The organism is Streptomyces camelliae, assembly GCF_027625935.1.
GTDB classification, from domain to species: Bacteria; Actinomycetota; Actinomycetes; order Streptomycetales; family Streptomycetaceae; genus Streptomyces; species Streptomyces camelliae.
Genome location: NZ_CP115300.1, coordinates 2635417 through 2865055, shown reverse-complemented (window position 1 = coordinate 2865055; position 229639 = coordinate 2635417). Strand labels below are relative to the sequence as shown.

Genomic DNA, 229639 nt, shown 5'->3' with positions numbered 1-229639 from the left:
TGCCTACATCGTCATGGACTCCCAGTCGATCGGCGCCGACCTGACCTACGCCTGGCCCACCAACGAGATCGCGGTGATGGGCGCCGAGGGCGCCGCCAACGTCATCTTCCGCCGGCAGATCGCCGAGGCCGAGGACCCCGAGGCGATGCGGTCGCGGATGGTCAAGGAGTACAAGTCCGAGCTGATGCACCCGTACTACGCGGCGGAGCGCGGCCTGGTCGACGACGTGATCGACCCCGCCGAGACCCGCGAGGTCCTGGTCAAGTCGCTGGCGATGCTCCAGTCCAAGCACGCCGACCTGCCCTCCCGCAAGCACGGCAACCCGCCGCAGTAACCGAGCGGACCCGCCGCGGCAACCCCGCGGACCCCTTTCCCACGGAGACTGAACCCATGAGCACTCCCGACATCCGCGTCGAGAAGGGCCACGCCGAGCCCGAGGAAGTCGCCGCCATCACGGCCGTCCTCCTGGCCCGCGCGGCCGCCCGCACCTCCATCACCCCGACCCGCCGCGCCCGCCCCAAGGCCGGCTGGCGCCGCCTTGAGCGCGAGGGCGGCTTCCGGGCGCCGCACAGCTGGCACTGAGCGCCTGGGACCCTGTGCACAACGGCGAGAGCCGCCGACTCCGGTCCACGGAGTCGGCGGCTCTCGCCGTGTACTAGTCCGGCACGGTCCAGAATCCGGAACCCGCGGCCGGCGGGGGCTTGGGGGCCCAGGTGCTGCGATCCGCCCCCGGGCTCCAGTCCGGCACATTCCCGCCGTAATGGATGACGAACGCCCAGTAGTGCTCTTCCTCGTGGAGGATGAGGCTGTCCTCGTCCGACAGGTCCTGCCCGTGCCACTGCTCATTGATACGAGCCACGGCCTCCGCACGCGAGATCCCGAATTCCGAGACCATCTCGTCCGCGATCGCGTCCAGGAGTTCCAGCGTCTCGGACGAGGTGGGCATGGTGAAGCTGCTGAGGGGCGGCAACCTCTCAGGTTGCCGCCCCTCGGACTTGCTCATCGACGGATCACCGAAGCCGCGCCATCAGCGCATGCTCCACCAGCGTGATCAGCGTCGACTTGGCGTCGGCCCGGTGGCGGGCGTCCGTGGTGATGATCGGGGTGTCGGGGCCGATCTGGAGGGCCTCGCGGACCTCTTCGGGGTTGTACGGCTGGTTGCCGTCGAAGCCGTTGAGGGCGATGACGAAGGGCAGGCCGCTGTTCTCGAAGTAGTCGACGGCCGGGAAGCAGTCGGCGAGGCGCCGGGTGTCCACGAGCACCACCGCGCCGATCGCGCCGCGTACCAGGTCGTCCCACATGAACCAGAAGCGGTCCTGGCCGGGGGTACCGAAGAGGTACAGGATCAGGTCCTGGTCCAGGGTGATGCGGCCGAAGTCCATGGCCACCGTTGTGGTGGTCTTGTCTCCGGTGTGGGTGAGGTCGTCGATGCCGGCCGACGCGGACGTCATGACGGCCTCGGTGCGCAGCGGGTTGATCTCCGAGACGGCGCCGACGAACGTGGTCTTGCCCACGCCGAAGCCGCCCGCCACCACGATCTTCGCGGAGGTGGTGGAGCGGGAAGGACCGCCGCTAGAGCTTGCGAAGTCCACTGAGCACCCTTTCGAGCAGTGTCACGTCTGGCTGGCCACCGGCGTTCTCGTCGCCGCCGGGCTGATGGATGGCGACCAGGCCCGCCTCCGCCAAGTCGGCGACGAGGATCCTGGCCACGCCGAGGGGGATTGTCAGGAGCGCGGAGATTTCGGCTACCGACTTGATCTCACGGCAGAGGTTGCAGATCCGCTGATGCTCGGGCAGTTGACCCTGCATCTGGTGCGGAGCGGCGGTGGTGTGCACCAGTGCCTCGATGGCGAGCTGGTAGCGCGGGCGGGTCCGTCCGCCGGTCATGGCGTACGGACGCACCAGGGGGTTGTTCGATGCCGACGCGGGCGCCGGCTCGGGGCGGCGCTGCGGCTGCACCGGCTGGATGCGGGGGGCCGGGGGCTGGTCGTACGGCGACGGGCCGGGGCCCTGCGGCGCGTACGGCTGCCGGTGGCTGGGGGCGGAGGGGAAGTTGTACCGGTTCGCCGAACCGTCGCCCTGGCCCTGGGCAGGACCGTACGACCAGTTACCCGAATGCGAACCGCCTGGGGGTGTTGCCACTTTCTCCTCCTCCGACTGTGCCGGGCACCCATCGCTGTGGAGCCGCGTCCCGAAACCTTACGGCCCCGGGACGCGGATACGCACCGTCCGCTTTCTAGTTGAGAAGGCTCCCCTGGAGCTCCGCACGGAGATCCGGGGTCAGGACCGTGCCCGCGCGGTCCACCAGAAGGGCCATCTCGTACCCGATGAGACCGATGTCCGCTTCCGGGTGGGCCAGGACCGCGAGCGACGAACCGTCGGAGATGGACATGATGAAGAGGAATCCCCGCTCCATCTCCACAACCGTCTGGTTCACACTGCCCCCCTCGAAGATGCGGGAGGCGCCTGCCGTCAGAGACGTCAGACCGGAGGCGACGGCCGCGAGCTGGTCGGCGCGGTCGCGGGGGAAGCCTTCGGACATCGCCAGAAGGAGTCCGTCGGCGGAGACCACCACCGTGTGGGACACCCCCGGGGTGTTGTCCACGAAGTTGGTGATCAACCAGTTCAGGTTCTGTGCCGCCTGGCTCATCGGGCTCACACTAACGCTCCTGGTTGTAGGTGCTGTCAGGACCGAAGCCCTGGCCGTTCGTTTCACTGCCTGCGCTGCGTCCGCGTTGGACGCCTCGACGCAGGTTGCTCAGCCTGCCCCGGACGTCCTCCGGGGCGCGGGAGACCTGTGGGCCCCCCTGGGGGGTGGTTTCGGCGGAACCCTCGACCAGGTTGGCCTTGGGCACCCGCCGCGGCAGACCCGAGGCGGTGACCCCGCCTGCCTTCGGCTTCCGGAGCTGCGAGGCCTGCTGCCACCGCTCGTCGTTCGCCGAACGCCAGGCGCTGTCGCCGTTCGCCCCCGGAGCGTCGCCCGGTACGGGAGCCGGTGCTTCCCGCTGCACGCGCGCCGTGCCGTTCGGGGCACTCGTCGAGCCGGCGGAGCCACTCGCGGCGGACCCGCGGCGGGGCAGCCCGGCGTCGGTCAGCTCGTGGGCGGCGGGAGAGGCCGGTCCCGGACGGTCGAAGCCTACGCGGTTCTGCTCACTTGCGTCAGCGGCCTGCGAGGATTCCGTTTCCGGAGCGTACTGGGCCGGATAGCCGTTCGTGTAGCTGTCCTGCTGGGGCCAGTCGTCCTGGTAGGAGTGCGCCTGGGCCGGCTCGGCGTACGCCGGATCGGGGTAACCGCCGCTCACGGGGGCCGAGAAGCCGTCGTTCTGCGGCAGGCCGCCGTTCGGCGCGAAGAACTGGTCCTCGTACGAGCCGCGCTGCCGCTCCTCGTACGAGCTCTGCTGCGGCTCCTCGTACGCCTGCTCCTGGAAGGCCTGCGGAGCCTGCTCCTGGAAGGTCTGCTGCCCCGGCTTCGGGAAGTTCTGCTGCGCCGGCTCCTGGTACCCCTGCCGGGGCAGGTCCGTGTACGTCTGCTGCCCGTCGAACAGCGGGTCGGCGTACGGCGCGGGCGCCTCGGTCTCCGCCTGCGACTGCTGCGGCTCGGCCGGCTGCTGCCCGTGGTTCTGGGCCTCCAGGGCGGCGCGGCGCTCCTCACGCATCAGGGAACGGCCGACCGGGTCCAGCTCGCGGATGTCGTCGGGGACCTCCACGTACCGGCTGTCGTCGAAGCCGAGCTCGGCCGCGGTGCGCATCGGCTGCGCCTGGCCGAAGTTCTCACCCTGGAACTGCTGCTCCGGGATGATCTGCGAGACCGTGAACTCCTCGCGGTCCAGCGGGGCCTCGCCGCCACCGCCGTGCGTGATCGCGTCCGGCAGCATGACCAGCGAGGTCGTACCGGCCTGCTCGCCCGAGGGACGCAGCTGGACGCGGATGCCGTGCCGGTCGGACAGGCGCCCGACCACGAACAGGCCCATGCGCTGGGAGATCGCGGCGTCCACGGTCGGCGGGTTGGCCAGCTTGTGGTTGATGTCCGCGAAGTCCTCGGCCGTCAGACCGATGCCCTTGTCGTGGATCTCGATCATGATGCGGCCGTCGGGCAGCCGGGTCGCGGTGACGCGGACCTTGGTCTGCGGGGAGGAGAACGTCGTCGCGTTCTCCAGCAGCTCGGCCAGCAGGTGCACGAGGTCGGTGACCGCGCGGCCGTGGATCTCGGCCTCCGGCACGCCGGACAGCTCGATGCGCTCGTACTGCTCCACCTCGGAGGAGGCGGCGCGCAGCACGTCGACCAGCGGGACCGGCTGGTCCCAGCGGCGGCCGGGCTCCTCGCCCGCGAGGACCAGGAGGTTCTCGCCGTTGCGGCGCATACGGGTGGCCAGGTGGTCCAGCTTGAAGAGGTTCTCCAGCTGGTCCGGGTCGGCCTCGTTGTTCTCCAGGTCGGTGATCAGGGTCAGCTGGCCCTCGATCAGCGACTGGTTGCGGCGCGAGAGGTTGGTGAAGATCGCGTTGATGTTGCCCCGCAGCAGGGCCTGCTCGGAGGCGAGCCGGACCGCCTCGCGGTGGACCTGGTCGAAGGCGCGGGCGACCTCGCCGATCTCGTCCTTGGTGGTGATCGGGATCGGCGCGACCCGGGTGTCGACCCGGCCGGGGTCGGTGCGGGAGAGCTGGTCGACCAGCATCGGCAGGCGCTGCTCGGCGATGCCGAACGCGGCGTTGCGCAGCTGGCGCATCGAACGGCTCATCTGGCGGGCCACCGTACCGGCCAGGATGAAGGCCAGCAGCAGGGCGACCACGACGACGCCACCGGTGATGAACGCGGAGTTCTTCGCATCGTCGGCGATGGACGAGGCCTCGCTCACCGCCTTGTCGGCCATGCCCGACTCGATGTCGCGGTAGGCGTTGAACTTGAGCGTGTTGACCGCCCACCAGTTCTCCGCGGTGATGCCCTTCTGGGCGAGCAGCTGACGCGCGGCGGGGTCGGTGGAGTCCAGCGTGGCGAGCGCCGTGACCATCTTCTGCGGGTCGGACGGCGGCGGGATGTAGTTCGGGTCCTTGGCCTTGGCCTGCTGGGCCATCGTCGCGGCCTGGGTCTGGATGTCCTTCTTCTCGGCGTCCAGCTTGTCCGCGTCGGCCTGGGTGCCACCGCCGACGTACTCCTCGACGGCGATGCCCTCCAGATAGGCGTACGAGGAGATGGCGACGCGCTGGCTGGCGAGGTTCGGGGCGTCGGGGCCCGGCTTCACCAGGATGTGCATGCCGATCGAGCGCTCCAGCGACAGCGCCGCCTTGGTGAGCGAGATGGCGTAGACGGTACGGCCGTAGGAGGTGATGTTGCCGGTGCCCAGACCGAGCTCGTTGGCGAACTCCATCAACGGGTGGGCGACCTTGACGTAGCCCTCTTCCGTCTGCACGCCGGTGAACTTGGTCGTGTACGCGCCGGCGCGCAGTGTCTGCAGGAAGGGCTCCGCCTCGCGGAACAGCTTCAGCCGGCGCTCCAGACCCGACTTGTGCGGCATGCTCTGCGCCGCCTGGTCGAAGGCGTCGGCGGCCTTGTCGGTCGCGTCGCGGGCCGCGGTGACGGTCGCCTTGTCCTGGGCGGTGGCGAGCTTGCCCTTCAGCAGCGGGGCGGTGGTGGTGTCCCGCTCGTTGTAGAGAGCGTCGGCGTACGACAGCGAGGCGCGCACCAAGCGGGCGGTGTTCTCGGCGTCGCGGGCCTGCTGCCAGGTGTCGATCGAGTTCTTCACCTGGAAGCCGCCCATGACGAGGCCGACCGCCACGGGTATCAGGAGGATCGCGTTCAGTCTGGTCGGCACGCGCCAGTTGCGCGGGGAGAAACGACCGCCGCTCGATGCCGGAGCGGCCGCCGGTTCCGCACCGGTGACGGGGGTGGGCGCCGCAGCGCGCGGCGGCGGGGTGAAGTTGCCCCGTGCCGACGGCTCGGGACCGTTCTTGCTTCGCCTCACTCGACCAACAACCTCTCGGCGGTCGGCACCTACGTCGTGCCGCAGTCTCTCAGAGCCCGGTTCGTCCTCGACCACGTAGTACGTCGTTGACTATTGGGCAGTTCAGGCATTCCAGCACGTGGACCAGTGCTCTTCCAAACAGTGAAAAGCCTGAGTACCGCTCTTGTAAGTCCTAGATAAAACGGTCATAAAGAGCGAGCCCCGCCAAAAGGCGGGGCGTTCGTGAGCGCAGCGGTACAGCCTGACTGCGTCGCGTGGTGATGCCCGGGGATTCCTCTGCCGAACTGTTATGAACACCGGAGCCGACCGTGTCAAAGGCCACAGTCGACTCCGGTCCGTTTACGACAACTGCCGTACGGCACGTCGTACTTGAGTACGTATGGGCGTGCCGGCTACCGCAGACGTGCCATCAGCGCGTGTTCCACCAGCGTGATCAGCGCACTCTTGGCGTCCGCGCGGTGCCGGGCGTCCGTCGTGATGATCGGGGTGTCGGGCCCGATCTGCAGCGCTTCCCGCACTTCCTCGGGGGCGTAGGGCTGCTGGCCGTCGAAGCCGTTCAGGGCGACGACGAAGGGCAGGCCGCTGTTCTCGAAGTAGTCGACGGCCGGGAAGCAGTCGGCGAGGCGCCGGGTGTCCACGAGCACCACCGCGCCGATCGCGCCGCGTACCAGGTCGTCCCACATGAACCAGAAGCGGTCCTGGCCGGGGGTACCGAAGAGGTACAGGATCAGGTCCTGGTCCAGGGTGATGCGGCCGAAGTCCATGGCCACCGTGGTGGTGGTCTTGTCTCCGGTGTGGGTGAGGTCGTCGATGCCGGCCGACGCGGACGTCATGACGGCCTCGGTGCGCAGCGGGTTGATCTCCGAGACGGCGCCGACGAACGTGGTCTTGCCCACGCCGAAGCCGCCCGCCACCACGATCTTCGCGGAGGTGGTGGCCCGGCCCGCGTCAGAGCTTGCGAAGTCCACTGAGCACCCTTTCGAGCAGCGTCACGTCCGGAGCGCCACCGTTGTTCTCGTCGCCACCAGGCTGGTGGATGGCGACCAGGCCGGCCTCGGCGAGGTCGGCGACCAGGATCCGGGCCACACCGAGCGGCATGGCCAGCAGCGCGGACACCTCCGCGACCGACTTGACCTCACGGCACAGGTGGCAGATGCGCTGGTGCTCCGGGAGCAGTCCCATGAGCGCTGCCGGGTCGGCCGTGGTGCTGATCAGCGCCTCGATGGCGAGCTGGTAGCGCGGCCGGGTCCGGCCACCGGTCATCGCGTACGGACGCACCAGCGGCTGGTCGCCCTCGTCCCCGTACGGCTCCGCGTACGGATCATGATGGGCGGTGGGCGGGGTCATGAATCCTCCGGGCGGGACAGCAGGTCGGTCGGTCAAGCCGTCTGTCAGTGGCCGGTGGGGGGATTGTGGCGGCCGGACGGTGGTTTGGTGAGGTGGGTGGTGCCGGGGGCGGTCAGTGGAGCAGACTGCCCTGGAGTTCGGCGCGCAGGTCCGGGGTGAGTACCGCACCCGCGCGGTCCACGAGCAGTGCCATCTCATAGCCGACGAGGCCGATGTCGCACTCCGGGTGGGCCAGGACCGCGAGGGACGACCCGTCGGAGACGGACATCAGGAAGAGGAAGCCACGCTCCATCTCCACGACCGTCTGGGCCACGTCGCCGCCCTCGAAGATCCGGGAGGCCCCGGCCGTCAGCGAGGTCAGCCCGGAGGCGACCGCCGCCAGCTGGTCGGCGCGGTCCCGCGGGAAGCCCTCGGACATCGCCAGCAGAAGGCCGTCGGCGGAGACCACCACCGTGTGCGACACCCCGGGGGTGTTGTCCACGAAGTTGGTGATCAACCAGTTCAGGTTCTGTGCCGCCTGGCTCATCGGACTCAACTAACGCTCCTGCTGGTGAGTGGGGCTCGGGAAGCTGCCGGTCTGACCGTTTCCGGCCTGACGGCCCTGAGCGATACCCCGACGGAGATTGGTCAGCCGTCCGCGTACGTCGTCAGGCGCACGCGACACCTGCGGACCGACTTGGTGCTGTTGCTGCTGGGCCGTGCCCGGGACGAGGTTCGCCCGGGGCACCCGGCGCGGCAGGCCGGAGGTGGTGATACCGCCCGCGGCGGGCTGCCGTACGCGCTCGGCCTGCCGGACGAGTTCGTCGTTCGGCGAGGTACGCCACGATCCGGTGGCCGCGCCATTGGCGTTGGTGTTGCCGTTGGCGTTCCCGCCGGGGCCCCGCTGCGGAGCGGGCGCCTGCGGCTGCTGCCGGTCCTGCGCGCTCTCCGCCTGCGGACCGCCGTGGAACCAGTTGGTCTCCAGCGTGTCGTACAGCGGGGTACGGCCGTCGCCCTGGCCGCCGGCCGGCGGCAGGGCCCACCCGTCACCCGGGCCCCGCCCGTCGACGGGCCGCTGCGGCTGCTGTGCCTGCGGGGCGGGCGGGCGCGGGGCGCCGAAGTCGTCCCGGGCGGGCGGCTGCGGGCGCTCGAACTGGCCGGTGTTCGCCGGGTCCTGCCGCATGGGCAGGGCGTGCTGCCCGGTGGAGCTGCCGTCGTAGCCGGCGCCGTAACCGCCGTCGTACGCCTGCTGAGCCGGGAACGCGCCGGTGTTCTGCGCGCTGTCGTCCTGCCGCGCGGGCGCCGGGGTGCCGAAGACGTCGGAGCGGACGAACGGTCCCGAGCCCTGCGGATCCTGCTGACCACCGTGGCCGTCGAACCCGCCCGGCAGCTGCGGAGCCTCGGGACGGGCGAACTGGCCGGTCTGCTGCGCGCTGTCCGGGCGCGGGAACTGACCGGTCTGCTGGGAGCTGTCGGGCAGGGCGAACGGGTCGCTCTGCCGGGGGCTGTCCGGGCGGGCGAACTGGCCGGTCTGCTGCGGGACGTCGGGCCGCGGGAACTGGCCCGTGCCCTGGGCGCCGCCGTAGCCGTTCAGGTCCGCGCGCGGGTACTCGCCCGTGGTGGACGGACCGTGGTCGTCCACCCGGGGTATCTCCGCGGTCGCGCCAGGACCCTGCCGGTCGTCGACGCGCGGCATGCGCGCGGTGTGCGCCGGGTCCTGCTCGTCGTGGCCGCGCGGGGTGTCCAGCGAGGCGCGGGACTGCGGGGCCCCGGAGTCGCTCCAGCTCGGGGTGCGCGGCTGCGGGTCGGCGCCGGGCAGTTCGGCCCGCGGACCGCCGCGCGGCGGCAGCTGGGGCTGACGGCCCTGGTCGCCGGAGGCACCGGGCCGCTGCGGGCCACGGCCGCCGAAGGCGTCACCACCGAAGGCGTTCTGCTGCGGTCCGCCCGGGTTCGTCGCCTGCAGACCCTGCGGGGTGCCCGGCGTCTGACCGCCGAAGCCGCCCGCACCGGAACCCGCGGGCGCCGGGCGACCCTGCTGCGGACCGCCGAAGGCACCGGGACCGCCGAACGCACCGGCACCGCCCTGGGGGCCGCGCGCTCCGCCCGGCGCACCGGGACGGCCGCCCTGGCCCGCGCCGGGCAGCGCGGCCCGGGGACCCTGGCCGGCGCCGACCTGACCGCGCGGGGCGGGACCGGCACCGAGCAGACCACCGCCGGCCGGGGCGCCGCCGAGGGCACCGCCGGCCGCGTTGCCGGTCTGCCGACGGGCCGCGGCAGCACCCGCGGCGGCCTGCGCGGCCGCGGGCCCACCGGTGCCACCGGGCGCGCCCGGCTTGCCCGGAGCGGGCTTCTTGCCGCCCTGGGCCACGTCCACGGGCAGCATGACCAGCGCGGTCGTACCACCGGAGTCGGACGGACGCAGCTGGATGCGGATGCCGTGGCGCTGCGACAGCCGGCCGACCACGAACAGACCCATGCGGCGGGAGACGGAGACGTCCACGGTGGGCGGCGAGGCGAGCCGCTCGTTGATCGCCGCGAGGTCCTCGGGGGACAGACCGATACCGGTGTCGTGGATCTCGATCAGCACGCGGCCGTCGGGCAGCGCGTGACCCGTCACCTTCACCTTGGTCTGCGGCGAGGAGAACGAGGTCGCGTTCTCCAGCAGCTCGGCGAGCAGGTGCACGAGGTCGTTGACGACACGCCCTGCGACCTCGGTGGTCGGCACGGAGGCCAGCTCGATGCGCTCGTACTGCTCCACCTCGGAGGCGGCGGCACGGAGCACGTCGACCAGCGGGACCGGGCGGGTCCAGCGGCGGCCCGGCTCCTCACCGGCAAGGACGAGGAGGTTCTCACCGTTACGGCGCATACGCGTCGCGAGGTGGTCGAGCTTGAACAGCGAGGACAGCTGGTCCGGGTCGGCCTCGCGGGACTCCAGTTCGGAGATGAGCGACAGCTGACGCTGGATGAGGCCCTGGGAGCGGCGCGAGAGGTTGGTGAACATCGCGTTGACGTTGCCCCGCAGCAGGGCCTGCTCGGCGGCGAGGCGGACCGCCTCGCGGTGCACGTCGTCGAAGGCCGCGGCCACCTGGCCGATCTCGTCCCGGGAGTGCACACCGACCGACTCCACGGAGGTGTCGACGTCCTGCGGGTCGGACTCCGACAGCTGCTTGACCAGCTCGGGCAGCCGGTCCTGGGCGACCTTGGTGGCGGTCTCCTGGAGCCGGCGCAGCGAGCGGATCATGGACCGGGCCACGACGAACGCGCCGACCAGCGACACACCGAGCACGAGCAGGATCAGCGCACCGGAGATGATGGCGTCCTGCTGGGTGGCGCTCTTGAGCTCGCGGGCCTTCTGTTCCATCTCTTCGAGCAGCGTGTGCTCGATCTTCTTCATCTGCTCGATCTTGGTCGAGCTGTCGTCCACCCAGTCGCGGTACGACCGCGCCGGCAGCTGCTGCATACCGCTGGCGGACTCGAAGGCGCGCTTGGCGTAGGTGTCGGCGGACTCGATCGTCGGGTTGCCCTCGTCGATCGGCTTGAGGAGTTCCTCGGCGTTCTGGCTGGCGTAGATCTTGCGGAAGATCGCCAGCTCGGAGTTCTCGCTCTCGTACGCCGACTGGCCGTAGAGGCGGTCGTTGTCGGAGAGGTCGCCCTTGGTCGCGGTGGTCGCGGGCAGTGCGGCGGCGATCGTCGCACGCTGCACGGAGGCGTACTCCTTGGCGGTGGAGAAGGCCGCCAGGGCGCGGGTGCGGGAGATCATCTCCGGGTTGCTGGACGCCTCGGCCATGTCCTGGGAGAGGCTGATCAGCTGGGTGATCAGGCGGTGGTACGACTCGATGGTCTGGGTCGAGTTGTTCTGCGACTGGTAGGCCGAGCGGCGGATCTTGGCCAGGTCGTCCAGCTGGTTGGCGAGGCCGACGAGCGCGTCGCGGACGCCCTGGAGGTTGCCGCTCTTGCTGGCCGCGTCGATCTGCTCGGAGGCGTTGAGGAAGTTCTCGCGGGCCCGGTCGGTCTTCTCCTGGTAGCCCTTGACCGTGTAGTCGGTCGCCTTCAGGCCGTGGGCCAGCGGACCGGCGGACTGGTCGCGCTCCTCCTGGAGCGCGGCGGCCAGCTCGGTGGCCTGCTTGGTCATGTCCGTCAGCAGCTTCATGTTGTCGAGCTGCTGGATGTCGGTGATGTTCTGGTCGATGCGCAGCGCGCCCAGCGAGGTCGCCGCGACCACGGGGAGGGCGAGCAGGGAGACCAGACGCGTGGAGATGCGCCAGTTGCGCAGCGCCATGCGTGAGCCGGTGCCGGTGGAGCCCTTGGCGGGCTTCACGGTCGGCGTGGGGGCCCCGGAGCCGCCGCCGGTTGCCGACGCCGTGGCCGAGGCGGCCGGTCCGGACGCGCCGGGACGCCCGCCGCGCTCACCGCCGTCCGGAGTCGGGGCCGGGCCCGGGTTCTGGGCGTGCTGGGGGGAGGAACCGCCCTTCATGGGGCCAGTCCCGTCGTGCGGCTCCGGCTCCGCCGAAGCGCTGCCATCCCTCTTGAAACGTCCCTGCACTAGCGTCGCAACCTCTGGACCAGGCACCCCTCCGCGCGAACGGAGGGACACGGTGTCGGCGTTGTGGAGAGCGCCCTGAATACGCCCCCCGGTGGTCTTGAGTGACCGCCCTCGTTCCCCCTGTTCTCGCCCGCCACTCGGCGCTGCTTCGCGCCCCCTGTGCGCCGGCTCGATCCTGCGGCGGTCCGTGGAATTCCAGCACAGTGCCGGATCTCCAACAAGGGCCGGTGCCGAGCCGTGACATCGGTGACGGAATGTGAGGGTCAGGTCACCGCTCGTGGAAGCTTATCCCGTGCATAACGGGCGTATCCCTGCGAGTCGGCGGTCGGTGTCAGGTGTCCCAGTCGCCATGATCAGGAGCGGAATGATGGGTTCAGAGGGGCAATGTCCGTTTCACTAGGGCGCGTTGCTGGCGAGATTTGACCGGTTTGTCTGCGAGGTCGTGAGCAAACTCACACGCCGCACGGCGGCGGTTGGCGCCGTCGGCGGGGAATCGGATGTTTAGCCTGACGCTTTACAAGAGGGACGACTCTGCAAACCCACACGACCAGAGGGCACAGGACGACAACGGTGAAGACGACGATGATGTTCCACAAGATCGCGAACCCGCGGCGCACGACCCTGGCGCACCTGAAGGACGCGGGCGAACTGCAGACCGCCGAGCTGCCGGAGCACTCCGTCGACCTCCCGGCCCAGACGGCCAACCCCCGGCGCACCGTCCTCATGGACGTCCCGGTCCCGGCGGCGGCAGCCGCAGAGTAGCCGACCGGCGCTCACCTATTCCGCCGAATTCCGTGCACCACGGAATTCGGCGGACTGCTTTTTCGGGCGGATTGCCGCCCATCGACCGGTTAACCTGGGGCGTCAGTACGCCGGTTCTAGTTGAGGGGCGCAGGATCCCGTGCGCATCGCCAGGTTCTCCATCGACGGGAACGTAGCCTTCGGCGCGGTCGAGGGCGACAAGCAGGACGAACTCGTTCTCGACATCATCAAGGGCATCCCGTTCGCGGACTACGAGCTGTCCGGTACGAAGGTGCCGCTCAGCAAGGTCAGACTCCTCCCGCCGGTCCTCCCCAACAAGGTCGTCGCGTTCGGCCGCAACTACGGCGAGCACGCGCGCGAACTGGGCAACGAGGTGCCCGACGTCCCGTTCGCCTTCTTCAAGCCGTCCACCTCGGTGATCGGGCCCGGCGACGACATCCAGTACCCCTCGTTCTCCGAGGAGGTGCACCACGAGGCCGAGCTGGCCGTCGTGATCGGCCGTATGTGCCGCGAGGTCCCGCGCGAACGCGTCAAGGACGTGATCTTCGGCTACACCTGCGCCAACGACGTCACCGCCCGCGATGTGCAGAGGCGCGAGAAGCAGTGGGCCCGGGCCAAGGGCTTCGACACCTCCTGCCCGCTCGGTCCCTGGGTGGAGACGGACCTGGACCTGGCGCGCGCGAACGACCTGACCATCCAGCTCACGGTCAACGGCGAACAGCGCCAGCTGGGCCGCACGAGCGAGATGATCAACCCCATCGAGGACCTGGTCGTCAACATCTCCGAGGCCATGACCCTGCTCCCCGGCGACGTCATCCTCACCGGCACCCCCGCGGGGGTCGGCCCCCTGCACGTCGGCGACGAGGTCGCCGTCACCATCGAAGGCATCGGCACTCTCACCAACAAGGTTGTCAAGCGTGGCTAGCGCATCCTCCCCCAAGCTCTCGGCTTCGCTCGAGCAGGGGGCACCCCCACCCCCCGTACGCGTCCGTTTCTGTCCCTCGCCCACCGGTAACCCCCACGTGGGCCTGGTCCGCACCGCCCTGTTCAACTGGGCGTTCGCCCGGCACCACCAGGGCACCCTGGTCTTCCGCATCGAGGACACCGACGCGGCCCGCGACTCCGAGGAGTCGTACAACCAGCTGCTCGACGCGATGCGCTGGCTGGGCTTCGACTGGGACGAGGGCCCCGAGGTCGGCGGCCCGCACGCGCCGTACCGCCAGTCGCAGCGCATGGACATCTACGCCGATGTCGCCCAGAAGCTCCTGGACGCCGGCCACGCCTACCGCTGCTACTGCTCCCAGGAGGAGCTGGACACCCGCCGCGAGGCGGCGCGGGCCGCGGGCAGGCCGTCGGGTTACGACGGTCACTGCCGTGACCTGAGCGAGGCGCAGGTCGAGGAGTACAAGGCCCAGGGCCGTGCGCCCATCGTCCGCTTCCGGATGCCGGACGAGACGATCACCTTCACCGACCTGGTCCGCGGCGAGCTGACCTTCACACCCGAGAACGTGCCGGACTACGGCATCGTCCGGGCGAACGGCGCCCCGCTCTACACGCTGGTCAACCCGGTCGACGACGCCCTGATGGAGATCACCCACGTCCTGCGCGGCGAGGACCTGCTCTCCTCCACCCCGCGCCAGATCGCCCTGTACAAGGCGCTGACCGAGCTGGGCATCGCGAAGCAGATCCCGGCCTTCGGCCACCTGCCGTACGTGATGGGCGAGGGCAACAAGAAGCTGTCCAAGCGTGACCCGCAGTCGTCGCTGAACCTCTACCGCGAGCAGGGCTTCCTGCCCGAGGGTCTGCTCAACTACCTGTCCCTGCTGGGCTGGTCGCTCTCCGCGGACCAGGACATCTTCACGATCCCGGAGATGGTCGCGGCCTTCGACATCGCCGACGTGAACCCCAACCCGGCGCGCTTCGACCTGAAGAAGTGCGAGGCGATCAACGCCGACCACATCCGCATGCTGGATGTGAAGGAGTTCACCGAGCGCTGCCGCCCGTGGCTGAAGGCCCCGTTCGCCCCCTGGGCGCCGGAGGACTTCGACGAGGCCAAGTGGGAGGCGATCGCCCCGCACGCGCAGACCCGTCTCAAGGTCCTGTCGGAGATCACCGACAACGTCGACTTCCTGTTCCTGGCGGAGCCGGTCTTCGATGAGCCGTCCTGGACGAAGGCGATGAAGGAGGGCAGCGACGCCCTGCTTCGCACGGCGAAGGAGAAGCTGGAGACGGCCGACTGGAGCTCTCCCGACTCCCTGAAGGAGGCCGTCCTGGCCGCCGGCGAGGCCCACGGCCTCAAGCTCGGCAAGGCCCAGGCCCCGGTCCGCGTCGCCGTCACCGGCCGCACGGTCGGCCTGCCGCTCTTCGAGTCCCTGGAAGTCCTGGGCAAGGAGAAGACGCTGGCCCGCATCGACGCGGCGCTGGCCAGGCTCGCCGCGTAATCGAGCCGGACGCGAAGGGGCGGCAACCGGAACTCCGGTTGCCGCCCCTTCGCGTCGGTCACTGCGCGTCGGCTTCGTCGATCAGGTAGTGGCTCTCGTCGAAGATCTCCAGCACGACGATGACCATGATCGCCCCGGCCACCATGTACTCCAGCATCACGCCGGGGGCCACATACGCCTTGCGCAGATGCTCGTCCGGGCCGAGCGGCGCGGTCGAGTTCTTCCGGAACGGATCGCGGGCCAGTATCCGCAGCGCCTTGTCCAGCTGGGCCTGGCGCGAGCCGGGCAGCGAGTCGTACGCCTCGCGGGCCTCGACGGTGAACTGGACGCGGTACTCGTGCATGGCCCCAAGCTACGGCATCCGCCCACCCCGGGACGGCCGGAAACCGTCACGCCCGCCCCGGCCCGGCGTTACGGTCGGACCATGACGATCAGTGCAGTGGTCTGGGACGTGGACGACACCCTGTTCGACTACACGACGGCCGACCGGGAGGGCATGGCCGCCTACCTCGAAGCCGAGGGGCTGCTGGCCTGGTACGGCGGGCCCGACGAGGCCCTTCAGTGGTGGCGGGAGTGCACCGACCGGGAGTGGGCGCGCTTCGCGGCCGGCGAGAACACCTTCGAGGGCCAGCGGCGCGACCGCGTCCGCTACTTCCTGGGCGAGCCACTCGCCGACGCGGAGGCGGACGCCTGGTTCGAGCACTACCTGCGCCACTACGAGGCCGCCTGGCGGCTGTTCCCGGACGTTGTGCCCACCCTGGACGGCCTCGGCGGCCACCGGCACGCGGTGCTGTCCAACTCCAGCCTCACGGTCCAGGAGCACAAGCTGCGCACCCTCGGCATCCTCGACCGCTTCGAGGCCGTCCTGTGCGCCGCCGAGCTGGGCGTCTCCAAGCCGGAGGCCGGGGCCTTCCGGGCGGCCTGCGAAGCCCTCGGACTGCCTCCGCACGAGGTGGCGTACGTCGGCGACCACCCGGAGATCGACGGACGCGGCGCCGCCGAGGCCGGGCTGCTGTCCGTGTGGATCGACCGCGGGACGGCCGGTGACCAGGCCGCGCGGGAGCTCGCCGAGGAGGGCGTGGTGCACCGGATCTCGACCCTCGCCGAACTCCCCGCGCTCGTCCGTGCGGATACCCGTTTTGGAGCCCCGTCCACCTTCAGGTAATGTTCTTCCTGCGCCGAGGGGAGCGGGCCGAAAGGCCGGAGCCCCGAGGAGCAAGCTAGAACGAGGACCCCGCAGGGGCTTGAGTTCCAGTGGCCTATGGTGTAATTGGCAGCACGACTGATTCTGGTTCAGTTAGTCTTGGTTCGAGTCCAGGTAGGCCAGCTCGCAGAGCTTATCTGCAAAGCCCCCGTTGTGTAGCGGCCTAGCACGCTGCCCTCTCAAGGCAGTAGCGCCGGTTCGAATCCGGTCGGGGGTACTGATCCTGATCTTGTCGGGATCGCTAGGGCCCCCGTTGTGTAGCGGCCTAGCACGCCGCCCTCTCAAGGCGGTAGCGCCGGTTCGAATCCGGTCGGGGGTACTGACTGGTCTAAACCATCATTGGTCTATGGTGTAATTGGCAGCACGACTGATTCTGGTTCAGTTAGTCTTGGTTCGAGTCCAGGTAGACCAGCTCGGACCTGCGGAAACGCAGGATCCACGCCCCCGTTGTGTAGCGGCCTAGCACGCCGCCCTCTCAAGGCGGTAGCGCCGGTTCGAATCCGGTCGGGGGTACACAGGGAAGGCCCTCCACTTCGGTGGGGGGCCTTCGTCGTACCCGGGCGCTACTCGAAACCGTAGCGGCGCGCCGACTCCTCCTCCTGGGCCAGCCGGCGCAGTGCCTGCAGCATCGGCTCGGTCAGCACCGAGCCGAGCACCGCCGTCTCCACCTTCTCCGCCTCCGTCGGATGCGTCTCCACGACGTCCAGGTCGAGTTTGGCCACCTCGTGCATCAACGTGCCGTAGGACGCGAGCAGTTCGAACCCCCACTCGTAACCGAGGCGGCGGAACGCGGCCACCGCCACCACCAAGGAGCGGTACGAGGGGGAGATCGTCGTCAGCAGTTTCGCGTTCGACCAGCCCAACCGGTCCAGCAGCTCGTCCACCTCCCGGTGTGCCGCCTGTACGAACACGTCGTCCTCGTCCGGCTCCGGTACCTGCGGCAGTGCCCACAGGGCCGCACCCAGCCGGATCGTGCGGCCCAGGGCGTAGTCGTCGACGTGGCGCAGCACCTCCCGGACCGTGGCCACCGGGATCCCGCCGACCTGGATCATCGCGCGCACCAGCCGCAGCCGGCGCAGATGCCCGTCGTCGTACTCCGCCGTCGTGGGGTTGATCTGGCGGCCCGGCGGCAACAGGCCTTCGCGCAGGTAGTACTTGATCGTCGCGGTGGACACACCGCTGCGTCTGCTCAGTTCGGCGAGCCGCATGTCTTGCGCTCCTTCTTGGATAACGGCACTATCCAATCATCGCTATTTGGATAGCGCCGCTCACCAACAAGGGGGAAGTGGTCATGGTCACCCGTACGACCGCTGATGCGAAGGGCGACGTCGTCGTCCTGCTGATCGGCATGCGCATCAACCGGTTCTGGGCCGTGCACCTGTGGCTGCCCGTGATGCTCGCGATGCTGCGGATGCTCCGAGAGCTGGAGAAGGACCCCGCGCGAGGGCTGCGGGCCAAGGTCATGCTGACGGCGTCGCCACGGACGTACTACATCGTGCAGTACTGGGAGTCCAAGGCGAAGCTGTACGCCTACGCGACCGCGCCGGACGCGTTCCACCACAAGGCGTGGGCCACGCTCAACCGCAAGGAGCGCAGCGGCAAGCTGCGCGGGCAGGTCGGGATCTGGCACGAGACGTACGTCGTGCCGGAGGGGTCGTACGAGGCGATCTACGACGACATGCCCGCGTTCGGGCTGGCCGCCGCGCACGGGCAGATCCCGCTGGAGAAGCGGGGCCGGTACGCGAAGGACCGGTTCGCCCACCGGTCGGGACAGGCGCCGGTGGCCGAGAAGGCCGGCTGACGGGGGGACGGGGGAGCGAGGAGGGCCTGCCGCGGCGTTGAGGCAGGCCCTCCTCGGTGCTTTCCGAAGCCCCGAAGGGCGCGGGGCTCAGCCCGAGCGGCGCAGGGCCTCCGACAGGCGCGCTGCCGCGTCGATGACCGCCTGGGCGTGCATACGGCCCGGGTGGCGGGTCAGGCGCTCGATGGGGCCCGAGACGGAGACGGCGGCCACGACGCGGTTGGAGGGGCCGCGTACGGGCGCGGAGACGGACGCCACGCCCGGCTCGCGCTCGCCGATGGACTGGGCCCAGCCGCGGCGCCGTACGCCCGACAGGGCCGTCGCCGTGAAGCGGGCACCCTGCAGGCCCCGGTGCAGACGCTCGGGCTCCTCCCAGGCCATGAGGATCTGCGCCGAGGAGCCGGCCTTCATCGTGAGCGTGGAGCCCACCGGGACGGTGTCCCGCAGGCCGGACAGGCGTTCCGCCGCGGCCACGCAGATACGCATGTCACCCTGGCGTCGGTAGAGCTGCGCGCTCTCGCCGGTGACGTCGCGGAGGTGGGTGAGCACGGGGCCTGCCGTGGCGAGCAGGCGGTCCTCGCCGGCCGCCGCCGCAAGCTCCGCGAGGCGCGGGCCGAGAATGAAACGGCCCTGCATGTCGCGTGCCACCATGCGGTGGTGTTCCAAGGCCACGGCCAGGCGGTGAGCCGTGGGTCGTGCCAGTCCGGTGGCCCCGACCAGACCCGCGAGGGTGGCCGGACCGGACTCCAGAGCGCTCAGGACGAGGGCCGCCTTGTCCAGAACGCCGACGCCGCTACTGTTGTCCATGCAACGATACTCACGTCTCACTCTGTGAAACGCAAGTTCAATTTTCCGTGGAACGCGCCACCCTGGAATCACACAGCGGCCCGCGGACCAACGGGCCCGGTGGCGGACGCCCGGAATCACGACACCTGGGGCGCGGGCGTCTCCTCCTCAAGATCTCTAGTTGGGCCGGTGGACGTTTGCCGGCCGGAGGGAAAGCGATGGGTAGGACACTCGCGGAGAAGGTCTGGGACGACCATGTCGTCCGGCGCGCCGAGGGCGAGCCCGACCTCCTCTTCATCGATCTGCACCTGCTGCACGAGGTGACCAGCCCGCAGGCCTTCGACGGGCTGCGCAAGAGCGGTCGGCAGGTGCGCCGTCTCGACCTCACCATCGCGACCGAGGACCACAACACCCCGACCCTCGACATCGACAAGCCCATCGCGGACCCGGTCTCCCGGGCCCAGCTGGAGACGCTGCGCAAGAACTGCGCCGAGTTCGGCGTCCGGCTGCACCCGCTCGGTGACGTCGAGCAGGGCGTGGTGCACGTGGTCGGTCCGCAGCTCGGACTGACCCAGCCGGGCACGACCGTCGTCTGCGGCGACTCCCACACCTCCACGCACGGTGCCTTCGGCGCGCTGGCGTTCGGCATCGGCACCTCGCAGGTCGAGCACGTGCTGGCCACCCAGACGCTGCCCCTGGCCCGCCCGAAGACCATGGCCATCACGGTCGACGGCGAGCTGCCCGAGGGCGTCACCGCCAAGGACCTGATCCTGGCGATCATCGCCAAGATCGGTACGGGCGGCGGCCAGGGCTACATCCTGGAGTACCGCGGCTCCGCCATCGAGAAGCTCTCGATGGAGGCCCGGATGACCATCTGCAACATGTCGATCGAGGCCGGCGCCCGCGCGGGCATGATCGCCCCCGACGAGACCACCTTCGCGTACCTCAAGGGCCGCCCGCACGCCCCCGAGGGCGCCGACTGGGACGCCGCGGTGGAGTACTGGAAGACCCTGCGGACGGACGAGGACGCGGTCTTCGACGCCGAGGTCCACATCGACGCCGCGTCGCTCTCCCCGTTCGTCACCTGGGGCACCAACCCCGGCCAGGGCGCGCCGCTTTCGGCGGCCGTCCCCGACCCGGCTTCGTACGAAGACGCTTCGGAGCGCCTCGCCGCCGAAAAGGCCCTGGAGTACATGGGGTTGGAGGCCGGCCAGCCGCTGCGCTCCATCAAGGTGGACACCGTCTTCGTAGGCTCGTGCACCAACGGCCGCATCGAGGACCTGCGCGCCGCCGCCGAGCTGCTGAAGGACCGCAAAGTCGCCGACGGCGTACGGATGCTGGTCGTCCCCGGCTCCGCGCGGGTCGGTCTGCAGGCCGTCTCCGAGGGCCTGGACGTGGTCTTCAAGGAGGCCGGCGCCGAATGGCGGCACGCGGGCTGCTCGATGTGCCTCGGCATGAACCCGGACCAGCTGGCCCCGGGTGAGCGCTCCGCCTCCACCTCCAACCGCAACTTCGAGGGCCGGCAGGGCAAGGGCGGCCGTACCCACCTGGTGTCGCCGCAGGTCGCGGCCGCCACCGCCGTCCTGGGCCACCTGGCCTCGCCCGCCGACCTGACCGACGCAACCGCCGCGCCCGCTGGAGTCTGATCAGCCATGGAAGCCTTCACCACGCACACCGGCCGGGCCGTCCCGCTGCGCCGCAGCAACGTCGACACCGACCAGATCATCCCTGCTCACTGGCTCAAGAAGGTCACGCGGGACGGGTTCGAGGACGGCCTGTTCGAGGCCTGGCGTAAGGACCCCGAGTTCGTCCTCAACCGCCCCGAGCGGCAGGGCGCGACCGTCCTGGTCGCCGGCCCCGACTTCGGCACCGGCTCCTCCCGTGAGCACGCCGTCTGGGCGCTGCAGAACTACGGCTTCAAGGCCGTGATCTCCGCCCGCTTCGCGGACATCTTCCGGGGTAACTCGCTGAAGAACGGCCTGCTCACGGTGGTTCTGGACCAGAAGGTCGTGGACGCGCTGTGGGAGCTCACGGAAGCGGACCCCACTGCTGAGGTCACTGTGGACCTTGAGGCTCGTGAGGTTCGTGCGGAGGGCATCACCGCCTCCTTCGAGCTGGACGAGAACTCCCGCTGGCGGCTGCTGAACGGCCTGGACGACATCTCCATCACCCTCCAGAACGAGGCCGACATCGCCGCGTACGAGGCCAAGCGGCCGTCCTACAAGCCGCGGACGCTCCAGGCCTGATCTCCAGGTCTGATTTCGGCCACCGCGCCACCCCGTCTGTACCCCCGATCGCCACGATTGGGGGTACAGCCATGTCTGGACCCGGACGGACCTGCGGGATTCTTACGCTTCGCTCAACTTCCCACGTTAGACAGGGCGTTGAGGGGGTAGGTGAGTGCAATGATCGCGGCCTCCGCAAGTGCCTGTAAGGCCATTTGAGGCGGCAGTTGCACCCTGCGCAGGCGACAACTCGCCCCAGATGGCACAATCTGTGCATGGGACACGACGGCCAACTCCAGCTCTATACGGCGGTCGCGAACCAGCTCAAGGAAGCGCACGCAAGAGTGCGCGCACTGCAAGTCCCGGAGGGCGTACGGATGGCGCTGACCCGGAAGCTGCTGGTCATTACGGCCGCGGCCAAGCACGATCTCGCCGCTGCGGCGAGGCGGCTCGAACGGTTCAACGCGGACCTCGACGAGGGTCGGATCCCCGAAGAGGACCGCTGAACAGACCGAGACCGCCGAGTCCGTTGCGGCACAAGGGTGATAAGCCCGTTTCGTGTTTGATTTGCGGTATATATCTGCCTAACGTGCGAAAAAGCTTGAACACTTTCGTTCTGGCGATGTCTCCGAAGGGGAAGACGTGAACAAGGCGCAGCTCGTAGAAGCGATTGCCGACAAGATGGGCGGCCGCCAGCAAGCGGCCGATGCTGTCGACGCGGTCCTGGACGCCATCGTCCGCGCGACCGTCGCGGGCGACCGGGTCTCGGTCACCGGCTTCGGGTCCTTCGAGAAGGTGGACCGCCCCGCCCGTTACGCCCGTAACCCCCAGACGGGCGAGCGGGTTCGGGTCAAGAAGACCTCCGTGCCGCGCTTCCGCGCGGGCCAGGGCTTCAAGGACCTGGTGAGCGGTACGAAGAAGCTCCCGCGCGGTGGCGAGGTCGCCGTCAAGAAGGCGCCCAAGGGCAGCCTGACCGGCGGCGCCGCGGCGACGGTCAAGAAGGCCGCCGCGAAGAAGGTCACCAAGGCGGCCGCGAAGAAGGTCACGGCGAAGAAGGCGGCTCCGGCGAAGAAGGCCGCCGTCAAGAAGGCCGTGGCGAAGAAGGCGCCCGCCAAGAAGACCACGGCGGCCGCCAAGACCACCGCGGCGAAGACCACCGCGGCGAAGAAGGCGACGGCCAAGAAGGCCCCGGCCAAGAAGGTCACCGCGAAGAAGGCGCCGGCCAAGAAGTCGACGGCCCGCAAGACCACGGCGAAGAAGACCACCGCGCGCAAGGCGACGTCGTAGGTCCACAGGGCACTCACGCGCCGGGCCGGACTCCCTCGGGGAGCCCGGCCCGCGGCGTGTGTGAAGGCAGTACGGGCAGTTACAGGGTCTGCAGGGTGACGAGCGTGATCCGCAGGGCGTTCCCCTCGCCCTCGGTCTCGATCCGCACCCGCTGCCCGGGCCGCAGGAGCAACAGGCCCCCGGCGTCGAACGCGGCGGTGTCGTAGGGGAGGGGGGTGCCGTCGTCGAGCAGCACCTGTCCGCTGCGCGTCGCTGGGTCGTAGGTGTATGCCGTGGCCTGCATGATGTTCAGCCTACGGGGCGCTCAGCAAACCCGCCGCAGCAGCAGTCGTGTACGGCCCCACCCCCAGGGCCAGCGCCGCACGCAGATCATTCCCGGTGTCCACGTCCTGCCGTACCGAATCCACGCCGGCCAGGGTGAGTTCCTTTGCGCCCGAGGTGCGGTGGCGGCTGCGCGAATCGGGGCCGAACGCCGGGTGCAATTCCTGTTCCGGGCCCGCGGCCAGCAACGTCGTGCCGATCTCCGCCGCGTCCGCGAGAAACGCGCGGGGGAATTCCGCTGCGGCCGCCAGTACGCGGGCCAGTTCGAGCGGGCGCAGGGCCGGCAGGTCGGCGTTCAGGGCCGCCACGGGGGCGCAGGGGCGATATGCGCGCACCGCGGCCGCGCCGTGCGCCAGAGCGGCGTTCAGGCCGTCCGCGGGGGTGTCGGGGACGATGCGTGCGCCCAGCGCCGCCAGCTCGCGGCCGGCCCGCTCGTCGTCCGTGACGACCGCCACACTCGCCACGGCCGCACACGCCAGCGCCGCCGCCACCGTGTCCTGCGCGAACGCCAGCGCCAGCCCCGGGCGCACCCCGTCCGCCGCCGTGTCCGACAGCCTGCTCTTGGCCCGCGCCAACGGTTTCAGGGGGATGACCAAGGTCCACTGCACCGGCGTACCGTCCCTCTCTTGTCGCGCTCATTGTCACCTGGGGCATCCGAGGACACGAAAATCAGGGGGTGTGCGAAGCTCCTTGCAAGGGTGGGGTGGGCGACGGGCGGGCGTACGGTGTTCTCGACAGACCGGCGGTCCGGGGCGACACTGTTGCGGCCCCCGCCGGGGTGGCAGCCCCTAGAGGAAGGTGTCCTAGTGCCCCGCCGCAGAATCGGCTTCTGGTACCGCTTCGCCGCGGTGATCTGCAAACCGCCGCTGGTGATTCTGATCAAGCGGGACTGGCGCGGAATGGAGCACATTCCGGCCGAGGACGGATTTATCACCGTGGTGAACCACAATTCCCACGTGGACCCCTTCGCGTACGCGCACTATCAGTACAACACCGGACGTGTTCCGCGATTCCTGGCGAAGAGCGGACTTTTCAAGAAGGGATTCATCGGCGCCGCCATGCGCGGCACCGGGCAGATCCCCGTCTACCGCGAGTCCACCGACGCGCTCAGCGCCTTCCGGGCCGCGATCGACGCCGTGGAGCGCGGCGAGTGCGTCGCCTTCTACCCCGAGGGCACCCTCACCCGCGACCCGGACGGCTGGCCCATGACCGGCAAGACGGGCGCCGCCCGCGTGGCCCTGCAGACCAAGTGCCCGGTGATTCCGGTCGCCCAGTGGGGCGCCAACGAACTGCTGCCGGCGTACGCCAAGAAGCCGAACCTCTTTCCGCGCAAGACGCACCACGTGCTCGCGGGCCCGCCCGTGGACCTCTCGCGCTTCTACGGCAGGGAGATGACCCCGGAGCTGCTCAAGGAGGCCACCGAGGTCATCATGGCGGCCATCACCCGCCTGCTGGAGGAGATCCGCGGCGAGAAGGCGCCCGAGACGCCCTACGACCCGCGCCGCGAGCGGATCGAACAGCGGCGCCGCACCCGGGCGCAGACCGAGACGCAGACCCAGACGCAGACCCACCAGGCACAGACGCAGGGCAGCGAACCGGAGGGGCAGGGCAAGTGAGCAAGGCGGTCAAGGCGGCGGTCTTCAGCGCCGGTTCGTGGGGCACGGCCTTCGCCATCGTGCTCGCCGACGCCGGATGCGAGGTCACCCTGTGGGCCCGGCGTGCCGAGGTCGCGGAGGCGATCAACACCACCCGCACCAACCCCGACTACCTGCCGGGCGTCGAACTCCCCGAGAACGTCCGGGCGACCACCGACCCCGCCGAGGCTCTGGCCGGCGCCGACTTCACGGTCCTGTCCGTGCCCTCCCAGACCCTGCGCGAGAACCTCGCCGAGTGGACCCCGCTGCTGGCCCCGGACACCGTGCTCGTCTCCCTGATGAAGGGCGTCGAACTCGGTTCCACCATGCGGATGAGCGAGGTCATCCAGGACGTCGCCAAGGTCGGCCCGGAGCGCATCGCCGTCGTCACCGGGCCCAACCTGGCCCGCGAGATCGCCGCCCGGATGCCCGCCGCCGCCGTCGTCGCCTGCGCCGACGAGGCCGTCGCCCGCCGCCTGCAGGCCGCCTGCCACACGCCGTACTTCCGCCCGTACACGGAGACCGACGTGGTGGGCTGCGAGCTCGGCGGTGCCGTGAAGAACGTCATCGGGCTCGCCGTCGGCATCGCGGACGGCATGGGGCTCGGCGACAATGCCAAGGGCTCGCTCATCACCCGCGGCCTCGCCGAGACCGCGCGGCTCGGGGTCGCGCTCGGCGCCGACCCGCTGACCTTCTCCGGACTCGCGGGCCTCGGCGACCTGGTGGCCACCTGCTCCTCGCCGCTGTCGCGCAACCACACCTTCGGCACCAACCTCGGCAAGGGCATGACCCTTGAGGAGACCATCGCGGTCACCAAGCAGACCGCCGAGGGCGTCAAGTCCTGCGAGTCCGTGCTGGATCTGGCCCGCCGGCACGGCGTCGACATGCCCATCACCGAGACGGTCGTCGCCATCGTGCACGAGGGCAAGTCGCCGGTGACCGCCGTCAAGGAGCTGATGTCGCGCAGCGCGAAGCCGGAACGACGCTGAGCGAACCCGCCCGTCTTTGTCCGTTCCCGGGCGGAGTCGACGCTGTATCCGGGCTCTACCAACGGGTACTCTCAACGCGATATGAGCACCGAGAACCTTCCCCAGAGCCCTGAGCAGCCGTCGCGGAAGCCGCGTGTGGCCGTCGTGTTCGGCGGGCGCAGCTCCGAACACGGGATCTCCGTGGTCACCGCCGGCGCCGTCCTCAAGGCCATCGACCGGACGAAGTACGACGTCCTGCCGATCGGCATCACCCAGGACGGCCGGTGGGCGCTCACCGCCGACGAGCCGGAGCGCATGGCCATCACCGACCGCCGCACGCCCAGCGTCGACCAGCTCGCCGAGTCGCACGAGGGCGGCGTGGTGCTCCCCGTCGACCCGGCCAACCGCGAGGTCGTCTACACCGAGCCCGGCTCCGTGCCCAAGGCGCTCGGCGAGGTCGACGTGGTCTTCCCGGTGCTCCACGGCCCCTACGGCGAGGACGGCACCCTCCAGGGCCTCCTGGAGCTGTCCGGGGTGCCGTACGTGGGCGCCGGTGTGCTCGCCTCGGCCGTCGGCCAGGACAAGGAGTACATGAAGCGGGTCTTCACCTCCTTCGGGCTCAAGGTCGGCCCGTACCTGGTGATCCGCCCCCGCGAGTGGGCGCAGGACGAGTCCGCCGCCCGCAAGAAGATCATCGACTTCGCCGGCGAGCACGGCTGGCCGCTGTTCGTGAAGCCCGCGCGCGCGGGGTCGTCCATCGGCATCACCAAGGTCGACGACCTGTCCGGCCTGGACGAGGCGATCGCCACCGCGCAGGCGCACGACCCCAAGATCCTGGTCGAGGCCGCCGTACGCGGCCGTGAGATCGAGTGCGGCGTCCTGGAGTTCGAGGACGGCCCGCGCGCCTCCGTGCCGGCCGAGATCCCGCCGCCGGACGCGCACGCGTACTACGACTTCGAGGCCAAGTACATCGACTCCACGCCCGGCATCGTCCCGGCGCCGCTCACCGAGGAGCAGACGGCCGAGGTGCGCCGGCTCGCGGTGGAGGCGTTCGAGGCGGTCTCCTGCGAGGGCCTGGTCCGCGCGGACTTCTTCCTCACCGAGGACGGCGAGTTCGTGATCAACGAGGTCAACACCCTGCCCGGCTTCACGCCGATCTCGATGTACCCGCAGATGTGGCAGGCCACCGGCGTCAGCTACCCCGAGCTGATCGACCGCCTGGTCCAGGCCGCGCTGCGCCGCCCGACCGGGCTTCGCTGACCGGCTGGCAGGTCATCCGCGCATGGAGGCGATCCCCGTCGGGATCGCCTCCTTCACGGCCGACGCGAGCCCCGTGAGCACCGTCGTGCCCTCCTCCTGCGCGGACATCCCCTTGGGCAGGCTGACCTGCACATAGGCCGTGCGATTGGCCGTGGTGAACCGCCAGGTGCCGTCGCCGAGCTTCTCCATCAGCCAGTCGACGCCGTCCACCCCGCCCGCGATCGCGTCACGGTCGCCCCCTTCGGCCACCTTCGGATCGACCATCTTCGGCGGCCGTGCGACACCGCAGCGCAGTATGATCGCCGGGCTTCCCCAGCCCGCCGTGTAGGCGGACCGGGGTGCGGGGTCGTTGCGGCTGCGACCGTCGAGCTTCTGCGGCAGGACCCGGTGCAGGGCCCGGCACACCGGAGCCGTCCTCGCGTCGGGGGTGGGAACCGCCACCGTCGCGCTGTCGTCTGCCGAGGAACAGCCCGCGACCGCGAGCAGCAGCGCGGGCGCGAGCAGGACGAGGGGCCGGTGACGGAAGATGTTCACCGGCCAAGCGTAGACGGGGGCTACAGATGCACGACCGGGCAGGTCAGGGTGCGGGTGATGCCGTCCACTTGCTGGACCTTGGCGACCACCATGCGGCCGAGATCGTCGACCGTGTCGGCCTGGGCGCGCACGATGACGTCGTACGGACCCGTCACGTCCTCGGCCTGGATCACTCCAGGGATCTTGCTGATGGTCTCGGCGACGGTCGACGCCTTGCCGACCTCCGTCTGGATCAGGATGTACGCCTGTACCACGGAACCTCCAGGGCGGCCACGAGGATCATGTGGGGAAAAGGAACGCCACGGTATCGCGTCGCCGCTCCCCGAGGGGAGACCTGCGGGAACCGGGCTTGCGCGCCAGGGTGCAGGCACGGCGGAGGTTGACGGTCGCCTTCGACCGCAACGGACGGTCATCCTGACCGCAGCGGACGGTCGGACCGACCGCAACGACGGTCATCTCGACCGTATCGGGGACACTGATGACGCGCGAGTGGGCACGGCAAGGCAGAGAAGGGGAGCCAGGGAAATGAAGGGCACTGTTGGTGAGCTCGGGGAATTCGGGCTCATCAGGGAGCTCACCTCCCGTCTCACCACCACCCCGGCGGTGCGGATCGGCCCCGGCGACGACGCCGCGGTGGTCGCCGCGCCCGACCGGCGCGTGGTGGCGAGCACCGACATCCTGCTGGAGGGGCGGCACTTCCGCCGCGACTGGTCCACGGCCTACGACGTGGGACGCAAGGCGGCCGCCCAGAACCTCGCCGACATCGCCGCGATGGGCGCCGTGCCGACCGCCCTGCTGCTCGGCCTGGTCGTGCCCGCCGAACTGCCGGTGACCTGGCCGAGCGAGCTGATGGACGGCCTGCGCGACGAGTGCCAGGTCGCGGGCGCCTCCGTGGTCGGCGGGGACGTCGTACGCGGCGACACGATCATGGTGTCGATCACCGCGCTCGGCGATCTGCGCAACCAGGAGCCCGTCACGCGCGCGGGAGCCCAGCCGGGCGACGTGGTGGCCGTCACGGGCTGGCTGGGCTGGTCCGCGGCCGGTTACGCGGTCCTCTCCCGCGGTTTCCGCTCCCCGCGCGCCTTCGTGGAGGCCCACCGCCGCCCCGAGCCGCCCTACCACGCGGGCCCGGCCGCCGCGGGGCTCGGCGCGACCGCGATGTGCGACGTGAGCGACGGCCTGATCGCCGACCTCGGGCACATCGCCGAGGCGAGCAAGGTCCGCATCGACATCCGCTCCGGCGCGATCGACATCCCGACCCAGATGAACGACATCGGTCAGGCCGTCGGCGTGGACCCGCTGCAGTGGGTGCTGACCGGGGGAGAGGACCACGCGATCGTCGCGACCTTCCCGCCGGACACCAAGCTGCCGGCCCGCTGGAAGGTCATCGGTGAGGTCCTCAACCCCTCCGCGCTGCCCCAGGTGACCGTCGACGGGGCGCCCTGGACCAGCAAGGGCGGCTGGGACCACTTCGGGGACATCGAGTCATGATCCCTCGGGTGCTCACGGTGGCCGGCTCGGACTCCGGCGGCGGCGCCGGCATCCAGGCCGACCTGAAGACGATGCTGGCGCTCGGGGTGCACGGGATGAGCGTGATCACGGCCGTGACCGCGCAGAACTCGCTGGGCGTGCAGGGCGCCTGGGAGCTGCCCGCGGCGGCGGTACGGGCCCAGTACCGCAGCGTGGTGGACGACATCGGGGTGCAGGCCGTGAAGACCGGCATGCTGGGCTCGGCCGAACTGGTCGAGACGGTCGCCGAGTTGATCTCCGGTACGGACGCGCCGGCCGTGGTGGACCCGGTGGGCGTCTCCAAGCACGGCGACCCGCTGCTGGCCGCCTCCGCGCTGGACTCCGTGCGCACGAAGCTGCTCCCGGTGGCGACCGTGGCGACGCCGAACCTCGACGAGGTGGCCCAACTCACGGGGGTGCGCGTCGAGTCGGAGGAGGGCATGCGACGGGCCGCGGCGGCCGTGCTGGCGTACGGGCCGCGCTGGGTGCTGATCAAGGGCGGGCACTTGACCGGCGATGCCGTGGATCTTCTGACGGACGGCTCGGCGGAGCACTGGCTGCGGGCCCCGCGCCACACCAACCGGCACACGCACGGCACGGGCTGCACGCTGGCCTCCGCGATCGCGTCGGGGCTGGCGAAGGGACGATGCGTCCCGGAGGCCGTCACGGCGGCCAAGGAGTACGTCACGGGCGCGATCGCGGCCGGGTTCGCGCTGGGCGCGGGGATCGGGCCGGTGGATCACGGCTGGCGCTTCAGGGCCTGATCCGGCGCGGGTACGGCGCGTGGGTGGGGCGCCTGGGTACGGCGTGTGTGGGTACGGCGCGTGTGGGTACGGCAAAAAGCCGGCCCACCCAGAGGTGGACCGGCTCAGTGCAGCGAACCAGCAGTGGCCGCGCGCTCAGCTGTTGGCGTCAGCGCGAGACCTTGCCGGCCTTGATGCACGAGGTGCAGGCGTTCACGCGCTTCGGCGTCCCGCCGACCACGGTACGCACACGCTGGATGTTCGGGTTCCAGCGGCGGGACGTACGGCGGTGCGAGTGCGAGATGTTGTTGCCGAAGCCCGGCCCCTTGCCGCAGACGTCGCAGTTGGCAGCCACGGGTCACTCCAAAGACTTCAGATGCACTTACGGTTAATCCCGGCATGCCGGGAATCGAGATCGTAAGACCTGAATCTGAGTGGCGGTGCCAGGGGAACAGCCCGATGTGGATCGGGCAACCGGAGCAGCATACAACGACTGCGTCCGTCCTAGGAAACTACCATGGCAGCTCAGGGCCCCGCTCCCGGCCCTCTTCCGCCGGACGCCCGATCGGGGTCTACGCTGCGTCCCACGTACGGCCGGCTCAGGGAGGCGCAGGTGGCGCAGGTGCCGCAGACATTCTTCGATGCTCTCGCGGTGCGCACCTGGTGCGGTCTGGCCCTCGGCGCACTGGGGCGGGCCCGCGAGGAGATCGACGCGATCAACGTCTACCCGGTGGCCGACGGGGACACCGGCACGAACCTCTACCTCACCCTGGAATCGGCGGCGACGGCCGTGGAGGCCGTGTTCTCCGGTTACGAGGCGGGCGACGGGGAGCCGTCCCTCGCGGATGCCGTGCACGCGATGGCCCACGGCGCGCTCATCGGCGCCCGGGGCAACTCCGGGACGATCCTCGCGCAGCTGCTGCGGGGGATGGCCCAGGTGCTCGCCGAGGACGACGAGGCGGTCGGTGAGGAGTCCCGCACCGACGGTGCCGGGCTGCGGCTGGCGCTGCGGCGGGCCGCCGACTCCGCCCGGCAGGCCGTGGCCCACCCCGTGGAGGGGACGGTGCTGACGGTCGCCTCGGCCGCCGCCGACGCCGCCGACGCCGCCGAGGGGGCCGAGGGCGACTGCGGGGCGGTCGCGCGCGCGGCCTACGAGGGCGCCCGAGCGGCCCTGGCGGCGACTCCGGGCCAGCTGGAGGTGCTGGGCAGGGCCGGAGTGGTCGACGCGGGCGGACGCGGCCTCGTGGCGGTGCTGGGCGCGCTGGTGGAGGCGTGCACGGGGGAGGCGGTAAGGGAGGCGCCGGGGGGCCCGGGCGTCGTGGCCGTCGTTTCCGAGGCGCACGCGCGTGTGGCGCTCGTTTCCGGCAACGGGCCGTGTGCCGACGGAAACGGTCCCGACGGGCCCGCCTACGAGGTGATCTACCTCCTGGAGGCCGACGACACGGCCGTGGACCGGCTCCGGGGACGGCTCGACGCCCTCGGTGACTCCCTGGTCGTGGTCGGCGGCGACGGGCTGTGGAACGTCCATGTGCACGTGGACGACGCCGGTGCCGCCGTGGAGGCGGGCGTGGAGGCCGGGCGGCCGTACCGGATCCGGATCACGCACTTCGGGCTCGGGGACGTGCACACCGGGCGCGGACGGCCCCCGCGCGAGCGGGTGCAGCGGGCCGTCGTCGCCGTCGTACCGGGCGAGGGCCTGGCCGGGCTGTACGCCGAGGCCGGCGCCACCACCGTCCTCGCGCGCCCCGGGGAGCCGCCCGCCAGCGGGGAGCTGGTGCAGGCGGTACGGCGGGCCCACGCGCGCGAGGTCGTCCTGCTGCCCAACGACGCCGAGCTGCGCCACACGGCCGCCGCGGCCGCCGAGCAGGCCCGCGCCGAGGGCATCCGCGTGGCCCTGATCCCGACCCGCTCGGCGGTCCAGGGCATCGCCGCGCTCGCGGTGCACGAGCCGGGACGCCGGTTCGACGAGGACGTCGTCCAGATGACCTCGGCGGCCGGCGCCACACGGTACGCCGAGGTCGTCGTCGCCGAGCACGAGTCCTGGACGACCGCCGGCATCTGCCAGGCCGGGGACGTCCTCGGGCTGATCGACGGCGACGTGGCGGTGATCGGCCCCGACGTCACCGCCACCGCGGTCACCGTCCTGGACCGCATGCTCCAGGCCGGCGGCGAGCTGGTCACCCTCGTCGTGGGCGACGAGGCCCCCGAGACCGTCACCGACCACCTGGAGACCCGGGTGCGCGAGTCCTACCTCGCCGTCGACACCGTGGTGTACCGGGGAGGCCGGCAGGGGGCGCTGCTGCTCATCGGGGTGGAGTGAGGGGCGGGGAGGGGAGGGCTGGGGTGCGCGTGGGACTCAGTCCTCCAGGCCGAGCATCTGGGTGGCCTCCGTCCGCCGCTCCCGCACCGTCGCGTCCTCGTCGCCGGCGTCCTCGTAGGCCGCGAGCACGGCACGCGCGCGTGTGATCGCCTCGGCGGGCCTGCCGAGATTGGCCTCCAGCCAGCCCGCAGCCAGTTCGGCACCGGTACGGCTGTGCAGCCCGTCCGCGCCGAGCGTGCCGAACAGCGCGGCAGCCCGGTCCATGTGACCCAGCGCGGCCTCGAAGGCACCCTGGATCAAGCCGTCCTCGGCCCCTTCCGTGTCCTCCTCGTCGGCCTCCTCGGTCGCGGAGCGGGCCAGCAGATCGCCGAACTGGCGGTGGGTGGTCCCCAGTTCGGCCGTGAGCTCCTCGCGGGCCACCGGGTCCGCGGCGGCCGCCAGCGCGTCCTCGCACGTACGCACCGCGTCCGCCATCAGCGCTCGCCCACTCTCCGCCCCGGCGCCCTCGCGCAGGGCCAGCCACGCGCGGGCACGCAGTGAGCGCACCAGGAACTGCGGGTTGCCCAGCGCCCGCCACAGTTCGCCCGCGCGCGCGTACGCCTGCTCGGCCTCCGCCAGGAGACCGGCGTGGCCCAGGGACTCGGCGGCGAGATGGGCGAGCGTGGCGTGGTCCTGCTGCTCGGGCCAGTGCCGGGCGAACTCGGCGGCCCGCAGCCGGCGTTCGGCGGCCGCCCGGTGATCACCCAGCTCGCCCAGACAGTCACCGAGCCACCACAGCGCCTGTACGACGGCCCCGTCGCCGTGCGTCTCGGCGGACAGCTCGGTCAGGGCCGACTCCAGCACCTCCGCGGCCTCCGCGCACCGCCCCTGCCGCAGCAGGAATCCGCCCAGCTGCTGCCTGGCCCAGGCGCCCAGCGTGCCGCTCTCGCCCGCCTCGTCGGCCCAGTGCGCGGCCTGGAGGGCATGTTCGGCGGCCTCGACGACCTCACCGCGCCCGCCGACGACCTCGGCGAGCTGCAGATGCAACTGGGCCCGACCGACCGGCTCCACGTACGGCCCGCCGTGCTCCAGGGCGGACCGCAGCGCCCGCTCGGCCCCGGCCGCGTCACCGGCCTGATGGGCGAGGGAGGCGACCTGCACCTCGTACTCCACGGCGAACCACGGCAGCCCGGCGTCGATGTAGGCGCCGACGGCCTCGCGGAACAACGCGGCAGCGCGCCCGGCGTCTCCGCGCAGCCCGGCCAGCTCACCGAGCATCCCCCGCGCCTCCGCGGCCCGCGCCGCCAACCGCACGTCCTGCGCATCACACCCGCCGACGAGAGCGATCACCTCCCGCACAGCCTGCTCGGCGAGCGCGGCGGCATCCACCCCACCACCCCCATACACCGGCCACTGCGTCCCGGCTGCCTCCTGCCCCGGCTCCGGTTCGCTCTGCCGAGGTGCCGGTCGGCCGCCCGTCGTCCCGTCCGGCCCGGCATCCTCAGGGACCGGCCACTGCGTCCCGGCTGCCTCCTGCCCCGGCTCCGGTTCGCTCTGCCGAGGGGCCCTTTGGTCGGCCGCTGTTCCGTCCGCCCTGGTGCTCCCAGGCGCCGGCTGCTCGGGGCCGGCTTCCTCCGGGCCCGGCTCGCCCTGCCGTGGGGCCGGTTGGTCGGATTCCGTCCCTTCCGGGGCCGCCTCGGCCGGTTCTGGTCTGCCCGAGGTGGGTCCCGCCGGTGCCGAACCGTCCGGGGTCGTCCCGGCTGCCGCCGGCTCGAACACCGTGCCCTCGTGCACGCCCCGCATCAGGATCCGGGCCCGGCTCATCACCACCGACGCCGTCTGCCGTACCCCGGTGCCCTCGTCGGCGTACAGGGCGAGGATCTCGTCGTACAGGGCCGTGACCGTTGTCAGGGCCGCGTCCACCTCGCCGGTCAGTGCGCGGACGTACGCTCCACGCGCGCGTGCCGCCAGCGCCTCGCCGGGGTCGCCGGCCTCGGCGTACAGCGCCGCAGCCCGCTCGAACAGCTCGATGCCCTCGGGGCCGCGGGCCATCGCCTCGTGGTCGGCGATCTCCGCGCGGTCGCGGGGCGACAGTTCCGCGTCTTCCGCCGCCTGCGCGACCGCGGCCCAGGCCTCCAGCGCGTGCGGGCGCAGCGTTTCCGACAGGTGCCGTGCCTCCGCCAGCCGGGTGGCCAGGTCGGACGACTCCGGCGGCGGGGGCGCCTGCGGTGGTGCCGGTGCCGTACGCGTCGTGCGCACGCCCAGGGGCAGGCGGTCCACCAGCGGGCGTCGGGCCATGCGCGCGCGTGCCCGGTCGCCGACGTACGACGTGCCGTTGCGCCGGTCGAACCGCTCGGCCAGCTCCAGGGTCTCCACGCGCGCGTGGGCGCCGAGTTCGTCCGCCGTCCAGCTTCGCCCGGCCGGGCCCGGCACCCGCCGGCCGCCGAGGCCCAGCTCGGTCAGCCGGTCCATCAGCAGGGTCACCACGGCCAGGAAGTCCAGGCGGCTGCGCGGGTGCCCGGTGTCCGTGAAGTACGCCGGCCGCTCGGCGAGCAGCTCCAGACCGCGCGCCTCGTTGCCGGTCAGCGCGCAGAACTCCACATGGTCGGCGTACGCGGCGCGCATCGACTCCATCGGGCGTACGAGGCGAAAGCCCCGCAGGTGATGCGCGCGAGCCTCGTCCACACGGCCCAGCCGCAGCAGCGGGACCAGCGAGGACGCCAGCACGGTGTGCGGTTCGTGCGCGCAGGTGAACTCGCCCTCCAGCACCGGCCGCCACAGCTCCAGGGCCTCGGCGTCCCGGCCGCGGGTGACCTGCCACTCGCCCTGCCCGTGCAGCTCGCACGCGTGGCAGTCGGCCATCTCGTCCCGGTCCGCGGCCAGCCACGCGTCGTAGGCCCGCTCCGCGCGCGCGAGGTCGCCGATGTGGGCGGCCACGCTGAACTCGGCGCTGTGCACGGCCCGTTCGGAGTGCCCGGCGAGCCGGTAGCGGTGCGCCATCTCGCCGAGCCACTTCTCGACCGAGGCGAGCGGCACGTGCGGCTGGTCCAGCATGCCCGCCGACATCCACTTGAAGACCCAGTGCAGCGCGTGCGTCTCGTACGCGTCGAAGTCCTCCGGCCGCTCGTCCCACATGCGCAGCAGCCGCGCGAACGGGACGAACATCCTGTCCTTCTCGGAGCTGTAGTTGTAGACCTTCAGCTGGTGCCCGAGCGCCTCGATCACGGCGAGCGGGATGCCCAGCCGCTCGGCGTCGGCGAGGAGCTGCTCCGCGCGCGCGTTGCGGGCGGGACCCTCCGGCTGCTCGGAGTTCTCCGCCATCGCCCGGCGCAGTGCCTCGAAGTCGGTGATCTCACCCATCAGCGCTCGCCTTCCCCATGAGTGGCCCACTCCAGCAGGCCGATGAACGCCCGGTTGAGCAGCGCCGAGTCGGCCGGCCGCAGCGGGCGCTGCGCCATCAGCAGGGCCTGTCCGTACAGCGACTCGGTGGCGGTGCCGATCAGTTCGGGGTCCTGCAGTGAACCGATGCGCCGCACCAGCGGGTTGAGATGGTTGAGCACCAGACGCGCGCGCGGGGCGCTGCCGCGCAGCGAGCCCAGGATGCCCGCCCACAGGTCGTCGGCCTGCTCCTCGGCGTCCGCGCGTGCCTGCTCGTGCCGGGCGGCCCGGTCGTCCAGGTGCAGCGCGGGCACGGAGAGCGGATGAAAGGCCCGTAGGACGACGTCACAGCCCAGCGGGTCGAGCTTCACGCGCGCGGCGGCGAGGAAAGCCGACAGCGCCAGCTCCTCGGCCGGGTCCACGGAGTCCAGGTGCGCGGTCACGGTGTCCGCGTCCAGCTCGGCGACCGGTGTCCCGGGCCGCACCGACGGCAGCGCCTCGACCAGCTCGCTGTCGTACGTGTAGCCGCCGTTGATCAGGCCGATACCCTGCGCGGACGCGATCGGCGCGACCTGCCGGTACTCCTCGACGGTCCGCGTGAAGTGCACCACCGGGTGCCGCTGCGCGAACTCCTCCAGGGACAGCTGCCCGTCGGTCGTCTCGAACGGCAGCCACGGCAGCATCGTGCGCAGCATCTCGCCGTCGTGCCGGGCGAGGGACTTGACCCCCAGATGGTGCACGGCGAGGAAGGCCCGCAGCCGCTCCGGGTCACCGGCGGCGAGTCCCGTGAGCCACGAGCGAATCCTTTCACCGAGCGCCTCTCGCACGGCGGCCAGCGTCTCGTCCTCGTACAGCGACTCGCGCGAGGCCGTGGGCCGCAGGCTGTCGGTGTCCAGCACACAGCGCACGAAGAACGCCCAGTCCGGCAGCAGCTGTTCGGCCCGCTCGGTCAGCAGCATGCCCTTCAGATGCACCCGGTGACGCGCCCGCTGCGCCGGGCTGACCGCCGCCGGCAGCACGTACGCCACCCCGCGGATCCCGGCCAGCGGCACGTCCAGGTCGATCGAGTCCAGCGGAGTGAACCCGAACAGCTCATGACAGTGCCGGGCCAGCGCCACCCTTCTGCTCGCGGGGCTCGGGTACGGCCGGTCCCAGGGCGCGGGCAGGTCGGTGACGGGCTCCTCGCCCACCCGGATGTCGTACGGCAGCAGCGAGCCGAAGTCCCGGGCCAGGGCCAGCACCCGGGGCTCGGTCAGCCACTCGCCGGCCCCGGCCCGCGCCACCAGGTGGACGGTCGTACCGGGTTCGGGGCGGGCGTCGTGCGGCAGCGTGCGGACGCGGTACGAGCCGTCGTCGCTCGCCGTCCACTCCACCGGCGGCGCATCGGGCGTACGAGCGCTGCGGCTGACCACCCGGATCCGCTCGGCGACCACGAAACAGGCCAGCAGGCCGATCCCGAACTGGCCGAGGAAATCGGAGCGGGCCTCGCGCAGTCCGTCGGCCCGCTTGGAGCTGCGGCCGATGGTCGCCAGCAGACCGTGGACGTCCGCCTCGGTGAGCCCGATGCCGGTGTCCTCCACCCGCAGCGCCCCGCCGTCCGCGTACAGCCGTACCCGGGCCGGGGTATCGGGCTGTTCGGCGCGCCGGGCGGTGACGGCGTCCACGGCGTTCTGCAGCAGCTCGCGCAGATAGACCCGGGGACTGGAGTAGAGGTGGTGCGAGAGCAGGTCCACCAGACCGCGCAGGTCGACCTGGAACGTGTGAGGTGGGTGAGGTGACTGGGATGCCTGGGATGACTGTGAGGTCTGGGAGTCCATCGTCACTGCGCCGGAGGGGGAGTGCGTGCGGCGCGGGGTCGGGCGGTCCCGGAGGGGGCGGTGACCGCGAAGGATGGCCGGAGCGCGCCATCCTAGGGCCCGAACGACCCGCCTGACCAGGACTTTCCGGAGACATATACGGCATTGTCAGTGCCGTGGTGTGCAATGGATCTCGTGCCCGCACTGAACGAACCACTGAAGCAGCCCCTGAAGTCAGTGCTCGGCCCCGCCACCGCGAAGGTGATGGCCGAGCACCTCGGCCTGCACACCGTCGGCGACCTCCTCCACCACTACCCGCGCAGATACGAGGAGCGCGGCCAGCTCACCCACCTCGCCGACCTCCCCATGGACGAGCACGTCACGGTGGTCGCCCAGGTGGCCGACGCCCGGCTGCACACCTTCGCCTCCGCCAAGGCCCCGCGCGGCAAGGGCCAGCGCCTGGAGGTCACGATCACCGACGGCAGCGGCCGGCTCCAGCTGGTCTTCTTCGGCAACGGCGTCCACAAGCCGCACAAGGAGCTGCTGCCGGGCACGCGCGCGATGTTCGCCGGCAAGGTCTCCGTCTTCAACCGCCGCCTCCAACTGGCCCACCCTGCCTACGAGTTGCTGCGCGGCGACGGCGGCGAGACCGTCGAGGCCTGGGCCGGCGCCCTGATCCCCATCTATCCGGCCACGGCCAAACTGGAGTCCTGGAAGATCGGCAAGGCGGTCCAGACGGTCCTGCCCACCGCCCAGGAGGCGGTCGACCCGCTGCCGCCGTCCCTCCGCGAGGGCCGCGCCCTCCTCCCGCTCCCCGAGGCCCTGCTCAAGATCCATCGCCCGCACACCAAGGCGGACATCGCCGACGCCCGCGCCCGCCTGAAGTGGGACGAGGCCTTCGTCCTCCAGGTGGCCCTGGCCCGCCGCCGCCACGCGGACGCCCTGCTCCCGGCCGTTCCCCGGCGCCCCACGCCCGACGGGCTGCTCACCGCCTTCGACGACCGCCTCCCCTTCACCCTCACCGAGGGCCAGCAGAAGGTCTCCAAGGAGATCTTCGACGACCTGGCGACCGAGCATCCGATGCACCGGCTGCTGCAAGGTGAGGTGGGTTCGGGCAAGGCACAGCCGCTCGACTCTCTCGTGCTCACTCCCGCAGGCTTCCGCCGCATGGGGGACATGGCGGTGGGGGACGAGGTTGTCGTGCCGGACGGGGAGATCGCGCTCATCGACGGTGTGTTCCCGCAAGGGGAGCGTGAGGTCTGGCGCCTGGTCCTTTCCGATGGAAGCTCCGTCGAGTGCGACGACGAGCATCTCTGGATCGTCGGCACGAGTGGCGGATGGCACCGGGGCCAGGCCCCCGAGGTCATGACGACCCGGGAGCTCCGGCTGGACACGTCCGAAGCCGACGGATCTTCGAAGTGGTACCTCCCGGCAGCCACCCCGGTTGATCTCGGGGCCGACTCGGGGCTGCCGCTCGATCCGTATCTGCTGGGTCTCTCGCTGGGGGACGGATCATCCCGGCACGAATGCGTCCCGGACGACTTCAAGAACACTTCGATCAAGAACCGTCTCGCTCTGCTGCAAGGCCTTCTGGACGCCGATGGCACCGTCGGCGAGGACGGCTTGAGCATCTCCCTGTGCTCGGCCTCGCGCAGGCTCGCCGACGATGTCGCCTGGCTCGTCCGGTCGCTCGGTGGCCGGGCCCGCGTGCTGCCGGAGAAGGCCGCCTTCGACGTCTCGCTGGCCCTGCCCGACGCATACGCACCGTTCAGGCTCACCCGCAAAGCCGAGCGCGTGAGCCCACGTCCCGAGGACGACACCTTCCGCCGAGGGATCCGTGCCGTCGAGTACGTGGGACGAAAACCCGTGCAGTGCATCAGCGTCGCTCACCCGAGCCACGCGTACGTCACCGACAACTTCACGGTCACCCACAACACGATGGTGGCCCTGCGCGCCATGCTCGCCACGGTCGACGCCGGCGGCCAGGCCGCCATGCTCGCCCCCACCGAGGTGCTCGCCCAGCAGCACCACCGGTCGGTCACGGAGATGATGGGCGAGCTCGCCGAGGGAGGCATGCTGGGCGGCGCCGAGCAGGCCACCAAGGTCGTGCTGCTCACCGGCTCCATGGGGGCCGCCGCCCGCCGCCAGGCCCTGCTGGACCTGGTCACCGGCGAGGCCGGCATCGTCATCGGCACGCACGCGCTCATCGAGGACAAGGTCCAGTTCCACGACCTCGGCCTGGTCGTCGTGGACGAACAGCACCGCTTCGGCGTCGAACAGCGGGATGCCCTGCGCGGCAAGGGCAAACAGCCCCCGCACCTCCTCGTCATGACGGCCACCCCCATCCCGCGCACGGTCGCGATGACCGTCTTCGGCGACCTGGAGACCTCGGTCCTCGACCAGCTCCCGGCCGGCCGCTCGCCCATCGCCAGCCATGTCGTCCCGGCCGCCGACAAGCCCCACTTCCTGGCCCGCGCCTGGGAGCGGGTCCGCGAGGAGGTGGCGAACGGCCATCAGGCGTACGTCGTCTGCCCCCGCATCGGGGACGAGGAGGACGACCCCAAGAAGGCCGGCAAGAAGAAGTCCCCGGAGGACGAGGCGGAGAAACGCCCCCCGCTCGCGGTCCTCGACGTGGCCGACCAGCTGGCCAAGGGCCCCCTCCAGGGCCTGAAGGTGGAGGTCCTCCACGGCCGTATGAACCCGGACGACAAGGACGCGGTCATGCGCCGCTTCGCGGCCGGCGAGACGGACGTCCTGGTCGCCACGACCGTCATCGAGGTCGGCGTCAACGTCCCCAACGCCACGGCCATGGTGATCATGGACGCCGACCGCTTCGGCGTCTCCCAGCTCCACCAGCTCCGCGGCCGCGTCGGCCGCGGCTCGGCCGCCGGCCTGTGCCTGCTGGTCACCGAGATGCCCGAGGCCAGCGCCGCCCGCCAGCGCCTGAACGCGGTCGCCGCCACCCTCGACGGCTTCGAACTCTCCCGCATCGACCTCGAACAGCGCCGCGAGGGCGACGTCCTCGGCCAGGCCCAGTCCGGCGCCCGCTCCTCCTTGCGCGTCCTCGCGGTCATCGAGGACGAGGAGGTCATCGCGGAGGCGAGAGAGGAGGCGACGGCGGTGGTGGCGGAGGATCCGGAGCTGGAGCACCTTCCCGGCCTGCGCACGGCCCTGGACGCCTTGTTGGACGAGGAGAGGGAGCAGTTCTTGGAAAAGGGCTGAGGTGAAACGCCCCCGAAGGGGCGCGGGGCTGTATGGACCATGCGGCTACCGCCGCCCGGGCGCGACCAGCCACAATGAACCGTAAAGCCGCCCATGAAGAAGGACCCCCCATGACCCGCGTGATCGCCGGCGCAGCCGGCGGACGCCGCCTGGCCGTGCCGCCCGGCACCGGCACCCGCCCCACCTCCGACCGCGCACGCGAAGGTCTCTTCTCCACCTGGCAGTCACTGCTGGGCGGCCCCCTGGACGGCGAACGAGTCCTCGACCTCTACGCCGGCTCCGGTGCCGTAGGCCTGGAGGCCCTCTCCCGGGGCGCGAGCCACACGCTCCTCGTGGAAGCCGACGCCCGCGCGGCCCGCACAGTCAGGGAAAACGTAAGAAACCTCGGCCTCCCCGGCGCCGAAGTCCGAGCGGGCAAAGCGGAACAAGTGATCAGAACCGCACCCCCCGCCGAGCCGTACGACCTGGTCTTCCTCGACCCCCCGTACGTTGTCACAGATCACGATCTTCGCGAGATTCTGCTCACACTCCGCTCGGAAGGCTGGCTCGCTGAGCAAGCGCTCGTCACCGTGGAGCGCAGCACCAGAGGCGGCGAATTCCAGTGGCCGGACGGCTTCGAGGCGCTCCGGTCCCGTCGTTACGGCGAGGGAACGTTTTGGTACGGTCGCGCCGCCTCTACGTGCGAAGACGCACGATGACCGGACCGGAGAGCGAGGGATCACAAGTGCGCCGCGCCGTCTGTCCCGGGTCGTTCGACCCGATCACCAACGGACACCTCGACATCATCGCCCGTGCCTCCCGTCTCTACGACGAGGTCTACGTCGCGGTGATGATCAACAAGTCCAAGAAGGGCCTGTTCGAGATCGAGGAGCGGATCGAGCTGATCCGCGAGGTCACCGCCGACTACGCCAACGTCCGGGTCGAGGCCTTCCACGGCCTCCTCGTCGACTTCTGCAAGCAGCGCGACATCCCCGCCATCGTCAAGGGCCTGCGCGCCGTCAGCGACTTCGACTACGAGCTGCAGATGGCCCAGATGAACAACGGCCTGACCGGCGTGGAAACGCTGTTCGTGCCCACCAACCCCACCTACAGCTTCCTCTCCTCCTCCCTGGTGAAGGAGGTCGCGGCCTGGGGCGGCGACGTCTCCCACCTGGTGCCGGCCCCGGTGCTGGAGGCCCTGAACAAGCGCCTGCGCAAGGACTGATGGGACTACAGTCGTCCCGTCCGTCTCCAACCCGGCTGTAGAGAGTGGCGAGCACAGGTGGACGTGCAGAAGAAGCTCGACGAGATCGTCTCCGCGGTCGCCGGCGCCCGGGCCATGCCCATGTCGGCGTCCTGCGTGATCAACCGCGCCGAGCTGCTCGCGATGCTGGAAGAGCTGCGCCAGGCGCTGCCCGGCTCCCTCGCGCAGGCGCAGGAGCTGATCGGCGACCGTGAGCAGATGGTCGAGCAGGCCCGGCTGGAGGCCGAGCGGATCATCGAGAACGCGCACGCCGAGCGCGGCTCGCTGATCTCCGACACCGAGGTCGCCCGCCGCTCCCAGAACGAGGCCGACCGGATCCTTGCCGAGGCCCGCCAGGAGGCCGAGGAGGTCCGCGCCGAGGCGGACGACTACGTCGACTCCAAGCTCGCCAACTTCGAGGTCGTCCTCACCAAGACCCTCGGCTCGGTCGGCCGCGGCCGCGAGAAGCTGCTCGGCACCGGCCCCGGCCTGGACGAGAACGGCTACGAGGACGAGGACGCCCCCGAGCGCAGCCAGGACCCCGAGACCCTGCGCCACAACGCCGACGCCTACGTCGACGCCAAGCTGGGCGCCTTCGAGGCGGTCCTCGCCAAGACCCTGGAGGCCGTCGGCCGCGGCCGGCAGAAGCTGCACGGCCGGATCGCCACGGACGACCTCGGCGCCCTCGCCGACGACACCACGACCTTCCAGCACTCCAGCGACGCCGACTACCTCGCCGACCTCGCGGCCCTCGCCGAGCAGGACGCCCCGGCCGAGCGCCAGGAGCGGCCCGCACAGCCGCCGCAGCAGCCGTCGTACGAGCCGCAGCCGGCCTACGGCTACCAGCAGCAGCCGGACCCGTACTCCCCCACCTCCGGCTACGCTCCGGCGGGAGGTGCTCCCGGCTTCCCGCAGCAGCCCGGCTACGGCGGTCAGCAGGACGCCTACGGCTACCAGCAGGCCGATCCGTACGCCGCCGCCTACCAGGGCTCGTACGACTCCCAGCAGAGCGGCTACCAGCCCGAGCAGCCCCATCAGCAGGGCTACGCTCTGGACGAGACCAGTCTTTTCGACACGAGCATGATCAGCGCTGAGCAGCTGCGGGCGTACGAGCAAGGGCGCGGTCTGCAGTGAGGGACCGGATTGGGCCCTGAGCGAAAGGTCCAGTATCCTGGCTCTTCGGTCGCGCGTATGTCCGCGATCAGCGCTGCCTGGAACACCGACGGGCGGCGTCCCTCCGAGCATGAAGATCGAAAGCAGGAATGGCTCCCAACGCCCGCCTCGACCACCGCAACCCTCTCGTGTTCGACACACACGAGCTGGGCCGGCGTCCTGGCGCGCTGCAGCGCCTGACCCGCACGATCGACGCCCCCGCGGATCTCGGGATCCAGGGAGTCATCGGAGTGCCGCACGGCGCCCCGGTGGAGCTCGAACTCCGGCTTGAGTCGGTCATGGAAGGGGTGCTCGTCACAGGCACCGCCCGTGCACAGGCCGAGGGGGAGTGCGTAAGGTGTCTGGAGCCGGTCGAGCTGGAGCTCGAAGCGGACTTCCAGGAGCTGTTCTCGTACCCTGACGCCGACGACCGGGGCCGCGTGATCGCGGAACCGGGCGACGACGCCGAGGACGACGAGGACAGGTTCTTCATCGAGGACGGACTCTTCGACCTCGAACCTCTGCTGCGTGACGCGGTGGTGCTCGCACTGCCGATGCAGCCGGTGTGCCAGGAAGACTGTCCGGGCCTGTGCTCCGAGTGCGGAGCGCGGCTCGCGGACGACCCGGACCACCACCACGACGCCGTCGACATCCGTTGGGCGGCTTTGCAGGGACTCGCCGGTTCACTCGAAGACGGCGAGAAGGACGAGATGAGCGGCGCCGAAGCGGGCGTCGACGAGAAGCAGGAGAAGTAGCCGTGGCTGTTCCGAAGCGGAAGATGTCGCGCAGCAACACGCGCCACCGCCGGTCGCAGTGGAAGGCTGCGGTCCCCACCCTGGTTGCGTGCGAGCGCTGCCACGAGCCCAAGCAGCAGCACATCGCGTGCCCGTCTTGCGGCACCTACAACAAGCGCCAGGTCCTCGAAGTCTGAGCGGGCTGGTGAGAGGCACTGTGTCCACGCCCAAGAAGAACTCCTCCCGCACGAGCGGGAGCCCAGCGGACAACCAGGCCTCGTCCCATACGCTTCTGGAAGGGCGGCTCGGCTACCAGGTCGAGTCCGCCCTTCTGGTGCGTGCGCTGACCCACCGTTCCTACGCGTACGAGAACGGCGGTCTGCCGACGAACGAGCGGCTGGAGTTCCTCGGTGACTCCGTCCTCGGTCTCGTCGTCACGGACACGCTGTACCGCACCCACCCCGACCTGCCCGAGGGCCAGCTGGCCAAGCTGCGGGCCGCGGTGGTCAACTCGCGTGCGCTGGCGGAGGTGGGGCGCGGCCTCGACCTGGGCGCCTTCATCCGGCTCGGCCGTGGTGAAGAGGGCACGGGCGGCCGGGACAAGGCGTCCATCCTCGCCGACACCCTGGAAGCGGTGATCGGCGCGGTCTATCTCGACCAGGGCCTCGACGCGGCCTCCGAGCTGGTCCACCGGCTCTTCGACCCGCTGATCGAGAAGTCCTCCAACCTGGGCGCAGGCCTGGACTGGAAGACGTCCCTGCAGGAGCTGACCGCGATCGAGGGGCTCGGCGTGCCCGAGTACCTGGTCACGGAGACCGGCCCCGACCACGAGAAGACCTTCACTGCTGCCGCCCGCGTCGGAGGCGTCTCGTACGGCACCGGCACCGGCCGCAGCAAGAAGGAGGCGGAGCAGCAGGCCGCCGAGTCCGCCTGGCGGGCCATCCGGGCCGCGGCGGACGAGCGCGCCAAGGCGGCCAAGGAGGCCAGGGAAGCCGACGAGGCTGCCAAGGCCGCCGCGGCCGAGGGCGGCGAGTCGTCGTCCGCCTCCGTCTGACCCACAGCAGTACCGAGCGCCCGCCCCGTCGCTGACGAAAGGGGCGGGCGCTCGGCTCGTCCACCGCTTGTGTACGACCGCTCCGTACGGGGGTCCCGATGCCCGAGTTGCCCGAGGTCGAGGTCGTCCGGCGCGGTCTCGCGCGCTGGGTCGCCCACCGCACCGTCGCCGAGGTCGAGGTGCTGCACCCGCGCGCCGTACGCCGGCACATAGCGGGCGCCGACGACTTCGCGCACCGCCTCAAGGGCCACCACATCGGCACGCCCAGCCGGCGCGGCAAGTACCTGTGGCTGCCGCTGGAGGAGACGAACCAGTCCGTCCTCGCCCACCTCGGGATGAGCGGCCAGCTGCTGGTGCAGCCGCACGAGGCGCCGGACGAGAAGCACCTGCGCATCCGGGTCCGGTTCGCCGACTCCCTCGGCACGGAACTGCGCTTCGTCGACCAACGCACCTTCGGCGGGCTGTCGTTGCACGACAACACCCCGGGCGGCCTGCCCGACGTCATCGCGCACATCGCCCGCGACCCCCTCGATCCACTGTTCGACGACGAGGCCTTCCATCAGGCGCTGCGCCGCAAGCGGACCACCATCAAGCGGGCCCTGCTGGACCAGTCGCTGATCAGCGGGGTCGGCAACATCTACGCGGACGAGGCGCTGTGGCGCTCCCGCATCCACTACGAGCGTCCCACGGCGAACTTCACCCGCCCAGTTACGACGGAACTCCTCGGTCACGTCCGGGACGTGATGAACGCGGCTCTCGCCGTCGGCGGCACCAGCTTCGACAGCCTGTACGTCAACGTCAACGGAGAGTCGGGCTACTTCGACCGGTCCCTGGACGCGTACGGCCGTGAGGGCGAGCCCTGCAAGCGGTGCGGTACGCCGATCCGCCGCCGGCCCTGGATGAACCGGTCCAGTTACTTCTGCCCGAAGTGTCAGAGGGCGCCGCGCGTCTCGTCGTAACGCGCGCGTGCCGCCAGCACGTCGTCCATCGAGCCCTCCACGCAGTGGATGAGGGCGAGCAGCCGCTCGGCGACCTGGCGGCCCAGCGGAGTCAGGTCGTAGTCCACACGCGGCGGGTTCGTCGGCTGTGCCGCGCGGTGCACCAAGCCGTCGCGCTCCAGTGCGTGCAGCGTCTGGGACAGCATCTTCTCGCTCACTCCGTCGACCCGGCGCCGCAGCTCGTTGAAGCGCAGCGTCCCCTCGAACAGCGCCCCGAGCGTCAGCCCGCCCCAGCGGCCCGTGACGTGCTCCAGCGTCGTGCGTGACGGGCAGGCCTTGGCGAAGACGTCGTAGGCGAGGTTGTCCTGGTCCTGGTCCGGGGTGGTGGCGGTCATGGCGGTAAGCGTACGCCGATGCAGCGCTAACCACCAGGTTGCACTATCTAAAAGTTAGTGCTTTCCTGAGGTCAGTGCTTTTGAGCTGCCCACTCGCTTTCCGGGCTGTCCGATCGAGGAGTCTGTAGTGACCACCCCTGTCATTTCCATCGCCTACCACTCCGGCTTCGGCCACACCGCCGTCCTCGCCGAGGCCGTCCGCGCCGGAGCCGCCGACGCGGGTGCCGAGGTGCACCTGATCAAGGTCGACGAGATCACCGACGAGCAGTGGGAGACGCTGGACCGCTCCGACGCGATCGTCTTCGGCTCGCCCACCTACATGGGCACCGCCTCCGGCGCCTTCCACGTCTTCGCCGAGGCGACCTCCAAGCGCTGGTTCGGCCAGGACTGGAAGGACAAGCTGGCCGCCGGCTTCACCAACTCCGCCTCCAAGAGCGGCGACAAGCTGCACACCCTGCAGTTCTTCCAGACCCTCGCCGCCCAGCACGGCATGCACTGGGTGAACCTCGGTCTGCTCCCCGGCTGGAACGCCAGCACCGCCTCGGAGAACGACCTCAACCGCCTCGGCTTCTTCTCCGGCGCCGCCGCGCAGAGCAACAACGACCAGGGTCCCGAGGGCGTCCACAAGGCGGACATAGCCACCGCCGAGCACCTGGGCCGCCGGGTGACGGAGACGGCGCGGGTGTTCGCGCGGGGTCTGGCCACGGCCTGACGCCGCCGAAAAGCGGGGGACACGGGCATGCCGGGATGCGTACAGTCCCCGCATGCCCGAGCTGCAGCTGCTCCGCCCGGACCACGCCCCCGCACTCCTCGCCTTCGAGCGGGAGAACCGCGCGTACTTCGCCGCGTCCGTCCCGGACCGGGGCGATGAGTACTTCGCCCGGTTCGACGAGCGGCTGAGCGCCCTGCTCGCCGAGCAGGAGGCGGGCGTCTGTCGCTTCCATGTGGTGGCCGGCGCCGACGGCGAGGTGCTGGGGCGGATCAACCTCTACGACGTGGCGGACGGCGGCGCCGAGCTCGGGTACCGGATCGCCGAGCACGCCGCCGGCCGGGGCCTGGCCACCTGGGCCGTGCGGGAGCTCGCCGCCCTGGCCGCCGGGACGTACGGGCTGACCTTCCTGACGGCCGCGACCACCCTCGACAACGCGGCCTCACAGGCCGTGCTCGCCCGCACCGGGTTCACCGTCGTCGGCGAGAGACGGCTGGGCGGCCGTCCCGGACTGGCCTATCGCCGCGCTCTCTGAGCGGTCGGTACCCGAAGAAGTGAGGGGCGGCCCTCTGACCTGCGGCCTCCCACCCGCCGCCGACAGTGCCCAACCGGCCCGTACGCTGTAGGCCGTCCGGCTCTGCCAACGCCGGACGCCAGGTCGAAACACTCGATGGGGAGAGATCGTTCACCAAACCCCTCAAGGGGTGTCGACATGCTCGCAAAGAAGGCCGGAAAGGGGCCAATGGTCGCTGCCGTGTGTGCGGCGCCCATCCTCGCCCTGGCAGTCGGCACCGGCGTATCAAGCGCGGCTGATCATCCCTCGTCCGCATCGCCGGAGTCGGCACCATCGGTCGCTTCTCTGGCGTTCCTGCCGCGCGTACAGCCGCCGGGCGGCACCCAGGGCAATGGTTCCGGCAGTGATCAGAGCAATGGTTCCGGTAGTGATCAGGGCAACGGTTCCGGCAGTAGTCAGAGCAATGGTTCCGGCAGTAGTCAGGGCAACGGTTCCGGTGATCAGGGGAACAACTGGAGCAGCGGACACGGCCGCCTGCACAGGCACAACCGCAACAACAATGACGAGCCCGGCAACAACCACATCCGCCTGCACATACACAACAGAAACACCAACCGGGAGGGTTCCTAGGCTTCTGACCTGCGGTTGTCTCAGTAACCGAAGTCCTGTGTCCACCAGGGGCCGCCCGAGCCGAAGTGGACGCCGACGCCGAGCGTCTTGAATTCGCAGTTCAGGATGTTCGCCTTGTGGCCGGGGCTGTTCATCCAGGCCTGCATCACGGCCGCCGCGTCGGCCTGGCCGCGGGCGATGTTCTCCCCGCCCAGATTGCTGATGCCGGCCGCTGCCGCCCGGTCCCACGGCGACTTGCCGTCCGGGTCGGTGTGGTCGAAGAAGCCCCGCGCGGCCATCTCGTCGCTGAACGCCTCGGCCAGCCTGGTCAGCGAGGAGTTCGCCGACAGCGGGCTGCACCCGACCTTCGACCGCTCCTCGTTGACGAGCTTCAGTACCTCCGCCTCGGCGGCGGCCTGCGCCGGCAACGTCACCGGGGCCGCCTTGCTCGCCGCCCGCGACGGGGTGACCGTCGGCTTGGCCGCGGTGGCCTGCGGCGCCGGTGTCCCGGACGCCGTCTTCGACGGGGTGGGCGTCGGGGAGGCCGACGTCGAGGGGGACGCCGAGGCGGACGGGCTCGGGGACTCCGGGCGCGTGGCGACCGGGCCGGCACCGGCGCCGCCCACGCGACTGCCCGCGCTGCCCGACGTACCGCCCTGCTCGGCCGCGGTGTTGCCCGGCGAGTCCGCCGCCTGCACCCGCTCGCCGCCGCTCGTGTCCGTGCCGCCGCCGAGCCTGTAGTGCTCCAGACCCGGCACCACACCCGTGGCCACCGCGGTCGTGCCGAGCGCGAGCGCGGCGGCCGTACCGAGCAGTCCCGCGCGCACCGGCCGTCCGGCCCTCTTCCGGCGCCGGCGGGGGGAGTCGCCGGACGGGGCGAACCTGCCGCCCGCACCGGAGCCCGGGCCGTCCTCGCCGGCGAACAGATAGGCGTGAGCCCTGGCGTTCGTCTCGGCGTAGGCCTCCGGGTTCAGATACGGCGCGGTGCCCTTGGGTATTCGGTCACCGCGGTAGAGCTCCAGCGCGTAAGGGTCCCGCTCGATGGCGTCCTGCGGGTACGAGTTCTGCGGGTCGTCACTCCCGGTGGCGGAGCGTGAGCGTCGGTGGCGGCCCATGTCCTTGCCCTCTTCCTCGTCCTCGCGGTCGTCCCTCTGACCGACCCGACTCACTCGATCGAGTGAGTTTCATATGAGATTCATTGGGCGGGACGGTACCCCATGCCGCTGAGCGAGGATGTGTTCCGAGCGACAACGGCCGGTTAGGTTGCATCCATGAGCGAGGATGTACGACTGGTCGCCTGGGTGCGTGGTTACGTCCAGGGTGTGGGTTTCCGCTGGTTCACGCGAGCCAAGGCACTGGAGATCGGCGGCCTGAGTGGTTTTGCTCTCAATTTGGCCGACGGCCGCGTCCAAGTGGTGGCGGAAGGGTCGCGCGAGGGCTGTGAGGGGCTGCTGGACTGGCTCCAGGGCGACGACACGCCCGGGCGCGTGGAGGGTGTCACCGAGATCTGGGACACACCCCGCGGCGGCTACGACGGCTTCGCCATCCGCTGAGCCGGGCCCCCGGTGCCGTACGGACCGGCGCGCGGGGAGCCGCCGGGGGCGCGTACGGAGAGTGAAAGAGCCTGGTGGTTGCCAAGACCGGCCCGGCATGGCAGGCTCCGCAGGAACGACTGATCGTCACGCCCCGAGGCACCGGAAGAGTCGCCGCGCCGCCGATTTCCCGGCCGCGTGCCCCCGGTTCGCCCACCAATACGGGGCGTGATCGTGTTGACCGTCAAACTTTTTGGTGAGACGCTGAAAGCCCCGCGCACCTTAGCTGTTTGGCATGAAGCAACAGCAGAGCAACACCCGGATGTGCCAAGCACCGCGGGTGCGAATCCCTCACGACCCACACCGCATCGGTCGGTCACTCAGTGTGGAGGACCATCCATCATGGCAAAGGCGCTTCTCGGTTACGTCGGCGGCTCCGACCCTCGACTCCTCGCCGAGATGCGACGGCTGCAGCAGCGTGTCCAGGACCTGGAGTCCGAGCTCGTACGGATCCAGGCGGAGAATGACGCGCTGACGGCTGCCGCCTCTCAGGACAGGATCATGGAGAGCATCGACGCACACCAGGCGGAGCCTGCGCTCACCTGATCCCTGCATCGCTCCACGACAACAGTCGCAGCGATCGGGCTGTCGTCATCAACCGCTCAGGAACGGACGACCGCAACCCGGCCGTCAGAGTTGCAAGGGACGCTTCGGCGTCCCTTCTTTTCTTCCCCCGCGCATCCTTTCACCCTCTTTAACGTACGGTGTGCCCTGCATGTTCACTGGCGAAACCGCGCGGTTGCGAGTGTTCATGGAGTGAGATAGCGGCGCCCGGTAGAGTCCAGCGGCGTGCACCTCAAGGCCCTGACCCTCCGCGGGTTCAAGTCGTTCGCCTCGGCGACCACACTCCGGTTCGAACCGGGCATCACGTGTGTCGTCGGCCCGAACGGCTCGGGCAAGTCCAATGTCGTGGACGCGCTCAGCTGGGTCATGGGCGAGCAGGGCGCCAAGTCGCTGCGCGGCGGCAAGATGGAGGACGTCATCTTCGCCGGCACCACCGGCCGCCCGCCCCTGGGCCGCGCCGAGGTGTCCCTGACCATCGACAACTCCGACGGGGCGCTGCCCATCGAGTACGCCGAGGTCACCATCACGCGGATCATGTTCCGCAACGGCGGCAGCGAGTACCAGATCAACGGCGACACCTGCCGGCTCCTCGACATCCAGGAACTCCTGTCCGACTCCGGCATCGGCCGCGAGATGCACGTCATCGTCGGCCAGGGCCAGCTCGACTCCGTCCTGCACGCCGACCCCATGGGCCGCCGCGCCTTCATCGAAGAGGCGGCCGGCGTCCTCAAGCACCGCAAGCGCAAGGAAAAGGCCCTGCGCAAGCTGGACGCGATGCAGGCCAACCTCGCGCGCGTGCAGGATCTGACGGACGAGCTGCGTCGCCAGCTCAAGCCCCTGGGCCGCCAGGCGGCGGTCGCCCGGCGGGCCGCGGTCATCCAGGCGGATCTGCGGGACGCCCGCCTGCGCCTGCTGGCCGACGACCTCGTACGCCTCCGCGAGGCCCTGAAGACGGAGATCGCCGACGAGGCGGCCCTGAAGGAACGCAAGGAGGCGGCCGAACAGGAGCTGAAGAAGGCCCAGCAGCGCGAGGCCCTGCTGGAGGACGAGGTACGGCAGCTCTCGCCCCGCCTCCAGCGCGCCCAGCAGACCTGGTACGAACTGTCCCAGCTGGCCGAACGCGTCCGCGGCACGATCTCGCTGGCCGACGCGCGCGTGAAGAGCGCGACGTCCGCGCCCCCCGACGAGCGCCGCGGCCGCGACCCCGAGGACCTGGAGCGCGAGGCCGCCCGCATCCGGGAGCAGGAGGCCGAGCTGGAGGCCGCCCTGGACGCGGCCCAGCACGCCCTGGACGACACGGTCGCCCACCGGGCCGAGCTGGAACGGGAACTGGCCGTCGAGGAACGCCGGCTGAGGGACGTGGCCCGCGCCATCGCCGACCGCCGAGAGGGCCTGGCCCGGCTGACCGGCCAGGTCAACGCGGCCCGCTCCCGCGCCGCCTCGGCCCAGGCCGAGATCGACCGGCTGGCCGCGGCCCGCGACGAGGCCCAGGAACGCGCGGTCACCGCCCAGGAGGAGTACGAGGCCCTCAAGGCCGAGGTGGACGGCCTCGACGCCGACGACGCGCACCTGACCGACCAGCACGAGGCGGCCAAGCGGCAACTGGCGGAGGCGGAGTCCGCCCTGAGTACGGCCCGCGAGGCACTCACCGCCGCCGAACGCCGCCGAGCCGCGACCCAGGCCCGCCGGGAGGCCCTGGCCTTGGGGCTGAGGCGCAAGGACGGTAGCGGGATACTGCTGGGGGCACGGGACCGGCTCACCGGGATTCTGGGCCCGGCGGCGGAGCTGCTGACGGTCACCCCGGGCCACGAGATCCCGCTGGCCGCAGCTTTCGGCGCGGCGGCGGACGCGATCGCCGTATCGACCCCTGCGGCGGCGGCCGAGGCGATCCGCATGCTGCGCAAGCAGGACGGCGGCCGGGCAGCACTGTTGCTGGCGGGGCCGACGGAGCCAACCTCGGGGGACGCGCACCGAAGGGGCGCGGGGCAGTATCGACATGCGGCTCCGCCGCGTGGCGCGACAAGCCACGATGAACCCGCAGACGCCGAACCTGCCGTCACCCCCCTTCCCCGGGGGCGCTTCGCTGCGGAGCTGGTCCGCGGCCCCGCCGACCTCATGCCCGCCGTCCACCGCCTCCTCCACGGCATCGTCGTGGTGGACACCCTGGAGGACGCGGAAGACCTGGTCCACGCCCACCCCGACCTGACAGCCGTCACCGCCGAAGGCGACCTGCTGGGCGCCCACTTCGCCCACGGCGGCTCCGCGGGCGCACCGAGCCTGCTGGAGGTGCAGGCCTCGGTCGACGAAGCCGCGGCCGAGCTGGAAGAGCTGGCGCTGCGCTGCGAGGAACTCACCGAGGCACAGCATGCGGCAGCCGAACGCCGTACCGAGGCCGCCGCCCTTGTGGAAGAACTGGCGGAGCGGCGCCGGGCCGCCGACCGGGAGAAGTCGGCCGTCGCCCAGCAGCTCGGCCGGCTCGCCGGACAGGCGCGCGGCGCCGCCGGGGAGGCCGAGCGCTCCACCGCGGCCGCCGCCCGCGCGCAGGAGGCGCTGGAGAAGGCCGTACAGGAGGCGGAGGAGCTGGCCGAACGGCTGGCTGTCGCCGAGGAGATGCCGGTCGAGGAGGAGCCGGACACCTCCGTGCGCGACCGGCTTGCCGCCGACGGGGCCAACGCGCGGCAGACCGAGATGGAGGCCCGGCTCCAGGTCCGTACCCACGAGGAGCGGGTCAAGGGGCTGGCCGGGCGGGCCGACTCGCTCGACCGGGCCGCCCGCGCCGAACGCGAGGCACGCGCGCGTGCCGAGCAGCGCCGGGCCCGGCTGCGCCACGAGGCGGCCGTCGCCGAGGCCGTCGCCTCCGGCGCCCGGCAGCTGCTCGCGCACATCGAGGTGTCCCTCGCCCGCGCCGAGCGGGAACGCTCCGCCGCCGAGGCCGCGAAGGCACAGCGGGAACAGGAGCTGACCGCCGCCCGCACCGCCGGCCGCGAACTGAAGTCGGAACTCGACAAGCTGACCGACTCCGTCCACCGCGGCGAGGTGCTCGGCGCCGAGAAGCGGCTGCGGATAGAGCAGCTGGAGACCAAGGCGCTGGAGGAGCTGGGCGTCGAACCGGAAGGACTGGTGTCGGAGTACGGACCGCACCAGCCCGTGCCGCCCTCGCTCCCCGCCGAGGGCGAGCAGCTGCCGGACGACCCCGACCATCCCCGTAACCAGCCGCGCCCCTTCCACCGGGCCGAACAGGAGCGGCGGCTCAAGGCGGCCGAGCGGGCGTACCAGCAGCTCGGCAAGGTCAACCCGCTGGCGCTGGAGGAGTTCGCGGCGCTGGAGGAGCGGCACAAGTTCCTGAGCGAACAGCTGGAGGACCTGAAGAAGACCCGCGCCGACCTGCTTCAGGTGGTGAAGGAGGTCGACGAGCGCGTCGAGCAGGTCTTCACCGAGGCGTACCGGGACACCGCCCGCGAGTTCGAGGGCGTCTTCAGCCGGCTCTTCCCGGGCGGTGACGGACGGCTGGTCCTGACCGATCCCGACAACATGCTCACCACCGGCGTGGACGTCGAGGCGCGCCCGCCGGGCAAGAAGGTCAAGCGGCTCTCCCTGCTGTCCGGCGGCGAACGCTCGCTGACGGCCGTCGCGCTGCTGGTGTCGATCTTCAAGGCCCGGCCCAGCCCGTTCTACGTCATGGACGAGGTCGAGGCCGCGCTGGACGACACCAACCTCCAGCGGCTGATCCGGATCATGCAGGAGCTGCAGGAGGCCTCGCAGCTGATCGTGATCACGCACCAGAAGCGCACGATGGAGGTCGCCGACGCGCTTTACGGCGTGTCCATGCAGGGCGACGGCGTGTCGAAGGTGATCTCCCAGCGCCTACGTTGAGCACTCCAAGATCAACTCACTCTGTGTTCAAGAAATGAACGCTGGGCAACCGGGCATATCTCAAAGCTCACAGCCGTTGACCTATTGACTTCGAAACTTGAAGGCATAGTCTCTGCAACGTTGCTTTTACCTTCAGGTGTGAGCGGTGTGGACCTATGCACCACTTGAACCTGACAGGGCTCACCCCCACCCCGGCAGCGTTGCCGCGGCCCGAGGAGATACACGTGACCAGCACAGCGCAGGCACCTCAGTCAGGAGCCAGAACGGCTCATCCCGATCATCTCGGGCACGTCATCTTCATCGCGGCGGCCGCCGCCATGGGCGGTTTCCTCTTCGGCTACGACAGCTCCGTGATCAACGGCGCGGTCGAGGCCATCCGCAGCCGCTACGACATCGGCTCCGCCGCGCTCGCCCAGGTCATCGCGATCGCCCTGATCGGCTGCGCCATCGGTGCCGCCTACGCCGGCCGCATAGCCGACCGGATCGGCCGCATCCGCGTCATGCAGATCGCCGCCGTACTGTTCACGGTGAGCGCCGTCGGCTCGGCGCTGCCCTTCGCCCTGTGGGACTTCGCCCTCTGGCGCGTCGTCGGCGGCTTCGCCATCGGCATGGCCTCCGTCATCGGCCCCGCCTACATCGCCGAGGTCGCCCCGCCCGCCTACCGCGGCCGGCTCGGCTCCTTCCAGCAGGCCGCGATCGTCATCGGCATCGCCGTCTCCCAGCTGGTCAACTGGGGCCTGCTGAACGCCGCCGACGGCAACCAGCGCGGCCACCTGATGGGCCTGGAGGCCTGGCAGGTCATGCTCGGCGTCATGGTCGTCCCGGCCGTCCTCTACGGCCTGCTGTCCTTCGCGATCCCCGAGTCCCCGCGCTTCCTGCTCTCCGTCGGCAAGCGTGAGCGCGCCAAGGAGATCCTGGCCGAGGTCGAGGGCCAGGACGCCGACCTGGACGCCCGCGTCGCCGAGATCGAGCACGCGATGCAGAGCGAGCACAAGTCCACCTTCAAGGACCTGCTCGGCGGCGGCTTCTTCTTCAAGCCGATCGTCTGGATCGGTATCGGTCTGTCGGTCTTCCAGCAGTTCGTCGGCATCAACGTCGCGTTCTACTACTCCTCGACGCTGTGGCAGTCGGTCGGCATCGACCCGGCGGACTCGTTCTTCTACTCCTTCACGACGTCGATCATCAACATCGTCGGCACCGTGATCGCGATGATCTTCGTGGACCGCGTCGGCCGCAAGCCGCTGGCCCTCATCGGCTCCGTCGGCATGGTCGTCGGCCTGGCCCTGGAGGCCTGGGCGTTCAGCTACCACCTGGTCGACGGCAAGCTGCCGAGCACCCAGGGCTGGGTCGCCCTGATCGCCGCCCACGTGTTCGTCCTCTTCTTCGCCCTGTCGTGGGGCGTGGTGGTCTGGGTCTTCCTCGGCGAGATGTTCCCGAACAAGATCCGCGCCGCCGCCCTCGGTGTGGCCGCCTCCGCGCAGTGGATCGCCAACTGGGCCATCACCGCGAGCTTCCCGTCGCTGGCCGACTGGAACCTCTCCGGCACCTACATCATCTACACGGTCTTCGCGGCCCTCTCCATCCCGTTCGTCCTGAAGTTCGTCAAGGAGACGAAGGGCAAGTCGCTGGAGGAGATGGGCTGACCTCCGCCCAGGAGGCCCCGTGAACTCGGGGAGAAGGGCCAAGTCCCCGCTGCCCTCTCCCCGTACCGTCCGCCGCCCCCGTTCCGGTCACTGCCCGGAACGGGGGCGGCGGTGTGCCGTACGGCCCCTTCGCCGCAGGTCAGCCGCATTGTCAGTGCCGTCCGGCATAGTGATCCACATGTTCGACGGACTCCACGACGTCGACTGGGCGTCGATGGACCACGCGTACGGCTCGGCAGTTCCCTGACCGTCGCCACCCACCCGCACGCACGGCCCACCGCCGTTGCCGCGCTGTGGGCCGGCGGCGGTGATCCGGCCGAGGCCGTGCCGCTGCGCGCCCTCCTCACGCGGCTCGATCCGCCAGCACCGGAAGCACCCGCTCCGCGAAGAGCCTGAGGCTGCGCCACCCCTCCGCCACCGGCATCCCGCCCGCCAGCGGATGGAGCACGAGACTGTCGGCACCCAGCGCCACGCACTGCTCCGGGGTGAGGATCCGGTACACGCCCTCCTCGCGGAGCTCGTCCACCGTCGTGGCCGCCGACCTCACCGCCGAGCGGATCTGCCCGGACTGCCAGGAGGCGTAGGTCCGGGCCTCGTGCAGGAAGTGCTCGCCGTACACGGTCCACGCCCGGTCCGGGTCCTCGGCGATATGCAGGAGCGGCGTCTCGGCGGCGGGCATCAGCGACCAGCCCTCGGTGCCGTACTCGGTGAGCTTCTCCTTGTAGTACGCCTCCAGCTCGGGCAGGTGCGCGCTCGGGAAGAACGGCAGCCCCAGCCGGGCGGCCCGGCGGGCGGCGGCCCTGGAGGAGCCGCCGACCAGCAGCAGCGGGTGCGGATCGGTGAACGGGCGCGGGGTGAGCCGTACCCGGTGGCCCCGGTAGGTGAACTCCTCGCCGGACCACGCCTTCAGCAGCGTCTGAAGCAGCTCGTCCTGGAGCCGGCCCCGGCGCTTCCAGTCGACGCCGAACAGGGCGTACTCCTCGGGCCGGTAGCCGATCCCCGCCACCGTCACCAGCCGCCCGCCGCTCAGCAGGTCCAGTACGGCGATCTCCTCGGCCAGCCGCAGCGGATCGTGCAGCGGGCCGATCACCGCCGACACGGTCACCGCGATGTTCCGGGTCGCCCCGAACACCGCGCCCGCGAAGGCGAACGGCGACGGCAGCCAGTTGTTCGCGGCGCCGTGATGCTCCTCGGTCTGCACGGTGCTGATCCCGCGCTCGTCCGCGTACGCGGCCATCTCCACGGCGGCCCGGTAACGGGCGGAGAGCGCGGCGGGCGCGGCACCCGGGGCGACGAGATTGAAGCGGACGACCGTGACGGGCATGGGAAAGTCCCCCTCCGGTGCGATGCGGTGGAGGGGGACGGTAGCTGACGTAGCGTCAGACGGCCAGAGTCGCAGACTCCCTGGCCTCCGCCGCCTGCTCGCGGGCCGGCGCCGGCTGCACCACCGCCGGCTTCGGCAGGATCACGTACAGCAGGCCCGAGATGACGATCGTGGCGACCCAGCCGAGGCCGTACTCGCCGATGACGTTGTTCTTCGCGAGCGGGCCGGTGAACCAGTCCGAGGTCGTGAACATCAGGCCCGACAGCAGGCCGATCGCCCAGGCGGCCACGGCCGCGGGGGAGAAGCCGCCCTTGTACCAGTAGGCGCTGGTGCGGGTCGTGTCGGCCATGGCCTCGCCGTCGTACTCCGTGCGGCGCAGCATGTCCGCGCCGAACACGCCCACCCAGGCGGAGAAGGCGACCGCGAGCAGGGACAGGAAGGCGATGAAGGAGCCCATGAAGCTCGTCGCCACCAGCATCAGCACCCCGCCGAAGACCAGCGAGATCACGGCGTTCACCGAGACCGCCCAGTGCCGCGGCACCTTGAAGCCGAGGGTCTGCGCGGTGAAGCCCGCCGAGTACATCGACATCGAGTTGATCAGCAGCATGCCGATCAGCGCGATGAACAGGTACGGCACCGCGATCCACGTCGGCAGGATCTCGCCGAGGAAGGACACCGGGTCGGTGGCCGAGGCCAGGTCCGGGGTCGAGACCGCCATCACCGCGCCCATCAGGACCATGGGCAGCACGACGATGCCGGCGCCGCCCACCGCCGTACCCACGATCGCCTTCGAGGACGCCGTGCGCGGCAGGTAGCGGGTGAAGTCCGGCGCCGTCGGGATCCAGCTGACACCGCCCGCCGCGATCATGCCGACACCGGTGATCACCGCGGCCGTGGAGCCGCCGCCGTGGTGCAGCACCTTCGACCAGTTCGTGTTCGCGATGAGGTAGACGAGCACCAGCACCGAGAAGACGCCGAAGAGGTACGTCGCGTACTTGTTGCACTTCTGCACGGCGTTGATGCCGAGCCCGGAGATCGCGAACGTCGCGACGACGAAGACCAGCAGCGTCACCATGTCGAGCACACTGTTCGCCTTCAGGCCGAACAGGATGTCCAGGATGGTGAGCATCGCGTACGCGCCGGTCACCGCGTTGATCGTCTCCCAGCCCCAGCGCGCGACCCAGATCAGCGAACCGGGCAGCAGATTGCCGCGCTGGCCGAAGACCGCACGCGACAGCGCCATGCCGGGCGCGCCGCCGCGCTTGCCCGCGATCCCGATCAGCCCGACGAGGCCGTACGACACGACCGGCGCCGCCACCGCGACGACCAGCGCCTGCCAGATGTTCAGGTGGTACGCCACGACGAGGCTCGCGCCCATCGTCAGCAGCAGCACGCTGATGTTCGCGCCGACCCAGGTCGGGAACAGCTCCCGGGTCTTCCCGGTGCGCTCGTGATCCGGGACCTGCTCGATGCCTCGGGTTTCGAGAGCGCCTTCGGTCTCGACGGTTTTGCTCATCAAAAAGGGCCTGCCGTGGGGGGAAGGGGACGGTCGGGACTCTACGCGCGTCGACGGAGTCGCCACCATCGTACTTTGATCCCACTCCTCGCCTTAAGTGGCGTTTGTCTCTCAGAGGAAGCCACAAACAGGCTCTCGCAGCGAGGGTGTGTCACGGCCCACCGCATGGGTCGTGACACACCCTGGGGACGCTTCTGCGTACCCTGTGGCCCCGCATACTGGAGCCGTTGTGACTCAGCCCCGAGGGGGCTTCCGGCCGACCTGAGATCGGCCGCGGGCCGGCCCGGCCCGGCGGGGCCCTCGGCCCCGCGTGTACAACGAAGGGGCCGGGCGGGAGGTCACGCCATACTTGAGTCGTTATGGAAACCGTCATCCTTGCTGTAGTCATCGCCGTGGTCGTGCTCGGCGCGCTCGGTGGGCTGATCGTGGGCAGCCGGCGCCGGAAGTCGCTGCCTCCGCCACCCCCGAAGACGCCCGACATCACCGCGCCCCCGGCCGAGCCGCACGTCGGCGACGAGGCCGAGACGCCGCGCGACGAACCGCGCCGGACGATCGAGGAGGTGGACCTCCCCGGCGGCCCCGCACCGGTCGCCGTGGCGGAGCCTCCCGTCGTCGAAGAGGTTCCGGAGATCGAGATCCCGGAGCCCACCGCCGGCCGGCTGGTCCGGCTGCGCACCCGCCTGTCCCGCTCCCAGAACGCCCTCGGCAAGGGCCTGCTCACGCTGCTCTCGCGCGAGCACCTGGACGAGGAGACCTGGGAGGAGATCGAGGACATCCTGCTCACCGCCGACGTCGGCGTGCAGCCCACCCAGGAACTGGTCGAGGGCCTGCGCGAGCGCGTCAGGGTGCTCGGTACCCGCACCCCCGAGGAGCTGCGCGGCCTGCTGCGCGAGGAGCTGCTCAAGCTGGTCGGCACCGACGTCGACCGCACGGTGAAGACCGAGCCCGAGGACCGCAAGCCCGGCATCGTGATGGTCGTCGGCGTCAACGGCACCGGCAAGACCACCACCACCGGCAAGCTCGCGCGCGTGCTCGTCGCCGACGGCCGTACGGTCGTGCTCGGTGCCGCCGACACCTTCCGCGCCGCCGCCGCCGACCAGCTCCAGACCTGGGGCGAGCGCGTCGGCGCCCACACCGTGCGCGGCCCCGAGGCCGGCGACCCGGCCTCCGTGGCCTTCGACGCGGTCAAGGAGGGCAAGGAGATCGGTGTCGACGTCGTCCTCATCGACACCGCCGGCCGCCTGCACACCAAGACCGGCCTCATGGACGAGCTGGGCAAGGTCAAGCGGGTCGTGGAGAAGCACGCGCCGCTGGACGAGGTGCTGCTCGTCCTGGACGCCACCACCGGCCAGAACGGTCTGGTGCAGGCCCGGGTCTTCGCCGAGGTCGTGGACATCACCGGCATCGTGCTCACCAAGCTCGACGGCACCGCCAAGGGCGGCATCGTCGTCGCGGTCCAGCGTGAGCTGGGCGTGCCGGTCAAGCTGGTCGGACTCGGCGAGGGCGCGGACGATCTCGCGCCGTTCGAGCCGGAGGCGTTCGTGGACGCGCTGATCGGTGACTGATCAGGTAGTGAATTCACTACCTGTGCGCGAGAAGCGCCCGGCCCCAAGGTGCAGTTGGGGACGGGCGCTTCGCCTTGTGCGGACCGGCGTCAGGGGTTACGCCTGCGCCCGCGACCGGTGCGCCACATAGGCCAGCGTGCCCAGCAGCAGCCGGGCCGCCGGAGGTGCCGTCGCCGAGTCCAGCGCCGGCGGGCGCAGCCAGCGCACCGGGCCCAGGCCGCCCCGGTCGGAGGGCGGGGCCGTGATGTACGCACCGGGGCCGAGGCCGCGCAGGTCCAGGGCGGAGGGGTCGTCCCAGCCCATGCGGTAGAGCAGCCGGGGCAGGTCGGCGGCGGCGCCCGGGGCGACGAGGAAGTGGGCTCGGCCGTCCGGAGTCGCGGCCACCGGGCCGAGCGGGAGGCCCATGCGTTCCAGCCGGACCAGCGCGCGCCGGCCGGCCGCTTCGGAGACCTCGATGACGTCGAAGGCCTGGCCCACCGGCAGCATCACCGCGGCCCCCGGGAACTCCGCCCAGGCCTTGCTCACCTCGTCCAGCGTGGCCCCGGCCGGCACCTGGGGCGCGAAGTCGAGCGGATGGGCCCCCGGCGCCGGGCAGTCGGCGTGCCCGCACGAGCAGGCGCCCGCCGCGGCCCGTGCGCCCGGCACCACGTCCCAGCCCCACAGCCCGGTGAACTCGGCGACGGCGGTGCACTCCGAGGAACGGCCGCGCCGCCGCGTGCTGGAGCGGATCTCGCGAATGCCGCCGATCGTGAAGCCCATGCCCCCTCCAACGGGTCCAGCGCGCCGGTGGTTACGACACGGAACGAGGCGAAAGCGGAACGTAATGCTAGGGCTCCGCCTTCCCGTGCCGGCCCCGGGCCACGCGCGAGGTCGAAGCGGCGCCTGGAAGCGCTTCGGGTGGCGCGCCGACGGTCACGCGCCCCCACGTGCCTCACTCCGCCCACTTTCGGTCGTCCTATGTCAAGTGAATCGCGGACCAGGGATCGTGAGTTCATTCGAAGGGGTGGCGAATGGTGGCGTTTCCTGGATCGCCATGGCTGGACCGGTGATCGTAGGATTACTGTGAGTGTGCGAGTCTTCGGGGCATATGCATCCATGGGTTGCCGGAGGCCAGTCGTCAACTCGTTCGATGGGTGACAACCGCCGGACGGGAGGCCGTATTTACCGGCATTCTGATAGGGCTGGCGCGTGGCGGTCTCCCTTCGGGGCGACCGAGGTTCGCGACGGCGACAAGAGGTCTCAGGGATGGGGGCGTTCCAGTGAGCGGCAACGGCGGTAGCGGGACGAACGCTGACAAGCGCCCCAACGAGCTGCTCGGCTCGTGGTTCGTACGCAGCGGCTGGTCCAAGGGCGAGCTGGCCCGCCAGGTGAACCGCCGCGCCCGCCAGCTGGGCGCCAACCACATCTCCACCGACACCTCGCGCGTACGGCGCTGGCTGGACGGCGAGAATCCCCGCGAACCGATCCCGCGCATCCTCTCGGAGCTGTTCTCCGAGCGCTTCGGCTGTGTGGTCTCCATCGAGGACCTCGGTCTGCGCGCCGCCCGCCAGTCACCCTCCGCGTCCGGCGTCGACCTGCCCTGGACCGGACCGCAGACGGTCGCCCTGCTCAGCGAGTTCTCGCGCAGCGACCTGATGCTCGCCCGGCGCGGCTTCCTCGGCACCTCCCTCGCACTGTCCGCCGGCCCCTCCCTCATCGAGCCCATGCAGCGCTGGCTCGTGCCGAGCCCCGCCTCCCCGGTGGCGGCCGAGCCCGCGCCCCTCCTCGACCCGCGCCGCCCCGGCCGGCTGTCCCGGCCCGAGCTGGAGCTGCTGGAGTCCACCACCCGGATGTTCCGCCAGTGGGACGCCCAGTGCGGCGGCGGCCTGCGCCGCAAGGCGGTCGTCGGCCAGCTGCACGAGGTCACGGACCTGCTCCAGGAGCCCCAGCCCGAGGCCACCACCCGCGTTCTGTTCAAGGTCGCGGCCGAACTGGCCGAGCTGGCGGGCTGGATGTCGTACGACGTCGGTCTGCAGCCCACCGCGCAGAAGTACTTCGTCCTCGCCCTGCACGCGGCCAAGGAGGCCGGTGACAAGCCGCTCGGCTCGTACATCCTCTCCAGCATGAGCCGCCAGATGATCCACCTCGGCCGGCCCGACGACGCCCTGGAGCTCATCCACCTCGCCCAGTACGGCAGCCGGGACTGCGCGAGCCCGCGCACCCAGTCCATGCTGTATGCGATGGAGGCCCGCGCGTACGCCAACATGGGCCAGCCCGGCAAGACCAAGCGTGCCGTCCGTATGGCCGAGGACACCTTCACCGAGGCCGACGAGTGGGACGAGCCGGACCCCGACTGGATCCGCTTCTTCTCCGAGGCCGAGCTGTACGGCGAGAACTCCCACTCCTTCCGCGACCTCGCCTACGTCGCCGGGCGCAGCCCCGCCTACGCCTCCCTCGCCGAGCCGCTCATGCAGCGGGCCGTGGAGATGTTCGCCAAGGATCCGGAGCACCAGCGGTCGTATGCGCTCAACCTGATCGGCAAGGCCACCGTGCATCTGCTCCAGCGCGAGCCCGAGCAGGGCACGGAATACGCCACCCGGGCGATGGAGATCGCCAAGAAGGTCCGCTCCGAGCGCGTGAACACTCGTATCCGAAAGACGGTCGACACGGCCGCGCGGGACTACGGCGACCTCGCCGTCGTCGTCGACCTCACCGACCAGCTCGCCGTGGACCTCCCGGAGACCGCCGAGGCCGTCTGACGACCCCGGTATCCCAAGCCCCGGCCGTGGCCGGGCCTCCCGAACTGCCCGACTCGGCTCCCCCATGCCAGGTCATCGAGAGGCCCGCCGCGGCCGGCCTGTCTCCCCCCGAGGAGTCCTCCTCGGCAGGTTGCGTCACGATAACGATCGACGAGCCGGAGATCCGGCAGTTCATGCATGCGTAACACGCCAGGCGCCTTCGTCACCCCGGCGAAACAACGAGGGGCTTCCACCGAAACCGCGCTGCGTCAGTCTCTGGCGCATACCGGCCCACCCCTCACACGACCGGACCGCTCACAGGCACCGCCCGCACGGGGCCGTACCAACCGACGAGGAGACGCCGATGGCCCCAGCCATCACGCTTGCCGCGGAGGCACCCAAGCTGTCCTCCGCGAACACAGGCTTCATGCTCATAGCTTCCGCCCTGGTGCTGATCATGACCCCGGGACTCGCCTTCTTCTACGGAGGCATGGTCCGGGTCAAGAGCACCCTCAACATGCTGATGATGAGCTTCATCAGCATGGGCATCGTCACCATCCTCTGGACGCTCTACGGCTTCTCCCTCGCCTTCGGCACGCACAACGGCCTCATCGGCTGGAATTCGAACTGGTTCGGACTCAGCCACATCGGCCTGACCGAACTCTGGCCCGGCTACACCATCCCGATCTTCGTCTTCATGGTCTTCCAGATGATGTTCGCCATCATCACCCCGGCCCTGATCAGCGGCGCGCTCGCCGACCGCGTGAAGTTCTCGGCCTGGTGCCTGTTCATCGCCCTGTGGCTCACGATCGTCTACGTCCCGGTCGCCCACTGGGTCTGGGGTGCCGACGGCTGGGCCTTCAAGCTCGGCGTGATCGACTTCGCGGGCGGTACGGCGGTCCACATCAACGCGGGTGCGGGGGCGCTCGGCGTCATCCTCGTCATCGGCAAGCGCGTCGGCTTCAAGAAGGACCCGATGCGCCCGCACAGCCTCCCGCTGGTCATGCTCGGCGCAGGGCTCCTGTGGTTCGGCTGGTTCGGCTTCAACGCGGGCTCCTGGCTCGGCAACGACGACGGCGTCGGCGCGCTGATGTTCGTCAACACGCAGGTCGCGACGGGTGCCGCCATGCTGGCCTGGCTCGCCTACGAGAAGATCAAGCACGGCGCGTTCACCACGCTGGGCGCCGCCTCCGGCGCGGTCGCCGGTCTGGTCGCGATCACCCCGTCCGGCGGCGCGGTCTCCCCGCTCGGCGCGATCGCCGTCGGCGCCATCGCCGGTGTCGCCTGCGCCGCGGCCGTCGGCCTGAAGTTCAAGTTCGGCTACGACGACTCCCTCGACGTCGTCGGCGTCCACATGGTCGGCGGCATCCTCGGCTCCCTGCTGATCGGCTTCTTCGCCACCGGCAAGGGCCAGTCCACCGCCACGGGCGTCTTCTACGGCGACCACTCCTGGACCCAGCTGTGGAAGCAGTGCGCCGGTGTCGGCGCGGTCCTCGGCTACTCGCTGGTCGTCTCCGCGGTCCTCGCCTTCCTGCTCGACAAGACGATCGGCATGCGGGTCACCGAGGACGAGGAGATCTCCGGCATCGACCAGGCCGAGCACGCCGAGAGCGCCTACGACTTCAGCGGCACCGGCGGTGGTGTCATCGGCTCCGCCGCCCACGCCCCGGCCCTGGCCGCCACGCAGATCAAGAAGGTGGACGCATGAAGCTCATCACCGCCGTCGTCAAGCCCCACCGGCTGGACGAGATCAAGGAGGCGCTTCAGGCCTTCGGCGTCCACGGGCTGACGGTCACCGAGGCCAGCGGTTACGGTCGGCAGCGGGGCCACACCGAGGTCTACCGCGGTGCCGAGTACACCGTCGACCTGGTCCCCAAGATCCGCATCGAGGTGCTGGCCGAGGACGACGACGCCGAGCAGCTGATCGAGGTCATCGTGAAGGCGGCCCGCACCGGCAAGATCGGTGACGGCAAGGTCTGGTCCCTGCCGGTCGACACGGCCGTCCGGGTCCGCACCGGCGAGCGCGGCCCCGACGCGCTCTGACACGACAGCAGCACAAGACGGGAGCCACTGGGTGACGGGTACGGACATGCGCACGGAAGCAGAGGACTCGGGACCCAGCGGCTACGCGGCGGCCCGGCTGCGCCTCCTCACCGAGGGGGCGCGGTCCGGGCCGCCGCGCCGTGCCGCCCTCGCGGAACTGACCGACGACTGGCTCGCCGGGCTGTTCACGGCGGCGGCCGAGGGGCTCACCGGGCTGACGGGTGTCTCGCTGATCGCCGTCGGCGGCTACGGCCGCGGCGAGCTGTCCCCGCGCAGCGACCTCGACCTGCTCCTGCTGCACGACGGCGGTGACACCAAGGCGGTGGCCGCCCTCGCCGACCGGCTCTGGTACCCCGTCTGGGACCTCGGCCTCGCCCTCGACCACTCCGTGCGCACCCCGGCCGAGGCCCGCAGGACCGCCGGGGAGGACCTGAAGGTCCAGCTCGGCCTCCTGGACGCCCGCCACCTCGTCGGCGACCTCGGCCTCACCGCCGGCCTGCGCACCGCCGTCCTCGCCGACTGGCGCAACCAGGCCCCCAAACGCCTCCCCGAACTCCAGGAACTGTGCGCCGAGCGCGCCGACCGGCAGGGCGAACTGCAGTACCTGCTGGAACCCGACCTCAAGGAGGCGCGCGGCGGTCTGCGCGACGCCACCGCCCTGCGCGCCGTAGCCGCCTCCTGGCTCGCCGACGCACCGCGCGAGGGCCTCGCCGACGCCCGGCGTCGGCTGCTGGACGTCCGCGACGCCCTGCACCTGACCACGGGCCGGGCCACCGATCGCCTCTCCCTCCAGGAGCAGGACCAGGTTGCGGCGGAGCTGGGCCTGCTGGACGCCGACACCCTGCTGCGGCAGGTGTACGAGGCCGCGCGCGTGATCTCGTACGCCAGTGACGTCACCTGGCGCGAGGTGGGGCGCGTGCTGCGTTCGCGCGCCGTACGGCCGCGGCTGCGCGCCATGCTGGGCGGCGGCAACAAGCCGGTCGCCGAGCGCTCCCCGCTGGCCGAGGGCGTGGTGGAGCAGGACGGCGAGGTGGTGCTCGCCCGTGCCGCGCGCCCCGAACGCGACCCCGTGCTGCCGCTGCGCGCCGCGGCCGCCGCCGCGCAGGCGGGCCTCCCGCTCTCCCTGCACGCCGTACGGCGCCTGTCGGCCACCGCGCGCCCCCTGCCCACGCCCTGGCCCGCCGAGGCCCGCGAGCAGCTCGTGACCCTGCTCGGCTCCGGCCGCCCGACCGTCGACGTCTGGGAGGCGCTGGAGGCGGAGGGCCTGATCACCCGCCTGCTGCCGGACTGGGAGCGGGTCCGCTGCCGCCCGCAGCGCAACGCCGTCCACATTTGGACAGTCGACCGGCACCTGATCGAGACGGCTGTCCGCGCCTCCGAACTGACCCGCCACGTCAGCCGCCCCGACCTGCTCCTCGTCGCAGCCGTGCTGCACGACATCGGCAAGGGCTGGCCCGGCGACCACTCGGTCGCGGGCGAGATCATCGCCAAGGACGTGGCCGCGCGGATCGGCTTCGACCGCGCGGACGTGGCCGTCCTGTCGGCACTGGTCCGCCACCACCTCCTCCTCATCGAGACGGCCACCCGCCGCGACCTGGACGACCCGGCCACGGTCCGCTCGGTCGCCGAGGCGGTCGGCAGCCAGAGCACCCTGGAGCTGCTGCACGCGCTGACCGAGGCCGATGCCCTCGCCACCGGACCGGCAGCCTGGTCCTCCTGGCGCGGCTCCCTCGTCGCCGACCTGGTCCGGCGGGTGTCGGCCGTCCTGGCCGGGGACACCCCGGACGAGCCCGAGCCGGCCGCGCCCACGGCCGAGCAGGAGCGCCTCGCGATCGAGGCGTTCCGCACGGGCGGCCCGGTCCTCGCGCTGCGCGCCCAGACGGAACCGGCCACCGAGGAGGAGTCCAGCCAGGAACCGCTCGGCGTTGAGCTGCTCATCGCCGTACCCGACCAGCCCGCCGTGCTCCCCGCGGTCGCCGGTGTCCTCGCCGTGCACCGCCTCACGGTCCGCACGGCGGAACTGCGCACCGTGACCCTGCCCGACGACGTCGACGACGGCTCGGTCCTGCTGCTCAACTGGCGGGTCGCCGCCGAGTACGGCTCCCTGCCCCAGGCCGCCCGGCTGCGCGCCGACCTGGTCCGCGCCCTCGACGGCTCCCTGGACATCGCCGGCCGCCTCGCCGAACGGGACGCGGCCTACCCGAGGCGCCGCGGCTGGGTGGCCCCGCCGCCCCGCGTCACGGTGGCCCCGGCCGCCTCCCACCACGCCACGGTGATCGAGGTACGGGCCCAGGACGCGCCGGGGCTGCTGCACCGGATCGGGATGGCGCTGGAGAAGGCGGGGGTGCGGGTGCGGAGCATGCATGTGAGCACGCTGGGTTCCAACGCGGTGGATGCGTTCTATGTCACCACCGGCGCGGGGGCTCAGCTGCCGGCGGAGGACGCGTCGTCGCTGGCGAGGGTGCTGGAGGAGACGCTGCGAGGATGAGCCGGGGACGAGCCGGGGGACGACCCTTCCCCGGTGCATCCGGCGCCGGGATACCCTGGAGGGCGATTCCCACCAAGACCGTCACCGACCCCGAGGACCGCGAGCGCCGTGTTCGACACTCTCTCCGATCGCCTGTCAGCGACTTTCAAGAACCTGCGCGGCAAGGGACGGCTCTCCGAGGCGGACATCGACGCCACCGCGCGCGAGATCCGCATCGCTCTCCTCGAAGCCGACGTGGCCCTGCCGGTCGTCCGGACGTTCATCAAGAACGTCAAGGAGCGTGCGCTCGGCGCCGAGGTCTCCAGGGCGCTGAACCCCGCCCAGCAGGTCCTGAAGATCGTCAACGACGAGCTCGTGACCATCCTCGGCGGCGAGACCCGGCGCCTGCGCTTCGCCAAGCAGCCGCCCACCGTGATCATGCTCGCCGGTCTCCAGGGTGCCGGTAAGACCACCCTCGCGGGCAAGCTCGGCCGCTGGCTCAAGGAGCAGGGCCACTCCCCGCTGCTGGTCGCCGCCGACCTCCAGCGCCCCAACGCCGTCAACCAGCTGAGCGTCGTCGCCGAGCGCGCCGGTGTCGCCGTCTACGCGCCGGAGCCGGGCAACGGCGTCGGTGACCCGGTGAAGGTCGCCAAGGACTCCATCGAGTTCGCGAAGTCCAAGGTCCACGACATCGTGATCGTGGACACCGCCGGCCGCCTGGGCATCGACCAGGAGATGATGCAGCAGGCCGCGGACATCCGTGACGCGGTCGGCCCGGACGAGATCCTGTTCGTCGTCGACGCGATGATCGGTCAGGACGCCGTCAACACCGCCGAGGCCTTCCGCGACGGCGTCGGCTTCGACGGTGTGGTCCTGTCCAAGCTCGACGGTGACGCCCGCGGTGGTGCGGCGCTGTCCATCCGGCAGATCACCGGCAAGCCGATCATGTTCGCGTCGAACGGCGAGAAGCTGGACGACTTCGACGCCTTCCACCCGGACCGGATGGCCTCCCGCATCCTCGACATGGGTGACCTGCTCACCCTGATCGAGCAGGCGGAGAAGACCTTCAGCCAGGAAGAGGCCGCCAAGATGGCCTCGAAGCTGGCGTCCAAGAAGGGCCAGGACTTCACCCTGGACGACTTCCTGGCCCAGATGGAGCAGGTCAGGAAGATGGGCTCCATCTCCAAGCTGCTCGGCATGCTGCCGGGCATGGGCCAGATCAAGGACCAGATCCAGAACATCGACGAGCGGGACGTCGACCGCACCGCCGCGATCATCAAGTCGATGACCCCGGGCGAGCGCCAGGACCCGACGATCATCAACGGCTCACGCCGCGCCCGGATCGCCAAGGGTTCCGGTGTCGAGGTCAGCGCGGTGAAGAACCTGGTCGAGCGGTTCTTCGAGGCCCGCAAGATGATGTCCCGCATGGCGCAGGGCGGCGGCATGCCGGGTATGCCGGGGATCCCGGGCATGGGCGGCGGCCCGGGCCGGGCCAAGAAGCAGCCGAAGAAGGCCAAGGGCAAGCAGCGCTCCGGCAACCCGATGAAGCGCAAGCAGCAGGAGCTGGAGGCGGCCCAGCGCCGCGAGGCGGCCGGACAGGCCGGAGGCGCCTTCGGGCTGCCGCAGCAGGGCGGCCAGGAGTTCGAGCTGCCCGACGAGTTCAAGAAGTTCATGGGCTGAGTTCGCCCCTGAGTCCACCGCTGGGCATGCCAGGGGTTGGTCATTGTCGTACGGTCCCGATATGACCAACCCCGCGCCGCCGCGCAAGTCACCCGACCAGCCCTGGCGTACCGAAGGTGCCCCGGAGGAGCCGCCGAAGCCGCCGCCCGGCGGGCCGCGGATGCGGGGCGGCTGGTGGCGGCTGATCCTCACCGCGCTGATCGTGTACCTGATCGCGAACCTGGTGCTGTCGTACTTCGGCGAGGAGAACGAGCCGACGATCTCGTACACCGAGTTCAGCAAGCAGGTGAACGACGGCAATGTCGCCAAGATCTACGCCAAGGGCGACTCGATCCAGGGGCAGCTCAAGAAGGAGCAGAAGAACCCCGGCGGCGGCACGTACACCAAGTTCAACACCGAGCGGCCGTCCTTCGCGAACGACAACCTCTGGTCGAACCTGACCAAGCACAACGTCACGGTCACCGCCCAGCCCGTCGTCCAGCACCGCAGCTTTCTCGCCAATCTGCTGATCTCCCTGGCGCCGATGCTGATCATCGTCGCCCTGTGGATCATCGTCGCGCGGCGGATGAGCGCGGGCCTCGGCGGCGCGGGCGGCATGCTGGGCCGCAAGGCGCCACCGAAACCGGTCGAGCTGGTGCCGGGGGAGAAGCGAACGACCTTCGCGGACGTGGCCGGTATCGACGAGGTCGAGGGCGAGCTGAACGACGTCGTCGACTTCCTGAAGAACCCCGACGCCTATCGCCGCATGGGCGCCAAGATGCCCCGCGGCGTGCTGCTCGCGGGCCCGCCCGGCACCGGGAAGACGCTGCTCGCGCGCGCGGTCGCCGGCGAGGCGGGCGTGCCGTTCTTCTCCGCGTCCGCGTCGGAGTTCATCGAGATGATCGTGGGCGTGGGCGCCTCGCGGGTGCGGGAGCTGTTCGCGGAGGCCCGCAAGGTCGCCCCGTCGATCATCTTCATCGACGAGATCGACACCATCGGCCGGGCCCGCGGCGGCGGCGCGTCCATGGGCGGGCACGACGAGCGCGAGCAGACCCTGAACCAGATCCTCACCGAGATGGACGGCTTCTCCGGCTCGGAGGGCGTCATCGTCATCGCGGCCACCAACCGCGCCGACATCCTCGACCCGGCCCTGACCCGCCCCGGCCGCTTCGACCGGATCGTCCAGGTCGCGCCCCCGGACCGCGGCGGCCGCAAGGCCATCCTGGAGATCCACACCCGCGACATCCCGCTCGCCGAGAACGTCGACCTCGCCCAGGTGGCCCGTACGACCCCGGGCATGACCGGCGCCGAGCTGGCCAACCTCGCCAACGAGGCCGCCCTGCTCGCGGTCAAGCGCAAGCAGCAGGCGGTGACCCAGTCCGACCTCTCCGAGGCGCTGGAGAAGATCCAGCTCGGTGCGGAGCGGGCGCTGGTGATGCCCGAGGAGGAGCGCCGGCGCACGGCGTACCACGAGAGCGGGCACGCGCTGCTGGGCATGCTCCAGCCTGGCGCCGACCCGGTCCGCAAGATCACGATCGTGCCGCGCGGCCGGGCCCTGGGCGTCACGCTCTCCACGCCGGACGCGGACAAGTACGCGTACACCGAGGAGTATCTGCGCGGCCGGATCATCGGCGCGCTCGGCGGCATGGCGGCCGAGCACGTCGTCTACGACGTGATCACCACCGGTTCCGAGAGCGACCTGGAACAGGTCACCAACATCGCGCGCGGGATGGTGTCGCGCTGGGGCATGAGCCGGGAGGTCGGCCGCCTTTCCGCGCTCCCGAACGACGCCCAGCAGGCCTACGGGCTCGCCGCCGCCCCGCAGACCCTGGACGTCATCGACACGGAGATGCGCCGGATCGTCGACGAGTGCTACGACGAGGCCTGCCGCAAACTCCGGGACCACCGCGGCCAGTTGGACGCCCTCGCGCAGGCCCTGCTGGAGAACGAGACGCTGGAGGAGGCGGACGCGTACCGGATCGCCGGGATCACCCGCCTGACGAAGGACGTCGATTCCTAGGGATTTCTCAGGGCACGGCGTTTTCTCAGGGCACGCGCGCGACGAGGTAGCGGAAGACGTTCGGCATCCACACCGTCCCGTCCGGGCGCCGGTACGGATGCAGGGCCTCGGTCAGTTCCTTGTCGACCTGCTTGGCGTCCGTCGCCGCGATCGCCGCGTCGAACAGCCCCGTCGACAGCAGACCGCGTACGGCGCTGTCGAGGTCGGCGTACCCGAAGGGGCAGGCGACCCGCCCCGAGCCGTCCGGCTTGAGCCCGGCGCGCTGTGCGACCTCCTCCAGGTCGTCCCGCTGGGCGGGCCGCCAACTGCCCGTGCTCCGCAGCGGATCGGCGAGCTTCGCCGCCACCCGCAGCACCGAGGAGGTGGCACACCGCTCCGGCGGCCCCCAGCCGGTCAGCACCACGGCGGCCCCCCGTGCGGCCCGCGGCAGAGCCTGCGCCAGCAGCTCCCCGAGCCCCTCGGCGTCCCCCGCGAGACACCCGACGGGTTCGAAGACGGTCACGAGGTTGTACGCGCCGACGGCCTCGACGGGCGACCCGGCGATGAGCTCCGCGCCGGCACGCGCACGCGTACGGCCGATTTCGGGGGGTCCGCCATGACCTCGGGGCTCGCCGGGCAGGCCCCTGACCCCGCCGTGCGCGGCATGCGGCAGCAGGCGTTCGCGGGCGAGGGCGAGGCGTTCGGGGGAGGAGGCGTCGACGCCGGTGACCGTGGCCCCTCTCGCGGCCGCCATCAGCAGGGCCAGCCCCGAGCCGCAGCGCAGGCCCAGGAGCCGGGTGGCGGGGCCCACTTCGAGCCGCTCGTGGACGGCTTCGTAGAGCGGCACCAGCATCCGCTCCTGGATCTCGGACCAGTCACGCGCGCGTGCGCACAGGTCCACGCGGGGTGCGGAGTCCGCGTGAGCAGTGTGCTGCCGCACGAGCGTAGGTGTCATAGGTAAGCGCCCCAATCCGCCGACAGTTCGCCGCCGCGCCCGGTCGCCTGGCCCCCGTGCCGTGCGCGCGCACTTCCCACGTATGCCAGGTAACTCCCGGCTCGCGGTGGCGTCCAGAGGTCGTAGAGCCCTGCTTGAGGTCGGAGCGCCTCTGTGGCGAGATTTCACACCCCGGCAATCTGGAGGACCCTACGGTGTCCGTTCCCGGGGACCGGCCGGTGCCAGGAGGTCGGGCGGCGCGCGGTAACGTCACGACCGTCACGGACGCTGACCAAGGTGTGGCTGTGCGCCGAGCGCGGCCGAAACGTCTCTTGCGCAGCCGTCGTCCGGGGCACTACTCGCCAAACCAAGGGGCGGCTCGAAAGGGCCTCGGTTGAGGGTGGTGGTGGGCGACGGGTGGGCGTAGGGCGGACTACGCACCAGCTTGGTATGAGCTGTGCGGCTTCTCCGCAGATCAGCGCACCCGCCCTCGTCAGGACGCATCAGCGGCAACTGACGGGTACGTGCAAATTATTTGGGATGACCCGGAATAGGAACACATTCGAGCTCCCGCTCGTTGTCATTACGTGAGCACGACACAGACACCACCTGTTCTCGCCGCGGAGCTGGCGCAGGCGTGGGCCGACATTCAGCGGTACCACCCCGAGCTGCCGGATCTCGCCGCGCCAGAATCCCTGATCGGAGAGTCGTCGTCCGCGTGCGGGCACGAGCTCTCCTTCGAGCGACTGCTCCATGAGGCAGTCCACGGCATCGCCGCCGCCCGTGGGATCCGCGACACCTCCCGCGCCGGCCGGTACCACAACCGCCGCTTCCTGGCGATCGCCGAGGAGCTGGGCCTGGACCACCCCGAGGAGCCGCACCCGAGCAGCGGCTTCTCCCTGGTCACGCTCAACCCCGAGGCGAAGCGGCGCTACCGCCCGACCATCGAGCGGCTCCAGCGCGCGCTGAAGGCCCACACGGCGGCCACCACGTCCGACACCCCCCGCAGCTTCCGCGGCCCGGCCGCCCGGCACGGCTCCTCCGGCGGAGGCGTCCGCGTCAAGGCGGTCTGCGACTGCGGGCGCAACGTCCGGGTGGTCCCCTCGGTCCTGGCCCAGGCCCCGATCGTCTGCGGCGGCTGCGGCAAGCCGTTCAGAATCCCGGAGGTCGCCGGAGCGGCGTGACGCGGGCCGCGCGTACCGGCATCTCGTGGGTGCCGGTGACGGCCTTCGGCAGCAACTCGACAACACCGGGCCGCGCACCCGACGTACGGTCACCTCCACGCCGGGTGCGCCCCACGCATGCCCGGCTCACGCCCCTCGGCCAGAGGCGACCCGCAGGGTGTGGCACAATGGCTAGCTGTACTCGACAGCCGCACAGGACCCCTCTCTCCTCCGGCTGACGCGTCCATCGGGCACTCGGGTACCGCAACCCCACGCGGCAGCTCGCCGTGCCCAACCACGTCAAATCCAGGAGAACCCACTCCCGTGGCAGTCAAGATCAAGCTGAAGCGTCTGGGCAAGATCCGTTCGCCTCACTACCGCATCGTCGTCGCCGACTCCCGCACCCGCCGTGACGGCCGTGCGATCGAGGAGATCGGCAAGTACCACCCGACCTACAACCCGTCGGTCATCGAGGTGGACGCCGACCGCGTGGCGTACTGGCTGGGTGTCGGCGCGCAGCCGACCGAGCCCGTTCTCGCCATCCTGAAGAAGACCGGCGACTGGCAGAAGTTCAAGGGCGAGCCGGCTCCCGCGCCGCTGCTCGTCGCCGAGCCGAAGGCCGCGCGTCCGTCGTTCGAGGCTCTCGGCGGTGACGACGAGGGCAAGGGTGAGGCGATCACCCAGAAGAAGAAGGCTGAGAAGAAGGACGAGGCCGCGGCTGAGTCCGAGTCGACCGAGGCCTGAGCAGCATGCTCGAAGAGGCGCTTGAGCACCTCGTGAAGGGCATCGTCGACAACCCTGACGATGTGCAGGTCGCCTCGCGCAACCTGCGCCGCGGGCGCGTGCTGGAGGTCCGGGTCCACCCCGACGACCTCGGCAAGGTGATCGGCCGCAACGGCCGTACCGCGCGCGCTCTGCGCACCGTCGTGGGCGCCATCGGCGGTCGTGGTGTCCGCGTCGACCTCGTCGACGTGGACCACGTCCGCTGACGCTTCAACGCAACCGGCTCGGGCCGGGGAGGGCCACTGGGCCGTCCCCGGCCCGCAGTCGTATGACAGGAGATCAAGCACAGTGCAGCTGGTAGTCGCACGGGTCGGCCGCGCCCACGGCATCAAGGGCGAGGTCACCGTGGAGGTACGTACCGACGAGCCGGAGCTGCGGCTCGCCCCGGGCGCCGTCCTGGCCACCGATCCGGCCTCCACCGGACCGCTCACCATCGCCGCCGGCCGCGTCCACAGCGGCCGCCTCCTCCTGCGTTTCGAGGGCGTCACCGACCGCAACGCGGCCGAGGCCTTGCGCAACACCCTGCTGATCGCCGAGGTCGACCCGGAGGAGCTCCCCGAGGGCGAGGACGAGTACTACGACCACCAGCTCATCGACCTCGACGTGGTCACCGAGGACGGGCAGGAGGTCGGCCGGATCACCGAGATCTCGCACCTGCCCTCGCAGGACCTGTTCATCGTGGAGCGCCCCGACGGCAGCGAGGTGATGATCCCCTTCGTGGAGGAGATCGTCACCGAGATCGACCTGGAGCAGCAGAAGGCCGTCATCGCGCCCCCGCCGGGCCTGATCGACGACCGCGCGGTGATCGACTCGACCCGGGAAGAGTCCTGATGCGCCTCGACGTCGTCACGATCTTCCCCGAGTACCTGGAGCCCCTGAACGTCTCCCTCGTCGGCAAGGCGCGCGCGCGTGGACAGCTGAACGTCCATGTGCACGACCTGCGCGCGTGGACGTACGACCGGCACAACACGGTCGACGACACCCCGTACGGCGGCGGCCCCGGCATGGTCATGAAAACCGACCCCTGGGGCGACGCCCTGGACACGGTCCTCGCCGACGGCTACGAGACCGGCGCGCAGGCCCCCGCGATCATCGTGCCCACGCCCAGCGGCCGCCCCTTCACCCAGGAGCTGGCCGTCGAGCTCTCCGAGCGCCCCTGGCTGATCTTCACGCCGGCCCGCTACGAGGGCATCGACCGGCGCGTCATGGACGAGTATGCGACGCGTGTGCCCGTCTACGAGGTCTCCATCGGCGACTACGTCCTCGCCGGCGGCGAGGCGGCCGTACTCGTCATCACGGAGGCCGTGGCGCGGCTGCTGCCCGGCGTCCTCGGCAACGCCGAGTCCCACCGCGACGACTCCTTCGCGCCCGGCGCCATGGCCAACCTCCTGGAAGGCCCCGTCTACACCAAGCCGCCCGTCTGGCGCGGCCGGGACATCCCCGAGGTGCTGCTCAGCGGCCACCACGGCAAGATCGCCCGCTGGCGCCGCGACGAGGCCCTGAAGCGTACGACCGTCAACCGGCCCGACCTGATCGAGCGCTGCGATCCCAAGGCCTTCGACAAGAAGGACCGCGAGATGCTCTCGATCCTGGGCTGGGAGCCGGACCCCGACGGCGAGCCGTTCGGCCGATTTTGGCGGCGGGCCGGGGGCGTGGAAGAATAGACCGCTGTTGTGCACCCGTCCGGCGTGCGCCCCTGCCACAGGGGGACACGACGCCCGTCCCGACCCGCACGGCAGACCTCTTGTACACCTAGTTTCCGTTGATGACCTGTGGCATCAGCGAAGAAAGCAGACGAAATGTCTCACCTGCTCGACTCTGTCGACGCCGCGTCGCTGCGCAGCGACGTCCCGGCCTTCCGCCCGGGTGACACCGTCAACGTCCACGTCCGCGTCATCGAGGGCAACCGCTCCCGTGTGCAGCAGTTCAAGGGCGTTGTGATCCGTCGCCAGGGCTCCGGTGTCCGCGAGACCTTCACGGTCCGCAAGGTCTCGTTCTCCGTCGGCGTCGAGCGCACCTTCCCGGTGCACACCCCGATCGTCGAGAAGATCGAGCTCGTCACCCGTGGTGACGTGCGCCGCGCCAAGCTGTACTACCTCCGTGACCTGCGCGGCAAGGCCGCGAAGATCAAGGAGAAGCGCGACAGCTGAGCGCACCGCGGAGGCCATAGCGAGGCGGGATAGCATCTCGCCCCGATGGACACCGAAGCACAGCCGACGCAACGCGACCGCTCCTCCCATCCGGATTCCCCGGGGCCGGAGGGACGGTCGCGTTTCGCGTTGGTGTCGCGGATCGCCGAGTGGTTGCCGGGCGGCCGGATCACCCTCACCCTCTTCGCCTGTCTGGCCTTTTTGCTGGTTCTCAACGCTTTCGTGGTGCAACCGTTCCAGATTCCGAGCGGATCCATGGAGCAGGGCTTGAGGATCGGCGACCGCGTTCTCGTAAATAAGTTGGCGTACCGTTTCGGTGCCCAGCCGCGCCGCGGCGACGTGATCGTGTTCGACGGCACCGGGTACTTCGGGGACGCCGACTATGTCAAACGCGTCGTCGGGGTAGGGGGAGACCATGTGGTCTGCTGTGACAAGTCCGGGAGGATCGAGGTGAACGGCCGAGCGGTCGACGAGTCGGCCTTCCTCTATCCCGGGGACAGCGCCTCCAGCGTGCCCTTCGACGTCGCGGTGCCCTCGGGGCGCCTGTTCGTCCTCGGCGACCACCGCAGCGACTCCAGCGACTCCCGCGACCACCTCGGCTCGCCCGGCGGCGGCATGATCCCGGTCGGCGACGTCATCGGCCGGGCCGACTGGATCGTCTGGCCGTACGCCCACTGGACGCACCTGACGCGGCCCTCCGCCTACGCGCGCGTGCCGGCGCCTTCCGCGGAGGGCGCGCATGGGTAACCGCGGCAAACCGCGCGGGGTGCCCGCGGGCCCCGCCGACAACCTGCTGCCCACCGGGGCGCGCCGCACCTCGGCACCCGGCGGCGGCCGCACGCGCGCGGAGCGGCGCAAGCTCCAGCGCAAGGTCAAGCGCAAGCGACGGCGTTCAGCCGTTCGTGAGATCCCTCTTCTGGTGGGAGTCGCCGTCCTCATCGCGCTCGTCCTGAAGACGTTCCTCGTCCAGGCCTTCGTGATCCCGTCCGGCTCCATGGAGCAGACGATTCGGATCGGCGACCGCGTGCTGGTCGACAAGTTCACCCCGTGGTTCGGCTCGGAGCCCGCGCGCGGGGACGTCGTCGTCTTCCACGACCCGGGCGGCTGGCTGGCGGACGAGCAGACCACCAAGAAGAGCGATCCCGTCGTCGTCAAGCAGGTCAAGGAAGGCCTCACCTTCATCGGCCTGCTGCCCTCCGACAATGAGAAAGACCTGATCAAGCGGGTCATCGGAGTCGGTGGCGACCACGTCAAGTGCTGTGACGCGCAGGGGCGGATCACCGTCAACGGCACCCCGCTCACCGAGGGCAACTACATCTATCCGGGTGACGCCCCGTCCGCCATGCGCTTCGACATCACCGTCCCCAAGGGCCGGCTGTGGGTGATGGGCGACCACCGGGGCAACTCCGCGGACTCCCGCTTCCACATGAACACGCCCTACGGCGGCACGGTCTCCCTGAACTCCGTCGTCGGCCGGGCCGTCGCCATCGGCTGGCCCTTCGGCCACTGGACTCGCCTGCAGGAACCTAAAACCTTCGCAAGCGTCGCCCACTCCGTGTCGGGTGCGACCGCCGCTCCCCGGCTGTCGCATAGGGTTGCCCCCGAGAATCCGAACGGAATCACCCAGCTCCCGACCCCTGCGGAACTCCCGCTCGTTATGGGAGTGGTGGGCCTGCGCCGTATCACGGGCAGGCGGCGGCACAGAGTGAGGAGTTGGCGTGGGGGATGTGGCGGTTGGCGCACGGTCGGGACACGACGGCGAGGAGCACCGCGGGCACCCCGTGGAAGCGAACGCACCCGGCCCGGACGGCGCCATGACCTCCGGGAATGACGCGGCGGGCGACGACCGCACGCCGGACGACGGACAGCACCCGCGAGCCGACGACGCGGGTGCGGGCGAGGGCGCGGGTGAAGGCGCCCGCCCGCCGAGGAAACCACGCTCCTTCTGGAAGGAGCTGCCGATCCTCATCGGCATCGCGCTGGTCCTGGCGTTGCTGATCAAGACGTTCCTGGTGCAGGCGTTCTCGATCCCGTCCGACTCGATGCAGAACACCCTCCAGCAGGGCGACCGTGTCCTGGTCGACAAGCTCACCCCGTGGTTCGGCTCCAAGCCCGAGCGCGGCGAGGTGGTCGTCTTCCACGACCCGGACAACTGGCTGGCGGGCGAGCCGGCGCCGAATCCGAACCCGGTGCAGAAGGTCCTCAGCTGGATCGGCCTGATGCCGTCGGCGGAGGAGAAGGACCTCATCAAGCGGGTGATCGGCGTCGGCGGCGACACGGTCGAGTGCAAGAACTCGGGCCCGCTGCTGGTCAACGGCCACGCGCTGAACGAGCCGTACGTCTACCCCGGCAACACTCCGTGCAGCGTGGACGACCAGGGCGGCCAGTTCAAGGTCAAGGTCCCCGAGGGCTTCATCTGGGTGATGGGCGACCACCGCCAGAACTCCCGGGACTCGCGGTACAACCAGACCGACAGGCACCACGGCATGGTCCCGGTCAGCGACGTCGTGGGCCGCGCGATCGTCAAGGCCTGGCCGATCAACCGCTGGGGCACTCTGCCGATCCCGGACACCTTCGACCAGCCCGGCATCTCCCAGCAGTCCTCGGCGTCCGCCGCCCTGACGGTGGCCCCGGAGGGTGTGGCCGTCGCGGCGGTGCTGCCGGTGGTGGTGTGGCGGCGACGCCGAGCGGTGAAGCAGGGCGGCGAAGGCGAGCGCGGCTGAGTGACGGTTCCGTGGACCCGGTGAGTACCGGCCGAACCAGTCGCCCGGGTGGGTGGGCAAGTCCAGGTACCGCCCGGTAGGGTCCGGGTCCATGAGTGGTCAGAGCAGGCAAGGGATAGGGCACCGGCTGTCCGGAGTGGCCGTGGCACTCGGGCTGGTGCTGTTCCTCGGCGGATTCGCCTGGGCAGCGGTGAGCTACCGGCCGTACACCGTGCCCACCAGCTCCATGACCCCCACCATCGACGCCGGTGACCGGGTGCTCGCGGAGAAGGTCGACGGCAGTCAGGTCAAGCGCGGCGACGTCGTCGTCTTCGAGGACAAGAGCTGGGTCAGCAACGCCAAGGTGGTCAAGCGGGTCGTCGCGGTCGGCGGTGACACCGTCTCCTGCTGCACGAACGGCAAGCTGACGGTCAACGGCAAGCAGATCGATGAGCCGTATCTGCCCAAGGGCAGCCTGGCCGAGATCCAGAACTTCCCGACGGTGACCGTCCCCGAGGGCCGCCTGTTCCTGCTCGGCGACGAGCGCCAGGGCTCCCTGGACTCCACGGCCCACCTCGCCGACGCGGCCCGGGGCACCGTCTCCCGCGACGCCGTCTCCGCGCGCGTGGACGCCGTCGTATGGCCCTGGAAGGGCATGCTCGGGCGCCCCACCGGCTTCGAGGCCCTCGGCGCCCTCTCCCAGCCCGGCCCGCTGCCCACCATCGAGCTGCTGATCGTCGCCGGCACCGTCCTGGTCCTGGGCGGCGGGGCGTACGGGCCGATCGCCAAGCGCATGGGCGGCTCCCGCGCCCGTGCCGCCCGCCCGGAGGCGGCCGGTGCCCGCTGAGCCCACGCGGACCGGCGAGGACTCCTACGGCACGGACGCGTACGGCGAGGACTCCTGTGGTGAGGACTCCTACGAGGGCGGTCTGCGCAAGGTGGCCCGGGTGGTGCTCCTCGACCCCCAGGACCGCATCCTGCTCCTGCACGGCCATGAACCGGGGAACCCCGCCGACGACTGGTGGTTCACCCCCGGCGGCGGTCTGGAGGGCACCGAGACCCGTGAGGAGGCGGCGCTCAGGGAACTCGCCGAGGAGACGGGCATCACCGAAGTGGAACTCGGCCCGGTGCTGTGGCGGCGCAGGTGTTCCTTCCCCTTCGCGGGCCGCCGCTGGGACCAGGACGAGTGGTACTACCTGGCCCGTACGACGCAGACGGCGACCGCGCCGGCCGCGCTGACGGAGCTGGAGCGGCGCAGTGTCGCCGGAGCACGCTGGTGGACGTGTCAGGAACTGACCCGGGCACATGAGACGGTGTATCCGACCAGACTCGCCGAGCTGCTCCAGCGGCTGCTCGACGAAGGTCCCCCGGCCGGTCCCGAAACCCTCGACACGGAAATCGTCTGAGGGCACCCGGGACTGGCGCACAATGGTGGGATCGCACGGCTGAAGGGGAACATGCCATGAGCGCCGAGGACCTCGAAAAGTACGAGACCGAGATGGAGCTGAAGCTCTACCGGGAGTACCGAGATGTCGTCGGTCTGTTCAAATACGTGATCGAGACCGAGCGGCGCTTCTACCTCACCAACGACTACGAGATGCAGGTGCACTCGGTCCAGGGTGAGGTGTTCTTCGAGGTGTCCATGGCCGATGCCTGGGTCTGGGACATGTACCGCCCGGCGCGCTTCGTCAAGCAAGTTCGCGTGTTGACGTTCAAGGACGTGAACATCGAGGAGCTGAACAAGAGCGACCTGGAGCTCCCGGGCGGCTGATGACCTGCGGGGTCGCGGGAGACGTCCCCGATCGGGTGACGAAGTTTTCCACAACCGCCGAGTAGCTCACCAAGATCAACATCTCTCGGCCGGATGCGTGACCGTTGGCGCCGGAGGTGGTGCCGACATGAACGCACGAGAAGCACTCGGCAAGTACGGCGAGGACCTGGCCGCCCGGCGGCTCGCCGAGGCCGGAATGACCATCCTGGAGCGGAACTGGCGCTGCGGGCGCTCCGGCGAGATCGACATCGTGGCGCGCGACGGGGACGCCCTCGTCGTCTGCGAGGTGAAGACCCGCCGCGGCGGCGACTACGAACACCCGATGGCCGCGGTGGGCCCGGAGAAGGCGGCCCGCCTGCGCGAGCTGGCCGAACACTGGATCCAGGCCCACGGCGGAGCCCCACCGGGCGGCGTCCGCATCGACCTGATCGGCGTCCTGCTGCCCCACCGCGGCGCCCCGTCCGTGGAGCACGCGCGAGGGGTGGCCTGAATGGGATTCGCCCGTACCTGCTCGGTCGCCCTGGTCGGCGTCGAGGGAGTGGTCGTCGAGGTCCAGGCCGACCTCGAACCCGGCGTAGCGGCCTTCACCCTGGTGGGCCTGCCGGACAAGAGCCTGACGGAGAGCCGTGACCGCGTCCGGGCGGCAGTGGTGAACTCGGGCGGCGAGTGGCCGCAGAAGAAGCTCACCGTCGGCCTCAGCCCGGCGTCGGTGCCCAAAGCCGGCTCCGGTTTCGACCTGGCGGTCGCCTGTGCGGTGCTCGGTGCCGCCGAACGCATCGATCCCCGCGTCCTCGCCGACATCGTCATGATCGGAGAGCTGGGCCTGGACGGCCGGGTGCGGCCCGTGCGGGGCATTCTGCCCGCGGTGCTGGCGGCGGCCGACGCCGGCTATGAGCAAGTGGTGGTGCCCGAGTGCGCCGCCGCCGAGGCCTCGCTGGTCCCCGGCGTGTCCGTGCTCGGCGTCCGCAGCCTGCGGCAGCTCGTCGCCGTTCTCACCGAGGAGCCCGTCCCCGAGGAGGAACCGGACCAGCAGGGACGCCCCGATCCGCTGCTGGCCGGTCTGCGCATGCCCGGCACGGGCGCGGCCACCGGCATGCACAGCGTCGGCGGGGCGCAGCACGACCACGATCACGACCTGGCGGACGTCGTCGGCCAGACCTCGGCCCGTACGGCCGTGGAGGTGGCCGCCGCCGGCGGGCACCACCTCTTCCTCGAAGGGCCGCCCGGCGCGGGCAAGACCATGCTGGCCGAACGGCTGCCCGCGGTCCTGCCCCGGCTCACCCGGGAGGAATCGCTGGAGGTCACGGCCGTGCACTCGGTGGCCGGGCTGCTGCCACCGGGCAAGCCGCTCATCGACGTCGCCCCCTACTGCGCCCCGCACCACTCGGCCACCATGCAGTCGCTCGTCGGCGGCGGTCACGGCACCGCGCGTCCCGGCGCGGTCTCCCTCGCTCATCGGGGCGTGCTCTTTCTGGACGAGGCGCCCGAGTTCCACAGCCAGGTCCTCGACGCCCTGCGTCAGCCCCTGGAGTCAGGGCATGTCGTGATCGCGCGCAGCGCCGGCGTCGTCCGGTTCCCGGCACGCTTCCTGATGGTGCTGGCGGCCAACCCCTGTCCCTGCGGACGCTTCGCGCAACGCGACTCGCTGTGCGAGTGCCCGCCGTCGGTGATCCGCCGCTACCAGTCACGGCTCTCCGGCCCGCTGCTGGACCGGGTGGACCTGCGTGTCGAGGTCGATCCGGTGACCCGGACCCAGCTCACCGAACCCGGGGCCCGGGGCGAGTCCACGGCGACCGTCGCCGACCGGGTACGGCGAGCCCGCGAGCGGGCGGCGGCCCGGCTCGCCGGGACCCCCTGGCACACCAACAGCGAAGTGCCCGGCCGGGAGCTCCGCAGCCGCTATCACGCCGCGCCCGGCGCGATGGACGAGGCCGAGCACAGCCTTGAGCGGGGCGTGCTCACCGCCCGCGGGATCGACCGGGTCCTGCGCGTGGCCTGGACCGTCGCCGACCTCGTCGGGCACGACCGGCCGGACGCGACCGACGTCGCCCTGGCCCTGCACCTGCGCACCGGAGTCCCCCGCGGAGTACCGATGGCCATCGGGGCGCTCACATGACCGCGGCGGACGGGCCCGACCCCGACCTGCTCGGACGCGTCTTTCTCACCCGGGTCATCGAGCCCGGGGACGAGGTCGGAGGGAGGTGGGTGCGGGAGTTCGGGGTGGGGGAGGTGGTGCGGCGGTTGCGGAACGGCGGGGAGGCGCTGCCGGGGGTGAGTGAGGTGCGGTGGGCCGGGTTGGTCGCGCGGGCGCGGCGGGCCGAGCCGGAGCGGGATCTCGACGTGGCCCGGAGAGCGGGAGCACGGTTTGTCGGCCCCCAGGACGTCGAGTGGCCCCGCCAGCTCGATGACCTCGGGGACGCCCGGCCGCTCGGACTGTGGGTGCGGGGGCGGGCCGGCCTGCGGATGTGGGCGCTGCGATCCGTCGCCGTCGTGGGAGCGCGGGCCTGTACCGAGTACGGGACCCATGTGGCCGCCACCCTCGCCGGCGGGCTCGCCGAGCGGGGGTGGGTGGTGGTGTCGGGTGGCGCGTACGGCATCGACGGCGCCGCGCACCGGGGTGCCCTCGCGGCCCGCGGAGCCACCGTCGCCGTCCTGGCCTGCGGCGTCGACCGGCCCTACCCCCGCGGCCACGCTGCCCTGATCGACCGGATCGCGGACCAGGGACTGGTCGTCGGAGAGCTGCCGCCCGGGGACCATCCGACGCCGAGCCGGTTCATCCTGCGCAACCGCGTCATCGCCGCGCTCACCCGAGGCACCGTCGTCGTGGAGGCCGCCCACCGCAGCGGCTCCCTGTCCACCGCCCGCGCCGCACAACGCCTCGGCCGGTTCACCATGGGCGTGCCCGGCCCCGTCACCAGCGCCCTCTCCGCCGGCGTGCATGAACTGCTGCGCGGCGAGGCCACCCTGGTCACCGACACCGCGGAGATCATCGAACTCGTCGGTGACATGGGAGAGCTGGCACCGGTACGGCGCGGGCCCGTGCTCCCGCGCGACCTGCTGGAGCCCGCCGCCCGGGCCGTGCTCGCCGCCCTGCCCGGCGATCGCGCGGCCACCGCCGCCGACATCGCGCTCGGCGCGCGGACCACCAGGGACGAGGCGATCGCGAGACTGTACGAACTCCGAGCACTTGGTTACGTCGAACGACATGGCGACGGCTGGAAGTTGACACGCCAGGCGGTGATGTCCGTCCGCACCGGTCGCGCCCCCTGCTGACCCAGGGTGTTCGGCCGTCCGGGGGAATCCCCGACACCCTTGGCATTTCCCGGAGTTGGCGCCCCCGGCCGGTCACGCGGAGCGAGTCGCGCACCGCGTCCGCACGACCGGCCGGAGGACCCCGCGCACGGGTGGAGCCTCGCTGTTCGCACACCGCGACACCTCAGTCACGCTACGCTCACGAAGCGGCCGACACAGATCGCGTCAACTCGACATCAGACCGACAGCTCACCCATGCAGCCCATTCGCCCACCCATCCACCCCAGTTCCCCTCCCTCCCTTCACGGCACTTCACAGCTCTCCACGGCAGAACGGCACAAGGCGACGAATGCCCCAGCACACCTCCGGGTCCGACCGGGCGGCGATCCCCCCAGCCGCCCGCGACGGTGGCAGCGTGCGGCCGCCCGCTCCCTCGACGCTCGACGAGCTGTGGCGGTCGTACAAGGCGACGGGGGACGACCGGCTGCGGGAGCAGCTGATCCTGCACTATTCGCCGCTCGTGAAATACGTCGCGGGCCGGGTGAGCGTCGGGCTGCCGCCCAACGTGGAGCAGGCCGACTTCGTCTCCTCCGGGGTCTTCGGGCTGATCGACGCGATCGAGAAGTTCGACATCGACCGGGAGATCAAGTTCGAGACGTACGCGATCACCCGGATCCGGGGCGCGATGATCGACGAGCTGCGGGCGCTGGACTGGATTCCGCGGTCGGTGCGGCAGAAGGCGCGGAACGTGGAGCGGGCCTACGCCACGCTGGAGGCGCGGCTGCGGCGCACCCCGAATGAGTGCGAGGTCGCCGCCGAGCTCGGCATGGAGGTCGACGAACTCCACGCCGTGTTCAGCCAGTTGTCGCTGGCCAACGTCGTCGCCCTGGAGGAGCTGCTGCACGTCGGCGGCGAAGGCGGGGACCGGCTCAGCCTCATGGACACGCTGGAGGACACCGCCGCGGACAATCCGGTGGAGGTGGCCGAGGACCGGGAGCTGCGGCGATTCCTCGCCCGGGCCATCAACACGCTGCCCGAGCGGGAGAAGACCGTGGTCACGCTGTACTACTACGAGGGGCTCACGCTCGCCGAGATCGGCAATGTGCTCGGGGTCACCGAGAGCCGGGTCAGTCAGATCCACACCAAGTCCGTGCTCCAGCTGCGGGCCAAGCTGGCGAGCTTCGGGCAGTGAGGCCGCCGGTGACCTCGCGCGGGCGAGTGGCTCTCCCGTTCGGCGCGGGGCGTCCGTACAGTGGTCGACGTGCCAAGGATTCGAGCGGCCTCCGTGGCCGAGCACCGGTCGATGCAGCGAGCCGCCCTGCTGGACGCGGCTCGGTCCCTGCTGTCCGAGGGCGGGACGGAGGCGCTGACCTTCCCGGCTCTCGCCGAGCGCACGGGGCTCGCGCGGTCGTCCGTGTACGAGTACTTCCGGTCCCGGGCCGCCGTGGTCGAGGAGCTGTGCGAGGTCGACTTCCCGCTGTGGGCGGCGGAGGTGGCCGCGGCCATGGAGCTCGCCGATTCGGCCGAGGGCAAGGTCGAGGCGTATGTACGCCGGCAACTGGCGCTGGTCGGGGACCGGCGGCACCGGGCGGTCGTGGCCATCTCGGCCAGTGAGCTGGACGCCGGGGCGCGGGAGAAGATCCGGGCGGCGCACGGCGGACTCGTCGCGATGATCGGCGAGGCGCTCGCGGAGCTGGGGCACGAGCAGCCCCGGCTGGCGGCGATGCTGCTGCAGGGGGTCGTGGACGCGGCGGTGCGGAGGATCGAGCTGGGCGCGGCGGAGGATCCCGCGGCCATCACCGACGCGGCCGTGGCGATGGTGCTGCGGGGCGTGCGAGGCTGAGCCCGGCTGCGCCGGGCTGGGTACCGGTGCTTGCAAGACGCCCTGTGCTGCGGCTGGGCGGGTGTCGGGTCGCTCGCCGGCGATTGCCGGTGCTTGCCGGGTGCCTCCCCCAAGCTCTACGAGCAGGGGAGTACCCCAGCACCCACCCGTGCCGCCCCCAGCGGCACGACCACCCGTAGCCGGGCATGCACCACCGCTGGCAGCTGTACAAGCACCACCGCCCACAGCCGGGCATGCACCACCGCCCACCCGCGCCACCCCAGCGGCACGACTGCCCGCAGCCGGGCATGCACCACCGCCCACAGCTACGCCGGCGCTCCTGCCCGCAGCTACGCCGGCAGCGGCACCCCCAGTACCGGCAGCAGTCTCGACGGCCCCCTGTGCAGCAGCCACGGTGGCAACAACAGCAGCGGGTCCAGGTAGATCTCGCCCCTCAGCAAGCCCCAGTGCACGCACGTGACCGGGCAGTGTGAACCCGTCGGCTCCACCGCTCCCACCACATCCCCCGCCCCGACCTCGTCACCCTTGCGCACCGACGGACTCACCGGCTCGTACGTCGTCCGCAGGTCCGTGCCCGCCAGTTCCACGGACACCACACCCCGTCCCGCCACCCGCCCCGCGAAGGACACCCGGCCCGGGGCCACCGCCCGTACCGGGGAGCCGGCCGGGGCGGACAGGTCCGCGCCGCGGTGGCCCGGGCCGTACGGTGTCGGCGGGGGTTCCCAGCCGCGCAGGACCGGCGGTCGTACACCCACCGGCCACGCGCGGGCGATCTGCGGCACCCGGACGGGGGACGGAGCGGGGGCCGGGGGAGCGGGAGCCGCCCAGGCCCACGGGGGCAGTGGGGCCGCCGCCAGAGCGGCTAGGAGCAAGATGGCCCAGACCTGGGCATATCGCGTAGGTCGTCGCATGCGACAACCGTCGCCCATCCCCGCCGATCATGGCCGGAGTCTGTGGACTACTCCCCGGTTGTGGACAGCGGCGTCACCCGGTGCCCCGGCGGTCCCGTACACTTCTTCTGGCGATCCGGGTCACCGGGTCGACTTCGCACGCCCCGACACCGGGCCGCCAAGCGGTCGGTGTCAGCGCCTCTCGGTCCTCTGTGGCACGGCGCATCGCGGGCGTCAGGCGTGGAAGCCGTCCGGCTTTCGCGGCACAACCGAGAAACTCAAGGAGATACGGCCATGGCCGTCGTCACGATGCGGGAGCTGCTGGAGAGCGGCGTCCACTTCGGTCACCAGACCCGTCGCTGGAACCCGAAGATGAAGCGCTTCATCTTCACCGAGCGCAACGGCATCTACATCATCGACCTGCTCCAGTCGCTGTCGTACATCGACCGCGCCTACGAGTTCGTCAAGGAGACCGTCGCCCACGGCGGCACGGTCATGTTCGTCGGCACGAAGAAGCAGGCGCAGGAGGCCATCGCCGAGCAGGCGACCCGCGTCGGCATGCCCTACGTCAACCAGCGCTGGCTGGGCGGCATGCTCACCAACTTCTCGACCGTCTACAAGCGTCTGCAGCGCCTGAAGGAGCTGGAGCAGATCGACTTCGAGGACGTCGCGTCCTCCGGTCTGACCAAGAAGGAGCTCCTGGTCCTCTCGCGTGAGAAGGCCAAGCTGGAGAAGACCCTCGGTGGTATCCGCGAGATGCAGAAGGTGCCGAGCGCCGTCTGGATCGTGGACACCAAGAAGGAGCACATCGCCGTTGGTGAGGCCCGGAAGCTGAACATTCCGGTCGTCGCGATCCTCGACACCAACTGCGACCCCGACGAGGTCGACTACAAGATCCCGGGCAACGACGACGCGATCCGCTCCGTCACCCTGCTCACCCGTGTGATCGCCGACGCCGTCGCCGAGGGCCTCATCGCCCGTTCCGGCGTGGCCGCCGGTGAGAAGGGCGAGAAGGCCGCGGGCGAGCCGCTCGCCGAGTGGGAGCGCGACCTGCTTGAGGGTGAGAAGAAGGCCGACGAGGCCGAGAAGCCGGCTGAGGCCGCCGCTGAGGCTCCGGCTGCCGAGGCCCCGGCTGCCGAGGCTCCGGCCGCCGAGGGCGAGCAGGCCTGACGCACGCGTTGACGGCGGGGGCGCTGACATGAAGTCCGCCCCCGCTGTTCACCCGTAGGTCGGTACGACGTATGCCAACCCCGACTACATGGGGAACGCAAACCGTGCTGACCTGAAGATTCTCCAGACTTCGAGAAAGACTCACAGACTCATGGCGAACTACACCGCCGCCGACGTCAAGAAGCTCCGTGAGCTCACCGGCGCCGGCATGATGGACTGCAAGAAGGCGCTGGACGAGGCCGAGGGCAACGTCGAGAAGGCCGTCGAGGCGCTGCGCATCAAGGGCCAGAAGGGCGTCGCCAAGCGCGAGGGCCGCTCCGCCGAGAACGGCGCCGTGGTCTCCATCATCGCCGACGACAACTCCACCGGCGTCCTCGTCGAGCTGAAGTGCGAGACGGACTTCGTCGCCAAGGGCGAGAAGTTCCAGGCCGTGGCCCAGACCATCGCCGAGCACGTCGCCAAGACGAACCCGGCCGACATCGAGGCCCTGCTCGGCTCCGAGATCGAGGCCGGCAAGACCGTCCAGGCGTTCGTGGACGAGGCCAACGCCACCCTCGGTGAGAAGATCGTCCTGGACCGCTTCGCGCAGTTCTCCGACGGCTACGTCACCGCCTACATGCACAAGACCATGCCCGACCTGCCCCCGCAGATCGGTGTCCTGGTCGAGTTCGACAAGCCGAACGCCGAGGTCGCCAAGGGCGTCGCCCAGCACATCGCCGCCTTCGCGCCGAAGTACCTCTCCCAGGAGGAGGTGCCGGCCGAGGTCGTCGAGTCCGAGCGTCGCATCGCCGAGGAGACCACCCGCGCCGAGGGCAAGCCCGAGGCCGCGATCGCCAAGATCGTCGAGGGTCGCCTCAACGGCTTCTTCAAGGACGCCACGCTGCTCGGCCAGCCGTACGCGCTGGACAACAAGAAGTCGGTCCAGAAGGTTCTGGACGAGGCCGGTGTCACCCTGAAGCGCTTCGCGCGCATCAAGGTCGGCATCTGAGTCCGTACCGCGATCGACGCACGGCCCGTGGGCAGAACCCGGGACCAATCCCGGGGGAAATCCCGATAGGGTCGTAAGCAGTCGTCCGCGTACACCGCCACACCCCGGCGTGAGGCGGACGGCAGCAGATCTGACGAGGAGGCCATTGCCGCGCATGGGAGCGAAAAGCGACCCCACCGGCAATGGCCTTCTTCGTATGTGCAACACGTGAAAGAGGCGGGATCTCCCATGACCACCAAGGCCCAGAAGAGCGACGACGGCAAAGTGCGCGGCCGGTTTCTGCTGAAGCTGTCCGGAGAGGCCTTCTCCGGCGGCGGCGGCCTGGGCGTGGACCCGGACGTGGTGCACAAGATCGCCCGCGAGATCGCGGCCGTCGTCCGGGACGGCGCCGAGATCGCGGTCGTCATCGGCGGCGGCAACTTCTTCCGCGGCGCCGAGCTCCAGCAGCGCGGCATGGACCGGGCCCGCTCCGACTACATGGGCATGCTCGGCACCGTGATGAACTGCCTCGCCCTCCAGGACTTCCTGGAGAAGGAGGGCATCGACAGCCGGGTGCAGACCGCCATCACCATGGGCCAGGTCGCCGAGCCGTACATCCCGCTGCGCGCCGTGCGCCACCTGGAGAAGGGCCGCGTGGTCATCTTCGGCGCCGGTATGGGCATGCCGTACTTCTCCACCGACACCACCGCCGCCCAGCGCGCCCTGGAGATCGACGCCGAGGCGCTGCTCATGGGCAAGAACGGCGTGGACGGGGTCTACGACTCCGACCCCAAGAAGAACCCCGACGCCGTCAAGTTCGACTCGCTCGGCTACGGCGAGGTCATCACCCGCGACCTGAAGGTCGCCGATGCCACCGCGATCACGCTGTGCCGTGACAACAAGCTGCCGATCCTCGTCTTCGAGCTGCTCGCGGAGGGCAATATCGCGCGGGCGGTCAAGGGTGAGAAGATCGGCACGCTGGTGGGTGACCAGGGAAGCCGGGACTGAGCTCAGGACCACCCGGTTCCCGGCCGGGGGATGGACAATGTCCTGCCGGTCCGGAACCGTGCAGGAAGCAGACGCGACGCAGCCGGCCGCCGCCCGACTCCGGGAACCGCAGCCGGGCCTTACTCAAGACACGCAGGAGCAAGTGGTGATCGAAGAGACCCTCCTCGAAGCCGAGGAGAAGATGGAGAAGGCCGTCGTGGTCGCCAAGGAGGACTTCGCCGCGATCCGCACCGGCCGTGCGCACCCGGCGATGTTCAACAAGATCGTGGCCGACTACTACGGAGCCCTGACGCCGATCAACCAGCTGGCCTCGTTCTCCGTGCCGGAGCCGCGCATGGCGGTTGTGACGCCGTTCGACAAGACCGCGCTGCGCAACATCGAGCAGGCGATCCGCGACTCCGACCTGGGCGTCAACCCCAGCAACGACGGCAACATCATCCGTGTGGTCTTCCCGGAGCTGACCGAGGAGCGCCGCCGCGAGTTCATCAAGGTCGCCAAGCACAAGGCGGAGGACTCCCGGGTCTCCATCCGCTCCGTGCGCCGCAAGGCCAAGGACGCCATCGACAAGGCCGTCAAGGACGGCGAGGTCGGCGAGGACGAGGGCCGCCGCGCGGAGAAGGAGCTGGACGACCTCACGTCGAAGTACGTCGCGCAGGTGGACGAGCTGCTGAAGCACAAGGAAGCGGAGCTGCTCGAAGTCTGATGAGCGACTCTTCCTGGGGGGCGCCGCCATCGGCGGGTCAGGCCGGCTACTGGGGGCCCACCGAGGGCGGGCCTGCCCAGGGAGCCGCCCCGGCGGGTCCCGCGTACGATGCGCCTGAGGCGCAGCACACTCGCCCCATGCCCATCGTGCCCGACGTATCCGCGTATGGCGGAGACCAGGACGACGACCGGGGGGCCGCTCGGCCGAGTGGCCCCTTGTTCCGCAACGAGGCCGCCGGCGAGGCATGGCCCGAGCCCGCACCGGCCGGGTCCCTGCCTGCCGAGAACCAGAATCCGGAGCCCATGCCCGACGCCCCCCAGCCGGCGCCAGCGCCGCAGAAGAAGAGCGCGGGCCGTGACCTGAGCGCGGCCATAGGGGTCGGGGTCGGGCTCGGTGTGGTGATCGTCGCGTCCCTGTTCGTCCGCAAGGCCGTGTTCGTCGGCGTGATCGCGGCCGCCGTGGTCGTGGGCCTGTGGGAGCTGACGAGCAGGCTGCGGGAGCGCAAGGGCATCAACGCGCCGCTCGTGCCGCTCGCGGTGGGCGGTGCGGCGATGGTGGTCGCCGGGTATGTGCGCGGCGCCGAGGGGGCGTGGGTCGCCATGGCGCTGACCGCTCTCGCGGCACTGGTCTGGCGGATGACGGAGCCACCGGAGGGCTACCTCAAGGACGTCACGGCGGGCGTCTTCGCGGCGTTCTACGTGCCGTTCCTGGCCACGTTCGTCGCGATGATGCTGACGGCGAAGGACGGCCCCTGGCGCGTCCTGACCTTCCTGCTCCTGACCGTCGTCAGCGACACCGGCGCCTACGCGGTCGGCTGGCGCTTCGGCAGGCACAAGCTGGCCCCGCGCATCAGTCCCGGCAAGACCCGCGAGGGCCTGCTGGGCGCGGTCGCCTTCGCGATGGTCGCGGGCGCGCTGTGCATGCAGTTCCTGATCGACGACGGCACCTGGTGGCAGGGACTGCTCCTCGGCCTCGCGGTCGCGGCCAGCGCCACCCTGGGCGACCTCGGCGAGTCCATGATCAAGCGCGACCTGGGCATCAAGGACATGGGCACGCTGCTGCCGGGTCATGGCGGCATCATGGACCGGCTGGACTCGCTGCTGCCCACCGCTCCGGTGGTGTGGCTGCTGCTGGTGGTCTTCGTCGGCTCCGCGTGAGGCGTGAATCGTACGGCTGGCTTCGGGGCCGTGTTGTCCTTTTGGCGGTGGGGGAAGGCCATGGCGCCGCGCCGCGGTAGCGGCGAATCGATACAGCATGGGCCGGCTGGATTCATTGCTGCCGACGGCTCCGGTGGTGTGGCTGCTGCTGGTGGTCGTCGTCGGCGCTGCGTGAGCCGTGAGCAGAGGGCCGTACGACGAGGCATACGACGGTGCCCCGTCCTGGGCGCAGGACGGGGCACCGGTGTGTCCGGGGGTCAGGCGCCCGGTGTGACGCGGATGGCCGCGAGGTCGAACTGGAGGCGGACCGTCTCGCTCACCATGGCGCCGCCCTGGGCGATCCGGGCGTCGTAGGTCAGACCCCAGTCGGAGCGGTTGATCGTGGTGGTGCCGTCGAAGCCGACCCGCTCGTCACCGAACGCGTCGGTGACGTGGCCGATGTACGTGAGGTCCAGGTCGACCGGGCGGGTGGTGTCCTTGATCGTGAGGTCGCCGGTCATCCGGTAGACGTCCTTGCCCACGAGCCGCACGGCGGTGCTCGTGAACGTCATCCGCGGATAGGTCGCGGAGTCCAGGAACGGGCGGCCGACGAGGTGCGCGTCCCGCTGCTCGACCCCCGTGTCGACGCTGGCGGTGTACACCACGATGTCGGCCCGGGACCGGGACGGGTCACGGCCGTCGAAGTACAGGCGGCTCTCGTACTGCGGAAAGGCACCGCGCACCGTCGTCACCATCGCGTGCCGCACCGAGAACCCGATCCTGCTGTGCGCGGGATCGATCAGCCACTCGCCGGTCAGGTGCGCCAGCTCGGGATCGGGCAGTACGGCGGTGGCGGTGGCACCGGCCACCGCAGCGGTGGTCGCCACGGGCGCGCCGGGGGACTGCGCGTGCCGGTGGGGGGAGTTGCGGCCGAAGAACTTCATGGCCTGTTGTTACGACATGGCAAAAGGCGGGACAAGGGCCGACCAGGAAACCCGACCGTTTCCCGACAGAACTTCACAGGCCGCCACCCCGCACACCCCCCGGGGAGCGAGCGCAGCGGGCCACCCTGTTCGATCTGCGACACTGGTACAGCCATGCCTAAGCCCGGAGAACTCACTTTCGTCGCCCCGCGCGGAGCCAAGAAGCCGCCGCGGCATCTCGCCGACCTCACGCCCGCCGAGCGCAAGGAAGCGGTGGCCGGGATCGGTGAGAAGCCGTTCCGTGCCAAGCAGCTCTCGCAGCACTACTTCGCGCGGTACGCGCACGACCCGGACCAGTGGACGGACATCCCGGCCGGCTCGCGGGAGAAGCTGCGCGAAGCGCTGTTCCCGGAGCTGATGACGGTCGTCCGGCATCTGTCGACCGACCAGGGCACCACCCGCAAGACGCTGTGGCGGCTGTTCGACGGCACGCTGGTCGAGTCCGTGCTGATGCGGTATCCGGACCGGGTCACCATGTGCATCAGCTCGCAGGCCGGATGTGGGATGAACTGCCCCTTCTGTGCCACCGGGCAGGCCGGGCTCGACCGGAATCTGTCCACGGCCGAGATCGTCCACCAGATCGTGGACGGGATGCGGGCGCTGCGGGACGGCGAGGTGCCCGGCGGGCCTGCTCGGCTCTCCAACATCGTCTTCATGGGGATGGGTGAGCCGCTCGCCAACTACAACCGGGTCGTGGGTGCGATCCGGGCGCTCACCGATCCCGCCCCCGACGGGCTCGGGCTCTCCCAGCGTGGGATCACCGTCTCGACCGTCGGGCTCGTGCCGGCCATCCACCGGTTCGCCGACGAGGGCTTCAAGTGCCGGCTCGCGATCTCCCTGCACGCCCCCGACGACGAACTGCGCGACACCCTCGTCCCCGTGAACACGCGGTGGAAGGTGCGCGAGGTGCTGGACGCCGGGTTCGAGTACGTCGAGAAGAGCGGGCGCAGGCTGTCCATCGAGTACGCGCTCATCCGCGACATCAACGACCAGGCGTGGCGGGGGGACCGGCTCGGCCGGCTGCTCAGGGGCAAGCCCGTGCACGTCAATCTCATTCCGCTGAACCCGACCCCGGGCAGCAAGTGGACCGCCTCGCGGCCCGAGGACGAGAAGGCGTTCGTCGAGGCCATCGCCGCGCACGGGGTGCCCGTCACCGTCCGGGACACCCGTGGGCAGGAGATCGACGGAGCCTGTGGTCAGCTCGCGGCCACCGAGCGGTAATCTGGCCACCGTCACTCATATCTTCATATTCCGACAGGGGAGCGCCACAGCGCTGAGAGTGCGGCGGACAGGGCCGCAGACCCTCTGAACCTCGCCCAGGTCATTCTGGGTAGGAAGTTCGGTCATCACTCAAGCTGTTGCGCCCTGCCCAGATCTCTGGGCGGGGCCGCGTTCTTCCTGGCCAACCCCCAGGAGGACATCCAGTGCACAACAAGACCCTCGTGGCCGTCGCGGTCGGCCTCGGCCTGATCAGTCTGTCCGCGTGCGGTTCCGGCAACGGCACCTCGTCGTCCGCCGATTCCAAGACCGTCACCCTCGTCAGCCACGACTCGTGGGCCGTCTCCAAGAACGTGCTCGCCGACTTCGAGAAGAGTTCCGGGTACAAGGTCAAGGTCCTCAAGGACGGCGACGCCGGGCAGGCCGTCAACAAGGCCATCCTCACCAAGGACAACCCGCAGGGCGACGTCTTCTTCGGCGTCGACAACACCCTGCTCTCCCGCGCCCTCGACAACGGCCTCTTCCAGCCGTACACCGCCAAGGGCCTCGACCAGGTGGGCGCCGCCTACCAGCTCGACCAGGCCAAGCACCGGGTCACGCCGATCGACTACGGCGACATCTGCGTCAACTACGACAAGGCGTACTTCAGCAAGCACAAGCTGACCCCGCCCCAGACCTTCGCCGACCTGGCCAAGCCCGAGTACAAGAACCTCCTCGTCACCGAGAACGCGGCCACCTCCTCGCCGGGCCTCGGCTTCCTGCTGGGCAGCGCCGCGCAGTTCGGGAACAACGGCTGGCAGGACTACTGGAAGAAGCTCAAGGCCAACGGCGTCAAGGTCGTCGACGGCTGGGAGCAGGCCTACTACCAGGAGTTCTCCGGCTCTTCCGAGGGCAAGAAGGCAGGCGGTGACCGGCCGCTCGTCGTGTCGTACGCCTCCTCGCCGCCCGCCGAGGTCATCTACGCCACGAAGCGGCCGAGCACCGCCCCGACCGGCGCGGCGAACGGCACCTGCTTCCGGCAGATCGAGTTCGCCGGGCTGCTGAGCAACGCCAAGAACCCCAAGGGCGCCAAGGCGTTCATCGACTTCCTGGTCTCCAAGGAGTTCCAGGAGGACATGCCGCTGAACATGTACGTCTACCCGGTCCTGAAGGGGGCGAAGGTGCCCGCCGAGTTCACCGAGTACGGCCCGGCCGCCCAGCACCCCGAGACCATGGCCCCCGGCACGATCGCCGCCAACCGCGACCAGTGGGTCAAGTCGTGGACGTCACTCGTACTGAAGTAGCCGAACCCCGGCGGAAGATACGGGGGAACGCGGCGCGGCTGGGCCTGATGGCCCTGCCCGTCGCGTTCTTCGCGCTGTTCTTCGCCTGGCCCGTGGCCGCGATCGTCGCGCGCGGGCTGAAGGTGGACGGCGCCTGGCGGTTCGGGCGGATCACGGACGTCGTCACCGAGCCGGACATCCGGCATGTGCTGTGGTTCACCACCTGGCAGGCGCTCGCCTCCACCGCGCTCACTCTGCTCCTCGCCCTGCCCGCCGCCTACGTCTTCGCGCGGCTCGACTTCCCGGGCAAGCAGGTGCTGCGGGCCGTCGTCACCGTCCCGTTCGTGCTGCCCACCGTCGTCGCCGGCAGCGCCTTCCTCGCGCTGGTCGGGCACGGCGGGCTGCTGGACGACCTGTGGGGCGTACGGCTGGACACCACGGTGTGGGCGATCCTGCTGGCCCACGTCTTCTTCAACTACGCGGTCGTCGTCCGCACCGTCGGCGGACTGTGGTCCCAGCTCGACCCCCGTCAGGAGGAGGCCGCCCGCATGCTGGGCGCGTCTCCGCTCAGCGCCTGGCGGAAGGTCACCCTCCCGGCGCTCGCGCCCGCCGTGGCCGCCGCCGCGCTGATGGTGTTCCTGTTCACCTTCACCTCCTTCGGCGTCGTCCAGATCCTCGGCGGCCCCACCTTCTCCACGCTCGAAGTGGAGATCTACCGGCAGACCTCCGAGGTCTTCGACCTGTCCACGGCCGCCGTCCTCACCCTTGTGCAGTTCGCCGCCGTCGGCGCGATCCTCGCCGTGCACGCCTGGACCGTACGGCGCCGGGAGACCGCGCTGCGGCTGGTCGACCCCGAGGTGACCGCCCGTCGGCCGCGCGGTGCGGGCCAGTGGGCCCTGCTCGCCGGTGTCCTCGTCACCATCGCTCTGCTCCTCGTGCTGCCGCTCGCCGTGCTCGTCCGGCGCTCCCTCGACGCACCCGGCTTCGGCTACTACCGGGCGCTCGCCGACTCCGACGGCGGTACGTTCCTGGTCGCGCCCGTGCAGGCGGTGTGGACCTCGCTGCAGTACGCCGTCGCCGCCACGGCCATCGCCGTCGTGATCGGAGGTCTCGCCGCCGCCGCGCTCGCCCGCCGGGACGCCGGACGGCTGGTCCGGAGCTTCGACGCGCTGCTGATGCTGCCGCTCGGCGTGTCCGCCGTGACCGTCGGCTTCGGCTTCCTGATCGCCCTGGACAAGCCGCCGCTGGATCTGCGGCAGTCCTGGATCCTCGTCCCGCTCGCCCAGGCGCTGGTCGGCGCCCCCTTCGTCGTACGGACCATGCTGCCCGTGCTGCGCGCGGTGGACGGCCGGCTCCGGGAGGCGGCGGCCGTGCTCGGGGCGTCGCCCTGGCGGGTGTGGCGGGAGGTGGACCTGCCACTGGTGCGGCGGGCGCTGCTGGTCGCGGCCGGGTTCGCGTTCGCCGTCTCGCTCGGTGAGTTCGGGGCGACCGTGTTCATCGCCCGGCCCGACAACCCCACGCTCCCGGTCGCCGTGGCCCGGCTGCTCAGCCGTCCCGGAGACCTCAACTACGGCCAGGCGATGGCCCTTTCGACCATTCTGATGGTGGTGTGCGCGGTCGCGCTGCTCGTCCTGGAACGGCTGCGCACCGACCGGACGGGGGAGTTCTAGATGCCGAAGACGCTGACGGGGGAGTTCTGATGCTGCTCAGCCTCGATGCCGCGACCGTGCGCTTCGGCGGGCGGGCCGTGCTCGACGCCGTCGGTCTGGAGGTCGCCGAGCACGAGGTGGTGTGCGTGCTCGGGCCCAGCGGCAGCGGAAAGTCCACGCTGCTCCGGGCGGTCGCCGGACTCCAGCCCCTGTCCGGCGGGCGGGTGCTGCTCGACGGCCGCGACCAGTCCGGCGTACCCGCGCACAAGCGGGGTGTCGGCCTGATGTTCCAGGACCATCAGCTCTTTCCGCAGCGGGACGTCGGCGCGAACGTGGCCTTCGGGCTGCGCATGCACGGCGTCGCGAAGGGGGAACGGGACGCCGAGGTGGGGCAGTTGCTGGAGCTCGTCGGGCTGCCCGGGGCGGCGCGGCGGGCCGTGGCCGCCCTGTCCGGCGGTGAGCAGCAGCGCGTGGCCCTCGCCCGTGCGCTCGCGCCGAAGCCCCGGCTGCTGATGCTGGACGAGCCGCTCGGCCAGCTCGACCGCTCGCTGCGGGAGCGGCTGGTGGTCGAACTGCGGGAACTCTTCGGCCGGTTGGGCACCACCGTGCTCGCCGTGACCCACGACCAGGGCGAGGCGTTCGCGCTGGCCGACCGGGTGGTGGTGATGAGGGACGGGCGGATCGCCCAGTCCGGCACGCCTCTTGAGGTCTGGCAGCGGCCCGCCGACGCGTTCGTGGCCCGGTTCCTCGGCTTCGACAACGTGGTCGAGGCGACCGTCGTCGGTACGGCCGCCGACAGCGCCTGGGGCAAGCTGCCGGTGCCCGACGGTTCCCCGCAGGGTGCGCGCACGCTGCTGGTCCGGCCCGCCGGGGTACGGCTCGTGGCGGCCGACGCGGGCCTGCCCTGCACGGTGACCGCCCGCACCTTCAAGGGCACCCATGTGGCCGTCCACCTCCAGCCCGGGGACGGACCACGCCTGGAGGCCGCCTGCGCACTGCGGGACGCGCCCGAGGCCGGGGACGCGGTGGGCGTGGAGTTCGACGCGGCCGACATCGTCGTGCTCGACTGATCGGCGACCTGCTGAGGGCAGGGGGCCGTACGACCGCGGCCCGTCCCCTGGGGATAGGGGGACGGGCCGCGGAAGTGGAGTGAGTGCGCCGGGGTCAGCCGTTGCCGCGCGTGCCGCGACGGCGCATGCCGAACCAGACCGCGCCGCCGCCGACGACGACCAGCGCGCCCGCGAGACCGGCGATCAGCGGGGTGTTGGAGTTCGCACCGGTCTCGGCGAGGTTCGAGCTGCCGGCCGCCGGGGACGGCGCGTTGCTCGGGGCTGCGCTCGCCGGGGCGGGGCTGGAGGCGGAGGAGGACGGGGTCGGGGTCGGCGACTGGGCCGGGGTGGACGCCGACGGGGTCGGCGTGGGGGAGGCGGGCGGGGTCGGGGTGGAGCTCTCGGTCGTGCAGGCCGTGGACGGCGTGCTCAGCGGAGTCGTGATGTCCTGGTCGACGTAAGGGCTGGCCGTGACGTGGACGCGGTACGTCGCGTTCGGCTTCCAGTTCTCCTGGAAGGTGACCGAAGTGCCCTCGGCGGAGCCCTTGACCGGCTGCTCGGCGATCTGCTTCTCGACGCCACCGTTGTTCTCCCGGAACACGGTGATGGTGGCCGGGGTACCGGAGGCGTCCTTGTCGGTGACGACGATGACGCCCTTGCCGCCGTCGCACTTGGCTTCGGCCTTGAACTCACTGATGCTGCACGCGAACGCGGTGCTGGACAGAGCCAGCACCGCGGCGGCGGAGGCAGAGGCGACACCGAGGATGCGCACCGAACGGCGTGCGCTGCGGCGAGTTATGGACAACGTTTGTCCTTTACAGAGTGCATAACTGCGGGGGGCTGAGGGGGTGTTGGGGCGGCAGGTGAGGGTGACGCCCCAGCACCCCCAGGAGGCTCACAGGTCTATAAGCGCTCCGTAAGCAGTGTCAATGCACAAGCCGTCAGCAGCCGTTGGCTTTACCTTCTTATTAATCGCCCGGACGTTTGACCCGAGTTGTCAGCCCTGGACCGCCGCCGGGTCCATCCACATGACCTCCCAGGTGTGGCCGTCGAGGTCGTCGAAGGCGCGGCCGTACATGAAGCCGTGGTCCTGGGTCGGGCCGGTCTCCGTGCCGCCCGCCGCGATCGCCTTCCCGACCAGCTCGTCGACCTGCGCGCGGCTCTCCGCGCTCAGACAGACCAGCACCTCGCTGGTCGTCGTCGCGTCGGCGATCTCCTTCTTGGTGAACGTCGCGTAGAACGGCTTGGTGAGCAGCATCGCGAAGATGGTGTCGCTGATCACCACGGAGGCAGCCTTCTCGTCGCTGAACTGGGGGTTGATCGTGTAGCCCAGCTCCGTGAAGAACTTCTTCGAGGCGTCGAGGTCGTTCACGGGCAGGTTCACGAAGATCATCTGCTGGTACATGAGGGTCTCTCCCGTAGGCGTTCGTGCCGGTGTGTTCGGTGGGTAGACCGGGGGTCCGGCTCGAACTCATCGGCGACGGGAGAACTTTTTTCAGCGGTCCACGGGGAGCGCCGCCAGGGCGGCGACGGCGACGGTGAGGGGACCGAACAGCGCCAGCAGGGCCGCCGCGCGCAGGGCCGCGGCCACGCGCAGCATCGAGGCGGGGGCGCCGAGCCGGAGCAGCGCGGCGGTCGTCTCGGACCGGCACTGGCGGGTCTCCACGGCCGCGGTGAGCAGGGTGGCGACCGTGCAGCCGGTGACGAGCAGCGCGCCCAGGGTGGTCAGCGGGCCGAACGCCGGTGCGGAGCCGGCGTACAGCGTGGTCATGGCGTACCCGGCGGACGCGACCGCGCACACGACGCCCAGGGGACGGCCGATGCGGGTGGCTTCCGCCATGAGGACCCGGCCGGCGAGCAGGCGGAGGGCGCCGGGGCGGGTGGACTGCAGGAGCCGGCCGCACAGGTGGGTGAGGCCGGGGGCGGCGAGGACCAGGCCGGTGGCGATGAGGAGCCAGCCGAGCAGCACGGCGAGGGCCGCGCGGTCGGCGTAGGCGTGGACCGCGAGGCCCATGGCGAGGAAGGTGATGCCCCAGGGGAGGCCGGCGGGGGCGTCCTTGGGGGGCTGAGGAGTGTCCGCGGGCCAGGTGGTCTCCGGGGCCGGGGCCGGGGATCCGGCTTCGGTGTCCGGTGCGGTGAGGTCGCCGCTCTCCTGCGGAGCGGGAGCGGCCTCGGCGGTACGGCCGCCCGTCGCGTGCGGATGCGGTGCCCCGCCGTCGCTCGCGGTCCGCCGGCTCAGACGCGCGCCGTACCTGCCGTACGTCCCGAACGTCTCCTTCGCCGTCGCGTGGCCGTACGCCCCGAAGCGGCCGAATCTGCGCGGGCCCGGGGTGGTGGGGCGGGGGTCGCGCGGGCGCAGGGAGAGGGCCACCGTCGTCGTGGCCGTGGCCGGCACCAGGGTGAGCAGGGTCAGGGCCGCCGGGAGCGGGAGGGGCTGGTCGGAGGCGAGGAAGTCGGACGCGGCGCCGTCGAAGGGCATGCCCGTCAGGTCGCCGCGCAGGTGCAGGAAGACCAGCAGGGCCACCGCCGAGCCCAGGGTGCAGGCCAGGGCCGTGGTGAGGGCGGAGACGGCCATGAGGCGGGCCGGGCCGAGGCCGACGGCGGACAGTCCGGTGCGTGGCTTGGTGCCGGGGTCGGTGCGGGCGACGGCGAGCGCGAGGTACACCGTGGCGGCGAGCGGCACCGCGCACCAGACCAGGCGCAGCGCGGCGGCACCGGCGGACTGAGGGTGGTGCAGGGCGTAACCGAGGCAGGACAGCAGCAGGAACCCGGTGCCCGCCGAGGCCGCGGCCACCAGCAGGCGGCGCAGCTGGACCGCGGGCCGGGCCGCGCGGGTCAGACGGAGAGCGAGCACGCGGCCCGGCCTTCCGTCTCCGGGGTCTGGGGCAGGTGCAGGGTCTGGACGCGCCGCCCGTCCAGCAGGGAGACCGTCCGGTCGGCGAGGGCCGCGGTGTCGGGGTCGTTCGTGGCGAGGACGACGGTGATGCCGTGCGAGCGGGCGGCCGTGGTGAGCGTCCGCAGCACGTGGGTGCGGTCGGCGCGGTGGAGCGGGGCCGTCGGTTCGTCGGCGAACAGGACCGAGGGGGCCGGGGCCAGCGCTCGGGCGATCGACACGCGCTGGCGTTCGGCCTGCTGCAGTTCGTGCGGGTGCGCGCGGGACCTGTCGCCGACGTCGAGGCGCTCCAGCCACTCCAGCGCGGCGACCTTGGCCCGGCGGCGGCTGGTGCCGCGCAGCATCAGGGGGAGCGCGGCGTTCTCCCAGACGTTCAGCTCGGGGACGAGGACCGGTACGGGGTCGATCCAGCCGAAGCGGTCCCGGCGCAGCCGTTCCCGGGCCATCGGGCCCAGGGTGTGCACGGGCGAGCTGTTGAACCAGACCTCGCCCTCGCGCACCGGCACCAGGCCGGACAGACAGCGCAGCAGGGTCGTCTTGCCGCTGCCGCGCGGGCCGGTGACGGCGAGGATCTCGCTCTCCCGCACCCCCAGCGAGATCCCGGCGAGCCCGGGAGAGCCGTCGGGGTGCCTGAAGTGCAGCGCGCGTGCCCAGAGCACGTCGTTGTCCGGCGGGGCCTCCATGGGCGTACACCTCGGTTCTGATCCGTTTTCCCGTGCCTGATCCCTCGTATGGGCGAACGAAGGCTGGGCCGATCGGTCACTGGAACGCTAGATAGCCGGTACCGGGAGGCCGGACAGCACACGGCCCCGGGCCGCCGTTCTCACTCGAACGGGCGGCACCGGGGCCGGTGTTGATCATCCAGAAGGATCACCCGAGGATGATCAGAGCTTGGTCCACGCCTCCGTGAGCGTGGCCCGCAGGATCTGCTCGATCTCGTCGAAGGTCTCCTGGTTGGAGATCAGCGGCGGGGCGAGCTGGATCACCGGGTCGCCGCGGTCGTCGGCACGGCAGTACAGGCCGTTGTCGAACAGGGCCTTGGAGAGGAAGCCGTACAGGACGCGCTCGGTCTCCTCCTCGTTGAAGGACTCCTTGGTGTGCTTGTCCTTCACCAGCTCGATGCCGTAGAAGAAGCCGTTGCCGCGGACGTCGCCGACGATCGGCAGGTCGTGCAGCTTCTGCAGGGTCTGCAGGAAGGCGCCCTCGTTGTCGAGCACGTGCTGATTGAGGTTCTCGCGCTCGAACAGGTCGAGGTTGGCGAGACCCACCGCCGCCGACACCGGGTGGCCGCCGAAGGTGTAGCCGTGCAGGAAGGTGTTGTCGCCCTTGTAGAACGGCTCGGCGAGCTTGTCGGAGATGATGCAGGCGCCGATCGGGGAGTAGCCCGAGGTCATGCCCTTGGCGCAGGTGATCATGTCCGGGACGTAGCCGAACTTGTCGCAGGCGAACATCGTGCCGAGGCGGCCGAAGGCGCAGATGACCTCGTCCGACACGAGCAGTACGTCGTACTGGTCGCAGATCTCGCGCACGCGCTGGAAGTAGCCGGGCGGGGGCGGGAAGCAGCCGCCGGCGTTCTGCACGGGCTCCAGGAAGACCGCCGCGACGGTGTCCGGGCCCTCGAAGAGGATCTGCTGCTCGATCTGGTCGGCGGCCCAGCGGCCGAAGGCCTCGGGGTCGTCGCCGAAGATCGGGGCGCGGTAGATGTTGGTGTTCGGCACCTTGTGCGCGCCCGGCACCAGCGGCTCGAAGGGGGCCTTCAGGCCCGGCAGGCCGGTGATGGACAGGGCGCCCTGCGGGGTGCCGTGGTAGGCGACCGCACGCGAGATGACCTTGTACTTGGTCGGCTTGCCCTTGAGCTTGAAGTACTGCTTGGCGAGCTTCCAGGCGGTCTCGACGGCCTCGCCGCCGCCGGTGGTGAAGAAGACCTTGTTCAGGTCGCCCGGGGCGTAGTCGGCCAGGCGCTCGGCCAGCTCGACGGCCTTGGGGTGGGCGTAGGACCACACCGGGAAGAAGGCGAGCTCCTGGGCCTGCTTGAAGGCGGTCTCGGCGAGTTCCGTGCGGCCGTGACCGGCCTGGACCACGAACAGACCGGCGAGGCCGTCGAGGTAGCGCTTGCCCTTGTCGTCGTAGATGTGGGTGCCCTCGCCCCGGACGATGGTCGGGACGGGGGAGTTCTCGTACGAGGACATGCGGGTGAAGTGCATCCACAGGTGGTCGTACGCGGTGCGGCTGAGGTCCTTCTGGGTCACGGTTATCGGGTTCCCCACATGTAGGTCTGCTTCTTGAGCTTGAGGTAGACGAAGCTCTCGGTGGAGCGCACCCCGGGCAGGGCCCGGATGCGTTTGTTGATGACGTCCAGCAGGTGGTCGTCGTCCTCGCAGACGATCTCGGCGAGGATGTCGAACGAGCCCGCGGTCATCACCACGTACTCGACTTCCGACATGTCAGTCAGCGCGTCCGCGATCGACTCGACATCGCCTTCGACGTTGATCCCGACCATCGCCTGCCGGCGGAAGCCCACGGTGAGCGGGTCCGTGACGGCGACGATCTGCATCACGCCCTGGTCCAGCAGCTTCTGGACGCGCTGGCGCACGGCCGCCTCGGACAGGCCGACGGCCTTGCCGATCGCGGCGTACGGCCGGCGGCCGTCCTCCTGGAGCTGCTGGATGATGGCGAGGGAGACGGCATCCAGCTGGGGGGTGCCGCCGTTCCTGGACTCGCGGGTGGAGTCCCTCTGGTCTGCGCTTCGACTGGCCACGACCTCACTGTGCACGAGGTCTCGACAGTTCCGCAAGCCCCGATCGATGAAATTCGTTGTCTGAGAGTCCCAACCTTGCGGATTTCGCAGAAGAGGTGCCCATGGGGGTGTTGAAAACGTGGGCCTGACGACTAGGGTGGGTGTCTCAGCAATCGGACAGCGAGAACCTGATTCAGGAGGCCGGCAGTGAGCACCGAGCTGCGTCGTCTGCGCAACTACATCGACGGTGAGTTCCGGGACGCCGCCGACGGACGGACCACCGAGGTGGTCAACCCCGCGACGGGCGAGGCGTACGCGACCGCGCCGCTGTCCGGTGCGGCGGACGTGGACGCCGCGATGGAGGCCGCCGCCCGCGCCTTCCCGGCCTGGCGCGACACGACGCCCGCCGAGCGGCAGAAGGCGCTGCTGAAGATCGCGGACGCGTTCGAGGAGCGCGCCGAGGAGCTGATCGCGGCCGAGGTGGAGAACACGGGCAAGCCGGTCGGGCTGACCCGCTCCGAGGAGATCCCGCCGATGATCGACCAGATCCGCTTCTTCGCGGGCGCGGCGCGGCTGCTGGAGGGCCGCTCGGCCGGTGAGTACATGGAGGGGATGACCTCGATCATCCGCCGTGAGCCGGTCGGCGTCTGCGCCCAGGTCGCCCCCTGGAACTACCCGATGATGATGGCGGTGTGGAAGTTCGCCCCGGCGATCGCCGCGGGCAACACGGTCGTCCTGAAGCCGTCGGACACCACCCCCGCCTCCACCGTCCTCATCGCGGACATCATCGGCTCGATCCTCCCCAAGGGCGTCTTCAACGTCGTCTGCGGCGACCGCGACACGGGCCGGCTGATGGTCGAGCACTCGGTGCCCGCGATGGCGTCGATCACCGGCTCGGTGCGTGCCGGCATGTCGGTGGCCGAGTCCGCGTCCAAGGACGTCAAGCGGGTCCACCTGGAGCTCGGTGGCAAGGCCCCGGTCGTCGTCTTCGAGGACACCGACATCGCCAAGGCCGTCGAGGACATCTCCGTCGCGGGCTTCTTCAACGCCGGCCAGGACTGTACGGCCGCGACCCGTGTCCTCGTCCAGGAGTCCATCCACGACGAGTTCGTGGCCGCGCTCGCCAAGGCCGCGGCCGAGACGAAGACGGGTCAGCCGGACGACGAGGACGTCCTGTACGGCCCCCTGAACAACCCGAACCAGCTCAAGCAGGTCTCCGGCTTCATCGACCGCCTCCCCGCCCACGCCAAGGTCCAGGCGGGCGGCCACCAGGTCGGTGACAAGGGCTACTTCTACGCCCCGACCGTCGTCTCCGGCCTGAAGCAGGACGACGAGATCATCCAGAACGAGGTCTTCGGCCCGGTCATCACCGTCCAGTCCTTCTCGGACGAGAACCAGGCCGTCGAGTGGGCCAACGGCGTCGAGTACGCCCTCGCGTCCTCGGTGTGGACCAAGGACCACGCCCGGGCGATGCGCATGTCCAAGAAGCTCGACTTCGGCTGCGTGTGGATCAACACCCACATCCCGCTGGTCGCCGAGATGCCCCACGGCGGCTTCAAGAAGTCCGGCTACGGCAAGGACCTGTCGGCGTACGGCTTCGAGGACTACACGCGCATCAAGCACGTGATGACGTCCCTGGGCGAGTAGGCACCGGGTACAGCGGGCGCGGCCCCCGGACGGGTCACCTCCCCGTCCGGGGGCCGCGCTGTCTCGTTCCCCGGTCACGAACTCCGGCTCGCTGCCGGTGAGCTGAAGAGAAGAGTGGCCGCCCGCTCCCAGTCCGCCGTCTGCTCCGGTCTCCGGAGCCGGTCCGCCGCACGGAGGTTGGTGTCTGCGCCGACTGATCGACGCCCAGCACGACCCCGCCTACGTGTGCGGTTCGCCTGGAACCCGCTCGCAGCCGCCGTCTTCGGCGAGTCCGGCGAAGTGCCGTGCGTGCCACGGACAGCGACCACGTATGACCGGAACATGCCATCAGTGATCGACAAGGTGTCGGGCAGCCGTCGGCTTGCTCGACGCAGCGTCGATTGTCCGTTCGGCGGGCCGGGCGGCATGCTTCCGGGGTGCCCCAGACTTCTTCCCGTACGACACCGATGTCCCGCCGTTCCCTTCTGCGCGCGCTCGGCGGCACCGCCGCGCTCGGCGCCCTGGCCGGCTGCGGGGTGCCCGCCGCCTACGTCGCGCCCGGCGACCGGGCCGTCGCCGACGAGTCCACGGCCGACAAGAAGCTGACCTGGGCGAACTGGCCGCTGTACATCGACACCGACGACAAGAACCCGAACCGGCGGCCCACCCTGGACGCCTTCGAGAAGCGCACCGGCATCTCCGTCGACTACGTCGAGGAGATCAACGACAACGACGAGTTCTTCGGCAAGATCAGCCCGGCGCTGATGAACCACCAGTCCACCGGCCGGGACCTGATCGTCATCAGCGACTGGATGTGCGCCCGGTTCGTCCGGCTGGGCTGGGTCCAGGAGATGGACCGCGCCCGGCAGCCGAATGTGGCGAAGTATCTGGACCCGCTGCTGCGTACCCCCGCCTTCGACAAGGGCCGCCGGTTCACCGTGCCGTGGCAGTCGGGCATCACCGGCATCGCCTACAACCGCAAGAAGCTGGGCCGCGAGATCCGGCACGTGAAGGACCTCTGGGCGAGCGACCTCAAGGGCCGCGTGACCCTCCTCTCCGGCCTGGACGAGTCCTTCGCGCTGCTGATGCAGGGCAACGGCGTGGACATCACCACATGGACGGCGGACGACTTCCACAACGTCTGCGACGAGGTGGAGCGCGAGATCCACCGCGGCCAGATCCGCCGCTTCACCGGCAACGACTACACCAAGGACCTGGTCAGCGGCGATGTGCTGGCCTGCCAGGCGTACTCGGGTGACGTCATCCAGCTCCAGGCGGACAACCCCGACATCCGCTTCGTCGTCCCCGAGGAGGGCGCCGAACTCTGGGCGGACTCCCTGATGATCCCCAACCGTGCCCTGCACAAGGCCAACGCCGAGCGGCTGATCGACTACTACTACGACCCCGAGGCCGCCGCGGCACTCGCCGCGTGGGTGACGTACGTCTGCCCGGTCCCCGCGGCCAGGGAGGTCCTGGCCGCTTCGAAGGACAAGGACACCGCGGCCCTCGCCGACAACCCCCTGATCTTCCCGGACGCCACGATGCGCGGCCGCCTCGCCGTCGCCCGCGACATCACCTCCACGGAACGGGTGGAGTTCGCCAAGCGCTGGAACAGGATCGTGGGGCTCTGAGCCGCCGACCGGTCACCCGGGTGCCGTCACCCGGTCCAGGGTGCTGCCGACCGGCTTGAAGGTCCTGCGGTGGTGGAGCAGCGGTGGGGAGTCGGAGGTGGCCACCGCGACGACACGGGCGATGACGATGTCGTGGTCGCCCTCGTCGTGGATCTTCTCCCGGTGGCAGATCAGGCTGGCCGCCGCGTCCGGTACGACGGGTATCCCACCGTCGAGCACCCGGAGGCCTCCGGTCGTGTGTTTCGCCGGCTCCGAGGTTGCGAACGTGCGCGCCAGGTCCTCCTGGTCCTCGGCGAGCAGGTTCACCGCGAACGCGGGCTGTGCCGTGAGGGCCGCGTGGGTGCGGGCCGTCTTCGCCACGCAGACCAGGAGCCGCGGCGGGGCCATCGAGAGGGTCGCGAACGAGGTGACCGTCATCGCGCGCAGGGTGCCGTCGTGTGCGGCGCTGACCACGGCCACGGTCGAGGCGATCCGGGAGAAGGCGTCGAGCACCAGGGAGCGGGTCGCTTCACGGAGCATGGTCGAGGGTTCCTTCGGCGTGGGCGGGGACCGGCAGCGGGTCCGGCCGGGGGGCGGTGCGGCGCTGCCTCGACTCCAGGCGGCCGGACACGACGGCGGTGAGCAGCGCGGCCGCGGCCATGACCGCGCCCACCGCACTGGACGACGCGTACCCGAAGCCGGCGCTGATGGTGAGGCCGCCGAGCCAGGCGGCGATGGCGTTGCCGAGGTTGAAGGCGCCGATGTTGAGGGAGGACGCCAGGGTCGGTGCCCCCGCCGCGTGGTCCAGCACCCGCTTCTGCAGGGGCGGGACGGTCGCGAAGCCGAACACTCCGATCAGGAACGTGAGGACCACCGCGGCGACCTGGTGGGAGGCGGCGAGACTGAAGCAGAGCAGTGTCACGGAGAGCAGCGCCAGCGTGGTGCAGAGCATCGGCATGAGCCGCTTGTCGGCGAGCCTGCCGCCGACGATGTTGCCGAGCACCAGCCCGCATCCGAAGACGACGAGGAGCCCGGAGACCGAGGACTCGGGGAAGGACGCGACCTCGGTCAGGATCGGCGCGATGTAGGTGACGGCGGCGAACACCCCGCCGAATCCCAGCACGGTCATGAGCATCGCGAGCACGACCTGCGGGTTGCGGAGCGCGGCGGCCTCCCCGGCGACACCGACCCGTTCGGGACGACGGTCGGCGGGGACGAAGCAGAGGACTCCGGCGACGCCCAGGACTCCCAGGAGGGCGATGAGGACGAAGGTGACGCGCCAGCCGGCCGCCTGTCCGACCAGCGTTCCCAGGGGGACTCCCGCGACGTTGGCGACCGTGAGTCCGCTGAACATCATGGAGATCGCCGAGGCGCGGCGGTGCGGCGCCACGAGGTCCGCCGCCACGACCGAGCCGATGCCGAAGAAGGCGCCGTGGGCGAAGGAGGCGAGGACCCGGCCGAGGAGCAGGAGGGCGAAGTCCGGTGCGGCCGCGCAGAGCGCGTTTCCGGCCACGAACACGCCCATGAGCAGTGCGAGCATCGATTTCCTGGACATCCGGGTGCCCAGCAGGGTCATGACGGGTGCGCCGACGACCACGCCGACGGCGTAGGCCGTGACCAGGTAGCCGGCCGACGGGATCGACACGCCGAAGGTGTCCGCCACCTGCGGCAGGATCCCGGTGGCCACGAACTCCGTGGTTCCGATGCCGAACGCACCCATGGCGAGAGCCAGAAGCGCCAGTGGCATGTGTACTCCTCGACCTCGGCGCACCGGATCGGTGCGCGAGCTGGCGATGGGGGGCCGGCCGTGCCGCGCGGTGGGCGCGGGCGGGCCCGAGTGAGCGGTGAGACCCCGCCCGCCGACGGAGGGGGACGGCCGTCAGGCGGGCGGAGTGTCACCGCGCAGTGACGTTAGCCCGGCCGGGCCCGCCGGCCTGAGGAGTCGATGCCGACGGCGGGCGTCTTCGGCAAGTTGCCCGTGTTGTGTTCGGCCCGTGCCGCCGCGGGCGCTGCCGGGGCGTCAGTCGACGGCCGTCGGGATGCTCGTGTTCGGCACATGCAACGTGGAGGAGAGCAGCCGCAGACCGGCCTCCGAACTCGTACCGACCCGGGCCGTGTAGGCGATCATGCGCTGTCCGGCCGCTCCGGGAACCAGCAGGCTCTGGAAGGAGAGCTCCATGGCGCCGACGAGGGGATGGTCGATCTCCTTGATTCCGGCGACACAGGTCCGCACCGGGTGCCGGGCCCAGCGTTTGGCGAACTCCTCGCTGTTCATGATGAGTTCGCCGACCAGTTCGGCGAGCTGCTTGTCGTGGGGGTAGCGGCCGGCGACGAGCCGCAGCGAGGCCACCGCGAGCTGTGCCTCGTCGTGCCAGCGTGGGTAGAGGTCGCGGTTGCGCTCGTCCAGGAAGAGCATCCGGGTCAGGTTCGGCCGGCGCCCCGGATGCTCGGGTGCGTCGAAGTCCAGGTGCATGCCCAGCAGGAGATGGCCCATGGCGTTCCAGGCGAGGACGTCGTTGCGCCGGTCCAGGACCAGGGCGGGGGTGTCCGTGAAGGTGTCGATGAGCTGGCGGACACCGTGGTCGGCGCAGGGGGTTCGCGGGGCCTGGGCGCGACGGGAGGTGACCGTCTCCGGCCGGGCGAGATCCATGAGGTGGCTGTACTCGTCCGGGGTCAGGCGCAGGGTGCGGGAGATCGCGTCGAGGACGGAGTCGGACACGTGGTTGATGCGGCCCTGTTCGAGCCGGGTGTAGTGGGTGACGCTCAGGCCGGCCGCCAGCGCCACCTCCTCGCGGCGCAGACCGGGTACCCGGCGTCGTTCCGCCAGCTGCGGAAGCCCGACCTCCTCGGGTGTCAGGGCGGCTCGGCGGCTGCGCAGGAAGTCGCTCAGCTCGGAGAAGTCAGGCATGGGGTGCCCCTCCCGTGAATCCGGTGACATGAACCGTGCCCCCCGTCCAACGGGGGCGGATCACCGGTCCTTCCCGTGCTGGGTGGTCATGTCGTGACCACCCAGCGCCCGCCCGGTCAGCGGCCGAGGAGTCGTTTTTGGGGACTGGGTAGGTGCCGGCGCGGGTCGCAGGATTCCTTCGGTCGAAAGCTTCTCGAAGGTCTCGAAGGGGATCCCATGTCTGTTGTTGATGGTGTGTCGGAGGGGGCGGTCTCGGCCGGTCCGGGTGGTCCTGGTGGTTCTGGTGGTGCTGGTGGTCCGGTGGCGGGGCAGGGGTTGACGTCGCGGATGCGGCTGACGCTGGTGGTGCTGCTGGTCGCGCAGTTCATGCTGGCGGTGGACTTCTCGATCCTGAACGTGGCACTGCCGGTGATCGGCAAGGGGCTGGGGTTCTCGCTGGGCAACCTGCAGTGGATCGCGACCGCGTTCGCTCTGTGCGCGGCCGGGTTCACCCTGCTGTTCGGCCGGGTCGCGGACCTCTTCGGCCGGCGCCGGCTCTTCCTGGGCGGCCTGGCCGTCCTCGGCCTTGCCTCCCTCGCCGGGGGTCTGGCCACCAGCCCCGCGATCCTCATCGCCGCCCGCATCTTCCAAGGGCTCGCGACCGCGGCGGTCACCCCGGCCGGGCTGTCCCTGCTGACCACCTCCTTCCCCGAAGGACCCCTGCGCCAGAAGGCGCTGGGCCTGAACGGGGCACTGATGTCGGCCGGGTTCACCACCGGCGCCATCCTCGGCGGCGTCCTGACCGACCTGCTCTCCTGGCGCTGGTCGTTCTTCATCAACGTGCCCGTCGCCGCCGCCGTCCTCGTCATCGCCCCGATGGTGCTGACCGAGTCCCGCCCCCAGACGCGCCCCCGCCTGGACCTGCCCGGCGCACTCAGCGTCACCCTCGGCCTGCTCGCCGTCGTCTTCGGCTTCACCCAGGCCGGCGAACACGGCTGGACCAACCCCACCGCCCTTCTCGTCCTCGCAGCAGGGATCGTGCTGCTCATCGCGTTCTACTTCATCGAACGCACCAGCCCCGCCCCCCTCGTCCCCGTCAGTGTGCTGTCCCGGCGCACCGTGGCCTGGGGCAACGTCGCCGGTGTCCTGGCCTTCGTCACCGAGACCTCCCTGGTCTTCCTGATGACCCTCTACCTGCAGAAGGTCCTCGGGTTCTCCCCGCTGGCCGCAGGCCTGTCCTTCGGCGTGCTCGGTCTGGGCACCGTCCTGGGCGGCACCCTCGCCCCCCGCGTCATCGCCGCCACCTCCACCCGCACCACCCTGATCCTCGGCGCCCTGATCCAGACCGCCGCCACCGCCGCCCTGCTCCTGCTCGGCACCAGCACCCACAGCCTGGGCCTGCTGCTGCCCGCCACCTTCATCGGCGGCATCGGCAACATGCTCCTCATCGTCGGCTTCATGGTCACCGCCACCAGCGGCCTGCCCGACCACGAACAGGGCATGGCCACCGGCCTTGCCACCATGAGCCAGCAGATCGGCATCACCATGGGCACCCCCGTCATGAGCGCCATCGCCACCGGCGCCATGACCACCACCACCGTCACCGGCATCCTCGACGGCATCCAGACCGCCGTCGCCGTCAACACCGCCCTCGTCCTCATCACCGCCCTCACCAGCGCCCTCTTCCTACGCACCCCCACCACCAAGTAGCCCGCCCCGCCCGGCGCGGAGCGCGCGGCGACCTAGCCATCTGTCGGTTGGCGCGGGCGGCGGAGGCCGACACAGTGCCGAAGAGCGGCCCGCCCCCGGCCCCCGGCCCGGTGGGCCGCTTCGGAAAGGAGAAAGTCGTGAAACCAGGTACGGCCGGCCGGCCCGCCCCTGCGCAGGGACCTGTCCGGTGGAAGGAGATGCTGCTGCCAGCCCCCGGCCATCAGGTGCCGGTACGGGTGTACCGGCCCGACGCGCCGCTCGCCGGCTGGCTGGTCTGGGCGCACGGCGGCAGCTGGCAGTACGGTTCGGCGGCCCAGTGGCACGAGGTCACCGCGGATCTCGCCCGGTTCTCGGGCCGCGGTGTGGTCAGTGTCGACTACCGGCTGGCGCCCGTGCACCGGCATCCGGCCGCCCTGCTGGACGTGCTGACCGCGGTGCGCTGGGCGCGTCGCGAGGCGGTGCGGGAGACCGGCGTGCCGTTGGTGGCCGTCGGCGGCGACAGTTCCGGTGCGACGCTGGCGGCTTCGGCGGCCCTGGTCCTGCGGGACACCGGCGAGCCGCTGGCCGGCCAGTTCCTCGCCTACCCGCCGATCGACCCCGGGTGCCGCGCCCCGTCCTACCGGGCCGACGCGGAGGCGTACCCCTCCGCCGAACAGCTGCGTACGGCCTGGCACCGGTACCGGGGCGCCGCACCGGTGCACCCGCGCCCCGGCGTCCTGTACTCCACCCCGCTGGAGGCACGGGACGTCAGCGGGGTGGCCCCGGCCGTCCTGGCCGTGGGCGACCAGGACCCGGTCGTGGACGACGTCCGCGGCTACGCCGACACGCTGCGGCGGGCCGGTGTCCCGACGTCCCTGCGGCTCTTCCACGACACCCCGCACGCGGCCCTGGTCATGCCGTCCCAGCAGTGGAGCGCGGACCGGGCGCACCCGATGCGCCAGTGGCTGGGCCGGATGGTCGCGGCCCGCTTCAGCACAGTGACCACCGACACCCCGCATCAGGAGGAGATGTGACGACGAAGAACGCCTCGCCGGAGGCCGTGGAGAGCACCGCGCACCTGGAGGCGCTGGAGCGCCACTTCGGGGACCTGCGCGACGGAACCCACGGGGACGCCGTGTCGCGTCAGGGCAAGGAGCGGCTGTTCCACGACGCGGTGGCGCTGCTCGACCCGTACGCCCGTGAGGTGCTGCGCGAGTTCGACCGCGACATGCTGCAGGGCACCGGAACCCTGGAGGCCACCGGAGTCGGACGCACCGCGGACGGGGGACTGGCGGCGCTGTGGACGCTGTCCTGGCCCGAACAGACCGATGCCGGAATCCAGCCCATCACGCTGATGGCGCACTACGGGCGGGGTTTCCACCATCCGCATCTGCGGGGCGCCACGGTGGCCGAGTGGCCCCTGAACGTCTTCACCGAGGAGCAGGCGGCCGCCGAGGTGCCCACGCTGCGGGCGATCGCCACCGCGGACCTGCACAACCTGGTGTTCCAGCGGGACTTCCGCATCGTGCCGTCGGTCGTCGCCGGCCGGAAGGGGGAGTGAGCGCGATGCGCGTCTCCGTTCTGGACCAGTCCCCCGTCGGGGAGGGGCACACGGGCGCCGACGCCCTGCGGGCCTCGCTCGAACTCGCCCGCCACGCCGACCGGTTGGGCTTCGACCGGTACTGGGTGGCGGAGCACCACCGGTCCCCGGGCTTCGCCGGCAGCGCCCCGGAGATGCTGGCCGGCGCCATCCTGTCCGCGACCGACCGGATCCGGGTCGGCACCGGAGGGGTGCTGCTGCCGCGCTACCCGGCGCTGAAGGTCGCCGAGGTGTTCGGTGTGCTGGCCACGCTGCACCCGGGCCGGGTCGACATGGGCATCGGCCGGGCCGGCGGCCCGGCGGCCGACTTCCCGGCCCGGCTGCGGGAGCTGAGCTCGCTGCTGCGGCTGCCGGGCGGCGCAGACCTGTACCCGGAGGCCCTGACGGCGGTGCCGCCGGTGCCGCCGGAGCTGTGGCTGCTGGGCGCGAGCGCCGGGTCGGCCGCGGCCGCCGGTGAGCTGGGCGTGGGGTTCGCCTTCGCGCACTTCCTGGTGCCCGGTCCGAGTGCGCGTGCGCTGCAGGCCTACCGGGCCGCGCACACGGCCGCGACGGGCGTGGAGGGCCATGGCGGACTCCTCGCCGTACGCGCCGTCGTCGCGGACACCCAGGCACGGGCCGACGAGCTGGCGCAGGCCATGCTGCTGTGGCGCGCGCGCAAGGACCTGGGCGACGACCAGCCGCTTCCCTCGGCCGAGACCGTACGCCGGCACCGGTGGACGGGGCTGGAGTCGGAACGGGCGGCCCATCACGCAAGGTCCGTGATCCACGGCACGCCCGAGGACGTCGTACCGCGGCTGCGCGCGCTGGCCGAGGCCAATGGGGTGCGGGAACTCATGGTGAACACGCTGACGCAGGACCCGGCCGACCGGGTCCGCTCCTACCAACTGCTGGCCGAGGGGTTCGAGCTGTCCGGCACACGGTCCGGGGCGTCCGTGGTCGCGGCGGCGGCCGGCTGAGCGCGCAGACCGTACGCGAAGGGGCCCCGCCCTCCCGGAGGACGGGGCCCCTTCGCGTACGACCGGTGTCAGTCCAGGAAGTCGCTGATCAGCTCGGCCAGTTGCCGCGGCTTCTCCAGCAGGACGTTGTGCCCGCTGTCGAGTTCGGCGTAGCGGGATCCGGCGATGCCGGCGTGCAGTTCCCGGGCGTGGGCGACCGGGACGACCTGGTCCCGGCTCGCGCCGACGACGAGGGTCGGGGCGAGGATGCGCGGGAGGCGGTCGCGGATGTCGGCCACGAGGTCCAGGTCGAGCTGGCGGCGGACGCCGTCGGTGACCACGGGCGCGGCGGCGAGGGCGTGCAGTCGCTCGTCGCCGAGGGCCGCCAGGTAGCCGGGGGAGTGCGCCAGCAGCGTGATGTACCGCTGGTAGGCCCACTCGTCGGTCTCGGCGAGGTGGCGCCACAGGCCCAGGGCCAGCGACTGGCGCGGGTCGTCGTTGCGGGCCCAGCCGACGATCAGGACCAGGCGCCGGACCAGGTGGGGGTGGTCCGCGGCGAGCGCCGCCGCGACGACGGCTCCGAGGGAGGCCCCGGCGACGTCCACCGGCCCCTCGGACCGCTGCTCCAGCACGGCGGCCATCTGACCGGCGAGGGTGTCGACGGTGAGGCGGCCCCCGGCCGGGAGCGGAGTGCGCCCGCTGCCGGCGTAGTCGGGGAGGATCAGGGTGCGGTGCCGGGCCAGATGGGGCTCCAGCAGGACGAAGTTGGACGCGGAGTCGCTGGTGGAGCCGTGGACGAGCAGCAGTCCGGGTCCCGAGCCGGAGATCCGGTAGTCGACCTCGGTTCCCTCGGCGGTGGTGACGGCGGGCACGGTGCCCTCCTCTCAGGTGAGTTCCTTCTCGGTGGCCTTCTCGGTGGCCTTCTCCGCGGCCGGAGCGGACATGGCGCGCTGGGCCGGGACGATCACCGGCGCGGTGGCGGGGGCGGAGCGCCGGCTGCGGGCGAAGCGGCGCATGGCGGGCATCTCCACGAAGCGGTACAGCAGCCATCCGGCGAGCAGGGAGGCCGCGAAGAACAGCGCGATGACGAGCAGGGCGACCGGGGTGCTGAAGGCCTCGCCGCCCAGCAGGGTCCGCAGGTAGAAGATGGTGACGCCCTGGACGAGGTAGAAGCCGAAGGAGACTTCGCCGAGCCAGACCATCGGGCGGCTGCTCAGCCAGGTGCTGCGGGAGCGGGCGTCGGTGTCGGCGACCGCCGCGATCAGCATGCCGATCGGCACGATCGTGGCCGTGACGAAGGTGTACTGGAAGGGCACCAGGTAGGTGGCGCCGTAGCCGGCGGCGACCAGCAGCAGCGAGACGGCGATGCCCAGCTGCCGGGGCCAGCGGCCGGTCAGCACGATCCGGGCGAGGAGCGCGCCGAGCACGAACTCGAAGAGCCGGCCGGGCGGGAAGAGGTAGCCGAACCAGAACTGCTGGTCGGAGATCGGGGTGATCGCCGACTTGGGGGTGTCGGGGACGAGGTAGGTCGACACGAGCTGGACGGCGACGGTCCCGGCGACCATGACGGCCGCCCAGGCCCACAGCGCGCCGCCGCGGAGCTTGCGGATCGGGACGATCAGCAGCGGGAACAGCAGATAGAAGAGCAGCTCGCTGCCGAGGGACCAACTGGGCGGATTGAGGCTGAGGTTGACCGATGCCTGCGGGAAGAACGTGTGGATCAGCAGCAGGTTCGGCAGCCACTGGGAGACGCCGGTGATGGCGGCTCCGGCGAACAGCACCACGACCGCGGCGGCGACGACGAGGTGGTTGGGGAAGATCTTGGTGATGCGGCGGCGCCAGAAGGCGGTGATGCGTTCACCGGGCCGGGAGGACCAGGCGAGGACGAAACCGGAGAGGACGAAGAAGAACGACACACCCATGTAGCCGGTGGAGACGAAGGTCTTCTCGTACAGGTGGGCCAGTGTGCTGTCCGCGAAGGGGTTGATCGGCTTGTTCGGCGGGATGGGGCTGTTGGAGAGCGAGGAGTGGAAGAAGAACACCAGGAGCGCGGCGAAGAACCTGAGCCCGGTGAGCGACGGCAGTTTCGGCGGCCTGGACTGGTGCCGGGAGTTCCCCGGCGGTACGACGGCGGAGGACATGACGGCGGCTTTCTGCTTCGGAGGGCGGCGCTGCCCCGGCCCGCCCGGTGACGGCGGGCCGGGGCAGCGTGTGCGGGGTGGGGGAGAGAGGCGGCCTACTCGGCGTCGCCGCGCGGCATCCGGTTCCGGTAGAGCATGATCTTGGCGTCCTTGGCCACGTAGTAGTTCTGCACGGAGTAGGCGATGGTCGCGAAGTCCAGGCGGCCGTCGCCGTTGAAGTCGCCGGTGGCGATCCGGGCGACGGACTCCTCGCCGACCCGCCACTTGGCCCAGACGCCGGCGGCCAGGTCGATGGCCTTGTAGTACATGACGCCCTGCCACGGCCACGGGCCGCGCAGTGCCACCAGGAACTCCTCCTCGCCGTCCCCGTCGAAGTCCGCGCAGACGATCTGGTGTCCGGGCCCCTCGCCGCTCTCGTTGGGGTCTCCGTAGACGTCCAGCAGGGTGCGTCCCCAGACCGGTGCGCCCTGCTCGTCGGTGCCCGTCTTGGTGTAGACGGCGACGGTGTTGCCGTGGAAGGGCTCGATGGCCGCGACGTACGCCATCGGGTCGTCACCGATACGGCCGGCGTTGACGTCCCCGCTGCCGCGGAACCCGGTCTGCTCGAACTGGGTGACCTCGCCGGTGCCGATGAGCCGGCGCACCCACTGACCCGTCGCCTCGTCGAAGTACAGCCAGGTGACGCCCTCGTCGGAGGCGAAGAGCAGCGAGTCGAGGTCCGAGCCCGGTATCAGCCCGGCCTTCTTCTCGGCTCCGTGGATCATGCGGAAGTGGCTGTCGTCGATGGTCTCCATCGGCCACTCGTCGGCGGTGTGGACGTCGTCGGGCTGGGTGAAGATCACGACGGGCAGCACCGCGTGGACGTCCGCCTGGGCGACGATCGGCACGCCGACGATCTGCAGCCGGTCGGTGCGGGTGAAGTGTCCGACGCGCAGCCGGTGCATACCGGTGGCCCGGCCGACGTAGTGCCGCTTCCAGCGGGACTCGTCCTTGTCCGGACTGCCCGGGTTCTCCAGCCAGTCGATCTTTCCGCCTGCCGGGTCGGGGTCGTGGATGGTGCCGATCGGGCCGTACAGCTCGTAGCAGACGACGACGTCCGGGTGGCCGTTGCCGCTGATGTCGGCGAAGTCGGCGCCCACGGGCATCCTGATGCCGTCGGCCACCAGACGGCGGGTCCACCGCTCGTCGTTCTGGTACCAGTAGATCTCGCCGAGGCGCAGGCCGTAGCCGAACAGGTCCGGCCGGCCGTCCTGGTCGATGTCCGGGGCCTCCAGCCAGTAGCCGTCGCGCAGTTGCTCGGCGACGACCTCGGCGGTGAAGGCCGGCGGGATCGGGGTGGTGAGGTGGTTCTCGGTCATGGCGGGTCCTCTCGGGTGGGTCAGCGGGCGGGGCGGTGGTACTCGACGGCGAGCCAGACGCAGTCGGTGTCCGCGCGGTACTGGTGCCAGGGGTAGCGGTAGCCGCCGTCCGGGGCGGTGACGCAGAACGGCTGCGGTGTGGTGTAGCCGGGTGCCATCGGGATGTCCTGGTAGAGGGTGCTGTGGTCGCGGGCGTGGAACTTCTGCATCCGGCCCACTCCCGTGATCTGGGTGTGGATCTCGATGAAGTCGTGTTCGTTGTGGATGGCGCAGTCCGTGCCGGCCGGCGCGTACCAGAGGTTGACCTTGATGCCGTAGGTCTCCTCCGGCCGCCGGTCGGAGCGCTCCCCGAGCAGGTGGGGCGCGTCCAGCCGGGCCGAACCCGCCGCCGCCTGGGGGCCCTTCCACAGCGGGGTGTCCTTCGGGAAGGCCGGCAGCAGGTCGCCCAGGAGGTGCCAGCCCGGTGCGCGGAGCACGTCCGCTGCGGTTGCGTCCGTGGCGGCTACGACGATGACGGACGGGGCGCTCACGATCGTCGTGCCGGTGAGGATCGTGGACGACAGGGCCGGGATCGTGACCGGCGGTGCGACGTCGAGGTGGATGGGCTCGGGGTGGGGGTTGATGACGACGGCGGGCCCAGTCACCCGGTAGTGGTCGACGTTCTCGACCAGCAGGACCGGCATGTGCGGGGTGCCGAGGTCCAGGGGACGGACGGTGTTCTGGCTCATCGGGAGTCCTCGTCCTCGGTGCTCAGGAGGCCGGCTGGGGCTCGTGCGGCCGGTAGTCGGCGTTGCGGGCCAGCTCGGCGGCGAGCTGGTCGACGGGGGTCTCGGGGACGAACTGCTCCGGCCGGTCGCCGAGTCCGAGGAAGCAGGCGACGCTGTCGACCGTGCGCTGGGCGGCCCGGCCGTCCCCGTAGGGGTTGGCGGCACTGGCCATACGGTCGTAGGCGATCGGGTCGCGGAGCAGGTCCAGGGTGGCGGCGACGATGCCCTCGGTCGTCTTGCCCACCAGCTTGGCGGTGCCGGCCACGACGGCTTCGCTGCGCTCGGTGACGTCGCTGAGCACCAGGGTGGGCTTGCCGAGCGCCGGCCCCTCCTCCTGGGCGCCGCTGCTGTCGGAGACGATCAGGTCGGCCCGCTTGAGCAGCTTCATGAAGCTCAGGTAGGGCAGCGGGTCGGTGACGGTGATGTCGGGGTGTCCCGCGACGACGGGCAGGATCGCCCGGCGCACCGCGGGATTGCGGTGCAGCGGGATCACCACGCGGGTGCCGGGCTCGTCGGCGATCCGGCGGAACGCGGCGGCGATGTCGGCGAGTTGCGGCCAGGCGTCGCGGCGGTGGGCGGAGGCGAGCACGACACGGCGGGGGTCGTCGTCGAGGTCCCGCAGGGCGGGGTGGCCGTACTCGGTGGCGTGGTCGCCGGCCCAGCGCAGGGCGTCGATGACGGTGTTGCCCGTGACGACGATCGTCTCGTCGGGGATGCCCTCGCACAGCAGGTTGGTGCGGTTGGCCGGGGTCGGCGCCAGGTGGAGCGCGGAGACCTGGCCGACCAGGCGCCGGTTGCCCTCCTCGGGGAAGGGCGAGGACAGTTCGCCGCTGCGCAGGCCGGCCTCGACGTGGACGACCGGCACACCGTGGTGGAAGCCGGCGAGGGCGCCGGCGAGGGTGGTGGCCGTGTCGCCGTGCACGAGCAGGGCGTCGGCGCCGAGGCCGGGGAGCCGGTCCTCCAGGCCGTTCAGGATCCGGGCCGTCACCTGGGACAGCGTCTGCTGCGGAGCCATCACCTGCAGGTCGATGTCGGCCGCCAGACCGAAGGCGTCGAGGGTCTCGTCCAGCATCTGCCGGTGCTGCCCGGTCGAGATGACCACGGGGTCGAGGTCCGGATGCGCCTGCAGCGCCTTGATCACGGGGGCCATCTTGATGGCCTCCGGCCTCGTCCCTATGACCACGGAAACAGTTCGCATTTTCTTTCTCCCCGTCCAATTCATAGTCGCCGTCAATTCCCTTTTCCGGGAGGCGATGTGCTGACGGAAAAGAGAGTCGCATTTCGGCGTCACGGGGTCAACGCGAGCAATTTCCCAGTTGTACGCGAGCGCGCAAAAAAACCGGCCCCGCTCCGCAGAGCAGGGCCGGCCGGGTCGGATCGGTCGGGTGTGGAATCAACTCCGGGCAGGAGTAATGGACATGGAGTGCCGGAACACATTGCTGGGGTCGTAACGGCGCTTCACCTGCTGCAACCGCGGATAGTTCCCCTTGTAGTACAGCGTGGTCCACGGGGTTCCGGAACGGTTGTAGCGCGGATCGGTCATGTCGCGGTCCGGATAGTTGATGTAGCAGCCGTCCGTTGCGTCATTGATTTCCGGTACGCCGTTGCTGGCCGCGAAGAATTCCCCGTAGAGGCCCCGGAGCCACCCCAGATAGAACTCGTCCTCGGCCGGGTCGCTCCAGAAGGTCTGGAAGCACATCTTGAAGACGGAGGCCCGCTGGGCGTTGGCGGTGGCGTCCTCCGGCACGGCGTTGACCTGGCCGCCGAACGAGAACAGCACCAGCATGGTGTCGGGATTGGTGAAGTCGGGGCGCGTCATGTATGTGTACAGCGCCGTCAGCTGTGCGTCGGTGAAGTTCCGGCGCATGTAGGCCGACTTGTGTCCGCCGCGCGAGGTGGGATTGGTGATCGTCGGGTTGTCGGTGCCGACCAGCTTGGTCGCCTGCAGCCAGGGGAGCTCCCTGGGCCGGTGCAGTCCCGGCATGGCCGGCAGCTCCCCGTTGCCGCGGTCCAGTGACCGCACCGTGACCCCGGTGCCACTGGTGATCGCCGCCATGTAGGAGTCGAGCATGTCGCGTGCGCCGGGGACGGAGGCGTCGATCTGGGTGAACATCCCCAGGCTGCCGTGCGCCTTGGCGGACACGTTGAACAGGCTGCTGAGGTGCCGGTAAGGGCTGTCCGGGGCGCTGTGCGTCTCGTGCCAGGCACCGAAGTTCTTCACCAGCCGCTTGAACGACTTCTCGTCGAGGCCGACCCAGGGGATGTCGACGGCGCTGACCAGTACCGTCGCCGGCGCCTTCACCAGCTGGTCCGACGGCCGGCTGCCATGGGCGTCGGGCGAGCGGAACCAGTACCGGGTGACCAGCCCGAAGTTGCCGCCGCCGCCCCCGGTGTGCGCCCACCACAGGTCCCGGTTCGGGTCGTCGGCCTCCCGGGTCGCGGTGACCGTACGGGTCCGGCCGGCCGCGTCGACGACCACCACCTCGACGGCGTACAGATGGTCGACGACGAGGCCGTGGGCCCGGGAGAGCAGGCCGTACCCGCCGCCGGCGATGTGTCCGCCGGCCCCGACGCTGTAGCAGATGCCGCCCGGCACCGTGACGCCCCACCCCTTGAACAGGGCCTCGTAGACGTTGAGCAGCCGTGCGCCGGGCTCGACGAAGAAGGCGCGCATCCGAGGGTCGTAGCCGACCTCGGTCATCTCCGAGAAGTCGAGGATCACCTCGACCTCCGGGTTGGAGGTGAAGTCGGCGAAGCAGTGACCGCCGCTGCGCACGGATATTCTCTTCCCCTCCTGCACGGCCTTCGCCAGGGCCCGCTCGGCGTCGGTCGAGGAGCGGATCATCTTCACGTAGTCCGGAGTGGCCACGAACCGCTGGTTGTTGCCCGTCATGAGGGTGGGATAGCGGGAGTCCCCGCGCGTCACCGTGCTGCCGATCTCGGCGCCGGCCGTTCCGGTCCCGGCGCCGGACTTTCCGGTTCCCGCGCCGGACTTTCCGGCCGACGCACGGGCGTTCGTGGCGAGCAGGCCGGTGGTCACGGCCGCGCCTCCGGCGACGGCGGCACCGCGGCCGAGGAGGCTGCGCCTGTCGATTCCGGTCATGTCATGGGCTCCTTCGCATGCGTGGGTGGTGTGGCGTTCGTACGGCGGGGGTCCATGTGGGGGATCAGCTCCCGCATCCGGCGGCGTCCGCGGTGCACCCGCGAACCCACCGTGCCGGTGGCGACCCCGAGGATCTGTGCGATCTCCTGGTAGGAGAGACCCTCGATGTCCGCCAGGCGCAGCGCCGCCGCGTACTCCTGGGGGAGCTCCCGCAGTGCCCGGCCGATGTCGGGATGCGCGAGCTCTGCCAGGTACTGCTCCTCCGCCGACGCCAGCCGGCAGGACGCCGGGTACTGCGCCGGGCGGGCGTGCAGGTCCTCGTCGAAGAGCTCCGCGGTGCGCGGCCGGGCCTGGCCGCGGCGGTGGTCGTTGATGAACGTGGTGATCAGGATCCGGTACAGCCAGGCACGGATGTTGGTGCCGAGCCGGTACTGGTGGAAGGAACGGAACGCCTTCAAGTAGGTCTCCTGCAGGAGGTCTTCGGCGTCGGCGGGCGAGCGGACCAGGCGCCTGGCCGCGGCGAGGAGGTCGGAGCGGTACGGCAGTGCCTCCGCCTCGAAGGCCTGCGCACGCGTCGGGGGCGTCGCCGTCGGGGTGGCGGTCATGGTCAGATCTGCCGCAGGGCGCCGCCGTCGACGGCCCATTCCGCTCCCGTGATCTGGGAGGCGAGCGGCGACAGCAGGTAGGCGATGACGGTGGCGACGTCCTGCGGCGTTCCGATGCGCCCGCTCGGCAGCCGGCGTTCCTCGCGGACGAAGTGGTCGACCGCCTCGTCGGGTGTCATCCGCAGGCACTGCGCCAGTTGCTCGGCGAAGCCCCCCGGAGCGTCGAACAGGGCGGTGCGGGTGGGTCCCGGGGAGACGATGTTGGACCGTACGCCCTGACGGCCGTACTCGGCGGCGAGGGACTTGGACAGCGACAGCAGGGTCGCCTTGGACGCGGCGTAGTCGACGATGGAGGGGTCCGGGTAGCGGGCCGCCTCGCTCGCCACATGGACCAGGCTGCCGTTTCCGCTGTCGATCAGGTGCGGGAGCGCGGCCCGGGTGACGCGGACCGCCGCGTGGACGTTCAGCTCGAAGGTCTCGTGCCAGTCGGCGTCGGTGACCGCCAGGAAGCTCGTGCGCGACCGCAGCGCTCCGGCGTTGTTGACCAGGCCGTCGAGGCGGCCGAAGAGGTCGAGGGTCCGCTGCACCGCCTCGTTCGCGGTGTGCGGGTGGGTGAGGTCGCCCTGGTGGGCGACGATGTTCGGGTCGGTGTCGGGCAGGGACGCGGTGTTCCGGGCCACGCCCACCACCTGTGCCCCCTCCGCCGCGAGAACGCGGGCGGTGGCGAGGCCGATCCCGGAGGAGGCACCGGTGACGAGGTAGACCCGTCCCTTGAGCTGAAGGTCCATCGGTTGTCCTTGGCCGGGGGCGGGGAGGCCTGGCAGTCGCCTCCCCGCCCTGGTGGTCGTCGCCTACTTGGTGGTGGGGGTGCGTAGGAAGAGGGCGCTGGTGAGGGCGGTGATGAGGACGAGGGCGGTGTTGACGGCGACGGCGGTCTGGATGCCGTCGAGGATGCCGGTGACGGTGGTGGTGGTCATGGCGCCGGTGGCGATGGCGCTCATGACGGGGGTGCCCATGGTGATGCCGATCTGCTGGCTCATGGTGGCAAGGCCGGTGGCCATGCCCTGTTCGTGGTCGGGCAGGCCGCTGGTGGCGGTGACCATGAAGCCGACGATGAGGAGCATGTTGCCGATGCCGCCGATGAAGGTGGCGGGCAGCAGCAGGCCCAGGCTGTGGGTGCTGGTGCCGAGCAGGAGCAGGGCGGCGGTGGCGGCGGTCTGGATCAGGGCGCCGAGGATCAGGGTGGTGCGGGTGGAGGTGGCGGCGATGACGCGGGGGGCGAGGGTGCCGCCCAGGACGGTGCCCAGACCGAGCACGCCGAAGGACAGGCCTGCGGCCAGCGGGGAGAACCCGAGGACCTTCTGCAGGTAGAGGGTCATCAGGAAGACCAGGGAGGTCTCGGTGACGAAGGCCAGGACACCGGCGACGTTGCCCCAGGCCACGGTGCGCCGGGACAGCACACTGACGGGGACGAGGGGGGCGGGGCTGGTGCGTTCGATGAAGTAGAACGCGATGAGCAGCACGATCCCTGCTGCGAGGACGAGAAGGGCGGTGGGGTTGGTCCAGCCGTGTTCGCCGGCCTGGGTGAAGCCGAAGACGACGGCGAGCAGGCCGAGGGTGACGCTGAGTGCGCCGGGCAGGTCCAGGCGGGGGCGCGTCTGGGGGCGGGACTCGGTCAGCACCATCGGGGCGATGACGAGGACGGCGGCGGCGACGGGCACGTTGATGAAGAACGACCAGCGCCAGGAGAGCAGGTCGGTCAGGACGCCGCCGAGGATGGCGCCGGTGGTGAACCCGGCCGACATCAGTGCCCCGTTCAGGCCCAGCGCCTTCTGGCGCAGGGGTCCTTCGGGGAAGGAGGTGGTCAGCAGGGACAGCCCGGCCGGGGTGACCGCCGCGGTCGCGAGCCCTTGGAAGATGCGGGCGGCGATGAGGATCGCGGGGCTGGTGGCCAGACCCCCGGCGAGGGAGGCAAGGCCGAGGACGGCCAGGCCGCCCAGGAAGAGCCGGCGCCGGCCGAAGAGGTCCGCGACCCGGCCGAACAGCAGGGTGAACCCGGCCGCGCACAGAGCGAACGCGGTCGCGATCCACTGCAGGTTGCCCAGCGAGAACCCCAGCCCCTTGCCGATCACCGGCAGTGCCACGTTCAGGATCGAGAAGTCCACCGCCAGCATGAACTGCGCGACCAGCAGCACCACCAGCGTCAGCCGCATCCGCGACGTCAACCCCTGCCCCGCCACCGGACCACCAGCACCACCAGAACCACCAGGACCACCCGGACCGGCCGAGACCGCCCCCTCCGACACACCATCAACAACAGACATGTTTTCCTCTCTCACTTCTCAGTTCTTTCGAGTCCCGCCGCCATGTCGTGCCAGATCTGCCGGCAGCGGGCGGCCACGACGGCGACCGTCGCGATCTGATGTGCGGGGACCGCCGAGGCGATCCGGGCGGAACTCCGTTGTGCCGCCAGATGCAGGTCGAGAAGGCGCAGGAGAAGCCGTCCGTCGGCGGAGTGCCGCAGTGACGGCTCACTGCACAGGCGCTTCACCAGCGCCGGGAAATCCGCCGGATCCGCCCCCGCCGCCGGGTCGTGCCGGGGCGACGGTGACGCGGTGTCGCCCTCCCCGGCGGTCCGGGCCGTGGTGTCCGCGGACCGCTGCGGAATGGGCTCCTGACCGTTCTCGATCCTGCGTTTCACGTCCCGCACCGTGGTGGGCGAGATGCCGGCCAGCCGCCCGACCTCGCGGAGCGAGGAGTCCGGCTCGCTGCGCAGGATCTCGGCCGCGCGCCGGCGCCGTTCGTCCGCGTCGGTGGGACGCAGCCGGCCGTCGCGGCCGAGGCGATGCGTCGGACCTGTCGCCTGCTGCGCGCCCTTGCGCAGGTCGGCGACGGCTTTCGGGGAGAGCCCGGCGACCCCTGCGACATAGCGGTCCGACCAGTGCGGATGAGCCGTCAGGATGCGCCCGGCCGCCGCCGTACGGTCGGCGTACGTCAGCGGAAGGCCGTGCCGCACGTTCTCCCGAACCGTGCGGACGAAGGCTTTCTCCAGCGGTTCGTCGCAGAATCGCACCGCTATGTGGGTGTCACCCCGCAGGTGTGCGGCGTGAAAGCGGTGGACGCCGTCGAGGATCGCCATGGTGGGGCGGTGGACCAGGATCGGCGGGAACTCGTCGCATGCGGCGAGGGCCCGTGTGTGCCGGTCGTCCGGGCCGTCCAGCCTGACCTTGACGATGTTCTTCAGAGCGGTCAGTGCGACGCGGTACTCGGGTTCGGGGTGTCCTTCCGGTGTCCGGCCGCTTCTCTGTATGCGCTTCTGTATTCGCTCGTGGACCATACGGAGCCTCTCCTGTCGTTATCCATCCGGCGGAGTCGGACGACGACGACATCGCCAACTCGCTGAAGATGCCGGTGTGCAACCGGCGCTCCGGGCACAGTTGGACGCATCAGACGGTGAGCGCCGCCGGGGCGCGGCCCAGGAACTCGTGCAGCCACTCGATGAAGTCGGGGCCGAGGTCGCTGCGGTCGGCGGCGATCCGGACGACGGCGCGCAGGTAGTCGGCCCGGTCTCCGGTGTCGTAACGCCGTCCCGAGAAGACCACTCCGTGCACGGGGTGTCCCTCGTGGGCGAGCGTCCGGATGGCGTCGGTCAGCTGGATCTCGCCGCCGCGGCCGGGCGCGGTGTGCTGCAGTACGGGGAAGATCGCGGGGTCGAGGATGTAGCGGCCGATGACGGCCAGGTTGCTCGGGGCGGTGCCGGGCGCCGGCTTCTCGACGAGATCGGTGACCCGCACGATGTCGCTTCCGTGTTCGCGCTCCACCGCCGCGCAGCCGTAGAGGTGGCTGCGTTCGGGGGCGACCTCCATGAGTGCGACCACCGATCCGCCGTGGCGGCGGCGCACCTGCTGCATCTGGGCGAGCAGCGGGTCACGGGGGTCGATGAGGTCGTCGCCGAGCAGGACGGCGAAGGGTTCGTCGCCCACGTGCGGGGCGGCGCACAGTACGGCGTGCCCGAGGCCCCGCGGGTCGCGCTGACGGGTGTAGTGGATGTCGGCGAGTTCGGTGGAGGCGTGGACGGCGGCGAGCCGGTCGGTGTCGCCCTTCTTCTCCAGGGCCAGTTCCAGCTCGCAGTTGCGGTCGAAGTGGTCTTCCAGAGCGCGCTTGTTGCGCCCGGTCACCATCAGGATGTCGCGCATCCCGACGCTGACGGCCTCCTCGACGACGTACTGGATGGCCGGCTTGTCCACCACCGGCAGCATCTCCTTGGGCGTGGCCTTGGTGGCGGGCAGGAAGCGGGTGCCCAGCCCCGCGACGGGGATGACAGCTTTCGTTATCTCACTCATGTCGGTTGTCCAAAGACTGGGGGAGTGCCGTGATGCACGGCCTGGAGGGTGGCCTGTGGCGACCCGGGCGAGGGTGCGAAGCCGCCTCGCCGTCGGCCGTCAGTGTGCGCAGGAACGGTCTTGCCGCTGCGAGTCCGAAGCCGCGAACGGACGCTACTTAGGGGAGTCCGCGAAGAGTTCCGGCGGCGCCCGGCCCCGTATCCACCCCCGTCGAGCCGGTCGTTCTGGGGTGATTTCACGCCTTTCGGTGTCCCCGACTTGCCAAAGTGGTGGCGGATCACCCTCCCTTCGCAGCAACATAAAGAACGCTATTTATGCTGGATGGGTCAACGCCGCCGTGTGGGAGGGACTGTCAGATGACCGTGCTGTACGAGCCGGATCCGAGGGATCTGGCCGACCTCGGCGAGGCCCGTCAGCTGAACTCGTTCACCGACGCGGTCTTCGGCCGGCTGCCGCGGGCCGACCAGCGCAGGTGGGCCGAGCTCTATGTCCGGGCCCTGCTGCAGACGCCGGGCAAGAAGTCGGTGCGCAGGCTCGCGGACTCCGTCAGCGATTCCTCCACGGCGTCGCAGTCGATGCACCAGTTCGTCAACGCCAGCCCCTGGGACTGGCAGATGATCCGTCAGGACCTGCTGCACTGGGTGGAGCGGACGACCACCGCCACCGCGTGGGCGCTGGCACCGGCGTTCATCCCCAAGCGCGGTGAGCACTCGGTCGGCGTGCACCGGCGCTTCGACCCGTTCCTGGGCCGGACCACCACCTGCCAGCTGGGCATCGGACTGTTCCTCTGCGACGGCGAGGGCCCGCTCCCGGTCGACTGGAACCTCTACATCCCCGAGAACTGGGTGACGGACCCTCAACTGCGCCTGCGCGTACGGCTGCCCGAGGAGGCCAGCGGGGCCATGTGGTCCCAGGCCGCCGAACTCGTGCGCCGCGTCACCTCGTGGACCACGGGTCCGCAGGCCCCGCTCACCGCCGATGTGTCGTGGCTGCCGGACCGCGCCGCCTTCCTCGCCCATCTGTCGCGCAGTGAGCAGCCCTTCGTCGTCGAGGTGCCCGAGACGTTCACCGTGCGCGCGATGGCGGCGCCGCATCTCGCCTCCGCGCCCCTCAGTGTCCGTCGGCTGCTCGACACCCAGGGCAGCACCATGACCAGCGGCGAGCAGTACCACGGGCTCGACATCCTGTCCCTGCCGGTCGTCCTGCCCGGCGCGGCCGCGCGGCAGCCGAGGCTGCGGATGCTGGCCCAGCGGCGGGCGGGCGGCCGGGGCACCCGGGTCTGGCTGACGAACCTGGTCGACCGGCCGCTTTCCCAGCTGCTGCCCCTGATGCGCCAGCCCCGCCTGGCCACCGCGGTCGTGAACTCCCTGAGCGGCGACTTCGGCCTGCAGGACTTCGAGGGCCGCTCGTTCCCGGGCTGGCACCACCATGCGACCCTGGTGTCCGCCGCATTCACGCACTACCGCCTGCGCCGGGCGAGCGCAGGGCGTGCGGGCGGCTGACCGGGCAGCCCGCCGGCCCGCGCTGCCGACACGTCCTTCAGGGAAGGCCGGCAGCGCTGTTCCGCGGGTCGGCGGCGAGGCCGGTCAGGGCGGCCCGCCAGACCTCCGCGAAATCGGGCGGAGTCGGGCCGGGCTGCCCGCCGGTGACGCGGGCGTCGACCGTCACGCCGTCCACCAGGTGCCGGACGAGCCGGGTGGCCGTCCCCGGCCGCACCTCCTCGGTCAGGGCCCCGCTCTTCCACGCGCACTCGACGAGCTCTTCGACCTCACCGCGCCAGTCCGCCGGCCAGTCGGAGACGACATGGCCCTCGGCGATCAGCCGTGCCGCGGACCGGGCGTGAACGCTGCGGTGGAGGGTCGCCGCCACGGCCAGGACCAGGCAGGACAGGTCGTGCAGCGGCCGGCCGGTGCGCGGGCGCGCGGTGCGGATCCGCTGCAGTTCGCCGACACCCTCGTCGGCCACCGCCGCCGCCAGGGCGGCCTTGCTGCGAAAGTGGAAGGTCAGCGCTCCCATCGAGATGCCCGCGTCGGCGCAGACCGCCGCCAGGGACGTACCGTCGTACCCGTGCCGGTCGAAGTTGCGTGCCGCGGCCAGGACCAGGTTGGTGCGCGTGCGGGTGGCTTGCTCTTTCTTCTTCACATACGTCCTCGGATGTCACCAGTGGCCGCGGGCTGCCGCGCGGGCCCGCGCATCGGGTTCAACGGGCGGTTCGACGATAGGACGGCCCCTGGACGACGGGAACGAGAACGGGAGAAGGCCGGAACGTTCTCGGCAAGTCCAGCCGAAATCGCCCTCCCGGCAGGCTATTTGGCGGTCCAGCCTCCGTCGACGGGGACGGCCGCGCCGGTGGTGAACGACGACCGGTCCGAGCAGAGCCAGGCGGCCGTCTGCGCGACCTCGTCCGGTGCCGCCAGGCGCTGCTGGATGGCGCGTTCGGTGAAGGGCTTCAGCAGGGCGGGGGTGCTGGTCAGCACCTCCTGCATCAACTCGGTGCGGGTGCTGCCGACGACCAGCGCGTTCACCCGGATCCCCTGCTCCGCGTACTCGTCGGCGGCCGCCTTGCTGAGCCCGATGACGGCGTGCTTGGCCGCGATGTACGGCGCCGACGCCCCGGTCGCGCGCACTCCCGCCACGCTGGAGGTGTTGACGATGGCACCGCCGCCGTGGCCGAGCATCACGGTTATCTGGGCGCGCATCGCGTTCCACACACCGCGGGCGTTGATGTCCATGATCCGGTCGTACTCGTCGTCCGCCATCAGGTGCATCGGGGTGCCGGTCGAGGTCCATCCCGCGTTGTTGAACGCGGCGTCGAGGCCGCCGTAGGTGTCCAGCGCCGCATGGGCGACCTCCCGCATGTCGTCGGCACGGGTGACGTCGGCCACGACGGCGGTCGCCAGCCCGCCGGCCGCCTCGACCTGGTCGACGACGTCCCGGAGTCTGTCCTTGCGGCGCGCGGCCAGCACCAGCCGAGCGCCCTCCTGGGCGAAGAGCACGGCGGCCGCCGCCCCGATCCCGCTGCTGGCCCCGGTGATGACGACGGACTTGCCGTGCAGCAGACCTCGTTCAGTCATGACTCTCCTCGGACGTGAAGTGACGCAGGTGAGCGGTGGCCCACTGCGTGAAGGTGGTGGGCGCCCGTCCCGTCAGCCGCTCGACCGTCCGCGTGGTCGCGCTCTTGGCCCCGGCGGCCTGCCGGTCCGCACTGGCGAGCAGCGCGTCCGCCATCGCCGGCGGATACCGGCGCAGGTAGGCGTCGCGTGCCTCGCTCCGGGACAGGGCCCGGCATGCCAGCGGCCGGCCCAGGAGGCCGGCCAGGATGCGGGTCTGGTCCTCGGCGGAGAGCGCCTGAGGGCCGGTGAGCTGGTACGACCGGCCGTGGTGGGTGTCGTCGCCGAGGACCTGTGCGGCCACCTCGGCGATGTCCTCCGGCGCGATGCAGGCGTTGCGGCTGTGCGGGTGCAGCGCCCGGGTGGCCGAGTCGGCGCGGATGCCCGGAGCCCAGGCCAGGGCGTGCGTCATGAAGGACCGCGGCTGGAGCATGGTCCAGGGGATGCCGCTGTTCCTGATGCGGTCCTCGTTCTCCCGCTGCCACGTGGTGACGAGGTCCCCGGCCGCCGGGTCGTGGACGGCGGCCGCGGAGAGTTTGACGATGTGTCCGACCGAGGTGTCCACGGCCGCCCGGAGGATGTTCCGGTCGTGCTCGGGGCGCGTGGGATCGTTCGTGACGACGAAGACCGCGTCCGCCCCGCGAAACGCCTCGCTGAGGCTCGCGGGCCGGTCGTAGTCGCAGACCACGTGCCGTACGGCCGGCTGAAGACCGCTCTGCGGGCGCTGCTGCGGGACGCTGCGGCCGGTGAGGGTGAGCCGGTGCCCGGCCGCCGCCAGGTGACGGGCCACGAGCGGGGCGACCTTTCCCGTGGCCCCCGTCAGGACGATGTGCCGGGACGTGGATGTCATCGCCGTCACGAGGCCGGCACCGCCTGCGGATCGACGCTGATGTTGGCGCGCACGGCGGCGGGGGCGATGCTGGGCAGCAGCAGCGTCCACATGTCGCACACACGCTCCATCAGGTCGGACCGGCCGGTGGCGAGCTGCGAGTAGACCTGCATCCCGGTACAGGCGGCGACCACGAACCGGGCCGTACGGTCGGTGTCGACCCTCTCCTCCAGCTCGCCGTCGGAGCGTGCCGTCTCCAGCAGGTCACGCATGAGTTTGCGCCAGTCCTCGAACGACGTCGCGTCGTTCATGCCGTGGCTGCCCTGTTCGACCGCGAGGCGCACACCGGCCCGCAGGATCGGGTCGTGCTGCATGCGGTGCGCCCACACCAGCGTGATGTCGACCAGCCGCTGCAGGCCGGTGGAGTCGAGGTGCGGCTCGATGGTGGTGGCCTGGGCGTTCATCAGCGCCTCGGCCACGCCCTGCTTGGAGCCGAAGTGGAAGTACAGGGCGCCGAGGGTGAGCCCGGCGCGCTCCACGATCCGGGTGACGGCCGCCCCTTCGTAGCCCGCCTCGTCGAAGATCTCCGCGGCTGCGAGGAGGAGGCGCTTGCGAGTTCGTGCGGCGCGTTCTGCGTTGGCGGTCGTCATGGGCTCATCCAATCCTCGACAAAAATAGAGAACGTATTTTATGTTAGCGCAGTCACCGCAGCCAGCGGCCAGTCACTCAGGGGGAGAGGTAGACATGTTGCACACGCACGCCACCGGCTTCGACATATCCCGGCTCAGCACCGCGGTACCGAGGGAGCTCGTGCACAAGCGGGCACACGCCGAGGTGCTCCTCACCGGCTGGACCACGCACACGGAGAACCGGCACACGGTTCGTGCCCAGTGGCCCCGCTTCCACAGCTTCTACTGGCCCCGCGACCAGCGCTTCGATCCCATGCTGTTCGTCGAGACCGTCCGGCAGACCCTGCCGCTGCTGTCCCACACCGCCTACGGCGTCCCCTTCGGCAACCACCTGATCTGGGACGACTTCAGCTACCAGGTCGACCCGCTCGCCATGCAGGTCCCGGAGTCACCCGCGGAGGTGGTGCTCGACAACGTGTGCGAGGACGTGCGGATCAGGAACGGCAGCCTGGTGTCGATGGTCATGCACACCACCGCCTACCGGGAGGGACTGCGCATGGGGACGGCCACCACCCGCTTCGCCAACCGCTCACCCGCCCTCTACCAGCGCCTGCGCGGCCCCAGGCACGACCTCGCGGCCGTCCGCCGCACCGCGCTGCCCCTGCCGCCGGCGCTCCGGCCCGTGGCCGTGGGGCACTGCCTTCCGTACAACGTCGTCCTGGCCGCCGGTGCGAGGACGGACCGGTGGCAGCTGCGTGCCGACCTGGACCACCCGGTGCTGTTCGACCACCCCGTCGACCACGCCCCCGGCATGCTCCTCCTGGAGGCCGTACGCCAGGCCGCGCACGCACACCGGCCCGAGACCGGCATGGTCACCGGCATGTCGGTCACCTTCGACCGCTGGGTGGAACTGGACGAGCCCAGTTGGGTGTCCGTGGCTCCGCTGGGCGGCGACCGTCTGAAGATCACCATCGAGCAGGACCAGGCGGTCTGCCTCAGCGCCGAGGTGGCGACCGCACAGCCGGCCCCGGTGCCCGGCGCCGACGCCGCGCGCGTACCCGCCCTCACCTGAGAGGCACTTCCCTCCGCCCCTCACCCCTGCCGCCCACCGACATCAGCGCCCGCCCGCGCCCGATCCGTCACTCCGTGGATCGAGTGCGCAGGCGGGCGCTGCGGCGTGACGGGACCGCTGCCAAGCGCTCCGCTGGAAGCGCCGCGATGTGTGGTCGGTCGTCTGCGGCTCCATCGTGGCTGGTCGCTCCCCCAAGCTCTCGACTTCGTTCGAGCAGGGACCCCCATCGCGGCGGAGCCGCATATCGATACAGCCCCGCGACCCTGTGGGGCGCGACCGAACCGCAGTCGACTCTGCCCGACTTGCTTACTCGTTTTGAACGTGTTCAACTCCCGGCGTACGCTGCCCGCATGAGCGACAGAGCCGCCCTGCTCAAGGGCATTCGCGTCTGGTTGGTCCTCTTCGTCGTGTGTCTCGTGCTGAGCGGGGCCACCGCCTTCCCCCTGGTGCACGAACTGCGCTGGACCGAGAGTGTGTTGCGGGCGCTGTCCGTGCCGGACCGGCTGCCGGGGCTGATGGACTGGATCGTGCGGGTGCGGCACGGGCTCGACACCGCCGATGCCGATTACCCGTTCCTTCTCTACGGCACCGACTGGCTGGCCTTCGCACACCTCGTCATCGCGGTCGCCTTCTACGGGCCGTACCGCGACCCCGTGCGCAACATCTGGGTCGTCGAGTTCGGGATGATCGCCTGCGCCGGCATCATCCCGCTCGCCCTCGTCTGCGGACCGATCCGCGGAATCCCCTTCTGGTGGAGCGTGATCGACATGTCCTTCGGGGTCTTCGGGGTCGTCCCGCTCTACGTCGTACGGAAGAAGATCAAGCGGCTGGAGGCGATGACCGCGGGGTCCGTCAGCGGCTGAACGCGGGGCCGCCGGATCGGGGTGCCCGTGCGAAAAACTGTTATCGGTGGCCCCTGCGCACCGTCTCCTCGCATGTCACCGTTTCCTCACACACGGAGTCCCCCCTCATGCACAGCCCTGCGCACAAGCATGTCAACAAGCACCGCATGAGCCGCCGGAGACTCTGCACGCTCAGCGGGGGACTCGCGGCGGCCGGAGCGCTCGGGGGCGGGATCGCCGCGTTCGGCGGCAGCGGGGCCGATGCCGCGCAGCCCGCCGCGAAGAAACCCGCCGGGCAGCGGCACTTCGCCCACCCCGGCCTGCTGCACAACGCGGGTGACCTGCACCGCGCCGAGGCCCGGGTCGCCGCCGGCCGGGACCCCTGGCTGGCCGGCTGGCACCGGCTCACCGCCAACCCGCACTCCGCGAGCACCTGGCGGCCCCGCCCGCAGGCCACCGTCGTGCGCGGAGCGGTGCCCGGCCAGAACTACCCCGTCCTCTACCGGGACATCCACGCCGCCTACCAGAACGCCCTGCGCTGGCGGATCGGCGGGACCAAGGCCAACGGCGACACGGCCGTCGCCATCCTCAACGCCTGGTCGGCCACCCTCACCACGCTCACCGGCAACGCCGACCGCTTCCTGGCCGCCGGGATCTACGGCTACCAGTTCGCCAACGCCGCCGAACTCGTCCGCGACCACCCGGACTTCGAGTTCGCCCGGTTCAAGAAGATGCTGCGCACGATCTTCTACCCGATGAACATCGACTTCCTGACCCGCCACAACGACGCGGTCGTCTCCAACTACTGGGCCAACTGGGACCTGTGCAACCTGGCCTCCGTGATGGCCATCGGGATCCTGCTCGACGACCTCGCCCTGTTCCGCGGCGCGGTGAAGTACCTCAAGAACGGCGAGGGCAACGGCTCCATCAAGAACGCCATCCCCTTCCGCTACGACGCCCAGGGCCTGGCCCAGTGGCAGGAGAGCGGCCGCGACCAGGGGCACAGCATGATGGGCATCGGACTGCTCGGCGCGATCTGCGAGATGGCCTGGAACCAGGGCACCGACCTCTACGGCTACGACGACAACCGCTTCCTGCACGCCGCCGAGTACGTCGCCCGCTACAACCTCGGTGCGCACGTGCCCTTCACGCCGTACGGCTGGCGCTCGGGCAACGGGCACGGCCAGTGGCGGGAGCAGACCGTGATCTCCGCCACGGCCCGCGGCCGGCTCCGGCCGGTCTGGGAGATCCTGCACAACCACTACGCCCGCCGCCGCAGGCTCAGCACGCCGTACGTCACGGCCATGGCCGAGAAGGTGCGCGCGGAGGGCGGAGGCGGCGACTACGGGCCGAACAGCGGAGGCTACGACCAGCTCGGCTTCGGGACGCTGCTCTACAGCAAGTGAGACACGTACGGCAGACAGGAACGGTGGTGAACGTGCGGGGCACGCGGGACTGGCGCGACACCGTGGCGGCCGCGCAGGCCGGTGACCGGCGGGCGCTGGACGACCTGACCGCGTCCTGGCTGCCGCTGGTCTACAACATCGTCGGCCGTGCGCTGAACGGCCACGCGGACGTCGACGACGTCGTGCAGGAGACCATGCTGCGCGCCGTCGGCAATCTCGGCTCGCTGCGCGACCCGGACAGCTTCCGGTCCTGGCTGGTGGCCATCGCCATGCGGCAGATCCGGGACCGGGCGCGCCGCCGCTCCGCCGACCGGCTCCCCGCGGACGCCGCCGCCCGTGACAGCGCCGACTTCGCCGAACTCACCGTGCTGCGGCTGCACTTGGAGGGCCAGCGGCGCGAGGTCGCGGAGGCGGTGCGCTGGCTGGACGACGAGGAACGGCAGCTGCTGTCGCTGTGGTGGCTGGAGGTCGCGGGGGAGCTGACCCGGCGCGAGCTGGCGGAGGCCCTCGGCATCAGCCGGCAGCACGCCGCCGTACGCGTCCAGCGGATGAAGGGGCGCCTGGAGACGGCGCGCGGCATCGTGCGCGCCCTGGAGGGGGCGTGCCCCAAGCTGGGGGAGCTGACCGCCCGCTGGGACGGGCAGCCCGACTCGGTCTGGCGCAAGCGGCTGGCCCGGCACCTGCGGGGCTGCGGCTACTGCGGTGACGCACCCGAGCCGGTCGTCCCGGCGGAGCGGCTGCTGGTCGGCCTCGCCCTGGTGCCGGTTCCGGCGGGGTTCGCGCTGTCCCTCGCGCTCGGCGGCGGCAAGACGGCCGTGGCAGTGGGTACGGCGAGTACGGCGGGCTGGTCGGCCAAGGCGCTCGGCGTCCTGACCAAGCCCGCCGTGGCGGTGGCGGCGGGCGCGACCATCGTGGCGGGCGGCGCCTACGTCGTCGTACAGACCCGGGCCCCGGACCGTCCGCCGCGGACCCATGTGTCCGTCGCGCCCACGGCGAACGGTACGGCCGTACGGCCGCCGGCGATCCGTCCGCCCTCCCCGTCCTCGCCCCCGTCCGCCCCGGCCGGAGCTTCCCCGACGCCGTCGGGCGGCTCGTACGGCACGGTCGTCGACGCCGTCGACCGGGCGCCGAACCCGGACACGCCCCCGGCCGCCCTGCCGCACCGCCCGGAGAGCGGCGTCACCAGCACCGGCGGCGCGCACGCCGTCATGAACCACCGCGGGGACGGCGTGACGCTCAGCGGAACGGGCTATGTGCTGGTCCGCTGGCAGATCTCACCGCAGTACCGTTCCGGCAGCCTGGTGATGCCGGCCTGGACGGGACTGAAGGGCAAGCTCTTCCACGTGGCCTCCGGTGGCGGCCGGCGCATGGACGACCCGGTGAGCACCAGCGATCCCACCGCCACCGGCATGGGCAGCAAGGCCACCGGTTACGACGTCCTGCCGTCCGGGACGCAGCAGATGTGGCAGAACGAGTACTTCTACCTCGACGGCGCCGTCACCCTCACCGTGAACGAACGCGGCGCCGACTACGGCCTGAACGTCTTCCCGACCACCTGGGAGGCCGCCGAGAAGGACATCACGACCGGCCCGGCGCAGGGTGCCAAGCGCTACGGCCTGGTCCGCGACACCGGCAGGGACGACACCCCGGTCCCGCAGTACCTCACCCGCGCCACCCCGGCCGACCCCGCGACGGTGGCCCAGCGGTCGCGTGTCTGAGCAGGTCGGGTGAAGTCCGCTGCGGTTCGGCGGCGCTCTGAAGGGGCGCGGGGCTGTGCCGACATGCGGCTCCGCCGCGCTGGGGGTCCCCCGGGTTCGAGCGAAGTCGAGAACTTGGGGGAGCGACCAGCCCCGACGGGGCAGCAGACGGCCGACAGCGCATCGCGGCACTTCGAGCGGAGCGCTCAGCCGCGGGACCGCAGGGCGTGCAGGACGTCGACCCGGTTCGTCGTGATCGAGTCGACGCCCAGGTCCAGTAGGCGGCGCAGCGAGCGGCGGGTGTCCGGGGTCCAGACGGAGACGAGGCAGCCGTCGTGGTGGACGCGGGCCGCGAGGTCCCGGCTGACCAGGGAGAAGCGGTAGTTGAGCCAGCGCGGCCGGACCGCGGCCAGCAGCGCGGGCCGGGGCGGGGCGAGGGTCGTCCAGGTCAGGGCGATCTCGGCGGCCGGGTCGGCGGCCCGCACGGCGAGCATGGCCTCGGCGCCCGCGCAGTAGTAGACGCGCTCCCGGGCACCGCTCTGCCGGACCACGTCCATGACCCGGTCCACCATCCGCCGCTCGACCCGCCCGCACAGGTCCACCATCACCCGGCTGTCGCCGGTCGCGGCCAGCGCCTCGGCGAGCGTCGGCACCCCGCCCGCCGTGAGCCCGCGCAGCTCCTCGGCGGACAGGGCGGCCAGCGGCCGGTCCACCTCCCACAGCCGCTTGAGCGTCCCGTCGTGCAGCAGCACGGGGACGCCGTCACGGGTGAGCCGTACGTCGATCTCGACCGCGTCCGCGCCCTGGTCGAGCGCGGAACGCAGCGAGTCGGTGGTGTTCTCGCGGAAGCGGTAGGGGTCGCCGCGATGGGCCACGGCGGTCACGGTCTGCATGGCCCCCATTGTGGCGGGGCCGGTCAAGCCTCAGGGGTCAGCGGGCGAGCCAGGCGGCGGTGTACGTGTCGATCTCCGCGGCGATCCGCGCCTTGCCCGCCGGGTCCAGGAAGGACGCCTCGACGGCGTTCTTGGCGAGATCGGCGAGGCCGCGCTCGTCCAGGCCCAGCAGCCGGGCCGCCACCGCGTACTCGGTGTTGAGGTCGGTGCCGAACATCGGCGGGTCGTCGGAGTTGATCGTGACCAGCACCCCGGCCTTGGCGAACTCCTTGATCGGGTGCTCGTCGAGGGTGCGCACCGCGCGGGTGGCGATGTTGGAGGTCGGGCAGACCTCCAGCGGGATGCGGTGCTCGGCGAGGTGGGCGAGCAGCGCCGGGTCCTGCGCGGAGCTGGTGCCGTGCCCGATCCGCTCGGCGCGCAGCTCGGTCAGCGCGTCCCACACCGTCTCCGGGCCGGTCGTCTCACCGGCGTGCGGCACGGAGTGCAGACCCGCCGCGATGGCCCGGTCGAAGTACGGCTTGAACTGCGGCCGGGGTACGCCGATCTCGGGCCCGCCGAGCCCGAACGACACCAGGCCCTCCGGGCGGATCCGGTCGTCGGTGGCCAGCCGGGCGGTCTCCTCGGCGGACTCCAGCCCGGCCTCGCCGGGAATGTCGAAGCACCAGCGCAGTACGGTCCCGAACTCGGCCTCGGCCGCCTTGCGGGCGTCCTCGATGGCCGCCATGAAGGCCAGCTCGTCGATGCCGCGCCGGGTGGAGGAGAACGGCGTGATGGTCAGCTCGGCGTACCGCACCTGCTGCCGGGCCAGGTCGCGGGCCACCTCGTAGGTCAGCAGCCGGACGTCCTCCGGGGTGCGGATCAGGTCGACCACCGACAGGTACACGTCGATGAAGTGCGCGAAGTCGGTGAAGGTGAAGTAGTCGGCCAGCGCCTCGGGGTCGGTGGGGACCTTGGAGTCGGCGTGCCGGGCGGCCAGTTCCGAGACGATGCGGGGGGAGGCGGAGCCGACGTGGTGGACGTGGAGCTCGGCCTTGGGGAGGCCGGTGATGAAGTCCCGCAGATCGCGGTCGGCCGTGCCGGTGGCGGTTGCGGAGCTGTGGTCGGTCAAGGGGTCCTCCCCGGAAGCGGGCGCCCGTGGGACCAGGCCGGTGGAGCAGGGTCGGTGGACCGGGTCCGTGGTGCGGGCGCGGTGATCGGCTGATCGGTTGCGCGGGATCATCGTAGGCCCCCGTCGGCGCGGTCCGGACCTGCCCGTAGCATGGGCACATCAAGCAGAGGGGGGTCACCGTCACGATGTCCGACGAGGTGCCGCAGTCCATACCACCGGAGCAGCAGCCCGCCGGCACGGGACCCATGTCGCCCTGGGTGTCCCTGGGCAAGACGACGGACACGGCACCGGCGACTCCGCGGGACTCGCCTCCGACCCCGACGGTCCCCGGCCCCGGCTCCGTCCATGACCAGCAGACGCTGACGTCGCTGCCCACGGACGCCGTACCCGCGGCCTGGGCCCCGCCGATCGCCGCCCCCGCGACCCCGGCGAACCCCTTCGCCCCGCCGACGAACTCCTTCGCCCCGCCGGCGGACCCGTTCGCCCCGCCGACGGCCGCACCGCCCGCCCCGGCGAACCCGTTCGCACCGCCCATGGCACAGCACCCGGCGGCCGAGCCGGTCCCCCCGCCGCCCATCGCCCCCGACGGCCCCGGTCAGGTGCCGTACGGCTACCCGGGCACGCCGTCGGCCCACGGCCACCCCGGCGCCTACCCGGCCGCGAGCGCCTACGGCTGGCCCGGCATGCAGCCGCTCCCGAGCAACGGCATGGGCACGGCCGCCCTGGTCTGCGGCATCCTGGCCACGGTCGGCTTCCTGCTGTGGCCCATCGCCCTGGTACTGGGCATCCTGGCGGTCATCTTCGGCGCGGTGGGGCGCGGGAAGGCGAAGCGGGGAGAGGCGACGAACCCCGGGATGGCGTTGGCGGGACTGATCTGCGGGGCGGCGGGCATCGTGCTGGTGCTGGGCTTCTGGGCGTTCGTCATCGCGCTCATGAAGTGAGGGATCCGGGCCGCGTCCGAGGCAGCCCCTCCGGCCCGGTCCCCCAAGCGGAACCCCTCTCAGGCCCCCGAGCCGGCCAGCCTCTCCCGCGCCTCCATCAGCGCGAACCCCAGCAGATTCGGCCCCCGCCAGCGCGCAGGGTCGAACGCGGCCTCGTCGCTCACCGCAAGCCCGATCCCCCACACCCGGTCCACCGGACTCGCCTCCACCAGCACCCGGTCACCCGTGCCCAGCAGAAACTCCCGGAGCGCGGCGTCGGCCGCGAACTTGTGCACGCTGCCCTCGACCACGATCCGGAACCGCTCCCGCTCCCATATCGCCTCGTCGAAGCCCCGGACCAGTCGCCCGGCCTTCTTCGCCTGGGAGGGATGCCCGGCGGCCAGCACCTTGCGCTCCGCCTCCGCGTCCTCGAAGAGCCTCGCCTTGCCGGCCATCATCCAGTGCTCGGCCGTCGCGTACTCCACCCCGTCCACCACGAACGGCGACGGCCACCACTGGCTCAGACAGCTCGGGCCGATGCTGCCGTCCTTCGTCGGCCGATGCCCCCAGAAGTGCAGGTACTTCACCCGGGCTCCGGCCCGGACCTCGCTGATCAGGGATTCCACCCCGTCGATCTTCCCCATGCACGCGAGTCTGGCACGCACCACTGACACTCCGTCCGCCCTTTTTGGCCCCGACTCGACACCTGGTCGACAGATTCCGTCGCGTAACCAAAAGGCAACAACGGAATCACTTGTTGGAGTCCTACTGCTCTGTCAGGATCGGCACTCAAATCGAGCTGGAGCTACGCCACCCACCCCCGGGACGGGGCCCGACGGCGGAGGAGAGCGACATGCACAACCCGGGTACCGCCACCCCGGAACGATTTCCCGCACAGGACCGGTTCGCCGAGGGCGCGCAGTTCATCGCCGGCCGGCCGGCCAAGGGCACCTCGGGCCGTAGCCACGCCGTGGTCGACCCCGCGACGGGCGCGGAGGTGTACACCTATGAGCTGGCCGGCGCCGACGACGTCGACGCGGCCGTGGCCGCCGCGCGCGAGGCGTTCCCGGGCTGGTCCTCGGCCACCCCGGGCGAGCGCTCCGACGCCCTGCACCGCTTCGCCGCCGTGCTCGCCGACCGGGCGGAGGAGTTCGCCCGCGCCGAGTCCCTCCAGTGCGGCAAGCCGCTGAAGCTCACGCGCGAGTTCGACGTGCCGGGGACCGTCGACAACACCGCCTTCTTCGCGGGCGCCGCCCGGCACCTCCAGGGGCAGGCGGCCGCCGAGTACTCCGGTGACCACACCTCGTACGTCCGCCGGGAACCCATCGGCGTCGTGGGCTCCATCGCGCCCTGGAACTACCCCCTCCAGATGGCCGCCTGGAAGATCCTCCCGGCGATCGCCGCGGGCAACACCATCGTGCTGAAGCCCGCCGAGCTGACCCCGCTCACCTCGCTGCTGTTCGCCCAGGCCGCCACGGACGCGGGCATACCGGACGGTGTGATCAACGTCGTCACCGGGACCGGGAAGGAAGCGGGGGAGCATCTCATCGGGCATCCCGACGTCGCCATGACCTCCTTCACCGGGTCCACCGCCGTCGGCAAGCGCGTCGCCGAGATCGCCACCGGCACCGTCAAGCGCCTGCATCTGGAGCTGGGCGGCAAAGCACCTTTCGTGGTCTTCGACGACGCCGATCTGGAGGCCGCCGTCCACGGCGCCGTCGCCGGGTCGCTCATCAACACCGGCCAGGACTGCACGGCCGCCACGCGCGCGTACGTGCAGCGCCCGCTGTACGAGGCCTTCGTGGCGCGGACCGCCGCACTGATGGAGACCGTGCGGCTCGGTGACCCGTTCGCCCCCGGCACCGACCTCGGGCCGCTCGTCTCGCACGCCCAGCGGGACCGGGTCGCCGCCTTCGTGGACCGCGCGCGAGCCTACGCGCGCGTGGTGACCGGCGGCGAGGCGCCGAAGGGGGACTTGGAGAACGGCGCCTACTACCGGCCGACGCTGATCGCCGACGCGGCCCAGGACAGCGAGATCGTCCAGTCCGAGATCTTCGGGCCGGTCCTGGTCGTCCTGCCCTTCGACACCGACGACGAGGGGCTCCGGCTGGCCAACGACACCCCGTACGGCCTCGCCGCCTCCGCCTGGACCGGCAACGTCTACCGCGCGAACCGCGCCACCCGCGAGATCAAGGCGGGCTGTGTGTGGATCAACGACCACATCCCGATCATCAGCGAGATGCCCCACGGCGGATACAAGGCGTCCGGCTTCGGCAAGGACATGTCTGCCTACTCCTTCGAGGAGTACACGCAGGTCAAGCACGTAATGTTCGACAACACCGCGGTGGCCGCGAAGGACTGGCACCGCACCGTCTTCGGGGACCGTTAGCCGACCGGGCCCCGACCAGGCCCACCCCTCCCGAAAGGGCACCACGCGCATGGAGCAGTACGAGCCCGACCGCCTGACACCGGTCGAAGTCGCCGCCGTACGGCGCAGTCTGCGAACCGGCCGGGCCGCGTTGACCCGCCGTTCGCTGCTGCGCGCCTCGGCCGGCGGCGCGCTCACGGTCGGCGGACTCGGGGCGCTGAGCGCCTGCGGGATCCCCGCGGCGACCAAGACGCAGGGCGGTGTGTCCGCCGACGACCACTCGGCCAAGGAGAAGATCGTCAACTTCTCCAACTGGCCCGAGTACATCGACGTGGACGACAAGGGCAAACGCCATCCCACGCTGGACGCGTTCGCCAAACGCACCGGCATCCAGGTCACGTACACCGAGGACATCAACGACAACGACGAGTTCTTCGGCAAGATCCAGCCGCAGCTCGCTGCCGGCCAGGACACCGGCCGCGACCTCGTGGTGCTCACCGACTGGCTGGCCGCCCGCATGATCCGGCTCGGATACGTCCAGAAGCTGGACCCGTCCAACCTGCCGCACGCCTTCGCCAACCTGTCGGACCAGTTCCGCGCCCCCGACTGGGACCCGGGCCGCGCCTACTCGTACCCCTGGCAGGGCATCTCGACCGTCATCGCCTACAACAAGAAGGCGCTCGACGGCATCGAGGTGAAGTCCGTCTCCGACCTGCTCGACAACCCCAAGCTCAAGGGCCGGGTCGGTTTCCTGACCGAGATGCGCGACAGCATCGGCATGACCATGCTCGACATGGGCAAGGACCCGGCGAAGTTCACCGGCGACGACTTCGACGCGGTGATCGCCCGCCTTCAGAAGGCCGTCGACAAGGGCCAGATCCGCCGCTTCACCGGCAACGACTACACGTCCGACCTCACCAAGGGCGACTTCGCCGCCTGTCTCGCCTGGGGCGGTGACATCGTCCAGCTCCAGGCGGACAGCCCGGACGTCGGCTACATCATCCCGGACGCCGGCTACATGACGTCGACGGACAACCTGCTCATCCCCAACAAGGCGCGCCACAAGACCAACGCCGAGCGGCTCATCGACTACTACTACGAGCCCGCGCCCGCCGCCGAGCTGGCCGCCTACATCAACTACGTGAGCCCCGTCGCCGGAGTGCAGCCCTATCTTGCGAAGATCGACGCGTCGGCGGCGAAGAACCCGCTGATCATTCCCGACAAGGCCATGCAGGCCAAGGGCCATGCCTTCCGCGCGCTGACGCAAGCGGAAGAGACGGCCTACCAGCAGAAGTTCTCGAAGCTCACAGGGGCGTGACGACGATGACGACACCGGACAACAGCGGCGACGTCCGCCTCTCCGGCATCAGCAAGACCTACGACAACGGCTTCACCGCCGTACAGCCGCTGGACCTGACCGTGCCGCAGGGCTCCTTCTTCGCCCTGCTCGGCGCCTCCGGCTGCGGCAAGACCACCACCCTGCGCATGATCGCGGGCCTGGAGGAACCGTCCTCCGGCACCGTGCACCTCGGCGACCAGGACGTCACCCACCTGCCGCCGTACAAGCGGCCGGTGAACACCGTCTTCCAGTCCTACGCCCTCTTCCCGCACCTCGACATATTCGAGAACGTCGCCTTCGGCCTGCGCCGGCGTGGCATCAAGAGCGTGAAGAAGCAGGTCGAGGAGATGCTCGACCTGGTCCAGCTCGGCGAGCAGGCGCGCAAGAAGCCGCACCAGCTCTCCGGTGGCCAGCAGCAGCGTGTCGCCGTCGCCCGCGCGCTCATCAACCACCCCAAGGTGCTCCTCCTCGACGAGCCGCTCGGCGCCCTCGACCTCAAGCTGCGCCGCCAGATGCAGCTGGAGCTCAAGCGCATCCAGACCGAGGTCGGCATCACCTTCGTGCACGTCACGCACGACCAGGAGGAGGCCATGACGATGGCCGACACGGTCGCCGTGATGAACGCGGGCCGGGTCGAGCAGCTCGGCGCGCCGACCGATCTGTACGAGAACCCGCAGACGACGTTCGTCGCGAACTTCCTGGGCACCTCCAACCTCATCGAGGCCGAGGTCGACACGGAGAACGGCGGCGACATCGTCCTCAAGGCCGGCGGCGGCAAGCTCGTGCTGCCCAAGGCGCGCTGTTCGGCGCCCACGACGGCCGGCGGCAAGGTGCTGGTCGGCATCCGCCCGGAGAAGATCTCCCTCACGCACGCCGACGACGCGGGGGACATCCCCGAGGGCCGCAACCGCCTCACCGGCAAGATCGCCGACGCCAGCTTCATCGGCGTCTCGACCCAGTACGTGATCGACAGCCCGGTCTGCGACGAACTCTCGGTCTACGTCCAGAACATCGAGCGCGACGCCCGGCTCGTGCCCGGCGCCGACGTCGTCCTGCACTGGAGCCCGGCGCACACCTTCGGCATGGACGCCGCTCAGGACATCGACGCGGGCACCCAGGAAGAGGCGGCCGCCTGATGTCGACCCTCACCGAAGCCGAGGCGCCACCGCCTCTCGCGCCCACCGCACCGGAGACCAAGCCCCCACGCAAGCGCGGCCGTTGGACGCCGTACTGGCTGCTGCTGCCCGGCCTGCTCTGGCTGATCGTCTTCTTCGCGCTGCCGATGATCTACCAGGCCTCCACGTCCGTGCAGACGGGCTCGCTGGAGGAGGGCTACAAGGTCACCTGGCACTTCGCGACCTACTGGGACGCGCTGAGCGAGTACTGGCCGCAGTTCCTGCGGTCCGTCTTCTACGCGGCCGCCGCCACCGTGCTGTGCCTGCTGCTCGGCTACCCGCTGGCGTATCTGATCGCCTTCCGCGCGGGCCGCTGGCGGAACCTGATCATGATCCTGGTGATCGCGCCGTTCTTCACCAGCTTCCTGATCCGCACCCTGGCCTGGAAGACGATCCTCGCCGACAACGGCCCCGTCGTGCACACCCTGAACTCGCTGCACGTCCTGGACCTCACCAACTGGCTGGGCTGGACGGCCGGCGACCGTGTCCTCGCCACCCCGCTGGCCGTGGTGTGCGGACTGACGTACAACTTCCTGCCGTTCATGATCCTGCCGCTGTACACCTCGCTGGAGCGGATCGACGGACGGCTGCACGAGGCGGCCGGCGACCTGTACGCCAGGCCGTGGACCACCTTCCGCAAGGTGACCTTCCCGCTGTCGATGCCCGGTGTCGTCTCCGGCACGCTGCTGACGTTCATCCCGGCGGCCGGCGACTACGTCAACTCCGAACTGCTCGGCTCGACCGACACCCGCATGATCGGCAACGTGATCCAGACGCAGTTCCTGCGCATTCTGGACTACCCGACCGCCGCTGCCCTCTCCTTCATCCTCATGGCCGCCATCCTGGCCATGGTCACGATCTACATCCGCCGGGCGGGGACGGAGGACCTGGTCTAAATGCCCTTCGTCAACTGGCTCAAGCGTCATCTCGTCGTCATGGCGGGAATCCTGACGCTCGCGTATCTCCTGCTGCCGAACGTCATCGTCACGGTGTTCTCCTTCAACAAGCCGAAGGGGCGCTTCAACTACGCCTGGCAGCAGTTCTCGCTGGACGCCTGGAAGCAGCCGTGCGGGGTCGCCGACATGTGCGGCTCGCTGTCCCTCAGCCTCCAGATCGCCGTCTGGGCGACGGTCGGCGCCACGATCCTCGGCACGATGATCGCGTTCGCGCTGGTCCGGTACCGCTTCCGCGCGCGCGGCGCCGTCAACTCGCTGATCTTCCTGCCGATGGCGATGCCCGAGGTCGTCATGGCCGCCTCGCTGCTCACCCTGTTCCTCAACATGGGCGCCCAGCTCGGCTTCTACACGATCCTCATCGCCCACATCATGTTCTGTCTCAGCTTCGTCGTCACCGCGGTCAAGGCGCGCGTGATGTCGATGGACCCGCGCCTGGAGGAGGCCGCCCGGGACCTGTACGCCGGCCCCGTGCAGACCTTCGTGCGGGTCACCCTGCCGATCGCGGCACCGGGTATCGCCGCGGGCGCGCTGCTCTCGTTCGCGCTCTCCTTCGACGACTTCATCATCACGAACTTCAACGCCGGCTCGACCGTCACCTTCCCGATGTTCGTGTGGGGTTCGGCGCAGCGCGGAACTCCGGTCCAGATCAATGTGATCGGTACGGCCATGTTCCTCGTCGCCGTTCTCATCACGCTGTTCTCGATGCTCGTCACCAATCGCCGTAACAACCAGAAGGCATAGGACTTTTCAGAACGGCCTTCTCGGAAAGTCCTCTGTAGGGAGTTGAAATCATGGCCCCAAGCGCCATGAGTCGTGGCAAAGACAACTGGATCGCTTCTCTCTCCGAAGCCCAGCCGGTGCCGTACTGGCTGGAAGACCCCGGCAAGCCCCACCCCGAACCCGCCCTCACCGGCACCGACATCTGCGACCTACTGGTCGTCGGCGGCGGCTACAGCGGGCTGTGGACCGCGCTCAACGCCAAAGAGCGCGATCCGCAGCGGGACGTGGTCCTGCTGGAAGGCCGCGAGGTGGGCTGGGCCGCCTCCGGCCGCAACGGTGGCTTCTGCGCCGCCTCGCTCACCCATGGTCTGCCCAACGGTCTGACCCGCTGGCCCGGCGAGATCGGGACACTTCAGGAGCTGGGCCGGCGCAACCTCGACGAGATCGAGGCCGCGCTCGCCCGGCACGGCATCGACTGCGACTTCGAGCGCACCGGCGAGATCGACGTCGCCACCGAGACCTACCAGGCCTGGGAGCTGAAGGACTGGCACCGGGAGCTGGCGGAGCAGGGCCTCGCCGACGGCATCGAGTACCTGGACGCCGACGCCGTGCGCGAGCAGGTGCACTCGCCCACCTTCGAGGCGGGCCTGTGGGACCGCCGGGGCGTGGCCATGCTGCACCCCGCGAAGCTGGCCTGGGGCCTGAAGAAGGCGTGCCTGAAGCTCGGGGTGCGGGTGTACGAGCACACACCCGCCCTGACGTTGAAGCAGTACGGCGCCGGGATGGCCGTACGCACCCCGTACGGCGCGGTCCGCGCCCGCCAGGTCGCGCTCGGCACGAACATCTTCCCGAGCCTGCTGCGCCGCGTGCGCTCCTACACCGTCCCGGTCTACGACTACGCGCTGATGACCGAGCCGTTGAGCGCCGACCAGATGGCGGAGATCGGCTGGAAGAACAGACAGGGCCTCGGGGATTCGGCGAACCAGTTCCACTACTTCCGGCTGTCCGCCGACAACCGGATCCTGTGGGGCGGCTACGACGCGATCCACCACTACGGCGGCCGGGTGCGTGCGGAGTACGACGACCGGCCGGAGACGTACGCCAAGCTCGCGGGCCACTTCTTCGGCTGCTTCCCGCAGCTGGAGGGCGTCCGCTTCACCCACGCCTGGGGCGGTGCGATCGACACCTGCTCGCGCTTCTCGGCGTTCTTCGGCACGGCGCACCAGGGGAGGGTGTCGTACGCGGCGGGCTACACCGGCCTGGGTGTGGGTGCGACCCGGTTCGGCGCGGACGTGATGCTGGACCTGCTGGACGGGGAGCGCACCGAGCGGACCGAGCTGGAGATGGTCCGCAAGAAGCCGCTGCCGTTCCCGCCGGAGCCGTTCGCCTGGACGGGGATCGCCCTGACCAAATGGTCCCTGGCCCGCGCGGACGCGCACGGCGGCCGCCGCAATCTGTGGCTGCGGACCATGGACCGGCTGGGGCTGGGCTTCGACAGCTGAGGCCTTTTACGTGGTCTTCAGGGCGACGTCAAGCCACGAATTTCCGGAGCATGACGCTGCTCCCGCGTTCCGGCGTACTGGATGCACGGGCCTCACCGGGAGGCACCGACTTCCACCCCGGATCAGCAGGAGAAGATCATGAGCCGTATCACCCGCATCATCCGCAAGGACGACGACTCCCGTGCCGAGCGGCCCAGGCGCCGTCTGGGTCTGGCGACCGCGGTGGCCTCCGCCGTCGTCGTCGCCGGAGGCGTCATGGTCCCGGCCGTGGCCGCCTCGGCGGCGCCGATGCACCAGCCGGCCGCGGTGACCATGGTCCCCCGGCACGACCACCACCACGACGGGGACGACTGGGACCACTGGGACCATCACCATCACCACCACTGGCACTACTTCTGGAACTGGGACCACGACTGCTGGGAGTGGGGCTGGTGACCACCCCGGCTGGTGACCCAGGTCACTCCAAGGGGGACGCGGAACCCGCGTAATGCCCCCGGAAGGCCTCCCTCTCTCCTGCTGACGCGACCGCGTCGACAGAAAGAGTGGGGAGGCCTTCTTGATGACTGGGGCGAAGACGGCCGTCGAATGGCTGGCATCCGTCGCACCGGACCCCGAGGCCTGCCGCTGGGAATGGGAGCGCAATCCCGGCGGGGTCGCGCTGCTGCCCGCCGGCAAGGCCTGGGACGTCCTGATCCTGCCCGGTGACCTCGGCGGTCCGACCCTGGACGTGCTCATCCGGATGCTCGACCGGCCCGGCCCGGTACTCGTCGACTCCGGCGACCACCGGGTCGGGTTCTTCGTGCCGCCCGGCACCGCGGCCCGCTGGGTCGGCACCCGCATCCGCACCGCCGGGGCCGGCACCTGGATCGTCGTGCCGTACCCGGGCCGGGCGACCCAGGGTGTGCGCTGGCTGGTGCCGCCGGACGGCTCGGGCACACTGACCGATCCCGCGCTGCTGGAGCTGGCCATGCACGAGGCGGCGGCGGAGCTCGCCAGGGGCGGGGGCGGGGGCGGCTAGTGCCGGGGCCGCGCCGGGCGGCGGACTTTCACGAAGACCACGGACTGCCCGACGAAGAAGACGAACTGCGGCTCGTACGCGACCCACGGGACCTGGCCGGCGCTGCGGTCTCCGTGTCCGATGACGTGGCCGGTGAACCGGGATCGCTGTGCGGACGGGGAATTCCGGAAGAACTCCGACGTGTGCTCCGGCCGGCACCCGGCACCAGGGACAAGGTGGTGAGCAGCACGGTGGACAGACACCAGCTGGCCACCACGTCCAGCGGCCAGTGATAGCCGTGCCGGACCAGGCCGTACGACACCCCGAGGACCAGGGCCGTGCAGCAGGCGACCAGTCGACGGCGGGTGGCCTCCGAATCCAGCCAGGGCAGCAGGAGCAGGGTCGCGGAGCCGTAGGCGACGGCCGCGGTCGCCGTATGGCCGGAGGGGAAGTAGCCGACGGCCGGGGGCATCACGGGGGTCGCCGGCCGGGCGGTCCAGTCCTTGAGGGGGACGACGATCGCCGGGACCAGCGCCATCAGGACGGCCGCGGCGAGCGGCGGCAGCCACCAGCGCTCCGTACCGGCGTCATGGCCTCGCCACAGGACGTACCCGATGGCGAAGAGGAGGACCGGGACGGCGACCTGAACGTTGCCGAGGCCGGAGAGGATCTCGGAGAACCGGCCGCCCGGGTGCACGAGCGCCCCGCTGACCCGCGCGTCCAGCCGCAGCAGCGGGCCGTGCGTGACGACCTGCCAGGTGAGCAGGGCGAGGAGCACGGCCGGGAGGACGAGCAGCGGGGCACGGCGGACAACGGTCGACACAGCGCTCAGCTTCTCAGGTCCGCCTGAAGTGTGTCGCATCGTCATACCGGATCACACTGCGTGGTTCTGTGCCGCTTTGCAACGCGAGGCATGACGCGACCCCGGCCACTGCAAGGAGTGGCCGGGGCCTCTTGGTGCTGCGGAAGGAGGAAGTGAAGAGGAAGGAGGTCGGCCGCCCCGGAACAGGGGGGGGTGGTTCCGAGGCGGCCGTCCGGATCGGAACGTCGCGCGCCCCGGGGGGTTTGGGGCGGCGACCGTCCGATCGGTGAGGAGATCCCGGAGCCGTCAGGCGCCGGTTGTGTGCGCGAGGGCACGACCAGGCCGTAGCTGGGGAGGCCCCGGCCTGAGATCGCCCACAGTCCCCTGTGGGCGGGGTGTATCTCTCATCTGCGTAGAACCTACGGCAGGCCGGGGCGCTTGGGCAGACGGAATCGCGTCCCGTCATCCACCTCGCACACCTTCTTCACACGGCCTGCCGCAGGCCGCATCAGAGGGGCGAACGACTCGCTCAGATGCGCGCGAAGGCCTGCTCGATGATGTCGAGGCCCTCGTTCAGGAGGTCCTCACCGATGACCAGCGGCGGCAGGAAACGCAGCACGTTGCCGTAGGTGCCGCAGGTGAGGACCAGCAGGCCCTCCTGGTGGCAGGCCTTGGCGAGCGCGGCGGTGGCCTCGGGGTTCGGCTCCTTGGTGGCGCGGTCCTTGACGAGCTCGATGGCGATCATGGCACCGCGTCCCCGCACGTCGCCGATGATGTCGAACTTCTCGGCCATGGCGGTGAGGCGACCCTTCATGATCTCCTCGATGCGCTTGGCCTTGCCGTTGAGGTCCAGCTCCTTCATGGTCTCGATGGCACCGAGCGCACCGGCGCACGCGACCGGGTTACCGCCGTACGTACCACCCAGCCCACCGGCGTGCGCGGCGTCCATGATCTCGGCGCGCCCGGTGACGGCGGCGAGCGGCAGACCGCCGGCGATGCCCTTGGCGGTCGTGATGAGGTCCGGGACGATCCCCTCGTCCTCACAGGCGAACCACTGGCCGGTCCGGCAGAAGCCGCTCTGGATCTCGTCGGCGACGAAGACGATGCCGTTGTCGTTGGCGAACTTCACGATCTCCGGCAGGAAGCCCTTGGCCGGCTCGATGAAGCCGCCCTCGCCGAGCACGGGCTCGATGATGATCGCGGCGACGTTGTCCGCGCCGACCTGCTTCGTGATCTGGTCGATCGCCTGCTTGGCGGCCTCGGGACCGGCGTTCTCCGGGCCGGTCGGCCAGCGGTACGCGTAGGCGACCGGCACCCGGTACACCTCGGGCGCGAACGGCCCGAAGCCGTGCTTGTACGGCATGTTCTTGGCGGTCAGCGCCATCGTGAGGTTGGTCCGGCCGTGGTACCCGTGGTCGAAGACCACGACGGCCTGGCGCTTGGTGTAGGCACGCGCGATCTTGACGGCGTTCTCGACGGCCTCGGCGCCGGAGTTGAACAGCGCGGACTTCTTGGCGTGGTCACCGGGGGTCAGCTCGGCGAGCGCCTCGGCGACGGCGACGTACCCCTCGTACGGGGTGACCATGAAACAGGTGTGGGTGAAGTCGGCGAGCTGGGCGGCGGCACGCCGCACGACGGCCTCGGCGGAGGCGCCGACGGAGGTCACGGCGATACCGGACCCGAAGTCGATGAGCCGGTTGCCGTCGACGTCCTCGATGATCCCGCCACCGGCGCGGGTGGTGAAGACCGGCAGCACGGAGCCCACGCCCTGCGCGACCGCGGCGGTGCGGCGGGCCTGCAGCTCCTGCGACTTCGGGCCGGGGATGGCGGTGACGACGCGGCGCTCCTGCGGAAGTGCGGTCATGGGGGCTCCTGATGATCTTGCGTACGGTGCGGCCCGGCTCGTGGTGCGTTTTCGGCCGCTTGCCTATCTTTCTTCGCAGGCTAGGGCCGGGAACCGGGGGTGGGCATGCTCCATGTGGGCGTTGTCGCCGTCGCCGCTTGTCCGCGGTGGACATAGCCGACCGGCGGTATCGCACCCGCCAACGGCGCCATGTCGGCCACGTAAGCGGTGAACTCCCCTTGCCGGGGCGTTAGATTGCTCGCTGACGGTGGACGGAACGGCTGGTCAGGGGGCAAGGGCGATGGACAGCGACGGCACACGAGACGCACGCGGCACGCACGCGCATCCGGTACCGCGCCCGACAGCACCGGCGGAGGGGGCCGGGGTGCCGCCACGGCCGACCCGCGCGCCGGACGTGCCGCCCCCGGCCGCGCAGCCGTCGTACGACCCGCACACCGCGCAGCCGTCGTACGAGCCGCACACCGCGCAGCCGTCGTACGAGCCGCACACCGCGCAGCCGTCGTACGAGCCGCACACCGCGCAGCCCCGCTCGCCCGTCGCCGAGTGGCTCGACCAGCCCCGGCCCGCCGTCGAGCCCGGCATCTGGCGGTACGGCTACCGTCCGCCGAAAGCTGCCCGCCCGTCACAGCGCCTGGCCCCCGTCACCGTCGTCGGCTTCGTCGTCCCCCTGGCGGCGGGGCTGCTGCTGTGGTCACTGTGGCGGCACGGCAGCTTCCCCTATCAGTGGACCGTCCTCAAGCTGGTCACCCCGGACGGCTGGTGGTGGGGCGGCACCACGACGCCCAAGACGTTCAAGGGCGCCGAGGCCCTCACCGTCGCCGACGGCGTGGTCTTCGCGATCCTCGTCTACGTCATGGCCCGCCTGGGCAGCTGGTCCGACATCATCCGGCACGTCGTCACCCGCCGCGAGCAGCCGGCCCGCGCCCTGATCGCCGCCCTGGGGGCGCTGATCGCGCTGGCCTTCGTCTTCCCGGGCGCGTTCGGCCTCGGCTGGAACGCCCTGCCCGTCCAGGATCCGCTGTTCTCGCTCATCGTCCTGATCACCGGCGACTACAGCGTGTTCGCGTCCCAGTGGCTCACGGACGGGCTGTACGCGCTCATCACCCTGCTGGTGCTGTGGCCGTTCGCCCGGATCGGCGGCTGGTGGCCCCTCGCGAAGGCGGCGCTCGCCGCGCGCGCACGGGCCAAGGCGGGCGAGGCCGCACCGCGGGCCGTGGACCGGCGGCCGTCGCAGTGGCCCGAACTGCGGGAGGCCGGCCAGCACCAGGCCGCCGACCTGCTCGCCGCCGAAGTGCACGCCGGCCGGATGAACGACGTGGACTGCGCACGGGTCGGCCACATGTGGACCGTGGCCCGCGCCCGGGCCCGGGTCTCCTCCTTCTCCGACACGGTCCTGCGCGAGGGCGGCGCCGCCTGGACCCACCCGTCCGGCCACCGCGACCTGCCCGGCCGGGGCGCCCGGCACGACCTCGTCTCCGGGCAGGTCCGCATCGGGCAGTGGGTGACGGGGGAGCGGACCCCGCCCGGGTACGGCGGCGCGGGAGCCGCCCTCGCCCCGGACACCCTCGGCACCTCGCTGCTCGCCGTCGGACCGTCCGGCTCCGGCAAGACCCGCCATCTGATCCGGCCCGTCGTCGAGTCCCTCGGCCTGCAGGCGCTGACCGGACAGTGCGCCGTCGTCGCCGTCTGCGCGGCCGGCACCCCGCTCGGCCCCGACTCCGCCTATGACGTCGTCGTACGCCTCGGCGACCCCGCGTCCGTCCACGACCTCGACCCGTACGCGGAGTCCGAGGACCCCGACGAGGCGGCCGCCTTCCTGGCCGAGGCGCTCGTCGGTGACCTCGACACCGTGAGCGGGCAGCGGGCGGCCACCGCGCTCGCCCAGCTCCTCGGCCCCCACCGGGCGGCGTACGGGCGATTTCCGACCCTGCCCGCGCTGCGGGAGCTCCTGGAAGGCGAGCCGTCCGCCCTGGCGGCGCTCCGGGCGGCGCTCGCGGGGGACGAGCACACCGCCATGCGCCGCGAACTCGATGCGCGTGCCCGGCAGTCGGGCAGCACCGGCGACCCCGCCCCCGTGCTGGCCGACCGGCTCGCAACGCTGGACCGGCCGGCGTTCGCCGAGTTCTTCGGCGCGGACGGTGCGGGTGCCCGGCCGTTCTCGCTGCGTGCCGTGGCCCACCATCCGCTGCGGGTCCGTGTCGACCTGCCCGAGCGCGGTCACGAGGAGGCGTCACGGATCGTCACCCGGCTGGTGCTGGCCCAGTTCGGCGCCCTGGCGCTGACCGGCGAACGGACCCACTTCGTCTGCCTCGTCCTGGACGACGCCACCGGCGCGGTGACGACCGAGTCCCTGCGCCGCATCCCGCGGCTGCGCTCCCGCAACGCGGGCGTCGTGCTCGCCCTGCGCACGATCGGTGACGTCCCCGAGGCGCTCCACGGGCCGCTGTACGCGGCCGTCGGCTGCCGGATGGCGTTCTCCGGGGTGGCCACGTGGGACGGCAGCAGGTTCGCGGACGCCTGGGGCACCGAGTGGGTGGAGACCAGGGACGTGGCCCGGCACACGGTCTTCGCCGACCAGCCCATGACGCGCGCGATCCATGCTCTGCGCAAGCTGGTCACCGGCAAGGCGGTGACCACCGAGGCCGTCACCGTCCGCCAGGTGGAGCGGGCGCGGTGGTCCGCTTCCGAGTTGGCTCATGGGGTGCCCGCGGGGCATGCGGTGTTGTCGTTGACCAGTGTGCGGGGGGAGCACGCGCCGCCCTTGCTGGTCGATCTGCGGGGGTGAGGAGGGGGCGGGGGACCGTACGGTGAGGCAGAATCGGGGTAGGTCGTTCATACAGTGCGGCCAAAGGATCAGCCGCATTTGTGACACCGTGATCGGCGGATGTCTCCTCACCGTGAAGGTCCCATGCCCCCCACCCTCGCCTCGCTCGTCCACCACTCCGCGCTCAAACTGACCGTGCGCGCGGGCGAGGACCACCTCGACGTGCCCGTCCGCTGGGCGCACGTCAGCGAGCTGGCCGACCCGGTGCCGTACATGGAGGGCGGCGAGCTGCTGCTGATCACCGCGCTCAAGCTGGACGCGGAGGATCCGCAGGCCATGCGGCGGTATGTGAAGCGGCTGGCCGGGGCGGGGGTCGTGGGGCTCGGGTTCGCCGTGGGGGTGAACTACGAGGAGATTCCCGAGGCGCTCGTCGACGCCGCCCGGGAGGAGGGGCTGCCGTTGCTGGAGGTGCCTCGCCGTACCCCCTTCCTCGCCATCAGCAAGGCCGTGTCCGCCGCCATCGCCGCCGATCAGTACCGCGCCGTCACGGCAGGGTTCGCGGCGCAGCGTGAGCTGACCAAGCAGGCCCTGAACGCCGGGCCCGAGGGGGTGCTCGGGGCGCTCGCCGCGCAGGTCGACGGATGGGCGGCCCTGTACGACGCCTCCGGTGCCGTCGTCGCCGCCGCGCCGGAGTGGGCGGGGCGGCGGGCCGCGCGGCTCACCGCCGAGGTCGAACGGCTCCGGGAGCGGCCCGCTCCGGCATCGGCGGTCGTCGGCGGACCCGAGCACGAGGACCGTGTCGAGCTGCACTCCCTCGGGACGGGCCGGCGGCCCCGCGCCGCGCTCGCCGTCGGCACCGCCGCCGCCCCCGGCACCGCCGAGCGCTACGCCGTGCACTCCGCCATCGCCCTGCTCACCCTGACCACCGAACGCTCCCGCTCCCTCCGTGCGGCCGAACAGCGCGTCGGTACGGCGGTGCTGCGCATGCTGCTCGCCGGCGAGCCGGACCACGCCCGCGCCGTCGCCGGTGACCTGTACGGCGGGCTGCTCGACGCGCCGTTTCGGATGATCGTCGCCGAGTCCGCGTCCGGTACGGCGGCGCGGGCGCACGCCCCCGCACCTTCGGCGGGTGCCGGCGCCGACCTGGGCGGCGATCCGCTCGGCGGGCTCACCGAGAGCGTGGAGTCCGCCGCCGCCCGCTCCGGCGAGGCCGTGCTGGTCGTGCCCGAGGGAGAGCGGCTGGTGGTGCTCGCCGCCGACGGGGGAGCGGCGGTGGCTGCCTGCACCCGGTACGCGGCGGTGCTGGAGGCGGCGCGGGCGGTGCCCGAGCAGGCCGGGGGCGAGGAGGAGGAGCTCGTCGTCGGGCTGTCGGCGCCGGCCGGGCCGATCGCCGCGGCCGCCGCCTACAAGCAGGCCGAGCAGGCGCTGTCGGTGGCGCGGCGGCGGGGACGGGTGCTGGTGGAGCATGAGCGGCTCGCCGCCGGGTCGGTGCTGCCGCTGCTGGCCGACGACGCGGTGAAGGCGTTCGCCGACGGGCTGCTGCGGGCCCTGCACGAGCACGACGCGACAGGGCGCGGGGACCTCGTCGCCTCGCTGCGGGCGTGGCTGTCCCGACACGGGCAGTGGGACGCGGCTGCGGCGGACCTGGGGGTGCACCGGCACACCCTGCGGTACCGGATGCGGCGGGTCGAGGAGATCCTCGGGCGGTCGCTGGACGACCCGGATGTGCGGATGGAGCTGTGGCTCGCCCTCAAGGCGACCGGCGCCGAGTAGTCCGACGGTCCGGGAAAGGTCAGCTGGTCCGGCTGTCCGAACAGGTCAGCGCCGAATAGTCCAAACAGTAGTGGCCGGTCCGGCTACTGCTACGACTCGGACAAACGACCCTCGGCCGCCCCCGCCCTACCGTGGACCACGCAAGCCAGCACACCTCCGACATGGAAGGGCCGGGACCCGGACTATGACTTCCACCCACGCCTTCTGGCTCGCCGGCCGCCAGGTCACCGGCGAGGACACCTTCGACGTCACCTCCCCGTGGGACGGCCGGCTCGTCGGCACCGTCAGCGTGCCGACCGAGGCCCAGGTCGAGGAGGCTGTGGCCGCCGCGTACGCGGTGCGGGACGAGTTCGCCGCCACCCCGGCCCACGTGCGCGCCGCCGCCCTCGACCACGTCAGCAAGCGGCTGGCCGAGCGTGCCGAGGAGATCGCCCAGCTGATCTCCGCCGAGAACGGCAAGCCCATCAAGTGGGCCCGGGGCGAGGTCGGCCGTGCCGTGTCCGTGTTCCGGTTCGCCGCCGAGGAGGCCCGGCGGTTCAACGGCGGTGAGGCCCAGCGGCTCGACACCGACGCCGGCGGCCAGGGGCGCCTCGCGCTGACCCGCCGCTTCCCGAAGGGCGTCGTGCTCGGCATCGCGCCGTTCAACTTCCCGCTGAACCTGTGCGCCCACAAGGTCGCCCCCGCGATCGCCGTCGGCGCGCCCATCATTCTGAAGCCGGCGCCCGCCACCCCGCTCTCCGGCCTGATCCTGGGCGAGCTGCTGGCCGAGACCGACCTGCCGGCCGGTTCCTGGTCGGTCCTCCCGGTGTCCAACGACCGCATGCCCGCCCTGGTCCAGGACGAGCGCCTGCCGGTGATCTCCTTCACCGGTTCCGACAAGGTCGGCTACGCGATCATGGACTCGGTGCCGCGCAAGCACTGCACGCTGGAGCTCGGCGGCAACGGCGCGGCCGTCGTCCTCGCCGACTTCGCGAGCGACGAGGACCTGGACTGGGCCGCGACCCGCATCGCGACCTTCTCCAACTACCAGGGCGGCCAGTCCTGCATCTCCGTGCAGCGCGTGATCGCCGACGCGTCGGTGTACGACCGGCTGCTGCCGCGCATCGTCGCCGCCGTCGAGGCCCAGGTCACCGGTGACCCGTCCGACGCCAAGACGGACGTCGGCCCGCTGGTCAGCGAGGACGCGGCCAAGCGCGTGGAGGCCTGGGTGAAGGAGGCGGTCGAGGCCGGCGCCACGCTGCGCACCGGTGGCGACCGCGACGGCGCCTCCTACGCGCCGACCGTCCTCACCGACGTACCGGCGGACGTGACCATCGCCTGCGAGGAGGTCTTCGGGCCCGTCCTCACCGTGCAGAAGGCCGACGGCGAGGCTGCGGCGTTCGCCGCGGTCAACTCCTCCAAGTACGGCCTCCAGGCAGGCGTGTTCACCCACGACCTGCAGGTCGCCTTCCGCGCCCACCGCGCCCTTGAGGTCGGCGGCGTGGTGATCGGCGACGTCCCGTCCTACCGCGCCGACCAGATGCCGTACGGCGGCGCCAAGCAGTCCGGCGTGGGCCGCGAAGGCGTGCGGTTCGCGATGGAGGACTACACCTACGAGCGCGTACTGGTTCTCACCGGTCTCGCGCTCTGACCTGCCACGGACAGGTCAGTAACAGAACGGCCGCAGCCCACTGTGCGGGGGCTGCGGCCGTTCGTGTTCACGAAAGGTCGGGTCTGGTAAAGGATTTGGCATCAGCCGGTCAATAATCTTGTTCTGTGCATGACTCACCCGGCGGTCTGTGTGTCGACTTAGGCGACCGATCCACGTCCGACTCCGGACTACTCAGGGGAACACATGCACATAGCCCGAACCGGGCGCGGCCTCGCGGCCTCCGCCGCCACCGCCGCACTCGTCGCCGCAGGACTGGCGACCCTCTCCACGGCCGGCGCCACCACCGCCGCGCCCGCCGGCGTACCGCACACCTTCGCGCAGCCGGCCCTCGCGGGGCACACCCTCGCGCGCGACGTGGCCAGCCCCCTGCCCATCGCGCAGTGCCAGGCCAAGTGGCACATCAACTGCTACACCCCGCTCCAGTACAGAACCGCGTACAACCTCAACGCGCTGTACAAGAAGGGCATCACGGGCAAGGGGCGCACGATCGTCATCGTCGACTCGTACGGGTCGCCGACGGTCCAGCACGACCTCGACGTCTACAGCAAGCAGTTCGGGCTGCCCAGCACCAAGGTCGACGTGGTCAAGTGGGGCCACGTGCCGAAGTTCGACCCGAAGAACTCCGACATGACCGGCTGGGCCGGCGAGACCACCCTCGACGTCGAGATGGCCCACGCCGTCGCGCCGGGCGCCAGGATCGTCCTGGTGGAGACGGCCGTCGCCGAGACGGAGGGCACCACCGGTCTGCCGGAGATGATGAGCGCCGAGAAGTCCCTGATCGACCACGGGGTCGGCGACGTCATCAGCCAGAGCTTCGGCGCCACCGAGAACACCTTCCCGGGCTTCTCCAAGGGCGACTTCTCCAGCATCAAGAAGCTGCGCTACGCCTTCGAGGCCGCGGCCCGCAAGCACGTGACCGTCCTCGCCTCCTCCGGCGACGGCGGCGCCACCGACAACACCGCGGACGGCAAGGGCTACTACAAGTACCGCGTCAACTCCTGGCCGTCCTCGGACCCGCTGGTCACCTCCATCGGCGGCACCCAGCTCCACCTGAACGACAAGGGTGAGCGCGTCAAGCCGGACAGCGTCTACAACGACTACGGCGCGGGCGGCGGCGGCCAGTCCCACGTCTTCACCCGGCCGTCGTTCCAGAACCGCGTGCAGAACGTCGTCGGCACCCGCCGCGGCACCCCGGACATCTCCATGGCCGCCGCGGTCAACGGCGGTGCCTGGACCTACTCCAGCTACGACCCGACCGCCACCGGCTGGGACGTCGCCGGCGGCACCAGCGAGGCCAGCCCGCTCTTCTCGGGCATCGTCGCCCTCGCCGACCAGGCGGCCGGCCACCGCCTGGGCGACATCAACCAGGCCCTCTACACCCTCGAAGGCCGCAAGGGCTCCGGCATCGTCGACGTCAACGACGGCACGGACAACAGCTACCAGGGCGTCAAGGGCTACAAGGCCGTGGGCGGCTACGACATGGCCACCGGCGTGGGCACGCTCAACGCCCTGACCTTCGTGCCGGCCCTGGCCAAGGCGAGCCACGGCTGACAGCCCCTGGCTAATGGGAATCATTTTCATATAACCTGATGGCGGCTGGCCCGCCACGGAGAAGGGGTCCGGCACCGCTGCCTTCCGGTGCCGGACCCCTTCTTGTCGTCGTCTCCTCCGGACCCTCAACCGGAGAAGCCGACGTGCGCGAGCCGCAGCGGGCCGCGCAGTCCGATGCGGACGTCGTGCACGCCCTCGGCGACGAGGCCGGCGCCCAGGGTGGTGTAGGCGTAGGGGCCGGCGGTGGGGCTGTCCAGGTGCAGAGCCGCGAGCACCGGGCCGCCGTCCAGGGAGAGTTCGAGTACGCCCTCGCCCGCCAGCTGCGCGCTCACCTCGGTCACGCCCGGACCGAAGTCGCAGGCGCGGTAGAGCAGTTCGGCCGTACCGCCGTCGGCGGGAGTCACCGCGTCGCCCGCCGTCCGCGTCCGGTCCACGATCGCGACGCCCGACTGCTCGTCGAAGTCCACGCCCGCGAGGCCCCGCCGGGCCACCGGACGGGGCGCGGGCCCGGTGCCGTCGAGGTGGACCGTCGTACGCAGCCGCACGTCCTCGCTGGACGCGCCGACCAGCAGCTCGTACGGCCCCGTCTCCAGGCGCGGTCCATCGTGCGCCACGTCCCAGAACTCCAGCGCGGACAGCGGGACGCCGAAGGACACCTCGGCCCGCTCGCCGGGCGTGAGGGTGAGCCGGCGGTGCGCCAGCAGCTCGCGGCGCGGGCGGGTCACCGACGGGTCCACGGCCCGCCCGTAGAGCTGGACCACCTCGTCCGCCACCCGGTCCCCCGTGTTCGTCACCGAGCAGGAGACCGTGAGCGCGCCGTCCGCGACACCGGCCACGAGGTCGCCGTAGCCGAACGACGCGTACGACAGGCCGTGCCCGAAGGGGAACAGCGGGGTGCCCTCGAAGTACAGATAGGTCTGGCGGCCGCCGATCACGTCGTAGTCGAACAGGTCGGGCAGATCGGCGTCCGAGGCGTACCAGGTCTGCGGCAGCCGGCCCGCCGGGGAGACGTCGCCGGCCAGGACCCGGGCCAGTGCCGTGCCCGCCGCCTGTCCGCCGTGCGCGGTCCACAGCGCGGCCGGGAGCCGCGCCACGTCCACCGCGTACGGATAGGCCGAGGTCAGGATCAGTACCGTACGCGGGTTCGCGGCGCGGGCCGCACGCAGCAGCCGCTGCTGGTGCTCCGGCAGGGCGAGGGTTGTACGGTCCTCGGTCTCGCGGCCGTTGATGTGCGGGTCGTTGCCCGCGACCACCAGGACGACCTCCGCCGCCTCCGCGACCCGGGCCACGGCCTCCTCGCCCCGCTCGACCGTGATCACCTCGAAGACGTCACCGGAGTCGGCAACCTGCACGCCGTCGGCGGCGACACGGACATGGCGACCCGTGCCCAGATGCCTGAGGAGGTGACCGTTGTGGTGCGGTTCGAGACGGAAGGTCTCCTGGACCACCCACCCGCCCGGCTGGTCGGCCGAGGCGCGGACATACCCGTCCTCGGCGACCGACAGATACCGGCCGTCCGGCGCCCGCAGGGTCAGCACGCCCTCGCCCCAGTCCACCAGCGCGAACTCGGTGCCGGTCACCTCCGCGGTGAGCGGCGGCAGATCGGTGCGGCCGGCCAGCAGCGCCGGGTCCAGTGCGCCCTCGGCGCCGCGTGCCTCGTCCGGCGCGTCCGTCGGCGGCACCTGCAGGAACGCGCCGGCGGCGGTGCGCAGCCGGACCCGGTCCACGCCCTCCGCGAACTCCACGCGCTCGGCGCCGAACCGCTCGTACAGGCCCTCCAGAGGGGTGGACCGGTGCAGCAGACTGCCGCTGTACCAGTCGAGCTTGCACTCGTCGGCGAGCAGGCCGACCACCGCGATCCGGGTGTCGGGCGCGAGCGGCAGCAGGTCGTCGTCGTTCTTCAGCAGCACGACCGCCTGCTCGGCGGCCTCCCGGGCGAGTGCCCGGTGCCCCGGGGTGTCGAACTCGCCGGTGCAGACGTGCGGGTCGTAGTGCGGGTCGAACTCGGCGAGCCGGAACCGGACGGAGAGCTGCCGGCGTACGGCGGTGTCGATGTCCGCCTCGCTCAACAGGCCCTGCTCGTACGCCTTCCGCACCCGCTCGACGATCTGCGAACCGTCCGTGCCGTGGTCGGTGAAGCTGTCCACGCCCGCCAGCAGCGCGGCCGCGGTGGCCTCCTCGTGGGTGTCGAAGTAGTGCTCGGCGTCGACCAGATTGGAGGGTGCGCCCGCGTCCGAGCAGACCAGCAGCTCCTCCCCGGTCCAGGTCCGCAACGGGTCGCGCAGATACGGGGAGACGTGGTTGGGGCGGCCGTTGACCAGGTTGTACGCCGGCATCACCCCGGCCACCGCGCCCGCCTCGACCGTCTCCCGGAAGGCGCGCAGATCGTACTCGTGCAGCACGCGCGGGCGGACGGAGGCGGACGACGTGGCGCGGTCCGTCTCGTTGTTGTGGGCCAGCCAGTGCTTCAGGACGGGCGCGGTGCGCCAGTACAGCGGATGGTCGCCGCGCAGGCCGTGGGTGTACGCCGTGGCGATCGCCGAGGTCAGCTTCGGGTCCTCCGCGTACCCCTCCTCGTTACGGCCCCACAGCGGATGGCGCAGCAGATTGACCGTCGGCGACCAGACGTTGAGCCCGACCCGCTCGTCCCGGGCCCGCATCGCGCGGACCTCCTTGGACACCGCCTCGCCGACCCGCCGCACCAGCTCCGGGTTCCAGGTCGCGCCCAGGCCCACGGCCTGCGGGAACACCGTCGCCGGGCCCATCCAGGCCACCCCGTGCAGGGCCTCCTGGCCGGTGCGGAAGGCGGCGATGCCCAGGCGCTCGACGGCCGGCGTGAACTGGTGCAGGAAGGAGATCTTCTCGTCCAGGGTGAGCCGCGCCAGCAGATCGTCGATGCGCTTCGCGAACGGCAGATGCGGATCGCGGAACGGCAGGGCGGACGGCGAGTCAACGGTCACGAGCGGTTCCCCTTGCGGATGGAGCGACGAGACGCTTTCGAAGCGCTTCGATGCTCGGTCGAGTGGGGCCGGAGTGTCAAGGTCCCGTGCGTGAAGAGGGCGCAAGAGAGCCGACATCTTGCCGTCTTCGCAAGGGCGCATGACGGCTCCGCAGGAGCGGAGCGCATCGCAGGAATCTTGGGAGCGACCCTTGTGCGCCCCCATGTGTTCACTTAACCTCGCAGCAACATCGAAGCGCTTCGACTGAGCCTCTCAGCCTCTCCGAAGCATGTTTCCCCGCCAGATTCAGCTCAGCCAGATCCACTCAAGACACCGCAGCCGACGGCCACCGCCGGGTGTCCTGGTGCGCCATGAAGGGTTGACGCAATGACGCCGAACGCCGCTTCCGCCTCCTCCGCGCCCAGCCGGAGAGACTCGCCCAGCCGGAGGAGCTTCCTCGCCTCCACCGCGGTCGCCGCCGCGGCGGTCGCCGGAGGCATGCCGTTGCTCACCGCCTGCGGCAGCTCGGACAGCGGCACGGGCGGCGGTTCCTCCGGAGGCAAGGGCGAGAAGAAGCTGCTGCCGTCCTACGTGGCGAGCAACGTGGTGGTGCCGGACATCCCGTCCAAGAACGGCTCGCCGATCGGCTTCACCGGCAAGCTCGACCTGGCGACCCTGAAGACCTCCGTCCCCAAGAAGCTCGGCAAGGGCGGCAAGGTCACCATCATGTCGCCGTTCTGGGGCTCCCCGCCCAAGAGCGACAACGACTACTACAAGACGATGAACGACATGATCGGCGTCGACGTCGTCTGGCAGAACCAGGACGGCAACACCTACGACCAGAAGCTCGGCGCGGTCCTCGCCTCCAGCGACGTACCCGACGTCGTGGTCGTCCCCAGCTGGAACATGGGCGGCAAGATACCCACCGCCATCATCAGCAAGTTCGCCGACCTCGGCCCCTACCTCTCCGGCGAAGCTGTCAAGGACTACCCGAACCTCGCGGCCATCCCGACCGACGCCTGGCAGCGTTGCATCATCGGCGGCAAGCTGCGCGGCCTGCCGATGCCCTCCTCGTACGTCACCAGCATGGTGCCCCTCTACCGCAAGGACATCTTCGACAAGGAGGGCTACCAGGTCCCGCGCTCCGCGGACGAGTTCATGTCCCTCGCCAAGGAGATCACCAACGCCAAGGCCAAGCGCTGGGCCTGCCTGGACATGAAGTGGACCGCCTTCCAGATGTTCGGCGTGCTCTCCGGCAGCGAGAAGGCGCTCGGCTGGAACCTCGTCGACGGCAAGCTGATCAACCGCATCGAGACCCAGGAGTACCTCGAAGCGCTGGAGTGGGCCCGCAAGCTCTTCGCTGCCGGATACGTCCACCCCGACGCGATGATGGGCAAGAGCGCCCCCGACCCGGGCCCCAAGTTCGCGGCCGGCGAGTTCCTGATCTACCCCAACAACATCTCCCAGTGGTGGGGCCGCACTGCTGAACAGGCCGTCCAGAACCCGCAGTTCAAGATCTGGGGCATGGACATCTTCGGCCACGACGGCGGCGATCCGCGACTGTGGGCCGAACAGCCCGCCGGTATCTTCGCCTTCATCAACAAGAAGGCCTCGCAGTCCGTGATCCGTGACGCGCTGGCCGTCGCCAACGTCACCGCCGCACCGTACGGCACCAAGGAGTACATGGCCACCAACTACGGTGTCCAGGGCGCGGACTACACGGTCAAGAACGGCGTACCAGTCAAGACCACCCAGGGCAACAACGAGGTCATGAACGCCTACGTCATGGTCGCGAGCCCCGCCCCCACCATCGCCCACCCCGACTTCCCCGACGTCGCCAAGGCCCAGGTCGAGTGGCAGCAGCGGATGGGTGCCTTCACCAAGAAGTCCAGCTTCTACGGCCAGATGATCACCGAGCCGTCCCGCTACACCAACCTCGGCGACAACTTCGAAACGCTTGAGGACGACATCACCCGCGGCCGAAAGAAGATCAGCGACATGCAGCAGGCCGTCTCCGACTGGAAGAGCAGGGGCGGCGACAAGCTGCGCGACTGGTACAAGAAGCTCCTCGACGAGAACGGCACGGCGGCCGGCTGACGCGAGACACGAGGCAAGGAGAAGACCGTGTCCCACAGCACGGTGCCTCGGAGCAGGGCCGGGGCGGACGACAGGGCGGGGAAGGCCGCGGCGGCGTCGGACGACACCACCGCGACCGGCAAGAACCGGAAGAAGGCGAGGACCGGGAAGCTCAGCCTGCGCCTGCGCTTCAGACGCGACCGCGTCCTGCTGCTGATGACGCTGCCGGCGATCCTGCTGATCCTGCTCTTCAACTACCTGCCGATCCTCGGCAACATCGTCGCCTTCGAGGACTACGACCCCTACGTCAGCGACAACGGCATCGTCTCGATGCTGCACAGCCCCTGGGTCGCCCTGGACAACTTCCAGCAGCTCTTCGCGGACTCGGCCTTCTGGCACGCGGTCCAGAACACGCTGGTGCTGTTCTTCCTGCAGCTCGTGCTGTTCTTCCCGGTGCCGATCCTGCTCGCGCTGCTCATCAACAGCGTGATCAGGCCGAGGGTGCGGGCGGTCGCGCAAGCGGTGCTGTACCTGCCGCACTTCTTCTCGTGGGTGCTGGTCATCGCCGTCTTCCAGCAGCTCTTCGGCGGCGCGGGCGTCCTGTCGCAGCTCCTGCGCCGGCACGGCTACAACGGGCTGGACATCATGACCAACCCGTCCACCTTCAAGTTCCTCGTCACGGCGGAGGGGATCTGGAAGGACGCGGGCTGGGGGATCATCATCTTCCTCGCCGCGCTGGCCTCGGTGAGTCCCGATCTGTACGAGGCCGCCGCGATGGACGGCGCCGGCCGCTGGCGCCGCATGTGGCACGTCACGCTCCCCGCACTGCGGCCGGTGATCGCGTTGTTGCTGGTCCTGCGGGTGGGTGACGCGCTGACCGTCGGGTTCGAACAGATCCTGCTCCAGCGTGACGCCGTAGGACCGGGCGCGGCGGAGGTCCTCGACACCTTCACCTGGTGGAACGGCGTGCGCAACCAGGACTTCGGCTACGCGGCCGCCGCCGGTCTGATCAAGGGCGTGGTCAGCCTCGGGCTGGTCCTCGCCGCGAACAAGGTGGCCCATCTCATGGGCGAGCAGGGGGTGTACAAGAAATGACCGCCGTCATCGACAAGCCGCCGGTACGGGAACGACCGCCGTCCCGGTGGGCCGCGCCGCCCCGCCCGGTGTGGGAGGAGGAGCCGAGCAAGGCCGGTCTGGCCGGCAAGGGCCTGGTGCTCACCCTGGCCTGCCTCGGCATCCTCTTCCCGCTGTGGATCGTGATCGTCACCAGCCTGTCCTCCCGGAAGACGATCGACCAGGCGGGCGGTCTGGTGATGGTCCCCAAGGGCATCACGTTCATCGCGTACAAGGAGCTGCTGAGCGGCGGGCAGGTCACCCGGGCCGCGGTCATCAGCATCCTGGTCACGCTGGTCGGCACGCTGTTCTCGATGACGGTGTCGGTCCTGTGCGCGTACGGCCTCTCCCGCATCGGCTCGCTCGGCCACCGCTGGTTCCTGATGCTGCTGCTGGCGACGATGTTCTTCAGCGCGGGCCTGATCCCCACGTATCTGCTGGTGCAGTCCCTGGGCCTGATGGACAGCTACCTGGCCCTGATCCTGCCGAGCGCGGTGAGCGTCTTCAACATCCTCGTCCTGCGTGGGTTCTTCATGGGCATCTCGCAGGAACTGATCGACAGCGCGCGGATCGACGGCGCCGGGGACTTCCGGATCCTCTGGCAGATCGTGATGCCGCTGTCGCGGGCGGTGCTGGCGGTCATCACGCTGTTCTACGCCGTGGGCTACTGGAGCGCGTGGTTCAACGCGTCCCTGTACCTCAACGAACAGGACAAGATGCCGCTCCAGAACGTCATGATCCAACTGGTCCAGAAGCAACAGGCCCCGGTGGGCCTGGGCCAGGCCATCAAGACCGGCGAACTGTCCGGCCTGGCCGTGCAGATGGCGGTCATGGTGATGGCCCTGCTACCGGTCGCGGTCCTGTCCCCGTTCGTCCAGAAGCATTTCAAGAAGGGAATGCTGACGGGGGCGGTGAAGGGGTGACCGGGCGCCTGTTCGAGGGGGTTGTGCTGTCTCGTCGGCGAGCGCGGGTCGCTGCCCGGGCAGCGCCGTAGGACTGCGGGCCGTCAGCCCGGCGCGGGGCCGTCGTGGCTGATCGCCCCCACGCGGCGGGGCCGCATCTCGAACACAGCCCTGCGCGGCTGTACTGCCGGTGTGACCGGCATCCTCTTCCACCGTTACCAGAGACCGAGCGGAAGTGAGTCCTGTTGCCAGAGCTCGTGCTCAGCCGTGTGCCCCGAAGGGTTGTGGGCACGCTGGTCGCCCGCTTTCGCTCCGCATCCGGCGCGCACGGATCGTGTCCGTGGTCCCGAAATGCGGCGGCGGCCCGCGGCCGGAGGCCGCTGATGAACACGGCCTCACGTCCCAGGGCACGGGATGCGGCCTGGACGGTCCGATGCCCCACAACATCGCTCCGGTGCTGTGGGGGCGGTGCCGTCCGTCGCCGGATCGGGTGTCCCAGGGCGCGTCTTCCGATCGCCACGGCGGCGGCGTCGTGACGGGTAGTCTCGCGGGTCTATGTGGTCAAGGACTGCTGCCCGTGCTGGGCGCCCCAGCGGCTGGTGTAGGCGGGGTCGAGCCCGGCTGCGCAGCGGGCCTTCAGGTCGCGGCAGGCCAGGGAACCGAGCAGGTCACCGACCAGGTGCAGGACCTCAACGTCCCTTTCCGTCAGGCCCTTGAGGCTGCGACGGAGCGCCACCCCGGACGGCCCGGGGACCACGAACGGCGCCGCTATGTCACGCAGTCCGCCCGCAACTCACCCCCGGTTCAGACGATGTCCTCACCCCATCCAACGATCACCTCCCACACAGGTCACGGATTCGATATGGGAACTTTCGTTCCGTCATGGCACACGTCACTCATGCACAGCACAACCCGCCGGAACGCCGTGAACCGGAACCCGATCCGAACCTCGCGATCTCCTGGGCGGGGGGCCACCGGCACCGTCAGCGACGACCAGGCCACGTCCTGGATCCGCATCAACGACGACGCCCATCAGCGGGGCTGGACCGGACCGGCGATCACCGGCGATCCGCGCCTGCACGGCCGGGTGTACCTCGCCACCAACGGGCGCGGCATCCAGTACGGGGAGCCGGCATGAGACCGACCCTCGCCGCGGCCGGCCGGGGCCGCATCCTCTTCGGCGGTGACTACAACCCCGAGCAGTGGCCCGAGGAGACCTGGCAGGACGACGTCCGGCTGATGAAGGACGCCCGGGTTAACTCCGTCACCCTCGGTGTCTTCTCCTGGTCGAAACTCGAACCCGAGCCCGGCGCACGGGAGTTCGGGTGGCTCGACCGGCTCATGGACCTCATGCACGAGGGCGGAATCGGGGTCGTGCTCGCCACCCCGACCGCCTCCCCGCCGCCCTGGATGGGCCGCCTCCACCCAGACACCCTGCCCCGGGACGCCGACGGGCGGACCGAGGTGTGGGGCGGCCGGCAGCACTTCTCGCACTCCAGCGCCACCTACCGCCGTTACGCCGCCGCCATCACCGAGGATCTCGCCGCCCGCTACGGCACCCACCCGGCCCTCACGATGTGGCACATCAACAACGAGTACTGCACCTTCGACTACGGCGACGAGGCGGCCGCCGCCTTCCGCCGCTGGCTGCGGGAGAAGTACCGGACCCTCGACGCCCTCAACTCCGCCTGGGGCACCGCCTTCTGGAGCCAGGGTTACGACACCTGGGACGGCATCCTCCCGCCCCGGCACGCCCACTATCTGAAGAACCCCGCCCAGGTGCTGGACTTCCGGCGGTTCACCTCCGACATGCTCCTGGAGTGCTTCACCGCCGAACGGGACATCGTCCGCCGGCACACCCCGCACACCCCCGTGACCAGCAACTTCATGCCCCTGTGGATCGGCCAGGACGCCTGGCGCTGGGCGGAGCAGGAGGACGTCGTCTCCGTCGACCTCTATCCCGACCCGCGGGATCCGCTCGGCGGGCAGCGCGGTGCGCTCGTGCAGGACCTCACCCGTTCACAGGCCCGCGGGCCGTGGATGCTCATGGAGCAGGCGGCCGGGCCGGTCAACTGGCGCGGGGTCAACCACCCCAAGTCCCGCGGCCTCAACCGGCTCTGGTCCCTCCAGGCCGTCGCCCGCGGCGCCGACGCCGTCTGCTACTTCCAGTGGCGCCAGTCCCGCCAGGGCGCCGAGAAGTTCCACTCCGGAATGGTCAGCCACGCGGGGGAGCACGGCCGTACCTATCAGGAGGTCCGGCAGCTCGGACACGAACTCGCACGCATCGGCAGTTCGGTGACGGGGAGTCAGATCGTCTCCGATGTCGCGATCCTGCACGACTGGCACTCCTGGTGGGCCGGGGCCCACGAGGGGCGGCTGTCGGCGGAAGTGGATCTGCCGGAGGTGCTGACCGCCTGGCACCGGGCGCTGTGGGAGGCCCATCTCGCCACCGACTTCGCCCACCCGGAGCACGACCTGTCCGGCTACCGGCTCGTCGTCGTCCCGCAGCTCTACCTCCTCACCGACGCGGCCGTCGACAACCTCCTCCGCTACGTCCACGGCGGCGGCACCCTGGTCTGCGGCTTCCTCACCGGCGTCGCCGACGAGGACGACCGGGTCCGGCCCGGCGGCATGGACGCCCGGCTGCGCGAGCTGTTCGGCATCCGCACCCTGCACGAGTGGTGGCCCCTGGAGGCGGGGGAGACCGTCGAGTGCGAGGGGTTCCGCGGGACGCTGTGGTCGGAGGAGATCGAGGCCGAGCCCGGGGTCGCCCGGACCGTGCCGTACCGGGGCGGCGAGCTGGACGGGCTGCCCGCCGTTCTGCACAACGGCCGCGCCTGGTACGTCTCCACGCTCCCCGAGCCGGAGGCGCTGCGCGAGCTGCTCGCCTCCGTCGCCGAGGGGGCCGGGGTGCGCCCGGTGCTGGCGGGGCTGCCGGACGGGGTCGAGGCGGTGCGCCGGGGTGAGCTGCTGTTCCTGCTCAACCACGGGCGGGAGCCGGTCACCGTCGAGGTGCCGGGCGACCACCGTGAGCTGCTCGGCGGCGAGAAGGTCACCGGGTCCCTCACCCTCGGCCGCTACGGAGTGGCGGTGCTGCGGTCATGAGCCATGGACCCGTCCACGGGACCTGGGAGCCCGCCCCGGCCGCTCGCTGGGAGGACGGCTTCCTGAGCGGGAACGGCCACCACGGTGTCTGTGTGTGCGGTGATCCGAACGAGGAACGGGTCGTCGTCAATCACCACACCCTGGTCCGGCCCAACGGCGGCGAGCACGCCCGGCCACCCCGGCTCGCCGACCAACTCGCTCTGCTCCAGGACCGGTTGCTCGCCGGCGACCGCACCGCCGCCGAGGGCTTCACCGACGGGCGGCCGCTGCAGTGGGTGCAGCCCTTCCACCCCGGCTTCCAGATACGGCTCAGCCGGTCCGGAGAGAGCGGGAGCGAGAGCGGGGGTGGCTACCGGCGGGACGTCGATTTCAGCAGCGGCGAGGTCACCGCCGTCGCCGGCGACTTCCACAGCCGGGTCTTCGTCTCCCGCGCGGACGACGTGATCGTGCACGAGATCACGGCCAACGGCGACCTCGACATCCGGCTCGATCACCGGCTGCCCGGCGCCCCGGCCGGGCTGCGGGTCGGCCATGGCGCGCTGCTCACCCCCGAGGGCGCCCTGCTGAGCCTGCGCGCCCGCTACCCCGACAGCGACCGCGCCTACACCGGAGTCACCCTCGTCGCCGTCCTCGACGGCCGCACCGAACTCCTTCCGCCCGGCGTCCGGGTCACCGGCGCCCGCACGGTCCTGCTGCTCACCCGCGTCCTCCGGCACACCGGCGAGGCCGACGTGATCGCCGAGGCCCGGCTGCTCCGAAGGCTCCTCGAAGGCACTGAGGGCAGCTCGCAGCCGCCGTACGACCTCCTCCTCGCCCGGCACCTGCCCCTGCACCGCACCGCCTACCAGCGGGTCACCCTCGACCTCGGCGCCGATCCCGCCGACCGTGCCCTGCCCGGCTCGGAGCTCCTCACGCGCCCGGACAGCCCCGCCCTGCTGGAACGGCTCTTCGCCGCCGGCCGCTACCACCTGCTCTCCAGCAGCGGCCTGCTGCCACCCCGGCTCACCGGACTGTGGACCGGTGACTGGAACACCGCCTGGTCCGGGGCGTTCACCACCAACGCCAACCTCAACCTCCAGACCGCCTCCGCACCGGCCGCCGCCCTGCCCGAGGTCACCGAGGCGCTCGCCGGCTTCGTCGCCGGGCAGCTGCCGCACTGGCGGGAGAACGCCCGCGCGATCTTCGGCGCCCGGGGCGTGGTCGCGCCCTCGCACACCGACGGCGAGTCCGGGCTGACGTACCACTTCAGCCGCGAATACCCCCTGCACCTGTGGACGGCCGGCGCCGACTGGCTGCTCAAGCCGCTGGTCGACCACGACGAGATGCGCGGCGAGCGGGATCCGCGCACGGCCGCCGCGCTCGCCGAGACCGCCGCCTTCTACGAGGACTTCCTCACCCGCACCGACGCGGACGGCCATCTCGTCGTCGTGCCCTCCTACTCGCCCGAGAACCGGCCCGCGAACGCCAGTTGGGGCGCGCTCAACGCGGCCATGGATCTCTCCGCCGCCCGGCACGCCCTGCTCACCGCCGCCGACTACCACCCCGAACAGGGTGTGAAATGGCGGAAGTTGGCGGAGCGGCTGCCACCGCACCGCATCAACGCCGACGGCGCGCTCGCCGAATGGGCCTGGCCCGGTCTGGACGACACGTACGACCACCGCCACCTCAGCCACCTCTACGGCGTCTGGCCGCTGGACGAGATCAACCCCTACGACACCCCCGGCCTGGCCGCCGCCGCCCGCCGCGCCCTCGAACTGCGCGGCGCGGAGAACCACTCGGCGCACGGCCATCTGCACCACGCCCTGATCGCGGCCCGGCTGCGGGACGCCGGACGGGCCGCGCACGCCCTGCGCCAAGTGCTCGGCGGCGACTTCTTCCACGCCTCGCTGATGAGCGCCCACTATCCGCGGCGGGACGTCTACAACGCGGACGCCGCGCACACCCTGCCCGGCGTCCTGATCGAGATGCTCGTCCAGTCCACCCCCGACCGGCTGGTCCTGCTGCCCGCCGTGCCGGATTCCTGCCCCACCGGTGAACTGAGGGGCGTACGCACCCGGTTCGGCGCCGAGATCGACCTGAGCTGGACCCCGGACGGAGCCCGAGCCGTCGTCAAGCCCAGCCGCACCCACCGCATCGACCTGCGGACTTCCTCCGGCGCACAACCGCTGGACCTCGTCGCCGGAGAAGACCGCGTCCTCACCCTGGGGACGCGGTGACTCCCCGCAATTCCCCCCACCCATGGAAGGGACACCATGGCAACACGCACGTACCGCAGAGTCGCCACGGCCCTCGTCGCCCCTGCCCTGGCCCTCGGCGCCACCGTCGGCCTCGCCGCGGCCCCCGCCTCCGCCGCGGTCTGGTCCTCCTGCGACCAGTGGGGCAGCACCACGCTGAACGGCTACACCCTGTACAACGACATCTGGGGTTCCGGCGCCGGCAGCCAGTGCATCTGGGCCAACTCCGGCACCAACTGGGGTGTCTGGGCCGACCACCCCAACACCGGCGGCATCAAGTCCTACCCCAACGCCAAGAAGGTGATCAACAAGTCGATCAGCTCCTTGGGCTCGCTCACCAGCGGCTACAACGTCACCGTCCCGTCGTCCGGCGCCTACGAGACGGCGTACGACATCTGGGACACGAACCACAAGTACGAGATCATGCTCTGGGTCAACAAGACCGGCGCCGTCGGCCCGCTCGGCACCTCCCAGGGCACCGTCAGCCTCGGCGGCTCCACCTGGACCGTCTACAAGGGCAACAACGGCTCCAACGACGTGTTCTCCTTCGTCCGCAGCTCCAACTCCAGCTCCGGCACGGTCGACGTCCTGCCGATCCTGAAGTGGATCAAGGACACCAAGGGCTGGTTCGGCGATGTGACCATCGGTGACTTCCAGTTCGGCTTCGAGATCACCTCGTCCTCCGGCGGGCTGAACTTCGCCGTCAACAGCGAGAGCATCAGCAGCAGTTGAGTGACCCAGCGGTGACGAGGGCCGTCCCGGGCGCGCGACCGGGACGGCCCTCCCGTTGTTCACCTGCTTGCGGTTGGATGGCGCGCATGCGTATCGCCACTCCCCTCAGGTATGTACTGCCGGCCGGCGTCGCCGTCCTGCTCGCCGCCGCGCCCGCCTCCGCGGCCCCCGCACCGCTCTCCCCGTTGCGGCCGGTCGCCTCCCTCGCCGCCGACCGTCTGGCCACCGCCGACCTGGTCGCCGCCGCCAAGTGGGGCACCGACAGCCCCATCGACGACCCGGCCCGCGAGCAGCAGGTCCTCGACTCCGTCGCCGCCCAGGCCCAGCGGATCGGCGCCGACCCCGACGAGGTCCGGCGCATCTTCCGCGACCAGATCGAGGCCAACAAGGTCGTCCAGCGCGCCCTGTTCGCCCGGTGGACGGCCCACCCGGAGCAGGCCCCGACCACCAAGCCCGACCTGAACGTGGTCCGTCAGACGATCAACCGCATCAACACGGACCTCGTCCAGAGCCTCGCCGACACCACCCCGGAGCGCGCCGCCCCGACGTGCGATCCCGAACTCGCCGTGGCCGTCGTCGAGGTCCACCACGAGAAGCACCCGGACCTGCTGCACACCGCCGCCCTGGTCCGCTCCCTGGTCTCCGTCTGCCGCGACTGACGCGTGAGAAGGCGGCCGGTCCCTTCCGCGGGTAGGGAAGGGACCGGCCGCCGCTCGGCTCGGCTACTCCCCTACAGGCAGCCGTGCCCCGTCCCGCAGGAACAGCGGGATCCGGTCCAGGGGGGCGTCCACCGTCACCGCCGTACCGCCCTCGTACGTCTCACCCGTCCAGGCGTCCGTCCAGCGCGCGCCCGCCGGGAGGTACGCCGTGCGGGCCGTGGCGCCGGCGGTCAGCACCGGCGCGACCAGCAGGTCCCGGCCGAAGAGGTAGGCGTCGTCCACCGACCAGGCCGCCTGGTCGTCCGGGAACTCCAGGAACAGCGGGCGCATCACCGGCAGCCCCTCCTCGTGCGCCTCGCGCATGACGGTGAGGATGTACGGCTTCAGGCGCTCGCGCAGCCGCAGGTACCGCTCCAGGATCGCGCCGGCCTCCTCGCCGTACGACCACACCTCGTTCGGACCGCCGGTCATGTCCGGGCCCAGCGGCAGACCGGGGTCGCGGAAGCCGTGCAGCCGCATCAGCGGGGACAGCGCGCCGAACTGGAACCAGCGGACCATCACCTCGCGGTACGCCGGATCGTCCGGGTCGCCGCCGTGGAAGCCGCCGATGTCGGTGTTCCACCACGGGATGCCGGACAGCGCGGTGTTGAGGCCGGCCGCGATCTGCCGGCGCAGGGTCGCGAAGTCGGTGCCGATGTCACCGGACCACAGGGCCGCGCCGTGCCGCTGACTGCCCGCCCACGCCGAGCGGTTGAGGGTGATCACCTCCGGCTCCCCGGACGCCAGCAGGCCCTCGTGGAAGGTGCGGGCGTTCTCCAGCGGGTAGAGGTTGCCGACCTCCAGGCCCGGTCCCGCCCAGTAGCGCAGGTTCTCCGCGAAGCCGGGCTTCAGCTCGGGCTCGCACGCGTCCAGCCAGAACGCCGTGATGCCGTACGGGGTGAGGTAGTTCTCCCGGATCCTCGACCACACGAAGTCGCGGGCCTCGGGGTTCGTGGGGTCGTAGAAGGCGACCTGGACGGTGGAGGCGACCTCCTTGTCCGGCCAGTCGGCGTGCGCCATCGGGCCGTACTGGGTGCCGACGAAGTAGCCGCGCTGCTCCATCAGTTGATGGTTCTCCGACAGCGGGGACACCGACGGCCACACGGACACCACCAGCTTGATGCCCAGGTCCTCCAGCTCGCGGACCATGCCCGCCGGGTCGGGCCACTCCTTCGGGTCGAACTTCCACTCGCCCAGGTGCGTCCAGTGGAAGAAGTCGCACACGATCGCCGAGATCGGCAGGCCCCGGCGCTTGTACTCCCGTGCCACGTCGAGGAGTTCGTCCTGGGTGCGGTAGCGCAGCTTGCACTGCCAGAAGCCCGCCGCCCACTCCGGGAGCATCGGCGAACGCCCGGTGGCCGCGCTGTAGTTGCGCTGGCCCTCGCCCGGAGTGCCCGCCGTGATCCAGTAGTCGATCTGCCGGGCCGAGTCCGCGACCCAGCGGGTGCCGTTGCCCGCCAGCTCCACCCGGCCGATCGCCGGGTTGTTCCACAGCAGGGTGTAGCCCCGGCTGGACACCAGCACCGGGACGCTCACCTCGCTGTTGCGCTGCACCAGGTCCAGCACCAGGCCCTTCTGGTCCAGCCGACCGTGCTGGTGCTGGCCGAGGCCGTACAGCTTCTCGTCCTCGTACGCGGCGAAACGCTGCTCCAGCCGGTGGTAGCCGTTGCCGACCGCCGTGTAGAGACGCGGGCCGGGCCACCAGAAGTGGGCGCGCTCCTCGGCGAGCAGCTCGCTGCCGTCGTCGGTGCGCAGGAAGCGGAGCATGCCCTCGGCGCTCACCTCGACGGTCAGCGATCCGACCGTCAGCCGGCCTTCCCCGTCACCGGCGTCGACCGTCGCCTCGGCGGCGGGCGGGGAATCGAGGAGCGCGCCCGGGAGACCCTGCAGCACCGGGCCGCCGAGCCGGGCCCGCACCCGGACCGCGTCCGGACCCCATGGCTCGATCCGCACCGTCTCCTGACGGCCGCTCCACTCCAGCGCCCCGTCCTTCACCTGGACGCGGCCGACGGTGGGGGAGGACTGGGCAAGGCTGACCTTGGGCTGCGCGAGGGCAGGCTGAATACCGGCAGGCTGATTCACGGCGGCTCCTGAGGAGAGGCGTGCAGACAGGGACGCAGGCAGAGGTGTGTGCCCCGAAAGGGCACGGTCGGTGCGGATCAGGACGCGGCCGGCGCCGGTCCCGTACTCGCCCGCACGGTCAGCTCGGGCGCGAGCAGCACGACGTCGTCGTCGCCCCGCCCGTCCAGCTTGGCCACCAGATGCTCCACGGCGTGCCGGCCCATCTCCTGCGCGGGGATGGCCACCGAGGTCAGCCGCACCGAGGCCTGGACGGCGACCTGGTCCGGGCAGATCGCGACCACGGACACGTCCTCGGGCACGGCCCGGCCCTGCTGGCGCAGCAGCGCGAGCAGCGGCTCCACCGCGGACTCGTTCTGCACCACGAACCCGGTCGTCCCCGGGCGCTCGTCGAAGATCCGGGCCAGGGTGAGGGCCATCGCGTCGTACCCGCCCTCGCACGGCCGGTGCAGCACCCTGACGCCTGACGCACGGGCCCAGGAGCGCAGCCCGTCGAGGGTGCGCTCGGCGAAGCCGGTGTGCCGTTCGTAGACGGCCGGTGCCTCGCCGATGACAGCGATGTCACGGTGACCGAGCCCCGCGAGATGCTCCACGCACAGCGCGCCCGTCGCACTCCAGTCCAGGTCCACGCAGGTCAGACCGTTCGGGTCGGCGGGCAGCCCGATCAGGACCGAGTGCTGGTCGGTCTGCCGCAGCAGCGGCAGCCGCTCGTCCTCCAGCTCCACGTCCATCAGGATCATGGCGTCGGCGAGCCCGCTGCCGGTCACCCGGCGCACCGCGTCCGGGCCCTCCTCGCCGGTGAGCAGCAGGACGTCGTAGCCGTGCGTCCGGGCCGTGGTCGCCACCGCGATCGCGATCTCCATCATCACCGGCACGTACATGTCGGTGCGCAGCGGGACCATCAGCGCGATGATGTTCGACCGGTTGCTCGCCAGGGCGCGGGCGCCGGCGTTCGGGTGGTACCCCAGCTCCCGGATGCTCTGCTCGACCCGCTGCCGGGTGGTCGCGGAGATGGACCGCTTGCCGCTGAGGACATAGCTCACCGTGCTCGCCGACACTCCGGCGTGCTGGGCGACCTCGGCGAGGGTGACCATCCGGCTCTCCAAGCTTTGTGAAGCGCTTCGACAGAGCGCGTGACCGACTGAGGCGAGTGAGGGTGAGATTGACACTAGCTTCAGCGGGAGTGGGTGTCCATAGGCGCTGTCGAAGCGCTTCGACAGCTTTTCCATGACCGATATGCCGAACGAGTCGCCGAGCAGCAGTACACACCGATGCGCCGGGCTTCGGCAGTCCCCTCGGCCGTTCGGACGCGCGAGGGGTGGTGGGGTCGGCCCGTTTCGGGTACCAACGATCCAGTAGCACTGGTCGGTAGCGAACGATCCGCAATCATCCCTCTTCGCGGCGAGGTGAACCTCATGTCCGCCCCCACCACACCCCGTACCAACGTCACCGAGCGCGAAGCCCGCCAGGTGGCGGAGGCCGCCCGGGAACAGGACTGGCGCAAGCCCAGCTTCGCCAAGGAACTGTTCCTCGGGCGCTTCCGGCTCGACCTCATCCATCCCCACCCGCTCCCCGACGACGAGTCGGTCCGGCGCGGCGAGGAGTTCCTGGCCAAGCTCCGCGCCTTCTGCGAGACGACGATCGACTCGTCCCGGATCGAGCGCGAGGCCCGCATCCCGGACGAGGTCGTGGCGGGCCTGAAGGAGCTCGGCGCCCTCGGCATGAAGATCGACCCCAAGTACGGCGGTCTCGGCCTCACCCAGCTCTACTACAACAAGGCCCTCGCCCTGGTCGGCTCCGCGAGCCCCGCCGTCGGCGCGCTGCTCTCCGCCCATCAGTCGATCGGCGTGCCCCAGCCGCTGAAGATGTTCGGCACCCAGGAGCAGAAGGACGCCTTCCTGCCCCGCTGCGCCCGCACCGACATCTCCGCCTTCCTGCTCACCGAGCCGGACGTCGGCTCCGACCCGGCCCGCCTCGCCACCACGGCGGTGCCCGACGGGGACGACTACGTACTCGACGGAGTGAAACTCTGGACCACCAACGGAGTGGTCGCCGACCTGCTCGTGGTGATGGCACGGGTGCCGAAGTCGGAGGGCCACAAGGGGGGCATCACCGCGTTCGTGGTGGAGGCCACGTCGGAGGGCATCACCGTCGAGAACCGCAACGCCTTCATGGGCCTGCGCGGCATCGAGAACGGCGTCACCCGCTTCCACCAGGTCCGGGTCCCCGCCGCCAACCGCATCGGCCCCGAGGGCGCGGGCCTGAAGATCGCGCTCACCACCCTCAACACCGGCCGGCTCTCGCTGCCCGCGATGTGCGCCGGGGCCGGGAAGTGGTGTCTGAAGATCGCCCGCGAGTGGTCGGCGGAGCGCGAGCAGTGGGGCAAGCCGGTCGCGCTGCACGAGGCCGTCGGCTCCAAGATCAGCTTCATCGCGGCGACGACGTTCGCCCTGGAGGCCGTCCTCGACCTGTCCTCCCAGATGGCCGACGAGGACCGCAACGACATCCGTATCGAGGCCGCCCTCGCCAAGCTCTACGGCTCCGAGATGGCCTGGAAGATGGCCGACGAACTGGTCCAGATCCGCGGCGGCCGGGGCTATGAGACGGCCGAGTCGCTGAGGGCGCGCGGCGAGCGCGGGGTCCCGGCCGAGCAGATCCTGCGCGACCTGCGGATCAACCGCATCTTCGAGGGCTCGACGGAGATCATGCACCTGCTGATCGCCCGCGAGGCCGTCGACGCCCACCTCTCGGTCGCGGGCGACCTCATCGACCCCGACAAGTCCCTGTCGGACAAGGCGAAGGCGGGCGCGAACGCGGGCGTCTTCTACGCCAAGTGGCTGCCGAAGCTGGTCGCCGGACCGGGTCAACTCCCCATGGCCTACGGCCAGTTCAAGCACGGAATCGATCTGTCGGGACATCTGCGCTACGTCGAGCGCACCGCCCGCAAGCTGGCCCGCTCCACCTTCTACGCCATGTCCCGCTGGCAGGGCCGGATGGAGACCAAGCAGGGCTTCCTCGGCCGGATCGTGGACATCGGCGCCGAACTGTTCGCGATGAGCGCCGCCTGCGTACGGGCCGAACGGCTGCGCGCGCAGGGCGACCACGGCCGCGAGGCCTACCAGCTGGCCGACGCCTTCTGCCGCCAGGCCCGCATCAGGGTCGAGGAACTCTTCGACCGGCTGTGGACCAACACGGACGACCTGGACCGCACGGTGGTCAAGGCGGTCCTGGCCGGGTCGTACACCTGGCTGGAGGAGGGTGTCGTCGACCCCTCCGGGGACGGCCCGTGGATCGCGGACGCGACCCCCGGACCGTCGGCGCGGGAGAACGAGCGCCGCCCCTACGGCGACTGACTCGTTCCCCGCGCGGACCGGGTGCCTGGGGTCAGTTGCCCCAGGTGCCCTGGTTCACGGCGCAGTTCCAGCCCGAGCCGTGCAGGGTGAACTTCAGCGCGTAGGAGCGGGTGTTGAGCAGATGCGTCGGGATCCTCATGCCGAGACTGGCCTTGCCCTTGAAGGTCCCGGTGTAGACGGACACCGACGTCGAGGTGTTGTGGGTGATCCTGCCGCCGGTCGGCTTGGCCTTGCCGAAGCGGAGGTTCTTCTGGTCCGTGACGGTGAAGGTGACGTACTTGAAGCTCTTGGTCGTCTTGCTCTTGAGCCCGAAGTACAGGCCCCCGCCCGTGACCCAGCCGTGCGAGTCGATGTAGAAGCGGCTCGGGTACACGATGTCGATCGGGCAGCCGGTGCCGGTGGACGTCCGGGTGGCGGCCGAGGCGGCTCCGGCGAGTCCGAGCTGAGCGGCGGTCAGGACTCCGGCGGTGGCCAGGACGGCCGCGGTCGCGCGCATGCGGTTCATGGTGGTGACTCCTCCCCCTTTTTCGCCCGGTGTGACGGGCGTCGACGGGAAGAATGCCATGATCCACGGCCCGACGCGCGCGAATTCAGCGGCTTTTGTCGCAGAAGTGTTACCGCGCCCTCTTCACCGGCAGTTCACATCGGAAGAATCACCCCATCCGGCGATGAAACCGGCCGACGCGCCCTGCCTGGGGGGATGCCCTGTCCGGAGCGGTGCCGGTTGCGGCAACAATGGAGAGATGACCGACAGTCCCGCCCATCCGGCCCCTCTCGCCGATCCGCACCTCGTCTACGACCCGCTCGCCGGCGACGGGCCGAAGGACGTGGTGATCCTCGGCTCCACCGGATCCGTTGGCACCCAGGCCATCGACCTCGTGCTCCGCAACCCCGACCGCTTCCGGGTCACCGCCCTGTCCGCCAACGGCGGCCGCGTGTCCCTCCTCGCCGAGCAGGCCCGCCGGCTGCGGGTGCGGACCGTCGCGGTCGCCCGCGAGGACGCCGTAGCGGCCCTGCGCGAGGCCCTCGCCGCCGAGTACGGCGCCGGGGAGCCGCTGCCCGAGATCCTCGCCGGACCTCAGGCGGCCACCGAGGTCGCCGCCTCCGACTGCCACACGGTGCTGAACGGCATCACCGGCTCCATCGGCCTCGCCCCCACCCTCGCCGCCCTGGAGGCCGGCCGTACCCTCGCCCTCGCCAACAAGGAGTCGCTGATCGTCGGCGGCCCCCTGGTCAAGGCGCTCGCCAAGCCCGGCCAGATCATCCCGGTCGACTCCGAGCACGCGGCGCTCTTCCAGGCGCTGGCGGCGGGGACGCGGGCCGACGTCCGCAAGCTGGTGGTCACGGCCTCCGGCGGCCCCTTCCGCGGCCGTACGAAGCAGGAGCTGACGAAGGTCACCGTCGAGGACGCCCTCGCCCACCCGACCTGGGCGATGGGCCCGGTGATCACGATCAACTCCGCGACCCTCGTCAACAAGGGCCTGGAGGTCATCGAGGCACACCTCCTCTACGACATTCCCTTCGACCGCATTGAGGTGGTCGTGCATCCCCAGTCGTATGTTCACTCGATGGTCGAGTTCACCGACGGATCCACGATCGCCCAGGCGACGCCCCCCGACATGCGCGGGCCCATCGCCATCGGTCTGGGCTGGCCCGAACGCGTACCCGAAGCCGCGCCCGCCTTCGACTGGAGCAAGGCCTCCACGTGGGAGTTCTTCCCACTGGACAACGAGGCCTTCCCGTCGGTGAACCTCGCCCGGCACGTGGGGATGCTCGCGGGCACGGCCCCGGCGGTGTTCAATGCGGCCAACGAGGAGTGCGTCGAGGCCTTCCGCAGCGGCGCGCTGCCCTTCAACGGGATCATGGAGACCGTCACCCGGGTCGTCGAGGAACACGGCACCCCGGTCACGGGAACCTCACTCACCGTGTCGGACGTCCTCGAAGCGGAGACCTGGGCCCGCACCCGGGCCCGGGAACTGACAGCCACCACGGCGAGCGCGGAGGCGCGTGCATGACGTCCTTGATGTTCATCCTCGGCATAGTGGTCTTCGCGGTCGGCCTGCTCGTCTCGATCGCGTGGCACGAGCTGGGGCACCTGTCCACGGCGAAGCTCTTCGGCATCCGCGTGCCGCAGTACATGGTCGGCTTCGGCCCGACCGTCTGGTCGCGGAAGAAGGGCGACACCGAGTACGGCGTCAAGGCGATCCCGCTCGGCGGCTACATCCGCATGATCGGCATGTTCCCGCCCGACGAGGAGGGCCGGGTCTCCGCCCGCTCCACCTCGCCGTGGCGCGGCATGATCGAGGACGCCCGCTCGGCCGCCTTCGAGGAGCTGCAGCCGGGCGACGAGACGCGCATGTTCTACACGCGCAAGCCGTGGAAGCGCGTGATCGTCATGTTCGCGGGCCCGTTCATGAACCTGATCCTGGCGGTCGCCCTCTTCTTCACGGTCCTGATGGGCTTCGGCATCCAGCAGCAGACGACGACCGTCGCCTCGGTCTCGCCCTGCGTCATCGCCCAGAGCGAGAACCGCGACAGCTGCAAGAAGTCCGACCCCGCGTCCCCGGCCCAGGCCGCCGGCATCCAGAAGCGCGACAAGATCGTCTCCTTCGACGGCAAGAACACGAAGGACTGGAACACGCTGTCGGACCTGATCCGCGACAGCGCGGGCAAGACGGTCCCGATCGTGGTGGTGCGAGACGGCAAGCAGCTCACTCTCCACGCCACGATCGCGACGAACCTGGTCGCCAAGAAGGACTCCAGCGGTCAGTACGTCCAGGGCAAGTACGTCAAGGCCGGCTTCCTCGGCTTCAGCTCCGCCACCGGCGTGGTCCACCAGAGCTTCGGCGAGTCCGTGACCTGGATGACCGACCGGGTCGGCGACGCCGTCGACTCCCTCGCCGCCCTGCCCGCCAAGATCCCGGCGCTGTGGAACGCCGCCTTCGGCAACGGCCCGCGCGAACCGGACTCCCCGGTGGGCATCGTCGGCGCGGCCCGCATCACCGGCGACATCGCCACCCTCGACATCCCCGCCTCCCAGCAGGTGGCGATGTTCGTGATGCTTCTCGCCGGTTTCAACCTCTCCCTGTTCCTGTTCAACATGCTCCCGCTCCTCCCGCTCGACGGCGGCCACATCGCGGGCGCCCTGTGGGAGGCCCTGCGCCGCAACGTGGCGAGGGTGCTGCGCCGCCCGGACCCGGGCCCGTTCGACGTGGCGAAGCTGATGCCGGTGGCTTATGTGGTGGCGGGGATCTTTGTTTGCTTTACCGTTCTCGTCCTGATCGCAGATGTCGTTAACCCGATCAAGATCAGCTAGGAATCGGTCGATTTCCGTCGCGGTGTTCACAGGGTGCGCCCTTCACTCGTGTAACTCACACGAGTGAAGGGCGCGACTTATCTGTACGACACGGAGGCGGACTTCGTACGTTCTTGCTGTTCATGGGTGACCCCAGCGGTGCGCGAACACCCTGGGGTCTGGCCAGTCGTGAAGGGACTGACATGCAGCAAGGTACTGTGCCGTGCGCAGATGACAAGGCCGAGGACACGGAGATCGTTGCTGTCGGCGCATACATGCGCGTCTCCACTGCGGAGCAGAGGGGGAAGTACGGAATTCCGGCCCAGGCGCAGGCCATCCGGGCGTTCGTGGGAGAGCGGTCGTCATGGCGTCTGGCGGGGGCTCGTGAGGACATGGGTGAGTCGGGCTCGACGGACTCGCGCCCTGGTCTGAAGGCACTCCTTGGTGACATCTCCTCGGGGCAGGTGAATCTCGTCCTCGTGCATCGCCTCGACCGTCTGGGGCGAACGGAGGCGGCCATCTGGCGTTGCATCTGGGAGGCGGACCGCCCGGCCATCCGCCGTCGGCCGCCTTCAATTGCCGACCGGACTGTGTACGGCTGACGATTCGGCGGCTCTCGCCCTCCGAGCAGCGTCGGCTGATCGAGTTGGTCGGCGTATGCGTGGACCTCGTGGACCCGGAGTTCCGCTACCGGGAGGGAACGAAGTGCTTGACGATCCGGTGGCATGAGCGCACGGGGACACCTGTCCCTCCGGACCCCACAGACAGCCAGTGGGCCCGTATCGAGGATCTGCTCCGCTCCAGGTGCCGGCCGCATCACTTTCGGTCACCGCTGGATCTGCGAGCAGCACTCACGGGGATGCTGCACCGCCTGCGCACCGGAATCCTCTGGCGCGACCTTCCAGACCGGTTCGGTGCCCCGGAGAGGGTCCGCTTCAGGCAGCGCACGTGGTTGGCGGACGGCGTGTGGCTGGAGATCGTGAAGCTCCTCAACGAGGAGGAGATGGGCACACCGGTGTTGAGCCATGCGGAAGGGCCGGAGCCGGCCATCCGTACGGCACTCGACACTGAACCTCGCCCGAGTCGCCAGGACGGTCCGGTTAACCCGGCGAAAATCTCGTAGCCATACGACGTTCTCGGCGGCCCGGAGGATGATCCTCCGGGCCGCCTTCCATCGAGTGGGTTTCCGGGGAGGGATGTGCTGGCGCAGGGGCCGGTGCCGTAATCTCGGAGCCTGGGGCCCGCCGTTCACGGGACCGGATCCTGATCCACGACTTGGGGTTGCACAGCAGATGACTGCGATTTCTCTCGGCATGCCGTCCGTTCCGACCAAGCTCGCCGAGCGCCGCAAGAGCCGGCAGATCCAGGTCGGAAGCGTGGCGGTCGGCGGAGACGCACCGGTCTCGGTCCAGTCGATGACCACGACCCGTACGTCGGACATCGGCGCCACCCTCCAGCAGATCGCCGAGCTGACCGCGTCCGGCTGCCAGATCGTCCGCGTGGCCTGCCCCACCCAGGACGACGCCGACGCCCTCGCCACCATCGCCAAGAAGTCCCAGATCCCGGTGATCGCGGACATCCACTTCCAGCCCAAGTACGTCTTCGCGGCGATCGAGGCGGGCTGCGCGGCGGTCCGGGTGAACCCCGGCAACATCAAGCAGTTCGACGACAAGGTCAAGGAGATCGCCAAGGCCGCCAAGGACCACGGCACCCCGATCCGCATCGGCGTCAACGCCGGCTCCCTCGACCGGCGCCTGCTCCAGAAGTACGGCAAGGCGACGCCCGAGGCGCTGGTGGAGAGCGCGCTGTGGGAGGCGTCCCTCTTCGAGGAGCACGACTTCCGCGACATCAAGATCTCGGTCAAGCACAACGACCCGGTCGTCATGATCGAGGCGTACAAGCAGCTCGCGGCCCAGTGCGACTACCCCCTCCACCTCGGCGTGACCGAGGCGGGCCCGGCGTTCCAGGGCACGATCAAGTCGGCGGTCGCCTTCGGCGCGCTGCTGTCCCAGGGCATCGGCGACACGATCCGCGTCTCGCTGTCCGCGCCTCCGGTCGAGGAGGTCAAGGTCGGCACCCAGATCCTGGAGTCCCTGAACCTCCGCCAGCGTGGCCTGGAGATCGTCTCCTGCCCGTCCTGCGGACGCGCCCAGGTCGACGTCTACAAGCTGGCCGAAGAGGTCACGGCGGGCCTGACCGGCATGGAGGTCCCGCTGCGCGTCGCCGTCATGGGCTGCGTGGTGAACGGACCCGGCGAGGCCCGCGAGGCCGACCTCGGCGTGGCCTCCGGCAACGGCAAGGGCCAGATCTTCGTCAAGGGCGAGGTCATCAAGACCGTCCCCGAGTCCAAGATCGTCGAGACCCTCATCGAGGAGGCCATGAAGCTGGCCGAGAAGATGCAGGACGAGGGTGTGGAGTCGGGGGAGCCGTCGGTGTCGGTGGCCGGCTGATCTTTCCGGTTCTCGTGAGTCCCGCCACCGCTGGGTGGCGGGACTCAGCCATACCTTCGCCCAGACGGACTTGCCGGGCTGCCGTGGCGTGACGCCCCACTCGTCGGCGAGCGCCTCGACCAGCAGCAGCCCACGGCCGGACTCGCTCTGCGGGATCTGGAGGGCGGGCAGCCGTTCGGTGCGGGTGTCGGAGACCTCCAGGCACAGGGTGGTGTACGACGCGGTGAGCTGAAGGTGGAAGTCCCGCCCGGGCCGGACCGCGTTCGCCACGAGTTCGGCGGCGATCAGGGTGACGGCTTCGTTGACCGGGGGAGTTGTTTTTCGTGTAAGCCCTGATGCTGACGCTTCTTGGGCTTGTTCAGGTGTTACTGGTGATCACGGCTACGGGCACTATTACGGCGAAGGCGGAGTGGGCGATCAGGGTTCGCATTTCAACGCACGGCTATGGGAGAATCCGCAAACTGATAAGGGCCCAGGGACTGCACAACATTACGAGTACCCCGAGCCGGAAGGCTGAGTCGGCATGTCATGGACTTCCCTGTTGCGCAACCCGGAGGGCATCACCTCCGTTTACCAGGGCAACCCGCCGGACCTCGTGGGCGTTCGTCTGTACGAGGCAGTGCTCCGTACAGACGGGCCGACCTTGACGCTGCGCTTGGATCTCGCCCGTTACCCAGAACAGCCTCCGCGTAAGTGGGCGGTGCAGCGTTTCAACACCACACAGGTCGAGATTTCATTCAGCGGTGTCGGAAAGATCGCGCTGGAGGGCTTTGGGACTGATATCAGGGCGGATGTTTCGCTGACCTCTGAGAATGGTGTCACCCTCCATGTGACGTCACCCGAGGCGCGCATTCAGGCCGTCGCTGACACAGTCTTCATCTCAAAGCTGACCGCATACGCCAATGAAGTCTGAATCAATGAAGTCTGAATCCGAAGTTCCAGCGGTGGAACGTGAGGAGCGAAATGGCCTTTCGTAACCATCAGGAGCTGGACGTGACCGTGATCGCGGTGGCCCCTGTGGGAGCGAAGGCCGAAGCCGACGGCGAGGCCGGCTTCATCGACCAGGTGAAGCATCCCTCCGTGTGGGACGAGCCCGTCGCACCACCCCAGGTCGGTGACCGGCTGCACGTCGTCGTGCGGCTGCGGGATGCCGGCACATGAGATCCCCGTGAGGAAGGGCCCCGGGCAGGCGGGGCGGAGGAATCCCGGCTGTTCAGCCCGGAGCACGTCACAATCGCACGAGGTACAGTGCCGGGACCAGCGGAATCCTCAGGGTGAGGCCCCCTACGTGTTGACCCAGACCACCTCACGGGTGCTCGAACCGAGCGACCTCGACGCCGCGCTCGCCGTCCTCGACCGCGAGCCGGTCGCGAACGCCTTCGTGACCTCGCGCGTCCAGGTCGCCGGCCTCGACCCGTGGCGGCTCGGCGGCGAGATGTGGGGCTGGTACGAGGACGGCATGCTCACGTCCCTGTGCTACGCCGGCGCCAACCTGGTCCCCATCTGCGCCACCCCGAGGGCCGTACGGGCCTTCTCCGACCGGGCCCGCAGAGCCGGCCGGCGCTGCTCCTCCATCGTCGGCCCCGCCGGGGCCACCGCCGCACTGTGGCGCCTGCTGGAGCCGCACTGGGGCCCCGCCCGCGAGGTCCGCGCGCACCAGCCCCTCATGGTCACCGACCGCATGCCCGCCGACGTCGCCCCGGACCCCTACGTCCGCCGCGTCCGCAAGGACGAGATGGAGACGATCATGCCGGCGTGCGTGGCGATGTTCACCGAGGAGGTCGGCGTCTCCCCGATGGCGGGGGACGGCGGGCTGCTGTACCAGGCCCGCGTCGCCGAACTCGTGGGCTCCGGCCGCTCGTTCGCCCGCATCGACGAACACGGCAAGGTCGTCTTCAAGGCCGAGATCGGCGCCGCGACCCACCAGGCCTGCCAGATCCAGGGCGTGTGGGTCGCCCCCGAGTACCGGGGGAGGGGGCTCGCGGCACCGGGCATGGCCGCCGTCCTGCGCTATGCGCTCGCCGACGTGGCCCCGGTGGTGAGCCTGTACGTCAACGACTTCAACACGGCGGCGCGACGGACGTACCAGAGGGTCGGCTTCCAGGAGGCCGGCGCCTTCATGAGTGTGCTGTTCTGAACCCCCTGTACCCTCCCCGCATGGACCTCGTGATCGGCCCCCTGGACCTCGCAGCCCATGTCGACGAGGCCCTCGCGGTCCAAGCGGTGGCGTTCGGGCTCGGTCCCGACGAGGTCGCCGTACGCCGGCAGATCGTCCAGCGGCACATGCAGTACCGGGGCGCGCGGGCCCTCGGCGCGAGCGTCGCGGGACGCCTCGTCGGGTTCGTCTACGGCATGCCCAACAGCCGTACCCACTGGTGGTCCACCGTCGTCGAGCCCTACCTGCGCGCGGGCGGCAACGACTTCTGGCTCGACGACTCCTTCGTCATCACCGAGCTCCACGTCCACCCCGATCACCAGAACCGGGGAATCGGACGGCGGCTGATCACCATGATCACCGACTCCGCCGCCGAGCCCCGCTCGATCCTCTCCGCGATCGACACCGACAGCCCCGCCCGGGGCCTGTACTTCTCCCTCGGGTACGTCGACCTCGCCCGCCAGGTCCACTTCCCGAGCGCGCCGAAGCCGTACGCCGTGATGGGCGCCCACCTTCCCCTTCGCAGGCGCTGACCGATTTCCGCCCGCACAGGCGGCCCGGCTAACCTCCATGCCAACACCTTCCCCCACCCTCGGCTTCGCACGGGCGGGGGGGACCCCCATCCGGCAGGAGTACGAGAGCCATGGCGAAAGCACCGGTCCAGCGCATGTCCCAGTTGATGGCGAAGACGCTGCGCGACGACCCGGCGGACGCCGAGGTCCTCAGCCACAAGCTCCTCGTCCGCGCCGGCTACGTCCGCCGCACCGCCGCCGGCATCTGGAGCTGGCTGCCCCTCGGCAAGAAGGTCCTCGCCAACGTCGAGCGGATCGTCCGCGAGGAGATGGACGCCATCGGCGCCCAGGAGGTCTCCCTGCCCGCCCTGCTGCCCAAGGAGCCGTACGAGGCGACCGGCCGCTGGGACGAGTACGGCCAGGAGCTGTTCCGGCTCAAGGACCGCAAGGGCGGTGACTACCTCCTCGGCCCCACCCACGAGGAGATCTTCACCCTCCTGGTCAAGGACCAGTGCACGTCCTACAAGGACCTGCCGGTGATCCTCTACCAGATCCAGACCAAGTTCCGGGACGAGGCCCGCCCCCGCGCCGGCATCCTGCGCGGCCGCGAGTTCCTGATGAAGGACTCGTACTCCTTCGACCTGGAGGACGAAGGCCTCGCCAAGTCCTACGCCCTGCACCGCGAGGCCTACCAGCGCGTCTTCCGGCGCCTGGGCCTGGACTACCGCATCTGCGCGGCCACCGCCGGCGCCATGGGCGGCTCCAAGTCCGAGGAGTTCCTCGCCCCGGCCGAGGCCGGCGAGGACACCTTCGCCGACTGCCCGAACTGCGACTTCGCCGCCAACACCGAGGCGATCACCTACGCCCTCAAGCCGGTCGACGGCTCGGCCGTGCCCGCGCTGGAGGAGATCCCCACCCCGGACACCCCGACCATCGAGACCCTGGCCGCCTCCCTCGGCGTCCCCGCCTCCGCCACCCTGAAGAACCTGCTGGTCAAGGTGGACGGCGAGATCGTCGCCGTCGGCGTGCCCGGGGACCGCGAGGTCGACATGGGCAAGGTCGAGGCGCACTTCGCCCCGGCCGTCGTCGAGATGGTCACCGAGGCCGACTTCGCCGGCCGCCCCGACCTGGTCCGCGGCTACGTCGGCCCGCAGGGCCTCGGCGAGAAGGTCACGTACATCGCCGACCCGCGCGTGGCCCCCGGCACCGCCTGGATCACCGGCGCCAACAAGGAGCACACGCACGCCAGGAACGTCGTCGCCGGCCGTGACTTCGAGGTCGACGCGTACGTGGACGTCGTCGTCGTGCAGGACGGCGACCCCTGCCCGCAGTGCGGCACCGGCCTGAAGCTGGACCGCGCCATCGAGATCGGCCACATCTTCCAGCTGGGCCGCAAGTACGCCGACGCCCTCAAGCTCGACGTCCTCGGCCAGAACGGCAAGCCCGTCCGCGTCACCATGGGCTCCTACGGCATCGGCGTCTCCCGCGCCGTCGCCGCGCTCGCCGAGCAGAACGCCGACGACAAGGGCCTGGTGTGGGCCAAGGAGGTCGCCCCGGCCGACGTGCACGTCGTCGCCGCCGGCAAGGCCCTGCAGACCGAGCTGGCCCTCGACGTCGCCGAGAAGCTGTCCGCCGCGGGCGTCCGCGTCCTGGTCGACGACCGGGCCGGCGTCTCCCCGGGCGTGAAGTTCACCGACGCCGAGCTGATCGGCGTCCCGCAGATCCTGGTCGCCGGCCGCCGTTCCGGCGAGGGCGTCGTGGAACTGAAGGACCGCAGGACCGGCGAGCGTGAGGAGCTGTCGGTGGAGGACGCGATCGCCCGCCTGACGGCCGAGTAGGCCTCGGCGGAAGAAGCCCCCTGAGACCCGTGGAGGTCCCAGGGGGCTTCTCCTTCACTCCTCACAGCCACCCGGCGAACTCCAGCAGAAGTTCCGCATCCTTCTCACGGCCGACCCTTCGTGCCCGCACACCGGACTCCACCGCCCGGAAGAGGGTCCACCCCCGCAACCGGTCCTGATCGACCTCCAGCGACTCCGACAGCCGCTTGATCCGCCGTCGGACGGCACTCGCGCCGGACGGCGTCGCGATCAGGTCCTCCACCCGGTCCCGCACCAGCCGCGCCAGATCGAAGGCGCACTCGCCGACCACGGGATCCGGACCCACCGCCAGCCACGGCATCCGCTCCCCGGACAGCACCTTGCTCTGCCGGAACGTGCCGTGCAGCAACCGGTGCTCAGGCGGCGCGGCCAGCAGCTCCTCGCGGGCCGCGAGCGCCGCGTCGACCAGCGGCGCCGCCTCCGGGTCGGCCTCCGCGCCCGCCCGCATCGCCGCCGCCTGCCGCCCGGTGCGCTCGGCGACCGTCTCGAAGACATGCCCCGCCGGCGGCTCGACCCACAGCCGGCGCAGCGTCCCCGCCGCCTCCAGCAGCGCCTTCGCCTCCGGCAGCGACCGCACCGACACATCCGGGTGCAGCCGCTCCAGCAGCAGCACGCCCTCCTCGCCCCCGGCCTCCAGCAGCTGTACGGCGCCCAGACCACCCCAGTGCGCCAGCGCCGCCCGCTCACTTTCCGGGCGGGCCCGGGGCGGGGCCAGCTTCAGCACGGCCGGGGTGCCGTCCGCCCGCCGCACCAGCAGCACCAGGCTGCTGCGACCGCCCGGCAACTGCACCCGCTCCACGGTCAACTCCAGCCCGGCGACGGTCCGTTCGGCGGTTGCGGGCAGCTCCGCCAGCCAGCCGTCGCCGTCCGGTGCCGTCTCACCGAGCGCCCGGATCAGGCGGGGCGGCGGTTCGAAAGCCATGCGCGAGCGTTTCCTTCCAGTCCGGGTCGTGCCGTAGGGGGCGGGTCAGGGTGTCGTCGAGGCGGAGGCCGACGGCGCCGTACCGGCCGCACCCGTCCCGGTCGTCCCCCCGTTCTCAGCGGCCCGCTCGGCGAGCCCAGGGAAGGTTACGCTCTCCCCGCTCCAGCGCACCGCGCGCACCGCGGCCTCCCGCAGCGCCCCGGCGGCCGAGCCGCGCCGCGCGCCCGTCGCCGCCCGCACCAGGTCCGCGTACACCCCGGCCAGCCGCTCCTCCAGCCGCGCGGCGAGCCGTACCGCGGCCGCCGAGTCCGGCACCGGGAACGGCAGCGCGTACGCGGCGTCCGCAGCGACCGGCTCGCCGCCCAGATCGCGCACCTCACGCACCAGCGCGTCCCGGCGGGCCCGGTGGGCGTCCCATGCCGCCCGCGCCTCGCTCCGGCGCGCCGCGGCGATCCGCCCGCCGACGACGCCGTACCCGTACACGGCCGCGTGCTCGGCCGCCAGCGCCGCCTGCAACGCGGTCAGCTCGGCCTTCTTCGCCTCGTCACTCACTTGGCCCCCTCGGTCAGCAGATACGCGTGCGCGGCCCCGGCCGCCGCCACCGACGCCAGCAGCCGCGCCAGCTCGCCCGGCACGTCCAGCAGGGCCTTGGCCCGCTGATCGGCGAGGGTGCGCTCGGCGCCGGCCAGTGCGGCGAGGGCGGCCTTCCCGGTGGCCGGCACGGCCGGCGCGGGGGAGGGGGAGGCCGAGGACTTCGCGGGGGCGGGCGTGGGCGCCGTACCGTCCGTGAACGCCTGCACGTGCGCCGCCACCTGGGCCCGCAGCGGCCGCAGCCGCTCCGCGAGCCCCGGATACGCGGCGAGCACGGCGTCGTACCGCGCCAGCAGCCCCGCACTGTCCCGCGCCGCACGCGCGCGTGCCCGCGAGAGCACCGAGGAGCTCCCGTCGCCGCCGGAGTCCGGACCACTCGTGCAGCCCGTCAGCAGGGCGGCCCCGGCGGCCGAGGCGAGCAGGGATCTTCTGCGCGGCCCCGAGGGGGCACGCAAAGGTGAGGGGTACGGCACGGCTGACGTCCTCGGGGGCCTCGTACGAACACACGGACAGGAAGGTGATCCGCCGTGATCACGGTACCCGCGCACCCCCGCGCCTGATGTCACCGGCTCAGTGGACCCGCCCAAGGGGCGCGGGCTGTATCGATATGCGGCTCCGCCGCGTGGGCGCGAACAGCCCCCACAACCCCACAACCCGCACCCGCTCGAAAACCCCAGCCCACCGAGCTCGAAGGCGCACCGGCCCCCCGCCGGAGGCAGCACGCATCACTCCCCGCGACCGGATACCCTTTGACCAGACACGCGACCCATCCCACAACAGCACACGCGGCCGAGGAGTCACCCGGATGAGCACCACCCAGAGCGAGAGGCTGCGAGAGCTGCTGGAACCGCTCGTCACCTCCCAGGGGCTGGATCTCGAAGAGATCGCCGTGGACTCCGTCGGACGCAAGCGGGTGCTGCGTGTGGTCGTCGACTCCGACACCGGAGCCGATCTGGACGCCATCGCCGATGTGAGCCGTGCGCTCTCGGCGAAGCTCGACGAGACCGACGCGATGGGCGACGCGGCGTACGACCTGGAGGTCGGCACCCCCGGCGCGGAGCGCCTCCTCACCGAGCAGCGGCACTTCGTGCGCGCCACGGACCGGCTCGTGAAGTTCCAGCTGACCGAGGGCGGCGAGCTGGTCGCCCGGATCCTGGACGTCGACGACGAGGGCGTGGACCTGGAGGTCCCCGGGGCGAAGGGCCGCAAGGCCACCACCCGCCGCCTCGCCTTCCCGGAGATCGCCAAGGCGCGCGTGCAGGTCGAGTTCAGCCGCAAAGACAAGACGGACAAGAAAGACATGAAGGAAGAGGAGGAGGCGTAGCCGTGGACATCGACATGAGCGCCCTGCGGGGCTTGGTCAGGGAGAAGGAGATCTCCTTCGACCTGCTGGTCGAGGCGATCGAGTCGGCCCTCCTCATCGCCTACCACCGCACCGAGGGAAGCCGCCGACACGCGCGCGTGGAGCTCAACCGGGAGACCGGGCATGTGACCGTGTGGGCGAAGGAGGACCCCGAGGACCTGGAGGAGGGGCAGGAGGCGCGCGAGTTCGACGACACCCCGTCGGGCTTCGGACGCATCGCCGCCACCACCGCCAAGCAGGTGATCCTGCAGCGCCTGCGCGACGCCGAGGACGACGCCACGCTCGGTGAGTACGCGGGCCGCGAGGGCGACATCGTCACCGGCGTGGTCCAGCAGGGCCGCGACCCGAAGAACGTGCTGGTCGACATCGGCAAGCTGGAGGCCATCCTGCCGGTGCAGGAGCAGGTGCCCGGCGAGACCTACCCGCACGGCATGCGCCTGCGGTCGTACGTCGTTCGCGTGGCGAAGGGCGTGCGCGGCCCCTCGGTGACCCTGTCCCGGACGCACCCCAACCTGGTGAAGAAGCTCTTCGCCCTGGAGGTGCCGGAGATCGCCGACGGGTCGGTCGAGATCGCGGCGATCGCCCGCGAGGCCGGCCACCGCACCAAGATCGCCGTACGGTCCACCCGTTCGGGTCTGAACGCCAAGGGCGCCTGCATCGGCCCGATGGGCGGCCGGGTGCGCAACGTGATGGGCGAGCTGAACGGCGAGAAGATCGACATCGTCGACTGGTCGGACGACCCGGCGGAGATGGTGGCGAACGCCCTGTCACCCGCTCGGGTGAGCAAGGTGGAGGTCGTCGACCTCGCCTCCCGCTCCGCCCGGGTGACCGTGCCGGACTACCAGCTGTCGCTGGCGATCGGCAAGGAGGGGCAGAACGCCCGCCTCGCCGCCCGCCTCACCGGCTGGCGCATCGACATCCGGCCCGACACCGAGCAGGCCGGGGAGTAGGCGGGGAATAAATCCCAGCCGCAGGCCGCTGAGATCACGACAACAGCCGTTCGATCTTTGCCCCAAAGGGGTGAGGTCGGTACGGGGAGGTAGACTTGACTGTGTCTGGCCGGACGCACACCGGAGTCTGCCCTGAACGCACCTGTGTGGGGTGCCGGGAGCGGGCGGCCAAGGACGATCTCCTGCGGATCGTGAGGATCGAGGACGCATGCGCCCCCGATCCTCGCGGTACGCTGCCCGGCCGGGGTGCCTATGTACACCCCGCCCTGGTCTGTCTCGACCAGGCGGTTCGCCGCCGGGCGTTCCCGCGGGCACTGCGCGCCCCGGGGCCGCTCGACACAAAGGCGTTGCGTCGATACGTCGAGCAGACAACAGTTGCCGAGGAGGCAACACCGTAAGACGTGCCGTGCGGAACCCCCCGTGCGGCCTGGTACCTCGCGAGTCGAAAGCAGGTCGAGATTGCGATGAGCACTCGATGAGTACGCGATGAGTACGCCCATGAACTAGCGACGGTCCGGCTTCAACCCGGACCTCAAAGGAGCGAAGTGGCTAAGGTCCGGGTCTACGAACTCGCCAAGGAGTTCGGCGTTGAGAGCAAGGTCGTCATGGCCAAGCTCCAGGAACTCGGTGAATTCGTCCGTTCGGCGTCTTCGACGATCGAAGCGCCGGTTGTACGCAAGCTGACCGACGCCTTCCAGGGCGGTGGCAACGGCAAGTCCGCCGGCAAGCCCGCCCCGCGCAAGGCTGCCCCCAAGCCCGCCGCGCCCTCTCCGGTGCAGGCGGCACGTCCTGCTGCCCCGAGGCCGGCAGCCCCCAAGCCTCCGACGGCGCCCGCTGCCCAGCAGCCGGTCACCCCGTCGGCTCCCGCCCCGGCCGCGCCGGCTCCCGGCCCGCGTCCGGTGCCGGGTCCCAAGCCCGCGCCGCGTCCGGCGCCGGCCGCCCCGGAGTTCACCGCTCCGCCGGCCGCCCCGGCCGCTCAGACCCCGCAGGCCCCGGCCGCGCAGGGTCCGCGTCCCGGCGCCCGTCCGGGTGCCCCGAAGCCCGGTGGCGCCCGTCCGGGTGCGCCCGGCCAGGGCCAGGCCCGTCCGGGTCAGGGTGCCTCGCGTCCCGGTGGTCAGGCCCCGCGTCCGGGTGCCCGTCCGGCCGGTCCGCGTCCGGGTAACAACCCCTTCACCTCCGGTGGCTCCACCGGCATGGCCCGCCCGCAGGCCCCGCGCCCGCAGGGTGGCCCCCGTCCTGGCGGCCACGGCGGTCCCGGTGCCCCCGGCGCCGGTCCCCGTCCGCAGGCGCCCGGTCAGCAGGGCGGCGGTCCGCGTCCGCAGGCTCCGGGCGGTGCCCGTCCGTCGCCGGCCGGTATGCCCCGTCCGCAGGGCGGCCCGCGTCCCGGCCCGGCCGGTCCGCGTCCGAACCCCGGCATGATGCCGCAGCGTCCCGCTGCCGGCCCGCGTCCCGGTGGCGGTGGTCCCGGTGGCCGCGGTCCCGGTGCCGGCGGTCGTCCCGGTGGCGGCGGCGGTCGTCCGGGTGGCGGCGGCTTCGCTCGTCCCGGTGGCGGCGGTGGCGGCTTCGCCGGTCGTCCCGGTGGTCCCGGTGCCGGTGCCGGCGGTGGCTTCGCCGGTCGTCCCGGTGGTGGTCCCGGCGGTGGCGGCGGTGGCCGTCCCGGCTTCGGCGGCCGTCCCGGCGGTCCCGGTGGCCGCGGTGGCACGCAGGGCGCCTTCGGCCGTCCCGGCGGTCCGGCCCGTCGTGGCCGCAAGTCGAAGCGGCAGCGGCGCCAGGAGTACGAGGCCATGCAGGCCCCGAGCGTCGGCGGCGTGATGCTGCCGCGCGGCAACGGCGAGACCATCCGTCTCTCCCGCGGCGCGTCGCTCACCGACTTCGCGGAGAAGATCAACGCCAACCCGGCGTCGCTCGTCGCGGTCATGATGAACCTCGGCGAGATGGTCACCGCCACGCAGTCCGTCTCCGACGAGACCCTGCAGCTCCTCGCCGACGAGATGAACTACGCGGTTCAGATCGTCAGCCCCGAGGAGGAGGACCGCGAGCTCCTGGAGTCCTTCGACATCGAGTTCGGCGAGGACGAGGGCGACGAGGAGGACCTGGTGGTCCGTCCGCCGGTCGTCACCGTCATGGGTCACGTCGACCACGGCAAGACCCGCCTGCTCGACGCCATCCGCAAGACGAACGTCATCGCGGGCGAGGCCGGCGGCATCACCCAGCACATCGGTGCCTACCAGGTCTCGACCGAGGTCAACGACGAAGAGCGCAAGATCACCTTCATCGACACCCCGGGTCACGAGGCGTTCACCGCCATGCGTGCGCGTGGTGCGAAGTCGACCGACATCGCGATCCTGGTCGTCGCGGCCAACGACGGCGTCATGCCGCAGACGGTCGAGGCGCTCAACCACGCCAAGGCGGCCGACGTCCCGATCGTCGTCGCGGTCAACAAGATCGACGTCGAGGGTGCCGACCCGACCAAGGTGCGCGGTCAGCTGACCGAGTACGGCCTGGTGGCCGAGGAGTACGGCGGCGACACGATGTTCGTCGACATCTCCGCCAAGCAGGGTCTGCACATCGACTCGCTGCTGGAGGCCGTGGTCCTCACCGCCGACGCCTCGCTCGACCTGCGGGCCAACCCGGCCCAGGACGCGCAGGGCATCTCGATCGAGTCCCGTCTCGACCGCGGCCGCGGTGCCGTGGCGACGGTCCTCGTCCAGCGAGGCACCCTGCGGGTCGGCGACACGATGGTCGTGGGCGACGCCTACGGTCGCGTCCGCGCCATGCTCGACGACAACGGCAACAACGTCGCCGAGGCCGGCCCCTCGACGCCGGTCCAGGTCCTCGGCCTGACCAACGTCCCGGGTGCGGGCGACAACTTCCTCGTGGTCGAGGAGGACCGTACGGCCCGCCAGATCGCGGAGAAGCGCGCCGCTCGTGAGCGCAACGCCGCGTTCGCCAAGCGCACGCGCCGCGTGTCGCTGGAGGACCTGGACAAGGTGCTCAAGGCCGGCGAGGTCCAGCAGCTGAACCTGATCATCAAGGGTGACGCTTCTGGTTCGGTCGAGGCGCTTGAGTCCTCCCTGCTCCAGCTGGACGTCGGCGAAGAGGTCGACATCCGCGTCCTGCACCGCGGTGTCGGTGCGGTCACGGAGTCGGACATCGACCTGGCGATGGGCTCCGACGCCATCGTGATCGGCTTCAACGTCCGCGCGGCCGGCCGCGCGGCGCAGATGGCCGAGCGCGAGGGCGTGGACGTCCGGTACTACTCGGTCATCTACCAGGCGATCGAGGAGATCGAGGCGGCCCTCAAGGGCATGCTCAAGCCGGAGTACGAAGAGGTCGAGCTCGGTACGGCGGAGATCCGCGAGGTCTTCAAGTCGTCCAAGCTGGGCAACATCGCCGGTGTCCTCATCCGGTCGGGCGAGGTCAAGCGCAACACCAAGGCGCGCCTCATCCGCGACGGCAAGGTGGTCGCGGAGAACCTCAACATCGAGGGCCTGCGTCGCTTCAAGGACGACGTCACCGAGATCCGCGAAGGCTTCGAGGGCGGTATCAACCTCGGAAACTACAACGACATCAAGGTCGACGACGTCATCGCGACGTACGAGATGCGGGAGAAGCCGCGGGCGTAACGGCCCACGGTTCGCGCTGGCCGGCGGAACGCTGTTCCGCCGGCCAGCGCCCCGTTCCGCGCAGCCAAGGGTGCCGCGTAAACCCTGTCGAGCCACCGGCGGGTACGCGGTACCGTTCTTGATGTCCCCGGCCATACGGCCAAGGGGCCATCGATCCCGTACCGGCGGGTGAACCGGCTATACACATGTACGTGGGGACTCTGTCCTTCGACCTCCTCCTCGGCGACGTCCACTCGCTGAAGGAGAAGCGCTCCGTCGTCCGCCCGATCGTGGCCGAACTCCAGCGGAAGTACGCGGTGAGCGCGGCCGAGGTGGACCACATGCACCTCCATCGCAGGGCCTGCATCGGCCTGGCGATGGTCTCCGGCGACGCCGGGCACCTGAGCGACGTACTCGACCGGTGCGAACGGCTGGTCGCCGGCCGCCCCGAGGTGGAACTGCTGTCGGTACGACGCCGTTTCCACGGCGAAGACGACTGAACGCCGACGGCTGACCGACGGAACGCCGACGACCGAGCACAGAACGCAAGAAGAAGAAAGAACGGGAGACGGACCAGTGGCCGACAACGCGCGGGCGAAAAGGCTGGCGGACCTCATCCGAGAGGTGGTGGCCCAGAAGCTGCAGCGCGGGATCAAGGACCCGCGGCTCGGCTCGCACGTCACCATCACGGACACCCGGGTCACGGGTGACCTGCGGGAGGCGACCGTCTTCTACACGGTCTACGGCGACGACGAGGAGCGGCAGGCCGCAGCCGCCGGTCTGGAGAGCGCCAAGGGCATCCTCCGGTCGGAGGTCGGCAGGGCCGCCGGCGTGAAGTTCACGCCGACCCTGACCTTCGTCGCAGACGCTCTGCCGGACACCGCCCGGACCATCGAGGACCTCCTCGACCGGGCCCGGCAGTCCGACGCCGCGGTGCGCGAGGCGTCCGCGGGCGCCACGTACGCCGGTGAGGCGGACCCGTACAAGAAGCCGGGTGCCGACGAGGAGACGGACGACAGCGCCGAATGACCAGCAAGCCCACCCCGCCCGACGGCCTCGTCATCGTCGACAAGCCGTCGGGTTTCACTTCGCACGACGTGGTCGCCAAGATGCGCGGGATCGCCCGGACCCGCCGCGTCGGCCACGCCGGCACCCTCGACCCGATGGCGACCGGCGTCCTGGTCCTCGGTGTCGAGCGCGCCACCAAGCTCCTCGGTCACCTCGCGCTGACCGAGAAGGAGTACCTGGGCACCATCCGCCTGGGCCAGAACACGGTCACCGACGACGCCGAGGGCGAGATCACCTCGTCCGCCGACGCCTCCAAGGTGACCCGGGACGCCATCGACACCGGCATCGCCAAGCTGACCGGCGACATCATGCAGGTGCCGTCCAAGGTCAGCGCCATCAAGATCGACGGCGTGCGGTCGTACAAGCGGGCCCGCGAGGGCGAGGACTTCGCGATCCCGGCCCGCCCGGTGACGGTCTCCTCCTTCACGGTGTACGACGTCCGGGACGCGGTCGCCGAGGACGGCACCCAGGTCCTCGACCTGGTCGTCTCGGTCGTCTGCTCCTCCGGCACCTACATCCGTGCCCTCGCCCGCGACCTGGGCGCCGACCTCGGCGTCGGCGGCCACCTCACCGCGCTGCGCCGGACGCGCGTCGGGCCGTACAAGCTGGACGCGGCGAAGACGCTGGACCAGCTCCAGCAGGAGCTGACCGTGATGCCGGTCGCCGAGGCCGCCTCGGCTGCCTTTCCGCGCTGGCAGGTGGACGCCAGGCGGGCCCGGCTGCTGCTGAACGGCGTCCGGCTGGAGATGCCCGACGCGTACGCGGGCGCCGGCCCCGTCGCCGTCTTCGACACCGAGGAACGCTTCCTGGCGCTCGTCGAGGAACAGAAGGGCAAGGCCAAGAGCCTGGCCGTCTTCGGCTGAGACGGATGCTTGCGTGTCGCCCGTGGAGCGGCGGCCGGCCACGGGGCGGGCCCCTGCCGCCGCTCCACGGTCCCCCCTCGGTTCCCCCACCTCTAGGGTTATCCAGCGGCACCCGCCTATTCACCCGTCCGGGCAGGCGCTCGGAGTGAACCGGGGGAGCGGACGGGGGCGCGTTCGCCACGCGATCTGTCGCGCCGATCACCGCGCGCCTACCGTCGTGCACAGGGCACGGGTACGGGCGGGGAGGTACGGCATGGCGGGACGGGGCCCGCGCACCGGAAGCGGTCGCGGGGAGCCGGCGGACGGTACGGGGGAACGGGAAACGCCGGACGGCACCGGCCGCACCCCCGCCCCGCCTCACGCTCCGCCCGACCCCACTCCCGCGCTGGTCCAGATCCGCGACCTGGCCGGCCGCCCCCGGGGCATCGGTTTCCTCGCCGATCACGACGGCACCCTGCTCACCAGCCACGAGGCCGTCGACGGTCTGCCCCGGCTCGTGCTGCACGCCGCCGACGAGGGCACGGGCGAGCGCGTCCGTGTCGTGGACGCCTCCGCCGTCATCCCGCTGCCCGACCGTGACCTGGCCCTCATCCGCACCGAGGGGCTGGGCCTGGTCCCGCTGCCGCTGACCGTGCGGGAGCGGATCGACGCCGGTACGTATGTACGGCTCCCCGCGGGCTGCTGGCGTCAGGCGCGGGTGCTGGCCGCCACCGAGGCGACGTACACCGCCACCGACCGCTTCCATCTGCTCCAGGACGCGCTGGAGCTGGCCATCGGCACCGGCGGCCGGGACGCGCTGCGGCTCGGCGGCGGCGCGGCGGGCGCACCGGTGCTGGACGCGCGGACCGGCGCGGTCCTCGGCGTCGTCGGCACGGCCCTGCACTCCGCGCAGCGCGACGCGGCCTTCGCGGTCCCGCTGCGGCCCGCCGACGGCCCCCTCGGCGAGCTGCTCGCCCGCAACGCGGCGACCGTGCCCGCCTACGGCGCCGACCTCAACCCGGCCGGCATCCTGGAGCTGACCGCCACCTCGGTCGGCCAGGCCGTCCCGCAGTCCGGCCCGGAGCCCGTCGAACGCGCCCTCCCGGCAAGGGAGTTGGCGGCCTTCACGGACGGCGACCGGAGGGTACTCGCCCTCGTCGGCGCCCCGGGCAGCGGCCGTACGACGGAGCTCGCGGCCCTGGCCGCACGCCGGGCCCGTACCGAGCGGCCCGCGCCCACGCTGTGGCTGCGCGGCGCCGACCTGGCGGACGCCGACGGCTCCGTGGCCGACGCGGCCCGCCGCACCCTGGAGCGCGCCGCCCGTATCGTCGCCGCCGCACGCGGCGGCCACCCCGCCGACCTCGGCGACCACACCCCCGAGCGCGTGGCCCACCTCGCCGCGACGGCCGGCCGCCCCCTGCTCCTCCTGCTGGACGGCCCCGAGGAGATGCCCCCCGTCCTGGCCCACCGCCTGGCCGAATGGATCCAGGGCACGACCGCCTGGCTCCGCGAGACCGGCACCCACCTGGTGGTGGCCTGCCGGGAGGAGTACTGGGAGCGGGCCGGAGCGGGCTTCCCACCGGATCTGCTGCACGCGCCGCGCGGCGCGCAGGCTCCGCCGGCCGGCCTCGCCACCACCCCCACGCCCCTCCTCCCACCCTGCGTCCGCCTGACCGCCCTCACCCCCGACGAGGCCCGGCGGGTCCGTGCCCGGTACGGCATCCCGGAGGGCGCCCTGGCCGAGCGTGACGCCCGGCATCCGCTCGCGCTCCGGCTGCTGTCCGAGGTCCGCGCCGCCACTCCGGACGCCCCGGCCGCCGCCGGGCCCGTCGACCGGCACGAGGTGTTCGCGGCCCACCTGGACCTGATGTGTCTGCGCATCGCGGTGCGCCTCGCCGCCGAGAGCGGACTGCGGGGTACGGCCGTACGCCGGCTCGCCGCGCGGGTCGCCGGGCAGGTGCACGAGGCCGCGCGACGCAGCCTCGGGCCCGGGCAGGGCGAGCTGGACCGGGAGTCGTTCGAGGCGGTGTTCCCCTGGGGACCCGCCCCGGCGCGGCTCGGCGGCGGCACCGGCTGGGCGTCCGCCGTCCTCACCGAGGGCCTGCTCGTCCCGGCCGGCACCGGCTACCGCTTCGCGCACGAGGAGCTCGCCGACTGGATCCAGGGCATGCACCTCGACCTGGACGAGGCCCTGCACGCCCTGGTCCACCGCCCCCACACGCCCCGGCAGCCGGCCCCCGTCCCCGTCCCGCACCATCGCGTCGGCCCCGTCGTCCAGGCCCTGCTGCTCCTGGCGAGGCAGCACGGCTCCCGCCAACTCGCGGCGCGGCTACGCGACTTGACCGACGCCCTGGACCAGGACCCCGGCTCCTGGTGGGCCGCCCGGCTGCTCGCCCGCACGCTCCTGCAGGTCCCGGACGCGACGCCGTACACCGAGGTGCTGCGCCTGCTCGCCGACCGGATCGTGGCCTGGAGCCGGGCGCGGCGGCCCGTACCGGCCGAGTTCGCGCCCGTCTTCTGGACCGAGCTGCCCCTCCCGGACGCCGAACGGCTGGACCTGCTGCGCCGGCTCGTGCTGGCCGACCAGGCGGCCCCGGGGCCCGGCGGACGCCACCTCGACGCCGTGGCCGGGCTGCTCGCCGCCGCACCCGCCGTCGTCCAGCCGGAGCTGATCCGCTGGTTCGACGACGAACGGCCCCTGCCCGCGACCCCGCACGCCACCGTCGCGACCGCCGCGCAGGCGCTGTTGCACACCCACCGGCACGGCGCGCCGGACACCCTCACCGACCTCCTGGTGGCCGCCGCCCACCGGCGCGCCGACGAACTGCTCGCCACGCTCGCCGAGGACGAGCCGTCGGCCGTGTGCCGGGCCGTCGACCGCTGGGCGCACGACGAGCGCCCCGCGCGCCGGGCGGCGGCCGTGGCGTTCGGGCTGCGCGCGGCCCCGCACGCGCGCACGGAGGCCGACCGCGAGCGCTTGCGCCACTGCGCCCTCGCCGTGCTCGCCCGCCCCGCCGACCGCACCCTGCACGGCGGCGCCCTCGCCCTGCTGGTCCACGACCCGCACACCCGGGAGCAGCACCTGGCAGCGGCCCTGCGGCACTTCACCGACGGCGACCCGCACCTCCCGCCCGGCGCCCTGGCCCCCGCCCTCGCCACCCACCCCGAACCGGTCCTGGAGGCGTTCGCCGCCCGCCTGCACGCCCCGGACCCGGCGGAGGCCCTGCACACCCTCGTCGACGCCACGCCCCCCGCCCTCGCCTGCAGGGTCGCCGCCCTCGCCCGGGCGGCCGTACGGCAGCGCCCGGAGACCGCGGGACTCCTCGCCGGCCGGCTCGCCGCCCACGTCGACCGCCGGCTGGAGCAGGGCCCTACCGCTCGCCCCGTCCTGCTGCCGCTCGTCACCGGCCTCCTCGACGACGGACACGGCCCGGAACCGCTCCGCGCCGCCCTCGCCTCCGTCCTGGCCGCCCCGGGCACCCCCGCCTCCCGGCCGCTGCGCCGCGAGCTGCTGGAGATCCTGCTGGCCCGCGAACAGGAGCCGTCCGTCCTGGACGCCGTCCTGCACGCGGCGGCCGCGCACGGCGAGCGCCCGGAGGAGGAGATCCGCGGGCTCGTCCACCGCACCGGCCTGCTCCTGGTCCGCACCCCCGAGGGCGCCACCCGCTTCGACCGCGGCCTGGTCGACCTGGGCCGGCACGTGCCCGGCTTCGCCACGCTGATGGCCCGCTGGCTCACCGACACCCCGGACGACTGGGCCGCCGTGGTGGGCCCGAGCACCCGCCGCACCCTGGAGAACCTGGCCGGCGTGCGCGTACCGGCGTGACCGGTGCGTGCCAGAGGTGCCGTGAACGTGCGCCCGGTCACAGCCTCGACACCGATGCGGGGCGGAGGCACCCGGCATGGCACCCTTAGACCTGCACATGTCTTGAGAATCAATACGGACACGGGTTCGAGGAGCGGTCACAGTGCAGCGCTGGCGTGGCTTGGAGGACATCCCCCAGGACTGGGGGCGCAGCGTCGTCACCATCGGTTCCTACGACGGCGTCCACCGCGGCCACCAGCTGATCATCAAGCACGCCGTGGACCGCGCCCGCGAGCTGGGCGTGCCGGCCGTCGTCGTCACCTTCGACCCGCACCCCAGCGAGGTCGTCCGCCCCGGCAGCCACCCGCCGCTGCTCGCCCCGCACCACCGCCGGGCCGAACTGATGGCGGAGCTGGGCGTGGACGCGGTCCTCATCCTCCCCTTCACCACCGAGTTCTCGAAGCTGTCGCCCGCAGACTTCGTGGTGAAGGTCCTGGTGGACAAGCTGCACGCCAAGGCGGTCGTGGAGGGCCCGAACTTCCGCTTCGGCCACAAGGCCGCGGGCAACGTCGAGTTCCTCGCCGAGCAGGGCAAGACGTACGACTTCGAGGTCGAGGTCGTCGACCTGTACGTCACCGGTGAGGCGGGCGGCGGCAAGCCGTTCTCCTCGACCCTGACCCGCTGCCTGGTCGCCGAGGGCGACGTCGAGGGCGCCCGCGAGATCCTGGGCCGCCCGCACCGCGTCGAGGGCGTGGTCGTACGCGGCGCCCAGCGCGGCCGGGAGCTCGGCTTCCCCACCGCCAACGTGGAGACCCTGCCTCACACCGCCATCCCCGCCGACGGCGTCTACGCCGGTTTTCTGCACGCGCAGGGCGAGGTGATGCCGGCCGCGATCTCGGTCGGCACGAACCCGCAATTCGAGGGCACCGAGCGCACGGTGGAGGCGTACGCCATCGACCGCGTCGGCCTCGACCTGTACGGCCTGCACGTCGCCGTCGACTTCCTCGCGTACGTGCGCGGCCAGGCGAAGTTCGACTCGCTGGAGGCCCTGCTGGAGCAGATGGCCGCGGATGTGAAGCGGTGCCGGGAGATCGTGGCGGCGGAGGAGGAGTAACACTCCTCGTCCTCGTCCTCGTACGACACGAAAGGGCGGCCGGTGCGACGAGCACCGGCCGCCCTTTGCGCTGCGGCTACTGCTGCGGCGGCTGCTGCCCCTGCGGGGGCTGGGGGTAGCCGTACAGCTCCTGACCGGGCGCCTGCGGGTACGGCTGACCCGGCTGTCCTTGCTGACCCGCGTACGGCTGCTGCCCCGGGGCCGGGGCCTGCGGCGGGTACGGCTGACCGGGCTGTCCCTGCTGGGGCGGGTAGGGCTGCCCCGGGACCTGCGGCGGGTACGGCTGGCCCGGCATGGGCTGCCCGGGCATCGGCTGGCCGGGAACCGGCTGTCCCGGCATCGGCGGGGCGGCCACCGGCGGCGGGTTGCCGTCGCTGGTCCACAGCCCGTGCGACTGCTGATGGCGTACGAAGTCCTCGGCGACCAGCGCGGCGAGGTTGAAGTACGCCTCGCGCGTCCGGGGCCGCATCATGTCGAGGTCGACCTCGGCACCGGCGGCCAGATGCTCGTCGAACGGCACGACCACGACCGCGCGGGTCCGCGTCTCGAAGTGCGCCACGATGTCCTCGACCTTGATCATCTTTCCGGTCTCGCGGACTCCGGAGATGACCGTGAGGGACCGGGAGACCAGGTCGGCGTACCCGTGCGCGGACAGCCAGTCCAGCGTCGTGCTGGCGCTGCTCGCACCGTCCACGGACGGCGTCGAGATGATGATCAGCTGGTCGGCGAGGTCGAGCACGCCACGCATGGCGCTGTAGAGCAGACCGGTGCCGGAGTCGGTCAGGATGACCGGGTACTGGCGGCCGAGCACGTCGATCGCGCGCCGGTAGTCCTCGTCGTTGAACGTGGTGGACACGGCCGGGTCGACGTCGTTGGCGATGATTTCGAGCCCGGACGGCGCCTGGGACGTGAACCGGCGGATGTCCATGTACGAGTTCAGATACGGGATGGCCTGGACGAGGTCACGAATGGTGGCCCCGGTCTCGCGCCGCACGCGCCGCCCGAGCGTACCGGCGTCCGGGTTGGCGTCGATCGCGAGGATCTTGTCCTGCCGCTCGGTGGCGAGCGTGGAGCCGAGCGCGGTGGTCGTCGTGGTCTTGCCCACGCCGCCCTTGAGGCTGATGACCGCGATCCGGTAGCAGGACAGCACCGGCGTACGGATCAGCTCCAGCTTGCGCAGCCGCTCGGCCTCCTCCTTCTTGCCGCCGAGCTTGAACCGACTCGACGCCGCCGTGGGCCGCCCGCTCTTCGCCTTCTGCTTCTTGTTGTTGAGCAGCCGGTCCGCGGACAGCTCCACCGCCGCGGTGTAACCGAGCGGCGCCGCACCGGGGTTGGTCGGCTGCCGCTGGTCGTGCTGGATCGGCTGCGGCCACGCGGCACCGGTCCGCGGATCGACCGGCGCCTGCGGGGGCTGAGGAACCTGCGGTGCCTGCGGCACCTGGCCCTGCGGTGGCGGGAAGCCGTAACCACCGGGAACCGTAGGACCGTTGGGGTTCGGCTGCGGTGCGGGCGGCTGCGGGAATCCGTAACCACCGGGCTGTGCCTGAGCGTTGGCGTCCGGCTGGGCGGTGGGCGGCTGCGGGAATCCGTAACCACCGGGCTGTGCCTGAGCGTTGGCGTCCGGCTGGGCGGTGGGCGGCTGCGGGAATCCGTAACCACCGGGCTGTGCCTGAGCGTTGGCGTCCGGCTGGGCGGTGGGCGGCTGCGGGAATCCGTAACCTCCCGGCTGTGTCTGAGCGTTGGCGCCAGGCTGCGGTGCGGGCGGCTGGGGGAAGCCGTAACCGCCGGGTGCGGCGGAGCCCTGCGGCTGCGGCAGGGGCTGCGGCTGCGGTCCAGGTGCTGCCAGGGGTGCGGCCGGCTGTCCGGGCTGCGGTGCGTTGGGCTGGCCCGGCTGGCCGGGCTGATTCCAGGCGGCGGGCGCGGGCTGCGGGGCCTGCGGCTGGAACGGCGGCTGCTGACCCGGCAGGGGAGCGGGCTGCTGCGGCACGGGCTGGCCGGGCTGCACGGGCCACTGGGCCGCCGGAGCCGGGGCAGCGGGCTGGTAGGAGGGCGGCAGCGGCGGCACACCCTGCGGCGCGGGCGGCGGCGTCCAAGCGGGCTGCGCGTCCTGGGGGGCCGGAGCGGCGGGCGTTACGGCGTCCTGGGGGGCGTCGGCCGGGGCGGCAGTGCTCGACGCCTCGGCGCCCCGGGCGGCGGCGTCCGTGGGCTCCGAGGCGCTGGCGTCGGAGCCGTCGGCAGAGCCTTCCGGCCGCGACACGGCGTCCGCGTCTCCGGCCTCGCCCGCGCCCGCGCCTGCGCTCTCGCTCGCGCCCTTGTCCTCGTCCTCGGATGCGGGGCCGGACACATCAGCGGCATCCTCGGCCTGACGGAGGCTGCTGCCGTCCTCGTCCTCGCCCTGACCCTGTTCCGAATCGTCACCGACCGCGGAGCCGTCCGAACCGGCGTCCCCGGCCACGGCGTCGTCCCGCGTGGCGGCACCGCTCCCGGCCTCCCCGGCCCCCGAACCCTCGACGCTCTCCACGCCCTCGGCGGAAGCCTCCGCAGCCGCAGCCGCAGTCGGCTCAGCCTCCGCCGGGCCCTCGGTACGGGTGCTCTCGTCGGCATCCGTACCGCTGGTCTCGACGGCCTCGGCCTCCTTCTTGACGGCCGCGGCGCGCTCGGCGATCTCGGCCATCTCGCGCTTCAGTGCCACGGCGGAGAACCGCATGGTGGCCCCGCTCTCCAGATCTCCGTTGCTGGTCTCCGGCTCAGGTACGACGGCAGGCGCCGGCGCCGGGACCTCGGGCTGGACCGGCGGCACGGCCGGCTGCTGCTGCGGCTCGAACCCCTGCGGCAACTGCGGCATCGGCATCGGACTCCCCACCGGCGGCGCAGGCTGCACGGGCGGCACCGGCGGCGCGAAGGGCGCCCCCTGCACCGCCCCCTGCACCGGCGCGGGCGGATGCGGCGGCGGAGCGTACGGGGTGCCCTGCGGCGGAGCGTACGGGGTGCCCTGCGGCGGCGCGTACGGAGTGCCCTGCGGCGGGGTGCCGACGGGCTGCGGGTGCGGGACGGGAGGCGGCGGAGTCGGCCCGGCAACCGGAGTGTTCGCCGGGAACGGCGGAACCGCGGGCGTGGCCGCAGCACCCGCAGCCCCCGCGTCACCGGAGCCGGTCGAGCCGGTGAATCCGCCCGCGCCCCCCGCACCGCCTGCCGTGCCGGTGGAGCCGGACGCGTTCTGCGTGTACCAGGCGGGCGGCGCGTAGTCGATGGTGAACTCGCCCGTCATCTCGATGGCGGACTCCGCGTCGGTCTGGTCGTCGTCGGGTGTGTCCCAGCCCCCGCGGATCCCGTCCCGATCGCTGTTCACAGTTCCTCCTGGTGTGGTCGAGCACCCTCATGCCGTGCCGGGGCGACCATGTCGTGTCGTTCCGAGTCGTCCGTAGTCGTTTTCGGGGCAGACCGATCCGCCGGCCCTCCCCCTGGACACCGACGCCCGTTGCACGGGTCCTGCCATCGCGCCCGCTCCCAGCCTAATCACCACGAGCCGTACCTCGGCAGGCCCGCCCGTCTCTCGGCCGGCGCGCACCGGGTGCCGGCGTGCCCCGAAGTACCCCGCCGGCCTTGCGCCTTGCCGGGGGAAACGGGGAACAAACGGCAGACATGTGACGAACAGGGAACGCGAGGATCGCGAACAAAAGGGACGGACAGGGGTAGTTCAGTCCATCCGGCGTGGTGTGCCCAACAATCCGATCTCGGCGTCGGTCGGTTGGGTCAGGACGTACTGCCGGTCACGGTCGGTGCACCACAGAGTGACGCCGTCGGGCAGCGCCGGCAGCGACTCCACCTCGGTGCGCGTGAGACCCATGGTGCGCCCCAGTTCGGCGGCCTCGTCCGGCGAGACCCGCTGGATGCCGGCGAGCCGCGCCTGCCGCAGCAGCCGGGGCGCGACCGGGCTGAGATACGGCAGCAGCGTGAGCACCGACTGCCAGGGCCCGGCCACCACGCGTCCGCGCGGCGGCCGCATACCGCAGTCCCGCACCACCAGGACGGGCGTGCCGGCCGAGGCACCCTGCGGCGGCACCCGCCCGACGTCGTACACGGACAGGCCGTTCTGCCCGCCGCCCATGGCGTGCACCATCTGCATCCACGCCTGCGGGCGGCCGGTCTCCACCGCGACCCGGGCACCGGTGGCCGCCGAGCGCAGCGCCAGCACCTGGGCCGTCCACAGGCCGCCGATCAGCACGACGTCGTACGGCGTGGGCCGGTTGATGCCCAGGACGGCGGGCTGGCCCTCGGCGTCGACCCCGGCCACCACGCCGTCGTCCCCGATCGGCAGGGCGAGCGCGTCCAGTTGCTGCACCGGCAGCCCGTGCCGGCCGTGCCGGGGGCCGATCAGACCCAGGCCGTGCCGCAGCAGCTCGACCGCCCGGCGCGGACCGGACGCCGCCGGCGCACCGGCGCTCGTGCCACCCGGCCTCGCGGACATCGTCGGAATCGTCGTCACCGCGCACCTCCGAGGGGCAGCGTGGCCAGCATGCCGGGCAGTTGCTCACGGTCGAGGCGGGTGAGGCCGGCCCCGGACTGCCGGGCCGCGGCCTCCAGAGCGCGCCGCGCCGCCACGAGTTCGTCGTCGCTGCGCCCGGTCACCCGCAGATGCCCGGACAGGGACACCTCCTGCCGCTCCCCGTGCGCGAGGGTGAGACTGAAGGTGGTCGCCAGGGCCGGTATCGCCGTGACCCGGGCGACGAAGTGCGGCAGCGACTCGCTGCTGCCGCCGCCCAGTTGGGGCCAGCGCCGGACCCAGTACGTGGTGTGCCGCCGGTTGTCGCAGCGCCAGCTGCGCCCGGACTCCTCCGTGCGCCGCTCCCGGGTCTCGCTGCGCCCCGCCTCGGCGGTGACCAGCGGGTTGGCGCAGGCCGACGTGGCGAGCGCGGCGACCAGCTCCTCCTCGTCGAGCACCCGTGCCCGGAAACCGGCGCCGGTGAGGCGGCTCGCCAGATGGTCCGCGGCGCGCACGACGCACTTCTGCGCGCCGACCAGCCCGCCGCCCCGCGCCGCCACGGCCTCCGCGCACCTCTCGGGATCGAGCTTCAGCGCGATCCAGGTGATGCGGACGGCCGGGGCGCCCGTCTGCTCCTGCAACGGCAGGTAGTTGGCGACGGCGACGGACTGCTGGGGCAGATGCAGCGCGGGCGCGGGCTGGGTGTGCAGCACGATCTGGGCCGACTCCAGCCGGATCCCGTCTACCTCCAGCGCGTCCCGGACCAGCGCGACCGGCAGCGGCTGCCGGCTGCGCTCGGCCCGCAGCGCGGTCGCGTCGGCCTCCACCTGGAGCACGGCCGTGACGAACGTGCCGTCCCCGACGACGCCGACCGGCCGCCGGTCACGCGCGCCGTAGGAGTAGGTGCGCAGGGTCGGCTCGCACTCCACGGCGGGCACCAGTCCCGGCTCCGTGCCCGGCGGTATCGGGGTGCTCGCCGCCCGCTTCTGACGGGCCCGCAGCTCCCGTGCCGTGGCGAGCCACTCGGGCAGGGAGCGGCCCCGCCGCCGTACGAAGGCCAGCAGGACCAGCACCAGGGCCACGACGGCGGCCGGCACCAGCGCCACCATCCCGATGGCCAGGCCGACGACCAGAGCCGCCGCAGCCAGCTCCACCAGCACGAGCCGTTGCAAACGGAACGCACCGGCCTGGCCCGGCCGGGGCCTGAGGCTGAACGTGACCGCCTGCCGGTCCGCACCGCGCCGGTCGGACGCCCCGCGCGGCGGCGTCGCCGCCCCGGCCGCGCGACCTCGTGCCGCCGACCGGCCGCGCGCTCGCGTCCGCGTTCCGGAAGCCACCACTCCATCCCCCCGATTTGCTCACAACTCGCTGGAACCAGGCCGCTCAACAAGGGCCTTGAGGGCCCAGGTACCCTACCCGCTCCACCAGACTCGCTCCGTACCAGGCATAGTAGGGGCCGGGTCCGACAACGGAGGGCGGGGGAGCGTGGTCCCCGGGCGCGCTCCGCGTGAGACACGGGGAGAAACAGGCACAGATGGCATCTCGGCGGGACCAACTCAACGCCTACACCTTCGCGAAGCGCCGCATGCTCGCGTCGTTCGTGCAGTCGTCACCGGATGCCTCCGACGAGGGGGCGCCGCGGCCGCTGCGCGCCATCCTGCCGGGTGCCGTCGTCGGTGCCGTCGTCCTCGCGGCCTTCGGCGCCTGGGGCATGTTCAAGCCGACGGCTCCGCAGGGCTGGGACACACCGGGACAGAAGGTGATCATCGCCAGCAAGTCCACGACCCGGTACGTCGTGCTGAAGACCGACGGCAAGGTCCAGCTCCACCCCGTCCTCAACATGGCCTCCGCGAAGCTGGTCCTCGACACCCAGGACAACGTGGACGTCGTCACCGTCGACGAGTCGATCCTCGACAACGGCAAGATCCCGCACGGCGTCACCATCGGCATCCCCTACGCCCCCGACCGGCTGCCCTCCGACCAGGAAGCCGGCGCGGCGAAGGAATGGGCCGTCTGCGAACGCCCGAGCGGCAGCGGCAGCTCCATCCAGAAGGCCGCGTTCGTCCTCGCCAAACGCGATCTGAAACTGACCGAGGGGCCGGAGAAGCTGCACGACGGCGAACTCCTCTACGTCACCACCCCGACGGACAAGAAGCAGTACGTGGTCGACGCGCAGGGCACGGCATACCCGGTGGACGCCACCGACCCCCTCCTGGTGCAGACCCTCGTGGGCGCGGACCGCCAGCCGCAGCAGGTGACCAAGGAATGGATCGCGACCCTGCACCAGGGCGACCCGATCAGCTTCCCGTCGGTCCCCGGTGTCGCGGGCGCCCCGGCGAACGCCCCCGGCCAGCTGGGGCAGGCCAACAAGGTCGGCATGGTCCTCAGAGCGCCGGTCAACGGACAGGAGCAGTACTTCGTGGTGCTGCCCGGCCGGGTCGCGCCCGTCTCCGACTTCGTCGCCCAGCTCCTGCTGGCCAGCAAGGACCTCGTGAAGCTCGGCCAGGCCGGGCACGCCGAGGAGGTCAGCGCGGGCGCCATCACCCGGGACAAGCCGTTCGCCGCCGACCACAAGTGGCCGACCGAGCGGCCCACCGCGGTCAACGACGCCGCCACCGCCGACGGCAGCCGCAACACGGTCTGCACGGTCCTGAACCACGTCGACCCCGACAACGGCGCCACCACCCTGAGCACCTGGGCGGGCAAGGACTTCCCGGCGGCCCTGCCCACCGGCTCCTCCAGCGCGTACGTCACCGCGGGCTCCGGCCAGCTCTACCGCCAGTTCCAGGGCAGCGAGACCGGCGCCGGCTCGGTCTTCCTGGTCACCGACACCGGCCTGCGGTACGCCCTGCAGTCCAACGACGACAGCGCCACCGACGACAAGGGCATCGGCATCACACCCAAGCAGCGTCAGCAGCTCCAGCAGGAGGCCAAGCTGGCGCAGACCCGCCTCGGCTACGCCGGTGTGAACCCGGCCCCCGTCCCCGCGGCCTGGTCGGAGTTCCTGCCGACCGGCCCCCGCCTGTCGACGGCGGCGGCACGCCAGCCGCAGGGATCGTGAGAGGCCGCCCGATGCCCAGCAGCACCCTGCGCACCCGTACGCCCCTGGCGGCAGCACTCGCCCTCACCGCGACCCTCCTGGCGGCCCCGCCCGCCACGGCGGACGACTCGGGCTCCGACCAGTGCACCTTCTCCAGCACCAATCACAAGTACACCGGCACGCCCTGGGCCCTGCAGCGCGTCAACCTCGACGAACTGTGGAGCCAGTCCAAGGGCAAGGGCGTGAAGGTGGCCGTGATCGACACCGGCGTCGACACGAGCAATCCGCAGCTCACCCACGCGGTGGACGCGTCGCTGGGCGCGAACTACCTCCCCGCGAAGGACGACAAAGGCAACAAGCTCGACGTCGGCAAGCCCGACGGCACGACCGACACGGTCGGCCACGGCACCCGCGTGGCCGGCATCATCGCCGCCCGCCCCATGAAGGGCACGGGCTTCGTCGGCCTCGCCCCCGAGGCCACGATCATCCCGATCAAGCAGAACGACGCCGAGGGCCACGGCACGGCCGCCACCCTGGCCACCGCCATCCGCCGCGCGATCCAGGTCAAGGCCGACGTCATCAACATCTCGCAGGACACGACGAAGGCCATCTCGGAGGACAACGACCTGCACCGGGCGATCAACGAGGCGCTGACCGCCGGGATCGTCGTGGTCGCCTCGGCGGGCAACGACGGCCTGGGCGGCAACGTCAAGAAGACGTACCCCGCCTCCTACGACGGAGTCCTGGCCGTCGCGGCCTCCGACCGCAACAACGAACGGGCGGCCTTCTCCCAGTCAGGTGATTTCGTCGGAGTCGCCGCCCCCGGCGTCGACATGATCTCGACGGTCCCGAAGGGCGGCCACTGCTCGGACAACGGCACAAGTTTCTCCGCCCCGTACGTGGCCGGTGTGGCCGCCCTGATCAAGGCCAAGCACCGCAACTGGACGCCGGGCGAGATCGTGGCCCAGATCGAGCAGACGGCAGAGCGCTCCATCGCCGGCCACGACCGCCTGGTCGGCTGGGGCGTGGTGGACCCGGTCCGCGCGCTGACGGAGGACGACCACCCGATCGAGTCCCCCCAGCCCGACAACGGCCTCACCCATGTGGAGGCCCCCACCCCCGCCAAACTCACCCTCGGCGAAACCCCGCAGCAGCGCACCGCCCGCTACGCCACGTACGTCGCCGTGGGCGCGGCCGTCCTGGTGGCGGGCCTGAGCGGAGGAGCAGTGGCCCTGCGCGACGCCCGCCGCAGGCGCCGTGCGCTGGAGGGACGGGCATGAAATCGCTGACGGTCCTGCTCTTCATCGGATCCGCCGTCCTGATCCTGATGTCCTGAGTGAAGTCGGACCGGGTCCGCTCCTGGCGCGAGACTCTGAACCCCTCGGCCCCGCCCGTCTCGAACACGGACTTCGTCATCGCCCGCGCGCTGCTGCTCGGTATGGCGGCGATAGGCATCTACTACGGCTTCCAGGGCGCGCACATGTCCGCCGACGGGCAGTGGAGCAGCGCCGAACTGACCAGCGCCGTCCGCAGCGCCACGGACGACCTGGACGGCGACTCCACGTACAGCCCGTACGAGGACGAGGCCGCGGAGCTCAGCGCCGGTTACGCGGTGACCATCGAGGACGCCATCGCCGAACACACCGGCAGCCACGCCCCCCGCTCCGCGATAGACGCCACCCCCACCGGCTCCGGAGCCTCGAACGAGTCCCACTACACCATCACAGCCGACGGAACGGACGCGTCCTTCTGCATCCGCGTCAAGGCACTCCGCGACAAGTCCGGCGACTACGAGGCCCCGAGCATCGCCGGCGGCTCCAGCACGCAACGGAAGTATGTGTTCAGGGTGACCAGTGCGGAGGGGGAGTGCTGAACGCTCACGAAGACAGCCGGGAGGGGGCATTGCCTTGCTGTTCGAGCTCCACGACCACACTCAGGTGCCGACAGTCGTACTCCGCCATTTCCGCCGTGGCCACCAAGAGCTGCTTCCCACCACCGGAGACAAAGCAGGAGCTCTCGTAGGTGTCATCCGTTTCGTCGAGGCGCAGGTCCGTCAAGTCGTCATCGAACGAGTAGGAGGACTCACCGGGCAGGATGCGCTCCAAGGCGGCGACACTACGGGACGGCTTTCCCAGGGTCTTGCATGCATCGCTCGCTCTGATGGCACGTGTCGAAGGGGTTAATACCGAAGACAAGAGCCAGCCCGGCCAGCAGGACGAGCATGAGTATCACTCCGCCGACAAACGAAAGCCGATTAGTTCTCCATCAGACCTGCCGACGGTGTTGTGCCTTCCTGCACCTCTTCGGCCCGCTTGGCGAAAGCGTCCGCAAACCGATCAAGGTACGAATCTGCCATGTCGACCTGCGCGCCGGCTTCAGCCATGGACACCATGATGACGCTGCCGACACGCACCTGGATCAGTAGCCCCTTTGAGCCCTTCACCATCGACGTGGTCGAACCGACCAGGGCATCGCTCTCCTCGCGGATTTTGCCATTCCACAAGACACGTGATTCCGGGACCTCCTGTTTCCAGGACTTCCACACGGTCCCATACGCCGACTTCGCCGAAGCCTCGTCCTGATAGGTCTGCACGAGGAAGTAAACAAGCGGCTGCCCCGTACGAGAGAAGGCTGATGTCCCGGTGTTCTGCACTCCCACGCAGGAATTCCGCGCAACCATTCTCTCACAACGGGCAGCCCCCACCGACCGAGCCTCCTTCAAGGTGTAGGCAACCGGCTCGATCGAGACCTTCCATCCGGGGAGGGCCCGGGCATCGGGGAGCACCGTCTTGGCCTGGCTAGCGGTGAGCGGCGTGGTGGCTTCGGCATGCCCACCGCAAGCACTCACCAAGGTCAGGGCGGCGCAGACGGCCGCAGCCGCCCTACGAGCATTCATCCGATTTCCCAACGGCCTTGGTGAAGATGGTGGCCAGCTTCTTCATGGCAGTGGTGTCTGCGAGGCCCGAGTCACGGACCCGCAACGACGTGTAAAGCAACTGCCCCTTGTGTTCGGGATTCTTGCAGCCCGTGACCTGCACCACGGCGCCCGTCCCGCTGGAGAAGTAGGCTTCGTTATCGGACGGCTTGGCGGAACCCAGTTGAGGATTGGCGCCCGCCACCGTCGAGATCGACACGTCGTCAGCCCACCACTCAAGGTTGGCCATCAGGGCCCACTTGCCGTCGACGTCCAGTCGACAGATTTTCCTAGTGGGCACCGGACGCGTATCCAGAACCTTGAGCTTCTTGCCCGGAGGAAGGAAAGGATCGACCAGATCAGGGCTCACCGAGATACCGCACAGCGCCCGTGGAACGTCGTACTCTTTCTTCTCATCGGATGTCGAGCAGCCGACCATCATGCCGAACATCACAAACAACGAGGTGGCTGCTGTAAATCGTCGAGCCATCCAATCCTCCATTGACCATATTGAACGAAGTGTCAGATGTCCGTTACGAGCTCGGGTCCAACACGCTCCATATAGCCGCCACCCTCCTGGAACCCTTGAGAGGAGGATTCCTCTGCCCAGGTGGCTACGTCGCCATGATTCGCGAGATGGTAGGCCTTCGCCGCGTCGAAAGCCGCCTTGCGGGTGTACTTGATGTTGTTCTCATTGCCGTTCTGCCAGTTCTCGCCCATCTTGCCCCCGGCGTCGTCCTTGGCGCTCCCCTCAGCGTCTTTGAACAGTTCTTCCAGCATCATGCTGGTCGCGGTTCCGGCAGCGCCGCCGACACCGGCGCCCACTGCCGGAGATGCAATGAAGGACGTGCCGACGCCGACTCCGGTCCCGACGGTTCCGGACAAGAAGTTCTTCCACTGGGCTACAGAGTGGTCGAAGTCCTTGTCTTTCAAATCGGCAGGACCAGCGACTGCTTCGTTCCGCCCCATGGCCAATGTTCCTGAAACCTGACCCGAGTGACGTGCGATCTCCCGGACGGTGAGTTCCAGATCGTGATTCGGGCGCTGACCCTCAGGCAAATCCGGGTTCAGATGGTATTCCAGCAGTTTTCCCATGTAGTTCTTCTGGCCAACTTCGACCGCCGCGTAACCGTTCGGATCCTGGCCCACGGCAAAGAGGAACCTGGAAATCTCGCGGTGGTCCAGCTCGGCCGGTGTGCCCTGGACGGGGTAGAGCTTCTGAATGCGATCCCATGCGGCCTGGTCGTCTTCGTCAGCCTTGTCCGTCGGTGGGTGCACATCGGTCGTCGCGCGATCGATGTCGGGGAGATACTCGGAAGCGATCTGCCCGATGCTGTCAGACATGTAACTGTGATCGGTGAGGCGCTCGTTGTCATCCGAGATCGATGACACGATGCTCTCGAACAGCTTGGCCTGACCCGGATTGTGCGCCGGCGTGTCATCCGTCGGCAGCTCGCCCGCGGGGTGTCCGGTGGTGGCAGCTTCGAGGGCCGCCGCCAGGTTGTCGCGTCCGTCGTTGCTCTCGCCCCGGCTGAGGTCGCTGTTGCTCTCGTGCGGCCAGTGACGGTCCTCGAAGAGGTACTTGAAGTTGGAGACGGCCTGCTTGTGGTCCCCGTCCTTCGGGATGAAGTCGTCATTGAAGAAGTCGGTGGCCGCGTCGGGGTTGTTGGACAGGCCCTTGAGGTAGCCGGACATCGGGTCCCAGCCCGAGTCGCCCGGCATGTGGTTGAGGTATGGATCGAACCCGAGCCGCTGCCAAGCCGCGTGCTTGCCATCGCCTGTGAACTTCCGCTCTGTCTCCATGAGGCTCTTCCCGTACTGCTTCATGAAGTCGTCGTCGTAGTCCCCGGCTCGCATCAGGTTGCTCATGACCTGGAAACCGAGAATGTTGCCGCGCTTGCCATGGACCGGCTGGTCGCCGATGTCGATCATGTGGCGCTTCCACTCGGTCATGGCGCCGGTGTCGCTCTGGCTGGCGGTGGCGAGGGTGAGGCCGAGGTTCTGCTGCAACTCGCCGAGTTGCTTGCGGCGTTCCCGGGTGAGGTCGGGTGTGACGGCTGGGTCGCTGACGTTGGCCCAGAACGACAGTGTCTTCTCCGGGCCGAGATCCGTTGCGAAGCGCTCGGAGAAGAGCGGGTCGTCGTGGTACTTCTTCAGCCCGGCGTTGAGCCGGTCGAAGTCAGCCAACGACAGGTCGTCCGGATCCTTCTTCGCGAGCTTCGCCAGTTCGTCTGCCTGTTTGACCGCGTCTGCGGCAGCGTCCCGGTCCTTGTACGCGGCGTCGGAGAAGCCCAGTCGGCTTTGGTCCGCGATCGCCGTGAGCACCGTCTTCGCCGAGTTGTCGCTCTCGGTGGCCTTGCTCAGGATGCCCTGGATCTCATTGCGAAGGTCGTCGACGTCCTTCTGACTGACGGCGCTGGTGTTGCCGCTCGGGTCGGAGGCCCAGTCGGGGCGTGTGCTGCTGGTGACGGTGAAGCTGCCCTGACCGCCATTAGTGACGGTCATGCCCTTCTGTTGCCCGCGGGAGACCGCTTCGGTGAGCTGGGCGTGGTAGCTCTTCAGCTCGTCCCGGGTGTCGCGCAAGATGTTGTGGATGGTGGTCGCCTGCGTGTGCGCATCACCGAACTCGCCTGCCGCCTTGCCGATGAACTGTTTGGAGACCTGCGCGTTCACACCGGCCCAGTCGGCCTTGTTGGCGGCCTGATGCAGACCGTCCTCGGCGTCCCTCTTCAGTTCTTCGAGGTGCTTGATGAGCGTCGACCAGTCGGTGACCGCGTCGTCGAACAGCTTGAAGTTGGCGTGGAACAGAGCGCTGAAGTCCATCGGATGTCGTCCCAGGAGTAGCGATGCCGGTCAAGGTGGTCGATGTGCGTTGTCGACAGATCGACGTCGCTACTCCTTCTTCTTGGGCTTGCCCTCGTCTTCCTGCCCGTAGTGGTTCTTGTCGCCTGGAGCCCCCACGCGTTCGTCGAACCCGGCGTCCAGGACATCGATGCTGCTCATCTGCCGCTGGATGTAGTTCTCGTCATTCGCATGCACGGCCTTCGTGGTCTGCATGTGGTTCGAGATCTGCGCACAGGCGTCCATCAGGGTCTTGAGCTGTTCCTCCCAGCGGTCCGACACATGCTGCAGCCCAGCACCGACCGCGAAGCCCTGCTTGGAGAGGTCGCCTGCCGCGGAATCGCTGCTGGGAATTGCGACGCGGGCCTTGTCCCAGAGCTGGTCGTAGAGGTGATGGGCGGCTGAGCCGATCTTGACCAGATCGTCGTGTCCCACTTTGAGGTCACCGGTCTTGCTAGGGACGACGTACGGGCCGTAGGTCCCTCCGCCGCCCTCCACATGGTTGAGCTGCATGTGCGCCGACTGCCCCGCCGCGGCCTGCGCTTTGAGCTGCTCCCACTCGTCCCATGCCATGCGTGAACCCTTTCCCCCGTGCCCGGCGCTTGCCGATTGCGTCGAGGCCAGCACTATGTCGGCACTCCGGTGTCCGGTCAAATTAGCAACCAGGGCAATGGAAAATTTGCGTCACGTCCGTTGTGCGATGTTTGTCGGACGTGAAGGTTCTAAGGAGACGTCAGCGAGGGATGACTGCAGAGGCGGGAGCTGAGCCTTCTGTGGCCTGGCGGGCGTGGCGCCAGGCCACAGCTCTGCGTGGTCTCCTGTCGGGGCTCGCGTCTGGACCGGCTACTGCTCGCTGTCATATGGAGGGATGCGCCGGCCTCGGCTCTCGGCGATGTTGAGTACGTCCGTCAGCGACTCGATGAGGCGGCGGATGATGAACCGAAGTTGGCCGGTGGTGAGACTCGCCTCGGTTGTGACCATCGGCTGCGCGAGGCCCAGGATGACGGCGGCTGTCTCCATCTGCTGGAGCTCCACGCTGTCCGCCAGTAGGGCCAGCGGGCTGGGCGTGCCGTCTGTGACGAGATGTGCGGGCTTGCCTTCCGGACCAGTCCAGGGCAGTAGGCGAAGGTAGCTGGTCTGGCTCACTGTCGTCCTCCTCGGTAGGCGTTGGCCGCACCCTTGGCCGTTTGCGTCGGCCAGGGTACGCGACTCCGAGCATACGCGTATACGCGTATTCGCGGTCGCGAGAATCCGAGACTACGCGCATCCTCGGTGGTATGGATCTTGACCGCAGCAAGCCTGTATGGCCTCAGGTCGCGGACGAACTGCGCCGCCGTATCGACGCCGGCGCGTACGTTCCGGGGGCGCGGTTCCCCGCTGTCGTGGATCTTGCGACAGAGCTGGACGTTGCCCCGTCCACGATCCAGAAGGCCGTGGCCGCCCTACGTGAAGAGGGCAGGCTCTACACCGTCCTGGGCCAAGGTTCGTTCGTCGCGGAGAAGTGAAATGGGCAGGGACCTGCACCGGGTACCTGCTGGGCGCCGTGGTCAGTTCGAGGTGCAGACAGGGCGGTGCGGGAGAAGCACTCGTCCATGGCCGTAGGCTGTAATGGGGATGCTTTTGGTGCTAGTTCAGCCAGCTGCGATCGGTCGCGCCTTCAACTGGCCGAGCGTCTTCGGCAGACCGCTCTCCTTGAAGCAGCCGAACTTTCCGGCAGCTTTGGCAGAGGCAGAATAGGCCATGCGGATATTGGCATCCCTGTACGACTTCGACATGGCGGAGTCGGTCGTGTCGGGTGGGTACGTATTGACTGTCGCGGTGAGATAGCCGGACCGAGCGGAGTCCTGGTCACCCCAGTTCGGTGTACACGCGAAGGTGATCCAGGCGTAGTTGTCGGTGGACTTCGTGTAGCGCGCGAAGGTGTATGCAGTGGCTGTTCTCGATGATGTGGTGGCGCCAGGCGAATCATGGTCGGCGGGAACCCAGCCGAAGTGCACTTGGACGGGCGTGCTCTTCTTCTGGTTCACAGCGGAGAACTGGCACAGGTTCTTACCGAGATCGGCATCCGAGGCGCCTTGCATCGCCTTGAGGTCCTTGATCAGCTGATCGAAGGTCCCGCTGACCGACTTCTGCTTGACCTCGCGGAATCGCGTCGCGCCACTCAATGACGTGAGCGCCTGCGCTGCCTGCCTGTCGAAGGCGCCGTCGCACACGGAGGTCGCCGTGGCCCGTTGCTGCGGCTGCCATGAGTCGTCGTGCGAGCAGCCGGCCAGGGCCAGGGCGCAGAGTGTGCCGAGAACCGCCGCGAGGGTGCGGTGGGCGGGAAGCCTGTAGTTCACCATGCGGGCCCATCGATCCGTTTCATTCCGTCACCGGGAGGTTCCCGGCTTCTTGCTGTGCGTTGCTACCGGCGGTGTAGCCGGTCGCCTGCGCGTTCTTGAGGTTCTCCCTGACCTGGTAGTAGGCGTCTCCGTGCCACGTGCTGCCGTTCAGCCTCTCCAGCGCATGGCGCCCCGGCTCCCAGGACGAGGTGAAGCCGGCGTCGTAGATGGCCTTGCGGTCTCCCTGTCGTACGTCGGCGAGTTGACGGTGCTGACTCTCGCCGTACTTGTCCAGGTTCTCCTCGATGTGGCTCGTGATCTGATCCTGGGTGTTCTCGGTCGCGATGGGCACGATGGTCGAGGCCAGCCCACTCTCCGGTTCCGGGATGAGGGAGAAGGCTCCGCCCACGAGGGCTCCGGCGATTTCCTTCTGACGTCCGATGCGCTGGTCCACGGCCGCGTTGTAGGCCGCTTCCTTGGCAGCGCCCTCCGCGGTCGACTGGTCAGCGCGCGACTGGTCGATGATGCCCTGAACCTCGGCACCGGTCCGTACGGCCGTTTCAGCCGCGGCCGAATGCACCACACCATGGGAGTCGACGGTCGGCTGATGGGCGTCCAGTACTGACGTCGTGTACACCTGCTGCGCAGCCCCGATCTGCGCGTACGCCTTCGGATCCTGACCCAAAGTGCCGAGGAAGCCCCGAGTGTCGGACGCCTGGAGGTGCGCACGTTCGCCCATCGAGCGCCCAGTGCCGTCCTGAGCGAACACGGAACGCTTGTCGTCGTCATCCATCGACCAGTTGAGGTCGTCGATGTACGCCGAGCCGATACGGCTGAGGCTGTCCTGGATGCCGTCCTGCTTCTTCATGAGCTCGGCGCCACTGAGCTGGGTCCGCTCCTTGTCATTCCCCTCGGCGGGTTGCCCGTAGAGGTGCACCACCTTCTCCGCGACCTTGGCAGTGTCCAGGTCCCGGTGCAACTGCGGCGGATGAGCGTCGTACGGCGCCCCCGTGGTCGCCGACTCCAGCGCGTGACCGAGCGAGTCGTACCCGGCGATGGTCTTCGCGTGGTCTCCGGCGAAATCCTGGGGCCAATCGCGCTGCTCGGCAAGGTACTTGAAGTGGTCGCCCTCGTTGAAGAACTGGGTCGAGGCCTCCGAGTTGTGGCCCAGTGCCTCCATGAACCCGGTCATCGGATCGCGGCCGGCATCGTTCGTGTCGCCGTAGTGCAGCTGCTCCCATCCTCCCGAGCGGTCCCACGGAAGGACGCCCTTACGGGTGACGCGGTGCTGCAGGCCGCCGTACTCGTCAGAGGTGTGCGACTTCTCGTAGGCGATGAGGTGATTGCCGTAGTCATGGAGGAAGTCTGTTTTGTACTCCCCGTTGCGCATGAGGTTGCTCATCACCTGGAAGCCGTAGACGGGGTTCTCGCCATCGGGGCGTAGATCCGTGCCGCCCAGGTTGATGACCTGGCTCTTCCAGGACTGCATCGCGCTGCTGTCGGAGTGGCTGGCCGTGGCCAGTGTCATGCCGAGCGGCTTCTCCAAGCCTTCAGCCAGTTGCATACGCTTCTGCTGGGCATCCGTAAGGCCGTGCCCCGAGCGCGGATTGACCGCGAACTGGGAGTCGTCGACGATCCCGGAGTAGAACTCAAGTGTGCGCTTCGGGCCGACGTCGGTGGCGAACCGCTCGGCGAAGAGCGGGTCGTTCTTGTACTGGGCGAGGACGGAGTTCAGCTCGTTCAGTTCGGTGTCGCTGACCTCGCTCGGATCCTTCTTGAGGATCTTCGCCACCTTGTCGGCTTCCTCGACGGCCTTGGCCGCGGAGTCACGATCCGTGTAGTGGGCGTCGGAGAAGCCGTACTTGGCCTGGTCGACGAGGAGCCTCAGTAACTTGGCGGCGCTGTTGTCGCTCTCGGTGGCCTTGCTCAGGATGCGCTGGATGTCGTCGCGGAGGCCGTCGATGTCCTTCTGGCTGTACGCGCTCGTCTTGCCGCTCGGGTCGGAGGCCCAGTCGGGGCGGGTGCTGCCGGTGACCGTGAAGGTGCCGTGTCCGGTGTCGATGACCGTGAGGTGATTGTTCGGCTCGCGTTCGAGGGTCGCGTTCAGTTGGTTGTGGTAGCCGACGAGTTCACCGTGGGTGTCCTTGAGGATCTTCGTGATGGAGTCCGCCTGCGTGTGCGCGTCCTCGAACTCGCCCGCGGTCTTGTCGACGAACTCCCGTGTCACCGTGGCGTTGAGACCTGCCCAGTTGGCTTTGTCCGCCTTGGCCTTGAGGTTGTGCTCGGCATCGTGCTTGAGGTCGAGCAGCCTCTTGGTCATGTGCTCCCAGTCGGCAATGGCCTCCTGGAGCTTCGAGAAGTTGGCGAAACGGAGCGTGTCGAGGTCCATCAACCCTGCCCGGTCCTCTGGTCGAAGCCTGCGTCGAGTGTGGAGATGCTGCTGATGGTGCCGGCGATGTAGGCGTCGTCGCGGGCGTGCACACCCTTGGTGTAGTCGAGGTGGTTGGAGATGTGCGCCGTGGCATCGAGCAGGGACTGAACCTGATCGACCCAGTGTTCCGCGACATGGTCCAGCGCGGCGCCGAGGGCGAAACCCTGGTCCTCAAGGTCGCCGGCGGCTTTCATGGAGGGCAGGCGGGCCTGGTCGCTGCACTGGGAGAAGTCCTGGTGAAGCTGGTAGGCGGCCTTGCCGACAGCGGCGAGGTCCTGCTGGCTCACCCGTAGGTCGCCCTGTTGGCCGCCGTCACCGGAGCCTCCGCCCGGGTCTGCCACGACGTGATCGAGTCCCATCTTGGCGGAGTGGCGCTCGGCTGCCTGCGTCTTGAGCTGCTCCCACTCATCCCACGCCATGCGTGGTCCCCTCCCGGTCACCTGCCACCTGTTGACTGTTTGGCAACCTAACGATGACTTTCCCAGGGGCAGGTTTAGGAGTCGCAAAGCTCAGGTGTTGGTCAAGCAAGGCGTCTCAGCTGCCGGACAGGTGTGAAGTTTCTGCGCAGATACCAAGGGGCTTCTGCCCCTATTGGCCGCCTTGTCGGTATTGGGTGGCTCCGGAGTCGGTCACTTCGGGACACCATTGCAACTGAACCGTCGCAGAGTTCAGTTGGCCGCGATTTGCACAGTGACTACAGTGGTCAGCGATGGATCCGGGGGTCGGGGCGGTGCCCGGACCGTCGGTGGCTGTACCAACGGGGAAACGGGGAAGGGGTCGCGGTGAGTGGCGGTGGCGGCTCGGATCTGAGGCGCGGTCTTGAGGCTCTGAAGATCTTTCAGAAGCGTGTGAACGATGCGTTGAGGAAATTTGACGACTCACCGGGTTCTTCGTCCAGCATCGCTCAGCACGCCATCAGTCGGGCGTCATTCAGTGGCACGCAGATCCCGTTCAGTGAGGCGGCTGACCTCCACGGGCAGTACGAGCGCGTGCACGCGCGCCTCACAAACCTGTCGCAGTCACTGAGCCTGCACATCGAGGCGCTGAAGCTCGCGGTACAGGCGGCCGATGCCGGCTACGACAACGTCGAAGAGGACGTGCGTCAGCGCTTCTGGGCGATTCAGACGCAACTCAACCGGGAGCACCAGCAGGCGGTGGCAGACGAGCAGACTCAGAAGTCGGCACCGGGCCAGAAGACCAACAAGTCCAACCAGGGCGGTGGGTACTGATGAGCGACGACAAGTGGCAGCAAGATCCTCAGTACAAGCCCGGCGTGGATCAGGCGGACCGGCAGGTTGGCGCGGTCAATGCTGTGGAGTACGTGCTGGGCGGTATGCCATTCGGCTTCGGCATGCATGTCAACGCCTTCGGCTCTACCGACTTCGAGAACCATGACCTCAATGACATGATCGACCTCGTCGAGCAAGCTCAGCCCGCGCACCTGGAGCTGGCTAGTAGGGCATTGTGGGACGCCCACCAGCACATCTCCGATGCCGCCACGGAGCTGAGGGCTCACATCAAAGCCGTCCCCTGGAAGGGGGAGGCTGCCATCGGCTTCCGTGACTGGGGTTACGGCCTTGCTGACTGGAGCGACGAGCTTGCCACGTTCGCCGACAAGACGGCCACGCAGATTTCTGCAGCGGGCATGGGTCTGGCCACCGTGAGTAAGTCGATGCCGCACCGTGACCCCCGCCCCAGGGCCGATCGGAAGCTGCCCACCGAGTTGCCCAAGGCCAAGCAGGTCGACAGCAACCCGGACTACGTGATCGCCAAGAAGGCCGAGGCGGACCGGCAAGAGGCGATCAACCAGATGAACAAGCTGGCCTCTTACTATGCGGTATCGGCTGGCGCACTGAAGGGGGAAGAGGGGCCGCAGCCGTACAAGGCGATGCCGCCTGTGGGCGTGCCGAGGCCCGCTGGGCTTTCCTGGGATCCGAATCAGAAGCATTACGGTTCGGCGCAGCCGGTGACCGGGCAGCCCGCGGTATCGGGCCATCACCAGGTGGCGGTGTCGACCGTCCCGCATCTCTCGGACCACGCCGCACCTGTGAGAGAAGTGCATCAGCCCGTCGAGGCTCACCAGCCGGTCACCGATCCGCACCACCAGGTCGGCACGGAGATCAACACCGTGGGCACGCTGCCTCCGGCACACGCAACGCAGCCGGGACCCCCTGCGCCCACTATTCCGACCGCCGGCGGTGGGGGTCACACGCCTCCGCTGACCACCGGACCGGTGACGCCGCCGATCACGCCGCCCGTCGGGCGTACCACGGGCTATGGTCCGGCCGGTCGGCTTCCGGTCTCGGCGCAGGGGCGCACCGGCCCTTCGGGCGCGGCAAGCGGGCGAGTACCGCAGGAGCCCGAGGGGCAGACAGGGCGTGCCGCTACTGGTGGGCGCGTTTCGCAGGGGCCCATGGGGCAAGCTGCACGCGCCATGGGACGTACGACGACTCCGACGGGTCAGTCAGCTCTGCGCGGGTCCACTCAACAGGTCGGACGTTCCCCTCTGGGGCGTGGCGTGACCGGTGGGACGCCGAGGATGACCAACACGCCTGGTGGGCGTGCTGGAGCCGCTGGCCCCATCGGCGCGGCGCGTAACGGTGTCGTGGGTGGCAGGCCTGTCACGGGGAGTACGCCGGGCTCAGCGTCCAATTCCCGTGTCCCGCGCGGTATGGTCATCGGCGCCGAGGAGCCGGTCTCCTCTACGCAGCCGAAGGGCGCCCTCGGACAGCGAGGAGTTGTCGGTGCGCCCACGGCGAAGGCGGATCCGGGCACAAGCCAGTCGGTGCTGCGTTCGGCAAGCAATCCCGAGGGGGTTGTCGGCGCGCCCCGGAACAACAGCGGCTCGACACTCAAGGACTCCGAGAGTGGCGTTGGTAGGACGGGGCTTGGTCGAGGTGCGGTAGGCGAACAACGGGGCCCGGACGGTGGCACCGGACGGGCCGGGAAGCCGGCCGAGAAGGAACAGCACCGCTCGTCGCAAAAGCGGCGGCGTGACGTGCCACAGAAGAGCGACTGAACAAGCGAGGACGTACGCGGGCATGAAGCCAGGGACTAGCCGACGTGGCACAAAAGCATTGCGCCTGATAGGGCGTGGTGGGACGCGCATGTCCGTCGTGTGCTCCGCGCTGGGCGCGTTGACCATTGTGTCCACGTCCCTGGCTCCTGCTGCCGCGGCCGTGGACATCCGGTCGAAGCAGTGGTATCTGAGCGCGATGCAGGCCGACGAGATGTGGAAGACGAGCACTGGTAAGGGGGTGAAGGTCGCGGTCATCGATTCCGGAGTCAATCCGGACACCCCCGCCTTGAAAGGGCAGGTGCTCGTCAACGAGGTGCAGAAGTCTGTCTCGTATCACGTCACACAGGACTACGCGGGCCATGGCACATCCATGGCTGAAATCATTGCAGGTACGGGTGCGGACAACAGTGTTAAGGGGCTTGCCTTCGGTGCAAAGATCATCCCCTATCGCATCGCGCTCGACGAGCTGAAGGACAAGCAGGAGAGGCAAAACACTGCCACGTCGGCTGAAGCTATCAGGGCTGCCGCCGACAGCGACGCCAAGATCATCAATATGTCGTTCGGTAGTGAGTACTACGATGCGGATGAGGAGGCGGCCATCAAGTACGCCGCGTCCAAGGGGAAGCTCCTGTTCGCCGCCGTCGGAAACTCGGGGCTGAAGAAGAACGAGATCGAATATCCGGCCTTCTATCCGTACGTCAACGCAATCTCCGCGTCAGATCAGTCCGGCACCGTTGCCAAGTTCTCGGAGCACGGCAAGTACGTCGACTTTGCGGCACCCGGAGTCGACATACCCGGCTGGTGCGACAACACGTTCAAGGAGTACTGCAGCAACGAAGGCACCAGCGCCGCCTCCGCCATCGCCTCTGCCTCCGCCGCCCTCGTCTGGTCCGCACACCCCAACTGGACCGCCAACCAGGTGCTCCGGGTGTTGTACGACACGGCCAGCCGCAAGTGGCCGAAGGATGAGCGGAGTCTTTATCTCGGCTTCGGTCTCCTGCGTCCGCGTAAGGTCCTCGACGATCCGAACATCAACCCAGGCCCGGCCAACGTGGACCCCTTCGCCGCCGAGAACGCCACAGGCGAGGACGCCTCGGCCAGCCCGACCCCTTCGGCTTCCTCCGGTCAGTCCACAAAGGACGCCGACTCCGCCAGCGGCCCCACCTCCGCCGCCGCAAAGGACTCCAACTCCGGCAGCAGCACGACCACCTGGGTGATCGTCGGCGCCGCAGCAGCCGTACTAGTCATCGGAGGCGCCGGTTTCGCCGTGCTGCGTGCGCGGCGTAACGCCTGAGCGGTCTCCCGCATACCTGCTCATTCGCCGAGTGAGCAGCAGTCCGCTTGCCATCCGTGCTGATGCCTGACTCAGCGCCTGGCAAGGTCAGTTCACAGAGAGAAAGGCCATCGACATGGCTTCAGGGCGTCAGAAGGTAAGTGACAAGGACATTCTCGCCCTCGAAAAGGAGCTGGCGCACCGCTTCGAGGGCATCAAGGGCCAGCTCAAGCAGCTGCAGGGGATCATCGACAGCATGGAAGGGCACTGGAAGGGCATCGGTGCCGGCGCGTTCAACGCCAAGCAGACCGAGATCAACGAGCGTATGGTCCGGATCGGCAACATCCTCGCCAAGTTCATCGAGGCCATGAGCCAGACCCGGAAGATCAAGGACGGCACCGAAGACGAGGTCCGTTCGCAGGTCCAGAGCATCGACGTCAACTACGGCGGCTCGCACTCGGCCCTGTCCAGCTACTGATCCCCGCCAGGTCACCACTTCTCACCAACGGAGCAATCATGGCAAACAACAGCGGCGAGCTTGAGGTAACTTACGGCAGCCTCGACGACACGGCGACCCAGCTCGCGAACCACGCGCGGCAGCTTGAGGAGAGCCTCGAAGCCATCAAGCAGAAGGTCGCCGGCGTCGCGAGCATGTGGGAGGGCGAGGCCCACACCGCGTACACCGAGCATCAGGCCGCCTGGGACCGTGAGGCCCAGGGCATCCACGAGGCCCTGCAGCAGATCGGCAAGGTCGTGCACGCTGCCGGCGGTGACTACCAGGGCGGCGACCGGAAGGCCGCCAGCTACTTCATGTAGGACCCTGCGCGCAGTGCATGCAGAAGCTGACATGCACTGCCCAACGGGCAGGACCCAGCAGCGGGGTGGGCACGCACGGGAGGTGCCCACCCCCTGTCTTGACCGGAGCGACGAAGAATGACGAGTCGGGAAGAGGAATGCACGCCACAGGTGGGGCGACGGGCATTGCCCCCAAGTCGCGGCGAAAGGTGGGCCCGTACACCCTGATCACCGCGCTGGACGACCCCCACACCAAGGTCCCCGTCCCCGAGCGGCGCTACATCGCCCGCACCTTCGACGGACAGCACACCGTTCTTCTCTCCCTCCCGCAGCCCGGCCGCGACCCTCAGAGCTTCCTGGCGGAGGTCGAAGCCTCCCGCTACCTCCTGGGTCCCTGCGCCGCCCCGGCCACCGCCGTCGCCGGTCCGGGCGAGCCCGCCTGGTACGCCGTGCCGTACATCCCCGTCCTGCCCCTCCCCACCGCCCTCGCCGTACACGGCGGCCCGCTGCCCGAGCATTCCGTACGTGCGCTGGGCGCGGCCCTCGCCGACACGCTGGCCATCCTCCACGGGCAGGGGCTGACCTTCGCCGGTGTGTCACCGGCGGCCATACTCCTCGCCGCCGACGGGCCCCGGCTCTCCTGCTACGGCGCGGTGCGCGCGGCCGCGCCGGACGGTACGGCGCGTTCGGGGCTGCCGGGGCTGGAGACGGGGAGTCTGCCGCCGGAGCAGGCGTCCGGGGGGCGCCCGCGGCCCCTCGGCGATGTGTACGCCCTCGGGGCTACGCTCGCCTACGCCGCCACCGGCTACACAATGCCGGAGCGGGAGGAGATCCCGGCCGCGCTCCGTGCGGTCATCGGTCGGTGTCTGTCGCGTGATCCCGAAGTTCGGCCTCAACTCGCCGAAATTATCACCGAGTTGAGGGCAGACGCCGTCTCGGTCGGGGCGTCCGGCTGGCTTCCCGGCCGGGTGATCGCCGCCCTCGCCCATCAGTCGGCCGCCGTCCTCAGCGCGGAGATCCCCGTCGAGGCACCGCCCACAGCCCCAACCAGCCCCGTCCCTCACCCTCACCCGAACTGACGACGGCCATGCCCTCCCCCCTCACTCACGACGACCCTCAGGCCTTCGGCCCGTACCGCCCCATCGCTCGCCTCGGCAGTGGTGGCATGGGCACCGTCTATCTCGCCCGCACGGCAGGCGGTCGTACCGTCGCGCTGAAGACGATGCACGCCCGCCTCGCCTCCGACCCGGCCTTCCGTACCCGGTTCCGGCTGGAGACCGACGCGGTGCGGGTCGTGGGGGAGCGGTTCGGTGCCGGGGTGGTGGACGCGGATCCGCGGGCCGAGACACCGTGGTTCGCCACCGAGTACGTGCTCGGGCCGCCCCTCGACGAGGCCGTGGAACTGTGCGGCCCGCTGCCCGAGGCGTCCGTACGGGCACTGGGGGCAGCGCTGTGCGGGGCGCTGAGGCAGCTGCATGCTTCCGACGTCGTCCATCGTGACCTCAAGCCGTCCAACATCCTGATCACTGCGTATGGGCCCAAGGTCATCGACTTCGGTATCGCCCGCGCGGCCGGGGACGACCACCTCACGCGGGTCGGAGTGGCGGTCGGTACCCCTGCTTTCATGTCGCCGGAGCAGGCAGGCGGGCAGGAACACACGACCGCCGGTGACGTCTTCGCGCTCGCCGGTCTGCTCGTCTTCGCCGCGACCGGGCGTCCGCCCTTCGGGCATGGGCAGGCTGCGGACCTGCTGTACCGGGTGCAGTACGCCGAGCCTGATCTGAGTGGTGTGCCCGACAGCCTGGTGCCGCTTCTTGCGCAGTGCCTGGACAAGAATCCGTTCCGGCGCCCCACGACCGAGTGGCTCGCCTCCCGACTGCACGACGGCGCGGGTGAGTTCGCCGATCATCTGCCGGGCGCTCTGCTGGCCGACATCGGCCGGAGGGCGAGCGAGGTGTGGACGATCACGCCGCAGCGCTTGCCGGCTCCAGCCGAGGAGGCGGAGATAGCGGTGCCGACTCCCGCCGCACGTATCTCCCGTCGACGGCTGCTATGCACCGTCGGGGGCGCAGCTCTGTCCGCCGCCGGCGCCGGGGCGGGGGTCTGGGCCTGGAGCCAGCATGCCGGATCTGGCCCGAATCCGCAGCCCGGGCCCAGCAACAGCCTTCTGCCGAAGAAAAAGCTGGACTCCGTCTGGCAGATCCAGGTCGCCGACCCGCCCGATGACACCATCCCTGCCCAACTGCACGTCGTCGAGAACCTTGTGACCTTGGTGGCGGGCAGGGGCTTGGGTGGCATCGTCGCACAGACCGGGCACGTCCAGTTCGCGTCAGACCAGATGGAGAGCACCTGGCAGGTGGCAACCGACGGCAAGCGCCTCATCAGGCTGGTGCAGAAGGCCGGCGCTGAGAACAATGCGGGCAAGCCCGGTGGATTCCCGCTGCTCCTCGCTTCGGTCGACCTCCTCACGGGCAAGGCGTCGGATCTGTTCGCGGAGTTCACAGACTTCAACGGTGTTCTTCCTGAGAACCAACTGGTGTGCACCGCTGACGGCGTCGCCTATGTGGCGGCCGGCCGTGGCAATTTCTCCGACGAGGGCTTCCTCGCCTCCCAGTCCTGGTACCTGTTCGCCGTCGACATCAGCTCGGGCAAGCGGCTGTGGACTGCGCCGCTGCCTGCACGGCGGCAGGGATCCATACGGCTCTACTTCCTCAGCGCCGCGGTTGTCGGACGTCACCTCGTCACCCTTCAGGAGGCGAACGACGGCACCGTACGGGCTGTCGTACGCGACACCCGCACGGGTGCCGTCCGCTGGGACCGTCCGCTCGACGGCATCAAACCGGACCGCGTGCGCCAATCTATGGCCGTCGACGCTCAGCAGTTGTACGTGGGCACCACTTCGCTGCGGGCGCTGCGGCTCAGCGACGGCGGTCTCGCCTGGGACACCCAATCGGGGCGTCCGGGCGCTATTTTCGGCCCCCCGCTGGTCAAGGACGACATTGTGTATGCGGTCCAGAAGGAGCGCGGGCTCGTCTGTCTCACCGCCAACGGAGGCATGGTCATGTGGGAGGAAAGGGGCGGGCAGGGGGCCCAAGCCGATGTCACCGTTCCGCCGGTTATGGGACCCAACTACATGTACAACAAACGTGGATCGGAACTGTGGGCCATCGCCTGGCAGTCCACCCACGAGCCGGTCCGATCGTTCAAGACCACTGGTGACCGGTTCATCGCCCACGAGAAGTCTGGACGGGTCATCGCGCTCGGTGGAAAGTTCCTCGCGGCCTTTCCCTTGCAGTAAGCCGTTTGACGCCGAGCGAAGAACGCGTCGCGAGAAGAGAACCAGTCGAGAGATAGAGAAAGTGATCCGCGATGAGACCCCTCGGAACCGGCGACCCGATCCGGCTCGGCCCGTACCGGCTGCTCGGTGTGCTGGGCGAGGGCGGTATGGGTAAGGTCTACGTCGGCCAGGATCACGCGGGCGTCGTTGCCGCGGTGAAGGTGCTCCGGCCCGAACTCGCCCATGACACGGGCCTCGCCCAGCGGTTCGTGCGGGAGGCGCTGGCGGCCCAGGCCGTGCGGAGTCCGGGTGTGGCGGCGGTACTGGGTGCGCAGACCGAAGGCGGGCGACTGTGGATCGCCACCGAGTTCCTCGCCGGGCCGACTCTGGATCAGATCGTGGAACGGCAGGGTCCGCTGGACGACACGGGACTGCGCGCCATGGCCGCCTCCGTCGCCCGTACCTTGCGCGACATTCATGCCGCCGGCTTCGTCCACCGGGACCTCAAGCCGCCGAACATCGTGCTCACCACAGACGGCCCGAGGGTCATCGACTTCGGTATCGCCCGCCCCGAGCACGGCCTGACGCTCACTACCACCGGACAGATCCCGGTGACCCCGGGGTACGGCGCCCCTGAGCAGGTGCTCGGACATCGGGTCACCGCAGCCGCCGACGTCTTTTCCCTCGGCGCCGTGCTCGTCTACGCGGCCACCGGTCACCGGGCCTTCGAGGGCACGCATGTGGCCGCCGTTCAGTACGAGGTCGTGCATGGTGAGCCGCGCTGGCACGGTCTCTCACCGGAGCAGCACGCGCTGATCGCCCCCTGCCTGGCGAAAGATGCGGCAGGACGGCCGAGCCCCGAGCAGATCGCCGCAGCCTTCGCCCCGCCCAAGAAGGCGGATGCGGTGTGGAAACGCGGGCCCGTAGCGGACGCGATCAAGGAGCGAGAGCGCGAGATACGGAACTTCACCGCCCCTCTGCTGCCCACCGCGGAGACGGGGACGGGGCCGAGCCGACGGGGCCTGCTCACCGGGTTCACGGCTGGTGGAGCCGTACTCGCCGCGGGCGGAACCGCGACGGGCTGGTGGCTGCTGCGCGGTAGCAAGGGTGATCGACGCCGGACGGACCCTTTCAGCTACCCGCCCGCCGTGAAGACACCAGCGGCGCGACTTCTCTCCGCGGACCAAGGCGACTTCATCGTCGGAGGCTCTCCCAAACCCTTGTGGAATGTGCCTTATGCGACCGATCCCAAGTCCCCAGCTCCGCTACCAGTACGGGATGTCGTCATTGTCGGCAATCCCACCGCCGGGGTGATGGCTCTCAACGTCGTCGACGGAAGGCGCCGCTGGAGTGCTCCGGCGATGGACCGGACGTCCCATTTTCTTTCGTTGTCGGACCGGCTGGTCGTGGCTGCCGACAAGCACGGCACGCTGCACACCTTCGTCCCGTCCACCGGGGAGCCGAGGTGGACGGTGGCGGCCGACGCGGACATGCTGCTGGCCGTGGACGCGGATGCGATCTACCTCCTGACGAAGGACCATCGACTGCGGGCCGTGGGTCGCTCCGACGCCAGGATCCACTGGACGGCACAGTTGCCCGACGACTTCAGCGACACGATCCTGCCCAGATCGGTCGCCGATCAAGGGCGGCTTGTCCTCACCACCACCGCCGGGCATGCCATGGCAGTGAATGCGAAGAACGGGCGTACGGAGTGGACGGCCCGCAACCTGGCCAAGGAGAGGTATCTCTTCCCGGCCGCCCGGAACGGCATGGTCTACCTCAACGGCACGACTTTCTCCGCGCGCAGGATCTCGGACGGCAAACAGCTGTGGACACATCAGAAGAAGGCCTATTACGACCAGAGCAACGAAGAGTGGTCCCGACCCGCCGTCTACGGCGATGTGGTGTACTCGGTCGCCTGCGACAGCGAGGGGTACGGCTTCCCCATCGGCCTCGACACCCGAAGCGGAAAGCAGCGGTGGGAAGCCGGGATAGCGGTGGGTAGCAACGACTACCCGATCCTTATGCAGGGCAACGGTGTCTGGTTCATGGACCCCGGCGGAGACCCCACCGTGACGACCACGGGTGCGGAGAACGGGGCAAGGGAAGTCTGGTCCTACGAACTCACCGGCGCCGACAAGGATGAGGTGTCCTTCGCAGCTGGTGGCAACCGGGTGTTCGTGTCAAACGGCCACACTCTTTACGCACTACCGGTGTTCTGAGCAGAACTCACGTCGACATGCCGAATCCGGCGGCCCATTCGACCGCCGGATTCGCCATATCCACAG

At 70.6% G+C, this 229639-nt stretch carries 206 protein-coding genes, 5 tRNA genes and 1 pseudogene (1 of these 212 cut by a window edge); 135 read left to right on the top strand and 77 right to left on the bottom strand.

Annotated elements, in window-relative coordinates; translation table 11 throughout:
* Together O1G22_RS12880 and O1G22_RS12875 are read left to right on the top strand one after the other, a co-directional pair.
* Positions 1–334 carry the 3' end of an acyl-CoA carboxylase subunit beta gene (locus O1G22_RS12880; protein WP_270081483.1) on the top strand. It extends 1262 nt beyond the left edge of the window, so the window shows 334 of its 1596 coding nt (coding positions 1263–1596); its start codon lies off the left edge, out of view; its stop codon occupies positions 332–334.
* Between the two features lie 56 nt (positions 335–390).
* Positions 391–582, top strand: coding sequence for an acyl-CoA carboxylase subunit epsilon (locus O1G22_RS12875; protein ID WP_225099324.1), 192 nt, complete (start codon positions 391–393; stop codon positions 580–582).
* Between the two features lie 73 nt (positions 583–655).
* Here O1G22_RS12875 and O1G22_RS12870 read toward each other — a convergent pair whose 3' ends face one another.
* From O1G22_RS12870 to O1G22_RS12830, 9 genes are all read right to left on the bottom strand, one after another.
* Entirely contained in the window at positions 656–946 is a 291-nt protein-coding gene (locus O1G22_RS12870) for a hypothetical protein (protein ID WP_270081482.1), read from the bottom strand.
* A 64-nt stretch (positions 947–1010) separates the two neighbouring features.
* Positions 1011–1592: a GTP-binding protein gene (locus O1G22_RS12865; protein WP_270081481.1), complete on the bottom strand. Its 582-nt coding sequence runs from the start codon at positions 1590–1592 to the stop codon at positions 1011–1013.
* Positions 1573–2142, bottom strand: a complete 570-nt coding sequence (locus O1G22_RS12860; RefSeq protein WP_158925175.1) for a DUF742 domain-containing protein — start codon at positions 2140–2142, stop codon at positions 1573–1575. The genes O1G22_RS12865 and O1G22_RS12860 overlap by 20 nt, the downstream gene beginning before the upstream one ends.
* 94 nt (positions 2143–2236) lie before the next feature.
* Positions 2237–2650: a roadblock/LC7 domain-containing protein gene (locus O1G22_RS12855; RefSeq protein ID WP_004983065.1), complete on the bottom strand. Its 414-nt coding sequence runs from the start codon at positions 2648–2650 to the stop codon at positions 2237–2239.
* Between the two features lie 10 nt (positions 2651–2660).
* A complete protein-coding gene (locus tag O1G22_RS12850; RefSeq protein WP_270081480.1) occupies positions 2661–5957 on the bottom strand; it encodes a sensor histidine kinase in 3297 nt (1098 codons plus the stop codon).
* Between the two features lie 392 nt (positions 5958–6349).
* Positions 6350–6925 carry a GTP-binding protein gene (locus O1G22_RS12845; protein ID WP_133930189.1) on the bottom strand — a complete coding sequence of 192 codons (576 nt, stop codon included), beginning with the start codon at positions 6923–6925 and terminating at the stop codon, positions 6350–6352.
* Positions 6906–7304: a DUF742 domain-containing protein gene (locus O1G22_RS12840; RefSeq protein WP_009190816.1), complete on the bottom strand. Its 399-nt coding sequence runs from the start codon at positions 7302–7304 to the stop codon at positions 6906–6908. The genes O1G22_RS12845 and O1G22_RS12840 overlap by 20 nt, the downstream gene beginning before the upstream one ends.
* A gap of 112 nt (positions 7305–7416) precedes the next feature.
* Positions 7417–7830 carry a roadblock/LC7 domain-containing protein gene (locus O1G22_RS12835; RefSeq protein ID WP_005479910.1) on the bottom strand — a complete coding sequence of 138 codons (414 nt, stop codon included), beginning with the start codon at positions 7828–7830 and terminating at the stop codon, positions 7417–7419.
* Positions 7831–7839: 9 nt separating this feature from the next.
* Positions 7840–11826: a sensor histidine kinase gene (locus O1G22_RS12830; protein ID WP_270081479.1), complete on the bottom strand. Its 3987-nt coding sequence runs from the start codon at positions 11824–11826 to the stop codon at positions 7840–7842.
* Between the two features lie 570 nt (positions 11827–12396).
* Between O1G22_RS12830 and O1G22_RS12825 the strand changes: the two genes are divergently transcribed.
* The 3 genes from O1G22_RS12825 (at position 12397) to gltX (ending at position 15029) form a co-directional block, all read left to right on the top strand.
* Positions 12397–12588 carry a hypothetical protein gene (locus O1G22_RS12825; RefSeq protein ID WP_225099321.1) on the top strand — a complete coding sequence of 64 codons (192 nt, stop codon included), beginning with the start codon at positions 12397–12399 and terminating at the stop codon, positions 12586–12588.
* A gap of 139 nt (positions 12589–12727) precedes the next feature.
* A complete protein-coding gene (locus O1G22_RS12820; RefSeq protein WP_270081478.1) occupies positions 12728–13513 on the top strand; it encodes a fumarylacetoacetate hydrolase family protein in 786 nt (261 codons plus the stop codon).
* Positions 13506–15029: a glutamate--tRNA ligase gene (gene gltX, locus O1G22_RS12815; RefSeq protein WP_270081477.1), complete on the top strand. Its 1524-nt coding sequence runs from the start codon at positions 13506–13508 to the stop codon at positions 15027–15029. The genes O1G22_RS12820 and gltX overlap by 8 nt, the downstream gene beginning before the upstream one ends.
* Positions 15030–15087: 58 nt before the next feature.
* Here the strand turns inward: gltX and O1G22_RS12810 are convergent, their stop codons facing one another.
* The gene (locus O1G22_RS12810; protein ID WP_270081476.1) at positions 15088–15372 is read right to left on the bottom strand and encodes a type II toxin-antitoxin system RelE family toxin; all 285 of its coding nucleotides are present in this window, start codon (positions 15370–15372) and stop codon (positions 15088–15090) included.
* A gap of 81 nt (positions 15373–15453) precedes the next feature.
* Here O1G22_RS12810 and O1G22_RS12805 point away from each other — a divergent pair, with 81 nt between their 5' ends.
* The 6 genes from O1G22_RS12805 (at position 15454) to O1G22_RS12780 (ending at position 16746) form a co-directional block, all read left to right on the top strand.
* Complete coding sequence (locus O1G22_RS12805) at positions 15454–16194, top strand: HAD family hydrolase (protein ID WP_270081475.1); 741 nt, start codon at positions 15454–15456, stop codon at positions 16192–16194.
* A 90-nt stretch (positions 16195–16284) separates the two neighbouring features.
* Positions 16285–16356, top strand: a tRNA-Gln gene (locus O1G22_RS12800).
* Between the two features lie 21 nt (positions 16357–16377).
* Positions 16378–16450, top strand: a tRNA-Glu gene (locus O1G22_RS12795).
* A 29-nt stretch (positions 16451–16479) separates the two neighbouring features.
* Positions 16480–16552 (top strand) — tRNA-Glu (locus O1G22_RS12790).
* Positions 16553–16573: 21 nt separating this feature from the next.
* Positions 16574–16645 (top strand) — tRNA-Gln (locus tag O1G22_RS12785).
* Between the two features lie 28 nt (positions 16646–16673).
* Positions 16674–16746 (top strand) — tRNA-Glu (locus O1G22_RS12780).
* Positions 16747–16796: 50 nt separating this feature from the next.
* Here the strand turns inward: O1G22_RS12780 and O1G22_RS12775 are convergent.
* The gene (locus tag O1G22_RS12775) at positions 16797–17441 is read right to left on the bottom strand and encodes a MerR family transcriptional regulator (RefSeq protein ID WP_270081474.1); all 645 of its coding nucleotides are present in this window, start codon (positions 17439–17441) and stop codon (positions 16797–16799) included.
* An 83-nt stretch (positions 17442–17524) separates the two neighbouring features.
* On the opposite strand from O1G22_RS12775, the gene O1G22_RS12770 reads away from it, so the two are divergent.
* Complete coding sequence (locus tag O1G22_RS12770) at positions 17525–18034, top strand: DUF4188 domain-containing protein (protein WP_270081473.1); 510 nt, start codon at positions 17525–17527, stop codon at positions 18032–18034.
* An 87-nt stretch (positions 18035–18121) separates the two neighbouring features.
* Here O1G22_RS12770 and ndgR read toward each other — a convergent pair whose 3' ends face one another.
* The gene (ndgR, locus tag O1G22_RS12765) at positions 18122–18838 is read right to left on the bottom strand and encodes an IclR family transcriptional regulator NdgR (RefSeq protein ID WP_009320373.1); all 717 of its coding nucleotides are present in this window, start codon (positions 18836–18838) and stop codon (positions 18122–18124) included.
* A gap of 197 nt (positions 18839–19035) precedes the next feature.
* On the opposite strand from ndgR, the gene leuC reads away from it, so the two are divergent.
* The 4 genes from leuC to O1G22_RS12745 all read left to right on the top strand — a co-directional run bounded on the left by leuC (position 19036) and on the right by O1G22_RS12745 (position 22329).
* Positions 19036–20463, top strand: a complete 1428-nt coding sequence (leuC, locus tag O1G22_RS12760; protein WP_225099314.1) for a 3-isopropylmalate dehydratase large subunit — start codon at positions 19036–19038, stop codon at positions 20461–20463.
* A gap of 6 nt (positions 20464–20469) precedes the next feature.
* The gene (leuD, locus tag O1G22_RS12755) at positions 20470–21063 is read left to right on the top strand and encodes a 3-isopropylmalate dehydratase small subunit (RefSeq protein WP_270081472.1); all 594 of its coding nucleotides are present in this window, start codon (positions 20470–20472) and stop codon (positions 21061–21063) included.
* A gap of 254 nt (positions 21064–21317) precedes the next feature.
* Positions 21318–21548 carry an SCO5555 family protein gene (locus O1G22_RS12750; RefSeq protein WP_270081471.1) on the top strand — a complete coding sequence of 77 codons (231 nt, stop codon included), beginning with the start codon at positions 21318–21320 and terminating at the stop codon, positions 21546–21548.
* Between the two features lie 136 nt (positions 21549–21684).
* The gene (locus tag O1G22_RS12745; RefSeq protein ID WP_270081470.1) at positions 21685–22329 is read left to right on the top strand and encodes an HU family DNA-binding protein; all 645 of its coding nucleotides are present in this window, start codon (positions 21685–21687) and stop codon (positions 22327–22329) included.
* A gap of 79 nt (positions 22330–22408) precedes the next feature.
* On the opposite strand, the gene O1G22_RS12740 is transcribed toward O1G22_RS12745, so the two are convergent.
* On the bottom strand, positions 22409–22612 hold the full coding sequence (locus O1G22_RS12740) for a hypothetical protein (RefSeq protein WP_225099310.1): 204 nt from the start codon (positions 22610–22612) through the stop codon (positions 22409–22411).
* A gap of 10 nt (positions 22613–22622) precedes the next feature.
* On the bottom strand, positions 22623–23258 hold the full coding sequence (cofC, locus tag O1G22_RS12735) for a 2-phospho-L-lactate guanylyltransferase (protein WP_270081469.1): 636 nt from the start codon (positions 23256–23258) through the stop codon (positions 22623–22625).
* Positions 23259–23456: 198 nt separating this feature from the next.
* Between cofC and O1G22_RS12730 the strand changes: the two genes are divergently transcribed.
* From O1G22_RS12730 to O1G22_RS12720, 3 genes are all read left to right on the top strand, one after another.
* Positions 23457–24266, top strand: a complete 810-nt coding sequence (locus O1G22_RS12730) for a lysophospholipid acyltransferase family protein (protein ID WP_270081468.1) — start codon at positions 23457–23459, stop codon at positions 24264–24266.
* On the top strand, positions 24263–25273 hold the full coding sequence (locus O1G22_RS12725; RefSeq protein ID WP_270081467.1) for an NAD(P)H-dependent glycerol-3-phosphate dehydrogenase: 1011 nt from the start codon (positions 24263–24265) through the stop codon (positions 25271–25273). Before O1G22_RS12730 ends, O1G22_RS12725 begins: the two co-directional genes overlap by 4 nt.
* An 81-nt stretch (positions 25274–25354) precedes the next feature.
* On the top strand, positions 25355–26512 hold the full coding sequence (locus tag O1G22_RS12720) for a D-alanine--D-alanine ligase family protein (protein WP_270081466.1): 1158 nt from the start codon (positions 25355–25357) through the stop codon (positions 26510–26512).
* A 12-nt stretch (positions 26513–26524) separates the two neighbouring features.
* Here O1G22_RS12720 and O1G22_RS12715 read toward each other — a convergent pair whose 3' ends face one another.
* Both O1G22_RS12715 and O1G22_RS12710 read right to left on the bottom strand, forming a co-directional pair.
* On the bottom strand, positions 26525–27046 hold the full coding sequence (locus O1G22_RS12715) for a DUF3515 domain-containing protein (protein ID WP_270081465.1): 522 nt from the start codon (positions 27044–27046) through the stop codon (positions 26525–26527).
* A gap of 20 nt (positions 27047–27066) precedes the next feature.
* Positions 27067–27300, bottom strand: a complete 234-nt coding sequence (locus O1G22_RS12710; RefSeq protein WP_003997603.1) for an Lrp/AsnC family transcriptional regulator — start codon at positions 27298–27300, stop codon at positions 27067–27069.
* A gap of 271 nt (positions 27301–27571) precedes the next feature.
* Between O1G22_RS12710 and O1G22_RS12705 the strand changes: the two genes are divergently transcribed.
* The gene (locus O1G22_RS12705) at positions 27572–28537 is read left to right on the top strand and encodes a thiamine-phosphate kinase (RefSeq protein ID WP_270081464.1); all 966 of its coding nucleotides are present in this window, start codon (positions 27572–27574) and stop codon (positions 28535–28537) included.
* Positions 28534–29319 carry a bifunctional hydroxymethylpyrimidine kinase/phosphomethylpyrimidine kinase gene (gene thiD / locus O1G22_RS12700; RefSeq protein ID WP_270081463.1) on the top strand — a complete coding sequence of 262 codons (786 nt, stop codon included), beginning with the start codon at positions 28534–28536 and terminating at the stop codon, positions 29317–29319. The genes O1G22_RS12705 and thiD overlap by 4 nt, the downstream gene beginning before the upstream one ends.
* A 148-nt stretch (positions 29320–29467) precedes the next feature.
* On the opposite strand, the gene rpmB is transcribed toward thiD, so the two are convergent.
* A complete protein-coding gene (gene rpmB, locus O1G22_RS12695; RefSeq protein WP_003993230.1) occupies positions 29468–29653 on the bottom strand; it encodes a 50S ribosomal protein L28 in 186 nt (61 codons plus the stop codon).
* A 258-nt stretch (positions 29654–29911) separates the two neighbouring features.
* Here rpmB and O1G22_RS12690 point away from each other — a divergent pair, with 258 nt between their 5' ends.
* Positions 29912–31618 carry a DAK2 domain-containing protein gene (locus O1G22_RS12690; protein WP_270081462.1) on the top strand — a complete coding sequence of 569 codons (1707 nt, stop codon included), beginning with the start codon at positions 29912–29914 and terminating at the stop codon, positions 31616–31618.
* Positions 31619–31654: 36 nt separating this feature from the next.
* Here O1G22_RS12690 and O1G22_RS12685 read toward each other — a convergent pair whose 3' ends face one another.
* Positions 31655–34957 carry a tetratricopeptide repeat protein gene (locus O1G22_RS12685; protein WP_270081461.1) on the bottom strand — a complete coding sequence of 1101 codons (3303 nt, stop codon included), beginning with the start codon at positions 34955–34957 and terminating at the stop codon, positions 31655–31657.
* Complete coding sequence (locus O1G22_RS12680; RefSeq protein WP_270081460.1) at positions 34957–36792, bottom strand: HSP90 family protein; 1836 nt, start codon at positions 36790–36792, stop codon at positions 34957–34959. The genes O1G22_RS12685 and O1G22_RS12680 overlap by 1 nt, the downstream gene beginning before the upstream one ends.
* Before the next feature lie 165 nt (positions 36793–36957).
* Here O1G22_RS12680 and O1G22_RS12675 point away from each other — a divergent pair, with 165 nt between their 5' ends.
* The 8 genes from O1G22_RS12675 (at position 36958) to mutM (ending at position 45114) form a co-directional block, all read left to right on the top strand.
* On the top strand, positions 36958–39993 hold the full coding sequence (locus tag O1G22_RS12675) for a helicase-related protein (protein ID WP_270081459.1): 3036 nt from the start codon (positions 36958–36960) through the stop codon (positions 39991–39993).
* A gap of 110 nt (positions 39994–40103) precedes the next feature.
* Positions 40104–40691 (top strand): 16S rRNA (guanine(966)-N(2))-methyltransferase RsmD, encoded by a 588-nt coding sequence (gene rsmD / locus O1G22_RS12670; RefSeq protein WP_270081458.1) that lies wholly within the window; start codon positions 40104–40106, stop codon positions 40689–40691.
* Between the two features lie 26 nt (positions 40692–40717).
* A complete protein-coding gene (gene coaD, locus O1G22_RS12665) occupies positions 40718–41197 on the top strand; it encodes a pantetheine-phosphate adenylyltransferase (protein ID WP_225099445.1) in 480 nt (159 codons plus the stop codon).
* A 57-nt stretch (positions 41198–41254) separates the two neighbouring features.
* Positions 41255–42349 carry a F0F1 ATP synthase subunit B gene (locus O1G22_RS12660; protein ID WP_270081457.1) on the top strand — a complete coding sequence of 365 codons (1095 nt, stop codon included), beginning with the start codon at positions 41255–41257 and terminating at the stop codon, positions 42347–42349.
* Positions 42350–42477: 128 nt separating this feature from the next.
* Positions 42478–43122: a YceD family protein gene (locus O1G22_RS12655; RefSeq protein ID WP_270081456.1), complete on the top strand. Its 645-nt coding sequence runs from the start codon at positions 42478–42480 to the stop codon at positions 43120–43122.
* A gap of 2 nt (positions 43123–43124) precedes the next feature.
* A complete protein-coding gene (rpmF, locus tag O1G22_RS12650; RefSeq protein ID WP_003951102.1) occupies positions 43125–43298 on the top strand; it encodes a 50S ribosomal protein L32 in 174 nt (57 codons plus the stop codon).
* Between the two features lie 8 nt (positions 43299–43306).
* Positions 43307–44155 (top strand): ribonuclease III, encoded by an 849-nt coding sequence (rnc, locus tag O1G22_RS12645; RefSeq protein ID WP_374116176.1) that lies wholly within the window; start codon positions 43307–43309, stop codon positions 44153–44155.
* Positions 44156–44253: 98 nt separating this feature from the next.
* Entirely contained in the window at positions 44254–45114 is an 861-nt protein-coding gene (gene mutM / locus O1G22_RS12640; RefSeq protein ID WP_270081455.1) for a bifunctional DNA-formamidopyrimidine glycosylase/DNA-(apurinic or apyrimidinic site) lyase, read from the top strand.
* Here mutM and O1G22_RS12635 read toward each other — a convergent pair.
* The gene (locus tag O1G22_RS12635) at positions 45087–45488 is read right to left on the bottom strand and encodes a winged helix-turn-helix transcriptional regulator (protein WP_270081454.1); all 402 of its coding nucleotides are present in this window, start codon (positions 45486–45488) and stop codon (positions 45087–45089) included. The two genes, mutM and O1G22_RS12635, sit on opposite strands and share 28 nt — an antisense overlap.
* Before the next feature lie 127 nt (positions 45489–45615).
* On the opposite strand from O1G22_RS12635, the gene O1G22_RS12630 reads away from it, so the two are divergent.
* From O1G22_RS12630 to O1G22_RS12620, 3 genes are all read left to right on the top strand, one after another.
* The gene (locus O1G22_RS12630) at positions 45616–46200 is read left to right on the top strand and encodes a flavodoxin family protein (RefSeq protein ID WP_270081453.1); all 585 of its coding nucleotides are present in this window, start codon (positions 45616–45618) and stop codon (positions 46198–46200) included.
* Positions 46201–46252: 52 nt separating this feature from the next.
* On the top strand, positions 46253–46732 hold the full coding sequence (locus O1G22_RS12625) for a GNAT family N-acetyltransferase (protein WP_270081452.1): 480 nt from the start codon (positions 46253–46255) through the stop codon (positions 46730–46732).
* A 177-nt stretch (positions 46733–46909) separates the two neighbouring features.
* Entirely contained in the window at positions 46910–47341 is a 432-nt protein-coding gene (locus O1G22_RS12620) for a hypothetical protein (RefSeq protein WP_270081451.1), read from the top strand.
* Between the two features lie 20 nt (positions 47342–47361).
* Here O1G22_RS12620 and O1G22_RS12615 read toward each other — a convergent pair whose 3' ends face one another.
* Positions 47362–48435, bottom strand: a complete 1074-nt coding sequence (locus tag O1G22_RS12615) for a CAP domain-containing protein (RefSeq protein ID WP_270086403.1) — start codon at positions 48433–48435, stop codon at positions 47362–47364.
* 156 nt (positions 48436–48591) lie between these two features.
* On the opposite strand from O1G22_RS12615, the gene O1G22_RS12610 reads away from it, so the two are divergent.
* From O1G22_RS12610 to O1G22_RS12595, 4 genes are all read left to right on the top strand, one after another.
* Positions 48592–48873: an acylphosphatase gene (locus tag O1G22_RS12610; RefSeq protein ID WP_225099291.1), complete on the top strand. Its 282-nt coding sequence runs from the start codon at positions 48592–48594 to the stop codon at positions 48871–48873.
* Between the two features lie 381 nt (positions 48874–49254).
* Positions 49255–49458 carry a hypothetical protein gene (locus O1G22_RS12605; RefSeq protein ID WP_023546484.1) on the top strand — a complete coding sequence of 68 codons (204 nt, stop codon included), beginning with the start codon at positions 49255–49257 and terminating at the stop codon, positions 49456–49458.
* A 243-nt stretch (positions 49459–49701) separates the two neighbouring features.
* Entirely contained in the window at positions 49702–53349 is a 3648-nt protein-coding gene (gene smc, locus O1G22_RS12600; RefSeq protein WP_270081450.1) for a chromosome segregation protein SMC, read from the top strand.
* Between the two features lie 224 nt (positions 53350–53573).
* Complete coding sequence (locus O1G22_RS12595) at positions 53574–54992, top strand: sugar porter family MFS transporter (protein WP_270081449.1); 1419 nt, start codon at positions 53574–53576, stop codon at positions 54990–54992.
* Between the two features lie 343 nt (positions 54993–55335).
* Here the strand turns inward: O1G22_RS12595 and O1G22_RS12590 are convergent, their stop codons facing one another.
* Positions 55336–56316, bottom strand: coding sequence for an LLM class flavin-dependent oxidoreductase (locus O1G22_RS12590; RefSeq protein WP_270081448.1), 981 nt, complete (start codon positions 56314–56316; stop codon positions 55336–55338).
* Between the two features lie 55 nt (positions 56317–56371).
* Positions 56372–57832 (bottom strand): cytosine permease, encoded by a 1461-nt coding sequence (locus tag O1G22_RS12585; protein WP_270081447.1) that lies wholly within the window; start codon positions 57830–57832, stop codon positions 56372–56374.
* A 359-nt stretch (positions 57833–58191) separates the two neighbouring features.
* Here O1G22_RS12585 and ftsY point away from each other — a divergent pair, with 359 nt between their 5' ends.
* Positions 58192–59397, top strand: a complete 1206-nt coding sequence (ftsY, locus tag O1G22_RS12580; protein ID WP_270081446.1) for a signal recognition particle-docking protein FtsY — start codon at positions 58192–58194, stop codon at positions 59395–59397.
* Between the two features lie 96 nt (positions 59398–59493).
* Here the strand turns inward: ftsY and O1G22_RS12575 are convergent, their stop codons facing one another.
* Positions 59494–60156: a bifunctional DNA primase/polymerase gene (locus O1G22_RS12575; RefSeq protein ID WP_270081445.1), complete on the bottom strand. Its 663-nt coding sequence runs from the start codon at positions 60154–60156 to the stop codon at positions 59494–59496.
* 500 nt (positions 60157–60656) lie between these two features.
* Here O1G22_RS12575 and nsdA point away from each other — a divergent pair, with 500 nt between their 5' ends.
* From nsdA to ftsH, 6 genes are all read left to right on the top strand, one after another.
* Positions 60657–62135 (top strand): transcriptional repressor NsdA, encoded by a 1479-nt coding sequence (nsdA, locus tag O1G22_RS12570; RefSeq protein WP_270081444.1) that lies wholly within the window; start codon positions 60657–60659, stop codon positions 62133–62135.
* Between the two features lie 343 nt (positions 62136–62478).
* Positions 62479–63822: an ammonium transporter gene (locus O1G22_RS12565; protein WP_270081443.1), complete on the top strand. Its 1344-nt coding sequence runs from the start codon at positions 62479–62481 to the stop codon at positions 63820–63822.
* Positions 63819–64157: a P-II family nitrogen regulator gene (locus O1G22_RS12560; RefSeq protein ID WP_043504401.1), complete on the top strand. Its 339-nt coding sequence runs from the start codon at positions 63819–63821 to the stop codon at positions 64155–64157. Before O1G22_RS12565 ends, O1G22_RS12560 begins: the two co-directional genes overlap by 4 nt.
* 31 nt (positions 64158–64188) lie before the next feature.
* Positions 64189–66645, top strand: coding sequence for a [protein-PII] uridylyltransferase (locus tag O1G22_RS12555; RefSeq protein WP_270081442.1), 2457 nt, complete (start codon positions 64189–64191; stop codon positions 66643–66645).
* Positions 66646–66753: 108 nt separating this feature from the next.
* Positions 66754–68304 carry a signal recognition particle protein gene (gene ffh / locus O1G22_RS12550; RefSeq protein ID WP_270081441.1) on the top strand — a complete coding sequence of 517 codons (1551 nt, stop codon included), beginning with the start codon at positions 66754–66756 and terminating at the stop codon, positions 68302–68304.
* 61 nt (positions 68305–68365) lie between these two features.
* On the top strand, positions 68366–70303 hold the full coding sequence (ftsH, locus tag O1G22_RS12545) for an ATP-dependent zinc metalloprotease FtsH (protein WP_270081440.1): 1938 nt from the start codon (positions 68366–68368) through the stop codon (positions 70301–70303).
* Between the two features lie 25 nt (positions 70304–70328).
* Here ftsH and O1G22_RS12540 read toward each other — a convergent pair whose 3' ends face one another.
* Complete coding sequence (locus O1G22_RS12540; RefSeq protein WP_270081439.1) at positions 70329–71237, bottom strand: class I SAM-dependent methyltransferase; 909 nt, start codon at positions 71235–71237, stop codon at positions 70329–70331.
* 566 nt (positions 71238–71803) lie between these two features.
* Between O1G22_RS12540 and O1G22_RS12535 the strand changes: the two genes are divergently transcribed.
* From O1G22_RS12535 to O1G22_RS12455, 17 genes are all read left to right on the top strand, one after another.
* On the top strand, positions 71804–72400 hold the full coding sequence (locus O1G22_RS12535; protein ID WP_225099278.1) for a hypothetical protein: 597 nt from the start codon (positions 71804–71806) through the stop codon (positions 72398–72400).
* 303 nt (positions 72401–72703) lie between these two features.
* Positions 72704–73123 (top strand): 30S ribosomal protein S16, encoded by a 420-nt coding sequence (gene rpsP, locus O1G22_RS12530; RefSeq protein WP_184970374.1) that lies wholly within the window; start codon positions 72704–72706, stop codon positions 73121–73123.
* Positions 73124–73128: 5 nt separating this feature from the next.
* Positions 73129–73368 carry an RNA-binding protein gene (locus tag O1G22_RS12525; RefSeq protein ID WP_003973401.1) on the top strand — a complete coding sequence of 80 codons (240 nt, stop codon included), beginning with the start codon at positions 73129–73131 and terminating at the stop codon, positions 73366–73368.
* A gap of 82 nt (positions 73369–73450) precedes the next feature.
* The gene (gene rimM, locus O1G22_RS12520) at positions 73451–73993 is read left to right on the top strand and encodes a ribosome maturation factor RimM (protein ID WP_270081438.1); all 543 of its coding nucleotides are present in this window, start codon (positions 73451–73453) and stop codon (positions 73991–73993) included.
* Complete coding sequence (gene trmD, locus O1G22_RS12515) at positions 73993–74826, top strand: tRNA (guanosine(37)-N1)-methyltransferase TrmD (protein WP_225099276.1); 834 nt, start codon at positions 73993–73995, stop codon at positions 74824–74826. Before rimM ends, trmD begins: the two co-directional genes overlap by 1 nt.
* Before the next feature lie 135 nt (positions 74827–74961).
* Entirely contained in the window at positions 74962–75312 is a 351-nt protein-coding gene (gene rplS / locus O1G22_RS12510) for a 50S ribosomal protein L19 (protein ID WP_225099275.1), read from the top strand.
* A gap of 45 nt (positions 75313–75357) precedes the next feature.
* Positions 75358–76059: a signal peptidase I gene (gene lepB, locus O1G22_RS12505; protein ID WP_270081437.1), complete on the top strand. Its 702-nt coding sequence runs from the start codon at positions 75358–75360 to the stop codon at positions 76057–76059.
* The gene (lepB, locus tag O1G22_RS12500; protein ID WP_270081436.1) at positions 76052–77143 is read left to right on the top strand and encodes a signal peptidase I; all 1092 of its coding nucleotides are present in this window, start codon (positions 76052–76054) and stop codon (positions 77141–77143) included. The genes lepB (O1G22_RS12505) and lepB (O1G22_RS12500) overlap by 8 nt, the downstream gene beginning before the upstream one ends.
* Complete coding sequence (gene lepB / locus O1G22_RS12495; protein WP_270081435.1) at positions 77031–78035, top strand: signal peptidase I; 1005 nt, start codon at positions 77031–77033, stop codon at positions 78033–78035. The genes lepB (O1G22_RS12500) and lepB (O1G22_RS12495) overlap by 113 nt, the downstream gene beginning before the upstream one ends.
* 91 nt (positions 78036–78126) lie before the next feature.
* Positions 78127–78861, top strand: a complete 735-nt coding sequence (gene lepB, locus O1G22_RS12490; RefSeq protein ID WP_270081434.1) for a signal peptidase I — start codon at positions 78127–78129, stop codon at positions 78859–78861.
* On the top strand, positions 78851–79420 hold the full coding sequence (locus O1G22_RS12485) for an NUDIX hydrolase (RefSeq protein ID WP_428986355.1): 570 nt from the start codon (positions 78851–78853) through the stop codon (positions 79418–79420). Before lepB (O1G22_RS12490) ends, O1G22_RS12485 begins: the two co-directional genes overlap by 11 nt.
* A gap of 56 nt (positions 79421–79476) precedes the next feature.
* On the top strand, positions 79477–79785 hold the full coding sequence (locus tag O1G22_RS12480; protein ID WP_003965949.1) for a DUF2469 domain-containing protein: 309 nt from the start codon (positions 79477–79479) through the stop codon (positions 79783–79785).
* A gap of 97 nt (positions 79786–79882) precedes the next feature.
* Entirely contained in the window at positions 79883–80275 is a 393-nt protein-coding gene (locus tag O1G22_RS12475) for a YraN family protein (protein WP_225099270.1), read from the top strand.
* Positions 80276–81901: a YifB family Mg chelatase-like AAA ATPase gene (locus O1G22_RS12470; RefSeq protein WP_270081433.1), complete on the top strand. Its 1626-nt coding sequence runs from the start codon at positions 80276–80278 to the stop codon at positions 81899–81901. It abuts the gene before it with no gap.
* The gene (gene dprA, locus O1G22_RS12465) at positions 81898–83058 is read left to right on the top strand and encodes a DNA-processing protein DprA (protein WP_270081432.1); all 1161 of its coding nucleotides are present in this window, start codon (positions 81898–81900) and stop codon (positions 83056–83058) included. Before O1G22_RS12470 ends, dprA begins: the two co-directional genes overlap by 4 nt.
* Positions 83059–83386: 328 nt before the next feature.
* The gene (gene whiG / locus O1G22_RS12460) at positions 83387–84229 is read left to right on the top strand and encodes an RNA polymerase sigma factor WhiG (RefSeq protein WP_225099267.1); all 843 of its coding nucleotides are present in this window, start codon (positions 83387–83389) and stop codon (positions 84227–84229) included.
* A 93-nt stretch (positions 84230–84322) separates the two neighbouring features.
* Entirely contained in the window at positions 84323–84880 is a 558-nt protein-coding gene (locus tag O1G22_RS12455; RefSeq protein WP_225099442.1) for a TetR/AcrR family transcriptional regulator, read from the top strand.
* Positions 84881–85209: 329 nt separating this feature from the next.
* Here O1G22_RS12455 and O1G22_RS12450 read toward each other — a convergent pair whose 3' ends face one another.
* On the bottom strand, positions 85210–85791 hold the full coding sequence (locus O1G22_RS12450) for a M23 family metallopeptidase (protein ID WP_270081431.1): 582 nt from the start codon (positions 85789–85791) through the stop codon (positions 85210–85212).
* A gap of 273 nt (positions 85792–86064) precedes the next feature.
* Here O1G22_RS12450 and rpsB point away from each other — a divergent pair, with 273 nt between their 5' ends.
* The 5 genes from rpsB to O1G22_RS12425 all read left to right on the top strand — a co-directional run bounded on the left by rpsB (position 86065) and on the right by O1G22_RS12425 (position 90775).
* Positions 86065–86940, top strand: a complete 876-nt coding sequence (gene rpsB / locus O1G22_RS12445) for a 30S ribosomal protein S2 (RefSeq protein ID WP_225099264.1) — start codon at positions 86065–86067, stop codon at positions 86938–86940.
* A gap of 151 nt (positions 86941–87091) precedes the next feature.
* Positions 87092–87928, top strand: a complete 837-nt coding sequence (gene tsf / locus O1G22_RS12440; protein ID WP_270081430.1) for a translation elongation factor Ts — start codon at positions 87092–87094, stop codon at positions 87926–87928.
* A 228-nt stretch (positions 87929–88156) separates the two neighbouring features.
* Complete coding sequence (pyrH, locus tag O1G22_RS12435; protein WP_225099262.1) at positions 88157–88915, top strand: UMP kinase; 759 nt, start codon at positions 88157–88159, stop codon at positions 88913–88915.
* Between the two features lie 145 nt (positions 88916–89060).
* On the top strand, positions 89061–89618 hold the full coding sequence (frr, locus tag O1G22_RS12430) for a ribosome recycling factor (protein WP_225099261.1): 558 nt from the start codon (positions 89061–89063) through the stop codon (positions 89616–89618).
* Positions 89618–90775, top strand: a complete 1158-nt coding sequence (locus O1G22_RS12425; protein WP_270081429.1) for a phosphatidate cytidylyltransferase — start codon at positions 89618–89620, stop codon at positions 90773–90775. Before frr ends, O1G22_RS12425 begins: the two co-directional genes overlap by 1 nt.
* A gap of 257 nt (positions 90776–91032) precedes the next feature.
* Here O1G22_RS12425 and O1G22_RS12420 read toward each other — a convergent pair whose 3' ends face one another.
* Positions 91033–91698 (bottom strand): YceI family protein, encoded by a 666-nt coding sequence (locus O1G22_RS12420; RefSeq protein WP_270081428.1) that lies wholly within the window; start codon positions 91696–91698, stop codon positions 91033–91035.
* A 153-nt stretch (positions 91699–91851) separates the two neighbouring features.
* On the opposite strand from O1G22_RS12420, the gene rlmN reads away from it, so the two are divergent.
* The 4 genes from rlmN to O1G22_RS12400 all read left to right on the top strand — a co-directional run bounded on the left by rlmN (position 91852) and on the right by O1G22_RS12400 (position 96936).
* On the top strand, positions 91852–92958 hold the full coding sequence (gene rlmN / locus O1G22_RS12415) for a dual-specificity RNA methyltransferase RlmN (protein WP_270081427.1): 1107 nt from the start codon (positions 91852–91854) through the stop codon (positions 92956–92958).
* 203 nt (positions 92959–93161) lie between these two features.
* A complete protein-coding gene (locus O1G22_RS12410) occupies positions 93162–94238 on the top strand; it encodes a thiamine ABC transporter substrate-binding protein (protein WP_270081426.1) in 1077 nt (358 codons plus the stop codon).
* Positions 94239–94285: 47 nt separating this feature from the next.
* Positions 94286–95887, top strand: coding sequence for an ABC transporter permease (locus O1G22_RS12405; protein WP_270081425.1), 1602 nt, complete (start codon positions 94286–94288; stop codon positions 95885–95887).
* Positions 95888–95916: 29 nt separating this feature from the next.
* Positions 95917–96936, top strand: coding sequence for an ABC transporter ATP-binding protein (locus O1G22_RS12400; protein ID WP_270081424.1), 1020 nt, complete (start codon positions 95917–95919; stop codon positions 96934–96936).
* A gap of 94 nt (positions 96937–97030) precedes the next feature.
* Here O1G22_RS12400 and O1G22_RS12395 read toward each other — a convergent pair whose 3' ends face one another.
* From O1G22_RS12395 to O1G22_RS12370, 6 genes are all read right to left on the bottom strand, one after another.
* Positions 97031–97720, bottom strand: coding sequence for an LAETG motif-containing sortase-dependent surface protein (locus O1G22_RS12395; protein WP_270081423.1), 690 nt, complete (start codon positions 97718–97720; stop codon positions 97031–97033).
* Between the two features lie 192 nt (positions 97721–97912).
* Positions 97913–98320: a VOC family protein gene (locus O1G22_RS12390; RefSeq protein ID WP_270081422.1), complete on the bottom strand. Its 408-nt coding sequence runs from the start codon at positions 98318–98320 to the stop codon at positions 97913–97915.
* A 90-nt stretch (positions 98321–98410) separates the two neighbouring features.
* On the bottom strand, positions 98411–99769 hold the full coding sequence (locus O1G22_RS12385; RefSeq protein WP_270081421.1) for a hypothetical protein: 1359 nt from the start codon (positions 99767–99769) through the stop codon (positions 98411–98413).
* Entirely contained in the window at positions 99751–100491 is a 741-nt protein-coding gene (locus O1G22_RS12380; RefSeq protein ID WP_270081420.1) for an ABC transporter ATP-binding protein, read from the bottom strand. Before O1G22_RS12380 ends, O1G22_RS12385 begins: the two co-directional genes overlap by 19 nt.
* Positions 100492–100692: 201 nt before the next feature.
* Positions 100693–102057 carry an aspartate aminotransferase family protein gene (locus O1G22_RS12375; RefSeq protein WP_270081419.1) on the bottom strand — a complete coding sequence of 455 codons (1365 nt, stop codon included), beginning with the start codon at positions 102055–102057 and terminating at the stop codon, positions 100693–100695.
* 2 nt (positions 102058–102059) lie between these two features.
* Positions 102060–102581 (bottom strand): Lrp/AsnC family transcriptional regulator, encoded by a 522-nt coding sequence (locus O1G22_RS12370; RefSeq protein WP_067041370.1) that lies wholly within the window; start codon positions 102579–102581, stop codon positions 102060–102062.
* Positions 102582–102752: 171 nt separating this feature from the next.
* Between O1G22_RS12370 and O1G22_RS12365 the strand changes: the two genes are divergently transcribed.
* Positions 102753–104192, top strand: coding sequence for a gamma-aminobutyraldehyde dehydrogenase (locus O1G22_RS12365; RefSeq protein ID WP_270081418.1), 1440 nt, complete (start codon positions 102753–102755; stop codon positions 104190–104192).
* 416 nt (positions 104193–104608) lie between these two features.
* The gene (locus tag O1G22_RS12360; protein WP_428986354.1) at positions 104609–105802 is read left to right on the top strand and encodes an ABC transporter substrate-binding protein; all 1194 of its coding nucleotides are present in this window, start codon (positions 104609–104611) and stop codon (positions 105800–105802) included.
* A 12-nt stretch (positions 105803–105814) separates the two neighbouring features.
* On the opposite strand, the gene O1G22_RS12355 is transcribed toward O1G22_RS12360, so the two are convergent.
* The 3 genes from O1G22_RS12355 to O1G22_RS12345 all read right to left on the bottom strand — a co-directional run bounded on the left by O1G22_RS12355 (position 105815) and on the right by O1G22_RS12345 (position 108689).
* Positions 105815–106321 (bottom strand): flavin reductase family protein, encoded by a 507-nt coding sequence (locus O1G22_RS12355; RefSeq protein WP_270081417.1) that lies wholly within the window; start codon positions 106319–106321, stop codon positions 105815–105817.
* Entirely contained in the window at positions 106311–107528 is a 1218-nt protein-coding gene (locus O1G22_RS12350) for an MFS transporter (protein WP_270081416.1), read from the bottom strand. Before O1G22_RS12350 ends, O1G22_RS12355 begins: the two co-directional genes overlap by 11 nt.
* A 273-nt stretch (positions 107529–107801) precedes the next feature.
* The gene (locus O1G22_RS12345; protein WP_225099247.1) at positions 107802–108689 is read right to left on the bottom strand and encodes a helix-turn-helix domain-containing protein; all 888 of its coding nucleotides are present in this window, start codon (positions 108687–108689) and stop codon (positions 107802–107804) included.
* Positions 108690–108905: 216 nt separating this feature from the next.
* On the opposite strand from O1G22_RS12345, the gene O1G22_RS12340 reads away from it, so the two are divergent.
* The 4 genes from O1G22_RS12340 (at position 108906) to O1G22_RS12325 (ending at position 112913) form a co-directional block, all read left to right on the top strand.
* Positions 108906–110378, top strand: a complete 1473-nt coding sequence (locus tag O1G22_RS12340) for an MFS transporter (protein WP_428986353.1) — start codon at positions 108906–108908, stop codon at positions 110376–110378.
* 197 nt (positions 110379–110575) lie between these two features.
* Entirely contained in the window at positions 110576–111391 is an 816-nt protein-coding gene (locus tag O1G22_RS12335; protein ID WP_270081415.1) for an alpha/beta hydrolase, read from the top strand.
* Positions 111388–111918: a hypothetical protein gene (locus O1G22_RS12330; protein ID WP_270081414.1), complete on the top strand. Its 531-nt coding sequence runs from the start codon at positions 111388–111390 to the stop codon at positions 111916–111918. The genes O1G22_RS12335 and O1G22_RS12330 overlap by 4 nt, the downstream gene beginning before the upstream one ends.
* Before the next feature lie 5 nt (positions 111919–111923).
* Positions 111924–112913: an MsnO8 family LLM class oxidoreductase gene (locus O1G22_RS12325; RefSeq protein ID WP_270081413.1), complete on the top strand. Its 990-nt coding sequence runs from the start codon at positions 111924–111926 to the stop codon at positions 112911–112913.
* Between the two features lie 68 nt (positions 112914–112981).
* Here O1G22_RS12325 and O1G22_RS12320 read toward each other — a convergent pair whose 3' ends face one another.
* From O1G22_RS12320 to galU, 11 genes are all read right to left on the bottom strand, one after another.
* Entirely contained in the window at positions 112982–113764 is a 783-nt protein-coding gene (locus O1G22_RS12320; RefSeq protein WP_270081412.1) for an alpha/beta fold hydrolase, read from the bottom strand.
* 12 nt (positions 113765–113776) lie between these two features.
* Positions 113777–115033 (bottom strand): acyltransferase family protein, encoded by a 1257-nt coding sequence (locus O1G22_RS12315; RefSeq protein WP_270081411.1) that lies wholly within the window; start codon positions 115031–115033, stop codon positions 113777–113779.
* Between the two features lie 95 nt (positions 115034–115128).
* Positions 115129–116391 carry an FG-GAP repeat domain-containing protein gene (locus O1G22_RS12310; RefSeq protein WP_270081410.1) on the bottom strand — a complete coding sequence of 421 codons (1263 nt, stop codon included), beginning with the start codon at positions 116389–116391 and terminating at the stop codon, positions 115129–115131.
* 20 nt (positions 116392–116411) lie between these two features.
* Positions 116412–117119 carry a hypothetical protein gene (locus O1G22_RS12305; RefSeq protein WP_270081409.1) on the bottom strand — a complete coding sequence of 236 codons (708 nt, stop codon included), beginning with the start codon at positions 117117–117119 and terminating at the stop codon, positions 116412–116414.
* 22 nt (positions 117120–117141) lie between these two features.
* A complete protein-coding gene (wecB, locus tag O1G22_RS12300) occupies positions 117142–118356 on the bottom strand; it encodes a non-hydrolyzing UDP-N-acetylglucosamine 2-epimerase (protein ID WP_270081408.1) in 1215 nt (404 codons plus the stop codon).
* A 195-nt stretch (positions 118357–118551) separates the two neighbouring features.
* Complete coding sequence (locus O1G22_RS12295; protein ID WP_270081407.1) at positions 118552–120261, bottom strand: FAD-binding oxidoreductase; 1710 nt, start codon at positions 120259–120261, stop codon at positions 118552–118554.
* Positions 120258–120866 (bottom strand): sigma-70 family RNA polymerase sigma factor, encoded by a 609-nt coding sequence (locus tag O1G22_RS12290; RefSeq protein WP_270081406.1) that lies wholly within the window; start codon positions 120864–120866, stop codon positions 120258–120260. Before O1G22_RS12290 ends, O1G22_RS12295 begins: the two co-directional genes overlap by 4 nt.
* A gap of 2 nt (positions 120867–120868) precedes the next feature.
* A complete protein-coding gene (locus O1G22_RS12285) occupies positions 120869–121654 on the bottom strand; it encodes an SDR family NAD(P)-dependent oxidoreductase (RefSeq protein ID WP_270081405.1) in 786 nt (261 codons plus the stop codon).
* A 63-nt stretch (positions 121655–121717) separates the two neighbouring features.
* Positions 121718–123190 carry an MFS transporter gene (locus tag O1G22_RS12280; RefSeq protein ID WP_428986353.1) on the bottom strand — a complete coding sequence of 491 codons (1473 nt, stop codon included), beginning with the start codon at positions 123188–123190 and terminating at the stop codon, positions 121718–121720.
* A gap of 11 nt (positions 123191–123201) precedes the next feature.
* Positions 123202–124203, bottom strand: coding sequence for a ParB/RepB/Spo0J family partition protein (locus O1G22_RS12275; RefSeq protein ID WP_270081403.1), 1002 nt, complete (start codon positions 124201–124203; stop codon positions 123202–123204).
* A 109-nt stretch (positions 124204–124312) separates the two neighbouring features.
* Positions 124313–125209 carry a UTP--glucose-1-phosphate uridylyltransferase GalU gene (gene galU / locus O1G22_RS12270; protein ID WP_270081402.1) on the bottom strand — a complete coding sequence of 299 codons (897 nt, stop codon included), beginning with the start codon at positions 125207–125209 and terminating at the stop codon, positions 124313–124315.
* 356 nt (positions 125210–125565) lie between these two features.
* On the opposite strand from galU, the gene O1G22_RS12265 reads away from it, so the two are divergent.
* On the top strand, positions 125566–126711 hold the full coding sequence (locus tag O1G22_RS12265; protein ID WP_270081401.1) for an IS701 family transposase: 1146 nt from the start codon (positions 125566–125568) through the stop codon (positions 126709–126711).
* Between the two features lie 37 nt (positions 126712–126748).
* On the opposite strand, the gene O1G22_RS12260 is transcribed toward O1G22_RS12265, so the two are convergent.
* The 4 genes from O1G22_RS12260 to O1G22_RS12245 form a co-directional block, all read right to left on the bottom strand.
* A complete protein-coding gene (locus O1G22_RS12260; protein WP_270081400.1) occupies positions 126749–127351 on the bottom strand; it encodes a TetR/AcrR family transcriptional regulator in 603 nt (200 codons plus the stop codon).
* Between the two features lie 164 nt (positions 127352–127515).
* The gene (locus O1G22_RS12255) at positions 127516–128283 is read right to left on the bottom strand and encodes an SDR family NAD(P)-dependent oxidoreductase (protein WP_270081399.1); all 768 of its coding nucleotides are present in this window, start codon (positions 128281–128283) and stop codon (positions 127516–127518) included.
* On the bottom strand, positions 128276–129169 hold the full coding sequence (locus tag O1G22_RS12250; protein ID WP_270081398.1) for an NAD(P)H-binding protein: 894 nt from the start codon (positions 129167–129169) through the stop codon (positions 128276–128278). Before O1G22_RS12250 ends, O1G22_RS12255 begins: the two co-directional genes overlap by 8 nt.
* A gap of 5 nt (positions 129170–129174) precedes the next feature.
* On the bottom strand, positions 129175–129798 hold the full coding sequence (locus tag O1G22_RS12245; RefSeq protein ID WP_270081397.1) for a ScbR family autoregulator-binding transcription factor: 624 nt from the start codon (positions 129796–129798) through the stop codon (positions 129175–129177).
* A gap of 94 nt (positions 129799–129892) precedes the next feature.
* Between O1G22_RS12245 and O1G22_RS12240 the strand changes: the two genes are divergently transcribed.
* From O1G22_RS12240 to O1G22_RS12225, 4 genes are all read left to right on the top strand, one after another.
* Complete coding sequence (locus O1G22_RS12240; RefSeq protein WP_270081396.1) at positions 129893–130849, top strand: ScbA/BarX family gamma-butyrolactone biosynthesis protein; 957 nt, start codon at positions 129893–129895, stop codon at positions 130847–130849.
* A 350-nt stretch (positions 130850–131199) separates the two neighbouring features.
* Positions 131200–131712, top strand: coding sequence for a hypothetical protein (locus O1G22_RS12235; protein ID WP_270081395.1), 513 nt, complete (start codon positions 131200–131202; stop codon positions 131710–131712).
* Positions 131713–131819: 107 nt separating this feature from the next.
* Positions 131820–133097, top strand: a complete 1278-nt coding sequence (locus O1G22_RS12230) for an alginate lyase family protein (protein ID WP_270081394.1) — start codon at positions 131820–131822, stop codon at positions 133095–133097.
* Positions 133098–133129: 32 nt separating this feature from the next.
* Positions 133130–134815 (top strand): sigma-70 family RNA polymerase sigma factor, encoded by a 1686-nt coding sequence (locus O1G22_RS12225; RefSeq protein ID WP_270081393.1) that lies wholly within the window; start codon positions 133130–133132, stop codon positions 134813–134815.
* Positions 134816–135000: 185 nt separating this feature from the next.
* Here O1G22_RS12225 and O1G22_RS12220 read toward each other — a convergent pair whose 3' ends face one another.
* Both O1G22_RS12220 and O1G22_RS12215 read right to left on the bottom strand, forming a co-directional pair.
* Positions 135001–135687, bottom strand: coding sequence for a glycerophosphodiester phosphodiesterase (locus tag O1G22_RS12220; RefSeq protein ID WP_270081392.1), 687 nt, complete (start codon positions 135685–135687; stop codon positions 135001–135003).
* Between the two features lie 37 nt (positions 135688–135724).
* Entirely contained in the window at positions 135725–136795 is a 1071-nt protein-coding gene (locus tag O1G22_RS12215; RefSeq protein ID WP_270081391.1) for an adenosine deaminase, read from the bottom strand.
* 185 nt (positions 136796–136980) lie between these two features.
* Between O1G22_RS12215 and O1G22_RS12210 the strand changes: the two genes are divergently transcribed.
* Complete coding sequence (locus O1G22_RS12210) at positions 136981–137736, top strand: DUF4190 domain-containing protein (RefSeq protein ID WP_270081390.1); 756 nt, start codon at positions 136981–136983, stop codon at positions 137734–137736.
* Positions 137737–137795: 59 nt separating this feature from the next.
* Here the strand turns inward: O1G22_RS12210 and ybiA are convergent, their stop codons facing one another.
* Positions 137796–138359: a riboflavin biosynthesis intermediates N-glycosidase gene (gene ybiA, locus O1G22_RS12205; RefSeq protein WP_270081389.1), complete on the bottom strand. Its 564-nt coding sequence runs from the start codon at positions 138357–138359 to the stop codon at positions 137796–137798.
* Positions 138360–138568: 209 nt separating this feature from the next.
* Between ybiA and O1G22_RS12200 the strand changes: the two genes are divergently transcribed.
* The 8 genes from O1G22_RS12200 to O1G22_RS12165 all read left to right on the top strand — a co-directional run bounded on the left by O1G22_RS12200 (position 138569) and on the right by O1G22_RS12165 (position 146793).
* Positions 138569–140104 (top strand): gamma-aminobutyraldehyde dehydrogenase, encoded by a 1536-nt coding sequence (locus O1G22_RS12200; protein ID WP_270081388.1) that lies wholly within the window; start codon positions 138569–138571, stop codon positions 140102–140104.
* Between the two features lie 49 nt (positions 140105–140153).
* Complete coding sequence (locus O1G22_RS12195; protein ID WP_270081387.1) at positions 140154–141401, top strand: ABC transporter substrate-binding protein; 1248 nt, start codon at positions 140154–140156, stop codon at positions 141399–141401.
* Between the two features lie 5 nt (positions 141402–141406).
* Complete coding sequence (locus tag O1G22_RS12190; protein WP_428986352.1) at positions 141407–142558, top strand: ABC transporter ATP-binding protein; 1152 nt, start codon at positions 141407–141409, stop codon at positions 142556–142558.
* The gene (locus O1G22_RS12185) at positions 142558–143493 is read left to right on the top strand and encodes an ABC transporter permease (protein WP_270081385.1); all 936 of its coding nucleotides are present in this window, start codon (positions 142558–142560) and stop codon (positions 143491–143493) included. The genes O1G22_RS12190 and O1G22_RS12185 overlap by 1 nt, the downstream gene beginning before the upstream one ends.
* Positions 143494–144294, top strand: coding sequence for an ABC transporter permease (locus tag O1G22_RS12180; protein ID WP_270081384.1), 801 nt, complete (start codon positions 143494–143496; stop codon positions 144292–144294).
* A 50-nt stretch (positions 144295–144344) separates the two neighbouring features.
* Positions 144345–145775 carry an NAD(P)/FAD-dependent oxidoreductase gene (locus O1G22_RS12175; RefSeq protein WP_270081383.1) on the top strand — a complete coding sequence of 477 codons (1431 nt, stop codon included), beginning with the start codon at positions 144345–144347 and terminating at the stop codon, positions 145773–145775.
* A gap of 138 nt (positions 145776–145913) precedes the next feature.
* Positions 145914–146210 (top strand): hypothetical protein, encoded by a 297-nt coding sequence (locus O1G22_RS12170; RefSeq protein WP_270081382.1) that lies wholly within the window; start codon positions 145914–145916, stop codon positions 146208–146210.
* Positions 146211–146334: 124 nt separating this feature from the next.
* Complete coding sequence (locus O1G22_RS12165) at positions 146335–146793, top strand: hypothetical protein (protein WP_270081381.1); 459 nt, start codon at positions 146335–146337, stop codon at positions 146791–146793.
* 28 nt (positions 146794–146821) lie between these two features.
* Here O1G22_RS12165 and O1G22_RS12160 read toward each other — a convergent pair whose 3' ends face one another.
* Both O1G22_RS12160 and gabT read right to left on the bottom strand, forming a co-directional pair.
* Positions 146822–147634, bottom strand: a complete 813-nt coding sequence (locus tag O1G22_RS12160; RefSeq protein WP_428986351.1) for a phosphatase PAP2 family protein — start codon at positions 147632–147634, stop codon at positions 146822–146824.
* A gap of 469 nt (positions 147635–148103) precedes the next feature.
* Positions 148104–149438, bottom strand: a complete 1335-nt coding sequence (gene gabT, locus O1G22_RS12155) for a 4-aminobutyrate--2-oxoglutarate transaminase (protein WP_270081380.1) — start codon at positions 149436–149438, stop codon at positions 148104–148106.
* Positions 149439–149718: 280 nt separating this feature from the next.
* Here gabT and O1G22_RS12150 point away from each other — a divergent pair, with 280 nt between their 5' ends.
* The 4 genes from O1G22_RS12150 to O1G22_RS12135 all read left to right on the top strand — a co-directional run bounded on the left by O1G22_RS12150 (position 149719) and on the right by O1G22_RS12135 (position 157177).
* The gene (locus O1G22_RS12150; RefSeq protein ID WP_270081379.1) at positions 149719–152223 is read left to right on the top strand and encodes an ATP/GTP-binding protein; all 2505 of its coding nucleotides are present in this window, start codon (positions 149719–149721) and stop codon (positions 152221–152223) included.
* A gap of 123 nt (positions 152224–152346) precedes the next feature.
* Positions 152347–153975, top strand: coding sequence for a PucR family transcriptional regulator (locus O1G22_RS12145; RefSeq protein WP_270081378.1), 1629 nt, complete (start codon positions 152347–152349; stop codon positions 153973–153975).
* 184 nt (positions 153976–154159) lie between these two features.
* Positions 154160–155605 carry an aldehyde dehydrogenase family protein gene (locus tag O1G22_RS12140; RefSeq protein ID WP_270081377.1) on the top strand — a complete coding sequence of 482 codons (1446 nt, stop codon included), beginning with the start codon at positions 154160–154162 and terminating at the stop codon, positions 155603–155605.
* Positions 155606–155809: 204 nt separating this feature from the next.
* A complete protein-coding gene (locus O1G22_RS12135; protein WP_270081376.1) occupies positions 155810–157177 on the top strand; it encodes a S53 family peptidase in 1368 nt (455 codons plus the stop codon).
* 125 nt (positions 157178–157302) lie between these two features.
* On the opposite strand, the gene O1G22_RS12130 is transcribed toward O1G22_RS12135, so the two are convergent.
* The gene (locus O1G22_RS12130) at positions 157303–160137 is read right to left on the bottom strand and encodes a glycoside hydrolase family 3 C-terminal domain-containing protein (RefSeq protein ID WP_270081375.1); all 2835 of its coding nucleotides are present in this window, start codon (positions 160135–160137) and stop codon (positions 157303–157305) included.
* A 366-nt stretch (positions 160138–160503) separates the two neighbouring features.
* On the opposite strand from O1G22_RS12130, the gene O1G22_RS12125 reads away from it, so the two are divergent.
* Genes O1G22_RS12125 through O1G22_RS12115 form a run of 3 tightly spaced genes read left to right on the top strand, consistent with a single transcriptional unit; the run spans position 160504 to position 164228 of the window.
* The gene (locus O1G22_RS12125) at positions 160504–162213 is read left to right on the top strand and encodes an extracellular solute-binding protein (RefSeq protein ID WP_270081374.1); all 1710 of its coding nucleotides are present in this window, start codon (positions 160504–160506) and stop codon (positions 162211–162213) included.
* A 27-nt stretch (positions 162214–162240) separates the two neighbouring features.
* Positions 162241–163287, top strand: coding sequence for an ABC transporter permease (locus O1G22_RS12120; protein WP_270081373.1), 1047 nt, complete (start codon positions 162241–162243; stop codon positions 163285–163287).
* Positions 163284–164228 carry a carbohydrate ABC transporter permease gene (locus O1G22_RS12115; protein ID WP_270081372.1) on the top strand — a complete coding sequence of 315 codons (945 nt, stop codon included), beginning with the start codon at positions 163284–163286 and terminating at the stop codon, positions 164226–164228. The genes O1G22_RS12120 and O1G22_RS12115 overlap by 4 nt, the downstream gene beginning before the upstream one ends.
* Before the next feature lie 532 nt (positions 164229–164760).
* Here O1G22_RS12115 and O1G22_RS44865 read toward each other — a convergent pair.
* Positions 164761–164964 carry a hypothetical protein gene (locus O1G22_RS44865; RefSeq protein ID WP_428986350.1) on the bottom strand — a complete coding sequence of 68 codons (204 nt, stop codon included), beginning with the start codon at positions 164962–164964 and terminating at the stop codon, positions 164761–164763.
* A gap of 141 nt (positions 164965–165105) precedes the next feature.
* On the opposite strand from O1G22_RS44865, the gene O1G22_RS12105 reads away from it, so the two are divergent.
* The 5 genes from O1G22_RS12105 (at position 165106) to O1G22_RS12085 (ending at position 170937) form a co-directional block, all read left to right on the top strand.
* Entirely contained in the window at positions 165106–165345 is a 240-nt protein-coding gene (locus O1G22_RS12105) for a hypothetical protein (RefSeq protein WP_270086700.1), read from the top strand.
* Complete coding sequence (locus O1G22_RS12100; RefSeq protein ID WP_270081371.1) at positions 165342–167312, top strand: beta-galactosidase; 1971 nt, start codon at positions 165342–165344, stop codon at positions 167310–167312. Before O1G22_RS12105 ends, O1G22_RS12100 begins: the two co-directional genes overlap by 4 nt.
* On the top strand, positions 167309–169528 hold the full coding sequence (locus tag O1G22_RS12095; RefSeq protein WP_270081370.1) for a glycosyl hydrolase family 95 catalytic domain-containing protein: 2220 nt from the start codon (positions 167309–167311) through the stop codon (positions 169526–169528). The genes O1G22_RS12100 and O1G22_RS12095 overlap by 4 nt, the downstream gene beginning before the upstream one ends.
* 36 nt (positions 169529–169564) lie before the next feature.
* The gene (locus O1G22_RS12090; RefSeq protein ID WP_270081369.1) at positions 169565–170278 is read left to right on the top strand and encodes a glycoside hydrolase family 12 protein; all 714 of its coding nucleotides are present in this window, start codon (positions 169565–169567) and stop codon (positions 170276–170278) included.
* Positions 170279–170364: 86 nt separating this feature from the next.
* A complete protein-coding gene (locus O1G22_RS12085) occupies positions 170365–170937 on the top strand; it encodes a chorismate mutase (RefSeq protein ID WP_270081368.1) in 573 nt (190 codons plus the stop codon).
* Positions 170938–171000: 63 nt separating this feature from the next.
* Here the strand turns inward: O1G22_RS12085 and O1G22_RS12080 are convergent, their stop codons facing one another.
* Together O1G22_RS12080 and O1G22_RS12075 are read right to left on the bottom strand one after the other, a co-directional pair.
* The gene (locus tag O1G22_RS12080) at positions 171001–173058 is read right to left on the bottom strand and encodes a glycoside hydrolase family 31 protein (RefSeq protein WP_270081367.1); all 2058 of its coding nucleotides are present in this window, start codon (positions 173056–173058) and stop codon (positions 171001–171003) included.
* Between the two features lie 77 nt (positions 173059–173135).
* Positions 173136–174149, bottom strand: coding sequence for a LacI family DNA-binding transcriptional regulator (locus tag O1G22_RS12075; protein ID WP_270081366.1), 1014 nt, complete (start codon positions 174147–174149; stop codon positions 173136–173138).
* A gap of 321 nt (positions 174150–174470) precedes the next feature.
* Between O1G22_RS12075 and O1G22_RS12070 the strand changes: the two genes are divergently transcribed.
* Complete coding sequence (locus O1G22_RS12070) at positions 174471–176408, top strand: acyl-CoA dehydrogenase family protein (protein WP_270081365.1); 1938 nt, start codon at positions 174471–174473, stop codon at positions 176406–176408.
* A 31-nt stretch (positions 176409–176439) separates the two neighbouring features.
* Here the strand turns inward: O1G22_RS12070 and O1G22_RS12065 are convergent, their stop codons facing one another.
* Positions 176440–176913: a hypothetical protein gene (locus O1G22_RS12065; RefSeq protein WP_270081364.1), complete on the bottom strand. Its 474-nt coding sequence runs from the start codon at positions 176911–176913 to the stop codon at positions 176440–176442.
* A 238-nt stretch (positions 176914–177151) separates the two neighbouring features.
* Between O1G22_RS12065 and dxr the strand changes: the two genes are divergently transcribed.
* From dxr to ispG, 5 genes are all read left to right on the top strand, one after another.
* Positions 177152–178423, top strand: a complete 1272-nt coding sequence (dxr, locus tag O1G22_RS12060; protein WP_270081363.1) for a 1-deoxy-D-xylulose-5-phosphate reductoisomerase — start codon at positions 177152–177154, stop codon at positions 178421–178423.
* Positions 178424–178431: 8 nt separating this feature from the next.
* Positions 178432–179724: a M50 family metallopeptidase gene (locus O1G22_RS12055; RefSeq protein WP_270086399.1), complete on the top strand. Its 1293-nt coding sequence runs from the start codon at positions 178432–178434 to the stop codon at positions 179722–179724.
* Between the two features lie 182 nt (positions 179725–179906).
* Entirely contained in the window at positions 179907–180305 is a 399-nt protein-coding gene (locus O1G22_RS12050; protein ID WP_270081362.1) for a recombinase family protein, read from the top strand.
* 59 nt (positions 180306–180364) lie between these two features.
* The gene (locus O1G22_RS12045; RefSeq protein WP_333492227.1) at positions 180365–180826 is read left to right on the top strand and encodes a transposase; all 462 of its coding nucleotides are present in this window, start codon (positions 180365–180367) and stop codon (positions 180824–180826) included.
* Between the two features lie 169 nt (positions 180827–180995).
* The gene (ispG, locus tag O1G22_RS12040; RefSeq protein ID WP_270081361.1) at positions 180996–182153 is read left to right on the top strand and encodes a flavodoxin-dependent (E)-4-hydroxy-3-methylbut-2-enyl-diphosphate synthase; all 1158 of its coding nucleotides are present in this window, start codon (positions 180996–180998) and stop codon (positions 182151–182153) included.
* Positions 182154–182222: 69 nt separating this feature from the next.
* On the opposite strand, the pseudogene O1G22_RS44860 reads toward ispG, so the two are convergent.
* Positions 182223–182444: pseudogene (locus O1G22_RS44860) on the bottom strand (ATP-binding protein); the annotation flags it as partial.
* On the opposite strand from O1G22_RS44860, the gene O1G22_RS44855 reads away from it, so the two are divergent.
* From O1G22_RS44855 to O1G22_RS12010, 6 genes are all read left to right on the top strand, one after another.
* On the top strand, positions 182443–182670 hold the full coding sequence (locus O1G22_RS44855; RefSeq protein WP_428986349.1) for an HNH/endonuclease VII fold putative polymorphic toxin: 228 nt from the start codon (positions 182443–182445) through the stop codon (positions 182668–182670). The pseudogene O1G22_RS44860 and the gene O1G22_RS44855 overlap by 2 nt on opposite strands.
* A 6-nt stretch (positions 182671–182676) precedes the next feature.
* The gene (locus tag O1G22_RS12030) at positions 182677–183066 is read left to right on the top strand and encodes an Imm50 family immunity protein (RefSeq protein ID WP_270081360.1); all 390 of its coding nucleotides are present in this window, start codon (positions 182677–182679) and stop codon (positions 183064–183066) included.
* A 50-nt stretch (positions 183067–183116) separates the two neighbouring features.
* Complete coding sequence (locus O1G22_RS12025) at positions 183117–183314, top strand: hypothetical protein (RefSeq protein WP_270081359.1); 198 nt, start codon at positions 183117–183119, stop codon at positions 183312–183314.
* 127 nt (positions 183315–183441) lie between these two features.
* Entirely contained in the window at positions 183442–184290 is an 849-nt protein-coding gene (locus O1G22_RS12020) for a GNAT family N-acetyltransferase (protein ID WP_270081358.1), read from the top strand.
* A gap of 20 nt (positions 184291–184310) precedes the next feature.
* Positions 184311–184841 (top strand): GNAT family N-acetyltransferase, encoded by a 531-nt coding sequence (locus O1G22_RS12015; RefSeq protein WP_270081357.1) that lies wholly within the window; start codon positions 184311–184313, stop codon positions 184839–184841.
* Between the two features lie 110 nt (positions 184842–184951).
* The gene (locus O1G22_RS12010; RefSeq protein ID WP_270081356.1) at positions 184952–186658 is read left to right on the top strand and encodes a proline--tRNA ligase; all 1707 of its coding nucleotides are present in this window, start codon (positions 184952–184954) and stop codon (positions 186656–186658) included.
* 61 nt (positions 186659–186719) lie between these two features.
* Here O1G22_RS12010 and O1G22_RS12005 read toward each other — a convergent pair whose 3' ends face one another.
* The 3 genes from O1G22_RS12005 to O1G22_RS11995 are packed head-to-tail and all read right to left on the bottom strand — an operon-like array spanning position 186720 to position 188683.
* Complete coding sequence (locus O1G22_RS12005; protein WP_270081355.1) at positions 186720–187619, bottom strand: aminoglycoside phosphotransferase family protein; 900 nt, start codon at positions 187617–187619, stop codon at positions 186720–186722.
* 45 nt (positions 187620–187664) lie between these two features.
* On the bottom strand, positions 187665–188171 hold the full coding sequence (locus O1G22_RS12000) for a ferritin-like domain-containing protein (protein WP_270081354.1): 507 nt from the start codon (positions 188169–188171) through the stop codon (positions 187665–187667).
* The gene (locus O1G22_RS11995; RefSeq protein ID WP_270081353.1) at positions 188168–188683 is read right to left on the bottom strand and encodes a hypothetical protein; all 516 of its coding nucleotides are present in this window, start codon (positions 188681–188683) and stop codon (positions 188168–188170) included. Before O1G22_RS11995 ends, O1G22_RS12000 begins: the two co-directional genes overlap by 4 nt.
* Positions 188684–189015: 332 nt before the next feature.
* On the opposite strand from O1G22_RS11995, the gene rimP reads away from it, so the two are divergent.
* From rimP to O1G22_RS11950, 9 genes are all read left to right on the top strand, one after another.
* Positions 189016–189534, top strand: a complete 519-nt coding sequence (rimP, locus tag O1G22_RS11990; protein ID WP_270081352.1) for a ribosome maturation factor RimP — start codon at positions 189016–189018, stop codon at positions 189532–189534.
* Between the two features lie 2 nt (positions 189535–189536).
* Complete coding sequence (gene nusA / locus O1G22_RS11985; protein ID WP_270081351.1) at positions 189537–190523, top strand: transcription termination factor NusA; 987 nt, start codon at positions 189537–189539, stop codon at positions 190521–190523.
* A 101-nt stretch (positions 190524–190624) separates the two neighbouring features.
* Positions 190625–190921, top strand: a complete 297-nt coding sequence (locus O1G22_RS11980; protein ID WP_270086397.1) for a YlxR family protein — start codon at positions 190625–190627, stop codon at positions 190919–190921.
* A gap of 147 nt (positions 190922–191068) precedes the next feature.
* The gene (gene infB, locus O1G22_RS11975; RefSeq protein WP_270081350.1) at positions 191069–194149 is read left to right on the top strand and encodes a translation initiation factor IF-2; all 3081 of its coding nucleotides are present in this window, start codon (positions 191069–191071) and stop codon (positions 194147–194149) included.
* 185 nt (positions 194150–194334) lie between these two features.
* On the top strand, positions 194335–194628 hold the full coding sequence (locus O1G22_RS11970) for a DUF503 domain-containing protein (RefSeq protein ID WP_225101316.1): 294 nt from the start codon (positions 194335–194337) through the stop codon (positions 194626–194628).
* Between the two features lie 76 nt (positions 194629–194704).
* On the top strand, positions 194705–195157 hold the full coding sequence (rbfA, locus tag O1G22_RS11965; RefSeq protein ID WP_270081349.1) for a 30S ribosome-binding factor RbfA: 453 nt from the start codon (positions 194705–194707) through the stop codon (positions 195155–195157).
* Entirely contained in the window at positions 195154–196059 is a 906-nt protein-coding gene (gene truB, locus O1G22_RS11960; protein ID WP_270081348.1) for a tRNA pseudouridine(55) synthase TruB, read from the top strand. Before rbfA ends, truB begins: the two co-directional genes overlap by 4 nt.
* A gap of 253 nt (positions 196060–196312) precedes the next feature.
* Positions 196313–199864 carry a S1 family peptidase gene (locus O1G22_RS11955; protein WP_270081347.1) on the top strand — a complete coding sequence of 1184 codons (3552 nt, stop codon included), beginning with the start codon at positions 196313–196315 and terminating at the stop codon, positions 199862–199864.
* Positions 199865–200006: 142 nt separating this feature from the next.
* Entirely contained in the window at positions 200007–200957 is a 951-nt protein-coding gene (locus O1G22_RS11950; protein WP_270081346.1) for a bifunctional riboflavin kinase/FAD synthetase, read from the top strand.
* A gap of 76 nt (positions 200958–201033) precedes the next feature.
* Here the strand turns inward: O1G22_RS11950 and O1G22_RS11945 are convergent, their stop codons facing one another.
* The 3 genes from O1G22_RS11945 to eccE all read right to left on the bottom strand — a co-directional run bounded on the left by O1G22_RS11945 (position 201034) and on the right by eccE (position 206777).
* Positions 201034–204306 carry an SCO5717 family growth-regulating ATPase gene (locus O1G22_RS11945; RefSeq protein ID WP_270081345.1) on the bottom strand — a complete coding sequence of 1091 codons (3273 nt, stop codon included), beginning with the start codon at positions 204304–204306 and terminating at the stop codon, positions 201034–201036.
* A 348-nt stretch (positions 204307–204654) separates the two neighbouring features.
* A complete protein-coding gene (locus O1G22_RS11940) occupies positions 204655–205425 on the bottom strand; it encodes a hypothetical protein (protein ID WP_270081344.1) in 771 nt (256 codons plus the stop codon).
* Positions 205426–205439: 14 nt separating this feature from the next.
* The gene (gene eccE / locus O1G22_RS11935) at positions 205440–206777 is read right to left on the bottom strand and encodes a type VII secretion protein EccE (RefSeq protein WP_270081343.1); all 1338 of its coding nucleotides are present in this window, start codon (positions 206775–206777) and stop codon (positions 205440–205442) included.
* Between the two features lie 197 nt (positions 206778–206974).
* On the opposite strand from eccE, the gene eccB reads away from it, so the two are divergent.
* From eccB to O1G22_RS11920, 3 genes are read left to right on the top strand one after another with little or no spacing between them, the layout of a single operon-like run.
* On the top strand, positions 206975–208501 hold the full coding sequence (gene eccB / locus O1G22_RS11930) for a type VII secretion protein EccB (protein WP_270081342.1): 1527 nt from the start codon (positions 206975–206977) through the stop codon (positions 208499–208501).
* A gap of 11 nt (positions 208502–208512) precedes the next feature.
* Entirely contained in the window at positions 208513–209760 is a 1248-nt protein-coding gene (mycP, locus tag O1G22_RS11925) for a type VII secretion-associated serine protease mycosin (RefSeq protein ID WP_270081341.1), read from the top strand.
* A 56-nt stretch (positions 209761–209816) separates the two neighbouring features.
* Positions 209817–210353: a hypothetical protein gene (locus O1G22_RS11920; RefSeq protein ID WP_270081340.1), complete on the top strand. Its 537-nt coding sequence runs from the start codon at positions 209817–209819 to the stop codon at positions 210351–210353.
* A 4-nt stretch (positions 210354–210357) separates the two neighbouring features.
* Here the strand turns inward: O1G22_RS11920 and O1G22_RS11915 are convergent, their stop codons facing one another.
* The 6 genes from O1G22_RS11915 to O1G22_RS11890 all read right to left on the bottom strand — a co-directional run bounded on the left by O1G22_RS11915 (position 210358) and on the right by O1G22_RS11890 (position 215381).
* Positions 210358–210585: a hypothetical protein gene (locus O1G22_RS11915; RefSeq protein ID WP_270081339.1), complete on the bottom strand. Its 228-nt coding sequence runs from the start codon at positions 210583–210585 to the stop codon at positions 210358–210360.
* Between the two features lie 149 nt (positions 210586–210734).
* Positions 210735–211376: a hypothetical protein gene (locus O1G22_RS11910; RefSeq protein WP_270081338.1), complete on the bottom strand. Its 642-nt coding sequence runs from the start codon at positions 211374–211376 to the stop codon at positions 210735–210737.
* Entirely contained in the window at positions 211363–211896 is a 534-nt protein-coding gene (locus O1G22_RS11905) for a hypothetical protein (RefSeq protein ID WP_270081337.1), read from the bottom strand. The genes O1G22_RS11910 and O1G22_RS11905 overlap by 14 nt, the downstream gene beginning before the upstream one ends.
* Positions 211897–211916: 20 nt before the next feature.
* Positions 211917–214217, bottom strand: a complete 2301-nt coding sequence (locus tag O1G22_RS11900) for a hypothetical protein (protein WP_270081336.1) — start codon at positions 214215–214217, stop codon at positions 211917–211919.
* 69 nt (positions 214218–214286) lie between these two features.
* Positions 214287–214808: a hypothetical protein gene (locus O1G22_RS11895; protein ID WP_270081335.1), complete on the bottom strand. Its 522-nt coding sequence runs from the start codon at positions 214806–214808 to the stop codon at positions 214287–214289.
* A gap of 270 nt (positions 214809–215078) precedes the next feature.
* Positions 215079–215381, bottom strand: a complete 303-nt coding sequence (locus tag O1G22_RS11890; protein WP_270081334.1) for a hypothetical protein — start codon at positions 215379–215381, stop codon at positions 215079–215081.
* A 131-nt stretch (positions 215382–215512) separates the two neighbouring features.
* Between O1G22_RS11890 and O1G22_RS11885 the strand changes: the two genes are divergently transcribed.
* The gene (locus O1G22_RS11885) at positions 215513–215740 is read left to right on the top strand and encodes a GntR family transcriptional regulator (protein WP_270081333.1); all 228 of its coding nucleotides are present in this window, start codon (positions 215513–215515) and stop codon (positions 215738–215740) included.
* 126 nt (positions 215741–215866) lie between these two features.
* On the opposite strand, the gene O1G22_RS11880 is transcribed toward O1G22_RS11885, so the two are convergent.
* From O1G22_RS11880 to O1G22_RS11870, 3 genes are read right to left on the bottom strand one after another with little or no spacing between them, the layout of a single operon-like run.
* Positions 215867–216577, bottom strand: coding sequence for a hypothetical protein (locus O1G22_RS11880; RefSeq protein ID WP_270081332.1), 711 nt, complete (start codon positions 216575–216577; stop codon positions 215867–215869).
* A 19-nt stretch (positions 216578–216596) separates the two neighbouring features.
* Positions 216597–218945 (bottom strand): hypothetical protein, encoded by a 2349-nt coding sequence (locus O1G22_RS11875; protein WP_270081331.1) that lies wholly within the window; start codon positions 218943–218945, stop codon positions 216597–216599.
* Positions 218945–219406, bottom strand: coding sequence for a hypothetical protein (locus tag O1G22_RS11870; protein ID WP_270081330.1), 462 nt, complete (start codon positions 219404–219406; stop codon positions 218945–218947). The genes O1G22_RS11875 and O1G22_RS11870 overlap by 1 nt, the downstream gene beginning before the upstream one ends.
* Positions 219407–219769: 363 nt before the next feature.
* Here O1G22_RS11870 and O1G22_RS11865 point away from each other — a divergent pair, with 363 nt between their 5' ends.
* The 8 genes from O1G22_RS11865 (at position 219770) to O1G22_RS11830 (ending at position 229573) form a co-directional block, all read left to right on the top strand.
* Positions 219770–220216 (top strand): DUF2563 family protein, encoded by a 447-nt coding sequence (locus O1G22_RS11865; protein WP_270081329.1) that lies wholly within the window; start codon positions 219770–219772, stop codon positions 220214–220216.
* Positions 220216–222006 carry a hypothetical protein gene (locus tag O1G22_RS11860; RefSeq protein WP_270081328.1) on the top strand — a complete coding sequence of 597 codons (1791 nt, stop codon included), beginning with the start codon at positions 220216–220218 and terminating at the stop codon, positions 222004–222006. The genes O1G22_RS11865 and O1G22_RS11860 overlap by 1 nt, the downstream gene beginning before the upstream one ends.
* A gap of 88 nt (positions 222007–222094) precedes the next feature.
* Positions 222095–223300, top strand: a complete 1206-nt coding sequence (locus O1G22_RS11855) for a S8 family serine peptidase (protein WP_270081327.1) — start codon at positions 222095–222097, stop codon at positions 223298–223300.
* Positions 223301–223415: 115 nt separating this feature from the next.
* On the top strand, positions 223416–223757 hold the full coding sequence (locus O1G22_RS11850) for a WXG100 family type VII secretion target (protein ID WP_225101299.1): 342 nt from the start codon (positions 223416–223418) through the stop codon (positions 223755–223757).
* 35 nt (positions 223758–223792) lie between these two features.
* Positions 223793–224095, top strand: coding sequence for a WXG100 family type VII secretion target (locus O1G22_RS11845; RefSeq protein ID WP_270086396.1), 303 nt, complete (start codon positions 223793–223795; stop codon positions 224093–224095).
* A 137-nt stretch (positions 224096–224232) separates the two neighbouring features.
* On the top strand, positions 224233–225153 hold the full coding sequence (locus tag O1G22_RS11840) for a protein kinase family protein (protein WP_270081326.1): 921 nt from the start codon (positions 224233–224235) through the stop codon (positions 225151–225153).
* Between the two features lie 8 nt (positions 225154–225161).
* Positions 225162–227372 carry a protein kinase domain-containing protein gene (locus O1G22_RS11835; protein WP_270081325.1) on the top strand — a complete coding sequence of 737 codons (2211 nt, stop codon included), beginning with the start codon at positions 225162–225164 and terminating at the stop codon, positions 227370–227372.
* A gap of 71 nt (positions 227373–227443) precedes the next feature.
* Positions 227444–229573, top strand: coding sequence for a serine/threonine-protein kinase (locus tag O1G22_RS11830; protein WP_270081324.1), 2130 nt, complete (start codon positions 227444–227446; stop codon positions 229571–229573).
* Positions 229574–229639 lie beyond the last annotated feature (66 nt).

Excerpts from the sequence above, each read along its gene's own strand:
- O1G22_RS12875 (WP_225099324.1), top strand. The coding sequence starts at position 391 with ATGAGCACTCCCGACATCCGCGTCGAGAAGGGCCACGCCGAGCCCGAG.
- O1G22_RS12870 (WP_270081482.1), bottom strand. The coding sequence starts at position 946 with ATGCCCACCTCGTCCGAGACGCTGGAACTCCTGGACGCGATCGCGGAC.
- O1G22_RS12855 (WP_004983065.1), bottom strand. The coding sequence starts at position 2,650 with ATGAGCCAGGCGGCACAGAACCTGAACTGGTTGATCACCAACTTCGTG.
- O1G22_RS12840 (WP_009190816.1), bottom strand. The coding sequence starts at position 7,304 with ATGACCCCGCCCACCGCCCATCATGATCCGTACGCGGAGCCGTACGGG.
- O1G22_RS12835 (WP_005479910.1), bottom strand. The coding sequence starts at position 7,830 with ATGAGCCAGGCGGCACAGAACCTGAACTGGTTGATCACCAACTTCGTG.
- O1G22_RS12810 (WP_270081476.1), bottom strand. The coding sequence starts at position 15,372 with ATGCACGAGTACCGCGTCCAGTTCACCGTCGAGGCCCGCGAGGCGTAC.
- O1G22_RS12805 (WP_270081475.1), top strand. The coding sequence starts at position 15,454 with ATGACGATCAGTGCAGTGGTCTGGGACGTGGACGACACCCTGTTCGAC.
- O1G22_RS12775 (WP_270081474.1), bottom strand. The coding sequence starts at position 17,441 with ATGCGGCTCGCCGAACTGAGCAGACGCAGCGGTGTGTCCACCGCGACG.
- O1G22_RS12770 (WP_270081473.1), top strand. The coding sequence starts at position 17,525 with ATGGTCACCCGTACGACCGCTGATGCGAAGGGCGACGTCGTCGTCCTG.
- ndgR (WP_009320373.1), bottom strand. The coding sequence starts at position 18,838 with ATGGACAACAGTAGCGGCGTCGGCGTTCTGGACAAGGCGGCCCTCGTC.
- leuC (WP_225099314.1), top strand. The coding sequence starts at position 19,036 with ATGGGTAGGACACTCGCGGAGAAGGTCTGGGACGACCATGTCGTCCGG.
- leuD (WP_270081472.1), top strand. The coding sequence starts at position 20,470 with ATGGAAGCCTTCACCACGCACACCGGCCGGGCCGTCCCGCTGCGCCGC.
- O1G22_RS12750 (WP_270081471.1), top strand. The coding sequence starts at position 21,318 with ATGGGACACGACGGCCAACTCCAGCTCTATACGGCGGTCGCGAACCAG.
- O1G22_RS12740 (WP_225099310.1), bottom strand. The coding sequence starts at position 22,612 with ATGCAGGCCACGGCATACACCTACGACCCAGCGACGCGCAGCGGACAG.
- O1G22_RS12720 (WP_270081466.1), top strand. The coding sequence starts at position 25,355 with ATGAGCACCGAGAACCTTCCCCAGAGCCCTGAGCAGCCGTCGCGGAAG.
- O1G22_RS12705 (WP_270081464.1), top strand. The coding sequence starts at position 27,572 with ATGAAGGGCACTGTTGGTGAGCTCGGGGAATTCGGGCTCATCAGGGAG.
- thiD (WP_270081463.1), top strand. The coding sequence starts at position 28,534 with ATGATCCCTCGGGTGCTCACGGTGGCCGGCTCGGACTCCGGCGGCGGC.
- O1G22_RS12685 (WP_270081461.1), bottom strand. The coding sequence starts at position 34,957 with ATGGGTGAGATCACCGACTTCGAGGCACTGCGCCGGGCGATGGCGGAG.
- O1G22_RS12680 (WP_270081460.1), bottom strand. The coding sequence starts at position 36,792 with ATGGACTCCCAGACCTCACAGTCATCCCAGGCATCCCAGTCACCTCAC.
- O1G22_RS12675 (WP_270081459.1), top strand. The coding sequence starts at position 36,958 with ATGGATCTCGTGCCCGCACTGAACGAACCACTGAAGCAGCCCCTGAAG.
- rsmD (WP_270081458.1), top strand. The coding sequence starts at position 40,104 with ATGACCCGCGTGATCGCCGGCGCAGCCGGCGGACGCCGCCTGGCCGTG.
- O1G22_RS12655 (WP_270081456.1), top strand. The coding sequence starts at position 42,478 with ATGGCTCCCAACGCCCGCCTCGACCACCGCAACCCTCTCGTGTTCGAC.
- mutM (WP_270081455.1), top strand. The coding sequence starts at position 44,254 with ATGCCCGAGTTGCCCGAGGTCGAGGTCGTCCGGCGCGGTCTCGCGCGC.
- O1G22_RS12635 (WP_270081454.1), bottom strand. The coding sequence starts at position 45,488 with ATGACCGCCACCACCCCGGACCAGGACCAGGACAACCTCGCCTACGAC.
- O1G22_RS12625 (WP_270081452.1), top strand. The coding sequence starts at position 46,253 with ATGCCCGAGCTGCAGCTGCTCCGCCCGGACCACGCCCCCGCACTCCTC.
- O1G22_RS12620 (WP_270081451.1), top strand. The coding sequence starts at position 46,910 with ATGCTCGCAAAGAAGGCCGGAAAGGGGCCAATGGTCGCTGCCGTGTGT.
- O1G22_RS12615 (WP_270086403.1), bottom strand. The coding sequence starts at position 48,435 with ATGGGCCGCCACCGACGCTCACGCTCCGCCACCGGGAGTGACGACCCG.
- O1G22_RS12610 (WP_225099291.1), top strand. The coding sequence starts at position 48,592 with ATGAGCGAGGATGTACGACTGGTCGCCTGGGTGCGTGGTTACGTCCAG.
- O1G22_RS12605 (WP_023546484.1), top strand. The coding sequence starts at position 49,255 with ATGGCAAAGGCGCTTCTCGGTTACGTCGGCGGCTCCGACCCTCGACTC.
- O1G22_RS12590 (WP_270081448.1), bottom strand. The coding sequence starts at position 56,316 with ATGCCCGTCACGGTCGTCCGCTTCAATCTCGTCGCCCCGGGTGCCGCG.
- O1G22_RS12585 (WP_270081447.1), bottom strand. The coding sequence starts at position 57,832 with ATGAGCAAAACCGTCGAGACCGAAGGCGCTCTCGAAACCCGAGGCATC.
- ftsY (WP_270081446.1), top strand. The coding sequence starts at position 58,192 with ATGGAAACCGTCATCCTTGCTGTAGTCATCGCCGTGGTCGTGCTCGGC.
- O1G22_RS12575 (WP_270081445.1), bottom strand. The coding sequence starts at position 60,156 with ATGGGCTTCACGATCGGCGGCATTCGCGAGATCCGCTCCAGCACGCGG.
- O1G22_RS12565 (WP_270081443.1), top strand. The coding sequence starts at position 62,479 with ATGGCCCCAGCCATCACGCTTGCCGCGGAGGCACCCAAGCTGTCCTCC.
- O1G22_RS12560 (WP_043504401.1), top strand. The coding sequence starts at position 63,819 with ATGAAGCTCATCACCGCCGTCGTCAAGCCCCACCGGCTGGACGAGATC.
- ftsH (WP_270081440.1), top strand. The coding sequence starts at position 68,366 with ATGACCAACCCCGCGCCGCCGCGCAAGTCACCCGACCAGCCCTGGCGT.
- O1G22_RS12540 (WP_270081439.1), bottom strand. The coding sequence starts at position 71,237 with ATGACACCTACGCTCGTGCGGCAGCACACTGCTCACGCGGACTCCGCA.
- O1G22_RS12525 (WP_003973401.1), top strand. The coding sequence starts at position 73,129 with ATGCTCGAAGAGGCGCTTGAGCACCTCGTGAAGGGCATCGTCGACAAC.
- trmD (WP_225099276.1), top strand. The coding sequence starts at position 73,993 with ATGCGCCTCGACGTCGTCACGATCTTCCCCGAGTACCTGGAGCCCCTG.
- rplS (WP_225099275.1), top strand. The coding sequence starts at position 74,962 with ATGTCTCACCTGCTCGACTCTGTCGACGCCGCGTCGCTGCGCAGCGAC.
- lepB (WP_270081437.1), top strand. The coding sequence starts at position 75,358 with ATGGACACCGAAGCACAGCCGACGCAACGCGACCGCTCCTCCCATCCG.
- lepB (WP_270081436.1), top strand. The coding sequence starts at position 76,052 with ATGGGTAACCGCGGCAAACCGCGCGGGGTGCCCGCGGGCCCCGCCGAC.
- lepB (WP_270081434.1), top strand. The coding sequence starts at position 78,127 with ATGAGTGGTCAGAGCAGGCAAGGGATAGGGCACCGGCTGTCCGGAGTG.
- O1G22_RS12480 (WP_003965949.1), top strand. The coding sequence starts at position 79,477 with ATGAGCGCCGAGGACCTCGAAAAGTACGAGACCGAGATGGAGCTGAAG.
- O1G22_RS12470 (WP_270081433.1), top strand. The coding sequence starts at position 80,276 with ATGGGATTCGCCCGTACCTGCTCGGTCGCCCTGGTCGGCGTCGAGGGA.
- dprA (WP_270081432.1), top strand. The coding sequence starts at position 81,898 with ATGACCGCGGCGGACGGGCCCGACCCCGACCTGCTCGGACGCGTCTTT.
- whiG (WP_225099267.1), top strand. The coding sequence starts at position 83,387 with ATGCCCCAGCACACCTCCGGGTCCGACCGGGCGGCGATCCCCCCAGCC.
- O1G22_RS12450 (WP_270081431.1), bottom strand. The coding sequence starts at position 85,791 with ATGCGACGACCTACGCGATATGCCCAGGTCTGGGCCATCTTGCTCCTA.
- rpsB (WP_225099264.1), top strand. The coding sequence starts at position 86,065 with ATGGCCGTCGTCACGATGCGGGAGCTGCTGGAGAGCGGCGTCCACTTC.
- tsf (WP_270081430.1), top strand. The coding sequence starts at position 87,092 with ATGGCGAACTACACCGCCGCCGACGTCAAGAAGCTCCGTGAGCTCACC.
- pyrH (WP_225099262.1), top strand. The coding sequence starts at position 88,157 with ATGACCACCAAGGCCCAGAAGAGCGACGACGGCAAAGTGCGCGGCCGG.
- O1G22_RS12425 (WP_270081429.1), top strand. The coding sequence starts at position 89,618 with ATGAGCGACTCTTCCTGGGGGGCGCCGCCATCGGCGGGTCAGGCCGGC.
- O1G22_RS12420 (WP_270081428.1), bottom strand. The coding sequence starts at position 91,698 with ATGAAGTTCTTCGGCCGCAACTCCCCCCACCGGCACGCGCAGTCCCCC.
- rlmN (WP_270081427.1), top strand. The coding sequence starts at position 91,852 with ATGCCTAAGCCCGGAGAACTCACTTTCGTCGCCCCGCGCGGAGCCAAG.
- O1G22_RS12405 (WP_270081425.1), top strand. The coding sequence starts at position 94,286 with ATGGCCCTGCCCGTCGCGTTCTTCGCGCTGTTCTTCGCCTGGCCCGTG.
- O1G22_RS12400 (WP_270081424.1), top strand. The coding sequence starts at position 95,917 with ATGCTGCTCAGCCTCGATGCCGCGACCGTGCGCTTCGGCGGGCGGGCC.
- O1G22_RS12390 (WP_270081422.1), bottom strand. The coding sequence starts at position 98,320 with ATGTACCAGCAGATGATCTTCGTGAACCTGCCCGTGAACGACCTCGAC.
- O1G22_RS12380 (WP_270081420.1), bottom strand. The coding sequence starts at position 100,491 with ATGGAGGCCCCGCCGGACAACGACGTGCTCTGGGCACGCGCGCTGCAC.
- O1G22_RS12355 (WP_270081417.1), bottom strand. The coding sequence starts at position 106,321 with ATGCTCCGTGAAGCGACCCGCTCCCTGGTGCTCGACGCCTTCTCCCGG.
- O1G22_RS12350 (WP_270081416.1), bottom strand. The coding sequence starts at position 107,528 with ATGCCACTGGCGCTTCTGGCTCTCGCCATGGGTGCGTTCGGCATCGGA.
- O1G22_RS12345 (WP_225099247.1), bottom strand. The coding sequence starts at position 108,689 with ATGCCTGACTTCTCCGAGCTGAGCGACTTCCTGCGCAGCCGCCGAGCC.
- O1G22_RS12340 (WP_428986353.1), top strand. The coding sequence starts at position 108,906 with ATGTCTGTTGTTGATGGTGTGTCGGAGGGGGCGGTCTCGGCCGGTCCG.
- O1G22_RS12335 (WP_270081415.1), top strand. The coding sequence starts at position 110,576 with ATGCTGCTGCCAGCCCCCGGCCATCAGGTGCCGGTACGGGTGTACCGG.
- O1G22_RS12325 (WP_270081413.1), top strand. The coding sequence starts at position 111,924 with ATGCGCGTCTCCGTTCTGGACCAGTCCCCCGTCGGGGAGGGGCACACG.
- O1G22_RS12315 (WP_270081411.1), bottom strand. The coding sequence starts at position 115,033 with ATGTCCTCCGCCGTCGTACCGCCGGGGAACTCCCGGCACCAGTCCAGG.
- O1G22_RS12310 (WP_270081410.1), bottom strand. The coding sequence starts at position 116,391 with ATGACCGAGAACCACCTCACCACCCCGATCCCGCCGGCCTTCACCGCC.
- O1G22_RS12305 (WP_270081409.1), bottom strand. The coding sequence starts at position 117,119 with ATGAGCCAGAACACCGTCCGTCCCCTGGACCTCGGCACCCCGCACATG.
- wecB (WP_270081408.1), bottom strand. The coding sequence starts at position 118,356 with ATGCGAACTGTTTCCGTGGTCATAGGGACGAGGCCGGAGGCCATCAAG.
- O1G22_RS12295 (WP_270081407.1), bottom strand. The coding sequence starts at position 120,261 with ATGACCGGAATCGACAGGCGCAGCCTCCTCGGCCGCGGTGCCGCCGTC.
- O1G22_RS12290 (WP_270081406.1), bottom strand. The coding sequence starts at position 120,866 with ATGACCGCCACCCCGACGGCGACGCCCCCGACGCGTGCGCAGGCCTTC.
- O1G22_RS12285 (WP_270081405.1), bottom strand. The coding sequence starts at position 121,654 with ATGGACCTTCAGCTCAAGGGACGGGTCTACCTCGTCACCGGTGCCTCC.
- O1G22_RS12280 (WP_428986353.1), bottom strand. The coding sequence starts at position 123,190 with ATGTCTGTTGTTGATGGTGTGTCGGAGGGGGCGGTCTCGGCCGGTCCG.
- O1G22_RS12275 (WP_270081403.1), bottom strand. The coding sequence starts at position 124,203 with ATGGTCCACGAGCGAATACAGAAGCGCATACAGAGAAGCGGCCGGACA.
- galU (WP_270081402.1), bottom strand. The coding sequence starts at position 125,209 with ATGAGTGAGATAACGAAAGCTGTCATCCCCGTCGCGGGGCTGGGCACC.
- O1G22_RS12265 (WP_270081401.1), top strand. The coding sequence starts at position 125,566 with ATGACCGTGCTGTACGAGCCGGATCCGAGGGATCTGGCCGACCTCGGC.
- O1G22_RS12255 (WP_270081399.1), bottom strand. The coding sequence starts at position 128,283 with ATGACTGAACGAGGTCTGCTGCACGGCAAGTCCGTCGTCATCACCGGG.
- O1G22_RS12250 (WP_270081398.1), bottom strand. The coding sequence starts at position 129,169 with ATGACATCCACGTCCCGGCACATCGTCCTGACGGGGGCCACGGGAAAG.
- O1G22_RS12245 (WP_270081397.1), bottom strand. The coding sequence starts at position 129,798 with ATGACGACCGCCAACGCAGAACGCGCCGCACGAACTCGCAAGCGCCTC.
- O1G22_RS12240 (WP_270081396.1), top strand. The coding sequence starts at position 129,893 with ATGTTGCACACGCACGCCACCGGCTTCGACATATCCCGGCTCAGCACC.
- O1G22_RS12235 (WP_270081395.1), top strand. The coding sequence starts at position 131,200 with ATGAGCGACAGAGCCGCCCTGCTCAAGGGCATTCGCGTCTGGTTGGTC.
- O1G22_RS12230 (WP_270081394.1), top strand. The coding sequence starts at position 131,820 with ATGCACAGCCCTGCGCACAAGCATGTCAACAAGCACCGCATGAGCCGC.
- O1G22_RS12220 (WP_270081392.1), bottom strand. The coding sequence starts at position 135,687 with ATGCAGACCGTGACCGCCGTGGCCCATCGCGGCGACCCCTACCGCTTC.
- O1G22_RS12210 (WP_270081390.1), top strand. The coding sequence starts at position 136,981 with ATGTCCGACGAGGTGCCGCAGTCCATACCACCGGAGCAGCAGCCCGCC.
- ybiA (WP_270081389.1), bottom strand. The coding sequence starts at position 138,359 with ATGGGGAAGATCGACGGGGTGGAATCCCTGATCAGCGAGGTCCGGGCC.
- O1G22_RS12200 (WP_270081388.1), top strand. The coding sequence starts at position 138,569 with ATGCACAACCCGGGTACCGCCACCCCGGAACGATTTCCCGCACAGGAC.
- O1G22_RS12195 (WP_270081387.1), top strand. The coding sequence starts at position 140,154 with ATGGAGCAGTACGAGCCCGACCGCCTGACACCGGTCGAAGTCGCCGCC.
- O1G22_RS12190 (WP_428986352.1), top strand. The coding sequence starts at position 141,407 with ATGACGACACCGGACAACAGCGGCGACGTCCGCCTCTCCGGCATCAGC.
- O1G22_RS12185 (WP_270081385.1), top strand. The coding sequence starts at position 142,558 with ATGTCGACCCTCACCGAAGCCGAGGCGCCACCGCCTCTCGCGCCCACC.
- O1G22_RS12180 (WP_270081384.1), top strand. The coding sequence starts at position 143,494 with ATGCCCTTCGTCAACTGGCTCAAGCGTCATCTCGTCGTCATGGCGGGA.
- O1G22_RS12175 (WP_270081383.1), top strand. The coding sequence starts at position 144,345 with ATGGCCCCAAGCGCCATGAGTCGTGGCAAAGACAACTGGATCGCTTCT.
- O1G22_RS12170 (WP_270081382.1), top strand. The coding sequence starts at position 145,914 with ATGAGCCGTATCACCCGCATCATCCGCAAGGACGACGACTCCCGTGCC.
- O1G22_RS12165 (WP_270081381.1), top strand. The coding sequence starts at position 146,335 with ATGACTGGGGCGAAGACGGCCGTCGAATGGCTGGCATCCGTCGCACCG.
- O1G22_RS12160 (WP_428986351.1), bottom strand. The coding sequence starts at position 147,634 with ATGCGACACACTTCAGGCGGACCTGAGAAGCTGAGCGCTGTGTCGACC.
- gabT (WP_270081380.1), bottom strand. The coding sequence starts at position 149,438 with ATGACCGCACTTCCGCAGGAGCGCCGCGTCGTCACCGCCATCCCCGGC.
- O1G22_RS12150 (WP_270081379.1), top strand. The coding sequence starts at position 149,719 with ATGGACAGCGACGGCACACGAGACGCACGCGGCACGCACGCGCATCCG.
- O1G22_RS12145 (WP_270081378.1), top strand. The coding sequence starts at position 152,347 with ATGCCCCCCACCCTCGCCTCGCTCGTCCACCACTCCGCGCTCAAACTG.
- O1G22_RS12140 (WP_270081377.1), top strand. The coding sequence starts at position 154,160 with ATGACTTCCACCCACGCCTTCTGGCTCGCCGGCCGCCAGGTCACCGGC.
- O1G22_RS12135 (WP_270081376.1), top strand. The coding sequence starts at position 155,810 with ATGCACATAGCCCGAACCGGGCGCGGCCTCGCGGCCTCCGCCGCCACC.
- O1G22_RS12125 (WP_270081374.1), top strand. The coding sequence starts at position 160,504 with ATGACGCCGAACGCCGCTTCCGCCTCCTCCGCGCCCAGCCGGAGAGAC.
- O1G22_RS12115 (WP_270081372.1), top strand. The coding sequence starts at position 163,284 with ATGACCGCCGTCATCGACAAGCCGCCGGTACGGGAACGACCGCCGTCC.
- O1G22_RS12105 (WP_270086700.1), top strand. The coding sequence starts at position 165,106 with ATGCACAGCACAACCCGCCGGAACGCCGTGAACCGGAACCCGATCCGA.
- O1G22_RS12100 (WP_270081371.1), top strand. The coding sequence starts at position 165,342 with ATGAGACCGACCCTCGCCGCGGCCGGCCGGGGCCGCATCCTCTTCGGC.
- O1G22_RS12095 (WP_270081370.1), top strand. The coding sequence starts at position 167,309 with ATGAGCCATGGACCCGTCCACGGGACCTGGGAGCCCGCCCCGGCCGCT.
- O1G22_RS12090 (WP_270081369.1), top strand. The coding sequence starts at position 169,565 with ATGGCAACACGCACGTACCGCAGAGTCGCCACGGCCCTCGTCGCCCCT.
- O1G22_RS12085 (WP_270081368.1), top strand. The coding sequence starts at position 170,365 with ATGCGTATCGCCACTCCCCTCAGGTATGTACTGCCGGCCGGCGTCGCC.
- O1G22_RS12075 (WP_270081366.1), bottom strand. The coding sequence starts at position 174,149 with ATGGTCACCCTCGCCGAGGTCGCCCAGCACGCCGGAGTGTCGGCGAGC.
- O1G22_RS12070 (WP_270081365.1), top strand. The coding sequence starts at position 174,471 with ATGTCCGCCCCCACCACACCCCGTACCAACGTCACCGAGCGCGAAGCC.
- O1G22_RS12065 (WP_270081364.1), bottom strand. The coding sequence starts at position 176,913 with ATGAACCGCATGCGCGCGACCGCGGCCGTCCTGGCCACCGCCGGAGTC.
- dxr (WP_270081363.1), top strand. The coding sequence starts at position 177,152 with ATGACCGACAGTCCCGCCCATCCGGCCCCTCTCGCCGATCCGCACCTC.
- O1G22_RS12055 (WP_270086399.1), top strand. The coding sequence starts at position 178,432 with ATGTTCATCCTCGGCATAGTGGTCTTCGCGGTCGGCCTGCTCGTCTCG.
- O1G22_RS12050 (WP_270081362.1), top strand. The coding sequence starts at position 179,907 with ATGCAGCAAGGTACTGTGCCGTGCGCAGATGACAAGGCCGAGGACACG.
- ispG (WP_270081361.1), top strand. The coding sequence starts at position 180,996 with ATGACTGCGATTTCTCTCGGCATGCCGTCCGTTCCGACCAAGCTCGCC.
- O1G22_RS12030 (WP_270081360.1), top strand. The coding sequence starts at position 182,677 with ATGTCATGGACTTCCCTGTTGCGCAACCCGGAGGGCATCACCTCCGTT.
- O1G22_RS12025 (WP_270081359.1), top strand. The coding sequence starts at position 183,117 with ATGGCCTTTCGTAACCATCAGGAGCTGGACGTGACCGTGATCGCGGTG.
- O1G22_RS12015 (WP_270081357.1), top strand. The coding sequence starts at position 184,311 with ATGGACCTCGTGATCGGCCCCCTGGACCTCGCAGCCCATGTCGACGAG.
- O1G22_RS12010 (WP_270081356.1), top strand. The coding sequence starts at position 184,952 with ATGGCGAAAGCACCGGTCCAGCGCATGTCCCAGTTGATGGCGAAGACG.
- O1G22_RS12005 (WP_270081355.1), bottom strand. The coding sequence starts at position 187,619 with ATGGCTTTCGAACCGCCGCCCCGCCTGATCCGGGCGCTCGGTGAGACG.
- rimP (WP_270081352.1), top strand. The coding sequence starts at position 189,016 with ATGAGCACCACCCAGAGCGAGAGGCTGCGAGAGCTGCTGGAACCGCTC.
- O1G22_RS11970 (WP_225101316.1), top strand. The coding sequence starts at position 194,335 with ATGTACGTGGGGACTCTGTCCTTCGACCTCCTCCTCGGCGACGTCCAC.
- truB (WP_270081348.1), top strand. The coding sequence starts at position 195,154 with ATGACCAGCAAGCCCACCCCGCCCGACGGCCTCGTCATCGTCGACAAG.
- O1G22_RS11955 (WP_270081347.1), top strand. The coding sequence starts at position 196,313 with ATGGCGGGACGGGGCCCGCGCACCGGAAGCGGTCGCGGGGAGCCGGCG.
- O1G22_RS11940 (WP_270081344.1), bottom strand. The coding sequence starts at position 205,425 with ATGTCCGCGAGGCCGGGTGGCACGAGCGCCGGTGCGCCGGCGGCGTCC.
- eccB (WP_270081342.1), top strand. The coding sequence starts at position 206,975 with ATGGCATCTCGGCGGGACCAACTCAACGCCTACACCTTCGCGAAGCGC.
- mycP (WP_270081341.1), top strand. The coding sequence starts at position 208,513 with ATGCCCAGCAGCACCCTGCGCACCCGTACGCCCCTGGCGGCAGCACTC.
- O1G22_RS11910 (WP_270081338.1), bottom strand. The coding sequence starts at position 211,376 with ATGAATGCTCGTAGGGCGGCTGCGGCCGTCTGCGCCGCCCTGACCTTG.
- O1G22_RS11905 (WP_270081337.1), bottom strand. The coding sequence starts at position 211,896 with ATGGAGGATTGGATGGCTCGACGATTTACAGCAGCCACCTCGTTGTTT.
- O1G22_RS11900 (WP_270081336.1), bottom strand. The coding sequence starts at position 214,217 with ATGGACTTCAGCGCTCTGTTCCACGCCAACTTCAAGCTGTTCGACGAC.
- O1G22_RS11895 (WP_270081335.1), bottom strand. The coding sequence starts at position 214,808 with ATGGCATGGGACGAGTGGGAGCAGCTCAAAGCGCAGGCCGCGGCGGGG.
- O1G22_RS11885 (WP_270081333.1), top strand. The coding sequence starts at position 215,513 with ATGGATCTTGACCGCAGCAAGCCTGTATGGCCTCAGGTCGCGGACGAA.
- O1G22_RS11880 (WP_270081332.1), bottom strand. The coding sequence starts at position 216,577 with ATGGTGAACTACAGGCTTCCCGCCCACCGCACCCTCGCGGCGGTTCTC.
- O1G22_RS11875 (WP_270081331.1), bottom strand. The coding sequence starts at position 218,945 with ATGGACCTCGACACGCTCCGTTTCGCCAACTTCTCGAAGCTCCAGGAG.
- O1G22_RS11870 (WP_270081330.1), bottom strand. The coding sequence starts at position 219,406 with ATGGCGTGGGATGAGTGGGAGCAGCTCAAGACGCAGGCAGCCGAGCGC.
- O1G22_RS11860 (WP_270081328.1), top strand. The coding sequence starts at position 220,216 with ATGAGCGACGACAAGTGGCAGCAAGATCCTCAGTACAAGCCCGGCGTG.
- O1G22_RS11855 (WP_270081327.1), top strand. The coding sequence starts at position 222,095 with ATGTCCGTCGTGTGCTCCGCGCTGGGCGCGTTGACCATTGTGTCCACG.
- O1G22_RS11850 (WP_225101299.1), top strand. The coding sequence starts at position 223,416 with ATGGCTTCAGGGCGTCAGAAGGTAAGTGACAAGGACATTCTCGCCCTC.
- O1G22_RS11840 (WP_270081326.1), top strand. The coding sequence starts at position 224,233 with ATGCACGCCACAGGTGGGGCGACGGGCATTGCCCCCAAGTCGCGGCGA.
- O1G22_RS11835 (WP_270081325.1), top strand. The coding sequence starts at position 225,162 with ATGCCCTCCCCCCTCACTCACGACGACCCTCAGGCCTTCGGCCCGTAC.
- O1G22_RS11830 (WP_270081324.1), top strand. The coding sequence starts at position 227,444 with ATGAGACCCCTCGGAACCGGCGACCCGATCCGGCTCGGCCCGTACCGG.